Source organism: Herbaspirillum sp. Sphag64 (assembly GCF_014192645.1).
Taxonomy (GTDB): domain Bacteria; phylum Pseudomonadota; class Gammaproteobacteria; order Burkholderiales; family Burkholderiaceae_D; genus Herbaspirillum.
Genome location: NZ_JACHYE010000003.1, coordinates 114277 through 336880 on the forward strand (window position 1 = coordinate 114277; position 222604 = coordinate 336880).

General features: G+C 55.6%; 178 protein-coding genes, 1 pseudogene and 1 riboswitch (1 of these 180 cut by a window edge). Of the genes and pseudogenes, 99 read left to right on the top strand and 80 right to left on the bottom strand.

Annotation, left to right across the window (positions count from 1 at the left end; all coding sequences use genetic code 11):
• Positions 1-1556, top strand: partial view of a 5-methyltetrahydropteroyltriglutamate--homocysteine S-methyltransferase gene (gene metE, locus FHW66_RS07725; RefSeq protein WP_183379195.1) — the 3' portion only. It extends 469 nt beyond the left edge of the window; the window shows 1556 of its 2025 coding nt (coding positions 470-2025); its start codon lies off the left edge, out of view; the stop codon is at positions 1554-1556.
• A gap of 13 nt (positions 1557-1569) precedes the next feature.
• On the opposite strand, the gene FHW66_RS07730 is transcribed toward metE, so the two are convergent.
• Positions 1570-3786 carry an FUSC family membrane protein gene (locus FHW66_RS07730; RefSeq protein WP_183379196.1) on the bottom strand — a complete coding sequence of 739 codons (2217 nt, stop codon included), beginning with the start codon at positions 3784-3786 and terminating at the stop codon, positions 1570-1572.
• A 502-nt stretch (positions 3787-4288) separates the two neighbouring features.
• On the opposite strand from FHW66_RS07730, the gene aceA reads away from it, so the two are divergent.
• Positions 4289-5593, top strand: a complete 1305-nt coding sequence (gene aceA / locus FHW66_RS07735) for an isocitrate lyase (protein ID WP_183379197.1) — start codon at positions 4289-4291, stop codon at positions 5591-5593.
• A 149-nt stretch (positions 5594-5742) separates the two neighbouring features.
• On the opposite strand, the gene FHW66_RS07740 is transcribed toward aceA, so the two are convergent.
• The 3 genes from FHW66_RS07740 to modA are packed head-to-tail and all read right to left on the bottom strand — an operon-like array spanning position 5743 to position 7893.
• A complete protein-coding gene (locus tag FHW66_RS07740; RefSeq protein ID WP_183379198.1) occupies positions 5743-6414 on the bottom strand; it encodes a sulfate/molybdate ABC transporter ATP-binding protein in 672 nt (223 codons plus the stop codon).
• Positions 6411-7088 carry a molybdate ABC transporter permease subunit gene (gene modB / locus FHW66_RS07745; RefSeq protein WP_183379199.1) on the bottom strand — a complete coding sequence of 226 codons (678 nt, stop codon included), beginning with the start codon at positions 7086-7088 and terminating at the stop codon, positions 6411-6413. Before modB ends, FHW66_RS07740 begins: the two co-directional genes overlap by 4 nt.
• A gap of 1 nt (position 7089) precedes the next feature.
• Positions 7090-7893, bottom strand: coding sequence for a molybdate ABC transporter substrate-binding protein (modA, locus tag FHW66_RS07750; protein WP_183379200.1), 804 nt, complete (start codon positions 7891-7893; stop codon positions 7090-7092).
• Between the two features lie 158 nt (positions 7894-8051).
• Here modA and FHW66_RS07755 point away from each other — a divergent pair, with 158 nt between their 5' ends.
• From FHW66_RS07755 to FHW66_RS07770, 4 genes are all read left to right on the top strand, one after another.
• Complete coding sequence (locus FHW66_RS07755) at positions 8052-8405, top strand: winged helix-turn-helix domain-containing protein (RefSeq protein ID WP_183379201.1); 354 nt, start codon at positions 8052-8054, stop codon at positions 8403-8405.
• Positions 8406-8434: 29 nt separating this feature from the next.
• Positions 8435-10174: a ClcB-like voltage-gated chloride channel protein gene (locus FHW66_RS07760; protein ID WP_183379202.1), complete on the top strand. Its 1740-nt coding sequence runs from the start codon at positions 8435-8437 to the stop codon at positions 10172-10174.
• 205 nt (positions 10175-10379) lie between these two features.
• The gene (locus tag FHW66_RS07765; protein ID WP_183379203.1) at positions 10380-11267 is read left to right on the top strand and encodes a 23S rRNA (adenine(2030)-N(6))-methyltransferase RlmJ; all 888 of its coding nucleotides are present in this window, start codon (positions 10380-10382) and stop codon (positions 11265-11267) included.
• A 156-nt stretch (positions 11268-11423) separates the two neighbouring features.
• Positions 11424-12737 carry an EAL and HDOD domain-containing protein gene (locus FHW66_RS07770; RefSeq protein ID WP_183379204.1) on the top strand — a complete coding sequence of 438 codons (1314 nt, stop codon included), beginning with the start codon at positions 11424-11426 and terminating at the stop codon, positions 12735-12737.
• 26 nt (positions 12738-12763) lie between these two features.
• On the opposite strand, the gene FHW66_RS07775 is transcribed toward FHW66_RS07770, so the two are convergent.
• Together FHW66_RS07775 and FHW66_RS07780 are read right to left on the bottom strand one after the other, a co-directional pair.
• Positions 12764-13345, bottom strand: a complete 582-nt coding sequence (locus tag FHW66_RS07775) for a hypothetical protein (protein WP_183379205.1) — start codon at positions 13343-13345, stop codon at positions 12764-12766.
• 114 nt (positions 13346-13459) lie between these two features.
• Positions 13460-14380, bottom strand: coding sequence for a methylglyoxal synthase (locus FHW66_RS07780; protein WP_183379206.1), 921 nt, complete (start codon positions 14378-14380; stop codon positions 13460-13462).
• Positions 14381-14589: 209 nt separating this feature from the next.
• On the opposite strand from FHW66_RS07780, the gene greB reads away from it, so the two are divergent.
• Positions 14590-15147: a transcription elongation factor GreB gene (gene greB, locus FHW66_RS07785; protein ID WP_183379207.1), complete on the top strand. Its 558-nt coding sequence runs from the start codon at positions 14590-14592 to the stop codon at positions 15145-15147.
• Between the two features lie 56 nt (positions 15148-15203).
• Positions 15204-16541, top strand: coding sequence for a DUF3422 family protein (locus tag FHW66_RS07790; RefSeq protein ID WP_183379208.1), 1338 nt, complete (start codon positions 15204-15206; stop codon positions 16539-16541).
• A 45-nt stretch (positions 16542-16586) separates the two neighbouring features.
• On the opposite strand, the gene FHW66_RS07795 is transcribed toward FHW66_RS07790, so the two are convergent.
• Positions 16587-17066 carry a universal stress protein gene (locus FHW66_RS07795; RefSeq protein ID WP_183379209.1) on the bottom strand — a complete coding sequence of 160 codons (480 nt, stop codon included), beginning with the start codon at positions 17064-17066 and terminating at the stop codon, positions 16587-16589.
• Positions 17067-17290: 224 nt separating this feature from the next.
• Between FHW66_RS07795 and FHW66_RS07800 the strand changes: the two genes are divergently transcribed.
• From FHW66_RS07800 to FHW66_RS07820, 5 genes are all read left to right on the top strand, one after another.
• A complete protein-coding gene (locus FHW66_RS07800; protein WP_183379210.1) occupies positions 17291-18469 on the top strand; it encodes a class I SAM-dependent methyltransferase in 1179 nt (392 codons plus the stop codon).
• Between the two features lie 54 nt (positions 18470-18523).
• Positions 18524-19039, top strand: coding sequence for a hypothetical protein (locus tag FHW66_RS20910; protein ID WP_255458865.1), 516 nt, complete (start codon positions 18524-18526; stop codon positions 19037-19039).
• 28 nt (positions 19040-19067) lie between these two features.
• The gene (locus FHW66_RS07810) at positions 19068-19724 is read left to right on the top strand and encodes a LysE family translocator (RefSeq protein ID WP_370543432.1); all 657 of its coding nucleotides are present in this window, start codon (positions 19068-19070) and stop codon (positions 19722-19724) included.
• Positions 19725-19869: 145 nt separating this feature from the next.
• Positions 19870-20862, top strand: a complete 993-nt coding sequence (gene iolG / locus FHW66_RS07815) for an inositol 2-dehydrogenase (protein ID WP_183379211.1) — start codon at positions 19870-19872, stop codon at positions 20860-20862.
• Positions 20859-21896, top strand: coding sequence for a Gfo/Idh/MocA family oxidoreductase (locus FHW66_RS07820; protein WP_183379212.1), 1038 nt, complete (start codon positions 20859-20861; stop codon positions 21894-21896). The genes iolG and FHW66_RS07820 overlap by 4 nt, the downstream gene beginning before the upstream one ends.
• A 58-nt stretch (positions 21897-21954) precedes the next feature.
• Here the strand turns inward: FHW66_RS07820 and FHW66_RS07825 are convergent, their stop codons facing one another.
• Positions 21955-22800, bottom strand: coding sequence for a MurR/RpiR family transcriptional regulator (locus FHW66_RS07825; protein WP_183379366.1), 846 nt, complete (start codon positions 22798-22800; stop codon positions 21955-21957).
• A gap of 317 nt (positions 22801-23117) precedes the next feature.
• Here FHW66_RS07825 and FHW66_RS07830 point away from each other — a divergent pair, with 317 nt between their 5' ends.
• From FHW66_RS07830 to iolB, 7 genes are all read left to right on the top strand, one after another.
• A complete protein-coding gene (locus FHW66_RS07830) occupies positions 23118-24101 on the top strand; it encodes a sugar ABC transporter substrate-binding protein (RefSeq protein ID WP_255458880.1) in 984 nt (327 codons plus the stop codon).
• Positions 24102-24222: 121 nt separating this feature from the next.
• Positions 24223-25365, top strand: a complete 1143-nt coding sequence (locus tag FHW66_RS07835) for an ABC transporter permease (protein WP_255458881.1) — start codon at positions 24223-24225, stop codon at positions 25363-25365.
• Between the two features lie 11 nt (positions 25366-25376).
• Positions 25377-26159 (top strand): ATP-binding cassette domain-containing protein, encoded by a 783-nt coding sequence (locus tag FHW66_RS07840; RefSeq protein ID WP_183379215.1) that lies wholly within the window; start codon positions 25377-25379, stop codon positions 26157-26159.
• A 13-nt stretch (positions 26160-26172) separates the two neighbouring features.
• Positions 26173-28170, top strand: coding sequence for a 5-dehydro-2-deoxygluconokinase (gene iolC, locus FHW66_RS07845; protein ID WP_183379216.1), 1998 nt, complete (start codon positions 26173-26175; stop codon positions 28168-28170).
• The gene (iolD, locus tag FHW66_RS07850) at positions 28167-30050 is read left to right on the top strand and encodes a 3D-(3,5/4)-trihydroxycyclohexane-1,2-dione acylhydrolase (decyclizing) (protein WP_183379217.1); all 1884 of its coding nucleotides are present in this window, start codon (positions 28167-28169) and stop codon (positions 30048-30050) included. Before iolC ends, iolD begins: the two co-directional genes overlap by 4 nt.
• A gap of 12 nt (positions 30051-30062) precedes the next feature.
• On the top strand, positions 30063-31007 hold the full coding sequence (gene iolE, locus FHW66_RS07855) for a myo-inosose-2 dehydratase (protein WP_183379218.1): 945 nt from the start codon (positions 30063-30065) through the stop codon (positions 31005-31007).
• Positions 31004-31798, top strand: a complete 795-nt coding sequence (gene iolB / locus FHW66_RS07860; protein WP_183379219.1) for a 5-deoxy-glucuronate isomerase — start codon at positions 31004-31006, stop codon at positions 31796-31798. The genes iolE and iolB overlap by 4 nt, the downstream gene beginning before the upstream one ends.
• A gap of 10 nt (positions 31799-31808) precedes the next feature.
• Here the strand turns inward: iolB and FHW66_RS07865 are convergent, their stop codons facing one another.
• From FHW66_RS07865 to FHW66_RS07885, 5 genes are all read right to left on the bottom strand, one after another.
• Positions 31809-32558 carry a carbohydrate ABC transporter permease gene (locus tag FHW66_RS07865; RefSeq protein ID WP_221196957.1) on the bottom strand — a complete coding sequence of 250 codons (750 nt, stop codon included), beginning with the start codon at positions 32556-32558 and terminating at the stop codon, positions 31809-31811.
• A 132-nt stretch (positions 32559-32690) separates the two neighbouring features.
• Positions 32691-33596, bottom strand: a complete 906-nt coding sequence (locus FHW66_RS07870) for a carbohydrate ABC transporter permease (protein WP_183379221.1) — start codon at positions 33594-33596, stop codon at positions 32691-32693.
• A gap of 28 nt (positions 33597-33624) precedes the next feature.
• Positions 33625-34896 (bottom strand): ABC transporter substrate-binding protein, encoded by a 1272-nt coding sequence (locus FHW66_RS07875; protein ID WP_183379222.1) that lies wholly within the window; start codon positions 34894-34896, stop codon positions 33625-33627.
• Between the two features lie 69 nt (positions 34897-34965).
• Positions 34966-36075: an ABC transporter ATP-binding protein gene (locus tag FHW66_RS07880; RefSeq protein WP_183379223.1), complete on the bottom strand. Its 1110-nt coding sequence runs from the start codon at positions 36073-36075 to the stop codon at positions 34966-34968.
• A complete protein-coding gene (locus tag FHW66_RS07885; protein WP_370543431.1) occupies positions 36072-36920 on the bottom strand; it encodes a DeoR/GlpR family DNA-binding transcription regulator in 849 nt (282 codons plus the stop codon). The genes FHW66_RS07880 and FHW66_RS07885 overlap by 4 nt, the downstream gene beginning before the upstream one ends.
• Positions 36921-37300: 380 nt before the next feature.
• On the opposite strand from FHW66_RS07885, the gene FHW66_RS07890 reads away from it, so the two are divergent.
• Positions 37301-37966 (top strand): hypothetical protein, encoded by a 666-nt coding sequence (locus tag FHW66_RS07890; protein WP_183379224.1) that lies wholly within the window; start codon positions 37301-37303, stop codon positions 37964-37966.
• A gap of 276 nt (positions 37967-38242) precedes the next feature.
• Here FHW66_RS07890 and FHW66_RS07895 read toward each other — a convergent pair whose 3' ends face one another.
• The 4 genes from FHW66_RS07895 to FHW66_RS07910 all read right to left on the bottom strand — a co-directional run bounded on the left by FHW66_RS07895 (position 38243) and on the right by FHW66_RS07910 (position 43272).
• The gene (locus FHW66_RS07895; protein ID WP_183379225.1) at positions 38243-39160 is read right to left on the bottom strand and encodes a LysR family transcriptional regulator; all 918 of its coding nucleotides are present in this window, start codon (positions 39158-39160) and stop codon (positions 38243-38245) included.
• 111 nt (positions 39161-39271) lie between these two features.
• Positions 39272-40627: an MFS transporter gene (locus FHW66_RS07900; protein ID WP_221196948.1), complete on the bottom strand. Its 1356-nt coding sequence runs from the start codon at positions 40625-40627 to the stop codon at positions 39272-39274.
• A gap of 155 nt (positions 40628-40782) precedes the next feature.
• Positions 40783-41982, bottom strand: a complete 1200-nt coding sequence (locus tag FHW66_RS07905; protein ID WP_255458866.1) for a porin — start codon at positions 41980-41982, stop codon at positions 40783-40785.
• Between the two features lie 108 nt (positions 41983-42090).
• The gene (locus tag FHW66_RS07910; RefSeq protein ID WP_183379226.1) at positions 42091-43272 is read right to left on the bottom strand and encodes a M20 aminoacylase family protein; all 1182 of its coding nucleotides are present in this window, start codon (positions 43270-43272) and stop codon (positions 42091-42093) included.
• A gap of 651 nt (positions 43273-43923) precedes the next feature.
• Here FHW66_RS07910 and FHW66_RS07915 point away from each other — a divergent pair.
• The 3 genes from FHW66_RS07915 (at position 43924) to FHW66_RS07925 (ending at position 54408) form a co-directional block, all read left to right on the top strand.
• Positions 43924-45606, top strand: a complete 1683-nt coding sequence (locus FHW66_RS07915) for a ShlB/FhaC/HecB family hemolysin secretion/activation protein (RefSeq protein ID WP_255458867.1) — start codon at positions 43924-43926, stop codon at positions 45604-45606.
• A 61-nt stretch (positions 45607-45667) separates the two neighbouring features.
• A complete protein-coding gene (locus FHW66_RS07920; RefSeq protein WP_183379227.1) occupies positions 45668-53953 on the top strand; it encodes a hemagglutinin repeat-containing protein in 8286 nt (2761 codons plus the stop codon).
• A complete protein-coding gene (locus FHW66_RS07925) occupies positions 53950-54408 on the top strand; it encodes a hypothetical protein (RefSeq protein ID WP_183379228.1) in 459 nt (152 codons plus the stop codon). Before FHW66_RS07920 ends, FHW66_RS07925 begins: the two co-directional genes overlap by 4 nt.
• Before the next feature lie 120 nt (positions 54409-54528).
• Here FHW66_RS07925 and FHW66_RS07930 read toward each other — a convergent pair whose 3' ends face one another.
• Positions 54529-54870, bottom strand: a complete 342-nt coding sequence (locus FHW66_RS07930; protein ID WP_183379229.1) for a hypothetical protein — start codon at positions 54868-54870, stop codon at positions 54529-54531.
• 278 nt (positions 54871-55148) lie between these two features.
• Here FHW66_RS07930 and FHW66_RS07935 point away from each other — a divergent pair, with 278 nt between their 5' ends.
• Both FHW66_RS07935 and FHW66_RS07940 read left to right on the top strand, forming a co-directional pair.
• Positions 55149-56891 (top strand): hypothetical protein, encoded by a 1743-nt coding sequence (locus FHW66_RS07935; RefSeq protein WP_183379230.1) that lies wholly within the window; start codon positions 55149-55151, stop codon positions 56889-56891.
• Positions 56891-57406: a hypothetical protein gene (locus tag FHW66_RS07940; RefSeq protein WP_183379231.1), complete on the top strand. Its 516-nt coding sequence runs from the start codon at positions 56891-56893 to the stop codon at positions 57404-57406. The genes FHW66_RS07935 and FHW66_RS07940 overlap by 1 nt, the downstream gene beginning before the upstream one ends.
• A gap of 99 nt (positions 57407-57505) precedes the next feature.
• On the opposite strand, the gene FHW66_RS07945 is transcribed toward FHW66_RS07940, so the two are convergent.
• Positions 57506-57847 carry a hypothetical protein gene (locus FHW66_RS07945; protein ID WP_183379232.1) on the bottom strand — a complete coding sequence of 114 codons (342 nt, stop codon included), beginning with the start codon at positions 57845-57847 and terminating at the stop codon, positions 57506-57508.
• A 17-nt stretch (positions 57848-57864) separates the two neighbouring features.
• On the opposite strand from FHW66_RS07945, the gene FHW66_RS07950 reads away from it, so the two are divergent.
• Both FHW66_RS07950 and FHW66_RS07955 read left to right on the top strand, forming a co-directional pair.
• On the top strand, positions 57865-58407 hold the full coding sequence (locus tag FHW66_RS07950) for a hypothetical protein (RefSeq protein WP_183379233.1): 543 nt from the start codon (positions 57865-57867) through the stop codon (positions 58405-58407).
• Positions 58408-58922: 515 nt separating this feature from the next.
• The gene (locus tag FHW66_RS07955) at positions 58923-59435 is read left to right on the top strand and encodes a hypothetical protein (protein WP_183379234.1); all 513 of its coding nucleotides are present in this window, start codon (positions 58923-58925) and stop codon (positions 59433-59435) included.
• Positions 59436-59655: 220 nt separating this feature from the next.
• Here the strand turns inward: FHW66_RS07955 and FHW66_RS07960 are convergent, their stop codons facing one another.
• The gene (locus tag FHW66_RS07960; protein WP_183379235.1) at positions 59656-60411 is read right to left on the bottom strand and encodes an alpha/beta fold hydrolase; all 756 of its coding nucleotides are present in this window, start codon (positions 60409-60411) and stop codon (positions 59656-59658) included.
• 176 nt (positions 60412-60587) lie between these two features.
• On the opposite strand from FHW66_RS07960, the gene FHW66_RS07965 reads away from it, so the two are divergent.
• A complete protein-coding gene (locus FHW66_RS07965) occupies positions 60588-61568 on the top strand; it encodes a GlxA family transcriptional regulator (RefSeq protein WP_183379236.1) in 981 nt (326 codons plus the stop codon).
• Between the two features lie 13 nt (positions 61569-61581).
• On the opposite strand, the gene FHW66_RS07970 is transcribed toward FHW66_RS07965, so the two are convergent.
• The 5 genes from FHW66_RS07970 to FHW66_RS07985 form a co-directional block, all read right to left on the bottom strand.
• On the bottom strand, positions 61582-62052 hold the full coding sequence (locus FHW66_RS07970; protein WP_183379237.1) for a nuclear transport factor 2 family protein: 471 nt from the start codon (positions 62050-62052) through the stop codon (positions 61582-61584).
• Between the two features lie 417 nt (positions 62053-62469).
• The gene (locus tag FHW66_RS21120; RefSeq protein ID WP_221196947.1) at positions 62470-63783 is read right to left on the bottom strand and encodes a methyl-accepting chemotaxis protein; all 1314 of its coding nucleotides are present in this window, start codon (positions 63781-63783) and stop codon (positions 62470-62472) included.
• Between the two features lie 6 nt (positions 63784-63789).
• Positions 63790-64005 carry a hypothetical protein gene (locus FHW66_RS21210; RefSeq protein ID WP_221196946.1) on the bottom strand — a complete coding sequence of 72 codons (216 nt, stop codon included), beginning with the start codon at positions 64003-64005 and terminating at the stop codon, positions 63790-63792.
• A 114-nt stretch (positions 64006-64119) separates the two neighbouring features.
• Positions 64120-64704, bottom strand: a complete 585-nt coding sequence (locus FHW66_RS07980) for a flavin reductase family protein (RefSeq protein ID WP_183379238.1) — start codon at positions 64702-64704, stop codon at positions 64120-64122.
• 200 nt (positions 64705-64904) lie between these two features.
• A complete protein-coding gene (locus tag FHW66_RS07985) occupies positions 64905-66194 on the bottom strand; it encodes an MFS transporter (protein ID WP_183379239.1) in 1290 nt (429 codons plus the stop codon).
• 364 nt (positions 66195-66558) lie between these two features.
• On the opposite strand from FHW66_RS07985, the gene FHW66_RS07990 reads away from it, so the two are divergent.
• A complete protein-coding gene (locus FHW66_RS07990; protein WP_183379240.1) occupies positions 66559-70038 on the top strand; it encodes a hypothetical protein in 3480 nt (1159 codons plus the stop codon).
• Here FHW66_RS07990 and FHW66_RS07995 read toward each other — a convergent pair.
• The 10 genes from FHW66_RS07995 to FHW66_RS08040 form a co-directional block, all read right to left on the bottom strand.
• Positions 70032-72641 carry an EAL domain-containing protein gene (locus tag FHW66_RS07995; RefSeq protein WP_183379241.1) on the bottom strand — a complete coding sequence of 870 codons (2610 nt, stop codon included), beginning with the start codon at positions 72639-72641 and terminating at the stop codon, positions 70032-70034. The genes FHW66_RS07990 and FHW66_RS07995 overlap by 7 nt on opposite strands.
• Positions 72638-73585 (bottom strand): PhnD/SsuA/transferrin family substrate-binding protein, encoded by a 948-nt coding sequence (locus FHW66_RS08000; protein ID WP_183379242.1) that lies wholly within the window; start codon positions 73583-73585, stop codon positions 72638-72640. Before FHW66_RS08000 ends, FHW66_RS07995 begins: the two co-directional genes overlap by 4 nt.
• Positions 73586-74014: 429 nt before the next feature.
• Positions 74015-75025, bottom strand: coding sequence for an SIS domain-containing protein (locus FHW66_RS08005; protein ID WP_183379370.1), 1011 nt, complete (start codon positions 75023-75025; stop codon positions 74015-74017).
• On the bottom strand, positions 75018-76148 hold the full coding sequence (gene nagA, locus FHW66_RS08010) for an N-acetylglucosamine-6-phosphate deacetylase (protein ID WP_183379243.1): 1131 nt from the start codon (positions 76146-76148) through the stop codon (positions 75018-75020). Before nagA ends, FHW66_RS08005 begins: the two co-directional genes overlap by 8 nt.
• Before the next feature lie 5 nt (positions 76149-76153).
• Complete coding sequence (locus tag FHW66_RS08015) at positions 76154-77080, bottom strand: BadF/BadG/BcrA/BcrD ATPase family protein (protein WP_183379244.1); 927 nt, start codon at positions 77078-77080, stop codon at positions 76154-76156.
• Between the two features lie 23 nt (positions 77081-77103).
• Positions 77104-78228: an ABC transporter ATP-binding protein gene (locus FHW66_RS08020; RefSeq protein WP_183379245.1), complete on the bottom strand. Its 1125-nt coding sequence runs from the start codon at positions 78226-78228 to the stop codon at positions 77104-77106.
• Between the two features lie 62 nt (positions 78229-78290).
• Complete coding sequence (locus tag FHW66_RS08025) at positions 78291-79172, bottom strand: carbohydrate ABC transporter permease (protein WP_183379246.1); 882 nt, start codon at positions 79170-79172, stop codon at positions 78291-78293.
• A 10-nt stretch (positions 79173-79182) separates the two neighbouring features.
• A complete protein-coding gene (locus FHW66_RS08030) occupies positions 79183-80097 on the bottom strand; it encodes a carbohydrate ABC transporter permease (RefSeq protein WP_183379247.1) in 915 nt (304 codons plus the stop codon).
• 112 nt (positions 80098-80209) lie between these two features.
• The gene (locus tag FHW66_RS08035; RefSeq protein ID WP_183379248.1) at positions 80210-81502 is read right to left on the bottom strand and encodes an ABC transporter substrate-binding protein; all 1293 of its coding nucleotides are present in this window, start codon (positions 81500-81502) and stop codon (positions 80210-80212) included.
• 337 nt (positions 81503-81839) lie between these two features.
• Positions 81840-82526 carry a hypothetical protein gene (locus FHW66_RS08040; protein ID WP_183379249.1) on the bottom strand — a complete coding sequence of 229 codons (687 nt, stop codon included), beginning with the start codon at positions 82524-82526 and terminating at the stop codon, positions 81840-81842.
• A 152-nt stretch (positions 82527-82678) separates the two neighbouring features.
• Between FHW66_RS08040 and FHW66_RS08045 the strand changes: the two genes are divergently transcribed.
• The 4 genes from FHW66_RS08045 (at position 82679) to FHW66_RS08060 (ending at position 87529) form a co-directional block, all read left to right on the top strand.
• Complete coding sequence (locus FHW66_RS08045) at positions 82679-84079, top strand: ABC transporter substrate-binding protein (protein ID WP_255458869.1); 1401 nt, start codon at positions 82679-82681, stop codon at positions 84077-84079.
• A 37-nt stretch (positions 84080-84116) separates the two neighbouring features.
• Positions 84117-84830, top strand: a complete 714-nt coding sequence (locus FHW66_RS08050; RefSeq protein ID WP_183379250.1) for a response regulator — start codon at positions 84117-84119, stop codon at positions 84828-84830.
• 6 nt (positions 84831-84836) lie between these two features.
• Positions 84837-86378, top strand: coding sequence for an ATP-binding protein (locus FHW66_RS08055; protein ID WP_183379251.1), 1542 nt, complete (start codon positions 84837-84839; stop codon positions 86376-86378).
• A gap of 266 nt (positions 86379-86644) precedes the next feature.
• Positions 86645-87529 carry a neuromedin U gene (locus FHW66_RS08060; protein ID WP_183379252.1) on the top strand — a complete coding sequence of 295 codons (885 nt, stop codon included), beginning with the start codon at positions 86645-86647 and terminating at the stop codon, positions 87527-87529.
• Between the two features lie 2 nt (positions 87530-87531).
• On the opposite strand, the gene FHW66_RS08065 is transcribed toward FHW66_RS08060, so the two are convergent.
• A complete protein-coding gene (locus tag FHW66_RS08065; RefSeq protein ID WP_221196943.1) occupies positions 87532-88740 on the bottom strand; it encodes an IscS subfamily cysteine desulfurase in 1209 nt (402 codons plus the stop codon).
• Between the two features lie 239 nt (positions 88741-88979).
• On the opposite strand from FHW66_RS08065, the gene FHW66_RS08070 reads away from it, so the two are divergent.
• From FHW66_RS08070 to FHW66_RS08135, 14 genes are all read left to right on the top strand, one after another.
• On the top strand, positions 88980-89906 hold the full coding sequence (locus FHW66_RS08070; protein ID WP_183379253.1) for a LysR substrate-binding domain-containing protein: 927 nt from the start codon (positions 88980-88982) through the stop codon (positions 89904-89906).
• 30 nt (positions 89907-89936) lie between these two features.
• On the top strand, positions 89937-91442 hold the full coding sequence (locus FHW66_RS08075; RefSeq protein ID WP_183379254.1) for an NAD(P)-binding domain-containing protein: 1506 nt from the start codon (positions 89937-89939) through the stop codon (positions 91440-91442).
• A complete protein-coding gene (locus tag FHW66_RS08080; protein WP_183379255.1) occupies positions 91439-92413 on the top strand; it encodes an ABC transporter permease in 975 nt (324 codons plus the stop codon). The genes FHW66_RS08075 and FHW66_RS08080 overlap by 4 nt, the downstream gene beginning before the upstream one ends.
• 38 nt (positions 92414-92451) lie before the next feature.
• Entirely contained in the window at positions 92452-93387 is a 936-nt protein-coding gene (locus tag FHW66_RS08085) for an ABC transporter permease (RefSeq protein ID WP_183379373.1), read from the top strand.
• Positions 93384-94397, top strand: coding sequence for an ABC transporter ATP-binding protein (locus tag FHW66_RS08090; RefSeq protein ID WP_370543430.1), 1014 nt, complete (start codon positions 93384-93386; stop codon positions 94395-94397). Before FHW66_RS08085 ends, FHW66_RS08090 begins: the two co-directional genes overlap by 4 nt.
• Positions 94394-95413 carry an ABC transporter ATP-binding protein gene (locus FHW66_RS08095; RefSeq protein ID WP_183379257.1) on the top strand — a complete coding sequence of 340 codons (1020 nt, stop codon included), beginning with the start codon at positions 94394-94396 and terminating at the stop codon, positions 95411-95413. The genes FHW66_RS08090 and FHW66_RS08095 overlap by 4 nt, the downstream gene beginning before the upstream one ends.
• Before the next feature lie 59 nt (positions 95414-95472).
• The gene (locus FHW66_RS08100; protein WP_183379258.1) at positions 95473-97050 is read left to right on the top strand and encodes an ABC transporter substrate-binding protein; all 1578 of its coding nucleotides are present in this window, start codon (positions 95473-95475) and stop codon (positions 97048-97050) included.
• 18 nt (positions 97051-97068) lie between these two features.
• Entirely contained in the window at positions 97069-98409 is a 1341-nt protein-coding gene (locus FHW66_RS08105; RefSeq protein ID WP_183379259.1) for an acyl-CoA thioesterase/bile acid-CoA:amino acid N-acyltransferase family protein, read from the top strand.
• The gene (locus FHW66_RS08110) at positions 98406-98948 is read left to right on the top strand and encodes a CMD domain protein (RefSeq protein WP_183379260.1); all 543 of its coding nucleotides are present in this window, start codon (positions 98406-98408) and stop codon (positions 98946-98948) included. The genes FHW66_RS08105 and FHW66_RS08110 overlap by 4 nt, the downstream gene beginning before the upstream one ends.
• 15 nt (positions 98949-98963) lie before the next feature.
• Entirely contained in the window at positions 98964-99551 is a 588-nt protein-coding gene (locus FHW66_RS08115; RefSeq protein ID WP_183379261.1) for a peroxidase-related enzyme, read from the top strand.
• 39 nt (positions 99552-99590) lie between these two features.
• Positions 99591-99968, top strand: a complete 378-nt coding sequence (gene gcvH, locus FHW66_RS08120; protein WP_183379262.1) for a glycine cleavage system protein GcvH — start codon at positions 99591-99593, stop codon at positions 99966-99968.
• Between the two features lie 231 nt (positions 99969-100199).
• The gene (locus tag FHW66_RS08125; RefSeq protein WP_183379263.1) at positions 100200-100538 is read left to right on the top strand and encodes a hypothetical protein; all 339 of its coding nucleotides are present in this window, start codon (positions 100200-100202) and stop codon (positions 100536-100538) included.
• Positions 100539-100745: 207 nt separating this feature from the next.
• Entirely contained in the window at positions 100746-101291 is a 546-nt protein-coding gene (locus FHW66_RS08130; RefSeq protein ID WP_183379264.1) for a hypothetical protein, read from the top strand.
• A gap of 186 nt (positions 101292-101477) precedes the next feature.
• Positions 101478-101759 (top strand): hypothetical protein, encoded by a 282-nt coding sequence (locus tag FHW66_RS08135; protein ID WP_183379265.1) that lies wholly within the window; start codon positions 101478-101480, stop codon positions 101757-101759.
• Between the two features lie 121 nt (positions 101760-101880).
• Here FHW66_RS08135 and FHW66_RS08140 read toward each other — a convergent pair whose 3' ends face one another.
• Complete coding sequence (locus tag FHW66_RS08140) at positions 101881-102759, bottom strand: LysR family transcriptional regulator (protein ID WP_183379266.1); 879 nt, start codon at positions 102757-102759, stop codon at positions 101881-101883.
• A 139-nt stretch (positions 102760-102898) separates the two neighbouring features.
• Here FHW66_RS08140 and FHW66_RS08145 point away from each other — a divergent pair, with 139 nt between their 5' ends.
• Together FHW66_RS08145 and FHW66_RS08150 are read left to right on the top strand one after the other, a co-directional pair.
• Positions 102899-104443: an MFS transporter gene (locus FHW66_RS08145; protein WP_183379267.1), complete on the top strand. Its 1545-nt coding sequence runs from the start codon at positions 102899-102901 to the stop codon at positions 104441-104443.
• 177 nt (positions 104444-104620) lie between these two features.
• Positions 104621-106072 (top strand): hypothetical protein, encoded by a 1452-nt coding sequence (locus FHW66_RS08150; RefSeq protein WP_183379268.1) that lies wholly within the window; start codon positions 104621-104623, stop codon positions 106070-106072.
• 79 nt (positions 106073-106151) lie between these two features.
• On the opposite strand, the pseudogene FHW66_RS08155 reads toward FHW66_RS08150, so the two are convergent.
• Positions 106152-106292 (bottom strand): annotated as a pseudogene (locus FHW66_RS08155) (MFS transporter); the annotation flags it as partial.
• Positions 106293-106450: 158 nt separating this feature from the next.
• On the opposite strand from FHW66_RS08155, the gene FHW66_RS08160 reads away from it, so the two are divergent.
• The 7 genes from FHW66_RS08160 (at position 106451) to FHW66_RS08190 (ending at position 112883) form a co-directional block, all read left to right on the top strand.
• Positions 106451-106804, top strand: a complete 354-nt coding sequence (locus FHW66_RS08160; RefSeq protein WP_183379269.1) for a hypothetical protein — start codon at positions 106451-106453, stop codon at positions 106802-106804.
• Between the two features lie 109 nt (positions 106805-106913).
• Positions 106914-108014 (top strand): ABC transporter substrate-binding protein, encoded by a 1101-nt coding sequence (locus FHW66_RS08165; protein WP_183379270.1) that lies wholly within the window; start codon positions 106914-106916, stop codon positions 108012-108014.
• Between the two features lie 3 nt (positions 108015-108017).
• Positions 108018-108863, top strand: coding sequence for an ABC transporter permease (locus FHW66_RS08170; protein ID WP_183379271.1), 846 nt, complete (start codon positions 108018-108020; stop codon positions 108861-108863).
• A 10-nt stretch (positions 108864-108873) separates the two neighbouring features.
• The gene (locus tag FHW66_RS08175; protein ID WP_183379272.1) at positions 108874-109674 is read left to right on the top strand and encodes an ABC transporter permease; all 801 of its coding nucleotides are present in this window, start codon (positions 108874-108876) and stop codon (positions 109672-109674) included.
• Between the two features lie 9 nt (positions 109675-109683).
• Positions 109684-110517, top strand: coding sequence for an ABC transporter ATP-binding protein (locus tag FHW66_RS08180; RefSeq protein WP_183379273.1), 834 nt, complete (start codon positions 109684-109686; stop codon positions 110515-110517).
• An 81-nt stretch (positions 110518-110598) separates the two neighbouring features.
• Complete coding sequence (locus tag FHW66_RS08185) at positions 110599-111516, top strand: TauD/TfdA family dioxygenase (RefSeq protein WP_183379274.1); 918 nt, start codon at positions 110599-110601, stop codon at positions 111514-111516.
• Positions 111513-112883, top strand: a complete 1371-nt coding sequence (locus FHW66_RS08190) for an LLM class flavin-dependent oxidoreductase (protein WP_183379275.1) — start codon at positions 111513-111515, stop codon at positions 112881-112883. Before FHW66_RS08185 ends, FHW66_RS08190 begins: the two co-directional genes overlap by 4 nt.
• Before the next feature lie 72 nt (positions 112884-112955).
• Here FHW66_RS08190 and FHW66_RS08195 read toward each other — a convergent pair whose 3' ends face one another.
• The gene (locus FHW66_RS08195) at positions 112956-114314 is read right to left on the bottom strand and encodes an MFS transporter (protein WP_183379276.1); all 1359 of its coding nucleotides are present in this window, start codon (positions 114312-114314) and stop codon (positions 112956-112958) included.
• Positions 114315-114508: 194 nt separating this feature from the next.
• Here FHW66_RS08195 and cyoA point away from each other — a divergent pair, with 194 nt between their 5' ends.
• From cyoA to FHW66_RS08255, 12 genes are all read left to right on the top strand, one after another.
• Positions 114509-115510 carry a ubiquinol oxidase subunit II gene (gene cyoA, locus FHW66_RS08200; protein WP_183379277.1) on the top strand — a complete coding sequence of 334 codons (1002 nt, stop codon included), beginning with the start codon at positions 114509-114511 and terminating at the stop codon, positions 115508-115510.
• 117 nt (positions 115511-115627) lie between these two features.
• Complete coding sequence (cyoB, locus tag FHW66_RS08205) at positions 115628-117631, top strand: cytochrome o ubiquinol oxidase subunit I (RefSeq protein ID WP_183379278.1); 2004 nt, start codon at positions 115628-115630, stop codon at positions 117629-117631.
• Entirely contained in the window at positions 117624-118256 is a 633-nt protein-coding gene (gene cyoC, locus FHW66_RS08210; protein WP_183379279.1) for a cytochrome o ubiquinol oxidase subunit III, read from the top strand. Before cyoB ends, cyoC begins: the two co-directional genes overlap by 8 nt.
• Positions 118253-118705 (top strand): cytochrome o ubiquinol oxidase subunit IV, encoded by a 453-nt coding sequence (gene cyoD / locus FHW66_RS08215; protein ID WP_183379280.1) that lies wholly within the window; start codon positions 118253-118255, stop codon positions 118703-118705. The genes cyoC and cyoD overlap by 4 nt, the downstream gene beginning before the upstream one ends.
• 128 nt (positions 118706-118833) lie before the next feature.
• Positions 118834-119586: an SURF1 family protein gene (locus FHW66_RS08220; protein ID WP_255458870.1), complete on the top strand. Its 753-nt coding sequence runs from the start codon at positions 118834-118836 to the stop codon at positions 119584-119586.
• On the top strand, positions 119570-121060 hold the full coding sequence (locus tag FHW66_RS08225) for an ATP-binding protein (protein WP_183379281.1): 1491 nt from the start codon (positions 119570-119572) through the stop codon (positions 121058-121060). The genes FHW66_RS08220 and FHW66_RS08225 overlap by 17 nt, the downstream gene beginning before the upstream one ends.
• The gene (locus tag FHW66_RS08230) at positions 121050-121586 is read left to right on the top strand and encodes a response regulator transcription factor (protein WP_183379282.1); all 537 of its coding nucleotides are present in this window, start codon (positions 121050-121052) and stop codon (positions 121584-121586) included. Before FHW66_RS08225 ends, FHW66_RS08230 begins: the two co-directional genes overlap by 11 nt.
• A 527-nt stretch (positions 121587-122113) precedes the next feature.
• On the top strand, positions 122114-122977 hold the full coding sequence (locus tag FHW66_RS08235; protein ID WP_183379283.1) for a hypothetical protein: 864 nt from the start codon (positions 122114-122116) through the stop codon (positions 122975-122977).
• Between the two features lie 142 nt (positions 122978-123119).
• On the top strand, positions 123120-125552 hold the full coding sequence (locus FHW66_RS08240) for a HAMP domain-containing protein (protein WP_183379284.1): 2433 nt from the start codon (positions 123120-123122) through the stop codon (positions 125550-125552).
• Between the two features lie 48 nt (positions 125553-125600).
• Positions 125601-126335 carry a methyl-accepting chemotaxis protein gene (locus FHW66_RS21125; RefSeq protein ID WP_183379375.1) on the top strand — a complete coding sequence of 245 codons (735 nt, stop codon included), beginning with the start codon at positions 125601-125603 and terminating at the stop codon, positions 126333-126335.
• 16 nt (positions 126336-126351) lie between these two features.
• A complete protein-coding gene (locus FHW66_RS08250; RefSeq protein ID WP_183379285.1) occupies positions 126352-126909 on the top strand; it encodes a hypothetical protein in 558 nt (185 codons plus the stop codon).
• A 46-nt stretch (positions 126910-126955) separates the two neighbouring features.
• Complete coding sequence (locus tag FHW66_RS08255; RefSeq protein WP_183379286.1) at positions 126956-127324, top strand: response regulator; 369 nt, start codon at positions 126956-126958, stop codon at positions 127322-127324.
• A gap of 405 nt (positions 127325-127729) precedes the next feature.
• On the opposite strand, the gene FHW66_RS08260 is transcribed toward FHW66_RS08255, so the two are convergent.
• Positions 127730-128071, bottom strand: coding sequence for an antibiotic biosynthesis monooxygenase (locus FHW66_RS08260; protein WP_183379287.1), 342 nt, complete (start codon positions 128069-128071; stop codon positions 127730-127732).
• 213 nt (positions 128072-128284) lie between these two features.
• On the opposite strand from FHW66_RS08260, the gene FHW66_RS08265 reads away from it, so the two are divergent.
• Positions 128285-128962 (top strand): type 1 glutamine amidotransferase domain-containing protein, encoded by a 678-nt coding sequence (locus tag FHW66_RS08265; RefSeq protein WP_183379288.1) that lies wholly within the window; start codon positions 128285-128287, stop codon positions 128960-128962.
• 90 nt (positions 128963-129052) lie between these two features.
• On the opposite strand, the gene FHW66_RS08270 is transcribed toward FHW66_RS08265, so the two are convergent.
• The 7 genes from FHW66_RS08270 to bioB form a co-directional block, all read right to left on the bottom strand.
• The gene (locus tag FHW66_RS08270) at positions 129053-130114 is read right to left on the bottom strand and encodes a HoxN/HupN/NixA family nickel/cobalt transporter (protein ID WP_183379289.1); all 1062 of its coding nucleotides are present in this window, start codon (positions 130112-130114) and stop codon (positions 129053-129055) included.
• Between the two features lie 168 nt (positions 130115-130282).
• Positions 130283-130744 (bottom strand): nickel-responsive transcriptional regulator NikR, encoded by a 462-nt coding sequence (nikR, locus tag FHW66_RS08275; protein WP_183379290.1) that lies wholly within the window; start codon positions 130742-130744, stop codon positions 130283-130285.
• Positions 130745-130791: 47 nt separating this feature from the next.
• Positions 130792-131490, bottom strand: coding sequence for a dethiobiotin synthase (bioD, locus tag FHW66_RS08280; protein WP_183379291.1), 699 nt, complete (start codon positions 131488-131490; stop codon positions 130792-130794).
• A 2-nt stretch (positions 131491-131492) separates the two neighbouring features.
• The gene (gene bioA / locus FHW66_RS08285; protein WP_183379292.1) at positions 131493-132830 is read right to left on the bottom strand and encodes an adenosylmethionine--8-amino-7-oxononanoate transaminase; all 1338 of its coding nucleotides are present in this window, start codon (positions 132828-132830) and stop codon (positions 131493-131495) included.
• Complete coding sequence (bioF, locus tag FHW66_RS08290; protein WP_183379293.1) at positions 132827-133993, bottom strand: 8-amino-7-oxononanoate synthase; 1167 nt, start codon at positions 133991-133993, stop codon at positions 132827-132829. The genes bioA and bioF overlap by 4 nt, the downstream gene beginning before the upstream one ends.
• 1 nt (position 133994) lies before the next feature.
• On the bottom strand, positions 133995-135257 hold the full coding sequence (locus FHW66_RS08295) for a cytochrome P450 (RefSeq protein ID WP_183379294.1): 1263 nt from the start codon (positions 135255-135257) through the stop codon (positions 133995-133997).
• Positions 135247-136359 (bottom strand): biotin synthase BioB, encoded by a 1113-nt coding sequence (gene bioB, locus FHW66_RS08300; RefSeq protein ID WP_183379295.1) that lies wholly within the window; start codon positions 136357-136359, stop codon positions 135247-135249. The genes FHW66_RS08295 and bioB overlap by 11 nt, the downstream gene beginning before the upstream one ends.
• Positions 136360-136525: 166 nt before the next feature.
• On the opposite strand from bioB, the gene FHW66_RS08305 reads away from it, so the two are divergent.
• Complete coding sequence (locus FHW66_RS08305; protein ID WP_183379296.1) at positions 136526-137173, top strand: GntR family transcriptional regulator; 648 nt, start codon at positions 136526-136528, stop codon at positions 137171-137173.
• Between the two features lie 93 nt (positions 137174-137266).
• Here the strand turns inward: FHW66_RS08305 and FHW66_RS08310 are convergent, their stop codons facing one another.
• Both FHW66_RS08310 and dctA read right to left on the bottom strand, forming a co-directional pair.
• On the bottom strand, positions 137267-137956 hold the full coding sequence (locus FHW66_RS08310; RefSeq protein ID WP_183379297.1) for a GntR family transcriptional regulator: 690 nt from the start codon (positions 137954-137956) through the stop codon (positions 137267-137269).
• A 146-nt stretch (positions 137957-138102) separates the two neighbouring features.
• Complete coding sequence (dctA, locus tag FHW66_RS08315; protein ID WP_183379298.1) at positions 138103-139383, bottom strand: C4-dicarboxylate transporter DctA; 1281 nt, start codon at positions 139381-139383, stop codon at positions 138103-138105.
• A gap of 252 nt (positions 139384-139635) precedes the next feature.
• Here dctA and FHW66_RS08320 point away from each other — a divergent pair, with 252 nt between their 5' ends.
• From FHW66_RS08320 to FHW66_RS08330, 3 genes are all read left to right on the top strand, one after another.
• A complete protein-coding gene (locus tag FHW66_RS08320) occupies positions 139636-140937 on the top strand; it encodes an allantoate amidohydrolase (RefSeq protein WP_370543429.1) in 1302 nt (433 codons plus the stop codon).
• Between the two features lie 145 nt (positions 140938-141082).
• Positions 141083-142717: a histidine ammonia-lyase gene (gene hutH / locus FHW66_RS08325; RefSeq protein WP_183379300.1), complete on the top strand. Its 1635-nt coding sequence runs from the start codon at positions 141083-141085 to the stop codon at positions 142715-142717.
• Positions 142718-142787: 70 nt separating this feature from the next.
• Complete coding sequence (locus tag FHW66_RS08330) at positions 142788-144590, top strand: methyl-accepting chemotaxis protein (protein ID WP_183379301.1); 1803 nt, start codon at positions 142788-142790, stop codon at positions 144588-144590.
• A 41-nt stretch (positions 144591-144631) separates the two neighbouring features.
• On the opposite strand, the gene FHW66_RS08335 is transcribed toward FHW66_RS08330, so the two are convergent.
• On the bottom strand, positions 144632-145912 hold the full coding sequence (locus tag FHW66_RS08335) for a cytochrome c peroxidase (protein WP_183379302.1): 1281 nt from the start codon (positions 145910-145912) through the stop codon (positions 144632-144634).
• A gap of 133 nt (positions 145913-146045) precedes the next feature.
• Here FHW66_RS08335 and acpA point away from each other — a divergent pair, with 133 nt between their 5' ends.
• The 7 genes from acpA to FHW66_RS08370 all read left to right on the top strand — a co-directional run bounded on the left by acpA (position 146046) and on the right by FHW66_RS08370 (position 155207).
• The gene (gene acpA / locus FHW66_RS08340) at positions 146046-147662 is read left to right on the top strand and encodes an acid phosphatase (protein ID WP_183379303.1); all 1617 of its coding nucleotides are present in this window, start codon (positions 146046-146048) and stop codon (positions 147660-147662) included.
• A gap of 375 nt (positions 147663-148037) precedes the next feature.
• On the top strand, positions 148038-149522 hold the full coding sequence (locus FHW66_RS08345) for a carbohydrate porin (RefSeq protein ID WP_183379304.1): 1485 nt from the start codon (positions 148038-148040) through the stop codon (positions 149520-149522).
• A gap of 18 nt (positions 149523-149540) precedes the next feature.
• Complete coding sequence (locus FHW66_RS08350) at positions 149541-150692, top strand: hypothetical protein (protein WP_183379305.1); 1152 nt, start codon at positions 149541-149543, stop codon at positions 150690-150692.
• Positions 150692-151969 carry an iron uptake transporter deferrochelatase/peroxidase subunit gene (gene efeB / locus FHW66_RS08355; protein WP_183379306.1) on the top strand — a complete coding sequence of 426 codons (1278 nt, stop codon included), beginning with the start codon at positions 150692-150694 and terminating at the stop codon, positions 151967-151969. The genes FHW66_RS08350 and efeB overlap by 1 nt, the downstream gene beginning before the upstream one ends.
• Before the next feature lie 46 nt (positions 151970-152015).
• Positions 152016-152089, top strand: a riboswitch (Fluoride riboswitch).
• 101 nt (positions 152090-152190) lie between these two features.
• The gene (locus tag FHW66_RS08360; RefSeq protein ID WP_183379307.1) at positions 152191-153462 is read left to right on the top strand and encodes a voltage-gated chloride channel family protein; all 1272 of its coding nucleotides are present in this window, start codon (positions 152191-152193) and stop codon (positions 153460-153462) included.
• A gap of 254 nt (positions 153463-153716) precedes the next feature.
• Positions 153717-153959: an acyl carrier protein gene (locus FHW66_RS08365; protein ID WP_183379308.1), complete on the top strand. Its 243-nt coding sequence runs from the start codon at positions 153717-153719 to the stop codon at positions 153957-153959.
• 6 nt (positions 153960-153965) lie between these two features.
• Positions 153966-155207: a beta-ketoacyl synthase gene (locus tag FHW66_RS08370; RefSeq protein ID WP_183379309.1), complete on the top strand. Its 1242-nt coding sequence runs from the start codon at positions 153966-153968 to the stop codon at positions 155205-155207.
• Positions 155208-155281: 74 nt separating this feature from the next.
• Here the strand turns inward: FHW66_RS08370 and FHW66_RS08375 are convergent, their stop codons facing one another.
• From FHW66_RS08375 to macA, 3 genes are read right to left on the bottom strand one after another with little or no spacing between them, the layout of a single operon-like run.
• Entirely contained in the window at positions 155282-156721 is a 1440-nt protein-coding gene (locus FHW66_RS08375; RefSeq protein ID WP_183379310.1) for an efflux transporter outer membrane subunit, read from the bottom strand.
• Positions 156718-158661, bottom strand: coding sequence for a MacB family efflux pump subunit (locus FHW66_RS08380; RefSeq protein ID WP_183379311.1), 1944 nt, complete (start codon positions 158659-158661; stop codon positions 156718-156720). The genes FHW66_RS08375 and FHW66_RS08380 overlap by 4 nt, the downstream gene beginning before the upstream one ends.
• Positions 158658-159803 carry a macrolide transporter subunit MacA gene (gene macA, locus FHW66_RS08385; protein WP_183379312.1) on the bottom strand — a complete coding sequence of 382 codons (1146 nt, stop codon included), beginning with the start codon at positions 159801-159803 and terminating at the stop codon, positions 158658-158660. Before macA ends, FHW66_RS08380 begins: the two co-directional genes overlap by 4 nt.
• A gap of 416 nt (positions 159804-160219) precedes the next feature.
• Between macA and FHW66_RS08390 the strand changes: the two genes are divergently transcribed.
• Positions 160220-160516: a hypothetical protein gene (locus FHW66_RS08390; protein ID WP_183379313.1), complete on the top strand. Its 297-nt coding sequence runs from the start codon at positions 160220-160222 to the stop codon at positions 160514-160516.
• A 400-nt stretch (positions 160517-160916) separates the two neighbouring features.
• Positions 160917-165152, top strand: coding sequence for a TcdA/TcdB catalytic glycosyltransferase domain-containing protein (locus tag FHW66_RS08395; protein ID WP_183379314.1), 4236 nt, complete (start codon positions 160917-160919; stop codon positions 165150-165152).
• A 558-nt stretch (positions 165153-165710) separates the two neighbouring features.
• Here FHW66_RS08395 and FHW66_RS08400 read toward each other — a convergent pair.
• From FHW66_RS08400 to FHW66_RS08415, 4 genes are all read right to left on the bottom strand, one after another.
• Positions 165711-167237, bottom strand: a complete 1527-nt coding sequence (locus FHW66_RS08400; protein WP_183379315.1) for a PepSY domain-containing protein — start codon at positions 167235-167237, stop codon at positions 165711-165713.
• Positions 167238-167239: 2 nt separating this feature from the next.
• A complete protein-coding gene (locus tag FHW66_RS08405; RefSeq protein ID WP_183379376.1) occupies positions 167240-169396 on the bottom strand; it encodes a TonB-dependent receptor in 2157 nt (718 codons plus the stop codon).
• Between the two features lie 156 nt (positions 169397-169552).
• Complete coding sequence (locus tag FHW66_RS08410; protein WP_183379316.1) at positions 169553-169933, bottom strand: DUF2946 family protein; 381 nt, start codon at positions 169931-169933, stop codon at positions 169553-169555.
• 718 nt (positions 169934-170651) lie between these two features.
• Positions 170652-171407 carry a DeoR/GlpR family DNA-binding transcription regulator gene (locus tag FHW66_RS08415; protein WP_183379317.1) on the bottom strand — a complete coding sequence of 252 codons (756 nt, stop codon included), beginning with the start codon at positions 171405-171407 and terminating at the stop codon, positions 170652-170654.
• 190 nt (positions 171408-171597) lie between these two features.
• Here FHW66_RS08415 and FHW66_RS08420 point away from each other — a divergent pair, with 190 nt between their 5' ends.
• The 5 genes from FHW66_RS08420 (at position 171598) to FHW66_RS08440 (ending at position 179176) form a co-directional block, all read left to right on the top strand.
• Positions 171598-172194: an NUDIX domain-containing protein gene (locus FHW66_RS08420; RefSeq protein ID WP_183379318.1), complete on the top strand. Its 597-nt coding sequence runs from the start codon at positions 171598-171600 to the stop codon at positions 172192-172194.
• 161 nt (positions 172195-172355) lie between these two features.
• Positions 172356-173276, top strand: a complete 921-nt coding sequence (locus tag FHW66_RS08425) for a LysR substrate-binding domain-containing protein (protein WP_183379319.1) — start codon at positions 172356-172358, stop codon at positions 173274-173276.
• A 92-nt stretch (positions 173277-173368) separates the two neighbouring features.
• Complete coding sequence (locus tag FHW66_RS08430; RefSeq protein ID WP_183379320.1) at positions 173369-174880, top strand: efflux transporter outer membrane subunit; 1512 nt, start codon at positions 173369-173371, stop codon at positions 174878-174880.
• A gap of 85 nt (positions 174881-174965) precedes the next feature.
• Entirely contained in the window at positions 174966-176084 is a 1119-nt protein-coding gene (locus FHW66_RS08435; protein ID WP_183379321.1) for an efflux RND transporter periplasmic adaptor subunit, read from the top strand.
• Positions 176081-179176: an efflux RND transporter permease subunit gene (locus FHW66_RS08440; protein ID WP_183379322.1), complete on the top strand. Its 3096-nt coding sequence runs from the start codon at positions 176081-176083 to the stop codon at positions 179174-179176. The genes FHW66_RS08435 and FHW66_RS08440 overlap by 4 nt, the downstream gene beginning before the upstream one ends.
• 32 nt (positions 179177-179208) lie before the next feature.
• Here FHW66_RS08440 and FHW66_RS08445 read toward each other — a convergent pair whose 3' ends face one another.
• From FHW66_RS08445 to FHW66_RS08490, 10 genes are all read right to left on the bottom strand, one after another.
• The gene (locus FHW66_RS08445; RefSeq protein WP_183379323.1) at positions 179209-179643 is read right to left on the bottom strand and encodes an EamA family transporter; all 435 of its coding nucleotides are present in this window, start codon (positions 179641-179643) and stop codon (positions 179209-179211) included.
• A gap of 36 nt (positions 179644-179679) precedes the next feature.
• On the bottom strand, positions 179680-180111 hold the full coding sequence (gene arsC, locus FHW66_RS08450) for an arsenate reductase (glutaredoxin) (protein WP_183379324.1): 432 nt from the start codon (positions 180109-180111) through the stop codon (positions 179680-179682).
• Positions 180112-180162: 51 nt separating this feature from the next.
• Complete coding sequence (locus FHW66_RS08455; protein ID WP_183379325.1) at positions 180163-181446, bottom strand: arsenic transporter; 1284 nt, start codon at positions 181444-181446, stop codon at positions 180163-180165.
• 30 nt (positions 181447-181476) lie between these two features.
• On the bottom strand, positions 181477-181788 hold the full coding sequence (locus tag FHW66_RS08460) for a helix-turn-helix transcriptional regulator (RefSeq protein ID WP_183379326.1): 312 nt from the start codon (positions 181786-181788) through the stop codon (positions 181477-181479).
• Positions 181789-181847: 59 nt separating this feature from the next.
• A complete protein-coding gene (locus FHW66_RS08465) occupies positions 181848-182465 on the bottom strand; it encodes a HutD family protein (protein WP_183379327.1) in 618 nt (205 codons plus the stop codon).
• A 4-nt stretch (positions 182466-182469) separates the two neighbouring features.
• Positions 182470-183402, bottom strand: a complete 933-nt coding sequence (hutG, locus tag FHW66_RS08470) for a formimidoylglutamase (RefSeq protein WP_183379328.1) — start codon at positions 183400-183402, stop codon at positions 182470-182472.
• Between the two features lie 62 nt (positions 183403-183464).
• Positions 183465-184247 (bottom strand): amino acid ABC transporter ATP-binding protein, encoded by a 783-nt coding sequence (locus FHW66_RS08475; protein WP_304607807.1) that lies wholly within the window; start codon positions 184245-184247, stop codon positions 183465-183467.
• Positions 184247-184912, bottom strand: coding sequence for an amino acid ABC transporter permease (locus FHW66_RS08480; protein ID WP_183379329.1), 666 nt, complete (start codon positions 184910-184912; stop codon positions 184247-184249). The genes FHW66_RS08475 and FHW66_RS08480 overlap by 1 nt, the downstream gene beginning before the upstream one ends.
• A gap of 127 nt (positions 184913-185039) precedes the next feature.
• Complete coding sequence (locus FHW66_RS08485) at positions 185040-185801, bottom strand: transporter substrate-binding domain-containing protein (protein ID WP_183379330.1); 762 nt, start codon at positions 185799-185801, stop codon at positions 185040-185042.
• Between the two features lie 38 nt (positions 185802-185839).
• Entirely contained in the window at positions 185840-186598 is a 759-nt protein-coding gene (locus FHW66_RS08490) for an IclR family transcriptional regulator (RefSeq protein ID WP_183379331.1), read from the bottom strand.
• A 419-nt stretch (positions 186599-187017) separates the two neighbouring features.
• Here FHW66_RS08490 and FHW66_RS08495 point away from each other — a divergent pair, with 419 nt between their 5' ends.
• Genes FHW66_RS08495 through FHW66_RS08505 form a run of 3 tightly spaced genes read left to right on the top strand, consistent with a single transcriptional unit; the run spans position 187018 to position 190341 of the window.
• A complete protein-coding gene (locus tag FHW66_RS08495; RefSeq protein ID WP_183379332.1) occupies positions 187018-188112 on the top strand; it encodes an ATP-binding protein in 1095 nt (364 codons plus the stop codon).
• Between the two features lie 2 nt (positions 188113-188114).
• The gene (locus tag FHW66_RS08500) at positions 188115-188561 is read left to right on the top strand and encodes a response regulator (protein WP_183379333.1); all 447 of its coding nucleotides are present in this window, start codon (positions 188115-188117) and stop codon (positions 188559-188561) included.
• Position 188562: 1 nt separating this feature from the next.
• Positions 188563-190341, top strand: a complete 1779-nt coding sequence (locus tag FHW66_RS08505) for a bifunctional diguanylate cyclase/phosphodiesterase (RefSeq protein WP_183379334.1) — start codon at positions 188563-188565, stop codon at positions 190339-190341.
• On the opposite strand, the gene FHW66_RS08510 is transcribed toward FHW66_RS08505, so the two are convergent.
• From FHW66_RS08510 to FHW66_RS08520, 3 genes are all read right to left on the bottom strand, one after another.
• Entirely contained in the window at positions 190325-191737 is a 1413-nt protein-coding gene (locus FHW66_RS08510; RefSeq protein WP_183379335.1) for a methyl-accepting chemotaxis protein, read from the bottom strand. The two genes, FHW66_RS08505 and FHW66_RS08510, sit on opposite strands and share 17 nt — an antisense overlap.
• A 131-nt stretch (positions 191738-191868) precedes the next feature.
• A complete protein-coding gene (locus FHW66_RS08515; RefSeq protein WP_183379336.1) occupies positions 191869-192312 on the bottom strand; it encodes a DUF3429 domain-containing protein in 444 nt (147 codons plus the stop codon).
• On the bottom strand, positions 192312-193337 hold the full coding sequence (locus FHW66_RS08520; RefSeq protein ID WP_183379337.1) for a MerR family transcriptional regulator: 1026 nt from the start codon (positions 193335-193337) through the stop codon (positions 192312-192314). The genes FHW66_RS08515 and FHW66_RS08520 overlap by 1 nt, the downstream gene beginning before the upstream one ends.
• A gap of 328 nt (positions 193338-193665) precedes the next feature.
• On the opposite strand from FHW66_RS08520, the gene FHW66_RS08525 reads away from it, so the two are divergent.
• Positions 193666-194370, top strand: a complete 705-nt coding sequence (locus FHW66_RS08525) for an alpha/beta hydrolase (protein ID WP_183379338.1) — start codon at positions 193666-193668, stop codon at positions 194368-194370.
• Positions 194371-194399: 29 nt separating this feature from the next.
• On the opposite strand, the gene FHW66_RS08530 is transcribed toward FHW66_RS08525, so the two are convergent.
• Positions 194400-195170 carry a helix-turn-helix domain-containing protein gene (locus FHW66_RS08530; protein ID WP_255458873.1) on the bottom strand — a complete coding sequence of 257 codons (771 nt, stop codon included), beginning with the start codon at positions 195168-195170 and terminating at the stop codon, positions 194400-194402.
• Between the two features lie 132 nt (positions 195171-195302).
• Between FHW66_RS08530 and FHW66_RS08535 the strand changes: the two genes are divergently transcribed.
• Positions 195303-196520, top strand: coding sequence for an MFS transporter (locus tag FHW66_RS08535; RefSeq protein WP_183379340.1), 1218 nt, complete (start codon positions 195303-195305; stop codon positions 196518-196520).
• Between the two features lie 215 nt (positions 196521-196735).
• Here the strand turns inward: FHW66_RS08535 and FHW66_RS08540 are convergent, their stop codons facing one another.
• Positions 196736-198193 (bottom strand): FAD/NAD(P)-binding protein, encoded by a 1458-nt coding sequence (locus FHW66_RS08540; protein ID WP_183379341.1) that lies wholly within the window; start codon positions 198191-198193, stop codon positions 196736-196738.
• 132 nt (positions 198194-198325) lie between these two features.
• The gene (gene hmpA, locus FHW66_RS08545) at positions 198326-199492 is read right to left on the bottom strand and encodes an NO-inducible flavohemoprotein (RefSeq protein WP_183379342.1); all 1167 of its coding nucleotides are present in this window, start codon (positions 199490-199492) and stop codon (positions 198326-198328) included.
• Positions 199493-199638: 146 nt separating this feature from the next.
• Here hmpA and FHW66_RS08550 point away from each other — a divergent pair, with 146 nt between their 5' ends.
• A complete protein-coding gene (locus FHW66_RS08550) occupies positions 199639-200112 on the top strand; it encodes an Rrf2 family transcriptional regulator (RefSeq protein ID WP_370543428.1) in 474 nt (157 codons plus the stop codon).
• Between the two features lie 144 nt (positions 200113-200256).
• Here the strand turns inward: FHW66_RS08550 and FHW66_RS08555 are convergent, their stop codons facing one another.
• Positions 200257-201528: a nitrate regulatory protein gene (locus tag FHW66_RS08555; RefSeq protein WP_183379344.1), complete on the bottom strand. Its 1272-nt coding sequence runs from the start codon at positions 201526-201528 to the stop codon at positions 200257-200259.
• Between the two features lie 200 nt (positions 201529-201728).
• Here FHW66_RS08555 and FHW66_RS08560 point away from each other — a divergent pair, with 200 nt between their 5' ends.
• A complete protein-coding gene (locus tag FHW66_RS08560) occupies positions 201729-202634 on the top strand; it encodes a LysR family transcriptional regulator (protein WP_183379345.1) in 906 nt (301 codons plus the stop codon).
• A 237-nt stretch (positions 202635-202871) separates the two neighbouring features.
• Here FHW66_RS08560 and argC read toward each other — a convergent pair whose 3' ends face one another.
• Entirely contained in the window at positions 202872-203801 is a 930-nt protein-coding gene (argC, locus tag FHW66_RS08565) for an N-acetyl-gamma-glutamyl-phosphate reductase (protein WP_183379346.1), read from the bottom strand.
• A 121-nt stretch (positions 203802-203922) separates the two neighbouring features.
• Between argC and FHW66_RS08570 the strand changes: the two genes are divergently transcribed.
• The 4 genes from FHW66_RS08570 to FHW66_RS08585 all read left to right on the top strand — a co-directional run bounded on the left by FHW66_RS08570 (position 203923) and on the right by FHW66_RS08585 (position 215247).
• Complete coding sequence (locus FHW66_RS08570) at positions 203923-204807, top strand: LysR family transcriptional regulator (protein WP_183379347.1); 885 nt, start codon at positions 203923-203925, stop codon at positions 204805-204807.
• A 333-nt stretch (positions 204808-205140) separates the two neighbouring features.
• Positions 205141-206061: a diguanylate cyclase gene (locus tag FHW66_RS08575; protein ID WP_183379348.1), complete on the top strand. Its 921-nt coding sequence runs from the start codon at positions 205141-205143 to the stop codon at positions 206059-206061.
• A 214-nt stretch (positions 206062-206275) separates the two neighbouring features.
• Complete coding sequence (locus FHW66_RS08580) at positions 206276-211540, top strand: PAS domain S-box protein (protein WP_183379349.1); 5265 nt, start codon at positions 206276-206278, stop codon at positions 211538-211540.
• Positions 211541-211590: 50 nt separating this feature from the next.
• Positions 211591-215247: a response regulator gene (locus FHW66_RS08585; RefSeq protein WP_183379350.1), complete on the top strand. Its 3657-nt coding sequence runs from the start codon at positions 211591-211593 to the stop codon at positions 215245-215247.
• Positions 215248-215308: 61 nt separating this feature from the next.
• Here the strand turns inward: FHW66_RS08585 and tssE are convergent, their stop codons facing one another.
• From tssE to FHW66_RS08610, 5 genes are all read right to left on the bottom strand, one after another.
• Positions 215309-215743, bottom strand: a complete 435-nt coding sequence (gene tssE / locus FHW66_RS08590; protein ID WP_183379351.1) for a type VI secretion system baseplate subunit TssE — start codon at positions 215741-215743, stop codon at positions 215309-215311.
• Positions 215740-218487, bottom strand: coding sequence for a type VI secretion system ATPase TssH (gene tssH / locus FHW66_RS08595; RefSeq protein ID WP_183379352.1), 2748 nt, complete (start codon positions 218485-218487; stop codon positions 215740-215742). Before tssH ends, tssE begins: the two co-directional genes overlap by 4 nt.
• Positions 218488-218565: 78 nt before the next feature.
• Entirely contained in the window at positions 218566-219960 is a 1395-nt protein-coding gene (locus FHW66_RS08600) for a T6SS immunity protein Tli4 family protein (RefSeq protein ID WP_183379353.1), read from the bottom strand.
• A complete protein-coding gene (locus tag FHW66_RS08605; RefSeq protein WP_183379354.1) occupies positions 219957-221609 on the bottom strand; it encodes a hypothetical protein in 1653 nt (550 codons plus the stop codon). The genes FHW66_RS08600 and FHW66_RS08605 overlap by 4 nt, the downstream gene beginning before the upstream one ends.
• A gap of 41 nt (positions 221610-221650) precedes the next feature.
• Positions 221651-222604 (bottom strand): type VI secretion system Vgr family protein (locus FHW66_RS08610; RefSeq protein WP_183379355.1); only part of this gene is annotated, 954 nt, incomplete at its 5' end.

A 222604-nucleotide genomic window follows, 5' to 3' on the forward strand; every position in this document is an offset into this window, starting at 1 on the left:
GACCCAAGGTCGTCCTCATCGGCCCATTGACTCTGTTGTGGCTCGGTAAAACCTGTGGCGATCTGGACAATGCACTGGACTTGCTGCCGCAGGCCATTGCGGGCTATGTCAGCGTGCTTGGGCGGTTGCGGACACAGGGCGTAGAGTTGGTGCAGCTTGATGAGCCTGTGCTGGCAGCGGGTCTGCCGTCGTCATGGCGGGATGCCTTGACGACCGCTTATGCGACACTGGCCGCCGTCGCACCCGAACTATTGCTGACAACCTACTTCGGCGCCGTTGATACGGAGATGTCGCTCTTGGCTAGCCTGCCAGTTGCGGGCATCCACATCGATGGCGTGACTGAGGCGAAGCAACTTGCGGCCTTTGCCGCAGTATGGCCGCAGGACAAGGTGCTGTCGGTTGGCATGATTGACGGCCGCAATATCTGGCGCTGCGATCTGGATGCCGCATTGACGGCACTCCAGCCACTATCGATGCGTCTTGGACAGCGGCTCTGGCTGGCATCAAGTTGCTCGCTGCTGCACGTGCCAGTGGATGTGACGACTGAGGGCAAGCTCGACGCCGAGCTCAGGAGCTGGCTGGCCTTTGCCCGTCAGAAGCTCGATGAAGTTCACTGTCTCAGGCAACTTCTTCAGTTTGGCGCCGCCGCTGAGACCGCAACAACAACCCTGATGGCGAGCCGCGCGGCGCTGGTTGCGCGCAAGAAATCTCCCCGCATACGCAATGCGCTGGTACAACGCCGTCTAGCGCAGCTCGGCACAGACGACACGCGACGCACAGCCAGTTCTGCTACCCGCAGTGCGCTACAACAGGCACGCTGGACGTCGGCGATTTCAAATGACATAGAGGTCGCGCCACAGCATCGGGCAGCCATACAAGCATTGCGGGCAGCACATCTGGCTAGCGAAATCGGTTTTGTAGAGTATTTGGAACGGCTACGAGAAGCGATCACCGAGGAGATGGGCAGGCAAGAGGCTGCGGGTCAGGACTATCTGGTCCAGAGTGCGACGCTGGGCCAGGACGGTGTCTCTTACTTTGCCCAGCAGCTCTGGGGCTTTGCCATCACCAGTAATGGCTGGGTGCAGCAACATGGCAGTAACTGCCTTAAGCCACCTTTGGTCTACGGCGATGTTTACCGCCCCGAAGCGATTTGCGTTCCCTCCATGCAATTTGCTCAGAGCCTGACGCATAAACCGGTCAAAGTCGTCCTGTGTGGGCCTCTGCAGCTATTACAGGGCGCTTTTGTTCGCGATGATTTGCCGCGTGCAACGATCGCTTTGCAGATTGCACTGGCGCTACGCGACGAGCTTGCAGACCTGGAGCGCGCCGGGATTGGCATGATTTGCGTCGCTGAGCCCCAGCTTGTGCAGGGGATACCCTCTGCGCCGACACCGCGTGAAGACTACTTAATGTGGGCACAACAGGCCCTTAATCTCTGTATAGCCGGGGTCCGGGACATGACCCAGATGCATTTACATCTGGGTATGGCTGAAGATCAGACGATCAATGCGTCGCTGGCCGCGCTTGAAGTCGATCTACTGACGTTGGGTGGCTGAGCTTATGGACGAGCTAATTCCCTGCAGACTGCCGTAGAACCATATCGATTGCGGTCGTTTGCGTCACAATCTGTTGTAGATCGGCATCGAGCAGCAGCGTTCGGCGCTGAAAGGTATGCCAACCCGACCAGTTCCGCACTTCCTCAGATGGCGGCTCAATGTCGGTAGCAGCGGTGCCGCTGCCTGCAGGCTTTGCTGCCGCAGCTTCCAGCGACGTTTTGCCTGACGGCGCTAAAATTTGTTGCGCCATCTGCAGGTAATGAGTCGCATCCTGGTAATTTTTTTCAATCAACTGATTGACTGCTACTCGGGGCAGCCCTTCGGCATGGCGGCGCAGCAGGATGCGCAGCGCCGCAACGTGGGCTGCTACCAGATAGTTCTGGATTACAAAGCGGTTGATTTCCTGTACCGCATATTGCTTGCTGATCGGCTCATCCATCATCCGTACCTGCGCCGAGATCAAGGCTGCCAGACTATCCATGAAGCCCTTGCGGCAGACCCGGTAAAAGAAGTCATCTCCAACCCGGCCCTCAAGCATGTCCCGGCTAGCCTGAATATATCGATGGCTGGCACTGAGCACATTCCTGATCAGGCGCGGCAGATCGCGATATTCCCAGCTGGGCAGCACAAAACTGAACACAATCGCGATCAACACGCCGATGGTCGTATCAATCAGACGTTCACCGACCACGCCGTGGTGACCTGCTGGCACCAGCATATTAAGCAGCATCAGGATCTGTACGGTGGCGGCGATGGCGGTATAGCGATACTTGATGTAATTGAACGCAGGAGAGGCCACACTGGCGACAAACAGCGCTGCCAGCAAACCCATTGTGTCATGCACGAAATGCAGGATCAGCGCGGTGAGTACACAGCCGATGATGGTACCGATCAGACGGTCCTGCAGGCGTTGTTTGGTGGTACTGAAATTGGGTTTGAGAATGATTACAATAGTCAGCACAATCCAGTAGCCATGCGACATATAGGGCAGACAAGAGGCAATCCAGAGTCCCGTTGAGACTGCCAGCGCAACCCGGATCGAGAAGCGGAAGATCGGCGACTGCCAACGCAGGTTTGCCAGCAGCAAGCCAGCCTTGTATTTTTGCTGCGTGAGGAACGGGGTCATATCCGCACCCGGCAGGATCGGCAATGGATCGACCGGGCGCTGGGTCGCCAGATGGAGCTGCGTGATCCGTTCGATGATGTCCTGAATCTTGTTAGAGGTCACGCTCAGCAGGGTGAGGGCGTCGGTCGGAATGGAAGGGCTCGTACCGTCTTGCTGGCTTTGCTGCAACAGCTGCAGCTCATACTGGATTGCCCGCAGCTCCGCCTTGTAGTTGACGGTCGGCATCGAGGCACGCTTGCGTGTCACCGCATAGGCGATGGATTCGATGTCTTCAGCAGTCTTATTGGCCAGGTCACGCAGGAAGGTCATGACATCACAGTCACCAAAATGACTACGCAGCAGGGCGTAGTCAGCGTGGGTCGATAACACTTGCTCGTAAACCTCAAGCATACTCAGATGCACATTGACCAGCAGTCCATCCTGTTTGGTGTGCAGATCTCGCAATACCATGTCACGCGAAGCCTGCAGCTTGTCGGCAAGGACAATCTGCTGCCTTACCAGCAGATTGAACTGGGTATTAAGCTCACTATGCACATTGTAGAAATCAGCCTTGATACGCAGATAACGCGCCAGTTCGAACAAGGCTTCCGCCAGCACCTGCTGCTTGACGCGTCGACGCAGAAACCACGACACCACCATCGCGTAGGTAAGATAGCCCAGACCACCCGCAAGGAAAAAACCGGCATGCAGGAACGCTTCCTCGACCTTGAACTGGTTTTCCATCGACAGTGTCATGACCATCAGCGCGGCGAACTGGAGCGGCAGGCTCTTCTTGCCGTAGACCACGATCATGCTGGCCAGGAAGCTGACCAGTACCATCATCACGCTGACCAGCCAGCCAATCGGTGCGCACAGGCTGATGAGCAGCATCACCAGCGTGCACAGCAGGACCCCGGCCAGCATTTCATTGAATTTGTGACGCAGCGGGCTGGGCAAGTCCATCAGGCTGGTACACAGCGCACCAAGAAACACCGTCATGGTGGTTTGCATGTCCGCCAGATTGAATACCAGCATGGTCAGGCCGACCACACCGGTGGCAATGCGCAGGCCCGAATAAAAATAGTGACTGAAGAGGAAAGTACGAATATCCAGAGCGTAATGCATGGGGTCAGTCGGCGCAGGCGCCCTTAAATTTCTCGTTCGTCATTCTGACCTCTCTTGCTATTTTGTTCAACTCGTCTGCTTGTACCCAGGCGACCCGGTATGACGTAAAAATGGCGCAAAAATGACCTCATAAACCTGGCTTGTTCGGGGAACCCTGCAGAAGTAGGGGCATCAGAATTGTCTTAGTTGTGTCTGTAAAGTTGGTTTTTCATGATGCAAAATCCGCGTTTCATAATGTGGGATTGGCTGGGTGCGCAGCATCATGACTTCGTTTCATTTTCAGAAATTGCGTTTCGTATCGCGATATTTACTGTTTAAGTATTTGAAAAATAAGAATAAAAAATAATTACTATGTCTTATATAAGACCTTGTTGCTCTGCACACTGAGGTCTACTATGAAGTCATGCAGTTCAGAGTTTGATCCAGATTTTGAGGGCTACTTTGACTTCGTTTCGACCTCGATTTTGACTTCGTTTATTACCAACTCTCAAGGAGATTGACCATGACTACACGTGAACAACAGATTCAGGAACTGGCTAAGGATTGGGCAGAGAATACACGCTGGAAAGGCATCAAGCGCAACTACAGCGCCGATGACGTCGTCCGTCTGCGTGGATCGCTGCAAGTCGAGCACACGCTGGCCAAGCGCGGTGCCGACAAGCTGTGGAATCTGCTGCACACGGAGCCGTTCGTCAATGCACTTGGTGCGCTGACTGGTAATCAGGCGATGCAACAGGTCAAGGCTGGCTTGAAGGCGATCTATCTGTCGGGCTGGCAAGTTGCCGGTGACGCCAACCTGGCCGGCGAAATGTATCCTGACCAATCCCTGTATCCAGCTAACTCGGTTCCGATGGTGGTGCAACGTATCAACAACACCTTCCAGCGCGCCGATCAGATTCAATGGTCCGAAGGTAAAAACGACATCGATTTCTTCGCACCGATCGTGGCCGATGCCGAAGCTGGCTTTGGTGGCGTCCTGAACGCCTACGAACTGATGAAGTCGATGATCGCCGCCGGTGCCTCCGGTGTGCACTTTGAAGACCAGCTGGCCTCCGTCAAGAAGTGTGGTCACATGGGTGGCAAGGTATTGGTGCCAACCCGTGAAGCAGTGGAAAAGCTCAATGCAGCACGTCTGGCAGCCGACGTTTCCGGTACCCGTACGCTGGTGATCGCCCGCACTGACGCTGAAGCGGCTGACTTGCTGACTTCCGATGTGGATGACAACGACAAGCCATTCCTCACTGGCGAGCGCACCGTAGAGGGCTTCTTCAAGACCCGTCCAGGGATCGATCAGGCGATTTCGCGCGGTCTGGCTTATGCTGAATATGCTGACTTGGTTTGGTGCGAAACTGGCAAGCCGGACCTGGCCTTTGCCAAGAAGTTTGCCGAAGCCATCCATGCCAAGTTCCCAGGCAAGATGCTGTCCTACAACTGCTCGCCATCGTTCAACTGGAAGAAGAACCTGGACGATGCCACCATCGCCAAGTTCCAGCGCGAGCTGGGCGCAATGGGTTACAAGTTCCAGTTCATCACACTGGCAGGTTTCCATGCACTGAACTACTCGATGTTCAATCTGGCTCACGGTTATGCACGCAACAACATGTCAGCCTTCGTCGAGCTGCAAGAAGCTGAATTCGCTGCCGCTGAAAAGGGCTTCACCGCCGTCAAGCATCAACGTGAAGTCGGTACCGGTTATTTCGATGCCGTGACCCAGGCGATTCAGCAAGGTCAGTCGTCGACGACTGCTTTGCATGGTTCAACCGAAGATGAACAGTTCTTCGACGGTGCACAACAAAAAGTAGCCTGATCAGCGCCATAGCGTTGACAGCGAGACGGAGTCTATAACGAGGAGACTAGCAAGCAACCTGGTTGCTTGCGCTTTCACTGAGCTTGACCGCATGCCGCAAGGTGTGCGGTCTTTTTTTGCGTTTGTCTGGCGTATTGCTGCAATCCCCGCTATAGCTGCTGCCTGATGGTGCCGTCGCGGACTTCATAGACGGCTTCGCCAAAGGCTTCCACATCGGCCGGATCATGGGTGATAATCAGCATGGGGACGCCGGTTTGCTGCTGCAGATCGTCCAGTTCGCGCCGCATGTGGGTGCGCAGTGATGGGTCCAGCGCGGCAAACGGTTCGTCGAGTAACAGGATGTCAGGTTGTGACACCAATGCCCGCGCCAGCGCCACACGTTGCCGCTGACCTCCTGAAATCTGCGCCGGATAACTGTGCGCAGTCGCCTCCAGTTCAAATGCCTGCAGCCAGCGCTGGACCGCAGGATGACTGGCCGGGCGGCGCAGGTTGAAGCAGCCTCGGCGTAGTCCGAAGGCGATGTTCTGGGCCACGTTCAGGTGCGGGAAGAGCGCGTAATCCTGAAACAGATAGGCCACATTGCGCTCTTGTGGGCGCAGGTTGGTGTGACTCTCCTGATCGAACAAGGTACGTTCATTGAGCACAACCTTGCCGCTATCGGGCGTCATCAGACCGGCGATGGCCTTCATGGTCAGACTCTTGCCCGAGCCAGAAGGGCCATGCAGCACGATGCGGTTACTGGCGGAAGAAAAACTGATATCCAGTCGAAAGGTCCGTTCGGCTGCACGTAATTGCTTGTGAATCTGTACGCTGATACTCATGACAGGTCACTCCTGCGCAATTGACCCGGCATCAGTCTGCCGGCAATCAGCAACACGGCCACACAAGTCGCTGATGTGATCAGCACCAATGCGGTTGCCGTGTTGTCGTCACCAGCCTGTACCGCTTCATAAATGGCGACCGATAGGGTTTGTGTTCGTCCCGGCAGATTACCGGCGATCATCAGGGTTGCGCCAAATTCACCCAATGCGCGCGCAAAGGCTAGTAATACGCCCGCGGTGATGCCGCGTGCAGCCAATGGCAAACTTACCCGGAAAAACACGCCAGCTTCCGACACGCCCAGCACGCGGGCAGCATTTTCGAGCTGATGATCGACTTGCTCAAACGCACTGCGCGCTGATTTCAATACCAGCGGAAAAGCCACCACGGTAGAGGCAATCACCGCACCTTGCCAGGTGAACACCAGTTCAATGCCATATTGCGCCAGCCAGGCACCCAGCGGCCCACGTTTGCCAAACAGCACCAGCAGGTAATAACCCAGCACGGTCGGTGGCAACACCAATGGCAACGTCAGAATGGAGTCAATCAGGTCGCGCCAGGAGGAGCGCCAGCGCGACAACCCAAAGGCAGCTGCCACGCCCAGAAACAAATTGATGACCGTAGCCCAGCCCGCGACCTTCAGCGAGAGCAGTAAAGGAGTCCAGAACGCAGGCATGTCAGGGTTTCAGAAAACCGTAGCGTGCCAACGTCGCCTGACCTTCAGGCGACTGCACATAGGCAATGTATTTTTTGGCCAGTTCGGTCTGCGTTGTAGTGGCGGTCACGGCAATCGGGTAGGTGGCAGGCTGGTCGGAGGGGATGCGGATCGCAACCTTGACCTTGTCAGGCATCACGGCGGCATCGGTCGCGAAGACGAAACCAGCCTCCACCTCACCACGCGCCACATAGTCCAGACTTTGACGCACATTTTGCGCCAGCACGCCCTTGGCCAGGACTGCCTGCCACAGACCGGCCTGTTCCAGCGCCGTCTGGGTATAACGGCCAAAGGGCACGGAACTCGGGTTGCCCAGCGCGACACGTTTCACATTGCTTTGTGTCAGATCCTTGAGCGCGGTCAGGGCCAGGGTGCTGTCATGGGGCACGATCAGAACGATCTGGTTGGCGGCGAAGTTCTGGCGGGTTGCTGTTTGCACGGCCTTTGCGGCGACCGCCTTGTCCATCGCGGTTTGATCGGCCGAAGCAAAGACATCGGCTGGCGCGCCCCTGACGATTTGTTGCATCAGGATATCGGAGGCGCCGAAGTTGTTGATCACCTTGACACCGGGGTTACGTTGTTCAAATGCCGAGCCCAGATCCTTGAAGGCATTGGTCAGGCTGGCGGCGGCCGACACCACCAGATCGGCAGCCTGGGCCGGGACGGTGGCCAGTGTCATTGCCGACAGTACTGCGCCATAGGCGACAGTCAGGTAAAAACGACGTAACGACCGAGTTGCAGAACGAGAAGTAAATTGAGCAGGCATGAGATTTCCGGTGGATGAGGGCGTTGGCAGTCGATGTTTATCACCGTGTGCAAGGATAACTGAAAATGCAAAAAAGCATCTTTCCGAAATATACGTAGGGATATAGCGATCGTCAAATTGCCGCGATTGAATTGCCGGGCCTTGCTACAATCGCGGCCATGACTCATTCCAAATCTGTCCGATTACGCGTGATGCAAGGTGACACGATTGCCTTCGGCCCCGGCAAGGCATCCCTATTGCAGGCCATTGACCGCACCGGGTCAATCTCGGCAGCGGCGCGCGAGATGCAGATGTCGTATCGGCGCGCCTGGTTGCTGGTCGAGGAAATGAATCGCTGTTTCAATCAGCCTCTGGTGGCGACCGCGACAGGTGGTGCCAAAGGGGGCGGTGCGAGTATCACGCCGATGGCAAGGGAAGTGCTGTCGTGCTACCAGCATATGCAAAAAAAAGCCGATAGTGCGATCCAGAAAGATATGCAGCACCTGTTGTCACTGATCGTCGAAAAAAACTGAGCTGCTACCGCCACTTTTCCAGCCTTCTTATGCGCGCCACCTTACTTAATCTCCGCTTTCGCCTGCAAACGCTGATGCACATGTCGGAGAACCACGCCATGTTGCTTTGGGGCGCGGTAGTGGGATTTGTCGGAGCGCTCGCGACAATCGCTTTTAGAGAGTGCATTGCTGGGCTGCAATTTTTATTGACCGGACGCAGCGGTAGTCTGGTTGATATCGCCGAGAGCCTGCCATGGACTATGCGTGTACTGGTTCCGACCGTGGGCGGTCTGATCGCAGGGCTGCTTTTGCTGTGGGCGCGCCGCATGCCTGCCGGTGGTGCACCTGACTATATGGAGGCGGTGGCCATTGGTGATGGGCAGATACCGGTCAGGCATTCGGTATTGCGTAGTCTTTCTTCCTTGTTTTCGGTCGCATCAGGTGGGTCGATCGGGCGCGAAGGACCGATGGTGCAAATGGCGGCGCTATGCGCCTCGCTGGTCGGCCGTCTGATTCATTTCCCGGCGTCTCGTCTGCGGCTCCTGGTCGCTTGTGGTGCCGCGGCTGGTATTACCTCGGCCTACAACGCACCGATTGCAGGCGCGTTCTTCATCACCGAGATTGTGCTGGGAGCGCTGGTGATGGAGAGTTTTGGCCCCATCGTGGTGGCATCCGTGGTCGCCAATATCACCATGCGCGAACTGCCCGGCTACAAACCGGCCTACGAGATGCCGTTCTTTCCGCAGGTTGGTGGATTCGAGATTCTCTTGTTTGTCCTGCTCGGCATACTGGCGGGTCTGCTGGCGCCACAGTTTTTACGTCTGCTCAATGTTAGCAAGACGCTCTGGCAAAAAATCAGCCTGCCGTTGCCATTCAGGCTGGCGCTGGGCGGATTGCTGGTCGGTGCCATGTCCATCCAGGTGCCGCAGGTATGGGGCAATGGTTACAGTGTGGTCAACTCACTGTTGCACACTGACTGGTTGTGGACCACGGTATTGCTGGTGCTGATTTTCAAGGTGGTCGCTACCGCGCTGACGGTCGGCTCTGGTGCCGTTGGCGGCATTTTCACACCAACCTTATTTGTCGGCGCGGCAATCGGTTATCTGTTCGGCGATCTGGGCCATGCGCTGTGGCCACACGCAATATCGCTGCCTTTCGCTTATGCAATGGTGGGAATGGGCGCGTTTTTGGCAGCGGCGACCAATGCGCCCTTGATGGCCGTGCTGATGATCTTCGAGATGACGCTCAGCTATCAGGTGGTGCTGCCGCTGATGCTGTCCTGTGTGGTTGCCTACGTCGTGGCGCGCAGTCTGGATGGCGCATCCATGTACGAGATTACCCTTAAGCGCCATCGCGACGCGGCTGAGCGCATACGGCTGCGCGGTACTCAGATGCAGGCGCTGATCAAACCGGCGGAAACCGTCTTGACGATGGACGCACCGATGTCGGATGTGGCCCGGATCTTCATGCAATATCCGGTCAAGTACATCTATATCACTGACCAGGACAATCGCTACCTTGGTGTGGTGGCATTGCAGGATGTGACTTCGCTGTTGCTGAGCAAAAAGGATCTGGAGTCGCGCCGGGCGGGCGACTTCCTGCGTGCCCATTTTCTGCATGAAGTCACGCCGGACATGTCGCTCGGTGAAGCTTTGCAGCTGTTCCTCGATCATCAGGGGGAACGCTTGCCCGTCATTGCCAGTACCGAAGATCCGCGGCTGCTGGGGGTGGTCTTCAAAAGCTCCCTGCTGGATGCCTATTTCCGCCTGGACCGTGCGGTGCAGTCCTGACAAGCATATTGCCTGATTCTTAATAATAGAACGCGCTTGCCCTATTGGCAGGGCAAGCTTGTTAAAATGCGTACTCGTTTGTGACGCTGGTCAATCTGCACCATCGCATTCAACTGGTTTCAGCAATTTCAATTGTTTTTACTGTTGGCCGGTTAGCTGGCACGACAATCCATCTTATTTTCACCAGTTTAGGGCCACAGAGTTTATGTTCAGTTACCGCCATGCCTTCCATGCGGGCAATCATGCCGATGTGCTTAAGCACATGGTGACCATTCAGTTGCTGCGTTACATGGGGCAAAAAGAGACGCCTTACATGGTTATCGACACGCATGCCGGCGGCGGCGTCTACGCGCTCGATAGCAACTTTGCCAGCAAGAATGCCGAATACGACACCGGTATCGGCCCCCTCTGGGAGCGCACCGATTTACCGCCGGCCGTGGCTGACTATGTGCAAGTGGTCAAGGATCTCAACCCCAGCGGCAAGATGCGTTATTACCCTGGCTCTCCCTACTGTGCCAATGCCGTGATGCGCGAGCAGGACCGGTTGCGCCTATTTGAGCTGCACCCGAGCGAGAGCAAGATACTAGCTGACAATTTTCGCAAGCTTGACGCCCATGCTGCCGAACAGGGACAACATCCATCGGGACGTGGCAAGCGCGTCATGATCGGGCGCAGCGATGGTTTTCTCGCGCTCAAGGCATTGTTGCCGCCACCATCGCGGCGCGCGCTGGTGTTGATCGATCCGCCCTATGAAGACAAGCGCGACTACCAGCGTGTCAAGGAAACCCTACAGGATGCATTGGTGCGTTTCCCGACGGGAACTTATGCAGTCTGGTATCCAATCTTGCAACGCATTGAGTCGAAGCAGTTTGCCGACCGCCTCAAACGCCTCGGTGCCAAGAGCTGGTTAAACGTGACGTTATCGATCAGTTCGCCCTCGCCAGACGGGTTCGGGCTGCACAGCAGTGGCATGTTTGTGCTCAATCCCTCGTGGACCATGGAAGCGACGCTCAAGGAAGTCATGCCCTATCTCGTCAAGGTGCTCGGACGTGACAGCGGTGCCGGGTTTGTACTGGAAGCAGGCGAGGGCTGATCTGCGCCTGTAATTTCACAATAGCAACTAGTTGAAATCGGGCGCTTAGTTTCGTATACGCAATAATTCTAGTATTAAAACTACATCACGTCATACAATAGTCAGCTATTTGATTGCTATTTGTCAGCTGTACGAGTTGGGGTAAATTACATCATCATGTCTGAACCAAGTCTTGAACACATTTCCCCGACGCCTGCGCATGCCCATGATTTCTTCCTGGCACGGCAACCGATCCTGAATCGTGATCAGGAGCTGATGGGCTACGAACTACTGTTTCGTACTGCAGCGTCCGGTCCCGCCAATGTGAGTGATGACGTTGCGGCGACGGCATCGGTGATTGCCCACGCTTCCGAGCTGGGCCTCAATAACGTGATCGGCAGCTTGCACGGCTTTATCAACGTCGATGCGACCGTATTGATGAGCGACTTCATCAATTTTCTGCCGGCCGATAAGGTCGTGCTGGAAATCCTCGAAACGGTCAAGGTCAGCCCTGAGCTGATCAAGCGTATCAGCGAGCTCGCGCGTGCCGGATATGTATTCGCACTCGATGACGTGGTGGCAGAATCGGAAGATATTGCCCAATTGCTCCCCTTGGTGAAGATCATCAAGATCGACGTCATGGATCTGGAGCCCAGCAAACTTCTGAAACTCAGCGTCAATTTCAAGCGCGCACAGAAGATATTGCTGGCCGAGAAGGTTGAAACGGTCGAGCAGTTCAAGGAATGTCTGACATTTGGCTTTGATTATTTTCAGGGCTATTATTTTGCCAAGCCGGTGGTGTTAAAGGGTAAAAAGCTCGAAGCCTCCAAGCTGATCATCATGCATCTGCTAACGCTGCTGGTGCGCAATGTCGACAATGGTGAAATCGTTCGCTATGTCAAACGCGATGTCGCACTGAGCCTGACGTTGCTGCGCCTGGTCAATACCCCTGTTTATGGTTTTTTGAAGCAGATTGATTCGCTTGGTCAGGCGCTGATCGTGCTGGGGCGCCGGCAACTCAAGCGCTGGCTGCAGATCCTGCTGTTTGCCAATAACGAAAAAGGTCGTGCGCATGCGGTCTCGCCGTTGCTGATCATGGCAGCAACACGCGGCAAGATGCTGGAGCTGATCGCTGAAAAAATTCGGCCAGGGCGCCGCAAAGTCTCTGAAATTGCCTTCACGGTTGGGATCATGTCTCTCATTGATGCCTTGTTTGGCATGGAGATGGAAACCATTCTTGGTCAGATTTCAGTCAGTGAAGAGATTCGTGAAGCCTTGCTGACCCGCTCCGGATTCTTTGGTGACATCCTGCAACTGGGGGAAAGCATCGAGCGTGGCGACAAGAGTAGCGCCGAAGTCACTGAATTACTGCGCACCTTCGAATTGACCGTGGATGAGTTTTACGAACTCGAAAAGCAGGCTTTTGAATGGGGTAACAGTATTTCCGCCAACATGGGCGCGCCGCCGAGCGGAAAGGAATCAGCTGCCTGAGCGGCTGTTTCTGCATTTCCCTGAGCCTATTCCCGGTCGCGCCTGCGCATCCACTTGCGTACCACTTTGCGCCAGCGCGCAAGCCGTCCCGACTTACCCCAATACTGACCAAGCCGCGCGATAAAACGACGGGTGGTGGCGTGCAAGGCTGCCATGCCCGCCGCAACCCTTTGCCACGCGGCGGTCGCATGTAACTGGGCGATCATCCGGTCTTTGAAGCGCAGCAAGGCATCGCGCCAGCGCACAAACCACGGCAAAGACGACAAGGACTGTTCCGTCAAGCCATACAGGCGAGCCACTAGCGCCGTACCCAGCACCTTGGCTACGAGCACGATCAATACGCCGGTGGTCGGATGTCCATGCGTCATGGACAGCAAGGCCAGCACCTTGACCGGGATCAGCAGCAGGCTAGGGGCAACAAAAATGGCCAGCGCGGCATACGGCGAGAGCGAAGAAATCCATGCCTCCAGACGCGCAATAATGGCAAATAGCGGAAATCTCGCCAATACACGGCGACTGGTACGCCACAGCCATTGTTCAAACAGCAGCAGAATAGCCACGCCGTAAATGAGCGGGGTAATGAGAAGTTTTTTGAATTTGCGCAGCAAGGAAAACCCTTAGAGAAGCCTCAAATACTCACATGGAACGAGGCTTCGCTCTATATGCCGGACGATTGGGCAAAATACAAGATGCAGAGGCAGCGCGCGTGTAATGTCTTGCGCTCAGCGTACCTGACGTTGCCCGATCAGGCGCAACCAGCGGTCACCCCATTTTTCGTCACTCATGCATGAAGCGTAATCTGTGACGGTTCTCGCGGCACGTTCCAGGAGCTGGATATCGGCCTCATGCTGACGTGCCACGTGCGGATCTTCGAGGAACAAGACACGTCGGCAATCATGTTCCAGAATCAGTTCGGCAATTTGCGCATCGCCGCCAAGCGGGCCGCTCAGGAAAGGCTTGACCCAGTTGCGGCCAGCATCACGTCCCTTGATCTTTTGCGCCAGTTCGTTGAGCAAGCCACCGGTGGTCCCGGTGGCGCAACGGAAGGCAAAGCTGTCTAGCACCTCAAAATGCTTTTCAGCCAGGGCCAGCATTCTTTGTTTCATCGAATCATGGGCGATCAGTGCAATTCCTTCATTGGCCAGATTGAAGCTGCCATCGAGCGCGGGATCAGGTGCAGCGCCACCGGCAATCGCCTCCAGCTCAAACCACTCGCGGGCACCGGCCAGTGTCGACAGGAAGGGTTTGCCGTGGATCACGCATTGCCGCTTGAGCGCCACCGCTTCCGGAAAGGTCGACGACGGATCGACCGGATCAATCAGGTAAATGATCGCATCGAGCTTGCGCGCAGGATCGGCATCGACTACCCGCGACACCAGTTTCATCAGGCCACCCTGACGACCATAAGGGAAGCGTTCCAGATAAGGATAATCCGGCAATAAGCCCAACTGACCAATTGCATCCAGCGTACGTCCAACTACCACCAGCTCTGGCTGCAGGGCTTCGATACGTGCACGTGAACCCTTGAGCAGCTGTACCAGCGCCGAGTTGGGCGCATCCTGATGGGCGCGGTTTGCAGCCAGACCAATACGGTAGCGGGTAGTAGAAGAAGACGATGAGGAGAACGATGCAATGTCGGACATGTCGGGCCTGAGGCAAGCAATGTTGAGGAAGGATCCTGAGACTTCAGCGAGTAAATGCAATGATGCAACGATGCAAAGTCATTTTCGCGGACTTTAACATACCGCTACAATGATGCACAGACTCAAGCGGTACGGTCAGCAACATAGTCACCAACGTGGTCGACAGCATAGCCACCGCAGGCAATCTCATTCGAACAGGTAACAGCACCATGAACAAAGCATTTGTCAAAGAATCCGACGGTGACGATGACGACGCGTTATCGGTACCGGCGATACCCGCAGGCTCCAAAAATTATATGACGCCGCAGGGGCATCAGCGCATCAAGGATGAGCTGCTGCAATTGATCGATGTTGCACGTCCGGAAGTGGTGAAAATCGTTTCCTGGGCAGCTTCCAATGGTGACCGTTCTGAAAACGGCGACTACATCTACGGCAAGCGCCGTCTGCGCGAGATTGATCGACGTATCCGTTTTCTCACCAAGCGTCTCGATCTTGCCGAGGTGGTTGATCCCACCGTCCACCATGGCAATGACCAGATCTTCTTCGGTGCCACCGTCACGTATGAGAATCAGCACGGTGTAGAGCACACCGTCACCATTGTCGGTATTGATGAGCTCGACCCGCTCAACGGCAAGATCAGCTGGATCTCGCCGGTAGCGCGTACCTTGACCAAAGCCCGGGAAGGAGACGAAGTCTTGTTGCAAACACCGTCTGGTGTTGAACAACTGACCATCCTCGCCGTCAGCTATCCGGCGCCCGCAGCTTGAATGCGCGGCTGCGCGGTAGCAACAACCAGAATTTTGATTTTCCACAAGGATTTTCCATGTCGCTTGTCTACGCTAGTCTGAATCATCCGCAACGTGTGCCTTTGGCCGCCGAAGCCCATTCACGACCATTTCTGCAATTGAGTGCGCCTGAGAGCCTGAGCCATCTGGCCGTGTATCTGCGCGATCAGGTCGAGGCCAATCAGCACGGGATCGTGCAACATGGTCTCTTGCGTGAGCTGTGCAAGCATTTCGGGGTGAGTGCGCCGGGCATCGAAGCCAAGCATTTCTTTCATGACTTCGGCGGCTTTCGCCTGAAGTGGGAGTGCCATACCGAATTCGCCACCTATACTTTTTCCCAGCGCCATGAGCGCACCCTCAGTATCGAGCAGGCGTTTGCCGAGGTGCCGTTGCATCAGGTACCGCAGCAATGGCTGCTGGCCTTGCAAGGGCAGGTGATGGTGGCTGCCCATGTGGTGCTGGAGAAAGCTGCTGCGGACACACCGCCAGTGTTTTCAGAGTATTTCGAAGGCAAATTGCTGACCTCCAGCAAGGTCTTGCAAGGTGGTGAAATCTGGACCGATTTTTTGATTCAGGCCGATGGCTTCAGCCGCTTTCTGGTCCGCGATATTGATTTGCGCGACATGCAGGGCGGCCGCCTGGTACAACGGATTCTGGAGATTGAAACCTACCGCATGATGGCCTTGCTGGGCTTGCCACAGGCACAGCAGGCAGTGCCAGCACTGAACGCCATTGAAAGCGATCTGGCAACACTGACCGCCGCCATGGTAGAGGTGGATGATGGCGGGCATTCGGTGCACCCGACACCGGCCGACGACGAGCAGATCCTGCAACGCATCACCGGTCTGGCTGCACGTATTGAAAAAATTTCACTGCAGAACAGTTATCGTTTTTCAGCCTCACAAGCCTACTTCCGGCTGGTCAAGGCGCGTATCGAAGAGTTGCGCGAAACACGGGTAGAAGGGGTTCCCACCATCGGCGAATTCATGGAGCGTCGGCTCGCACCAGCCATGGATACCTGCACCTCGGTGGCGCGTCGTCAGGAAGCGCTGGCCGAGCGCATTGCGCACACCAACGATTTGCTGCGCACCCGGATCGGGATCGTGCAGGAGCAACAGAACCGGCAGATTCTGGAATCCATGAATGCCCGTGCGGCGCAACAGTTTCGGCTGCAACAGGCAGTGGAAGGCCTCTCGGTGGCCGCGATTTCTTATTACACGGTGGGTTTGCTGGGCCATGTCGGCAGCGCCCTCAAAGAGCTTGGCCTGCCCATCAATCCAGAGCTCGCCACCGGCATTCTGGTGCCGGTGTGTGCGGGATTGGTCTGGTTGAGCTTACGGCAGCTGCATAAACGTGTGCACAGCAGCGCTCACTGACATACGGACAGCAGCAGGGATCACATTGCACGGATGAAATGGCAGTTACGCTGACTTGGCGACTTGTTCGTCGTTAGCGTTACTGCCACGGATAATCCAGACCGGAACAGTGCACTGGTGCATGACCTTTTCGGCCACGCTGCCCAGCATCATTTCGCGATAGCCCTTTTGCCCATGTGAACCAATGGCGACCATTTCTGCCTTGCAGTCAATCGCATCTTTGACAATGGTGGCTGGAATGTCCCCCGGCGTGATTGGGTTTTCGATGATGCGCACCTGCCCCTCCAGGCCAGCTGCGACGATACGTTTCTTGGCCTCGAGCAGAATGTGCATCCCGGCTTTCACGAAAGCTTCGTGCAAACCTGGAGGCGCTGCAGTGCCAGAGTCGTAGAGCAGATAGCTGTTATCGACCACGTGAATCACTTCAACCCGACTTCCTAGCGTTTTTGCCAGACAGATTGCCTCATCTAAGGCTTGAGTAGAAGTCCTGCTGCCATCTACCGGGACGAGAATTTTTGCATACATGTGCCACTCCTGAAAATATTGCTCCCTGCGGTTATCGATGAAGTAATTTTTTGTAGTGCGGCGTGAAATGATTCTAACAAAGAAATCAGACTCTTGACGCGTCCTATGGAACAAGTAGGCCGTCTTGTTGTCGGTTTGTCCGTTTGCATGGCGTCAACTGTTACACTGCGGCACAGGAAGTCTCTGTTTCGATTTAAATAAGAATGATTCAAGAAAGTTGCACCATGAGTGAACACCCGACCATCAGCTGGAACGAAGCAGGCGAGCAGCGTTCCGCGCGATGGCGCTCGGAAGTGGGCAATCCAGCACCTAAACGGGTTGTTATCGCCGACGATACGCTTGCCGCCGATGCTGCCTACAAATTGGCATGCGAAGGCACCGCCTTGCTCTGGCGCGGGGATTACCAGAATGCGCGGCAGCTGTTGCAGGCGCTGGCACGTCGCATTGATCGCAAAACAACCCGTAGTAGTGTCAAGAAGACTGCTGCCAAGCCAGCCAGCAATTCCAGCGTCGCTGCGCCGGACATGACCCAGAGTTTTCATTTGCATCGTCAGGCACAGGCCCAGCGTGCGCGGATTCTGGGCATGCTACTGTTGCCGCTGGCGCCAGACTATCGCCTCAATCTGCGCCGCGCGCCCGATATCAGTCAAGCCTGTACGGAGGCTTACGGACCAACCGATGCGATTGACAGCGTGGTGTCGCTACGCGAAGTGCTTGGCTTGATCGGCGCGCACGAATGGCGCAAGAAGGGCGTGCCAGTGGCAGCACTTGGCGCCACTATTCATCCTTATTACGGTGTCTTTTCGCCCGTGCGTGGTGAATATCTTGATCTGGTAGCACAAGCACCGCTGCCGCCGAAGGCCACAGAACTTGCCTTTGATATCGGCACCGGCACCGGTGTGCTGGCAGCGCTGCTGGTCCAGCGCGGTGTGCGTAAGGTCATTGCTACTGATCTGAATCCCCGCGCGCTCGAGTGCGCCGCTGACAATCTGCAACGGCTAGGAGTTGCAGATCGGGTTGAATTGACGCAAAGCGATCTGTTCCCACCCGACAAAGCATCATTGATCATCTGCAATCCACCGTGGGTACCTGCCAAACCAGGGTCTGCCATTGAGGCTGCGGTCTATGATCCCGACAGTCGGATGCTCAAGGGTTTTCTGGCTGGTTTGCCGGACCATTTGAGCGAGCAGGGCGAAGGTTGGCTGATTCTCTCCGACTTCGCCGAGCACCTTGGTCTGCGCTCGCGAGCAGTATTGCTGGACCTGTTCGAACAGGCTGGTCTGCGCGTCATTGAGCGACATGATATCAAGCCCCGTCATCCTCGCGCCAGTGATGCAGAAGATCCACTGTATACAGCCCGCAGCAAGGAAGTGACTTCCCTGTGGCGGCTGGCGTTAAAGTAAACTACACCGATCGAACTGCACCAACTGCACACCATCAACCAAGCGAGGAATGCCATGAAAAAAACATCCCCATCGACCTTGTTGACTACCGTATTGCTGTGCTTGCTCACGCCGCTGGTAATGGCAGCCACCGTTGGCACCAATAGTGGCACCGGCAGCACCAGCTCCGCTGCTGCCAAGGCGGCGGCCGCTAGCGCAACCTCTGCTGCTGCCACCAGCGCAGCGACCGGTACCAGCAGTTCCACCACCACGCCGACCATTGCGCCTGTGTTGCCGTTTCCGACCAATCAGCCGGATGCTGATAAACCCCTCATCAACACGACTGGTAACTCTTGCCGTTGCCAGGTCAATGAAACCAGCGGCAATGCCTGCATGATCTTCATGCGCACCAACGCTGCCGACTGGATCATGAAGAACGCGCCACAGACCCGCATGCGCTCCTCCAACGACGGTCGTTTCTACGATACGCCATTCGATCTGGCGGCCAGCGCCTGCGCCGGTCGCAAGGTCAATCCCGGTTCCGTGAAGGTGCATTGGCTCGACCGCAGGAGTGCCATTCTTGAGTGGTAAGGACGGCTAACAGGTGGAGATGGCACCCATGAGCATGGACTTGCTCAAGGTCTTGCTTGCGGCCTTAGTGATCGGGTTATCGATTGCTGCGCCGGTCGGGCCGATTGGCATGCTCACTATACAGCGCAGTCTTGATCATGGTCGGCGCGCAGGGCTGGTGACCGGTCTGGGTGCGGCCTGTGCAGACGCTGTGTACGCCGCGCTGGGTGCGTTTGGCGTGAGCTGGCTGGTGCAGGCACTGGTTGCCGTGCGCCTGCCACTGGTCTTGCTGGGATCATCGTTTTTATTGTGGATGGCGTGGGGTGTGCTGCGTACGCCACTGGCCAATGCTGACCAGCACAGTCAGGATGCCACTGTACCGACACGTAATCACTGGCAAGACTTTGCTAGTACCTTTTTACTCACCTTGTCCAACCCCAGTACCATCTTTTCTTTCATTGCCCTGTTTGGCGCCATGGCAAGTCACACCGTCAATCGTTCCTTCGCCGCGCCGCTGGTGATGGTCCTTGGTGTCTGGCTTGGTTCGGCGCTGTGGTGGCTCTTTCTCAGTAGCGCGGTGGGTATGCTCAGGGAGCGCTTTACCGCAGGCTGGCGTCGTGCCATCAACTGGCTCAGTGCGACGGTGCTGATCTGCTTCTCGCTGCTGCAACTATCGCAATTCCTGCTCGGCACCCCTACCGCATAAATCGAAATAAATATTCCAATTTAAAATAAAAAGGAATATAGTTTCTATGTGCGTCCTATGTACTTTCTGTGCATTTTCCATCGTCAGCCGTGCAGCGACATGGCAGTAACGCCACAACTACAATCAATTTATTACGGAGACAACGATGATCGAGGTAGCAGTTTTTGGTGCCGGTCGTATCGGCAAGATTCATGCTGGCAACGTCGCAGCCCAGGCAGGTGTGCGCCTGAAATCCATCAGTGACGTCAATCATCAGGCCGCCGTAGAGCTGGCGGCACAGCATGGTGCGCAAGTCGTGGATGTCGAGCAGGCGCTGCGCGACCCGGCCATTGGTGCCGTGGTGATTGCCTCGAGTACCGACACCCATGCCGATCTGATCCAGCGTGCCGCGGCAGCAGGCAAGGCCATCTTTTGTGAAAAGCCGGTCGATCTGACGCTGGAGCGTGCACAAGCCTGCGCCAAGGCTGTCGCCGCCGCAGGTGTGACTTGCATGATTGGCTTTCAGCGTCGTTTCGACCCAACCTTTGAGGCGCTCAGCCAACGTTTGCGTGCCGGTGAAATTGGTGATCCGGAAATGCTCATTGTCACCAGCCGCGACCCCGGTGCGCCACCGGTGTCTTACATCAAGAGCTCAGGCGGTATTTTCAAAGACATGCTGATTCACGACTTCGACATCTTCCGCTGGATTCTTGATGATGACGCCGTGAGCATTGCCGCCACCGGTAGCTGTTTGACCGATCCCGCCATCGCCGAGGCTGGTGATATTGACTGCACCGCCGTGACCATCACCACCCGGCGCGGTCGTTTGTGTCAGATCAACACCAGCCGTCGTGCCGCCTATGGCTACGATCAGCGCTTTGAAGTGCTGGGCAGCAAAGGCATGCTCCAGGCGGGAAATCACAAGCCGACCGAAGTGATCGCCGCCACTGCCACCAACGTGACCAGCGATTTGCCGGAGCATTTTTTCCTGGAACGTTACCGCGCTGCCTATGCGCGTGAAATCGCGCACTTCTTCGCTGCCGTCAGCAATCGTACCCCGGTGCGCACCACCATCGAAGATGGTGTCAAAGCCCTGCAACTGGCAGAAGCCGCCGCCACTTCCTGGCGTGAAAAACGTATTGTCGAGTTGTCCGTATGAGTCCGGCCGCCGTCTCCAACAAGCCATTGCAGGTTGCCGTGGTCGGCCTCGGCCGGCTCGGCCGCCGGCACGCCGAAAACCTCGCCACCAGCGTGCCCGGTGCCAACCTGTGTGCAGTGTGCAGCCCAGTGAATACCGAGCTGGAATGGGCACGTGATCAACTGCGCGTGCCCCATCTTTATCATGAATATGCCGCCTTGCTCGCGCACCCGGGGCTGGATGCTGTGTTTCTGGTCACGCCGACCTCGCTGCACGCTGACCAGATCATTGCTGCGCTCAAAGCGGGCAAACATGTGTTCTGTGAAAAGCCGCTATCGCTGGAGTTGGCAGATTGCCAGCGGGTGACAGAAGAAGCGGCTCGTCATCCCGAACTCAAGGTAATGATTGGCTTCGTCCGACGCTTTGATGCCAGCTATCAGGATGCTTATCAGAAGATTCAGGAAGGAATGATCGGTACGCCCTTCATGGTGTACTCGCAAACCTGCGACGAGAACGACCCCGATGGTTTCTTCGTCAAGTTTTCGCCAACCAGTGGTGGTATCTTCCTCGACTGTTCGGTGCACGATATTGATCTGGCACGCTGGCTACTGGGCAAGGCGCAGCCGGTACGGGTATTTTCCAGCGGTCTCACCGCGATTCACCACGACCTGCAACAGTTCAAGGATGTCGACAACGGTGTGGCTATCTGCGAATTTGACAATGGCCGGCTCGCGACTTTCTACGCCTCACGCACCATGGCACACGGACATGACACCATGACCGAAATTACCGGGACGGCAGGGCGTTTGACCGTGGGTGGCAATCCCCGCAAAAACCGGGTCATGATTGCCGATGCGCAGGGGATTCGCAACGAATGCACCTTGAGCTTCTTTGATCGCTTCGAGGACGCTTTTCTGGCCGAGGTACGGCACTTTGTTGATGCGGTACGTCATCGCAAGCCATTGGCGCTGGATCTGGACGATTCGACCCAGGCCACGCGCATCGGTATTGCCTTGCGCGAGTCACTGTTGACTAAACAGCCCGTTTTGTTCTGAGCTGTTCTGATTGCGCAATTAACATCAAAGCGGGCAGATTCTGGTGCCCGCCCTGTTGTTAATCTGCGCCGTCGTCGTAGCCGTCGATGGGCTCAGTTTCCGTCACATCCAGCTCCATCCGATACGCCAGCGCAATGAACAGCGCTTGACACAGACACATCGCATTGGTCAGTGAACGGAATGCAAAGGCGCTACTTTCCTTGACCGTCAGCAAAACCGAGGCATGACGTGCCAATGGGCTTAACTGGCTATCGGTAATGATCAAGGTTCGCGCCTGACGATGATGCGCCAGCCGTACGCATGCCTGGGTTTCCTTGCCATAGGGCGTGAAACTGATGGCGATCAGGACGTCATTTTTGTCGATACTGCGCACTTCCTCGCGAAACATCCCACCCGCGCCGGTCAAGAGATGCACGCGTTTGTTGGTATGTTGCAGTGCATAAGCAATATGGTTGGCAATCGGGAATGAACGCCGCACGCCGATGACATAAATGTTTTCTGCTTTTAGCAGCAATTTTACGGCAGCCTCAAATTGCGCGTCGTCGAGACCGCCCAGCAACTCATCGAGCCCGGCCCGGCTCACCTGGATGAATTCCCGTGCCAGCGCGCCACTGGTGACTGGCGTCGGCTTGCTCTCGATCAGGCTGCGAATACGCTGCTGATAATTGCGCGAGGGTGTGGTCTGTGCCGTAAAGGCATCACGAAACACCGCCTGCATCTCACTAAAACCGGAAAAGCCAAAATGCTTGGCAAAGCGCACAATCGCTGACGGCTGGACCTCACATTGCTCGGCGATATCGCTGATGCGCTCCACCATCAGGCTGGTCTTGTGCTGTTCAACATAGGTGGCAATGATCTTGAGCTGGCGCGACAGTGATCCATATTGCGCTGCAATCTGCAGCATCAGTTCATCGACGGTTGGTGTGTTCACCGGGTGTCTCTCTATTCATGGTTAGCGTCATGGACTTATGGCCCCCCTGGAGTCATGACTGTTCATGCTGCGATTATAAAAGCATCTTATTGAAATAAAAATTCTAATTTAAAAAAAATTGAAAAAAAATGATTGCACATTGACTTTGCTTGTTTTATTGTTAGCTACCGCTTGGCTACAGAGCTGAAGTAATCAACTTCACGGCCCACGGCAAAACAATAATGGAGACAATCATGCAACGATTCAGATGCAAAGGGCTCTTTGCGGCCCTCACCGCAGCCGCCCTTGTAATGACAGTGACCACGCCCAGCAGCTTTGCGGCGAACGAAAAATTCGTCCTCATCAGCCACGCACCCGACTCCGATTCCTGGTGGAACACCATCAAGAATGCCATCAAGCAGGCGGGTGAAGACTTCAACGTCAGCGTTGACTATCGCAACCCGCCCAATGGCGACCTGGCTGACATGTCACGCCTGATCGAGCAAGCTGCTGCCCGTAACTATGACGGCGTGATCGTCAGCATTGCCGACTTCAGCGTCCTCAAGAAGTCGGTTGAAGCGGTGGTCGCCAAGAAGATTCCTGTCATCACCATCAATTCCGGTACCCAGCAACAAAGCGAACAGCTCGGCGCGGTCATGCACGTTGGCCAGCCAGAATATGACGCCGGTTACGGCGCTGGCGAAAAGGCCAAGGCCGCTGGTATCAAGTCCTTCCTGTGCGTCAATCATTACGCCACCAATCCCTCCTCATTTGAGCGCTGCCGCGGCTTTGCCGAAGCGATTGGCGCCGACTACAAGAAATCCACACTCGATACCGGCATTGATCCGACTGCTGTAGAAAGCAAGGTCAGCGCCTATCTGCGTAACAATCCCGGTACCCAGGCTGTGCTGGCACTGGGCCCTGACTCCGCAGTACCAAGTCTGCGCGCCCTGCAAAAAATGGGGCTCAAGTCCAAGGTCTGGTTTGCCACCTTCGATCTGTCTGAAGACATCGTCAAAGGCATCAAGGATGGCTCGGTCCAGTTTGCCATTGACCAGCAGCCCTACCTGCAAGGCTATATCCCGGTGGCTGCACTGGCCATCATGAAGCAATACAAGACCAACGATCTGGCCGTGGTGCAAGAGAAGCTCAAAGCCAATCCCAAGTTCCAGGCGCGTCTGGCTGAATATGGACTGGCACCGATCTATGGCCCGCGTCACATCAGCTCAGGCCCAGGCTACATCACCAAGGACAATCTGGAGAAAGTCCTTAAATACGCTGGCCAATATCGTTGAGCCAATGATTGCTCCAAAGCGTTCAGCAACCAGCAATCAGACATAAGCATGACCGCCCGCACCAGGAGTGTGGGCGGCAGTGACAAAACATCACAGGAGTGCAGCAATGAGTACAACAGGCATGGTCGTCGACAAGACGAGCGCCGATGGGCGTGCGCCTGCAGCGCAGGCCAGCAGCAGTGACGAGCGGGTGCGCAGAGAAAGTGTCATCAAACGGTTTCTGGGACGTCCCGAGTTCGCCTCACTGGCCGGTGCGATTCTGGTATTTATCGTCTTCGGCATCGCCGCCGGGGACTCCGGCATGTTCAATCTCGACGGCATCATCAACTGGATGCAGGTCGCCGCCTATCTGGGCATCATTGCCGTCGGCGCCTGCATGCTCATGATTGGTGGTGAATTCGATCTTTCCATCGGCTCCATGATCGGCTTTGCCGGCATGATGGTGGCGATTCCCACGGTCTATTTCGGCTGGCCATTCTGGCTCTCCGTACTCTTTGCGTTTGCCGGTTCGATGGCGCTTGGCTGGCTTAATGGCTATCTGGTCATCAAGACCCGTCTGCCATCGTTCATCGTGACGCTGGCCTTCATGTTCATCCTGCGTGGCTTGACGCTGGCGCTCTCCATCCTGTTTGCCAACCGCACCATCGTCAGCGGTGTCGGCGAACGTGCCAGCGAAGACTGGCTTGGCAATCTGCTCTTTACCGGCAATGTCGGCACCGGTCTGTTCCAGTGGCTGGCACAGCATCACTGGATTGCGGTGGCAGAAAACGGCAATGCGCTGGTGGCCGGCATACCCAAGGTCATCGTCTGGTGGGCCGTGGTGGCTTTGGTTGCAGGCTTTGTGTTGTCGCGCACCCGCTTCGGTAACTGGATTTTTGCCGTCGGCGGTGATGCCGTCGCCGCCAAGAACGTTGGTGTACCGGTACGTCGCGTCAAGATCGCACTGTTTGTTTTCACTGCCTTCTGTGCCTGTCTGTTTGCTGTCCTGCAGGTTGCTGATTTTGGTTCGGCCGCTGCTGACCGTGGTTTGCAAAAGGAGTTTGAAGCCATCATCGCCGCCGTCATCGGTGGTGCCTTGCTTACCGGTGGTTACGGCTCAGTAATTGGTGCCTGCTTCGGTGCGTTGATCTTTGGCGTGGTGCAGATCGGCATTACTTATACCAATCTCAACTCCGACTGGTTCCGTGTGTTCCTGGGCGTCATGTTGCTGGTGGCGGTGCTGTTCAATAACTATGTTCGCCGTCGTGTGACGGAGGCCAAATAATGGGAGCCGTCATGAACGATACCATCCTCGCACTGGAGAATGTCAGCAAGTATTTCGGTCCCGTCATTGCCCTCAAAGACGTCAGTCTGCGACTGCGCAAGGGCGAGGTACATTGCTTGCTGGGCGACAACGGTGCCGGTAAATCGACCCTCATCAAACTGCTGGCCGGTGTGCATCAACCCTCATCGGGCCAGTATCTGGTTGATGGCAAACCGGTCAATTTCCAGTCGCCCAAAGAAGCACTGGATGTTGGCGTTGCCACCGTCTATCAAGATTTGGCCTTGGTACCGCTGCTGTCGGTGGCACGGAATTTTTTCATGGGCCGTGAGCCCACCAGAAAAATCTTTGGCATCAACGTGATGGATATGGAGTATGCCGCGCGCACGGCCAAAGAGAAGCTGGCTGAAATGGGCATCATGGTGCGCGATCCGCATCACGCCATTGGCACCATGTCCGGCGGCGAAAAGCAATGCCTCGCCATCGCCCGGGCCATCCACTTCGGCGCACGCGTGCTGATTCTCGATGAACCAACCGCCGCATTGGGTGTGAAGCAATCCTTCAATGTGCTCAAGCTGATTCACAAAGCACGCGAACGGGGGATTTCCGTCATTTTCATTACCCACAACGTCCATCACGCCTATCCGATCGGCGACTCCTTCACCTTGCTCAATCGCGGCAAGTCCATGGGGACCTTCACCAAGGACAGGATCTCCAAGGAAGAAGTGCTGGACATGATGGCCGGTGGCGCAGAAATGCAAACTCTCATGAGCCAGCTGGAAGGCGTACAAGTTTAAAAAGGATGCAGGCATGTCACTCGCTCACACAACACCCCATACTTCCACAAGTTTATCCAGTCGATTTGTGCCCGACCGTCCGCTCGACATCATCTGCATCGGCCGACTCGCGGTTGATCTCTATGCCCAGCAGGTCGGCGCACCGCTGGCTGATGTCACCAGTTTTGCCAAATATCTTGGCGGCTCTTCTGCCAACATCGCCTTTGGCTGCGCCCGACTGGGCCTTAAATCAGCCATGCTGGCACGCGTTGGCGACGAACAGAATGGTCAGTTTCTCAAGGCTGCACTGGCCGCTGAAGGCTGCGACGTCAGCCACGTCACCGTCGACCCGGAACGCCTGACCGCGCTCGTGATGCTCGGTCTGAAAGACAAGGAAACCTTTCCTCTGATCTTCTACCGCGACAATTGTGCTGATATGGCACTGGCCCCCGAGGACATCGACGAAACGTTCATCGCCAGCAGCAAGGCATTGCTCATTACCGGTACCCATTTCTCGACGCCGCAGGTGCATCGCAGCAGCAGTCTGGCACTTGCGTATGCCCGTCGGCATCAAGTACGCACGGTGCTGGATATCGACTACCGCCCGGTGCTGTGGGGGCTGACCGGCAAGGGCGATGGCGAAACCCGCTTCATCGCCAATGGTGATGTGAGCCAGCATCTGCAAGGCATTTTGGGCCACTTTGATCTGGTGGTCGGTACCGAGGAAGAGTTCATGATCGCCGGTGGCAGCGAAGATATCATCGCCGCACTCCGCACGGTGAGGGGGCTTACCAACGCCACACTGGTGGTCAAACGTGGTCCGCTGGGCTGCACCGTGCTGCATGATGTGATTCCCGAGACGCTGGAGCAGGGCTTCCACTATCAGGGCGTGCAGGTTGAAGTGCTTAATGTGCTGGGGGCGGGCGATGCCTTTATCTCGGGCTTCCTCAAAGGCTGGCTCAACAACGAGGATGACGAAAGCTGCTGCCGTTACGCCAATGCCTGCGGTGCGCTGGTAGTATCGCGCCATGCCTGCGCACCTGCCATGCCGGGACCCATGGAACTCGACTACTTCCTGCAACATGCCGCCAGCCTGCAACGTCCCGACCGCGATGCCCATCTGCAGCGTTTGCACCGTGTTACTGTGCGCCGCCAGCAATGGGACGAGGTCAACGTCTTCGCCTTCGATCATCGCAACCAGTTCTTCGAGCTGGCGCTGGAAGCGGGTGTCAGTCAGGAGCGCCTGCCACAACTCAAACGCCTGCTGGTGCAGGCCGTCGCCGAGACTGAACAGGCTGCCGGAGTGCAGGGCAAGATCGGTGTGCTGATCGACGACCGTTACGGTCAGGATGCCCTCAATGCGGCAACAGGCCGTGGCTGGTGGGTAGGCAGGGCAGTCGAGCTGCCGTTGTCGAACCCGCTGGAATTCGACTTCGGTCGCTCCATCGGCACCCATCTGCAGACCTGGCCACAAGAGCAGGTGGTCAAATGTCTGGTGCAGTTTCACCCCGACGATACGGTCGACAAACGACTCGAACAGGAAGCCCAGATTCGTGCGCTCTATGATGCCGTGCAGCGCAGCGGTCATGACCTGCTGCTGGAGATCATTCCACCCAAGTCGCTGCCGCAGGAAGAAAACACGGTATTGCGCGCACTCAAGCGGCTCTACAACCTCGGTATTTATCCCGAATGGTGGAAACTGGAGTCGATGTCGGCACGGCAATGGGATGCCATCGACCGCCTCATCGCCGAGCGCGATCCGTATTGCCGTGGCGTGGTTCTGCTCGGACTGGCCGCACCGGTGGAAGAACTGGCCGCTGGCTTCGCCGCTTCGCGTCATAGCAAGACCTGCCGTGGCTTCATGGTCGGCCGTACCATTTTTCACGAGCCCAGCAAGCGCTGGCTGCAAGGACAGATCGATGATGCGACACTGATCCGCGAAGTACGCCAGACCTTTGAACAGCTGATCGGCATCTGGCGCCAGAGCCGTGATGGTCAAGTCAGCCAAGCCAAGAAGAAGGAGGCCGCATGAGTCAACTCAAGTCATCCGCGCCAGCAGCGACCATCCGCCTGACCATGGCACAGGCGCTGGTGCGTTATCTGGATGCCTTGCGCATACAGACACCAGAGGGCGTGGTGCCGCTGTTTGGTGGCGTGTTTTCCATCTTCGGTCACGGCAACGTTGCCGGTATTGGCGAGGCGCTGTATCAGGTCCGCGAGACACTGCCGACCTATCGTGCCCATAACGAACAAGCCATGGCGCATACCGCCATTGCCTACGCCAAGGCGCACATGCGGCACCGCATGATGGCCGTCACCAGTTCCATCGGCCCCGGTGCCACCAATCTGCTGACTGCTGCTGCGCTGGCCCATGTCAACCGTCTGCCGGTGCTGCTGTTGCCGGGTGACGTGTTTGTCTCACGGCGTCCTGATCCGGTGCTCCAGCAGCTGGAGAATTTTCAGGATGCCGGCATCTCCGCCAACGATGCGTTCAAACCGCTGTCCCGGTTTTTTGACCGCATCTGCTATCCCGAGCAATTGCTGAGCGCCTTGCCAAGGGCAATTCAGGTGCTGACCGATCCGGCGCAATGTGGCCCGGTGACGCTGGCCTTGCCGCAGGATGTGCAAACCATGGCGTTTGACTATCCGCTGGCTTTCTTTTCACCCAAGACGATCGTCCTGCGCGCGCAGGCCCCCGCACAGGAAGAGTTGCAGGATGCACTGGCACTCCTGCGCGACGCCCGCCAGCCGCTGATCGTCGCCGGTGGTGGTGCCTTGTATGGCGACGCCACGGAGGCGCTACGGCGCTTTGCCGAGTTACACGGTATTCCGGTGGCCGAGACGCAAGCCGGCAAGGGGGCCTTGCCATGGTCCCATCCGCTGCAACTCGGGGCCATCGGTGTGACCGGCTCTCCCGCAGCCAATGCCATGGCGGCCCAGGCTGATGTCGTGATTGCCGTCGGCAGTCGTCTGCAGGACTTCACGACGGGCTCACATACGCTGTTCAGTCAGGCTCGCCTGCTCAGTATCAACGTCAATCCGGTCGATGCCATGAAGTGGCACGCCACGACCCTGTTATCCGACGCCAGACTCGGGCTCAATACGCTGTCACAGGCGCTGGGCGACTGGCGCAGCGACAATGGCTGGCAAGCCCGCGCCCATGACCTGGCCGATGGCTGGCGCGCTCGCGTCGCGCAGATTACTGGTTGCACCGATATCGGTGCCAGCCTGCCGTATGACGGTGAAGTCATCGGTGCGGTGCAACGCTCCAGTGTCGACTCTGCCGTCAACGATATTGTGGTCTGCGCCGCCGGTACGCTACCCGCCGAGCTGCACAAGCTTTGGCGGGCAGGGCGTCCGGGGGCCTATCACGTCGAATACGGCTACTCCTGCATGGGCTATGAAATTGCCGGCGGTCTCGGCGCCAAGATGGCCCATCCAGAGCGTGATGTCATCGTCATGGTCGGTGACGGCAGTTACCTGATGATGAATTCTGAAATTGCCACCTCCGTCATGCTGGACCAGAAGCTCATCATCATCGTCCTCGACAATCGTGGCTATGGCTGTATCAACCGCCTGCAACAAGCCTGTGGTGGCGCGCCCTTCAACAACATGCTGGAAGACTGCCTGCAAGGGCCGCTAGGCGCACCGCAGATCGACTTTGCGGCACACGCCCGTGCGCTTGGTGCACTGGCCGAGAACGTCAAGACCATCGCCGGGCTGGAAGCTGCATTGCAAAAGGCCCGTGCCGCGGACCGCACCTATCTGATCTGTATCGATACCGATGCCACCCGCACCACCGCCGATGGTGGCTGCTGGTGGGAGGTCGCCGTGCCAGAAGTGTCGACAAGACCGCAGGTACAACAGGCCCGTGCCGACTACGAGCAGCAGCGTCAATCTCAATCTGTCTGAACCAACAATTGCATGAACAAGCGAAAAGAGGAAATCGTGGGTACACCGTTTAACGTCAAGATCGGCATCAATCCTATTTCGTGGATGAACGACGACCTGCCCTCATTGGGCGGCGAAACCCCGCTCGAAGTGGCCTTGTCCGAAGGCGCACAGATCGGCTATCGCGGCTTTGAGCTGGGCAACAAATTCCCCAAAGAACCCGAAGCCCTGCGCGCCGTGCTCGGTAAATATCAGCTTGAATGCGTCTCCGGCTGGTATTCCGGCCGTCTGGCAAGCCGCTCCGCCGAAGAAGAAATTGACGCCGTCGGCCCGCATCTACGCCTGCTCGCCGCAAATGGTTCCAAAGTCATGGTCTATGGTGAAGTCGCCGATGCAATTCAGGGCGCGCCTGTGCCGCTGTATCAGCGTCCACGTTTTACCAGCGAAGCCGCCTGGCAAGCCTATGCCGACAAGCTCACTACTTTTGCCCGCTACACGCTGTCGCACGGCGTCAGATTGTCCTATCACCATCACATGGGTGCCTATGTGGAAACCCCGGCCGATGTCGACAAGTTGATGGCACTGACTGGTCCTGAAGTCGGTTTGTTGTTCGATAGCGGCCACATTACTTTCGCCGGTGGCGATCCGCTGGCCGTATTGCAAAAGCACATTGCCCGTATTTCCCATGTACATTGCAAGGATGTCCGGCCGTCGGTGGTGAAGCTGGCACGCAACCGTGACTGGAGTTTTCTGCAAGCCGTCATCAATGGTGCCTTCACCGTTCCCGGCGATGGCGCGATCAACTTCGGTGCCTTGTTGCAGGTGCTGTACCACCACGGTTATGCAGGCTGGTTGGTGGTCGAAGCCGAACAAGACCCTGCCGTCGCACCCAGCTACCGCTATGCCGATATGGGCTACCGTCATCTTGCTGCTTTGGTCAGCGCGATTGAAAACGGCACCCTGCAGGAGGCCGCATGAGCTTACTCGTCAAAGCCCGGCCCACCGGGCGCGATATTGTGCAGGTCACGCCGCACTCGGCCGGCTGGAAGTATGTCGGCTTCAGTGCGCATCGACTGGGGCGCGGCGAGAGCATCGCGCTCAATACCGAAGGGCGTGAATATTGTCTCGTTGTGCTCAGTGGTACCGTCAGTGTTCAAGCGGGAGACCAGCGCTGGCGCGAGATCGGCGAACGCAGCAGCGTCTTCGATACCAGGGCCGCTTATTCCGTCTACGTACCGCATCATCAGGCGCTCAGCATCACCGCCGACACTGATGCCGAAGTCGCACTCTGCAGCGCCACCGGGCATGGCAGCTTGCCAGCACGCTTGATCGAACCAGCCAATGTCACGCAATCAGTGCGCGGGCAGGGTAGCAACACCCGGTACGTCAGCGATATCCTGCCGCAAAGTGCCCCGGCTGATCATCTGCTGGTGGTCGAGGTCAAAACCCCGGGCGGGCATTCTTCCAGCTATCCACCGCACAAGCACGATACCGACAATCTGCCGCAGGAAAGCTTTCTCGAAGAAACCTACTATCACCGTCTCAACCCGGCGCAAGGCTTTGCGTTTCAACGGGTGTATGTGGATGACCGCTCACTGGACCAATCGATGGCGGTTGAAAACCATGACGTGGTCATGGTGCCACGCGGTTATCACCCGGTGGTGGTGCCGCATGGCTATGAAAGTTACTACCTCAACGTGATGGCTGGGCCGAAGCGTGAATGGCATTTCAAGAATGATCCGGCGCACGAATGGATGTTGCAGCGTTAGAAGGAGGGGATCAACGAATCCCCGCCCGTAAAAACGCCTGAATGAATTGCCGCTGAAACACCAGAAAGCCCACCAGCAGCGGCGCAATCGCCATCAGTGTCGCCGCACTGATAAGGGAGATATTGACGCCGCTTTCGGGTGCGCCAAATAGGGATAAGCCCACCGTCAACGGCCTTGTGGCGCTGGAATTGGTCACGATCAGTGGCCAGAGAAAGTTGTTCCAGTGGGTTGCCACCGAGACCAGCGCATAGGCCAGATACACCGGTCTGGCCGCTGGCACATACACCCGCCAGAGCACGCCGAACCAGCTACAGCCCTCGATCCGGGCAGCCTCTTCCAGCTCACGCGGAATTTGCATAAACGCCTGTCGCAGCAAAAAAATGCCAAACGCGCTCGCCATATACGGCGCTGCCATCCCCAGCGGCGTATCAAACAGGCCGAGTCGGGTCACCATGGCGTAATTCTCGACAATCAGAATTTCTGGCAGTACAAATAATTGCAGCAACACCAGCACGAACAACAGGTTCTTGCCTGCGAACTGAAACCGCGCAAACGCAAAACCTGCCAGCGTACAGAGCGTCAATTGTCCAGCCAGAATCAGCGTCACCAGCAAAAAGGTATTACAGAAATATCGCAACCAGGGCGCAGACTGCCACGCCAGCCTGAAGTTATCCAGCAACAGTGGCGCATGCAGGTCAAAGCGCAGTGCGGCATCGGACTGATGCAAAGCCGCCCACACCGCAAACAGCAACGGTGCCATCCAGCACAAAGCCAGCAGCCAGGCACCACCGGTATCGACGACGCGCCAGAAGCGCTCGTTGGTCGCCGGGGCAGTGGGAATAGGATTGCGCGGGGAAGATTCTATGAGCGTCGTCATGACAGGTCTCTGCGATCAGCGGTAATGGATGCGACGTTCAAACACCAGGAACTGCAATGCGGCAATCAACGCCAGCACGGCGATGACCAGCACCGTCATCACGGCCGCACTGGACGGATCCAGATAGGCAAAGGCGGTCTCCCAGATCCAGTACAGCATCAGCTTGGAGGCATTGTCCGGCCCACCGCGGGTCAGGATGAACAAATGGTCAATCAGGCGCACCGCATTGATCAGCGCATTGACCAGCACAAACAAGGTCGTCGGCATCAGCAGCGGTAACACCAGCCGACGGGTGGTTGCCCAGCGCCCGGCACCTTCGAGACGTGCCGCTTCGCGCAGCTCCGGGGGAATCGCCTGCAACGCCGCCAGGTAGAACAACATGAAAAATCCCGACTCCTTCCACACCGTCACCGCCATCACCGACCACAGCGCCGTCCCCGGTTGGCCCAGCCAGTTCGTTGGACCAAGGCCAAACAGTGCCGTAATGTGATCCAGCAAGCCCAACCCCGGCGTGTAAAAGAACAGCCACAGATTGGCTGCCGCAATCATCGGCAGCATGGTCGGGGTAAAAAAGGCCGTGCGCACCAGACCGCGCCCGCCGATCTTGGCGTTGGCCCACAAGGCCATGCCCAGCGCCAGTGCCATCGATACCGGCACCGTCACCGCCGCATACCAGAGATTGTTGCCCGCGATTTGCCAGAAGTGCGGATCAGCCAGCACCTCACGGTAATTATCCAGACCCGTGAAGTGGCTGGGATGACGCACCGTTCCCCGCGTAAAAAAGCTATCCCACAAGGTGGCCAGCAATGGAAAAAACGCAAACAGTGACAGCAGCACCAGTGCTGGGCTGAGCAAGCCCCAGCCCAGCAGGTTGTGTTGGCGTCGCTCTGCCTGCGTACGCGGAGAAGTGAGAGAGGTCATCGGCAATCCGGGCAACAGAGCAGCAGGCTTAGCGATACGGCTTGAGCAAGCGCTCGGCCGTCGCCTGCGCTTCATCAAGTGCCTGTTTTGGTGTCTTGCTGCCGGTCAGCGCAGCCTGCACCGCATTCGACAAGGCCTCACGCACCCGCGCACCTTGCTCTGTCGATAGTTCAGGCACTGCCACCGCCAGCTGATCGCGAGCCACCAGCGCCTGCGGGAAGGATTTGCTGTAATCACGCAAAGCAGGCGTGTTGTAAGCCGCGCCACTGGTGCCGACGTAACCGGTCGCAATCGACCATTGCGCAGCACGCTCCGGCGCCGTCATCCAGCGTACAAAGGTGACTGAGGCAGCCTGTTGTGCCGGGGTTGAACCCTTGAACAGATAGAAGTTGCCACCACCCACCGGCGAGCCGGGCTGCTTGTTGGCCGGCAGCATGGCGACCCCAAAATCAAACTTGGCCTCCTTCTTGACCGCGCTCAGGTTGCCGGTGGTATGCCACATCATCGCGGTCTGACCTTGCAGGAATGCTTGCCGCAAAGTTCCCCATTCGACCGCGCCAGCTGGACTCACATGATGGGTCACCGACAGTGCGCGCCAGAACTCCAGCGCTTCGATCGCCGCTGGGCTGTTGAAATAGACCTGCGTACCATCCTTGCTCATCAACTGCACACCGTTCTGGATCGCTAACGCCTGAAACAGCCAGTAAGCGTAACCGGTAGAAGGAATCATCACGCCATAGCGATCCTTGGTGGTCAGCTTGCTGGCAGTGGTGACCAGCTCCTTCCAGGTTTTAGGCGGTGCGTCCGGGTTCAGTCCTGCCGCACGGAACATGTCCTTGTTGTAGAACATCACGATGGTTGAGCGCTGGAACGGAATGCCCCAGACATGGCCATCGATATTGCCATTGGCCATCAGCGCCGGATAAAAACTTTGCAGCCACGCACGGTCTTCGGTGCTGGTGGCGACTTTGTCAAACGGCTCGATCAGGTTCTGATCAATCAGGTCATAGGTATCCATCGCACCCAGCACCGAAATCTGCGGCGGCTGACCACCCTTGATAGCCGACACGGCGCGCACCCGGGTCTCATCATAGTTACCCGAATAAACCGCCTTGACCTTGATGTCCGGATTGGCCTTCTGGAAGTCGTTGATCATGCCGTCAATCACTTCGGTCAGCGGGCCGCCAACGGCAATCGGGTAATACATCGTCAGATCGGTCGCCGCCGCACTGCCAGCAGCAGTCAATGTCGTCGCCAGCAAGGCCGCTAACGTGGTTTTCTTGATCAGTTGTCGCAACATGAGATGTCCTTGGTTAAAGGGAGGTTGATAGAGCAAAGAAGAGAACGAGGCCAAACAACTCAGCAGTCGCTACACAGCAGCAACGGCATCGGCATCGGCGTCACTCGTCAGCCGGCGACCATCACTGGCGGCAAACAGATGCGCATGCTCTGGGTTCCAGCCCAGCCCGACGCGCGCACCCCGCTGCAGCTGCGTTTTCTCGGGCGAGCGCACAATCACGTTGTCGCCGCCCGGTAAGGCCAGATAGATATACGATTCAGCACCCTGAAACTCGACCCCGGTTACCATCCCGAACAGATCGGTCGAAGAGGGCGGTACCAGCCTGAAGTGTTCCGGCCGTACGCCCACCAGATGCCCGGTGCCATGCTCGGCGATACCTGACTGCAAGGTCTCTGGCAACTTCGCTACCTGCATCAGCATCATCGGTGGGCTGCCAATGAACGCTGCCGCAAAGGCGCTATTGGGCGTCTCATATAACTGCGCTGGCGAGCCGCTTTGCACAATGCGTCCGCCGTTCATCAACACGATCTTGTCGGCCATCCCCATGGCCTCGGTCTGGTCGTGGGTCACATACACCACCGTCATGCCCAACCGCTGCTGGAGTGCGCGGATTTCATGGCGTACGGTATGGCGCAGCTTGGCATCCAGATTCGACAAAGGTTCATCCATCAGACAGATGCCATGACCTGCCACCACTGCGCGCGCCAGTGCCACCCGTTGCCGTTGCCCGCCAGAGAGCTGCCCTGGCTTGCGCTGCTCCAGCCCCTGCAGATTGGTCAGCGCCAGGGCATCCTGCAAACGTTCACGCCGCTCCGCCGCCGACACACCACGCACCTGCATGCCAAAGCAGATGTTGTCCGCCACATTCAGATGCGGGAACAGCGCATACGACTGAAATACCATCGACAAACCGCGCGCCGATGGCGCTGCCGTTGTCACATCCTGTCCATTGATTTCTACCTGACCGCTGTCCGGCGTTTCCAGTCCGGCCAGCAAGCGCAGCAAGGTTGACTTGCCGCACCCGGACGGGCCCAGTAATGCCACTAATTGTCCGCGTTCTACGTTCAGGTCCAGTGCATCAATGACCTGATGCTGGCCCCACGATTTGCTGATGCCACGCAAGCGGATCGCGATATCGCTCTCTTGATCGCTGACGGTATGGCGCACTGTGTGATTCATGATTTTCCTGCTGTATTCAGAAGTGCTACTGCATCTTTTGCAGCGCGTGCCGATGCCACGACCAGGTGCGGCTGGCCGTTTAGCAACGGCATCATGTCAGCAGGTACCGCCTGATCAGTGACAAAAATGTCAGGGTCCGACAAATGGCCGCCGCGAACGGGTGCCTGCCGACCAAACTTCGAATGATCGGCCACCAGAATCCGGGTACGGCAACTCTCGCGCAGTGCCTGACGTGAGCTTGCTTCCATCCGGTCAAAGTCGAGCAGGGTGCCATCGCTGTCAATGCCGCCAACGCCATAAATACCAAAGTCAGCACGGAAGCTACGGAAGGTTTTATCGGCCTCGCTACCGAGAATCTCCGGATTGGGAAAGCGCAAGGTGCCACCGGGCACAATCACCTCATTGGTTTGTCGGGTTGACAGCGCCAGCGCTGCTCGCAAGTTATTGGTAATGACCGTTAAATGTTCATGTTCCGCCAAGGCCAGCGCCACCTGTTCAGGCGTGGTGCCAATCCCGATCAGCACACTGCAGCCATTGGGAATGAGCTTGGCTACGGCCGCACCAATGCTGGCCTTTTGTTCCAGATTACTGATGCGGCGCTGATCATAGGAGGGATTGCGCAAGGTCTGAATCAACTCCGCGCCACCATGCCGACGCCGCAAGATATCGGCATCACACAAGGCATTGATATCGCGCCGGATGGTCTGGGTTGTCACCGCAAAATGCTCCGCTAGCGCTTCCATGGTCAGAAAGCTATGTTGCCGGAACAGCGCAATGATCTCGTTGTGCCGGGGCGAAACCAGCTTGGATGGGTTGGGGAGAAGCGCGGTGCTAGGAGTGTTCACTTGGTCATCGCCTGTTTCAATTGAAAACGCGATGAAGATTAGCGGCGCTTTGTTACGGCCTTATGACGTTGCTGTGTGTTCAAGTGAATTCGTTGTGCTTGCTCAATTTTTTGTCTGCACTAGTGAGCTTATTACCCCAAGAGAAACGGAACCTGCCGCTTCAATCTGATAAGGAGTTTGCACGTTACGATGACCGCGCCATCAGCACCGTCACCTGGAAAAGTCAATACAACCTACTAAGGCGTATTACGAAAACCGGCCAACACGCTGTATTTGCCGACCAGAATGTTCATCTCTGTAAATTTAACCCGGCGACATAGTGAGAAGTGATTTGCTGGTGTTAGAATTTTCCAAACGAATACAGAAAGGTCGGTCAAATAATGAAGCGTGTCATTTTGTCTGTTATTGCAGCAAGCTCGATTCAAATCGCCCACGCACAATCGGTACAGGCACCGGTACCAGTCCAGAATGAGAAGTGGTCGTACCAGACGACCGACCAATGGACCTCCAAAGTCACCCAGACAATCAACGTTACCGTCGTCGGTGTTTTGGGTAACTATATCCGCCAGCAGAATGAAGTACATAACGTGACGTCAAGCGGTCAGCAGGCACCGACCCAGACGCTACTGGTAACCTTGCCTTCGGACCTCAATGTCGTCTCGACCATCAATGGCGAACGCATCGTCAATCGTATCTACGACTGGCCATTAACGAGTGGCAAAAAGTGGCATAAGCAAAGTAAGGTTGCTTCAACCATGACCTTGCCAACTGGTTTGACGCCAGCGGTATTTACTTCTGACACTGACGCCGAAGTCGCTGGCTGGGAAGATGTTCAAACCCCTGCGGGTAATTTCAAGGCCTTGAAGATCGTCTATAAATCCAAAACCACTGTCGATATCATGCCGACGTTTTCATCGACATCGACTGAGACTTCCTGGTACAGCCCGGATGTGCATCGTAATGTGAAATACACGTCCGAGGCTTTCGGTGCCAGCGGTGAGCCATTGACAAGCACCGTGCAACTGTTGGTGGCACATAGCCAGTAATTACCTCTGCTCCATGTGAGCGCCTACAGCTTCAATAACGCCTGCGCCAACCTCAATTGAAGTGTTGGCGTGGGCGTGTTAACTTTTAGTCATTCATCCCAAAACTTGTTCAGGCGCGCAATGTGTTCCGCAGAGACGTCGCGCAGCAAGGTCGCTGCCGCCAGCGAAAGACGGTACAGATTGGCGCTATCGGATGGCTAGGTAGCGCGGGTGGGAATGGCAGAAAATAGTCTGTTTTTTCTCAAAAGGCCGGATTGCGTTGCGTGAGCGTCTGGCTTAAGTGCGGATGGATGATTGCTGCGTATGCTGCGCTGCCACCTGCTGCACACACTGGATAAAATACTCCGCCGCCCGGGTCAGCAGGCCGTCTTCACGGATCATCAGATTAAGCTTCAGATCAGGCAGTTTGGCGTTGATGTGAATGGTCTCGAACTGGGCTTGCAAAATTGGTGCCGATAGCGCCAGTTGTGACCAATAAATCACCACATCGTTTTGCATCGCCAACTGATAGAACAGCGATTGTGACGAACAGCGTGTGATGCGCCGTGGCGGGCGCAGGCCATGACTGGCGAACAATTCACCCAGAAACAGGTTGTGGCGGCCAGTCAGGTCCGTGTGCAACCATTCCAGATCCTGTAGCTCGGCCAGTGAACGGCTGCTGGCATAGCGGCTGCCCTTGCGGATGGCAAGCGAAGTCGGCAGCGAGAGGAGTTCGGTACTGCCTGTGGGCAGACTGATGCGCTCTTCGGCTAGCGCGCCGACGGCAAAGTCGAGGCTGCCGTTCTTGAGGTTGTCGTAGATCTGGTCGGAGCTGTATTCAAAGAAGCTCAGTTCGATCTCGGGTGAGCTGGCGCGGAATTTGGCAAAAGCCTGCGGCAGGATGGTCAGCCCGGCCAGTGGCGTTACACCAATGGCAAGGCGTCCACCGATGTTGCCTTTGAGGTTGGCGAGGTCTTCTTCGGCACGTTCCAGTTCGCGCACGATCATGCGGGCGCGTGTCAGCAAGGTTTGTCCAGCCGGGGTCAGCGTCACCCCGCGTGATTTACGGAGCAGGAGCGGCAAGCCGACTTCCTGCTCCAGCTCGCGCATGGCTTTGGTGATCGCCGGCTGACTGAGAAACAGCGCGCGCGCTGCGGCATGGATACCGCCGTGATCGGCAATGGCGACCAGCGCCCGAAGTTGGTAATGCTTCATGGTTTGGCATGTTCTGCGGTGACAGGACGGGCCATACCGCAAGGGCCCGGGTTCGTCGCTGCATTCTCCAGCACTTTGCCTATCAAGGCAATCGGCCGTGCCAGACGTGGATCAGCGTTGGCGCGGCTTGCGGGTTGCAAGCATCAGTACCAGCGCTGCGCCAGCGAACAACACAATGGCCACACCCAGTACGCTGTTGACCGAGCCAAGCTTGTTACTGAGCACGCCAATGGCTGCCGAGCTGACTGCGCCGCCCAGAATACCCAGACTGGTGATGCCGCCAATGCTGCCAGCGGCAGCGCTGCTGGAGAAGTGTTCTGAAATCAGTGTCATGAACAGGGGCGTGGTTGAGGCAACACCTACCAGTGCTACCGACAGACCCAGCAAGGACAACAGCAGCGCACCGTGAGCGGCGACGGTGATGGCCAGACCAAGTATGGCAATACCTAGTACGCTCAGGAAATGCCAGCGCCGTTCGCGGCGACGATCCGAGCGACGGCTGATGAGCAGCATGCCGATAATCCCGGCCAGATTGGGAATCGCGGTAATCAGGCCCACCACAGCCAAATTATTGATGCCCCAGCCGCGTACCAGCGATGGTAGCCAGAACACCAGCGCATAGGTTGCGCCGACCATCAGGAAATTGGTCAGGCCAAACGCGTAGACCATTGGATCACGTAACAGCGACCGCAGCTTCTGTAGCGGGGAGGCTGCGTGGTGGCTCGTACCGGCGGTATCGACGATTTCTGCTGCCAGATCTTGACTGATCTGGGCCTTTTGCTCGCTGGTCAGCCAGTTGGCTTGTGCAGGAGTGTCGTCCAGACGCACATACACCACCAGACCAAGCACCACGGCCGGCAAGCCTTGCAGCAAGAACAGCCATTGCCAGCCGGCCAGACCACCGACTGATTGCAGATATTGGAGGATGGCACCGCACAAGGGGCCTGCCACCAGGCTGGCTGCAATGGCCGCACTCATGAAGATCGCCATCACCTGCGCCCGTTGTCGCGCCGGAAACCAGTAAGTGAAATACAGGATAACGCCGGGGAAGAAGCCCGCCTCAAACATGCCCAGCACAAAGCGCATGAGGTAGAACTGCAGCGGGGTCGAAATGAACATCATCAAGGAAGCCACCGTACCCCAGCACAACATGATGCGCAGCAAGGTTTTACGGGCTCCGATCCGTTCCAGCAGAAGGTTGCTGGGGACTTCGCACAGGAAATAACCAACAAAGAAAATCCCGGCACCAAGACCATAAACAGCATCGCTGAAATGCAGCAACTGTTTCATCTGTAACTGGGCATAGCCGATATTGACCCGGTCCAGATAGGCCACCATGTAGCACAGCATCAGGAGTGGCAATAAACGCCAGGCGATCTGACGATAGAGCGCAGCGCCAGAGATGGCAGAGGACGTCGCGTCAGCGGGGCTGGGTTGCGAAGTGGAGAGGGCGGTGCTGTTATTCACTGGATATCCGTTCGTGCATGCATTGAATCCGCTGCCAGCGCAACTGCCTGAAACAAAAAAGGATGCAAGATGCGTCCAAAGAAGCATCTTGCATCAAACGCGCAGAGCAAGGAGATCAAAAATTGTTATTGCAATAAAAATTCTAAAAAATCAGATCAGAAATGGTGATACATGCCAATCGAGATAGTGCTGCTGGTGGCACCCGCCTCCGGCGTGCCGGTACTGCTGGTCGGTAACGACTGGCTGTTGAGAATGATGGTCGAGGCGCCATAATTCTTGATCAGGCCAGCGCGGGTGTAGATGCCAGTGCGCTTGGAGAGCTGATAGTCGTAGCCCAGCATGATCCCCACAGCCGAGTCGCTGACAGTCGCGCCGCTGCTATTGTGCACGCCCGAGGTGTCACGGAACACCAACGAGGCACGATAGATATTGCGGTCGCGCGGCAGGATGGTGCCAAAGGTATAGACCCGGGCAATACCGTCACCGGCTTCACGCGGAATGTATTGGTTATAGGCCGTCGACAACACCAGCGAGCCAACATCATAGACACCACCGACGCCGATCAAGTCGTTACGGATACCGGTTGTGGAGTCCCAGAACTGGTTATAGCTGCTGGCCAGGAACCAAGGGCCCTTGGCATAGGTAAGGACGCCACCTTGTTCGGAGGTGTTGTGCAGTGCAGTGGAGCTGTTATTGGCAGCCACCATCAGATCAACATTGATGCCGTTAATACGCGGTGAGCTATAGAAGATCGAGTCGGTTACGCGCGTCTGCAGGGTCGTCGCACCCTTACCCAGATCGGTGTTGTAGCCTGCGCCAGTCTTGGTCTGCACCACCGCTGCGCCAGCCCAGGTAAAGGCCGAGTTGGTGCTGACCACACCAAAGACGTCAATGAACAATGGCAGTGAAGGCGCAATCTGGTTACCGATACGGATACTGCCCCAATCGTTCGACTTCAGGCCCACCCAGGATTCGCGGTTGAATAGCTGAGTGGTCGTTTGCAGAGCACCAGTATCCGCCTGGAAGCCGCTTTCCACGTTGAATTCTGCACGCAGACCGCCACCCAGATCTTCGCGGCCATAGACGCCGATCTGCGAAGTGTATTCGCCACCGCTTTGTACCTGCACCTTGCCAGCGCCACTACCGCCTTTGATGTAGTTGATGCCATTGTCGACGGTACCGTAGATGGTGACGGAGTTCGCCGCCGTACTCGGACTATAGGCCGGTATATTGGCCAGTTCCTGCATCAGAAACGAATCTGCATGTGCTTCTTGTACAGACAGACCCAACAGACCGGAAAACAGCATGCTCACAGACATCGCTTTGACCAGCTTGGTGCTTTGGTACTTTTGCATTGTTACATCCCTCTTTAGTTGATAAGCCTCTTGAAAAACTTCGGTCAGAGCGCGTACAAAAGTCGCAGCCTTGAATGGCTGCTGTTGTTATAAAAATGCTTCAGGAGATCAGGCCGTCAGGAAGGCTTGTGCCAGATGGCCCCAATAACTGGCGCCGTAGACCAGCGCCTCATCATTGAAGTCGTAACCCGGGTTGTGGATCATGCAACCGCCATGCTTGCCGACACCGTTACCGATCAGCACATAGCAGCCAGGAACCTGTTCCAGCATCCACGAGAAATCTTCGCTGCCGAGCAAGCCGGTTGGCATCGGGATGACGTGATTGACACCGACCATCTCGGTGAGCACCTTGCGGGCAAACGCGGTCTCGTCGGGCGTATTCACCACGACGCGCGAGATGTGCTTGTACTCAATTTCGGCGCTGACATTGAAGCTTTCAGCCTGATGTTTGACCAGCTTGCGCAGACGCTCCTCGATCAGGGTCTGCACCGGCACCGCCAGGGCACGGATGGTCAAGAGTAATTTGGCGCTGTCAGGGATCACATTGGGTGCGGTACCGGCCTGCAATGCACCGACGGTCACCACGGCGGTTTCTGCCGCATCGATATTGCGCGAGACGATGGTTTGCAGACCCATTACGATGCTGGCTGCTGCCACAATCGGGTCCTGCGTGAAATGCGGCATCGCACCGTGGCCACCTTTGCCCTGCAGCGTAATGGTCACCGAATCTGAGGATGCTGCCATTGCACCGGCACGCAAGGCAAATTGACCAATCGGCAGACTCGGCGCGTTATGCAGCGAGAACACCGCATCGCAGGGAAAGAGTTCAAACAGACCTTCCTTGATCATGCGTGCAGCACCGCCCAGACCTTCTTCGGCCGGCTGAAATATCAGGTTCAAAGTGCCATCGAACTTGCGCGTCTGCGCCAGATACTTGGCCGCCGCCAGCAAGGTAGCGGTATGGCCGTCATGGCCGCAGGCGTGCATCTTGCCGTCGATTTCGCTGGCATAAGGCAAGCCAGTGTTTTCCTTGATGGGCAGGGCGTCCATGTCGGCACGAATGCCCAGGCGCTTGTTGCTGTTGCCAAGCTTTAATTGCCCGACAACGCCGGTACCACCGATACCGGTCGTGACTTCATAACCCCAGCTGCGCAGTGAGTCTGCGACCAGCTTGCTGGTGGCGACTTCTTCGAAGCCGATTTCAGGATGGCGGTGAATACGGTGACGCAGGGCGATGAACTCTTCGGCCGAGGCGACGATTTCAGGAATCAGGGATGGGCTGTGCGACAAGATAGGGCTCCAGAAAAATGATCATTCACGGACAAGGCCACAACACAGGTCTGTAGGTGGCTGCCTTTGAAAACGTCATCATTCTGAAATAATTGCTGCAAAACGAATACGCAAAGATTTTTATCTATATAACTAATGGTTATCTATTTTGCTGTCAATTTGACCTGAATTTGGATTTTTTGCGCAAATCTGCACCAATTTGGTGGGCAGGGCATGTCGACGAGCAAGTATGGCTTCTACGCAACATTCTGTTAAAGAAATAATGTTCTGGATTGTCCATCGGCAAGATTTTCTGTATAACGTCAGCTCGCTGTAAGCTTAAGTTACAAATCGCACATTCCAACAACATTAAAAATAGAATCAGTCGCAGAAGCCGGTCACCCGCCAGCGGCAGCATCAAGCTGCTCAAGCTCAAATAGCTTCGCCCAGCCAGCGTGACCAAGGCTCGCACTGATGCCAGATAGAAATGATCCAGCACGCATGGCGTGGCGGGAGGTCCGCGTGAGAGCACGACCTCCTTCGATGTGGCATTCATCACAATGTTTGCAAGCATCCAGCAAGCCCCGCAAAACCCCTCCGTTGTTCCGCTCTCCGCGCGTTAAATTCCCGCCTCAGCTTTCTTGCAATCCCATTGCATACTTCCCGGTAGCTTTGTTTCTACTCTTCACGTCACTGCCTGTCGCGGCGCAAATCGCCACCGCCGATCAGGAATTACAACGTCAGCAAGAGCGTGAGCGCGTGTTGCGTCGCCAGCAGGAGCAGCAGGCCGATGTCCGCCTGGCACGCCCGGACGACAAGACCAGTGAGGAGATTCCCGAGCAGGAGACGCCATGCTTTGTGATCAGCCACATCACGCTGGTTGGCAACGAGGTCGAACGTTTTGACGGTGCACTCAAGATCGTCACCAGTGGTAACAACAGCGTGCTCGGCCGCTGCCTCGGTGTGGGCGGTATCAATGCCGTCATGAGTCGGGTACAGAACCTGCTGGTTGCACAAGGCTATGTCACCACCCGCATCCTGGCTCAACCGCAGGACTTGCGCAGCGGTACATTGACGCTGACGGTGGTGCCCGGTCATGTCCGTGCGATCCGCTTTGCTGACGATGCCAGCCTGCGCGGTAGCAAATGGAATGCGGTGCCGATTGCCAGCGGCGACATCCTCAACCTGCGCGATATCGAGCAAGCGCTGGAAAACTTCAAGCGCGTACCCACCGCCGACGCGGATATCAACATCACCCCCAGCACGGGTGATGATGTCCAACCCGGCGACAGCGATCTGGTGATCCAGTACCAGCAGGCGTTCCCGTTCCGGCTCACGCAGTCGTTCGACAACAGCGGCAGCAAAGCCACCGGTAAATATATGAGCACCACCACCGTCTCCTACGACAACTGGTGGACCCTGAACGACCTGTTCTATTTCAGCTACAACCACGATCTGGGTGGCGGCCAGCCCGGCATACGCGGCAGTAATAGCTACACGGTCAGCTACTCGATCCCGTTCGGCTACTGGGCCTTGTCGGCCACCAGCAGCAGCAGCGCCTATCACCAGACCGTTGCCGGCATCAACCAGAGCTATCTCTACAGCGGCAAGAGCGACAGCAGCGATATCACGCTATCGCGCCTGATCTATCGCGATGCCGTGCGTAAAAGCACGCTCTCGTTGAAGACCTTCCTGCGCCGTTCCAGCAACTTCGTAGACGACACCGAAGTAGAGCCCCAACAGCGCCGTACCGCTGGCTGGGAGCTTGGTGTCGCCCATCGCGAGTTCATCGGTAGCAACACCTTGGAGGTGAGCGTGGCCTATCGTCGCGGTACCGGTGCCTTCAACGCCTTGCCTGCACCCGAGCAGGCATTTGGCGAAGGGACTTCGCGCTTCACCCTGGCCACCACCGATCTCAGTCTGACGGTGCCTTTCAAGCTCAGCTTGCCCTGGGGCGAACAAAATCTGCGCTACAACCTGAGCGGCCGCGCCCAATGGAACGGCACACCGCTGACCCCGCAAGACCGCCTCTCCATCGGTGGCCGCTACACCGTGCGCGGCTTTGATGGCGAGCAGACGCTGTTAGCCGATCACGGCTGGTATGTCCGCAACGACCTCGCTGCGGCACTTGGAGGCAGTGGTCAGGAAGTCTATGTCGGTCTCGATGCCGGTGCCGTGGGCGGCCCCGCTGCCGATCAGCTGGTCGGTACCTACCTTGCTGGAGCCGTCATTGGCCTGCGTGGCGCGGTGGCGGGTGCCAATGTTGACGTCTTTGTCGGCACCCCGATCTCCAGACCGAACAACTTTGTGACCTCGCGCTTTACTGCCGGCTTCAGCGTCAGCAAGACTTTTTAGACCATGCGCGATCTTGTTACCACCGTCTCCCTGTGCCAGCTTTGCAAGTATTGAATTGACCATGAACACATTTCTGTCTCGTCTTGCCTTCTATTGTTCCCGTGCCGTGCTGTTGCTCGCTGCCGGGTTATCGACCATGCCGCCCGCACTGGGCCAGATCGTGGCCGACCCCAGCGCACCCAAGAACCAGCAGCCGGTGATTGTGCCGACCGCCAACGGGCTGCCGCAGGTCAATATCCAGACCCCCAGCGCCGCCGGGGTATCGCGCAACAATTACACGCAATTCGACGTGCAGCAGCAGGGGGCGATTCTCAATAACGCGCGCAGTAACGTGCAGACCCAGCTTGGGGGCTGGGTGCAGGCCAACCCCAATCTGAGCAACGGCACTGCACGTGTCATTCTCAATCAGGTCAACTCCAGCAACCCCAGTTTGCTCGGCGGTACGGTCGAAGTCGCTGGCGACCGCGCACAGGTCATCATCGCCAATCCCTCCGGCATTACCTGCGACGGCTGTGGCTTCATCAACGCCAACCGCGCCACGCTGACCACCGGCACACCCATCCTCAACGGCGGCAACCTCACCGGGTATCAGGTCAACGGCGGCAATGTCATCGTCCAAGGCGCAGGGCTCAATGCCAGTCAGGCCGACTACACCGACATCATCGCCCGCGCCGTACAGATCAATGCCGGTATCTGGAGCAAGGAGCTACGCGTCACCACCGGCATCAATCAGGTCAATGCTGACAACACCCAGGCCACCGCCAGCAGTCCGGCGGGGCAGAATCCTGCTCCATCGTTTGCGGTCGATGTGGCCCAGCTTGGCGGCATGTATGCCAATAAAATTGTGCTGGTCGGCACCGAGGCCGGTGTTGGCATGCGCAATGCCGGGACCCTTGGCGCCAGTGGCGGAGACCTGATCCTGCAAAGTAATGGCCTGCTGACCAACAGCGGCAACCTGCAAGCCAGTGCCAATGTCCAGATCAGCACCCAAGGCGACTTCAGCAACAGCAGTAGCGCCAAGGTCTATGCGGGGGGTAACCAGAGCATCAATGTCAGTGGTCAACTGAGCAACAGCGGCAGCCTGATCGCCCAAGGCAACAACACCATCAGCGCCGCCAGCCTCAACAGCAGCGCCGGCAGCACACTCGCGGCAGGGCTGCAAGCCGATGGCACCGCGGTCGCCAGCAATCTCGGCAGTACCGACCTCAGCATCACCACCAGCGGCAGCCTGATCGCCAATGGCAGCAACCTCGCCGCTGGCAACCTCAGCCTCAGCGGCACCAGCACCGATATCAGCAACAGCCAGACCAGCGCCGCCAACATCACCCTCGTTGGCTCCAGCGGCGACGTCAGCACCGCCGGTGCAACGGTCACCAGCAGCGGCAACCTCAACGTCACGGCCAACAGCAGCAGCACGCAAACGCTCAACAATAATCAGGGTCAGTTGAGCGCTGCTCAGCTCAACCTCAATGTCGCCAATCTCAATAATCAATCTGGCACGTTGCAGCAAAGTGGCAGTGGCGATACCACGCTCGCCGTGCAGAGCGAAGACAATCTCAGCAGCGTCAAGGGCAGTATCAACAACAATAACGGCACCATTGCCACCAACGGCAACAAGCTCAGTATCAGCGCCAACAGTCTGAACAACAACGGCGGCAAGATCGCTCACTCCGGTACCAGTTCTGCAACCGGTACCGCCAGCATCACGGTCGCACAAGGGATCGACAACACCAGTGGCAACATCACCAGTAACGCTGCCAGCACCACGCTTAACGCCCAATCGTTGACCAACACGGCAGGCAGCATCAACGTCACAGGTAGCCTCGGCGTCACGCTCGATAACAGCAGCGGTGCACTCAGCAACCAGCGCGGCAGCGTCGTCGCCAATAACGACCTCAGCATCACCGCTGCCAGTGTCGACAATACCCAAGGCAAGATCGCCACGGCTCAAGGCAATCTCACCATCACCAGCAGTGGCCGCACCACCAACGACAGCGGCACACTGCAGTCAGCCCTGGACATGACGCTGACCAACACCGGTCTAAGCAATACCACCGCCGCACAAGCCAGCCAGGTAGCAGGCAGCATCAGCGCCCGCAATCTCAGCATCAATACCGGCAACCAGCAACTCAACAACGCTGGCGGCACGGTCCTCGCCAGCCAGACTCTGAACCTGCAAACTGGTGCCCTCAACAACACCGGTGGCCTGCTGCAAAGTGGCAGCAACCTCACCCTCAACACCCACGGTGCAGCACTCACCAACAGCAACGCCGCCGCCTACGTCAGTAGCAATGCCCGCAATGCCAGTCTGAACGGGCAGGGCGGTATCGTGTCGCAAGGGCAAGCCTTGTTGAGCACCGGTAACTGGTTCAATAACAGCGGTTACGTCGGCAGCAAAGGCAAGCTCAACGCCGTTGTCGCCGCACTCAACAACAGCAACGGCCAGGTACAGGTCAACGATCAGATCAATCTGACCATCGGCAGCGGCATCTTTGAAAACGCTGGTGTCCTGCAAGCCGCCACCAGCCTCACGGTGACCGCACCCAACATCAGTAATACCGCCGGCGGCCAGCTCTCGGCAGCACAGACCGAGCTCAACGCCAGCGGTACGCTGACCAACCGCGGCCTGATCGATGGCAGCACCACCCGCATCAATGCCGGTAACGTCACCAACATCGGTAGTGGCCGGATCTACGGCGACACCCTCAGCATCGCCGCGACTAATCTCACCAATGACACCGAAACCGTCAACGGCAGCACGCAGGCCGGTGTCATCGCTGGGCGTAACCGGCTTGATATTGGTGTCACCAACCTCACCAACCGCGAGCACGCAGTGCTCTACAGTGCCGGTGACATGGCTATCGGCGGCAGCCTCGACAGCAACCGCCAAGCCACCGGTGCCGCCACCACTGTCAACAACAACAGCGCCACTATTGAAGCTGCTGGCGCACTCAATATTGCCAGTGCCACCATCAACAACACCAATGAGCATCTGAGTTATCAGGTGGTGGTGGACAAGAGTTACGCCGTCAACGACTTCGTGCAAGGAGACGGCACCGTCATTCCCGGCAACACCGTCGCCTTTGTTCTCAACTACCCCAGCCCCGGTTACAGCATGGGAACTGGTCGGCTGATTCTGGCTAGCTCCGGCATCACTGCTGGTCAGGTGAAGTACTACAACACCCCTGATGCAATCTCACCGGGTTACTGCCCGGGTGGCGACCGTGATTGCGATCCCCCAAGCGTCTACTACCGGTCTAGCGATCCAATCTGGTCATTTTTCAATGTCGCCCCAGGTGGGCTGGATGCCGCAGCAGCGCTGCAAGACCAGATCAACGCCCTGCAAGCCAAGTTGCAGGCAGCGATCGTGCCGTTCTACGTCTGGCGCGACTACACCGAAACCACGCACAAGGCACAAGTCACCAGCACGGACCCCGGCCGCATCGCCAGTGGCGGTGCCATGACGCTCAACGCCAGCACGCAGCTGCTCAACGACAACAGCAACATCCTCGCAGGAGGTGCCCTCAACGTCACCGGCACCGCCGTCAACAATCAGGCGCTGCAAGTCAGTGTCGACACCACCCGCAGCGGTACCAGCAAGGACTACGCCATCGTCGGCAAGGACTGCGGAGGGTTCTTCTCCGGTTGTAGTGACGTCTGGCAGACCCGCACCATGGGCTACAGCGCGGCCATTCCCGCCACCACCACCCTGAGCGTGGCGCAAAGCGCCGGTAACACCGCCTTCGTCGGCAGTAGCAGTGGTGCCGCTACCCGCAGCACCAGCAACAGCACCCGCAACGGCGCCATTCTGGAATACCCGGCCATCGCCAACGCCGACGGCAGCACCGCCATCGTGCGCACCAGCAACCAGCCGATCCAGCTGCCCAACGCCAGCCTGTACCAGCTCAACCCATCTGCCACGGCCAACTACCTGATCACCACCGATCCGCGCTTCACCAACCAGAAGCAATGGCTCAGCAGCAGCTACATGACGCAACAGCTCAACGTTGACCCGAGTCTGACGCAAAAGCGTTTAGGCGACGGCTTCTACGAGCAGCAACTGGTGAGCCAGCAAGTGGCGCAACTGACCGGCCGCCGCTTCCTCGACAATTACACCAGTGACGAAGCGCAATACCAGGCGCTGATGGACAACGGCATCACCTTCGCCAAGCAAGCCAACCTGCAACCCGGGATTGCCCTGACGGCGCAGCAAGTCGCGCAACTGACCAGCGACATCGTCTGGCTAGTCCAGCAAACCGTGACCCTGGCCGATGGCAGCACCCAGACCGTCCTGGTACCGCAAGTCTACGTGCGCGCCAAAGCCGGCGACCTCGACGGCAGTGGCAGCCTGCTCACTGGTGATAGCGTCAACCTGCAACTCACGGGTGACCTCAGCAACAGCGGCCAGATCGCCGGTCGGCAGGTGGTGCAGTTAAACGCCGACAACGTCAGTAACCTGGGCAACATCACTGGCGACAGCGTTGCAGTGACCGCCCAGCAAGACCTCACCAACCAAGGCGGCAGCATCACTGCCACCAGCAGCCTCACTGCATCGGCTGGGCGTGACCTCACGGTTGCCAGCACGGTGCAAAGCGGCACGAGCAGTTCTGCCCAGCTGCAAGCGGTAGACCGGGTTGCTGGTTTATATGTGACCGGCAGCACAGGTAGCTTACAAGCCAGCGCCGGGCGCGACCTCACGCTCACTGCTGCCAACGTCAGCAACGCCGGGTCCGGCACCACCGCGCTCAGTGCTGGGCGTGATCTCAACCTCGCCAGTGTGCAAACGATAGACAAGGTTGACGGCACCCGCGATGCCCAGAACTATCTCCGCTACGGCACCCAAAGCGAAAGCGGCAGCCAGATCAGCGGCGGCGGTGATGTTGAACTGAGCGCCAGCCACGACCTCAATGCCCGTGCCGCCACGGTACAAGCTACCGGTGCCTTGAGCGCCAGTGCCGGCAATGACCTCAATATCACTGCCGGTCAAAGCAGCCAGTCGATTGCGCAGGGCTACCACGCCGAAGGCCATGGCTTGCTGCAATCGGCCAGCGTCACCTCGCGCACCAGCCAGAGCAGTACGCAAGCCATTGCGTCCAGCTTTGGTGGCAGCACCGTCAAGCTGCAAGCCGGGCAAGACGTCAATGTGGTGGGCAGCAATGTGGTCGGCGACAACGACACCAGCATCACGGCCCAGCGCAACCTCAACATCGTAGCCGCGACAGAAACTGCCAGCCAGAGCAGCTTCCGCGAAGACAAAAAGTCCGGCCTCTTCACCTCAGGCGGCATTGGCATCACCATTGGCAGTCAACAGCAAAGCCAGGATCAGCAAACCACCAGCACCAGCGTTGCTGCCTCCACCGTTGGCAGCACGGCAGGCAATATCAACCTGAAGGCCGGGCAGATTTACCAGCAAACCGGCAGTGATGTGGTGGCCCCGGGAGGAGATATCAATATTGCTGCGAAGACGGTCAATATCAGTGCGGCCACCGAGTCTCAGCATAGCGAACAAGAGGTCAAGTTCCAGCAAAGTGGGTTGACGCTTGCTATTAGCAGCCCCGTCATCAGCGCCATCCAGACAGTGCAGCAAATGAGTCAGGCGGCTAGCAAGACCAGCGACAACCGCATGAAAGGATTGGCCGCAGCGGCCGCCGCGTTGGCTGTCAGTAATACGTACGACACGGTTCAAGCTGGACAGGGCAGCACCATCAATGGTGTTGATAACCAGATTGCCACTGGTGGCGTTAACGCCGATGGCACAGCGGCGACCCGTGACGCCACAGCGGCCGACAAGGTAGGTGGTATCAATGTCTCTGCCAGCATCGGCACTAGCAAGAGTGAGAGCCACAGCGTACAGGACAGCACGACTGCACGCGGCTCAACCGTGTCGGCGGGTGGCAACCTCAATATTTCTGCCACCGGTGGAGGAAATGCCAGCGACCTGACCATACAGGGCAGCAGCATTACTGCCGGTCTCAACGCGCAGTTACAGGCGGACCACGACATTAACTTACTGGCAGCACAAAACACCAGTTCACAACACAGCGACAACAAGAGTATCAGCGGTTCGATTGGTATCTCTTACGGAACCGACGGCTTGCTCCTCAACCTCAGTGCATCGGGTAGTAAAGGCCGCGGTGACGGTAGCGACCTGAGTAACGTGAATACCACGGTAAATGCCGGTAACCAGCTTACGCTGCGCTCAGGTAGCGACACCACCCTGAAGGGTGCGGTAGCCAGTGGGCAGCAGGTCGTCGTGGATGTTGGCACCAGCGGTGCTGGCAATTTGAATATTATCAGTCTGCAAGACACCAATACCTACAACAGTAAACAGCAGAGTCTAGGCGGTAGTGTGTCTGTCGGCGTTGGTAAAGCCAGTGGCAGCATCAATTACAGCCAGTCAACAATGAACAGTGACTATGCCAGCGTCATGGCACAGTCAGGTATCAAGGCTGGTGACGGCGGGTTCCAGGTCAACGTAGCAGGCAATACTGATCTCATAGGCGGTGTGATCGCCAGCAGCGATCAGGCCGTAGTAAATAATAAGAATAGTTTGACCACTGCGACGCTGACACAAAGCGATATTCAAAACAGTGCCCACTACGATGCACAAAGCGTTGGTGTAGGCTTTGGTTATAGCGGCAAAGGCAATGCAGTCGGACAAAATCAGCAGGGCCAGACGGAAGCGAGTGGAACGCAAGTGCCCGGTAGTAGTTTGCCTACAGCGGGTGGCGCTGGTGGACTGACAGCAGGAATCCCGATGGTTGCTTCGGCCAGTGGCTCGTCGTCGAGCAGCACCCGCAGTGGCATCAGCGGCGGCGCCATCACGATTACCAATGCCCAGCAACAAGCACAGCTGACTGGTCAGACCGTTGAGCAGACAGTAGCTGGTATTAATCGGGATGTCAGCAGCACCAAAGATGGCAGCAATGCCCTCAAGCCCATCTTCAATCAACAGGAGATCGAGGCCGACTTTGCGATTGTAAATGCGGTCTCCAGAGAAGCTGGCAACTTCTTGATGAACCGAGCCAAAGAAGCCGATGCAGCTAAAGCAGCGGCACAGCAGGCGCTCATTGAAGAGAATGCGAAGCCGGAGGGACAGCAAGACCCTGAACGCATCCGCAGTTTGCTGGATCAATATGTGAGCGCCAATGAATGGTCTACCGGAGGCGACTATCGTAAATATGCTACTGCCGTGATCGGTGCCATTACCGGTAACGTAAGCGCCACCACAGTGGAGTTTGCGCAGTCTGCTGCGGTGAACTATCTGCAGGCACTCGGTGCCGAGCAGGTCAAATCGATTGCCGACAATCTAGGGAGTGAATCGGCGCGAACGGCATTGCAAGGGATCGTCGGTTGCGCGGGATCAGCAGGGCGTGGCACCAATTGCGCAGCCGGAGCACTGGGAGCGTCTGCGGGTACGATCATTAATAACCTGTTAGGCGCAGCAGATGGCCTGACGAATGAAGAAAAGGAAGCCAGAAAGAATCTGGTCACCAACATTGTTGCCGGTATTGCGACGGCAGCAGGCTCAGGCAGTGTTAGCACAGCGACCACAAGTGCGCAGCTGGAAACGGAGAATAATGCGCTAGGTACCAATGGCGGCAAGCAACTCATGCAAGGGATGCGGGCCTGCTCTGCCAGCAGCGATCCAAGTTGTTTCGCGACCGTGAAAGCCAGTGCAGAAAAGGCGACGGCTAATTTCAACAGCAAGCTTAAAGCAGCGTGTGAAGGGGCAAGCGCAAGTTACAGCAATTGCCTGCAAATGATGGCGGCTGCGCAGAGTGCAGCGATGGATGTTGGTTGGGCGACCGTTTATGCGAAGACGGATGAACAGAAAGCCTATCTCCAGCAAAAAGCCATTCAACAAGTGACAGATGTTGATGCACAGCTAGATAACTTCCAGAAGCTGGGGGCGAGTTCCTCCATGTTGGAACAGTTCACCGCGCAGCTATCGTTGGTACTTGATCCTCAGACCTTGGTGGCAATGGCTGGGTCCTTGAAGAGTGGTGCGCTTAAAAATGCTGCGAATATAATTAAGGGGAGGAGTGGGGGCGACCCAGATGGTCAAATTTCTAATTCTGAAATGCTTGGGGCAAATGGCCCCAAGGTGGCAAGTAAGACAATTTGGAAAGGGGATGGGAAGGAACGTATCGATGTTGAGAATCCAAATCCAGGGCAGCGTCCGGGGCAGATTCATTATCAGGATAATGATGGTAATAAATATCTATATGATCCAAATACAAATTCATTTCCTGATGCGCCAAAATATGTTAATAATCTTTTGGATAATTCAAGCTTTAAGTCGGCAATTCAAAAAGGACTTAATAAATATTTGGGGGGTGAATGATGAAAATTAATTATTTGATGAGGGAAATTCTTGTAAATGTTGATTTTTCTGTTGAAATTGATAATGAATTAAATGCGATGGCTAGGCAGGGATTTGTTATTAAAAATAATTGCTATTTTATTTGCTCTCTTTTGCCTCGTAATACAAATGCTGTTATCAATAATTTTCCTGATAAAACTGGATGCGAATGTTTTTTTAATTCTATCCATATAGAAGATTATAGTAATGAAAATACTTTGGTTCAGGCAATTAAATTTATAAATGAAATTTTTGTTGAATGGAGGAGGAAATTTAAAAATATTTCTCTGGTCGGAATTTTGTCTGTTGATGATTTTAGTGTGGTTGTCAAATTTCACGTGCGTAGAGATCATGAAGAATGGTTATCTGATGACTTTGACACATACGAAACTGCGATCATGCAGTTGGAGACAACTGATGTTTTTCCATTTTTTTGACTAATCGTCATTGACACTAGTGGAAATTGTAAGGAGTTATGTTCAATATTTCGTGTTTCACGTCTCTATAACCTGCACGGCACCAAACCAGCACCGTGCAAGCCCCTCCCTGACTTTCAATTATTCATCCCAAAACTTGTTCAACCGCGCGATGTGTTCTTCCGACACATCACGCAATAACGTTGCTGCTGCCAGCGACAGCCGATACAAGTTAGCGCTATCCGATTTCCCAATCGATGGCGCGGCCTCAGTGTCTGAATCGATATCCGAATCCTGATTCATTTCATTGACTAAATCACGCGCATAAATAATTTGCATGCAGGAGGTAATACCTGCACTGATGTCGCGGGTGAGTTCAATGAAATCAGCGAATTTCTCCTCGCGGCCGGGGCCGTGAATCCAGCGGAAATCTTCGTGGTGAGGGGGGATAGTTTTTTGGTCAGACGTGGTGGTACAAGGCATATAAGCCTCCTTCTTTGGGTTAGTACTGCCCACCCGCTTCCAAACGGGTGGGCAGCAAATGGCAAGGTTGGAAGACCGAAAAGAAGAAAACGGCAGGCCGAAGCCTCCTCACCACTGCTGCCCAGAGACGTGCAACGTGGTGCGGACAAAAAAATACCGCCGATGGCGGTTGTCCGCCTTCTTTCTCGAGCTTCCAAACTCGGTCTCTTCTTTTTCAGAGACGGGTGAAGTATGAGGCGGATGATCCAACTGCGTCAAGTACGACAGCAGGAATCCCGATGGTTGCTTCGGCCAGTGGCTCGTCGTCGAGCAGCACCCGCAGTGGCATCAGCGGCGGCGCCATCACGATTACCAATGCCCAGCAACAAGCACAGCTGACTGGTCAGACCGTTGAGCAGACAGTAGCTGGTATTAATCGGGATGTCAGCAGCACCAAAGATGGCAGCAATGCCCTCAAGCCCATCTTCAATCAACAGGAGATCGAGGCCGACTTTGCGATTGTAAATGCGGTCTCCAGAGAAGCTGGCAACTTCTTGATGAACCGAGCCAAAGAAGCCGATGCAGCTAAAGCAGCGGCACAGCAGGCGCTCATTGAAGAGAATGCGAAGCCGGAGGGACAGCAAGACCCTGAACGCATCCGCAGTTTGCTGGATCAATATGTGAGCGCCAATGAATGGTCTACCGGAGGCGACTATCGTAAATATGCTACTGCCGTGATCGGTGCCATTACCGGTAACGTAAGCGCCACCACAGTGGAGTTTGCGCAGTCTGCTGCGGTGAACTATCTGCAGGCACTCGGTGCCGAGCAGGTCAAATCGATTGCCGACAATCTAGGGAGTGAATCGGCGCGAACGGCATTGCAAGGGATCGTCGGTTGCGCGGGATCAGCAGGGCGTGGCACCAATTGCGCAGCCGGAGCACTGGGAGCGTCTGCGGGTACGATCATTAATAACCTGTTAGGCGCAGCAGATGGCCTGACGAATGAAGAAAAGGAAGCCAGAAAGAATCTGGTCACCAACATTGTTGCCGGTATTGCGACGGCAGCAGGCTCAGGCAGTGTTAGCACAGCGACCACAAGTGCGCAGCTGGAAACGGAGAATAATGCGCTAGGTACCAATGGCGGCAAGCAACTCATGCAAGGGATGCGGGCCTGCTCTGCCAGCAGCGATCCAAGTTGTTTCGCGACCGTGAAAGCCAGTGCAGAAAAGGCGACGGCTAATTTCAACAGCAAGCTTAAAGCAGCGTGTGAAGGGGCAAGCGCAAGTTACAGCAATTGCCTGCAAATGATGGCGGCTGCGCAGAGTGCAGCGATGGATGTTGGTTGGGCGACCGTTTATGCGAAGACGGATGAACAGAAAGCCTATCTCCAGCAAAAAGCCATTCAACAAGTGACAGATGTTGATGCACAGCTAGATAACTTCCAGAAGCTGGGGGCGAGTTCCTCCATGTTGGAACAGTTCACCGCGCAGCTATCGTTGGTACTTGATCCTCAGACCTTGGTGGCAATGGCTGGGTCCTTGAAGAGTGGTGCGCTTAAAAATGCTGCGAATATAATTAAGGGGAGGGGGGCAGGTAGTGAAGCCCCAAATGCGAGTAGGGTTGTTGAGACCAATGCCGCTGATGTTGCTGCGACTAGCCGTCCCACTCCGAGACAGTCCGAGATTGACGTTGGAGCAGATTTACCACCGGGTGCACGTCCACAGGTCAGTTTCAAAAATGGTCAAGAAGTACCTTACGGCACCTCAGGAAGCGTTCGACCGGACTATTGTCTAGGCAATGTGTGCAGTGTTGAGGTGAAAAATTACAACATTGCTACCAACTCGAACGGCTTGGTTAACAACGTTTCACAACAAGCGATAGACCGTGCAGCGAACTTGCCGGCTGGAATGACGCAGACGGTTGTTATTGATATTCGGGGACAGACTGTTGCGACGCAGCAATTGGACGCAATTCGGTTGCAGATCGTTCAGCGATCAAATGGCGCAGTCAGTCCGAACAACATTCGATTTAAGGATAAGTGATGGGGACTATTGGTCTTGCAGGCGGAAGTTTGTTAAGCGAACTGGGTTCAAAAACAGATATTCACTTGTTCTTTGACTGTCTAAATACTTTCGTTGTGGCGAAGCATTCGGAGCAGGACTGGAGCCTGCTATCTGATCGACTGTACAAGCGCTATCTCCGATTGAACGAGTTGGACGCTGCATTGGTCTTGATGGAGCAAGTTAGGAATAAATTTGCTGCTTTGCCCAGCAATGCAATTGATTGGCAAGATTACGAAGAGACGAAGGCCGCGACGAATAACCGACTCGACACATCCAAAGGGACACTGGCAGATGTTTTTGAGAGGTTTTTTGAAAATTTCGTTCGTTGCTGCGAGTCTGCTAAAAATAGCTATGAAATGTTCAAGTCATATGCGGGCTACAAGTATGAGCCTGTTCGTTTCATTGTTACAGACATTCCTTGGTTCACTGCTGAAAACATGCGCCCACTTGAAGAATACGATGCGCTTGAAGGCGAGCCTTTTTGGGCGCGTTAATACTACACCCCCAGGTGATCTGTCCGAAATTTCGTGTTTCACTTCTATAACCTGCACGGCACCAAACCAGCACCGTGCAAGCCCCTCCCTGAAATTCAATTATTCATCCCAAAACTTGTTCAACCGCGCGATGTGTTCCTCCGACACATCGCGCAATAACGTTGCTGCTGCCAGCGACAGGCGATACAAGTTAGCGCTATCCGATTTCCCAATCGATGGCGCGGCCTCAGGTTCAGAATCAGTATCAGTATCCTGATTCATCTCATTGACTAAATCACGCGCATAAATAATTTGCATGCAGGAGGTAATACCTGCACTGATGTCGCGGGTGAGTTCAATGAAGTCAGCGAATTTTTCCTCGCGGCCGGGGCCGTGAATCCAGCGGAAGTCTTCGTGGTGAGGGGGGATGGTTTTTTTGTCAGACGTGGTGGTACAAGGCATATAAGCCTCCGGGGTAGTTGAAGAAATTACCCGCCGCTTATCGCCAAATAAGGGAGGCGGGCACAAGACAGGGTTGGCGAACCGGCTCCCACGGCAACCGGCATACCCGAAGGTCAATACTTTCTTTCTACGCTGGGATTGTTTGCTGGAACAAGCTTGGTCCTCTGAAAATGCGCATTACAGGTCGAAACAGGGATATTGATGAACAATGCTCCAAAATTTCGATGATGGAAAGCGCGCTTTCATCAATTCAACGCATTCGTAAGGAAAGAGAGACCAAGCTCATTGATATGATCGATGCTTACGAACGTGCGTTGTCGACGTCGACGGTATCGATGCCATTTCCCGGACTTCGTGCGGCTAAAACCGGTGATTGGGTCGTTGTGGAGAAAGGCAGCTTGGCTCGTTACGCCGAGCGCATCGGGTTCACTGTGCTGTTCGAAGATGGCACAAATTTCGAGGAGCTGCCAGCAGTCGCTTTATTCCGAGTAACCGCTTTAGACAATAAAAAGATACTCTTGAGCAGAGTGGCAGCGTACTTGCCGGTCCAAGCGTATTAGAAGGCTCGCTGCTAAACCCGATCTCCTTTTTGTCAGGGGCTGCCGACTACTCTTTTTTTTGCTGGGTGAGCGTCAAGCGAATTATGCGGAGGTACTGAGACGTCGGCAGCGTTATTAGCGTGATCGTCGCAGTTGTTTTTTACGCATAGTCTGTGGGAGGTGCTTCAAACCATTCCTGGGTCGCGCAAGTGGGCTGAGTAAGGGGAGTTTTAGTCGGCTAGATTCTGTTGATGCTGCATCTGATTTTGTTGCATGCTGTTGGTTTAACCATTGGGAGCATTGCATCGAGTTTATGTGAATAACTACGAATAAATTGATTTTTTAATAATTTATTGCGTTCTTTTGTTCGATAAATAAATGATATTGACGAGTTGCTTGGCTATAATCCGCAACGAATTTTACGCGTGCTATGTCTTGAAATATAAAAGGTATCAGTAAAGCGATATTTTTTATGATTTCATGGCTTACTCGTCATGTGCAACTGAAAATTACAAAAAAAACTACAGAAAATAAATATGAAGAAGTTATTAATAGCTGGTTTGGTGCCGGTGTTGCTCTCTGCCTGTATTACACCGTATAAAGATCCTCGGTCTCAGGAAAAGATGCGGCAAGATTTGACCACTGCGGTTGATGCTCTGGCTGGTACCTACGAGGTGGTGGATTCAAGGTTAGATCACGATAAGGTGGACCGGATTGTGGTCGACAGATTGGGAAATCTCCCCATCCTGATGTTTTACAAAAATGGTGGTAAAGATCTTGTGTTGAATACGGGAACGGCAATGTGCACTGGATATGTTGTTGGTGAGGAGCCTGCTATCCGTAAATCTGTCTATTGCACATATGCCCATCCAACCTACAAGGATGTGTATTTTCGTTTATATAATGTCACCAATCCGGAAACAATAAAATATCAAGGTCTGCTTGGAATGATGACAGATACGATGGTTGTTACGGAGGGGGTTCTTTTGAAATTTCGAGGTTCTTCTAGAAATGAACTTACTTTCGCTTTACGGCGTGTCGCTGACTGAAAGCCCGATAAGTAGATTGCGAGTTATTTTGGCATTGTTCGGACAGTAGGGAATTTCAAATCACTTAGGCCGCACTTGCCGGCCATCTCTTTCTCACTTCTCGTTGACATGGCGCTGCTGCAAAAGACGATGCTGAGAAAGCGCGTGTCAGCCTTTGTAGACACTATTCTGCTTATTGATGTCTGGATAAGCAGAATAGTGCTATTGCCCTACATCCTGTTTATTTTGCAGAAGTTGCTGCCTGTTCGATGACTGCGGCGACTTCTTTTGGTCGTGAGATATAAACAGCGTGGCTTGCCTTGATTTCGCTTACGTGTGATCCGGCGCGCTTGTACATAAAGTGCTCAAGCTCTGGGTTGATGGCGCGATCTTCGGTGGCGACAATGCCCCAGCTCGGTTTGCTCTTCCACGCTGGGTTGACGATCTTTTGACCAAACGCGGCGCCATTTGTCAGCACCTGGGAGCGCGCCATGAAACGGGTATCCGCCTCAGGCAAGTCTGCGGCGAAGTCAGCGTGGAACTTCGCCGGATTGAGGTACAGATAGCCATCTGCGGTTGGGGTGACCGCTTGCGATGCAGCGGGAATCTTCTGCAGTAATTGGCCTGCGGCTTCACCGTCGTCTGGCGCCAGTGCTGCAACATAGACCAGCCCTGCAACTTTTTGGTCCGTGCCGGCTTGGGTAATGACGACACCGCCATAGCTGTGGCCAACCAGAATGGCGGGGCCATCTTGCAGCGCCAGGACACGTTTGACGGCGACGACGTCGTCATCAAGGGAGGTCTCTGGATGTTGGACAACGCAGACGTGATAGCCGTCTTTTTCCAGGATGTCTGCTACACCACGCCAGCCTGAGCCATCGGCGAAGGAGCCGTGTACCAGGACAATATTCTTTACCGCGCTTGGTGGGGCAGCGTTGGCAAAGTTGGCGCTTGCGAAAATACTTGTTGCGATCAGCATTGCGAGATAGCGGTTCATACATTTCCTTGTCGTTTGTATTGATAGAATGAGTTGAAGTCCAGGTAGCTCGGCGTTCGAACGTATTTTGTTCAACTCTTGGTGAGAGATTCGGTTTCAATCCCATGGCTTCAGAATACTTGTTTTTCATCGCCTGGCTCTGGTCAATAATGACTAATTTAAGGTCTAAACCGTCAATGCAAACTTATCGCATCGCTATTCTGGCCTATAACGGCTGTATTCCGACGGAGTTGTTTGCCATGCGCGATACATTGGGTATTGCTTGCGATATTGCGCGTGATGTGGCGATTGAACTTGAGGTGTGCATCGTTGCCGTGGAGGGGCGGGAAGTCGCGGTATCGGGTGGTACAAGGATGAGATTCAGTCGGCCGCGCGGGAAATTCGACTTTTTAATTGTGCCCGGTATGGAGACCCGACGTGATGCGGATTGGCCCGATAAGCTGGCCAGACTTGCGCCCGAGGCGGCGTATATCAAAAAAACCTATGAGGGTGGGACGCACATTGCCTCGGTGTGCATCGGTGCCTTTTTGATTGGCGCGGCAGGCTTGCTTGACGATCGCAAGGTGACGACTTCGTGGCTGTTTGCGCACGATTTGGCTACATGCTTCCCGGGCACGACAGTGGATGCGGGCGAGATTCTGCTGGAAGACAATAACGTGACGACCACGGCTGCGGTTAGCTCTGTGTTTGACCTGGCGCTGCACATGGTCAAGCAGCTGTATGGTATTGCGGTGGCAGAGGCGACCGCGCGCATTGCCTTATTGAACTTTACGCGGACCAGCCAGACGCCATACGTGGATAGCCGTTTGCTGGCCGATAGTGCACCCTCATTCTCAAGCGTGTTAAGTGACTGGTTTGCGCAGCGGCTGGCGGTTCCTTACGATGTTACGCTGGTTGCCGAGGCTTTTCATATTAGTCCACGAACGTTGATGCGGCGTGTAAAAAAGGAGACGGGATTGTCTCCGTTGACACTGCTGCAGCAAGCGCGTGTGGAGCATGCCAAGCGCCTGCTTTTGCAAACAAGCTGGAGCGTTGATCGGATCACTGAATCGGTCGGTTATCAGGACAAGGTCAGCTTCGGTCGTCTGTTCCAGCGGCTGGTGGGCGTGTCGCTGGCGAACTATCGGCGCACGTTCAAGTTGTTGAAGCAGGGATAGGTTAGGGTGAGCACTATTGCCGTTTGGCGCGGAAAGCCTTAAGCCCTTTGGCAGCCTGGGCTTGTACTGCATTGCGCAATGGCTTGCTCCAGCCCAGTAGCGCGCCTTTCAGGCCGAGCGCCTGACGCGCCCATGTCCAGAAATCAAAGGTGTCGGTATGGCCAATGATTTTGCCATCCTTGAATACAAACCGGGCCTGGATATCGTTGACCACCCGATTACCGCTTTGCGAGAACGTATAGGTGGCAACCCAATGGGCCTTTCCTTGTAGGTCGTCTGCTTCGATGCCGTCAAAGGTTAATGAAAAATCTTGTGCCTTGCTGGTCAGCATGCGCCACATATCGCCAGCTTCCTGCGCATGTAATTTCGGAAATACAGGATCGCTGAACACAATATCGGTCGCGTAACAGTGCGCCATGGTTTCTGCGTCCAGCTTCTGGAAGGCCTGATAGAAGGTTGTGATCAATTCGGCGTTAGGGTGCATGAGATATCGGCGGCATTGTTGAAATTGGGCATGGCATCAAGCAGATTGCAGATGCCAGTGTCGATGAATTATCCACTTTATGCAATGACAGTTGTGTGGTGCTTTTTCTCTGTTGTTGAGACGCTGAATACGAAAGTACCGTTCAAAAATTGAAGGATTTTGATTTATTAGCATGAACCACCCGATTTCCGGTTTCCAAAAATGTATAGCTAGCACTCCAATGCACCGATTCTCTCCTCGCGGATAAGGGCATGGGAATCGTGATTTTCAAACGATTAGGCACGCACAGCGAGCTATTGGGCTCAATAGCATTTTTTGTCGGTGCGGGTGGAATCCCAGGTTCTTGCTAGCCTGAACCCAACGCACGGCCTGTAACGGCCGTGCTTGTAGCGCTTCCTGTCTGACGGTGACTGACAATTAATGACTGCGGTTACCTTCCAGCACAAACACACTCACCAGTTGTGCCAGTTGTGCGGCCTGCTCTTGCATGGAGGCTGCTGCTGCGGCGGCTTGCTCGACCAGCGCGGCATTTTGCTGGGTAACTTGATCCATCTGGTTGATGGCGCGATTGACTTCTTCAATGCCGGTGCTTTGCTCTTGGGTGGCGGCGCTGATTTCGGCGACGACGTCGGCAACGTGCTTCACGCTGGAGACAATCTGTTGCATGGTGCCTCCGGCACGTTCAACCAGTTCGGTGCCGACGTTGACGCGGCTTACCGAGTCTTCAATCAGTTCCTTGATTTCCTTGGCGGCGTTGGCACTGCGCTGGGCCAGGGTACGCACTTCGGAGGCAACTACGGCAAAACCGCGTCCTTGCTCGCCCGCGCGGGCAGCTTCTACTGCGGCGTTGAGGGCGAGGATGTTGGTCTGGAAGGCAATGCTGTCAATGACGGAAATGATGTCGACGATCTTGCTCGATGAGCTGTTGATCTCGCTCATGGTGAGGACCACCTTGTCGATCACGGCTCCGCCGTCGACGGCGACTTCGGAGGCGGAGACGGCGAGCTGGTTGGCTTGACGAGCATTGTCGGCATTCTGGCGTACGTTGGCGGTCAGTTCTTCCATGGCGGAAGCAGTTTCTTCAAGGGCACCAGCTTGTTGCTCGGTGCGTGCCGAGAGGTCGAGGTTGCCGGAGGCGATTTCACTGGAGGCGGTGGAAATGGTGTCGGTCCCGGAGCGCACGCCGCTGACGATGGAGGAGAGGCTGTCGCGCATGGTTTTGATGGAGCGTAGCAGGCTGTGGCGGTCTTTGCCTTGCAGGCTGATGTCGACGGCGAGGTTGCCTTGCGAAATCCGCTCGACGATCTCCATGGCGTCGCTAGGCTCGCCACCCAACTGGCCGATCACTTTACGTAGCGTGTGCACGGCAACGGCGGCGATGACGGCTAGCAGAATGCCACCAATGATCAGCAGCACCAGTGCGCTGCGCATGAACTCTTGATTGATGTCGTCGATGTAGGCACCAAAGCCGATGATCCAGTCCCAGGGGGCGAACTTGACGACGGCGTAGAGCTTCTGGACTTTTTCAGTGGTGTTGGGGCGGGTGCCTTCGGCCTGGACGAAGCCGACTTCATTGCCTTCCATGGCTGTGCGGTAGCGAGCGCCATCTTCGCGACCGGTCTTGTCCATGATGCCAACGCGCTTGGGGTTGGGGTGGACATAGTTGATGTCGTCGGTGAAGCCGCGCACGAAGTAGTAGTTCTGATCCTTGACGAAGCTGCCGATGATCATCTTGCCCTAGGCCAGTGCCTGCTCATGGGTGAGCTGTCCGGATTGCTCTAGTGCGTAGGTCTTTTCCATGGCGGCTTTGGCCAGTGTCACCAGTACTGTCAACTCGGCCTTGCGCTGTTCCAGTAGAGTGTTTCTGAGGGAGTTGAGCGAGACCAGCGAGAGGATGATGATGCCCAACAAGGTGGGGATGCAGAGCAGGATGATTCGGTTACGCAGCTTCATGGTGGTCCCTTGTTTAAATTATTGTAAAGAACACTGACTTGCTGCCGCTATCTCATGACGGCAATCAGTGTTCCCGGAACCTGGCGACCTCTTGGCGGGCGTGGTGGTTTGCCCTCACTCAGGCTGACGCGCCCGGATGATGGCCCCGGCGCGTACAAAATTACCTCGACCGAGATGGTGAATGGTGTGGAGATCCTCATTCTCCGGGCCAAACATCCATTTGCCCTGCGCAAAGACCCGACTGTCGGCAGCTGCTGCGACGACTTCGCCGAAGCAGGTGTCATAGGCATCCTGGGTATGCGGCTCAGGAATCAGGCGGCACTCCAGCCATGCGACGCAGCCTTGTTCCAGCAAAGGAACGCCAAGCTCCTTGCCGGGTAACGACACAATTCCATATTTCTTGAACTTGTCGGTGTCACGCCCGCTGCTGCTACCAACGGCATAGGTGAAGTCGGTGCTGACGACGCCCGGGATACAGATACCAAAGCTGCCGCTGGCGTGGATCAGCTCGCGGGTGTAGGTGTGCTTGTCGATGACGACAGCAATCCTTGGTGGCGAGATTTCGACTGGCATCGACCAGGCGGCGGCCATGATGTTGCGCTGGCTGCCGTCGGCGCTGCAGCTGGTGACGAGGACGGTCGGGCCGTGATTGATCAGGCGGCTGGCATGGGCAAGGTCAACTGGCAGGAACGAGGACATGGGTTACCCCTTTCTTGGCAAAGTGGCTGGACGGCCCTGATGATGCCAGAAATGGCGATGCCATGTGGAGACGTAAAAAAAGGAAGCGGCTACTGCTGCGCTTCCCTTTTGCTTGGTGCTGTATTGCAGCTTCATTACTGCCATATTGATGCGGGTTACTGTTGCAGCCGGTGTTTCAGCAGACTGCTTTGTAATCCGCCTCAGGCAGCTTGCGCCACTGGTTCGACCCGGTTGCGGTACAGGATCAGTGTGGCGATCAGGCCGCAGATGGCGGCAAAGCTCATCCACAGGCCAGGTGCGGCTTTGTCGCCGGTCATTTCGATCAGTCCGGTTGCAATCGCTGGTGTAAAGCCGCCGAAAATTGCTGTCGCCAGGCTGTAAGCCAGCGAGAAACCTGCAGTACGCACATCGACAGGCATGACTTCGGTCAGCGCTACCACCATCGCGCCGTTGTAGCTGGCGTAGAGGAAGGAGAGCCACAGTTCAACGACCAGCATCTTGGCGAAGGTAGCATCATTGACCAACCAGGTCAGTGCCGGGTAGGAAGTGAGAATGGTCAGTACGGTAAAGACCAGCAGCAGCGGACGGCGACCGATACGGTCCGACAGCGTACCCATGATCGGCAGCCAGATGAAGTTGGAGAGACCGACGCAGAAAGTGACGATGAGAGCGCTTTCGGTGCTCAGTTTGAGCACGTTCTTGCCGAAGGTCGGGGTGTAGACGGTGATCAGGTAGAAGGACACTGTCGTCATGGAGACTAGCATCATGCCGGCGACGACCAGTTTCCAGTTTTCGATCATGGAACGGAAGATTTCACCCAGGCTAGGCTTGCGCTTGCGGGCCTTGAATTCTTCAGTCTCTTGCAGGGAGCGACGAATCACGAACAAAACCGGCACGATCATGCAGCCCACGAAGAACGGTACGCGCCAGCCCCAGTCGGCAACCTGCTCTGCTGTCAGCATGAGTTTGATGCCGTAGCCCAGTGCAGCGGCGACGATGATGGCGACTTGCTGACTGGCGGACTGCCAGCTCACGTAAAAGCCTTTACGACCTGGGGTAGCCATTTCGGACAGATAAACCGAGACGCCGCCCAGTTCAACACCTGCCGAAAAGCCTTGCAGCAGGCGGCCGATCAGCACCAGTGCTGGCGCCAGTAAGCCAATCGTGGCGTAACCGGGGACGAAAGCAATCAACATGGTGCCCAGCGCCATCAAGGCGAGGGTAACGATCAGACCTTTGCGGCGGCCAACGCGGTCAATGTAGGCACCGAGGAAAATGGCACCTAGTGGACGCATCAGGAAGCCGGCACCAAAGGTCATGAAGGTCAGCATCAGGGACGCAAATTCGTTTTCTGCGGGGAAAAACGCCTTGGAAATATAGCTGGCGTAGAAGCCAAACAGGAAAAAGTCGAACATTTCAATGAAGTTGCCACTGGTAACACGCAAGACGGTGGCGAACTTCGAAGGAGAAGCGGTAGCAGGAGATGTCATGGTTTGTCTCAGTTATGCCTGATGTTCAGCCTTGGAATCGATGAATTTCAGGACTTGTGTTTTCACTAATACTGCTGGCATTGATATTGTTATTGGCTGCCGTGGCCGCGAGTCTATCCCAATCATGATCGGCGAAGCTTTCTAACAGCTTTCATGAAGGCTTTATTTTTCGGCATCGCCATTTCTCACTGGAAATAAAAAACATCGTCGATCTGCGTTGCTGACACCTTTATGATCGAGCTTTGATCGCTTTTTGATATCTATTTGTCAATAAAGAGAATCTTATGTTGGACATTATCGTTTTTTTTCTATGTAAATGTCGAAATGTTGATATTCGGTTTTCAAAAAATTACTTGGGGTAGGCATGCCCCCACTTGACTCTGCCTCTATGCGCGCCACTGCAGGGCAGTATGCTGCAAGTCGGTCTGATGGCCGCTATGTTGCATCCCGTCGACGTTTGTTAAGGCGTCTGGCCAGGGAGTCGGCCAACAGGCCGGAGCCCGGTTCGCGGGTACTGGCGATGGTGTATGTGGCGGCATTGTTGTCGCAGCAGGTTGCACTGGTAAGCAACAGTCCGAGACGACCACCCGAGGGAAAGCGCAGTGGCATGCAAGATACTGAGTTGCCGTCGCCGCTTGGTTGGGTTGTTGCCGTGTCTTCTGAAGTAGCGTCCACGGCATCGACGTTACCATCCGCACCCGTTCAGCGGCGCTGGTGGCCAGGCGTGATGATGGCGACTGCTACTGAGGTGGTGACCGCACAGCATTCTCTTTCTCCACATCGCTTGTTTATCGTCAAGGATGACGCGCGCAAGAGTCAGGTTTTTGCAGCGATGGCACAAGTGCTGCTGCAGGGCGGGCAGATTGAGCAGGCATTGGCAGACCACCTGATGCTCGCCTGGCGCTGGGAGGATATGGGTATGCCTGTCTGTGTTGCACCAGTCTCCAGCCAATTGCTGCCCGGACGTGACAAGCGGATTTCAATGGCAAACCGTGAGCAGCAGGTCATCGCGCACATTGAGGAGAACTGCGCGGTAGAGACCGAGATCATGGACTCGGAAGGATTGAAAGAAGGCAAGTTGTTGCTGTTCAAGGCACAGCGCGCTGAGAATCCATTTCGCATGCTTTATGACAATCAGCCCGCAGTGGAGGTTTCGCAGACAGTGCGTCGCATTGCAGACGGGCTAAATTTTTTTGTGGATGTGATCACGCTGGGTATCAAGCCGGCTATTGGTGGTTTGATAGCCGCCTATTACCGCAAGCTCTATTACGATGGCATTCACGATGACATCTGTTCTGCACGTCAGCGGCATCTGGCTTTTGCCTTGCTGACGACCAGCCTCGATGTACGTGGTGTGACGCTGGGGGGGCTCAAGCGCCGGGCGATGACCCAGCCGCTGGAGTTGACGGGGCAGGTGCCGTTTTCCAGCAAGGCGGCCTATTTCTTTCACAACAAGGAGACTGGCATACATCGTGAAATGTTGCTGACAGCGACCCATCCTGCTCAGGAGGGGGGAAGACCGTTGAAAATGATGGTCAACACCAATGTCGATTCTGAGTTGGTAGTGCATCAGACTGTGGTGTCGAGCGCAGCCAAAGTGGAGCGTCGGATTATCTACGATGAACAACGCAGTGTCTGGCGCTATGCGCAAGGGGCTGATCTGTCGTCGTTGCAAATGGATATTGCGGAGGGAGAGGCGTGCATCATGTTGGCGGGCAATCGTTATCCGATAAGACAGCGCCCGGACGGACAGTTCGACATTGTCGTGAGCCGGACGGATGGGAAGAAGGACCTCATGCCGGTCTATCGTGATCCGTTTTCAAAGACGTGGCACTTGCGCATAGAAAATCATCATCGGCTTTTCACCAAAGGACAACGGAGGTTGATCGAACGACTACAAATTACACCGAATCAGAAAAGCCTGTATAGCTTGGTGGCCAAGCGCTATGCACGCGGTGACAGCCAGCCTAGGATATTCGAGGTCAGGAACCGGCACGATGACGTCTTCAATACGGCACCGTTGTATCAGTTGATCGAGCTGGATGGCAGGCTGGTACCAGTGAGGATGGCACTAAGCGAGAAGCTGGGTATGCAATATCAGATTTACAACATTAAGCATCCGATGCGTCCCAGTTATACGGTGGAATGGAATGGCATGCGCTGGCGATTTGAACGCTGGACCTCGCCGCATGTATCGCTTGGCTTGTTCGAGCAGGTCAAGGACACAATGTTTGCTTATATTGCAGAAAGTAGTTTGTCGACGCCGGATCAGCAGGGAATTAAATGGACCGATGATCAGCGTGGCTTCCTGAAGATAAGGCGACGTTACGTAGAACTGCACAAAGGATCGAAGACCTATCTGGTGGGGAAGGACGGTAGCAAGATCGAAGTGCGTTATAGCAATGGCCAGTTTCACCCGTTGCCATCGGTGACGGTTGCAGGGGCGATACTAAGCCAAGTAGGTGATCAGCGGGTGGCAGATTTTCTCGACATGCTCAAGGGGCAGTCGAAGGATCGTATTCAGGATGGTTTTGATTTCATTAATCTCGAGCAGGTGGCGAAGACGATCTTTTTTCCAGAACAGCCGCAGCTGGAACAGGTACCATCCAATGACGTGGGTGTCAGGCGGTATAGCCTGCTCACTGGTGGCAAGCGCTACTTTATAGAAACCAACGTCAATGGTCGGGATCTGCACATTTTGTTGGACCCCGAAGCTGCGCTGGCTGAGAAAAAACTTAATCTGCGTATGGATGGTGGAGCAATCGAGCAGATTGTCGTACTGCGCCGTCCTCCTCAGGACCAGCCACAACGCAGCGTGACTCGCGCGCAGATCAAGCAAGATACGATCCAGCGGATTGCGCAGGGTGCCAAGTCGATTGCAGAAGCACTCGATAAAGTCGGACCGGTCGCTGCTGGACGTCTGTTGCTTGTGATGGGGCATGCGGATTTCTTGCAGACATCCGCGGTGGAGAATAATGTTTTTGCTACACCGCAAACCGTTTTTCAGACGTTGTTTGATTATTTCCTGGTGCTCAGTGAAGCGCATCCGGGGGTCATTATCATCCCGGGGTCGATTTACGTTTCTGAGGATGTTCCTGTGGGCTTGCAGGGCAGGAACATTATGTTTGCCCATCAGGGTCGTACCCGTGGCGTCGAAAATCTGATCAATTTTTTTGCGGTACTGGTGCCCGTGTTCTACAACGGCAAACTCGTCACCATCGGTAGAAAGGGTGATTATCTCTGTCATGAGGCGGTGGGCCGTAGCCCGAAATCAGGAACGATGCGGGTAACTGATTTGCAGGAGCCATTGCCGTCTGGAGTGACCTTGCATCTGAGCAGCGAGCTGTTGACCGAGGATGCTGCGGCGCGCGCAAGCAGTGAAACCAGCAATGACGATGACATGGCGCATACAGGAACAGTTTTTGCGGGGAGAACCTTGTTGCCGACGGAGGGGGCGCTGGCAAGTTGGTACTTTCAGCGCGAAAATTCACCTCACTTGGGCCCTGAAAGTTCGTTGTTCCAGAATGTCTTTACCATTGAAGGAGAAAAATTCCTAATCGTCATCGAAGATGAGTTGGCTCAGGAGGGGACGGCCGTACGTGCGGTAGCGCGACTCGTGCAATCTACAGGTGGTTCATCGGGAGACGGCACCCGCTTCGATTGGATTGTCCACTCTAGCGCCGGGCAGCAGATTGCGCCAGAGGTGCGTAATCTGGCCGATAACTACTTGCAGGCCGATCTGCGGGACAACAATGTTCTGGAGGGGCGGCATGCACAGTGGCTGCAACAGCGCTTCTATAATCCTCAACGCGATCTGATTATCTATGACTACACCCTCTATTGAGATGTTGTGACGTTGAGCAACGATGCCGGTGCGACGATGTCGTGGGTATGGCTGGCGCGGAAGTAACTGTTGGCCCACCCTATGCATTGAAGCGCTGGCATCGGACGAGCGATTCCGTAGCCTTGTATGACCTCGCATCCCATATTTTGCAGCACGATGGCTTCGCGCTCGGTCTCGACGCCCTCAGCGACGATATCGAGTTTGAATACCTTGGCAATATGGATGATGGATTCGACCAGGGCCAGATTGTCAGGGTCGTTGACCATGCTGCGCACGAAGCTCTGGTCGATCTTGATTGTCTGCACTGCCAGCCGTTGCAGGTAACTTAAAGAGGAATAACCGGTGCCGAAATCGTCGAGTGAGAAGCGGATGCCGAGTTTGCTGCATTCGGCAATCACGTGATTCATCGAACCGAGGTCGGTCAGGGCGGTGGATTCCAGAATCTCAAACTCAAGCATAGTGGGCGAGACCGTAGGATGACGCGCCAGAATACGCAGCAGGCGCACCAGAAAATCGGCGTGCTGGAAATGACGTGGCGAGATATTGACGCTGACCGGCCACGACAGACCTTGTGCCTGCCACAGTGCAATTTGCAGGAGTGCCTGATGGATGACCCATTCGCCGAGTTCGATGACGAGGTCGGAGTTTTCTATTTTGGGAAGAAACTGCAGCGGCGGGATCAGACCTCGCTCGGGGTCTTGCCAGCGTAGCAAGGCTTCGAAACCGGAAACTTCATGCGTCACCATGTTGACCTTGGGCTGGTAATACAGCACCAGTTCGCCACGGTTGAGTGCTTCTCGAAAGCGCGCCAGGATCTGGCGTGTCGACTTGCGCTCCTGAGCCTGTCCGATATCAAACAGATGGCTACGATTGCGACCTTCCTGCTTGGCCAGATACATCGCCTGATCTGCATTACGCAGCAGCGTATCTGCATCGGAGGGATCATCCGGGAAGATCGATAGGCCGATACTGGCGGTGACGCTGATGGCAATGCCGTCGACCTCAAATGGTCGGGCCAGATGGTCGAGGATTTTATTGACCACACCAGTGATGGCGTCGATGTCATCGAGATCTTCCAGCAGCAGGACGAACTCATCGCCACCAAGGCGCGCCACAATGTCGCATTCACGCAGCAGTTTTCGCAGACGGGCGACGATATCGATGAGCAGTTTGTCACCGACGGCGTGACCAAAGGCGTCGTTGACTGTCTTGAAGTTGTCGATATCGATCAGACAGACGACCAGTTTCTTTTGTGCCTCACGGCTGTGCCATAAGGCGGCATCAAACAGTCGCTCCAGTAGCGAGCGATTGGGCAGGCCGGTCAGGACATCGTGTTCTGCCTGCCATTGGAGACGTTCCTGGATGCGCTGGTTTTCTGAGATGTCGCGCGCCACCATGACGCTGCCTAGCAGCTCGCCGTTGTGGGCGCGGATCGGCGAGCTGATACTCTCAACCGGGATTATCTCGCCCTGGCGCGTGAGCAGTTTTCCTTGTTGTGCCAAGAAAGCCTGTTCGCCAAAGACGTCCAGTGGCAGTGAGGCTTGCGGTAATTGTCGTGAGTGTGAAGTCGGCTGTGTAGTTGCCTGTAAAGCTTCCTCGTGCGGCTGCTGCGCACTGCGCATACTGAACACGGCAGCCACCGGCTGACCGAGTGCCTGGATCCGGCTCAGTCCGGTCAGGCGCGACGCGGCCGCATTCAGGTAGGTGACCAGACCCCATTTGTCGCTGGTGATGACAGCGTCACCGATGGACGCCAGCGTTACCTCAGCCAGATCTTTTTCTGCCTGCAGCTCTGCTTTGAGCTGGGCTTCCCGGCGTGCCCGCATCTCAAGCGTGAGTAGCATGTAATTGAAGGCGTGACCGAGACGGCTGAGTTCGTCATGACCGGTGACGGTGGCGCGTCGTTCCAGATCGCCAGCGGTCACGGCATCGGCTACCCGGGCAAATTCCTGGAGCCGTCGCGTGAGGCGATTGGCCAGCAGCCAGGCCAGCAGTATGCCGATAGAGATGGCGGCAGTGGTGTAGAGCAAACCGGTCTCTACAATCAAGGCCAGCCGCGAGGCAGTATCGCTGCGGGAGACTAACAAGCGGACCCAGCCAAGCCGTTTCTCATTGAGCATCACCGTGGCTACGACATCGGCTTCGGCGGCGTCATTGGCGAGAATGTGCAGATGCCCATGGGCGCTGGCGAAACGATCAAAGTCGCTAATGTATTTGCCTCGTAACTCCGGCCTGCCGTGCGCCAGAATCTTGCCGTCAGTACCAATGACCATGACTTGCGTGACACCGGGGTAGCCGCCAATGGCCTGTGTCAGTTCCTGTAAGCTGCCCAGATCTGAGGAAAGTAAAGGGGTCACTGCAATGAGACCGAGATTGTTGGCCAGGCTGGTGGCTTGGGTGAGTTGGCTTTCGATCAGAAAATTCTCTTGCCGCACCGAGAGGTCGTAGACGAACAGCGTCATCATGATGGCATGCACCACTGCCACACTCCAGATCAATTGGCCTCTGACACTACCACTGAAAAGTTCGCGCCATAGCCTGGCTGGCAACTGATTGCCCGGGCCTCTGAACAGACGCAGTGGTATGCGGTAGAGGCGTCTCATCGTGATTTTTTGACCTGCGTGTTGTAGTCCTGCAGGAAGCGACGCACCACATCGAAATCCTTGTCCTGTGAACGGATGAAGGCGCGCGTATTGATGTCGTGCAGGATTTGCCTGCCTGGGTCAGAGTCCTGCAAACTGGTCAACAGTTGTGCCACGCGCTCACCGACTGCTTGTGGGATGTCATTGCGCACAATAATGGGATTCTGTATCAGACTGTTGGTTTTCCACAGTACTTGCATCTGAGCAGCCTCCTTAGGATTGGATTGCTCAAAAGCTTCCCACGCCGCTGGCCAGGTGGCGCTGATGCTGCTCTGGGAAAGGTAGGTGTTCATGATGGAGGAGTTGTGGGTACCGACGTAGAGGTTGGTGATGTCGGTCTGGACATTGATACCGTGCTGCTGCAGATAGAGCTGTGTCAGCATGGTCGCGGCCAGTGCGGTCGGGGCGGGATAGGCGACGACCTTGCCTTTGAGATCAGCGGGGAGGCGAATCGGGCTGTCCTTGCGGACGATGAAAATACCGCGAAATACATCGTCGTCAGCCATCCGGGCGATGACGTGGTAATGCCAATCGCGCGCCAGCAGGGCATGGTAAGGATTGGGCAGGGCAAAATCGGCTGCACCGGCGATGAGCTTGTTTTCGAAGTCATCGTAATCGTTGGCGGTTTGCAGATCAAAGATGACTCCAGGCAAGTGGGCATCGAGGTAAAGCAGGAGTGGCTCGAATTTTTGCGCCAGCAGCTGGGGGTTGTACAAAGGGTGGATAAGGAAGATGTAGTGCTTGCCGTCAGCAACGGCCACCGGCGTATCCGCATAGCTCACCCTTGGCGCAGCGGGCGCCTTGTGGCAGCTTGCCAGCAGAATCGAGCCAGTAAGGATCAGTGTCCAGTGCAGCAAGCGCCATGCACGGTGCACACTGAGCCTTGATAGGTAGGCGGGACGCATCTTTATCTCCTGAAATCCAGTCATCCGGTAATGCGAATCTGATCAGCGAGGGTAGTTTGCGGGTGAGCACGAGTAAGAATTGCCTGATGCATCTATCAATTGCGCGGCATCTTTTCTGGTGCAGTTTGCGGCGCGTCATCATGACGGGTTCTGTTGCCTAGTGTTCCTCAGAACGTAGGCAAGTACAAGACAAGATACTGTTTTTTTAATATAAGAAGGTCAAAGTGTCGGCCTGTTGCACACTACATCAGTACGTTGTTGCTCGCCACATACTATTTGGTATGTTTTGGTTGTCAGATCGGTAAGTATAGCTAGAGAAGGTCATTGCGCCCAAAAATTACGCCGCCAGTGCCTGACGGCAGAAGGCGGCGAAATTCTACAGGGGAAGTCTTTGGCATATTGCGGTGTGCAATACACTGGCGGAAGGCATCAGCTGGTTTTGGTGACCTTGCTCAGATGACGTGGTTGATCGGGGTTGAGTCCACGGGCTGCCGACAATTGTGCGGCCATCACATAGAAAGCCTGAATCGCCACAATCGGATCGAGGTCGGGTGTGACGGCGACCGGCAGCGTCAGATCACGCTCAGCCACATCGTCGGGTGCTGCCAGCAAGACCTTGGCACCGCGTCCGCGCATTTCCGCTGCCAGTTGCAGCATGCCGACCTGGGCCGGGCCACGGGTGGCGAACATGAGCAATGGATAGCCTTCGTTGATGAGTGCCATTGGACCGTGCTTGATTTCGGCGCCGCTGAAGGCTTCGGCCTGCAAGGCGGAAGTCTCCTTGAATTTGAGCGCGGATTCGAGCGCCAGCGGGAAGCCAATACCACGGCCGACCACCATGATGTTGCTGGCCGGTGCCAGGATATCGATGGCTTTCGACCAGTCGCTCTGGGCAGCGTTGTAGAGCGAGTCGGGCAAGCTCTCTAGAGCGTGCAGAAACTGCTTGTCGTCTTGCCAGTAACCGGCGAACAACGCCCCGGCGACCAGACTGGCGATAAAGCTCTTGGTAGCGGCGACACTGGTTTCAGCACCAGCGTGCAGGCCAAGGCTCCATTCGGCGGCGTTGGCCAGCGGCGAGCTGGTGTCGTTGACCAGTGCGACGGTGGTGGCACCGCCTTCGCGGAAGTAGCGGATCGGTTCGACCACATCGGGACTTTGACCGGACTGCGAGATCGCAATGGCCAGGGCATCACGGGCAATCAGTGGTGCCTTGTTGAGTGTGACCAGCGACATCGGCAGCGAGGCGACGATGTGGCCCAGTCGTGCCATGGTGAGGTAGGCGCAGTAATTGGCGGCATGGTCGGAACTGCCACGTGCCACGGTAACGATGCGCGCCGGTGGCGCACTGCGCAACCAGCGTCCCAGTTCGCTGTAGCGGGCCTGGTCGCGGGTGAGCTGGTCAGCCACGTGGACGGCGGCTGAGCGCGCTTCCTTAAGCATCTGTGAGGTCAATCTTTTCTCCTTCTACATAAACTTCTTTGAGGGTGAACTGGCGGTCAAACACCAGAATGTCGGCGAAGCAGCCAGCCTTGAGGCGGCCACGTTCGGGGATGCCAAGGTAATCGGCCGGATAGGTGGAGGTGCGCAACGAGGCTTCGCTGACGTCGAGCCCCATCGTGATCAGATTACGCAGCGCCTGATCCATGGTCAGTGTGCTGCCAGCGAGTGTGCCATCGGCCAGACGCACGCCACCGGCGCACTTATGTACGACTTGGCGGCCGAGGGTGTAATCGCCATCGGGCATGCCGGCTGCAGCCGTGGAGTCGGTCACGCAGTAAAGCCTTGGAATGGCCCGCAGCGCGGCGCGGATCGCACCCGGATGAACGTGCAGCATATCGGGAATCAACTCGGCATATTCAGCATGCGCCAATGCCGCACCGGCCATGCCGGGTTCACGATGATGGAAGCTGCTCATGGCATTGAACAGGTGGGTAAAGCCAGCAGCACCGTTCTTGAGGGCCGCGACACCATCTTCATAGGTGCCGAGAGTATGACCAATCTGTACCAGCAGGCCGCCGGTGGTGAGTGCGCGTACCAGCTCCAGATGATGGTCAACTTCGGGTGCAATGGTGATCAGCTTGAGTGGTGCAAAGCTGGCCAGCCAGTCCACCTGTTCCAGTGTGGCTTCGATGGCAAAGTCAGGTTGTGCACCCAGTTTGCCGGGGTTGATGTACGGACCTTCGAGGTGGGTGCCGAGGATGCGGGCGGTGCCGGGCTGACGCGCACGGCAGGCGCTGCCGATGGCCTTGAGCGCGGTTTCCAGTTCGTCGAGCGGGGCGGTCATGGTGGTTGCCAGCAGACTGGTGGTGCCGTGACGGGCATGCAGGCGGGCGATCGTATGAACCGCATCGCCGGCTTCCATGATGTCGCGACCACCGCCGCCGTGAACGTGCAGGTCAATAAAGCCAGGCAGGATGTAGTCGCCTTCACCGCTGGCGGAAGAAGGTTCCTGCTCCAGCAGATGGCCTTCGATATCGCTGATCAGGTCGCCGAAGTGAATCGCACCCTTGACCCATCCGAGCGGCGTGAGCACGTTGCCGCGAACTTGCTTGAGAGATGACATGATACTTACTCCGATGAGAACGCCGGTGTCTGCACCGACAGCAGTTGCAGCGCGCCGTGGGCCGAATCAGCCTGTGCCGGTACGATGCGCTGCTGCAGGGCAGGCGGGAAATAATCCTTCAGTGTAGCGCCGAGACCGCCACACAGGGCCAGTGGTAATTGCTGTTGCGGATCGAGTGCGCTGATATGCAATGCCACGGCAGCGGCGGCATCTCGCAGAATTCGCTGTGCCGCTGTGTCGTGATGAGCCTCGTTGACGACGATGCGCGCCAGTCTGGCGTAGGCAGCCTGATCTGCTTGCGATAGCCAGTCGAGTACCTGCGCGCCGTCACTGAAGTTAGTGTCTCTATTGGCTACATCGCGGCAGAATCGGATGATGGCGGCACTCATGGGGCCGCCATCGGCACGACCATCAAGACTGTGCTGAACATGATTGATGGCTTGCAGGCCGATCCAGGCACCGCTGCCTTCGTCGCCTGAGGGAAACCCCCAGCCACCAACGATACGTTGCTGACCATCAGCAGACAGTGCGACACCGATGGTGCCAGTGCCGACAGCCACAATCGCACCGGATTGACCCTGATGGGCACCGAGCAGAGTGGTGATGGCATCGTTGGCTAGTCGCAGGGTATGAAAGGCGGGCGCCAGGGTGCGAAAGTCGGCGGCCCATTGCGTGACGTTAAAGCCTGCCACACCCATGCCAACCGCTAGCTGGGACAGCGGCGGTACCGCCATGTCGATACTGGTAAAGGCTTGTTCAATACCCTGCATGACAGCGGCCCAGGCCTGCACAGCACCATTTCTGAGTGCGGAGCCCGGTCCGGTGGCGTGGGCCAGTTCACGGTTTTCGGCATCGAAGACGCGTACCAGCGTCTTGGTGCCGCCACCATCGATACCGATGCGGTACAGGGTTGTGTCTGAGGAAGTGTGCATGATGGTTGGCTACTTCCTGGCGCTTAATGATGACGCGACGAGACCACGTTACCTGGCTTGAGGCGGCGCAGCGCACGGCCATCGGCATCAAACACGTGGAACGCATGGCTGTCCGCCGACAAGGCCAGGTGCTCGCCGATGGCGATGGTGCGGTTGCCGTCGCCACGTACAACGACATCTTGTCCACCGGTGAGGCTGAGGTAGATGAAGTTGGCTTCGCCCAGATGCTCGACCAGATTGACCCGCCCGGTCAGTTGCTCGGAGCCGCTAGTGTTTTCGTGGATGTGCTCGGCACGCAGACCAAGGGTGACGCGCTCACCGACACGCACGGCACCGGGAGCAACATCAACCCGCAGCGACTGGCCGCCACCGATGGTCACTTGCAGGCCGTCGTCCAGCACCTCGGTGACGGTAGCGGGCAGCAGGTTCATCTTGGGTGATCCGATAAATCCGGCTACGAACAGGTTCTGCGGATGCTGATACAGCTCCAGTGGTGTACCGGCCTGCTGGATCTGACCATCATGCATGACCACGATCTTGTCGCCCAAAGTCATTGCTTCGACCTGATCGTGGGTCACGTAGACGATGGTGGCGGCCAGTTGCTTGTGCAGCTTGGCAATTTCCAGACGCGTTTGCACCCGCAAGGCGGCATCCAGATTCGACAGTGGTTCGTCAAACAGGAACAGGCGTGGTTTGCGCACGATGGCGCGGCCAATTGCGACCCGCTGGCGCTGACCGCCGGAGAGTTCGCGCGGCAGACGGTTGAGCAAGTGGTCGATCTTGAGGATGCCAGCGGCGTGGCGGATGCGCTCATCGATGTCGTGCTTGTTACTACCGGCGATCTTGAGACCGAAGGCCATGTTCTTGTAGACGTTCATGTGCGGATACAGCGCATAGCTCTGGAACACCATGGCGATGCCGCGTTTGGCCGGCGGCAGGTGATGGACCACCTCACCACCGATGGCCAGTTGCCCGCCGCTGATCTCTTCGAGCCCGCAGAGCATGCGCAGCAGGGTCGATTTGCCGCAGCCGGAAGGGCCGACCAGTACGCAGAATTCGCCGTCGCGGATGTCCAGATTGAGGCCGCTGAGGATGTCCTGCTTGCCGTCGTAGGTTTTTTTCAGGTCTTGAATACTGACGTTTGCCATGATGTGTCTCTTCGTCTTGTCGTATGTTGGGTTGGGTGCGATCTCAGGGTCTTACTTGACCGCTACTTGACGGCACCAGCAGTGAGGCCGCGAATGAGCTGGCGGGAGAACAGCGTATACAGGATCAGGATCGGAATCACTGCCAGCGACAGCGCTGCCAGTACCGAATTCCAGTCGGTCGCGTATTGCCCGATGAATTGCTGTACGCCGAGCGTCACGGTGCGAGTCTGCTCGCCGGGTGCCAGAATTAATGGGAACCACAGGTCATTCCAGGCCGGGATCATGGTGAATACCGCAACTGTAGCAATCGCTGGGCGGATCAGCGGCAGGATGATCTGGAAAAAAATCTTGAATTCACCGACGCCATCACAGCGCGCCGCATCCTTGAGCTCGGCCGGGATCTGGCGAATGAACTCGGACAGGATCATTACCGCCAGTGGCAGACCCTGAGCGGTATAGACCAGAATCAGCGCAGTGCGGGTGTTAATCAGATCCAGTGCAACCACCAGTTGCAGGATGGAGACGGTACCCAGACGGATCGGGATCATGATGCCGATGGCCATGAACAGCGTCATCAGGCGGTTGCCCCGGAACTTGTACTCCGACAATGCCCAGCCAGCCATCGCACCAAACAGTACGATCAGCACCAGCGAACCCAGTGTGACGATCAGGCTATTGCCGAAATAGAGCAGGAAGTGGGTGTTCGAGACCACCTTGTGAAAGCCGATGAGCGAAAAGCTGTCCGGCGTCGGCAAGGCCATCGGATTGTCGAAGATAGCCTGACGCGATTTGACTGAGTTGATCAGGATCAGGGCAATCGGGAACAGCGCAATGACGGCATATAGACATAGCACCAGATGGACCCAGATGTGACCGGCCGGGCCGAAGCTGCGTTGTACCAGGGTCGGGCGCAACGGCACCGACGTGAGGGTAGAAGATGACATGGAGGGCTCCTTACAGCGCATAGCGTGTCAGCTTGCGCTGCACCAGGTAAAAATAGCTACCGACACCCGCCAGAATCACCAGGAACATCAGGGTGGCGACAGCCGCACCCATGGTCGGGCTGCCAATCTGGGCCTGATAGCCGAAGAAAGTGCGGTAGAAGAAGGTACCCAGCAAATCGCTGGAATAGTTAGGACCGGCTAACGCGCCCTTGACTGAATAGATCAGATCAAAGGCATTGAAGTTGGCCACGAAGGTCAGAATGGTGACCAGTCCGAGGGTCGGCCAGATCAGTGGCAGCTTGATCTGCCAGAAGATGCGCCAGGCACTGGCACCTTCGGCATGGGCGGCTTCCAGGACTTCTTCAGGCACTGCCAGCAAGGCGGCGTAGATCAGCATCATCGGGATGCCGACGTATTGCCAGACCGAGATCAGTGACAGCGTCAGCAGCGCGGTCGACTCCTGACCGAGCCAGGGACCGAAATAATCGGCCAGTCCAACCAGACCCATGAGTTTCTCGCCGACACCCCACAGCGGCGAAATAATCAATTGCCAGATAAAGCCGATGATCACCACCGATAACAGGGTCGGCAAGAAAATCAGGGTGCGGTAGGTGCGGGCACCACGCAAGCCTTTAAGGCTGAACAGGGTCGCCAGCATCAGGCCGATCGGGTTCTGCAGCGCCATGTGGATACAGAAGAACTTCAGATTGTTCCACATCGCATTCCAGAATGCCTGCGACCAGTCAGAGTCGAACAGGATGGTGCGATAGTTGTCGAGGCCGACAAAGCTGGTCACGCCAGCGTCGTTGCTGGTGTAAAAGCCCTGGCGCAAGGTGTCCAGCAAGGGCAACGCGCTGAACAGGGAATAGATGAGCACGGCAGGCGCGAGGAAGAGCGCTATCTGCCAGTAACGAGCTGTTTTCACTGCAACTCCTAATACGAGACTTGCCAAAGCCGGACGGCGCAGCGCATGGCTGTCCGTCCGGGAAATTGAGCGGCACCGGAGTCGCCGCCCAAGTTGTTGCTATGCGCTTGGCTTATTGTTGTTGTGGCTTGTACCACTTGGCGAAGCCGGTCTGAATCTTGTTGGCAGCTTCTTGTGGTGTCATCTTGCCGTTGAGCACCTGGACGTTGACGTTCCACATTTCGTTTTCCATGCTTGGCGTGCCACGGTTCAGGATCTGCGCATTGACACGGATGGTCGATGAGCACGATTTACGCCAGTCGATCATTTGCTTGGCAATCGGGTCCTTGACCGAGATCAGGTGGTTCGACAACGAGAAGAAGCCGGTGACCTTGTTGGTGTAGATATCGGCAAACTCCTGTGAACCCAGCCATGCCAGGAACTTGTAGGCATCTTCCTTGTTCTTGGATTTCTTGTTGACGCCCATGCCGATGTCATTGTGGTCAGAGATATAGCAGGCGTCGCCAGCCTTTGGTACTGGCGGTGCGAATACGCCCATTTCCAGCTTGTTGGTGCCATTGGCGTTGAAGTAGGCGATATCCCACGAACCTGCTGCATAGACTGCGCCTTGGCCCAATGCAAACATGTTTTGACTGTCGCCATAGGTTTGCGCGGAGGCACCCTTGGACAGGTATTTGCCCAGCTTGGCTTCGTATTCCCAGGCATTCACGAATTGTGGATCGGTGAACTTGGCCTTGCCGGCAATGAGTGCCTTGCGGCCGGTTTCACCCTTCCAGTAGTTGGGGCCGACACCGGTAAAGAGCACTTGATGGGCTTCCCACTGATCGGCAGTACCCAGCACCAGCGGGGTGTACTTGCCATTGGCCTTGACCGTTTCCAGCAGCTTCAGGAATTCGGCTTCGGTCTTCGGCGGTTGCAGGTTCAGTTCCTTGAAGATCTTCTGGTTGTACAGGAAACCGTGGATCACAGAAGCCATCGGCATGCAGAAGGTGTCCTTGCCATCGTCAGTCTGCCAAGCCACCTTGGCCGAGGCCGGGAAGGATTCCATGCCAGGCTTGCCATCGAGTTTTTCCAGATGGCCCTTGTTGTAGAGTGACAGCGAGACGTCGAACGGACGGCAGGCGACCAGATCACCGGCAGTACCGCCGGCCAGACGGGCGGTCAGGCTGGAGTCATATTCGGTCGGTGCGGTGGGGGTGAACTTGACGGTAATGCCTGGATTTTTCTTTTCAAAAGCCGGGATCAGCACGTTTTCCCACAGTGCCAGATCGTCCACACGCCAGCTTTCGATGGTCAGTGTGCCAGCCTGAGCGACGCTGCTGCCGCCCAGCGCCATGGCCATGGTGCAGAACAGGGAACTGAGGACGAGGGCGTGCTTGCTGCGACTTTTCTTCACGGTTTGCATCAAAGGTCTCCTAGCTGTTTATCGTTGTTGAGAGCCGCTCTGAGCTTGCGAAACGTCCGTCAATACAGAGGCAGCGGCGCCACAGTAGCACCGCAGAAAATGTGATGCGAGGATCGCCATGTTGTCAGTTTGGTATTTTCCAAGTTATTGATTTTTAATGAAAATATTTATTTTTTGCTGCGATGGCGATTACAAAACATTACACAGCGGATGGGCTGTTCTGGCTGATGGCACAGTGGTAAAGGCTATGCGGGGAGACTGGCTGTATGTAAAGCGAGGAGAGATTGTTTAGACAAGGAAAGAAAACATCACACTTCTTTACAAAACATGAGCTCTGTTAATTGTCGCGGTTCGATACTGCTGTCGGTATGAATCCGGGATTGAGCAGTACCCGCAACATTTCATGGCGTACTACGTTTCTGACGGCAGGGACTGTCAGCTCCAGCTCGCGCAGCTGGAGATACTGACGGGCACTGCTTCGTGCCAGCAGGGGCCGTGCCTCTCTTAGTGCGGTCAGCAGCTCGAACGTGCGCTGCCTGAATGTCTGCGAGAGGACGTCGAAGTCGGGAGGATCGTTGAAATGACTGGGAATGCGCTTCCAGTCTTTCTCCAGGGTTAGCTGGAGCATACTGCCGGCGTGGAACTGGCTCTGGAAAAAGCGCCGCACGAATTGTCGCTCCGCCGGATCTGCCGCTGACATGGCCTGCTCAATTTCTGCCAACTTCTGCTCTTTCTGTTCGCGTGTCTCTCCCGATATCTTGTTATTCCATCTGGCCTTTGCCATTCGGGGCGCTAGTTCTAAAAGACGGTTGATTCGCTTCAGGAGCACATCCAGTAATTTACACTCGCTCAACGTGATGTCTGTTGGCTCGGATCCCTTGGCGATTGCACCAGGCAGGCCGGAGCTGCTGCTGACGCAAAGCAGCTTGCGGGCCAAGATGCGCCTGGATAAATCTACTCTCAGCGTAACGGATGGATCTGGCTGGGGTTCGGAGGCGATCGCGCCACGATTGCTGATGAGCATGACAACTCCAGTAAGGAAGGTAGGGGATAGATGTTCTCGTATTTAACCGATATTTTCGCAACTAAATTTCGATCCGTGCTTGGTAAATTGCTTAAACCAGCGGCCTCAGCTATAGTCTCCTGCGCTTTTCGATGCGCACCATAATGATAAAAATGAGACCAGAGGTCATGGGAGATATGCGGCACCGTCTGCTACGCGTGGTGACTACCTTGCTGCTACCGACATCGTTTGTGATGGCGGCGGGCGGGCACGAGTGTTGCCTTGCGGCGGCGCTAAACCCGCCTGCTGCAAGCACCATCATAGGCACGATTCCCTCACCTGTAGTAACAACACCGACAACTCAGAATTTCCCGGCACCATCTTCCTTACAGGTGGTGCACTGGTGGACTTCGGACGGTGAGCGCCGGGCTGTCTCGGTACTGATCAATAAGCTCGCCGAGCAGAATATTCAATGGCGCGACGCAGCCATTCCTGGCGGCGCCGGGATCGGTGCCGGCAAGGTACTCAAAAGCATGGTCCTGGCGGGTAATGCACCTGAGGTCACGCAGTTGAACGGTGTGATCTTTGGCGAATGGTCTGACCTTGGTCTGCTGCTGGAGCTGGATCGGGTAGCGACACAGGGCAGCTGGCAAAAGCTGCTGTTCCCGACGGTCTGGTCGCTGGTCAATAATCACGGCCATGTCGTCGCCGCGCCGTTAGGGATTCACCGCATTAATAATCTGTATTACAACACGGCCATTTTCAAACGCCTGGGAATGACGCCGCCGACCAGTTGGGACGAGTTTGATCAGGTCGCAACGCGTCTGCAGCAGGCTGGTATCACGCCGCTGGCGCAGAGCAGTGAAACGTGGCAGGTAGCCACTCTGTTTGAGACGCTGGCCCTGTCCGAGAGTGGTCCAGCCTATTACCGGCAGCTGTTTGTGGACGTCAGTCCCAAAGCCTTCGCCGACCCGCGCCTGCTGCATATCCTCAAGCGTTTGCGCAAGTTGCGCCAGTTCATGCCGCAGCCGGTTACGGAGCGGCCATGGACCGAGGTGGCCCATAGCCTGGCTGATGGCCGTGCAGCGATGTTCATCATGGGTGACTGGGTCAAGGGCGAATTCAATGCATGGGGCCTGAACGTGGATCAACAGTTTGGTTGCGCCGCCGTACCCGGGACCGCTGATTATCATTTGTACAGTATCGATACGCTGGCCATGTTTGCTGGCGACTATTCGCACCAGCCAGCGCAGGAAGTGCTGGCGCAGCTGATGATGTCGCCAGCTGTACAGGCCGATTACAACCGCTTCAAAGGCACCATTTCGGTCTGGCGCACGCCGGACCTGAACCGTATGGATCGTTGTTCTACCAATAGCTGGCGCACCTTCAGCAAGGGCGCGGCGTCACAGGCGCCGAGTCTGGTGCACCGGATGGCGACCGATGAGACCACCAAGGATGCCATCAGCGCCGAGGTGCGCCGCTTTTTCACGGATGAACGCGTCAGCGAACTGGAAGCACAGCAACGCCTGATATCGATTGCACGCGCCTTGCCGCATACGGCCAGGGGTGATTGAATATCCATTGAGCACCAACTGAGAACGAAAGCCTGTCATGACCCGCAAGATCCTGATCGTTGATGATGACCAGAAGACCCGTACGCTACTCAAGGCGTATCTGGAGAAAAACCAGTACGAGGTGCGTCTGGCACACAACGGTGAAACATTTCTGGCCGAGTTTCAGCGCTATGCCGATGAACTGTCCCTGGTGATTCTGGACGTGATGTTGCCTGACACCGATGGCTTTGCTTTGTGCAAAACGGTGCGTCACAAATCGAATGTACCGATCATCATGCTGACCGCCAGTTCGGATGAGACTGATCGGGTGGTCGGGCTGGAACTGGGTGCCGATGATTACATTGCCAAGCCTTATAGCCCGCGTGAGTTGCTGGCGCGAATCAAGGCAATTCATCGCCGCATGGGCGTGGAGACGAACAGTTTGCCGCGCTTTTATCGCTTTGTCGGCTTCACGCTCGATACCGTCGAGCGTACCTTGCTCGATAGTGCTGGGCAGTTGGTGCCGCTGACGGGCATGGATTATCAATTGCTCAAGTATTTTGTCGAACATCCCGGCGATGTGCTGGACCGCAATGTGCTCTCGGAAGAAACCCGCGGCCGCGATGCTGGTCCGCTGGACCGCTCGCTGGACGTGCAGATCAGCAAGTTGCGGCTACGCTTGAACGACGATGGCAAGCAGCCGCACCTGATCAAGACGGTGCGTGGCGCAGGCTATGTGTTTTCGGCTGATGTGACGGTGGCGGCAGCGTGAGGCGCTATGCCAGTCGATGATTTCGTGGTCAAGCCAGAGCTTGCTCCCAAGGCACCGCTAAGTACTGGCGCACGGCTCAAGGTGAAGCTGGTAGCGCTACTCAACGCGGTACTACCGAATTCCTTGCTGGGGCGCTTGTCGGTAGTGATGATTCTGGGGGTGCTGGTGACGCAACTGGCGGGTGGGCTGATCTGGGCTGCCCAGCTACGCTCCAAGTCTGAGAGTGAAACCCGGATTGCTGCCCGTCATCTGGCCCATAGCGCGGCCGCTGCGATCCGTTATTTCATGAGCTTGCCTGCCAATTATCGGCCCATCATGATCCAGCAACTGCGGGAAATGGGCGGCACCCGGTTTTTTATCGCGTCCAATGATGATCTGGTGCCCATCACCGCCATCGGCGGCAATCATCTGGCCGATCTGGCCGTCAACGAAGCCAGTGACACCCTCAAGGAAGATTTGCCGTTTCTACCCGACTTTCGTCTGGACTTTGCCTGGCCCGACAAGTTACAGGTTGCCAGCGATGGCCTGAAAATTGGTGACCTGCCAGAGAGCTGGGTACAGCACATTTTACTGGTCAAGCCGAATCCGGCGCCGGTGCTGGTGATTCAAACCCGCTTGGAGACTGGCAAGTGGCTGTATCTGGCAGCGTTGATGCCGAACCCGTATTTTCTGGATAGTGGCAATCCGCTCTGGCTGGACCGCGCTGTGCTGCAGGGCTTGTCACTGGCAGCGATTCTGTTGCTGACGATTTTGGTGGTGCGCTGGACGACGCGCCCGCTGGAAGCCTTGTCGGATGCTGCTGAAGCATTTGGCAAGGGCGAAACCGTTCCCGAGTTGCCGGAAACCGGCAGCCGCGAGTTCGTCAAGACGGCGCGCGCCTTCTCCGGTATGCGCGAACGTATCAAGCGCTATCTGGAAGACCGCGAGCGTTTGTTTGTCTCGATCTCGCATGACTTGCGTACGCCAATCACGCGGCTCAAGCTGCGTACCGAGTTGCTTGATGATGATCACATGCGCACGGAGTTCCATGATGATCTGGATGAGCTGGACATGATGGTCAAGGGGGCGCTGCAGTCGGTCAAGGATAGCGACATCCACGAAAACCGAACCGAGGTGAGGCTCGATGCGTTGATTGGCCGCATGATTCGTGATGCTGCCATGGCGGGCCATGAAATTGCCTTCACGCCGTCCGGCATCAATGTGATGGCGAAACCACTGGCACTTAAACGGGCCTTGGGCAATCTGTTCGACAATGCGCTGTTTTACGGCAAGAAGGTGGAGATTACGATTCGCCAGCAACCGTCAGCGGGCAGCGATCTGGTTGAAATCGAACTCCGCGATCATGGTCCCGGCGTCCCTGAAGAAGCGCTCAGCAGTTTGTTCCAGCCCTATGTACGGCTCGAACATGGACGTAGTAGTAATAGCACCGGGATGGGCCTGGGACTGGGTATTTCCCGCAATATCGTACAGGCTCACGGCGGTGAGCTGCTGTTGCGCAATCACCCCGAGGGGGGATTGATTGCGACTGTCATTCTTCCTGCGCGCTGAATTGCGCTATCGCTATCGCGCGAGGTCTTAAATCCTACTATCCAATATGGCCGGATGCCAGCGCCACCTGTCAGACTCGGGAGCTGACGGTCTTTCCGGCCCTGAGCGAATGCGCATTTGCGTCTCTGTTTGTCACGGATTGAGATTTTTGCAACAGTCGGGAATCGTAGTGGTGTCATCTCGATACTTGGTAATACGATGCCCCTGAATCCAGACGTCGCTGTGACGGCGGCAATCTGGTCCACTGCCGACAAAAGGGGAATGCCATGAACAAGCGTATCCGCATAGGAGGGGAGCTAGCACGTGCCGTGTTGATAGGCTTAGCCAGCGCGAGTCGGGAAGTGCTGATGTTACTCATACTGACACTGGCATTGCTAATGTTTGGTGCCGCACAGGCTGATGCGCTGCATCCACATGAAGATGACTCCGTTGATGATCTGGTGCGTGCTGCGCAAAACCCCGTCTCGACGATGATCAGCCTGCCGTTCCAGAATAATATGCAGCGGCTTGAGAATGGGGCGACGCTGAACTCACTGCTGATTCAACCTGTGATTCCCTTTCGGATCAACGAAGACTGGAATCTGATCACGCGCACCATCTTGCCGGTTGTCGCACTCTCGGCCCCACCAAATGGTGTGCAGCGCTGGGCATTAGGGGATATCCAGCAATCGTATTTCTTTTCCCCCAATGAGTTCTCCAATGCCGGGCAGGTCTGGGGTGCCGGGCCGATCGTATCGTATCCAACCGCGTCCAGCAAAGCTTATGGCTCTGGGAAATTAGGGCTGGGGCCCTCGTTTGTTGGGGTGCAGTTTAGTGGCCCCTGGGTGTTTGGCGGCTTGCTCAACAATATCTGGTCGGTAGCGGGAGACAGTGATCGCAACACGGTCAGCCAGATGTCTTTTCAGCCATTCATCAACTATAACTACAGTGACGGCTGGTTCGTGCAGAGCGCGCCGTTGATCACGGCCGACTGGAAGGCTACCGGTGGCAACAAATGGACAGTTCCGGTGGGCGGTGGCGGAGGCCGGACATTCAGGCTCGGCAATCAGCCGGTGACGAGTATCCTGACCGCCTTTTATAACGTGGAGCGGCCAGACGGCGGCCCGAAGTGGAACGTTCGCTTCCAGATGACCTTCATGTTCCCGCGTTGATCTCAGCCAGTCGGCTGCAACAGCTTGCGTAAAGTCGCAATGGTGTAGTCGACTTCAGCCGCTGTCGTATAACGGCCGAGGGAGATCCGGATGGCGCTGCGTGCCAACGCCTCGGAACGACCTAAGGCAGCCAGAACATAGGATGGTGCCGCATTGGCTGAGTTACAGGCCGAGCCGGCCGAGACCGCAATGTCGAGCAACTGGTTGGCAACCGTCATGCCAGGCCCCAGATCGATATCGAAGCTCACATTCAGGTTATGCGCAATACGTTGCTCAGCGTGGCCATTCAAGATCACGCCGGGCAGATCGCGCAAGCCATCCCACAAGCGTGTGCGCAGCGCGGTAATGCGTACCGTTTCTTCTTCCATCAGGCTCGATGCCAGCGCAAAGGCTTCGCCCATGCCAACAATCTGATGCGTAGCCAGCGTACCGGAACGCATCCCGTTTTCGTGACCACCACCATCAATCTGGGCTTCCAGTGCGAGTGCCGGATTGTGGCGTACAAACAGCGCTCCGATGCCCTTAGGACCATAGATCTTGTGGGCGCTGAAGGACATCAGGTCGACCTTGAGTGAACGCAGGTCAATCGGCAGCTTGCCAGCCGCCTGTACCGCATCGACATGGAACACGATGCCGCGGGCGGCGCAGAGTTCGCCGAGTTCGGCAATCGGTTGAATCACGCCAATTTCATTGTTGACCATCATGACCGACGCCAGGATGGTGTCCTCGCGCAGTGCAGCTTCGAATTGCGCGGTGCTGATCAGGCCATCCGCTTGCGGTTGCAGTACGGTCACGTCAAAGCCGCTACGTGCCAGCGTTTGCATGGTATCGAGTACTGCCTTGTGTTCGGTAGCGACGGTGATCAGATGCTTGCCACGTCCCTGTGCGCGCAGTGCTGTCGCGGCGCCCTTGAGCGCCAGATTATTGGACTCGGTGGCCCCTGAGGTCCAGACAATTTCACTGGTCTGCGCACCAATCAGCTTGGCGACCTGTTTGCGTGCCTTTTCAACCGCGGCCTTGGCTTCCCAGCCGAAGGTATGGGAGCTGCTGGCCGGATTGCCAAACTTTTCCGTCAGAAAGATGCACATTTTGGTGGCGACAATCGGGTCTACCGGTGTAGTGGCCGAGTAATCCAGATAGATAGGCAATTGCACGTCAGTGGCTGGCGCGACGGAGTCAGTGAGGGAGCTGGTACAGGCAGGGGCGTTCATGGCGGCGGCATTCAAAAGAGGGCTAACGACAGCGAAACTATAAGCATAGTCCAAAACGGTTAGTTGAAAAACGAATATAAAGTCATTTCAATGCATGATTTTCCAACTTTTGGACATGCAGAGTCGCGATAGTTCGACAATTCAATCGCTATTTTTTCGCATTAACTTATGCGAAATGATTATACTAAATTCGAATATAGATCGACCTATAATTCGAAAATCGTATAAAACAGTGTCGCATGGATATCAATCAACTCGAAGCCTTCTCGGCCGTCATGACCATTGGCAGCGTTACCGGAGCCGGGCGCAGCCTTGGCCGTTCGCAACCGGCCGTCAGCAAGGCGATTCAGGAGCTCGAGAGTGAGCTGGGTTATCCGCTGTTTGACCGCAACGGCCCACGAGTGACGCCGACTGACAAGGCCTTTCTGCTGTATGAAGAGGTGGAGCGCTCGCTGGTGGGCTTGCGCACCATTCGCAGCCGGGCTGAAGAGATCGGACGTGGTGAGCCGCAACCTTTGCATCTGGTGGCGACCCCGGCGCTGGCCTCAACCATAGCGCCAGCAGCCTTGCGGCTGGTACAGGACCAGTTGCCGGCACATGTTCAACTTCGCAGCGCCTCGGCCGAGCAGGTGGTGTATGCCGTATTGCACCGTACGGTGAATCTGGGGCTGACCAGCTTGCCGGTCGCGCATCGCGGCCTGGAGCTGCACTGGGTCGGGCAGGCCCCTTGCGTGGCGGTACTGCGCGCCGATCACCCACTGGCGGCATTGGCGACGCTCTCGCTTGAGGATTTACGCAGCCAGCCGCTGATTACCATGTCCAATCGTTATCGGCTGCGGCAACGGATCGATATGGCGCTGGCGCAAGACAAGCCACTGGCTGTGTCGATTGAAACCAACACCTCACTGAACGCCATGATGGCCGCGCACGCGGGTTTAGGCATCGCGCTGGTAGAGCCTATGACGGCGCTGGGTATGCCAATCGAAGGCGTTGCAATCCGCGCGCTGGCGGTCAATATTCCCTTTTATTTTGGCGTTGTGACGCCTTTTGGCAAGCCGGTCGATCATCTGACCGCCGCCTTGATTGACGCCGTGGAAGCGGCGTCAAAGACGATTTTGCCGGGCTTCGTCAAGCGTGCTGCCGGCGCGCATGACGAGTTGCTGTAACGATCAAATCAGTAAGACAAGAGGCCGATCATGGTGAACCAGACAGACAAGCAGGATCAGACTAACGCGCCAATCGGATTGGCAGCTCTGGAGGCAAGGCTGCAGCAGGAGCTTGATTGGCTGGAGCTACCGGCCAAGGCATGGATGCCAAGCCTGACCCGTGACGCCCAGCCGTTGCTGGAGGTGGCTATTATTGGCGGCGGTCAGGCCGGGATGGCAGCGGCTGCCTCCTTGCTGCATCTGGGAATCCCTGCTGTGATTTTCGATCAGTCGCCCGCTGGCTTTGAAGGACCGTGGGCGACTACGGCGCGCATGGAAACGCTGCGCTCTCCCAAGAAGCTGACCGGCCCGGCCTTGGGCTTTGGTGCCTTGACCTTTCGCGCCTGGTTCGAGGCGCAGTTTGGTCTGGAGGCGTGGGAGGCGCTGGACAAGATTCCGCGTTTGCAATGGATGGATTATTTGCGTTGGTATCGGCAGGTATTGAAGCTGGATATCCGCAACGAACACCGGGTCAAGGGCATCCTGCCGCAGCCCGATGGTGTGGTGCAGCTGCAGTTACAGACACCTGCCGGTGAGCAGGTCGTGCTGGCACGCCGGGTAGTGTTGGCGACCGGCCGTGATGGCCTCGGTGGTGCGCAATTGCCGGAGATCGCCAAAGAGGTGCCGCGCACACTGTGGGCACACTCGTCGGATGCAATGGATTACCAGCAACTGGCTGGCAAACGGATTGGCGTGATCGGTGCCGGTTCGTCGTCGATGGATAGCGCGGCGACGGCGCTTGAGTGTGGCGCTGCCAGCGTCGACCTGCTGATCCGGCGCACTGAGCTGCCGCGCATCAACAAGGGTAAGGGCGCCGGCAACCCCGGCCTGACGCATGGACATCTGCAGTTGCCGGATGCCTGGAAATGGCGCATCCGTCATTACGTCAACATTCAGCAGACGCCGCCTCCGACGGCCAGTGTGAGCCGGGTGTCGCGCTTTGCCAATACCCGTTTTATTTTTGGCGCGCCGATTGAGCGCATCGTCAGCACGGGTGACGGGGTGCAGGTACACACCCCTCGCGGCGTATTTGCCTATGATTTTCTGATTTTCTCCACCGGCTTTCGGGTGGACTGGAGCCAGCGTCCTGAATTTGACGCCATTGCGCCGCATATCCGACCCTGGGCAGCACGCTACACGCCACAGGCCGGTGAGGAAGATGCTGAGCTCTCCGCCTTGCCGGATCTCGGGCCGGTATTTGAGTTTCAGCAAGCGCAGCCGGGCGCTTTGCCGGGGCTGGAACGGGTTCATTGTTTCTGTTACCCGGCGGTACTCAGTCATGGCACGCTGTCGGGCGACATCCCCGCCATCAGCGATGGTGCACAGCGTCTGGCGCAAGGGATTGCCGCCTTGTTCTACCAGGAAGATATTGAATTCCACTACCGCAATATCGAGGCCTATGCTGAGCCGGAACTACGCGGTGATGAGTGGCAAGCCTGGAAGCCGGGGCAGGAAGACGTCCGCCCTGCACCCATCCTGCAGGAAGCAACACCGTGATCGGGCCATTGGTACGCAGCCTGTTGCAGGCGCTGGCGGTGTTGTTGCTGATGACGGTGATCGTGTTCTTTGGCTTGCACATGATCGGCAATCCGGTCGATACCCTGATCGGGCAGGATGTAGATCAGGTGGATCGGGTGCGCATTATCCATCAGCTGGGGCTGGATCAAACTATCGGACGTCAGTATCTGGCCTTCCTCAATGGCGCTCTGCACGGCAATCTGGGGAACAGCTTTGTGTATAACGAACCGGCGATCGGTCTCATGCTGCAACGCTTGCCTGCTACGCTGGAGCTGGCCGTGCTGGCCTTGCTATTGGCATTGTTATGCGGGATTCCTTTGGGCTTGCTGGCCGGGCTCTATCCGCAGCATCCATTGTCTCGACTGGTCATGACGGGCAGCATTCTGGGCTTTTCATTACCGACCTTCTGGATTGGCCTGATGCTGATCATGGCCTTCAGCGTCACGCTGGGCTGGTTGCCGTCGGGGGGGCGTGGTGCCACCGCCAGCTGGCTGGGCGTGCAATGGTCGTGGCTCACGATCGACGGCTGGCGGCATCTGATTTTGCCTGCGCTGAATTTATCGTTGTTCAAGATTTCACTGGTGATCCGACTGACCCGCGCCAACGTGCGTGAGGTGATGCCGATGGATTACGTGCGCTTTGCGCGGGCCAAGGGCCTGGCACCGCTGCGGGTGATTCTGATGTATGTGTTGCGCAATACCTTGATTCCACTGGTGACGGTGCTCGGCATGGAGTTTGGCTCGACTATTGCTTTCGCGGTGGTGACCGAAAGTATCTTTGCCTGGCCCGGCGCTGGCAAGCTGATTCTGGATAGCATCAATGCACTCGACCGGCCGGTAATTGTGGCTTACATGATGGTGATCGTATGTCTGTTCGTGAGCATCAACCTGATCGTTGATCTGCTCTACAAGCTGATGGATCCACGCGTACGGCAGGAGCTCAAGGCATGAGCGCTCAGGATAAACACCTGCGGGACGTTGCAGGCACAATGACGCAGGACGAGGTACGGGCGCGTGTGGCCGCCTTGTCGGCCTTTGCCGCGCCACGTCGGGAGTCGCCGTGGCGACGCGTCTTGCGTAGCTTTGTCGCTTCGCGTGCGGCGATGTTCGGTTTGCTGGTGGCGACCTTACTGATGCTGGCGGCGCTAGCGGCGCCCTGGATAACGCCACAAAATCCCTATGACCTGATGCAGCTCGATGTGCTCGATGCGCGCTTGTCGCCCGGTAGTCTGAACGGACTGGGCACTTTCCATTACTGGTTAGGGACCGATGGTCAGGGGCGCGATCTGGTCTCCGGCATTCTGTATGGCTTGCGCATCAGTATTGGTATTGGCGTCGGTTCGGCGGTGCTGGCCGGCGTGATCGGAACACTCATTGGCTTGTTGGCAGCGTATGCCGGTGGCAAGGTCGATACGCTCTTGATGCGTCTGGCTGATCTGGTGCTGTCGTTCCCCTCGATTCTGGTGTCGATGCTGATTCTGGCCTATCTGGGCAAGGGTATTGGTAACGTGATGCTGACGCTGGTGGTACTGGAATGGGCCTACTACGCTCGCACCGCGCGTGCGCAGGCGCTGGTGGAACGGCAAAAGGAATACGTCGAGGCAGCGCGCGGGCTGGGCGTATCGGGTTGGCACATCATGGTGCGCCATATCTTGCCGAATTGCCTGCCGCCGTTGCTGGTAATCGGTACCTTGCAGATCGCCCGTGCGGTGACGCTGGAGGCGACGCTGAGCTTTCTGGGTCTGGGTGTGCCGATTACCGAGCCATCGCTGGGACTGTTGATTGCCAATGGTTACCAGACCATGTTGTCCGGCGAATACTGGATCAGCTTTTATCCCGGTATGGCGCTGCTGGTCGTGATTGTGGCGATCAACCTGGTGGGCGACCGTTTGCGTGATGTGATGAATCCCCGATGGCAGAAATGAGACTCCCTGTGACAGCACCAACGCTGGAAGTGCGCCATTTGCGTACCCAATTTTTTACGCCGGACGGTATCTTGCCAGCGGTCGACGATGTGTCGCTGCGTCTGGAACGCGGGCAGATTCTGGGCCTGGTTGGCGAATCTGGCTCGGGCAAGAGTGTGACCGGATTTTCGATTCTTGGATTGCTCGATGCGCCGGGGCGGGTGGTCGGCGGTGAAGTGCTGTTTCAGGGCCGCAATCTGTTGACACTGCGCAAACGCGATTTGCGTCAATTGCAGGGCAACCGGATTGCGATGATTTTTCAGGATCCGATGATGACCTTGAACCCGGTGTTGCGGGTCGAGGCGCAGATGGTCGATGCTGTGCTGGCGCATCGCCAGTGCAGCCGTGAGGAAGCCAGAACGCTGGCGCGTGATACCTTGGGCATGATGGGTATCGCCAGCCCGGAGCAACGCCTGCAAGCGTACCCGCATCAGTTGTCGGGCGGCATGCGTCAGCGCGTGGCAATCGCTATTGCGATGCTGCATAAGCCTGATCTGATTATTGCTGATGAACCGACGACGGCACTCGATGTAACGATACAGGCGCAGATTCTGGCGCAGGTACAAACGCTGGCGCGTCAGCATGGAACGGCGCTGATCTGGATCAGCCATGATCTGTCCGTCGTGGCCGGGCTGGCGGACCAGATTGCGGTGATGTATTGCGGACGCATCGTCGAGCAGGGCAGTGTGGATGCGGTGCTGGATCGCCCCTTGCATCCTTACACGCGGGGCTTGATTGGTAGTTTGCCGAGTAACAATGTGCGCGGCCAGCGGCTGCGCCAGATCCGCGGCTTGACGCCGAATCTGTTGCACTTGCCGCCGACTTGCGCATTTGCTGCCCGCTGCGAGCGGGTCGGTGAAGCGTGCCTGCAACAGCCGGGCATCAGCGAGCCAGAGCCGGGGCATTTGCTACGTTGTTTTTATCCCGCAGTTGCAGGTCTGGCAGGTGTAGCAGAAGGAGCGAAGGCATGACCGCTGAGCAGCGCAAAAACGTCTTACCATTGGTGGAAGCTTGTTCGGTCAATAAACGCTTTGGTGAGCGCCAATCCGGCTGGCTCGCACGGCAACTGCAGGCGCGTGGCTGGCTCCAGCCCGGCGCCGTCACGCAGGCGCTGGAAGCGGTTGATCTGCGGGTGATGCCGGGTGAGGTGGTCGGGTTGGTGGGCGAATCCGGTTGCGGCAAGTCCACGCTGGGCCGGATCGTAACCGGCCTGTTGTCGCCATCGGCTGGGGAGGTGCTGGTCAACGGCATCGATCGCACGGCGCTCAATGCCGCCCAACAGCACGCGGCGCGGCGGCAGATCCAGATGATTTTCCAGAATCCGTATGCCAGCTTGAATCCGCGTTTGCGCGTTGATCAGATCGTCGGCGAGGCGGCGCTGATTCATGGGATGACCGATCGCGCCGGACTTGATGATTACGTCTGCGTGCAATTGCAGCGCTCTGGCCTTGATCCGGCCTTGCGCGACCGCTATCCCCATCAATTCAGTGGCGGCCAGCGTCAACGTATCGGGATTGCCCGGGCACTGGCGGTGCAACCACAGATGCTGGTCTGTGACGAGGCAGTGGCAGCACTGGATGTGTCGATTCAGGCGCAGATCCTGAACCTGTTTGCTGATCTGCGGGAGGAACTGGGATTGACTTACCTGTTCATCAGCCATGACCTTGGCGTCGTCGAGCATGTGTCAGATCGGGTTGTCATCATGTATCTGGGTCGGATTGTGGAGAGCGCGCCAGTGCAGCAGTTGTTTTCTCAGCCCAGCCATCCTTATACCCAGGCGCTATTGGCCGAGGTGCCACGGATGCAGGCGCGTAACAAGCAGTTTGCAGCGATTGAAGGGGAAATGCCGAGTCCGCTCAATCCGCCGTCTGGGTGCCATTTTCATCCGCGCTGTCCACACGCAATGGCGCGCTGCCGCAGCGAGGTACCGGCGCTGCGCGAAATCGCACCGGGGCAGCTCAGCGCCTGTCATTTGCACAATCACTGAATCACTGAATCAACCTTATTTCACGCTATTTAAACCTATCGGGAACCAGAAAGAGAACCATGCACAAAACCCTGCTCTCCAGTCTGCTCGCCATCGCCTTGATCGGCAGCGTCCAAGCCACCAGCGCGCAAGGTCAATCGCTCAATATCGCTTTTGCCGACCCGCTGTCGTCGCTCGACCCGCATCTCAACAACTACGCTGGCGACCGCTCGGTAGATCTGCATTTCTGGGACTTGCTGGTTGAGAATAACTACAACAAGCTGCAACCCGGTCTGGCGCTGAGCTGGAAAAATCTCGACAGCAAGACCTGGGAATTCAAGTTGCGGCCGAACGTCAAATGGCACGACGGCACACCGTTTACCGCCGAAGACGTGATCTTCTCGTACCAGCGTGCACGTAATGTGCCGGGCAGTCTGGCGACTTTTGCGGGTTATCTGCGCACCGTGGAGTCGGTCACCGCCAAGGATCCTTTGACGTTGGTCATCAAGACCACTATCCCGAATCCCGATCTGCCACTGAACCTGGCCTCGGTGCATATCGTCAGCAAGCATGTCGGCGAGAAGGCCAGCACCGATAACTACAACAGTGGTGCAGCGGTGGTCGGCACCGGTCCTTACAAGTGGGTCTCTTACACGCCGGGCGAGCGGGTCGTCATGCAACGTAACGATGCTTACTGGGGCACCAAGCCCCTGTGGGACAAGATCAATTACCGTTACATCAGCAATGCACCCGCACGTACTGCCGCCTTGCTGTCGGGCGATGTGGATGTGATCGACAAGGTCTCCGTTTCCGATCTGGCGCGCCTCAAACAGTCTGCTAACGTCAAGGTGTTTGCTTACAACGGCTTGCGTGTGCTGTTACTGCAACCGAGTTTCCGCGAGGGGCCGACGCCTTACATCACCGACAACAACGGCAAGCCGCTGGAAAAGAACCCCCTGCTTGATGGTCGTGTGCGTCGCGCCTTGTCGCTGGCAATCAACCGCAAGGCCTTGATCGACCGTATCCTGCAGGGGGCGGCCACCGAGGCAAATCAGTGGATGCCGAGCGGTACCTTTGGTTATAACCCGGAGCTCAAGGATATCCCCAATGATGTCAATCAGGCCAAGCAGCTGCTGGCGCAGGCCGGCTTCCCGCAGGGTTTCAAGCTGACCATTGATGTGCCCAATGACCGTTATCCGCAAGCACCGGAAACCATGCAGGCGGTCGCCCAGTTCTGGACCCGTATTGGCGTCAAGACGCAGGTCGAGGTGTTGCCATGGGCTAGCTACTCGGCGCGCGCCAACAAGAATGAATTTGCCATGAGTGTGATTGCCTGGGGCAATGGCACCGGCGAGGCCAGCTATGCGATGGTCAATGTATTGGCAACCGTCGATACCAAGAAGGGGCTGGGCGCATCAAACTGGAATCACTACAGCAATCCGGCAATTGACAAGGCGCTGACCGACTCGACCGAGGAATTCGATCCAGCCAAGCGTGAGGCAATTTTGCGCGGTGCCGCTAAAGTGGTTGCGGACGATGTTGGCGTGATTCCGCTGTTCCACTATCAAAACATCTGGGCCGCCCGTAAGGGGCTGAAGGTGACGCCAGCCAGCAGCGATCGCACTACCGCGATGATGGTCACGCCGGACCAGAAATAAACCAGACTTAGCCGCGCAATGAGCAAACTCACTCTCTCTGTCAGTCCGGCCAATGATCTGGTAGATGTGCCTCGGCGCATCCTCGTCAGCGGTGCAGCAGCTGGAGAACTGGTGCTGGTCACCAGCCAGACCATGCGCGCTGACGTCGTCTGGCGCAGCCATGCCTATTTCATCGCCGATGTGACCGGTCATATTGATCTGAGCCGGGTACCACCGGTGTCCGGAGACTATAGCGGCGTGGCACCAATGGGCCTGTTGTGGTCGCAACGTCCAGTGTTGCCAGCGGATGTGCCCCAACGCGGCCAGCAGCCGGTGTTCCATGCCACGCCTGAGCAGCCGCTGATGACGACCTTGCAGGCGCAGGCGCTGGCAGATGACGAGGCGGGCAGGGTCAGTGCCACGCTGGTGCAGCGCTTGACGAATCCCGATGTTACGCGTCATGAGGTGCGCGAAGACGGTTTGGTAGGGACCTTGTTCCTGCCACCGGGTCCGGGCCCGCATCCGGCAGTAATGGTGCTCAACGGCTCCGGCGGTGGTATCAACGCGCCACGTGCCGCCTTGCTGGCGGCCCGTGGTTATGCGGCGTTTGCGCTCGGATATTTCAAGGTGCCGGGCTTGCCGGATTACATCTCCAATACGCCGTTGGAACTGTTCGCCCGTGGCATCGACTGGTTACGCCGCACCGTCCGGCCATTGGGTGATTTTGTGGCGTTGAGCGGGCAATCGCGCGGCGGCGAACTGGTGCTGCTACTGGCGGCAACGTATCCTGAAAAAGTCTCTGCCGTGCTGGCCTATGTGCCCAGCGCACTGGTGCATAGTGGGCAGAGCGCGTCTGATCCGGCAGTCGGCAGAGACGGTCCTGCCTGGCTACTCAACGGTCAGCCGATACGTCATCAATGGCAGGACAATCGCTATGCCAGCTGGCAGCCGTATGACGAAGGTTTGCCGCCACAACGACATGCACTGGCGATGCTGACGGCCTTACGTGATATGGACGCGGTGGCACGGGCGCGGATTCCGGTGGAGCGCATCCAGGCCCCGGTGCTGCTGTTATCGGCCGGTGACGACGGCGCTTGGCCGTCCAGTATCTATTGCCGCATGATCAGTGACGCGCTGCGCAGGGCCAATCATCCCTATCCGGTGCAATGGCACGACTATCAGCATGCAGGCCATAGTGTGCTGTTCCCTTGTGTACCAACTACCCAGAGCACCTATGTGCATCCGGTGTCAGGGCGCTTGAGCACACTTGGCGGTGAGCCTCACGCCAATTCCGATGCCAATCGTCACTCCTGGCAACAGGCCCAGGAATTTTTACGCGAGGCCGTTAAGGCCCATCTGTCCAGAAAGGAAGCACCATGAACGGAGCGCAATCCGCGCCACAAGCACCCACCCAGCCGACACCAGCCGTTGATCTGGTTGATCAGCTGTCTGGCTTGGCTGGCGGCAACAGCCTGCACCAGTTACGTCACCTGCGCGAGAAGGTCGCCGTGGCAACACAGGGTAGCTATGACAGCCTGTTTGACCCGGCACTGCCTGATATCGGACTCGATGAGCGCCTGCTGGTAGCACTCTATGCCTGTCGTCTGGCCGGTGCGCACAGCGTGGCCGCGCACTATCGTCAGCGCTTGCAGGCACTGGCGGTGGAGGCGTCACAACTGAGCGTGGTAGAGCATGGCACACCGGAGCAATTGCCTGCCGGACGTCTGCGCGCCATGCTGCTGTTTACCCGTGCGCTCACCGAGCGTCCGGTGGAGGGTGACAAGGCTGCCTTGCACAGCCTGCCAGCGGCGGGAATCAGCACGCCAGCGGTGGTGGCGTTGTCGCAATTGATTGCGTTTATTTCGTACCAGATTCGTGTGGTTGCCGGTCTGCGGGCAATGCAACTGGCCGGTCACTGAAAGCGAGTCCACATCATGAGCGAAATTCTCACTGCAAACGGTTTTACCAATGCCACGCTGGAATGGGATGCGTGGCTCGATACGATCAATCTGGAACAGGCCAGTGCCGACCAGATCAAGGTACTCGAAGAGAGTCATCCCAAGGCAAAAACCTCTGACTACTATCTGTTTCTGGCGCATCAGCCAGAAATTCTGCGTCAGCGTTCGGCGGCCTTCAATGCCATCATGTATGCGCCGGGTGGCATGAGCCGTGCGGAGCGGGAGCTAGGTTCGCTGGTGGTATCGCGGATCAATGGCTGCGTGTACTGCGCGTCTGTGCATGCGCAGCGCTTCGAGCAACTGGCGAAACGCAACGATGTGGTACAGCAAGTTTTCGATGAGCCGCACGGCGCTGGTACCGATGCGCGCGAACAGGCGATTGTGCAGTTTTCCATTGCGTTGACTGAATCGCCAGAATCAGTCGATGCCGCCAGTATTGAGGCACTGAAGGCGGTCGGTCTGTCGGGGCAGGAAATCCTGGATTTGATCCATTCAGTGGCCATCTTTGCCTGGGCTAACCGGCTGATGCTCAACCTCGGCGAGCCTGTGTTCCCTGCAGCGTAAACCCGGACAAGCTCAGAAAACTTCAATCAGGAGACCGATATGCATTTTCCCGCGCACTTGCGCTATACCACCACACATGAGTGGATTCGGCAGGAAGACGATGGCACGCTTACCGTCGGCATTACGGACTTCGGGCAGGATCAGCTCGGGCCGTTGGTGTACGTACAGCTACCGACACTGGGCAGTGTGCTCAAGAGCGGCGCTGAGGCTGGTGTGGTTGAATCCAACAAAACTGCTGCTGACGTTCATGCGCCGGTGGCAGGTACCGTTATTGCGATCAATGAGGTACTAGGAGAGGCGCCGGAAGCAGTCAATGAGAATGCTTACGAACAATGGATATTCAGACTGCGGCCAACGGATGATTTTGATCCCAAGCAATTGCTAGACGCAAAAGGATACGCTGCTTTGATTGGTTGAGCTAGGTGTCATTGTTAAATAGTGAGAAAGACGCACCTAAATATAGAAATTATTCTAATTACATCTACCATTTTTCCGAAAGTTAAACTTGGCGTCTGTACAATCGCAGCGTGATGCTATTAATCTGTGCGCGTTCCTGGGACACAGGGACGCGGTTCTGCGGAACCGCTAGTGTATTTGTGTAAAAGCCGCTTCCGGGCGGCTTTTTTTTCGTTCCCTAGAGAGGTTTCCATGACTATTTCCACTTTCCCTGAACGTCGCGTTTTGCCTGAAGCTGTGCATCAGGATTTTCGTTGGATCGAAGGTGACGCCCAAGCTGCAGCGCATGCTCAGTTGCTAGAGCGTACGCTGGATATTTCGGCCGGTATCAATACCTGTCTTGAACTGGTCTATTCGAGCAACATGGAGCGCCTCGGTAACCACGATGTGACACCTGCCGAGCGGATCTTGCCGGTGCTTGGTGTCGGCGATACTGACCGCCTGATGCGCCTGAGTATTGCGGCCTCGGCACTGTTGCGAGAAGAGGTCAGGCGTGCAGTTGAATGCCTCAATGATACGGATCTGGAGTAGGGCGTAACTCCCAGGCCATTACCTGGCCAGTTGCCGCTGATGATGACTGGAGTCAATAGCGTTGACTAAGTCGCTGTTGATCCGAAGTCATCGGCGGTGGTCTTGAATAAGTTCGGGCAGGTATGTCTATGCAATGTACGTTTTATGAAAGTTGGGGGGTGGTATTTCGAATAATTATTGATTTTTAATCGTCATTACTCAATACCTATGCAGACTTCCTTTGGTCCACCACCCCCCTATCTGATGCACACTTCTTTTGATCCTCCTCCACCTTATTCTGCATCGTGTCGCATTGATTCCCGTCAGTCTCCCGAGGCGGTAGAGAATTTTTTTGCCCCCCGGGGACCATTGGAGGCGATGTTCGTTGAGAATGTCGTTACGGTAATTTCTACAGCCCAGAAATTGCAACCTCTGAAGCGTGCGCGCGCAGCACGACCATCAGAGGATAAAGCGTTGCAGGCGCAGTCCTTAAAAATGGCGCTTGATCGACAATTCGTGAACCTGTTTGGCGCATCGCTGAGAGAGGCCGCCCGCAATTCAGAGTCGTTCCGAGATTCACTGAACAGAGATGAAATGAAGGTTCCTAGCGCGCCAATGAAAGAATACCTAGTGTACAAGGATCTACTGGGGGATTTGATTGAGCCAGGTACTTGCAAGTTGTCGATAGTGAAATTTCAAAAATGGCGCAATCCCGATAAAACGGAGCAAGCGCAGTTTTCAATGCCTGTCAGCCACCAGGAGACGGAGCTTTGAGCAAGAGAGGTGATTAATACATACGATCAAGAATGAATCGTAAAAATTGAAAGACAGACAATGGCTTTTCTGGATTGTCTGTCTATACTGGCCTGATCCGCTGAATCAGCCTATGTCTGTATTTCGTGGTGCGATGCACAAAGTACCGGTGATATTCTTGTTAGCAAACCTTGACTGGAGGTGATGATGAACAGAACACTTGCGCTACTGGATTGCCTGGCCCAACTCAAGGAGGCCCAGAGTTGTGCTGATGCCTTGCTGTCAGACATTGTTGCCGGTGCCGTGCGCGCCAATAAAGGTCGCGGTGCCGCCTTTGATCGTGCTACCTTGCGCGCTTTTCGTAACGCTTTGCAAACTGCCAGTACCCACTCCGATGAGGTGGAGTCGATTCTGGCGGAGTTTGAAAGCCTGCAGACTGTCATGCCGCTGGGGCAACGACAATTGCCACAAATTACTGGCCACCTGTAAAGATCTTTGCACCATCTGAGCTATTTGACCTGACTAACTTCTGTGAACGTTCAGCCTGTATCAAGATGCAAGGGCATGAACATATTCCTGCAACGGGGCGATCAATTGATCGCCCCGTTTGCTATCGTCCCCGGAGCTGCACCAGCAGCGCTTTGACCGCAGGTGACTTTTCGTGTCGGCGCGAGACCAGTGCAATCGTGCTTGGTAGTGGCTTCCCGGCAAGACGGCGGTATTGCACACCGGGCATATCAATTCGTTCCATCACCGATGCAGGCACCACCGCCACACCATGCCCCAGCGAGACTAGCGTGATGACTGCAACCAGCCCGCCCGGGCTAGCATGCACACGGGGTACAAAGCGACCGCGACGACCGACTTCCATGGTTCCTGCAGCCTGTTCCGGCAGGATGAAGTTGCATGCAGCCAATGCTGCTGCCGGTACGCCGTCGCCTTCCTCATGATCATTGCACAATGGTGAATCGGCAGGCAGCGCGAGGATGAATTCGTCGTTGAGCATGGTGTGCAGAACAACATCTTCTGGCGTGATAACCGGAGCACGTACAAACGCCAGATCCAGCACACCGTTGCTGACCTGCAGCGGTAATTGGTCCATCACACCCTCGGTTAGCGCGAGTGCTACGTACGGGTGACTTTGCCGGAAGCGGGCAACTTCGGTCTGCAACAAACCGGTGTAGGCGGCTGAGGCCACATAACCAATCGCAATGCGGCCGATTTCACCGCGTCCGGCGCGGCGTGCGATTTCCTCGGCGCGTGCTGCCTGCAGCAAGGTCTGGCGTGCCTCTTCCAGGAACACTTCGCCGATGGTCGACAGGCTGACCGAACGTTTGGTTCGGATAAACAAACGCACTCCTAATGTGCGCTCCAGTTCCTGGATCTGCTTGGTCAACGCTGGTGGAGAAATCTCCAGTTCGGCGGCGGCGCGGGCGAAGTGAAGGGTCTCGGCAAGCTCCACAAAATAGCGTAGATGACGTAGTTCCATTATTAACTCTAAGGAAATTAAATTGAATATTGACGATAACAGGAATAATACTGCGTCACTTTACAATCGGCGCATCTTGATTTTGTGTGGTTTGCCATGTCTGCCAAATACCTGTTGTTGTCGCTAACCGGGAGCTGCCATGCAGGTCGCTGAGCGTCGACTTTTACTGATCTGTTCGGGGGTGTGCGCCCTGATCGTTCTCGATACCAATATTGTTGCGGTGTCCTTGCCGGCGGTCGCGCGTGCCTTGCATGCCGACTTTGCCGATCTGGAGTGGATTGTCAGCGCCTATATGCTGGCTTTTGCCTCTTTGCTGTTGCCAGCTGGCAGTCTGGCTGACCGTTTTGGTCGGCGCCGGATGATGTTGGTCGGTCTTGGCTTGTTCAGTCTGGCGTCGCTGGCCTGTGGATTGTCAGTGTCGATTCTGATGCTGCAACTGGCGCGTGCGGTCAAAGGGGTTGGCGCGGCGATGTTGCTGACCTCAGCGCTGGCAGTGATTGGTCATGTGTTTCATACCGAAGCGGCACGTACCAAAGCCTGGGCGGTATGGGGGGCTTGCATGGGCGTGTCAATGACAGTGGCACCGCTACTAGGGGGATTGATTACCCAGTGGCTGGGCTGGCGATGGATTTTTTTGCTCAATCTGCCAGTCTGTCTGAGCTTGGCCTTGCTGGCGCTGCGCCATGTTGGCGAATCCGCTGATACTGATGCAGATGCTGCACGACTGGATCCGCTGGGCGCTATCCTGTTCAGCGGCGGGCTGGGTTGCCTGATCTGGGCCTTGATTCATGCCAGCGCCGACGGCTGGCAGGATACGGCGACTGTGTGGCGACTGGTCACCGGCGTGCTCATGCTGCTGCTGTTTGTGCCGGTGGAGCTGCGCCAGCAGCGGCCCATGATTGACTTGCGGCTGTTTCTTCAGGCGTCATTTACCGGTGCGGTGTTGGCGATGTTTGGCTATGCTGCGGCGGCGCAAGTCATGATGACCTTTTTGCCCCTGTACCTGCAGAATGCATTTGCCAGTTCGGCCGTGGGGGCCGGGCTGGCGATGTTGCCGTTTGCGCTCATGATGATGCTCTTCCCCAGGGTGGCGGCATTACTGTCACAACGCTGGCCTCTACATGTGGTGATGGCGATCGGCATGGCGCTGGTGGCGATGGGTAATCTGGTGGTAGCGCTGGCGGCAAACCTCAGCCTTTACTGGCTGGTCTTGGGCGGCATGATGATCACCGGTAGTGGTGCCGGTATGCTCAACGGGAATACCCAGAAAGCGATCATGCTCTGCGTACCGCGTGCGCGCACTGGCATGGCTTCCGGCATTAGTACCACGACGCGCTTTACTGCCATTGTGCTGGCAGTGGCCTGTCTGGGTTGCATTCTGAGTATGCGCACCAGTAGCTATATGCAGCAGGGATTCGCGGCGGCACAGTTGCCACTGCCTGCGGATGCCGGCAATGTGGTCAGTCGCGTGGTGGCTGGCGACAGCGCGGCGGCGTTGATGGCATTGGGTAATCATTTGCCGGCACTGCAGATCGTCCAGACTGGTTTTACTCATGCCTTCAGTGTGCTGATGTTGGTGGCAGCCGGACTGGCGGCTAGTTGTGGTGTGTTGTTGTTCTGGCTGATGGGGTGCATCCGAAGGCAATCTCAGTCGGTACGTGAGGTTACTGCGGAACGCATTTAACCGATTTTTGAAAAAAACGATCATGTCTTGGAAAAATAAAATCGTATCTCGAACTATTGGAATGTTGTGAAACCGAAGAAAGCGGCTCTTTGGAGGTCAGTCATTCGCACCAGCAACCCGGTGGCAGGCAAGCAAATTGGTGTGCAATTTTTCTCGAAACTTTTTTAAGCTCATCCGATGACGATAAATACAGTCAGTACCCGTTCTTATACTTTTCCCACTCAATTGCAGGCTATTGCACATTCACAGAACACGTCATCCTCATCATCCTCGACCATCCAGATAACATCAGTACATTCATGTGCCGCGGTACCGCATAAATCTCTGGAGGCAGAAGATGCAAATACGATCACCGTTAACCCACACAATTTTAATAATGTGTCGAAAGGTGAATTCAAAGATGGGTCGGAAGAATTGCTGTCCAAAAGACGAGTGCTCTTTGATTCCAACTTAAGCGCGCAGAGAAATTGCGTGAAGGAAAGGTATGTCGCAAAACTGATCGCTGACTGGCAATTGGCTAAAATATATCTCCTCACGCTTGGCACCGGTATTGCAAAAGTCCTTCAACTATCTTGCAGCCAGGATGAGTTGAAACAAAAGCAGGAGGAGATGTTCAAATTCTATTCCAAGCGGTCTGCCGGTGCGGTCAAAGTGACAGACAATCTGTTCTTGAAAGAAACTGGTTTGCTGAGGTCCGTTCCTGCTGACGTCACGCTGAGAGAGTTGGGAGCTTCGCTGGTACAAGCCGTGGCCATAGGCGATAACAAGCAGTTTCGGATGATGCTTGAGAGGATCGAGAATAACCCGGAGCTAGTGGATGCGGTAAGAGGCTATGTCGATATTGACTTCTATCGGTTACTCCGCACAGAATGCGGGCTCGATGACGAAAAACTGGTGAAGACAGAGGTCTACCGCAACGACCTGCTCGAGAAGCAAGGATACAATGTCAAGAAGCAAAAAGGCGATGTCGTGGAGTGGATCTCGACCGTCAGAGAAAAGCCAGAGGAACAATATCAGTCAAAAACCTACCGGACTGATACCCTTTCTATGAGTCCGCGCGAGCTTCGATACTACGACCCACAACCGCAGACCATCGAAATTGCCAATGGACATTCGATATTCCGCATAAAGCAAGGCACGTCATTTGCAAAGTCGGTACAAGAGGCATCAGAACCGACGTGTGCAGCCCACTCCGGAAGCATGTTTCACATTACTCTGGCGGCAAAGCTGATGGCGCCGTATTTGCGATCCCAACTGGGCTGGGACGATCGCAAGCCAATAGGTGGGGGAGGTTGGAAAAACGAAGCGAGCAGACTGCTGATGCTTACCATGATGGGCTATATCCACGGTGTGAACGACGCAGATCACCATCACTCCATGAAGGAAGTGATCCTGGGGGCACAGGAGGCAGAGAAGTTGATTGAGGCGTGCTACATAACATCAAAAGACAAGGACGCGGTACAGAAGGCCTTATTTGGCTACAAAGACTGCAACCTTGACGAGTTGATCAAAGAAGTGATTCAGGAAGCTGAGTACAGAGCAGACTTAACTTATTCGCCAGCAGTGGTAGCTCCTCGGGGCGCGACGCGACTAGGAGCCGATACTCCCGGCGGGACGCCATCATCGTAGCTGCTACCAGCGTAAAAACGGCCTGCTTGCAAATGCAATACAGGCCGTCTTTGTTGTTTGAAGCGATAGGCGGGTCAGGTCATCGGTTGTCCAATGCCCGGTTGACACTCAGGGCCGCCAGTGAAGATACGGTGCCCGATAACAGGTAGATGCTCACGTAGGCTAGATCAAAGTGCGCCGATAATCCCAGTGCAACCAGTGGCGCAAATCCCGCACCGACCCCAGTCGAGGAATTCAGCATTGCTCAGATTAGCAATCAGGTAGGCAAACAGCAGACCCGCAATGGCAAAGCCGACAGGTGCACCTAACTGACCAAGCATGGCGTACCAGCCACGCTTTTCATGTTAGCGCCGACGGCTGGCAGGATACGGCAACCGTGTGGCGACTCGCCGCCGGCTTGCTCATGCTGCTGTTATTTGGGCCGGTGGAGCTGCGCCAGCAACGGCCCATGATCGATTTGAGGCTGTTTCGACAGGCACCATTTACCGGAGCGGTGCCGGCAACGAGGTCAGTCGCGTGGTGGCTGGCGACAGCGCGGCGGCGTTGGTGGCGCTGGGTAATCATTTACTGGCACTGCAGATCGTCCAGACTGGTTTTGCCCAGGCTTTCAGTTTGCTGATGTTGGTAGCAGCCGGGCTGGCGGCCAGTTGTGGTGTGTTGTTGTTCTGGCTGATGGGGCGTGCCGGAAAGCAATCTCCAATGTCAATTGACGCTGCGGTGGAACACGCCTGAAAGATCTGGCCGGTGGGCGATCTTTATCATAAGGACATACGAATTCCTTCGTTTGTCGCTGTTTTTTCCTTGCCTATACTTTGTCCACATTTGGCAAGAAAGGAACAGCATGACCGTGGATCGCAGAACCATACTCAAGCAGTTGGCAGCAGCAGGTGTCGGGGTTGGTGTTGACATGCTTGGCAGGTCAGCGCTGGCAGCGACGCCGTCTGGCAACCAGCCTGGTGTGATCCGCATCGGCGTGGCGCAACCCGGGATCGGTAATCCACCGGTATTTTCCGGCAGCTCGGCTGCGGTGGCCAATGCCCGAGGCTGGGTCGAGGATGAGTTCCGGCCCGATGGCATCAAGATCGAATGGGTCTTTTTCAAGGGCGCAGGGCCTGCGGTCAATGAGGCGCTGACCAACAAGCAGCTCGATTTTGCCTTTCAGGGTGACTTGCCTGCAATCGTGGCCAAGGCGGCGGGGCTCAAAACCAAGCTGGTTCTGGCAACCGGTGTGCGCTCCAATATCTATCTGGCGGTACCACCTGATTCACCGATACAGTCAGTCAAGGATTTGCGTGGCAAGCGTGTCGCCATTTTCAAGGGTACCAATGCGCAGTTGCCGATCAATCGCGTGCTCGAGGCCAATGGTCTGCAAGAGCGTGATTTACGCTCGATCAATCTGGATCAGGCCACCACGCTGGCAGCACTGAGCACCAAGGATATCGACGCTGCCTTTGGCAATATCAATCTACTGCGTCTGCGCGACAAGAACGCCGCGCGGATCGTCTACAGCAGCAAGGGCGGTTCACCGATTTTTACCACCCAGTCGCATGTGCTGGTGACGGAAGAATTCGCCCAGCAATATCCTGAAATCACTGGACGGGTCGTGAAGACCTTCGTCAAGACCGCGAAGTGGGCTTCGGATGAAGTCAACCGCGATGAGGTGCTGCATCTCTGGGCCAAGGCCGGCACTCCTTATGAGCACTGGAAAGAAGATTATGCCGGTGAACCGTTGCGGGTGCGTATCAATCCCAATTTTGACCCTTTCCTCGTGGCACGTTACAAGGATTCTGTCGAGCAGGCTTATCGCCTCAAGCTCAGTCGCGGTAAGGTCGATGTCGATCAATGGATCGATCAGCGTTATCTGAAGGCGGCGCTCAAGGCGCTCAAGCTGGAGACTTACTGGCCGGTGTATCAAGCCAACGGCAATATTCTGGGGGCCTGATTCATGGCTGTTCAGCAGGCCGTCGTGGCATTGTCATCGGCACCCATTGTGAAGTCAAAGGACGCTCCGCGCCACTGGCTCAGACAGGCCGTGCAGCGCCGCGCGCGCTGGCTGGCGTTGCCATTTCCCTTGTTGCTGCTGCTGTTGTGGACATTGTCGGCACGCTTCGAATGGGTCGCGCCGCAAGTGTTGCCCTCGCCAGAATCGGTTTTTCTGACTTTTACCGATCTGGTTGCCTCTGGTGACATGTTCGATAACCTCAGGATCAGTCTGCTGCGGGTGCTGCTAGGCTTCGGCGTTGGCCTGGGCGGTGGTTTACTACTCGGTGTGGCGATGGGCTTGTCGCCGGTGTTCAAGGATTATGTCTATCCGCTGTTCAAGGCTTTCAGCCAGGTCCCGGTGTTGGGCTGGTTGCCGTTGCTGATGCTGCTGGTGGGTATTGACGAAGCACTCAAGATCATCCTGATCGCCAAGGCGGCAATGGTACCGATTGCACTCAATACCTACAAAGGCATCGAGAACGTGCCAGCACGCTACGTGGAGGTGGCACGTGTACTGAAATTTACACGCTGGCAGTTGCTGTGGCGGGTGATCTTTCCAGCCGCATTACCACCGATCTGGAATGGCGTGCGTTATGGCTTTACCCATGCATGGCTAGCGCTAGTGGTGGTCGAGTTGCTAGCGTCTTCGGAAGGGCTGGGTTACATGATCGTCTATGGTCGTCAGCTGTTCCAGCTCGATGTGGTGATGGCAGCCGTGGTGGTGGTTGGTGCGGTGGGTTATGCACTGGACCGCGTGCTGGCCTGGATTGAAGTGGTCCTGCTGGGCTGGCGCCGCAGCGGTTTTTGAGGAGCGGTGCATGTCTACCCGAGATTTTCAACCGGACCGCCATCCTGTGCCACACTGGCTGCGCGGCTGGATCTTGCCAGCCTTGCTGGTGCTGCTGTGGTGGCTGGCGGTGACGTTCCAGTGGTCGACCTCGCCCTTGCTGGTGCCGGTCGGCAAGGTCTGGCAAACCGCGACCGAGCAGGTCCGCAGCGGTGAATTGTGGATTGCGCTGCAAGCCAGTTTGCAACGGGACCTGATTGGCCTTGTCATCGGTGTGGTTGCGGGGCTGGCGTTCGGTCTGGCAATGGGCTTGTCACGCTTGTTTGAGCTGACGATCGGCCCGACCTTTCATACGCTCAAACAGATATCGCTATTTGCCTGGATTCCCTTGTTGTCGGTCTGGTTTGGACTCGGTGATTCAGCCAAGGTGGCGTTTTTATCGCTCGCGGCTTTCTTTCCGATGGTGCTCAATACCTTCGAGGGAATTCGCAGTGTACCACCGGACCTGATCGAGGCGGCTCAGGTGTTCAAGTTCAATCGTCGTCAATGGCTGTTCAAGCTGGTGTTGCCAGCGGCATCACCGTCGATTCTGGCGGGAATTCATCTGGCGCTGATCTATGCTTGGCTGGCGACACTGGGCGCGGAGTATTTGCTGGTCTCGGGTAAGGGAATCGGCAACACGATGATTGATGGTCGCGAGCTGTTTCTGATGGATCTGGTGATCTTTGGCGTGATTGTGGTGGGTCTGGTCGGCTTTTCGCTGAACTGGTTGGCGGCGCGCGTGGAGCGCAGGTTATTGGCGTGGCGCGGACGTTCCGTGGCGCAATTCTGAGGAGAGCACATGGCGCAGGCCGGCACGCTGGAACTCCAGCATCTGAGTAAATCGTACGCCGTCAAGGATGGTGATCTGGCGGTATTGCAGGATGTGACCCTGACCATCACGCCGGGTGAATTCGTGAGTATTGTCGGCGCCAGCGGCTGCGGCAAGTCGACCTTGCTGCGCCTCATCGTGGGCCTGGAGGAAGACTATCAGGGGCAGGTGTTGCTCGACGGTGAGCGCATTGTTGGCACCAGCCTGCAACGCGGTATCGTATTCCAGGAGCACCGTCTGTTTCCGTGGTTGACGGTGGCGGGCAATATCGCGCTGGGCTTGCTCAATGCCGATCTGACACCAGGCCAGAAACGGCAAGCCGTGCGTGAGCACATTGCGCTGGTAGGACTGGAGGGATTTGAGAAGTCGTATCCACATCAACTCTCGGGCGGGATGGCACAGCGCGTGGCAATTGCCCGGGCGTTGGTGAGCAAGCCCGAAATCCTGCTGCTCGATGAACCGTTTGGTGCGCTCGATGCCTTGACCCGCGCCTACCTGCAACAAGAGCTGCATCGTATCTGGCAGGCCGAGGGGATCACCATGATCCTGGTCACGCATGATGTGGAAGAAGCAATTTATCTAGGTGACAAAGTGGTCGTGATGGAACCGCGTCCGGGGCGTATTCGCCGTATTGTCCCGGTCGACCTGAGCCATCCGCGTGAACGTACTGCTGGCAATTTCACCGATATCAAACAGCAGGTATTGCAGGAGTTTTCGGCGGACAGCGCCAGTCTGGCGGAGCCACCATTACGTCCGGAAGTGATGCAGGCAAGGCCTGTTCAGCAGTGGCAGTTTGCTATTTAGATAGTTGAAACATCATGATCTTACCGCGGTGCAGGTTGTCATTGCACTCTTACGTTGAACCCTTTACATAGGAAATTCACCATGTCAGAAGCCGTGCTTGATTTGCATCCTGTTGCCGGTCGTATCGGCGCCGAAGTTCGCAATGTGCGCCTGTCAGGCTCATTGGCGCAGACCAGTATCGACGCTATCCGAGCGGCCCTGTTGCAATACAAGGTGCTATTTTTCCGTGGTCAGCAGCATCTCGATGATGCCGATCAGGAAGCCTTTGCCCGGCGTTGGGGCACGTTGGTTGCCCATCCCACTGTGCCAGTGCGGAACGGTACCAGTGCATTACTTGAGCTGGACTCGGAGACAGGAGGTCGGGCCAATTCCTGGCACACCGATGTGACTTTCGATCTGGCCTATCCGCAGGTGTCGATCCTGCGCGGCGTCGTTATTCCGGCCGCTGGTGGTGACACCGTCTGGGCCAACACGGCGCAGGCGTATCTGGATCTGCCACCGGCCTTGCGTCAGCTGGCCGATAATCTCTGGGCGTTGCATACCAATGCCTACGACTATGCCTCGCGTTTTCAAGTGAATGCGGCTGGCTTGAAGCGTTACGAAGAGGTTTTTACCTCGACCATCTACGAAACCGAGCATCCGGTCGTGCGGGTTCATCCTGAGACGGGCGAGCGGACTCTGGTGCTGGGGCATTTCGTGAAAAAATTGCTTGGTTATCCGACCACGGACTCGGAGCAGTTGCTCAAGATCTTTGACAGTTACATCACGCGTCTGGAAAACACCGTGCGTTGGCGCTGGAGTGTCGGTGATGTAGCCATCTGGGATAACCGTGCGACACAACATTACGCCATCAATGATTATGGCGATCAGCACCGTGTTGTGCGCCGGGCGACGATTGCGGGAGATGTGCCGGTCAGTATTGATGGTCGACGCAGCGTGGCGCGTAGCGTCGGCGAGGCAGCTACGGCAAAGGCGGTGGACAAGGCGGTGTCAGTATGAGTGCGCCACGCAGGCAGATCAATCTGGGGGCGTTCATTCAGGCCACCGGCCATCACGTAGCAGGCTGGCGTCATCGGGGCGCGCAGCCAGATGCCGGCCAGAACATTGCACACTACCGTCAGATCGCCCAGACTGCCGAACGCGGTAAATTTGATGCATTGTTTCTGGCCGATGGGGTGGCTATTCGCTCGCATGATGCGGCGACCTTGCCACTGACTGCACGGGCAGCGACCTTTGAGCCGCTTACGCTGTTATCGGCCTTGTCGCAGGTGACGGAGCATATTGGCCTGGTGGCAACGGCGTCGACCACGTATAACGAGCCCTATCATGTGGCGCGCAAGTTCGCGTCGCTGGATCATCTCAGCAATGGCCGTGCGGGCTGGAATGTGGTGACATCGTGGTCAGAGTCGGAGGCGCACAATTTCAACCTCGATAAGCATCCCGAGCATGCGGCGCGCTATGAGCGGGCAGAGGAGTTCGTGGATGTGGTGCGTGGCCTGTGGGATAGCTGGGAAGATGATGCCTTCCTGTACGATCAGGCCGAAGGGGTGCATTTCGATTACAACAAGCTGCATGCGCTGCAGCACAAGGGGAAGCATTTCGCGGTGCGTGGGCCATTGAATGTCGCGCGCCCGGTGCAAGGGCATCCTGTGATTGTGCAGGCGGGTTCGTCGGTTCCCGGGCAAGAGCTGGCGGCACGCACGGCAGAAGTGATATTTACGGCGCAGCAGTCGCTGGCCGATGCGCAGCAGTTTTACGGTGGATTGAAAGCGCGGCTGGAGCAGTATGGCCGTGACCCTGATTCACTCAAGATCATGCCGGGCGTGTTTGCGGTGATCGGGCGAAGCGAAGCCGAGGCACAGGACAAGTTTGAGGAGCTACAGTCGCTGATTCATCCCAAGGTGGGTTTATCGTTGTTGCAGCAACATCTGGGCGGGATTGACCTGTCCGGCTATCCGCTTGATGGGCCATTGCCTGACAATCTGCAGGAGCCCAATGGGACCAAGAGTCGCTTCCAATTGGTCACGGCGCTGGCATGGCGCGAGCAGTTGAGCATTCGGCAGCTTTATCTACGCGTGGCGACAGCGCGTGGTCACTGGTCGATTCACGGTACGCCAGAGAGCATTGTGGATCGGCTCGAAGAGTGGTTCCTCAAGGGCGGCGCAGATGGTTTCAATATCATGCCCCCGACTTTGCCCGGTGGTCTCGATGATTTTGTTGCGCTGGTGTTGCCGGAATTGCGTCGCCGCGGCCTGTTCCGCACAGAATATACCGGCAAGACCTTGCGCGATCATCTTGGGTTGGCGCGTCCAGCCCATCGGAAATATGTGCAGGCGCAGAGCAGGGCAGTGGAGTGGGTAGCTTGAATGTTGTTGTAGCACAATAAGAAAGGCCTGACGGCGTGTTGCCAGTCAGGCCTTTTGTTATGGCGATGCTATTTAGCGATTATCCAATGCCCGGTTCACGCTCAGCGCCGCCAGTGATGACACTGCACCCGAGAGCAGGTAAATACTGACGTAGGCCAGACCAAAGTGTGCTGACAAGCCAAGCGCCACCAGCGGAGCAAACCCGGCACCGACCAGCCATGCCAGATCCGAAGTCAACGCCGCACCAGTATAGCGATACTTGGTCGGGAAGTTGGCGGTCACGGCACCTGCAGCTTGGCCGTAGGAGAGGCCCAGCAGGGCAAAACCGACCAGAATGAACACATCTTCGCCAGTGTTGCCACTACTCATCAGGGTGGGAACGAAACCGCTGAAGACCGCAATCAATACCGCCAGCGCACCCAGCGTGGTGCGGCGACCAAAGCGGTCAGCGATTGGTCCGGAGAGGACGATGCCAATCATCATCAGCGCTGCTCCAAACACCTGCACCATCAGGAAGTCGCTGATGGAGCGCGGCGAGTACAGTGAGATCCATGACAGCGGGAATACCGACACCAGGTGGAACAGGGCGTAACTGGCCAGTGCTGCAAGTGCACCAATGATCAGATTACGACTTTGGGTGCTGGTGATTTCGACCACGCTGGTTGGTTCCAACTCACGTTCAGCCAGTAGGGCAGCGTATTCCTCAGAAGCGACCAGACGCAGGCGGGCAAACAGTGCCACTACGTTGATGGCGAAGGCTACGTAGAACGGATAGCGCCAGCCCCAGTCAAGGAATTCGGTACTGCTCAGATTGGCGATCAGGTAGGCAAACAGCAGACCCGCAATGGCAAAGCCAACTGGCGCACCTAACTGGCCGAGCATGGCGTACCAGCCACGCTTGTTCTTGGGCACATTCATCGCCAGCAGTGACGGCAGGCCATCCCAGGATCCGCCGAGTGCCAACCCCTGACCGATACGTAACAGGCTCAGCAGCAAGATTGCGGTGAACCCAAGATGGTCATAAGTCGGCAGGAACGCGATGCCCGCCGTGCAGAATCCGAGCAGGAATAGCGCCAGTGTGAGTTTGACCTCACGCCCGAGCTTTCTCTGGATCGTCATGAAGAGCACGGTACCGAACGGCCGCGCGACAAAAGCAAACGCAAAAATAACAAACGCATAGAGGGTTCCTTCCAGATGTTGCTTGAAAGGAAAGAAAACTGTCGGAAAAACCAACACTGATGCTATGGCGTAGACAAAGAAATCAAAGTATTCTGAAGCACGCCCGATAATCACACCAATCGCAATGTCCCCTGGTGCGATCGCCGGGTGGTTTGATGTGGCGTTTTGATTGGCATGATGAGAACCACCTGATTGGGTATCTGACGGGAAGTTGCCGGGAAGGTCAGGATGATGAATATGAGTGCTAGCCATGATCATTGTCTCTCTTTCTTGGTTCGGTCTACGATGCCGCTTAAGTTCCGACTAGGCCCTGCAGGCTAAGCGATTCGACGTTCCAACGACTTTTTTGACCTGCTCCTCCGGGGTAGGACAAATTGTCCAATCGCCACCGCCTGCCGGTGAATGTACATTATCACGATTCGATAGCTCCGACTGGACTTTTCCTGATGTTTTCACACCTTCTTCGCCGCGGCCTCATCTTCCTGCCGGTCATTCTGCTGGCAGGCTGTAATATGGTGGTCATGAATCCTTCTGGTGACGTTGCTCACCAAGAAGCTCGTTTAGTTGTTATTTCGACATTGTTGATGCTGTTGATCATCGTGCCGGTGATTGCGCTGGTGGTGCTGTTTGCCTGGCGCTATCGCAAGAGTAATACCGCTGCTCGCTACGAGCCTGACTGGGATCACTCGACCCAGCTGGAACTGGTCATCTGGGGCGCGCCTCTGCTGATCATTATCGCACTCGGTCTGCTGACCTGGATCAGTACCCACACTCTGGATCCATACCGTCCGTTAGCGCGTATCGATGCGCAGAATCCGCTGCCAGAAAACCACAAGCCGCTTGAAGTACAAGTGGTTGCGCTGGACTGGAAGTGGCTCTTCATTTACCCGGAACAAGGTATTGCTACGGTCAATGAGCTGGCCGCACCGGTCAATGTACCGATCCGTTTTAAGATCACTGCTTCTTCGGTCATGAATGCGTTCTACATCCCGGCACTAGCTGGTCAGATCTACGCCATGCCTAGCATGCAGACACAACTCAATGCGGTGATCAACAAGCCGGGCGAGTTTGAAGGCTTCTCGTCGAACTACAGCGGTGCCGGTTTCTCCGATATGCGCTTCAAGTTCCATGCCCTCAGCAACGACGACTTTGATGCCTGGGTCAAGAAGGTCAAGGCCGGTAGCGATGTGCTCAAGCGTCCTGACTACCTGGCGCTGGAAAAGCCAAGCATCAAGGATCCGGTACGTTATTTCGGCACTGTTGATGGCACCCTGTACCACGCGATCCTGAATCGCTGCGTCGAAGAGGGTAAGGTCTGTGTTGATGCACAGATGGCAACCGACAAGAACGTCAAGGAAGGTGCTGCCAAGAAAGAAGCGGCTGTGCCGGCCGCAACAGCGTCAACCGTAGCCGCTGCAGCACCTGCTTCGGCAGTGACCCAGCAGTAACATGAATCATCAATCGAAAGAACAATTTGTCTTGCCAGTACACTGTACTGGTGGGGCGGTTGCAGGCGCAACCGGGCTATCAGGCCCGGCGGCCTTCTTTTTTAGCGGAAAGTAACGATGCTAGACCATATTGACCTGACCAGGCTGATCTTCGGCCGGCTTAGCTGGGATGCGATTCCCTTCCATGAACCCATTTTGCTGGCGACGTTTGTCGGCGTGGCCTTTGGCGCGATCGTCGTGCTCAGCGCATTGACGTATTTCCGTCTGTGGGGTCCGCTGTGGCGTAACTGGTTTACCAGTATCGATCACAAGAAAATCGGCATCATGTACATCGTGCTCGGCATTGTGATGCTGCTGCGCGGTTTCGCTGACGCGCTGATGATGCGTGCCCAGCAGGCGCTGTCCTTCGGCGATAACATGGGTTTCCTGCCACCACATCACTACGATCAGGTGTTCACCGCCCACGGCGTGATCATGATCTTCTTCGTGGCAATGCCGTTGGTGACGGGCCTGATGAACTTCGTGGTGCCACTGCAGATCGGTGCACGCGACGTGGCGTTCCCGTTTCTGAATAATTTTAGCTTCTGGATGACCACTTTCGGTGCGGGTCTGGTGATGGCGTCGTTGTTCGTCGGTGAGTTTGCACGTACCGGCTGGCTGGCTTACCCACCACTGTCGGGTATTCTCGGTAGTCCGGATGTCGGGGTGGATTATTACATCTGGGGGCTACAGGTGGCCGGGGTCGGGACCTTGCTGTCCGGGGTCAACCTGATCGTCACCATCATCAAGATGCGTGCGCCAGGCATGAACATGATGAAGATGCCAGTCTTTACCTGGACTGCACTGTGCACCAACGTGCTGATCGTGGCTGCATTCCCGATCCTGACCGCTGTGTTGGCCATGTTGTCGATGGACCGTCTGGTCGGTACCAATTTCTTCACCAATGATCTCGGTGGCAATCCGATGATGTACGTGAACCTGATCTGGATCTGGGGTCACCCGGAGGTGTACATCCTGATTCTGCCAGCGTTCGGTATCTACTCCGAAATCGTGTCGACCTTCTGTGGCAAGCGTCTGTTTGGCTACACCTCGATGGTGTATGCAACCGTCGTGATCACGATCCTGTCGTACCTGGTCTGGCTGCATCACTTCTTCACCATGGGCTCAGGAGCGAGTGTGAATTCGTTCTTCGGTATCACCACGATGATCATTTCAATCCCGACCGGTGCCAAGATCTTCAACTGGCTGTTCACCATGTACCGTGGCCGCATCCGCTTCGAAGTGCCAATGTTGTGGACCATCGGCTTCATGATCACCTTCGTCATCGGTGGCATGACTGGCGTGCTGCTGGCAGTTCCGCCTGCTGACTTCGTGTTGCACAACAGTCTGTTCCTGATCGCTCACTTCCATAACGTGATTATCGGTGGTGTGGTATTCGGTATGTTTGCCGGTATTAACTTCTGGTTCCCGAAGGCCTTCGGTTACAAGCTCGATGCATTCTGGGGTCGTTGCTCTTTCTGGTTCTGGACGATTGGTTTCTACTTCGCCTTCATGCCGCTGTACGTCTTGGGCCTGATGGGTGTGACCCGTCGCCTGAGCCACTTTGAAGATCCATCACTGCGTATCTGGTTCATCATCGCGGCGTTTGGCGCGGCGCTGATTGCACTGGGCATTGGTTCCTTCATCATTCAGCTGGTCGTGAGCTACCTGCGTCGTGAAGAGCTGCGTGATGTTACTGGTGACCCATGGGGTGGTCGTACACTGGAATGGTCGACATCGTCGCCACCACCAGACTACAACTTCGCCTTCACGCCACGCGTGCATGACAACGACGCCTGGGCTGACATGAAAGCCAACGCCTATGAGCGTCCAAAGGATGGTTTCCTGTCGATCCATATGCCAAAGAACACGGCAGCTGGTTTCATCATCGCCGCCTTGAGCGCTGCCATCGGTTTTGGTGTGATCTGGCACATGTGGCTGCTGGTTGGTGCTGCGTTTGTTGCACTGATCGCTGCGATCATCACCCATACCTTCAATTACAACCGTGATTACTACATTCCGGCCGACGAAGTTGTCCGGGTTGAAGCCAATCGCACTCGCTTGCTGGATAGCCATGTCTGAGATTACAACTTCCTCCGCCGCTCTGGGCGCAGCGCCTAGCTCGCGTTACTACGTCAAGGAACATCATCCTGAAAACGGCACCTTGCTGGGTTTCTGGATGTACCTGATGAGTGACTGTCTGATCTTCGCCTGTCTGTTCGCTGCTTACGCAGTTTTGGGCCGAAATTATGCGGGCGGTCCAACTGGTGCCGAGCTGTTTGATCTGCCACTGGTGGCGATCAATACCTCGCTGCTGCTATTTTCTTCGATCACCTATGGCTTTGCCATGTTGCAGATGCAGAAGAAGCAGGTCACCAATGTGCTCATCTGGCTGGCTATCACTGGCCTGTTTGGTGCGGGCTTCATCTACCTGGAACTGTATGAGTTTATCCATCTGATCCATGAAGGTGCCGGTCCGCAACGTAGTGGTTTCCTGACTGCATTCTTCTCCCTGGTGGCGACCCACGGTCTGCACGTGACCTTCGGTATCGTCTGGCTGGTGACACTGATGTTCCAGGTCAAGAAGCATGGCCTGACACATGAGAACAATCGCCGCCTGATGTGCCTGTCGATGTTCTGGCACTTCCTGGACGTGATCTGGATCGGTGTGTTCACCTTTGTTTATCTGATGGGAGTCTTGCCATGAGCGCGCACCAAGAACATCCGTCGCACGCGGAGAAATACGGCCATCAGGACGGTTTCGATGTGCACCATGATGACCATACGGCTGATCATGGCAGTTTCAAGAGCTACATGACCGGATTTGTGCTGGCAGTGATTTTGACGGCCATTCCATTCTGGCTGGTCATGAACAATGTGATCGAAAAATCCAGTGCCGCAGGTATTGTTCTGCTGGGAATCGCTGCGATTCAAGTGATCGTGCACATGGTCTATTTCCTGCACATGAACGGCAAGTCAGAAGGCGGTTGGACCCTGCTGGCAATGTTGTTCACCATTATGGTCGTGGTGATCATGCTGGCGGGCTCCTTGTGGGTCATGTATCACATGAATCACAACATGATGCCTGGCATGAGTCAGGATCTGATGCAAGAAGCGGTGCCTGGCATGCAAGGCTCGATGCCAGGCATGAAGTGATGCTTGTATCACTTTGATGGTGTTACGGACGCTTTGTGAACGCTAGTTCCTCTCCAGGGCGGGATGCTGTTGAAATGACGGTATCTCGTCCTCGGTCTTCTCATGCCCGCCGTGGTTTTATGGTGTGCATGATCGTGTTATCCATTGTCTTCATCGCCCTCGGTACCTGGCAGGTCAAGCGCCTGTTCTGGAAGCTCGACCTGATTGCCCGTGTCGATCAGCGTGTGCATGCTGCGCCGCAGATTGCGCCCGGTCCGGCCGAATGGTCGGCCATCAGCGCCGCCAGTCATGAATATCTGCATGTTGCGGTAACTGGCGTCTACCAGCCGGACAAAACCGTGCAGGTGCAGGCTGCGACCGAACTTGGGGCTGGCTTCTGGCTGCTGACACCATTGCAGGCACCTGATGGCGCCGTCTATCTGATTAACCGTGGTTTTGTCACTGCCGAAGGTGCCAAGCTGGCGTCAACTGCCAAGCTGCCAACAACGCCAGTGCAGGTGGTTGGCCTGCTGCGCATGAGCGAGCCGGGTGGTGGTTTCCTGCGGCACAATGATCCGGCGGCAGACCGCTGGTTCTCGCGGGATGTACAGGCGATTTCCACGCGACACGCTCTTGACAGGGTTGCACCGTATTTCATTGATGCCGAACTGCTGCCGGGCGATGCCGCCCGTGAGTCAGTTATGCTATCCTCCGGCCAGCCGGTCGCAGGACTGACGGTGATTGCCTTTCATAACAGCCATTTGGTTTATGCTTTTACCTGGTACGCACTGGCCCTGATGTCGGCCGGCGCCTGCTTCTGGGTCGTTCGTGACGAGCGGCGTCAGCATCGGCAGCAAGCGTTCTTAACAGACCAGGAAACTCACCATGGCAAGCAAGGTTGATCACAGCGACTCATCACCTTATTCTTCCTCCTTTTCTTCTTCATTGCCGTTACCTCTGCCGCTGAGCGCAGGTAGCACCGAAGGCCAGACTGGCCACAAGAACATGCTGCAGCTGATCCGGCTGCGCTGGTTCGCGGTATTCGGCCAGATCATAACCATGCTGGTGGTAGTGCTTGGTTTCGGAATTACACTGCCAATTCCGAATATGCTCGAAGTGCTGGCATGTTTGATGGCGTTCAATATTGCCAGCCATCTGCGTTGGCATGAGCGCTCTTCGGTAAGCAACCGAGAGCTATTCATGGCCCTGCTGGTTGATGTGGCATCGCTGACGGCCTTGCTCTATCTGACCGGCGGTGCCAGCAACCCGTTTGCATTCCTGTATCTGCTGCAAGTGATGATCAGCGCCGTGTTACTCGAAGCCTGGTCGACCTGGACCATCGTGGGTATCACCAGCGTCGCGATTGCCTGCCTGTCACAGTTCAATATGCCGCTGTTGTTGCCGCAAGACCGGCAGTACGGGGTTTTCAGTCTCTACATTGAAGGCATGCTGATCTGCTTTCTGCTGATCGCGGCATTGTTGGCGATCTTTATCACCCGTATCGGCAGCAATCGCCGTGCGGGTGAGGCCCAGCTAGCAGCGCTGCGCCAGCGCGCTGCGGAGGAAGATCACATTGTCCGTATGGGATTACTGGCCTCAGGTGCTGCCCACGAACTGGGTACGCCGCTGGCGACGCTGGCGGTAATTTTGGGTGATTGGCGGCGCATGCCCGAGTTCAGCAACAACCCGGTATTACTGGAAGAGCTCAGTGAAATGCAAGTGCAACTGCAACGCTGCAAAACGATTGTCAGTGGCGTATTGCTATCAGCTGGGGAGGCAAGGGGAGAGTCGTCGGTCAAAACCACCCTGAACACCTTTCTGGGCGATATTGCCGAGGAGTTTCGCTGTACTCGCCCGGTCATCAGCTTCATCTACGAGAATCATATCCAGGAAGATGTGACGGTTGCCTTCGACTCGGCCCTCAAGCAAATGATCTGCAATGTATTAGACAATGCGCTGGAAGCGTCGCCGCGCTGGCTCAGTATGGTGGCATCGCGCGCGGAAGGTGCACTGGTGCTGGAGATCAGCGATCATGGATCGGGTTTCCCGCCGGCTATGCTGGATAATCTGGGGCGGCCCTATCAATCCAGCAAAGGCAAGACCGGTGGTGGGTTAGGGTTGTTCTTTGTGGTCAATGTCGCGCGCAAGCTGGGCGGCACGGTGACTGCTACCAATCGCAATCAGACTGATGCCGGTAGCCAGGCGGTTGGGGCGCTGGTGCGTCTGAGTTTGCCGTTATCAGCAATCAGTCTGGAAGGTGCTGATAATGTATCCGGTTCTTTATCTACAGCTACAGCTTCAATTGAGTCAGCGGAATTGAATGACGTTTCCAAATCAAATGACGTATCCCGAGAGGACCAGCCCCATGCCCACTGATCGTCTGTTGCTGATCATCGAAGACGATGCCGCCTTTGCGCGAACCCTCGGTCGGTCGTTTGAGCGGCGTGGCTATGCCGTCTTACTGGCCTCGAGTCAGGACGAGGCGGCAGCGTTACTCAAGGACCATCGTCCCGGTTATGCGGTCGTCGATCTCAAGCTCAATGGCAATTCCTCTGGTCTGGCCTGCGTACAGATGCTGCATCAGCACGATGCCAGTATGTTGATTGTTGTGCTCACTGGTTTTGCCAGTATCGGTACCGCCGTAGAAGCGATCAAACTCGGTGCTTGTCAGTATCTCGCCAAGCCTTCCAATACCGACGATATCGAAGCTGCCTTCGCACACGTCGCCGGAACCAACGAGCTTGAGCTGGCAGGGCGCGCGACTTCAATCAAGACGCTCGAATGGGAGCGTATCCATGAAGTCCTGGTTGAAACCGACTTCAATATCTCCGAGACCGCCCGTCGGCTCGGGATGCATCGTCGAACGCTGGCGCGTAAACTGGAGAAGCAGCGAGTGCGGTAGGTGGCACCGTCTCGTTGCGAAGGACCTCGCAGTTTCAGATCGGGGAGATGGCCGGATCGATAATCGTGAACCTATACTGAACCAGTCTGATCTCAGCAATATGCTCTGCGCCCCTGCAATTAAAGGATACCGAGTCGATTGCAGGGATTTGCCCTGATGTCTTCAGTGATCGGTCCACTATGCAAAATGTACCTGCAACATCGTCACCTCATCATTCCCAATCAACGTCCTCCCTTCACGCGCGTGTTAGCGTAGGACCCGGTACCAGTAGGCATAGTGCTCTGGCAACAGCAACTGTAGCCGTCTCCAGTACGCCTACTGATTTTGGACAGTCTCAAGAACAGCCGTTTACTCCGGATCTAAAGACGGTACGTACTCTTCAATGTGCTTGGCGCGCTTGGAAATTGACACAGCGGACAATAGTGCGGACACAATCAGGTAAGGCATTCATCAAAACCATCTACCCGCCCCGGCAGGAAGAGTTGATTTCGCCCAATTCGAAGAATAAAAAAAGTCAGAGTTTGGGCATGATCAATTACACCCCTGTTGACGGTCGCGCACCGACATTGAGCCATTACCTTCTCGACGGGCGTGTCCTCGGCGAAGGGGCCTACGCGACTGTTCATGAGGGACCACGTGGCTACGTCTTGCGCATCCTGATCGAGGGGGGCGATAGCAACACCGCTAAGATTGACTGCGCCTCCTATAAGGATCTTTCATCCTTTATTGCATTAACCTGGATTTCGGAAAAGCAACAAATTTGTCGCAATGCCGGAACTGATTTGTATCAGTATTTCACCAACGAACACGGTAGTCTTTCGCTCAGTGATTTTGAGGCGGCCTCAGTCGATTTAATGCGATTGCATCAACGCAATCTCTACCATATGGACATCAAGCCGGAGAACATGGCATGCAAGTTTGTCAATGGCAAGCCGCGGCTATCGTTTATCGATTGCGACTCAATTGCCAACGCCGCAGGTGTTGCCGATGCCGCGATCACTTATCCTCGTGAAAATCTAAAGCCGCGCAACGTGGAAAGGATTTGCCCGAGCGGCAAGGCTGACGACGAATATGCTTTTCTCCTGTTGTTGATGATGGTCACAGCTGGATCTTTCTGTCCGGTCTATTCACGGCTGGCTAAGCCACAAGCGGAAAAGGAAGAAGAACAAAACAAGATACGTATGATGGTATTGGACCGCAGTACGAAATTCGCTCATCAATTCGTCAAACCTGAACATCGCGATGCGCTCATCAAATTTATCAATACTCCCACCGACGCAAATGCATTGAAACTACCGTTGCACGAAACAATTGACTGGCGTCTTGGACTGGAGGATCGTATCCATCGTCAGCTGTTTAGCAGCAAGCTAAAACGGAGAAACTCTGTCTAGAGTTTGCCCGACGAAAACATTGTCATGGAGCAGTAACACTGCGGTGCAAAAATGCGGCTTCGCTCATTAGAACAGTGCGGCTCCTACCCATCGAAGAAGCTCAGGCAGGGAACCGTCAGTCGTCACCTACCAGAGAATAATCATGACTATTCGTCAGCGTATTACCCTGCTCGTCATACTCACGTTTATCGCCATCAGTGCCATCGGTGGCTATGCCGTTTTGCAGTCGCGTAGCAGTGCGGGTGAGGTTCGCTCAGTAACGGAAGGGGTCGTACCGACCGTCTTGGCTTCATCCGATCTGGTTGCCCAGCTCAAAGATGTCCATCTGGCCGCCATGGTAATGGTGACCGAGACGGACAACCAGATGGTCGCTCAGGAAAACGAAAAGCTCGATGCCAAAAAGGCGGACCTGGAAAAGGCCTTGCTGTTTCAGTCCACACAGGCGGTCAGTCAAGCCCAGAAAGGCTTGATCGAACAGGCCCGTGAGAGTCTGGATAACTATTTTGGTGCGATCGACAACACAGCCAAGTTCAAGCTTGCCGGCAAGGATGCACTGGCGCAGGCATCCTTCTTTGGCAACGCAGTCCAGTATCAGGTGGAACTGGAGGGGGTAGTCAATACCTTGCGTATCGAAAAAAACCGGACCAAGGACGATGCCATTGCCGCTCTCAACAAGACGCTGGCTGATACCAGCACGACAATTACGCTGGTCACCGTCGTAGCGGTTCTGGCTCTGACCCTGATCGGCTATCTGTTATATCGCCAGATCACCGGTCCGATCAGTCGCATGCAAACCATGATGACGGAGATCGCTGTCAGCCAGGATTTCACACGCCGTCTGCCAGTGGACCGGCTCGACGAAGTCGGTCATTCGATCGTTGCCTTCAATGGCATGGTCGAAAAAATTCAGGAAGCCTCAGCACAGGTCAAGCAGAAGACTGCCGATATGCAGGCCATGCTGCAAAATATCCCGCAAGGTATTCTGACCATTGTGGATGGCAATACGGTGCACCCGGAATATTCGGCCTTCCTTGAAAGCGTGTTTGAAACCACCGATATTGCCGGTCGTTCCATCATGGATCTGGTCTTCACCGATACCAATCTGGGCGCCGATACCTTGTCCCAGATCGAAGCCTTGGGCGGTGCCTGCATCGGCGAGGATGTGATGAACTTCACCTTCAATGAACATCTGATGGTGGGCGAAGTTGAAAAGACCATGGCCGATGGCCGGGTCAAGATTCTGGATCTAAGCTGGTCGCCGATTGTTGATGACAATGATCTGGTAATACGTCTGATGCTGTGCGTACGCGACGTTACCGAACTGCGCCAGCTGGCAGCCGAAGCCAACGAGCAAAAACATGAGCTGGAAATGATCGGCGAGATATTGGCCGTGAATCCCGCCAAGTTTCAGGAGTTCATCAGCACCTCGCGTCGATTCCTCGACGATAACGAACAGATCGTCCAGCACAACCCCGAAGCGACGGCCTTTGCGATTGCCAAGCTGTTCCGCAATATGCACACCATCAAAGGCAATGCCCGTACCTATGGATTGCTCCATTTGAGCAATGTGGTACATGACGTCGAGCAGTTCTACGACGACCTGCGGCATCCCGATAGCGGTGCGATCTGGGACCAGACTGTGTTGATGCAGGATCTGATTCGGGTACGCGTAGCCATTGACCGCTATGCCCGCATCAACGAAGTGACTTTGGGTCGTGCGTCAGCAGCCACATTGGACAATGCCGTCGACCGCCATGTCTTGACGATTGATCGCAAACATATTCAGGATAGTCTGCACCGGCTGGAAACAGTCAACACTGCCAATTTGCACGAACTGATTGCGGTACGTGATGCGGTACGCCGTACCTTGCGCCTGCTCGGTACCGAACCAGTCGCCGACATGCTGGCTGGCGTGATTGATTCGCTACCGGCGCTGGCCATCGATCTCGGTAAGGCTGCCCCGGTCGTGGTGGTGGAAGATAACGGCTATGTCCTCCATAGCCATGCTGCGGGGCTGGTCAACAATGTCTTCATGCATCTGATGCGCAATGCCGTCGATCATGGCCTGGAAAGCCCAGAGGAGCGCGTTGCCCATGGCAAGCCGGAGGCGGGTACGATTCGTCTGCAACTGGGTGTGATGAACAACATGCTACACATGGCACTGTCGGACGATGGTCGTGGACTGGCACTGGAACGTATACGCCAGACTGCCATCAGCAAACAACTGATTGCATCCGACCAATTGCTCAGCGATGCCGAATTGGCCCGCGTGGTGTTGCAACCCGGATTCTCTACCCGTACCGAAGTCACTGGCGTTTCTGGTCGTGGTGTCGGCATGGATGCGGTGCTGGATTTTGTTACCCGCGAACATGGTGAGATCGAATTTGTCTTCCTGGATCAGGCTGAAGGTGCCGAATTCCGCGCCTTCCAGATCAATGTGATGTTGCCGGAGCATTTTTCGGTTGAAGTTGATGGTATCAACGTTGACTACCCGATACCCACTGCGGAACAACGCCCGGTTACGTCAGGTATGCCTTTGGCTGGTGCGCACGATGATGATGCACAGGTCGCCTGAGCATACTGAGTGTCCTGAATCTACCAAGGTAATGAGAACGAAATGAGCATGATCGTCAATCAGATGTTGCTGCTGGTCTTTGGCATGTTGTTGAGCGGTGTGCCGCTCGGGTGGCTATGGCGTCGCGAACGTGTGCGAGCACGCCTTGCTGGCAACGCGGAGCAAATCCGACTACGCGAACTGCAACAACAGGTAGAGCAGACGCTGGCACAGCAGCAGTTGTTGTTTGATCAGCAGCAGCAAGAGCTGGACGAGCTGCGGCATGCACACGAACAGATGTTGCTGAGTACGCAAGACCAGAATGCCAGCGTGCTTGCACAAATAAATACGCACAAAGCAGAGCATCTGGCGCGGGTATTGGAAAACTGTGATGCTTCCCAGGAGACCATCGGCAATTTGTTAGGGCTGATGCGCACCTTTGAACGCTGGCACGATGACATGAACGTCCTGATTCAGCACAACCGTGAAATGCATCGCAAGAATGACGAATTTGCGCTGATCGTCAATCAGGTCATCATCGTGGCACTCAATGCCTCCATCGAAGCTGCGCGCGCCGGTGCGCATGGCCGTGGTTTTGCCGTGGTGGCATCCGAGGTACGTGATCTGGCACAACGCGCCGAGAAGCTGTCCAAAAGCTATCGTAGCAATCTGTACCAGAACGACCTGATTACCACCACCACCTTTCAGGACCTGCAGGCTGGCGGCAAAATGATCATCGGCGCCATTACCGGGCTTGATCAGATCAACCGCAAGACCAGGGAAACCCTGGTGCTAGCTGCCTGAAACCGGAGTAACGACGATGTTGAGTCCTTCCGCCCAAGACGGCTTTGATCTGTTACTTATGCAGGCACTCAAAGGGAGTTTGATTTCCTCTGATGAGCAGGCTGAGGTCAGCATCGCCACTGCCGATGAATTCACCGGCATGCGTGACTGCCAGATGGTGGTACTGACCATTTCTTCTTATCTGTTTCGGGCGATGGTGATGTTTCACTTTGTATCGGATAAGCCGACCCGCGAGCATTTTGCGCGGCTCAGCCGACTGCCCGAACCGGAAATGAGCGAGCAGGCATTCATGGATGCGATTGCCGAGAGTGGCAATCTGTGCTGCGGCATTCTTAATCGCGAGTTGGGTAATTTCTTTGCCCACATCGGCATGTCGACTCCGAACGTGATTGATCAGCAATGCGCTGCCTATCTTTCCACGCTCAAGCATCAGCATGTGCAGCATTTCGCGGTGGAACTTGCGCAGTCTCAACGGCTCTACGTCACCCTCTGCGTGAGCGCTTATGACGAGATTGACTTTCAGGTTGATCCTGCGGCTACTGCGGCGGAGACTGGTGAGCTGGAACTGTTCTGAATTTTCCCATCATCCTTTTTTACACTGACAACTACTACTTACTCCCATGGCACAAATTCTCGTCGTTGATGATTCCAGCACTGTTCGCGCTGAAGTCGGTGATTTCCTCAAAAAGAACGGCCTCGATGTCACCCTTGCGGTCGACGGACGGGATGGCCTGGACAAGCTCAAGGGTGATCCGGCAATCAAGCTGGTGGTCTCGGACGTCAATATGCCCAATATGGATGGCCTGACCATGGCCGAGAAGATTCGCAGTGATCTCGGCAATGCTGCGGTGAACATCATCATGCTCACTACCGAAAATTCGCCCATCATGAAAGAGCGGGGCAAAGCGGCTGGCATCAAGGGCTGGATCGTCAAACCCTTCAAGGGCGATGCCGTGCTGGCGACATTCAAGAAGCTGGTGGGCGTGTAAGCAGGAGCGGCGGTAAGCGCACTGATCGCGACTCTCGCGGTATAGTTAGGTCTTTCTTATAAGATCGTGCGACAAGGAACATGGCAAATATTGCGCCAGTCAGTTTTACCGCTTTGCACCATTGCCTGACAGAAGACTTTGGACTGTTACCTGAGCCACCTCATGGTGGAAGCTGGAGAACGTATTTTTCAGGTGCCATAATTTGGCACCCGGCGTCGTCAACGAGACTGCTGAAGGTAATTCTCGGGGCTGATAGCGTACCTCTGAGGATACTTCTGTGTGTATCCTCAGATAACAACAACAGCGTTTTCCTGTCGGTGCCGTTCCTGTTCGCTGAGTTGCAGACTGCCATTGCCAACGAGCAGCAAAAATTGGCACAGCGTGCTGCAATTCAGCGCTGATGCGTCAATCGTTTACATCAAACGAATACGCCCGCTCCACGCGAGCGATACGCACTTCATACTGTGCATACCATTGTTGCCTGCCAGTCTCTTGCGCAATTTGATGATCAGCGTGCGCCTTCCACGCAGCAATCGCTGCCAGACTCTCCCAATAAGAGACGGTGATGCCGAAGCCGTCACCGCCGCGCACACTTTCTGCGCCTAGAAAACCTGGCTGCGCAGAAGCAAGCTCAACCATCCGGTCTGACATCTGGTCGTAACCCTGATCACCCTCAGTACGCTGGGAAGGAAAGATCACGGAGTAATAGGGTGGGGCGGGCAGTTTCGCAAAGGGGCTCTGGCTCATGTTGTATCCTGTGAAAAGGGGAGAGAAGTCACGCGCTGTGGCATGCTGCATATTGTTTCATGAAGGTAGTTGACTGCCTCGAACTTTTTTGTAGGATGCTTATAAGTGGCGCGTTGATCGAACTTTTTCCTATTAGACGACCGGTCTAATATGTGACATAATGACTTCACTTTGATGCGTTGCGAGACGTAAAACTTCACTCTGGAGAATTTGATGAAAGTATTGTTTGTCCTGACTTCCCATGACCAACTGGGCAACACTGGCGAAAAGACCGGCTTCTGGCTGGAAGAGTTTGCCGCGCCGTATTACGCCTTCAAGGATGCTGGCGTTGAGATCACACTTGCCTCGCCAGCAGGTGGGCAGCCGCCACTGGACCCAAAGAGCGATATGCCTGACTTCCAGACCGATACCACTCGGCGCTTTGCACAAGATCCAGCGGCGCAGGCTGAGCTGGCCAAAACAACGCCATTGTCACAAATCAAGGGTGAAGAATTTGATTTGCTGTTCTATCCCGGCGGTCATGGCCCACTGTGGGATCTGGCCGAAGATGCGGTGTCGATTGCGCTGATCGAGCAGTTCGACCGCGCAGGCAAGCCATTTGGACTTGTCTGTCACGCACCAGGTGCCTTGCGCCACGTGCGTGCCGCCAATGGTGACCCGATCGTCAAGGGACGTCGGGTCACCGGCTTTAGCAACGCGGAAGAAGCTGCAGTTGGCCTGACTGAGGTGGTTCCATTCCTGATTGAAGATGAGTTTCAACGTCAGGGCGGTTTGTATGAAAAGGGACCGGACTGGCGTTCCTACGTCGTGGTCGATGGCCGTCTGGTTACAGGTCAAAACCCGGCCAGCTCGGATGCCGTTGCCCATGCATTACTGAAGCTGGCTAGCTGATCGTCTGATCTTTGGGTGGCTTCGCCACAGCGCCATGTAAAAGGGCCGACACAATGTCGGCCCTTTTTACGATTTCACTTGCAACGGATTTCAGGACTTGCGGATCACTTCCACCTCGTCCAGTCGTTGCCAGCGATAGTAGCCAAGTGACAGCAGCCAGCTCAGAATGAATACGCCAATAATGAGGTAGCCAATGCTGCCAAAATGCGCATTGATTGCTGCAACGGCGGACCAGACCGGACCGCTAGGGTTGTAATGCTCGGCCAGCAATCCGAGTACCTCCAGGCCGCCAACCGCGACGGCGACAATCACCGAGACGAAGGTAATCGTCATGTTGTAGTAGAGCTTGCGGATCGGCTTGACGAATGCCCAGCCATAGGCTCCGAGCATCAAAATGCTGTCAGTGGTATCGATCAGCGACATACCGGCTGTGAATAGTAGCGGGAAGATCAGGATGGTCCAGATCGACAAACCATCCGAGGCTTGTGCAGCAGACATCCCCAACAAGCTGATCTCGGTAGCTGTATCAAAACCCAGACCAAACAGAAAACCTAGTGGATACATGTGCCAGCTGCGGGTGATCAGCCGGAACATGGGCTTGAAAATACGCGCCAGAAAGCCGCGATTGGCCAGCAGCAGGTCCATATCCTCTTCCACGTAAGGCTCACCCCGGCGCACCTTGCGGAAGGTTTTGTAGACTGCATGCAGGACTACAAAATTGATTGCCGCAATAATGAACAGGAAGAACGCAGAGACCAGCGTGCCGATCAAGCCGCCGATTTCCTTGAAGTCACTCATTTGCTGTTGCAGCGCCGCCGCACTGACAGCAATCACGACGCTGGCCAGGATCACCACCGTCGAGTGACCGAGCGAAAACATGAAGCCGACGGCAACCGGACGCTTGCCTTCTTGTATCAACTTGCGGGTGACATTGTCGATGGCGGCAATATGATCGGCATCGACTGCATGGCGCAGCCCAAAGCTGTATGCCAGAAAGGCTGTGCCCAGCAACAATGGATGCTCGCGGAGCGCAATGATGGCCCATGTCCAAGCACCGAGATTGAAGGCAATCAGCAATAGATACATGCCGATGACCTTGCCTTTGACATCGGACGAGGCATCACTGAACAGCGCTTTCATGACCCGGCTCATCGGCATGTTCCTGTAGCTGGGCAAACCAGAGAGGGTATGCGACAAAACAACATGAGGATTCCTTGGTTGATTTTCTGTGTGAAGAATTATGCAATATTCATACCAAAAAGGAAAAGTAAAACCTGCATTGCAAATGCAGATTATCTATTTTGCGGACCGATCAAATGATCAGCGATGGGGGTGGGTGTGACTATGACGATGGCCGACGCGCACGTAGGCCTCGGTCTTGATCTCAACCGGGACCAGATGCACATTGCCATGGCGTACACCAGTCTGGGAAATAATGGCATTGGCGCAGGCTTGGACCTCCTCAATTTTGCCTTTGAGGATGACGGTTTCCAGACAATTGTCATGATCCAGATGGACGTGCTGGGAAGCGACTGCCACATCGTGATGGTCGTGCTGCAGCTGGGTCAGCCGGTTCGAGAGCATGCGCTCGTGATGATCGTAGACATAACTGACAGTAGCGACGCACCATTTCGCCTTGCCGGCGACGATTTCTGCTTCACCCAGCTCCTTGCGGACCAGATCGCGAAATGCCTCGGAGCGGTTCAGGTAACCCTTGCGCTCGACCAGCTGGTCAAACGCTTCGGCCAGGCTGTCATCAACTGAAATGGTTAAACGTCGCATCGCGCACTCCGTACTATTGAATAGTGCGAGATCATACCAGTGAGCGCTCAGTTTGCCAGCAACGTCAAATCGAGATGTCCGGCAGCTAGTTGCGCACTGGCCTGCGCTGAAAGAAACGGGATGCAACCTAGAAGCGGTGCGGTGATGCGTGCTCGCAGGCTGTTGATATTGTGGCCCAGATTCAGTATGTCAGGGTCGATGATGTTGGCGACCCACCCGGCTACTGACAATCCCCGTGCCTTGATTGCTTCCAGTGTGAGCAAAGCGTGGTTGATACAGCCAAGCCGGATGCCAACCACCAGAATGACCGGTAGAGCTAACAAGCTGGCTAGATCACCGGTATCGGCGTCTGTATTGAGCGGCACCAGAAACCCTCCTACGCCTTCGACAATCACGCACTCAGCCTGCGTACTGACGTTCTGGAACGCATCAACAATCGTCTCTAAACTGATCGACTGGCCTTCCTTGATCGCCGCGATATGCGGTGCGGTCGGCTCCTGAAACAGATAAGGATTGATGCTGTGTGCTGGCAGCGCGACATTGTTGACCGCCAGCAGCGCATCGACATCCTCGTTATGCCAGTCGCCGTCAGCATTGCCTTGCCACTGCGCGCCGGACGCTACCGGCTTCATGCCGACCACGCGCAGTCCCTCTGCCGCCAGTCCATGCACTAGCGCGGCGCTGACCAGGGTTTTGCCGACGCCGGTATCGGTACCTGCAACAAAATAGGCTTTCGCTGTTCGCATGATTACTTACCTTGCATGACTTCATTGAACACGGTCAACGTGCGCGAGGCCAGCAAATCGACGTCTTCCTCGTTCAGGATATATGGTGGCATCAGATAAATCGTATTGCCAATCGGGCGCAGCAGCAGTTCGTGGCGACAGGCAGCGGCAAAGAAGCGGCGTGAGAAGCTGCGGGTGTCGTCATCGTTATCGATGACGGCATCACAGGCCCAAATCATGCCGGTCTGGCGGAAGTGGCGAATTCGCGTATCTTCTGCCAATGACTGCAGTGCTGTGGTGATACGGCTGGCTAATGTTTGATTCTGTTGCAGGACCTGATCTTCCTTGAAGATCTGCAGCGTTGCCAGGGCCGCCCGGCAGGCCAGCGGGTTGCCGGTGTAGGAGTGGGAATGCAGAAAACCACGTCGCACATCGGCATCATAAAAAGCTTCGTAAATGGCGGCGCGGGTCATGACCAGTGATAACGGCAGATAGCCACCGCTGATACCTTTGGACAAACACAGGAAGTCTGGCCAGATGGCAGCCTGTTCGCAGGCAAAGAAGCTGCCGGTGCGGCCGCAACCGACGGCGATCTCATCAGCAATCAGATGCACCTGAAACTGGTCACACAGACGACGCAAGCCGATCAGATAATCAGGGTCATACATGCCCATGCCATTGGCACACTGCACCAGCGGCTCGACGATGATCGCAGCGATCTGCGCTGCACGTTCCTCCAGCAATTGCTCCAGCTCTTGTAGCGAGCGTCGGATAACATCGGCCGCTGTCTCTCCCGGCATGGCATTGCGTGCATCGGGTGAGGCAATCACGTGTGCCGGCCGCAGCAGTGCGCCATAGGCTTCGCGAAACAGCGGTGTGTCTGTCACGCTCAAGGCACCCAGCGTTTCGCCGTGATAGCCGCCTTGCAGGCAAACGAATTCCTGCTTGGCGCCACGGCCTGCATTGCGCCAGGCATGCACGCTCATTTTTAGTGCAATTTCCACTGCCGATGCGCCATCCGAGGCATAAAAGCAATGCCCCAGCACGTGGCCAGTCAACGCCGATAACTGCTCCGACAAAGCCACCACCGGCTCATGGGTGAAGCCGGCCAGCATCGCATGTTCAAGCTGGTCCAGTTGATCCTTGAGCGCGGCGTTGATGCGCGGATTGGCGTGTCCAAACAGATTGACCCACCATGAACTGATGGCATCCAGATAGCGATGTCCATCGGCGTCAATCAGCCAGGCACCCTGACCACGTACCACCGGTATCAAGGGCGTTGATTCATGATGCTGCATCTGGGTGCAGGGATGCCAGACGCTGCGCAGGCTGCGTTGCATCAGGCTGTGAGCAGTGCTCATGCTGGCTCCTTGAGATTGACGGCACAGCGGGTCAGTGCGTGTGCCAGTTGCTCAATTTGCGCCACGGTATGCAGTGACGATAGCGAGATGCGTAGTCGCGCAGTACCGGCCGGCACCGTCGGTGGACAGATTGCCGGGACCCAGATCCCTTGCTCGCGCAATTGAGCGGCAAGTGCCCGTGCTGCCTGGTTGTCGCCGATCATCAAGGGATGAATTGCCGTCTCTGAAGGCAGTAATTGCCAGGGCAATGCGGATAGCGCCTCTCGTAAATTGTGCCCCAGCAGTTGCAACTGCTGACGGCGCCAGTCGTCACCGGCAATCAGGCGCAGGCTGGCCGCGAGCGCTGTGGCTAGTAGTGCCGGGTTCGCGGTGGTAAACATGTAGGTGCGCGCCCGTTGCAGTAGCCATTCGATCAGGTTCGCATGACCAGCCACGAAGGCACCAGCAGCTCCGGCGGCCTTGCCCAGCGTACCGACGTAGATCAGGCGAGGTGACTGCAAGGAAAAATGCTGCAGGCTGCCTCGTCCTTGCGGGCCCAGCACGCCAAAGCCGTGGGCATCATCGACCAGCAGCCAGGCATCATATTGCTCACACAACGCAAGCAATTGGGGCAAGGGGGCGATATCGCCGTCCATACTGAACACGGCATCAGTGACGACCAGCTTGCGCGCGCTGGTGGATTTGACCAGCAAGCGTTCCAGGCTCGTCAGATCAGCGTGTGGATAGACCTTGAGGTCAGCCCGCGACAGGCGAGCGCCATCAATCAGGGACGCATGATTGAGACGATCTGAGAACAGGCTGTCGCCGACGCCGACCAGGGCGCTGATGGCACCCATATTGGCCATGTAGCCATTGGAGAAATACAAGGCACGGTCCATGCCGACGAATGCTGCCAGCGCCTGTTCCAAGGCTTCGTGCGCAGTGCTATGGCCGCTGATTAGCGCCGAAGCGGCTGCACCGACGCCGTAGCGCGCCAGTCCTTCCTGGGCCGCAGCAATCAGGGCAGGGTGATTGGCCAGGCCGAGATAATCGTTGTTGCAGAAAGACAGATAGCATTTGCCATCGACTTCCATGATCGGCCCTTGCGGGCCATCTACCAGTCGTCGCTGGCGTCGCAGACATTGGGTGTCCAGCGCCGCCAGTGCTACTTCAAATTGATCCATATCAGGTCTTCATCAAATTGATTGCTTCAGGAGAAAGGCTGGCTTGCAGCGGTAATTTCTGCAGGCCACGGTAGGCCGCATGGTCTTGCCATTCGGGCGGCTGCGCCGGCGTTGCGAGTTTGACATCTGGCATCATCCGCATCACCGCACGCAATGTCAGTTCGGCTTCCAGAGCTGTCAATGCGGCGCCGATGCAGACATGCGGACCACTACCAAAGGCGAGATGGGGGCCTTCGTGTCGATGGATATCGAGTTGATCGGGCGCGCTGAAACGCTGCGGATCCCGGTTTGCCGCACCCAGATGGAGGATCACTAGATCGCCGCGCTGTAATGACTGGCCATGCAGGATCAGATCCTCGGTCAGTCGCCGACCGGTATATTGCACCGGGCTATCGTAGCGCAGCAGTTCACGCAAGGCGCTCGGCAGCTGTTCTGGCTCGGTACATAAAGCCTGCCATTGAGCGGGATGCTGTAGCAGTGCCAGCAAACCATTGCCCAGCAGATGGCGGGTGGTTTCATAACCGGCGAAGAGCAGGGTGCAGCATTGGGCGACCAGTTCGAGCGAGGACAGGTGCCCCTGCTGCGCCGCTACCATCAGGTGGCCGATCAGGTCAGTTGGTGTTAGTGATGGATGATGCTGACGGTCGGCGATCACTTGTTCTAGATACGACGCCATTTCCAGCAATGCTTCCTGCGCGGCCTCGGCTTGGTCCAGTGTCGGCGTAGGGCTGCCAATGAAGGCGGCAATTGCTGCAGCGGCGTCGATGAAGTGGTGGTCGTCTTGCTCTGCGCTGACGTCGATTCCCAGTAAATCAGCGATCACCAGTGCAGGCAGCGGACGTGCCACTTCGGCGATGAAATCGAACTCGATTTGAGTCTCGCTATCCGTTATTTGTTGTCCGTAGCGTTGCACAAGGCCTTGTAGCAACTGCGCAATGATGGCGGCAATCCGGGGACGTTGCTGTTGCAGTGCTCCGGCATGGAAGCCCGCCTGCATCGCGCGTCGCAGGCGCTGATGTGCGCGACCATCGAGGAACAACAGCGAGCGCGATAATAGCCGCTTGAACGGTTGCAACTGCTGCCTTTGCTCATTGCTTTGCGCAGACAAGCCTGCACTACTATTGATCCAGCGCGTTGCTCGGCGCACCGAGAAGCGCGGATCGCGCAATGCGGTGGCGACACTGTCATAGTCGCGCAGAATCCAGGCCCCGCCACAAAAATCCTTGCTCCAGTACAGATCGCCTGGCGAACCGTCAGCCCGCATGTGCAGAAACTGTGTCGACTGATTCCGTAGATGCCGCGTCACTTGGCATGGCGCTTATCCCGAGTCGTGCGAACAGATCGTGATCATGATCAACGGCTGCATTGGCTGCGGTCAGCAGCTTGGCGCCGAGGAAGATCGAGTTGGCACCGGCGGCGAAGCACAAGGTCTGCAAAGCATCATCCATCTGTTCGCGTCCGGCAGACAGGCGCACCATGGTGCGCGGCATAGTGATCCGGGCGACGGCAATGGTGCGCACGAATTCCAGCGGGTCCAATGGCGGTGTGTGCTCCAGTGGTGTGCCCTTGATCGGTACCAGATGATTGATTGGGACCGACTCCGGATAGGGCGTCAGGTTGGCTAACTGGGCAATCAGTCCAGCCCGTTGGCTGCGGCTTTCACCCATCCCGATAATTCCGCCACAGCAGACATTGATACCGGCATCGCGCACTTTTTGCAGGGTGTCGAGGCGATCATCGTAGGTGCGGGTAGAAATCACGTTGCTGTAGAAATCAGGCGAGGTGTCCAGATTGTGGTTGTAGTAGTCCAATCCGGCCTGTTTAAAGGAAATCGCTTGCGTCGCACTCAGCATGCCGGCGGTCATGCAGGTTTCCAGACCGAGGGCGCGTACCTTGCTGATCATCTCGGTCAGTGCTGGCATATCGCGCTCTTTTGGATTACGCCATGCAGCGCCCATGCAAAAACGGGTGGCTCCCTGATCTTTCGCGGCCTGAGCCGCTGTGAGGACTTCTTCAGATGCCATCAGTTTGGTAGCGGTCAAGCCGCTGTCCTGATGTTTGGCAGACTGCGAACAATAGCCGCAATCTTCAGCGCAGCCACCTGTCTTGATCGAAAGCAGGCTCGCCAGCTGCACCTGATTGGCGGGAAAGTGCTCACGGTGCACCCCTTGCGCCTGGTATAGCAAGTCCAGAAATGGCAGTTCAAACAGCGCTTCTATTGCAGTAACGGTCCAGCTTCCAGAAGTCGATTGTGTTCTGTTCGTTAGTCCGCGTGATGTGACATGAATCACATGTGTCGTTGCCGGCGTTGCGTCGCGCGGAGCAGAAATCTGCACGGAGCAAGAGGGGGAGTTTGCTTGGGACATGGTTTCCTTGTGGATGGCTGAAGAAACATTGCTGCATCTTCAACATGCACGTTAAAATTATAGATAATTTGACGGAGAAAATAGATTGATCGCCTTAAACATCGTTTTTTATTGTATTTTGATTTATTTTTATTTAACAAACGATATTTTTATAGATAATCTCTAAATGACAGCGGATATTCCAGAAAGCAGCACCCAACCGACTTCGGCCGAGCGAATCGCCGCGCAGCTGCGTGCGCTGATTGTGCGCGGGGAAATTGCTGGTGGTGCTGCCTTACGTCAGGATCACATTGCCGAGCGCTTTGCCTCCAGCCATGTACCGGTGCGCGAAGCGTTTCAGCGGCTGGAAGCCCAAGGATTGGTGGTTACGCTGCCGCGACGGGGAGTCCGCGTGACCATACTCAGTCCCGCTGCAATCAAGGAAGCGATGGAGATGCGGGCGGTCTTGGAGGTGCTGGCACTGCGCCATAGTGCGCCCAACCTGACGACGGCAGATATTGATCGGCTTGAGCAGACGCAGGCCCAATGTGCGGCTGCGACTTCGCTGGCTGACTGGGATACTGCCAATTGTGCGTTTCATGAAGCGATGGTGAGTGCCTGCGGCATGCCGCGCCTGCTTGATGTGCTGCAGCAGCTGCAGCTGACCAATTCCCGCTATCTGTTTGCGGCAGGCTTGGTGCGCGGCTGGCAGCCGCGCTCAGATCAGGATCATCGCCTCATCATTGAGGCGCTCAAGGAAAAGAATGTGGAGCGTGCAGTGCAATTGCTCGGACGCCACATTGGCACGATGGAGCGTGTGGGATTTGCGCAGTGAGGGATTTGGCGAGGATTGGAAGATTTTATTGGCATTTAAATGGTGGTTGATTGTTTTTGCAGCATCTCCGCCGATTTTCTTCTTCAGTTTACGTTAGAGCAGCAATTCCTTGGCCAAATCCTTTTTGGGATCAGCTTGCGGCTCAAATTTCAAAGCCTGTTCGACGTGCAGCAGGTGATGTGTCATCAGTGCTACCGCTTCTTCCACTTTGCCAGCCTTGGCAACTGCGATGAACTCTTCATGTTCCTGACTGGAGCAGATGGCGTCGCGCGTGGATTGATACAGCATGGTAATGAGCGAACTGCGGCCAGCGAGTTTGATCAGAATATCGGTCAGCACAGTATTGCCGACGATATTGGCTAGTAGGATATGGAAGTCGGACAGTAGCGTGGAGCGCACCTGTGAATCGTGTTCTTCAATGGCCCGTCGCTCTGCTGCCAGATGCTCTTCCAGCCGGGCATAGTCCTCGGGTGTGGCGCGCGCCACAAATTCGCGAACCAGTGCGGCCTCCAGAGTACGACGCACGAAGAAGATATCGCGCGTTTCTTCTATCGTAGGTTTGCCGACAAAGGCGCCTTTATCGGGGATCAAGTCAATCAGCTTGTCCTTGGCCAGCATCACCAGTGCAGCGCGAATTTTTGTGCGGCTCACTTTGTAGACCCGTGCTAGCGCTTCCTCTCGCAGCTTGGCGCCGGGTGGCAGGCGCTGTTGTGCAATTGCCTTGGCGATATCGGTGGCAATGGCTTCGGAGCTGTCAGGTTCTGGTGTGGCTACTTCTGTCATAGGATGATGGTCTGGTTTGAGTTTCCCTGATCTTGGGAGGTTCGGGAAATGGGGCGAATTCGGTCGCTGTCTTGCTGTACAGACAATGTCAGCCAATTGTACCCTCAGACGCGCCGCGCTCGCCATGTTCAAACCAGACCCAGGTATCAGTTCAGTGCAGCATCGCTGACTTCGCCATTGAGCACGGCGCGGGCGCGTTGTTTGTCGATATCCTTTTCCCAGGAGGCAACCACTACGGTGGCTACACAATTGCCCAGCAGGTTGCCTACGGCGCGCGCAATGCCGATGAACCAGTCAATCGACAACACCAGCACGAGGCCAACCACCGGAATGGCAGGGATCGTCGTCAGGGTGGCCGCCAGGATGACGATGGCTGAGCCAGGTACCCCGTGTGCGCCCTTGGACGTAATCAAGGCAATGATAAGAATTGCCAGCAGATCACCCATAGCCAGATGGGTATTGGTGGCCTGCGCGATAAACACTGCCGCCATCGTCAGATAAATGGAGAAGGCATCCAGATTGAAGGAGTAGCCGGTTGGAATGACGAGACCAACGGTGGACTTTTTGATCCCCATGTGTTCCAGTTTTTGCATGATTTGCGGCAGTACGCTGTCTGAGGAAGTGGTCGCCAGTACCACGATCAACTCTTCGCGCAAATAGCCGATCAACTTGAAGATACTGAACCCTGTAGTGCGCAGGATACCGCCCAGAATGACCAGCACGAATATCGCTACCGTGGCGTAGAACAGCAGGACCAGGATCGCCAGTTGTTGCAGCGAGCCAATTCCGTAGCGCCCCACGGTAAAGGCAATCGCACCAAATACGCCAAGTGGTGCCAGACGGATGATGAAGGACATGCATTTGAAAAATGCGTCCGACAGCGAGCCAATCAATTGTGCTGCAGGACGACCTTTTTCACCGATCAGTAACAAGGCGCTGCCGAAAATGATCGAGATCAACAGCACCTGCAGCACATCTCCCGAGGTGAAGGCGCTGACGATGGTCGAAGGAATCATCTTCATGATGAAGTCCGAAAATCCGGCGCTCTTGACCTTGCTGGCAGTCGCCACATAATTGCTCAGGGCAGTCGGGTCAAGTGAGGTCGGATCGATGTTCATGCCAACCCCGGGCTTGAAGACAAACGCCATCAACAAGCCCAGCAGGAGGGCGATACTGGTCACTACTTCGAAGTAAATAATGGCTTTGACACCGACACTGCCAACCTTCTTGAGGTCGCTGGCACCACAGATGCCCTGCACCACCACACAAAATACGATTACCGGCACGATCATCGTGACCATTTTGATAAAGCCATCTCCTAGCGGTTTCAGGCCTTGCGCAAAGTCTGGGTAAAACCAACCAACGGCAACACCGGCAATCAAGGCAATGACTACCTGGCCGAACAACGATTTTATAAATCTCAACATTCTGGTCTCCTGAGTGTTTTTATGAGCAATGCGGCCTTTGGTCAACAAATCTCAGTACTGACCCAAGGGGCGTCGCCTTGGTAGCGGCTGCATGACTGCTGCGTCTTGTCAGTGCCACGTCCGGTATTGCCTTGCAGGCAACTCGTTAATTTTCTTTTGACGCCGACGACGAAGCAAACTATATTGCATACAATCTGTGAATACAATAAAAAAGTACAATCTTAACAATCCGTAGGGATGGAAGGGGACGTTGTGCAGAATGTTTCAGGGGAAGGGCCGCTGCAGGATGCTTTTCAGCAGCTGGGAATAGAAATCATGCAGCGCGCCGATGCGCTGGCGGTGCACTCGGAAGCGCCGGGGATGCTGACACGTACCTATCTGAGCGACGCCCATCACGGTGCAGCCGAGCAGTTGGCAGGCTGGATGCGTGAGGCCGGTATGACAGTGCGCCGCGACGCTGCAGGTAACGTGATTGGTCGCTACGCAGCGGCGGGAGAGCGTGAAGATGGGATTGGCGGTACATCAGCCACTGCTGCTGTGCCAGCATTGGTCACCGGATCGCATTTTGACACTGTGCGCAATGGCGGCAAATTTGATGGCAATCTGGGCATTCTGTTGCCGATATCCTGCATCGCAGCCTGGAATCGGTCCGGCACGCGCTTTGCGTTCCCGATTGAGGTGATTGGTTTTGCGGAAGAAGAGGGTGTGCGTTTCAAGGCGACCTTGCTCGGGAGCCGCGCAGTGGCAGGTACCTTCGACACCGGGGTGCTGGACAATCTCGACGAGCAGGGCCAGAGCATGCGCGAGGTGATGCTGGCGGCCGGCTACGATCCATCTCACTTGCCTGACGCCGCCTACCGCGCTGAGCAGGTGGCGGCATTTGTTGAGGTGCATATCGAGCAGGGCCCTTTGCTGCTCAACGAGTCCTTGCCCGTTGGCGTGGTGACAGCGATCTCTGGCGCGACCCGGTTCATGGCGCAGTTGCAGGGACTGGCCGGGCATGCAGGGACAGTCCCCATGCATATGCGGCGTGATGCCGCAATGGCGGCAGCCGAGATTGGTCTTTACATTGAGCAGCGGTGTAGCGGCCAGGCCGGACTGGTAGGCACCATGGGAATCCTTGAAGTACCACAGGGCGCCGCAAACGTGGTGCCAGGTGCTGCACGCTTTTCGATGGATATCCGTGCCGAGCGCGATGACGTCAGGCATGCTGCGGTGACCGACATTTGCGATGCAATCGAGCGGATCTGTTCTGCACGACGGATAGAGGTCAATCTCACCAGGACGCATGAGGCAGCCAGCGTCCCCTGTGCGCCGCACTTGCAGGCCCAACTGGCACAGGCGATTGAGGCTTGTGGTTGGCCGTTGCGTCATCTGCCCTCAGGGGCTGGGCACGATGCGATGGCACTGGCCGCTGTGGCGCCGGTGGCGATGTTGTTTGTGCGCTGTGGGAATGGCGGTATCAGCCATCACCCGGATGAAATCATGATCGAAGAGGATGCGGCCATTGCAGCGCAGGTGTTCAGCCGTTTTGTCGAGAATTTTGTGCCCTGAACCTTTGTTCAGGTGCGGTGCCGGATTGCAGTAGCAGTCTTTATTGTTTGTGTTTTTTGTTTTAGTTCATGTCTTGGTAACAAAGCAGATTCATCATTTCAATCAAATACAATTAAATTTAATTATTTAGCGAAGAGGAAGTTTCATGACTACCATCACTATCGACGGTTTTAATCTGGATGCACAGGCTGTGGTCAATGTGGCGCGTGCCCGTAACGGCAGCTACGCCAAGGTCGCACTGGCTGATTCATCGCGCGCTGCGCTCAAGGAAAGCCGCGACTATATCGAGTCCACCTGGATGCACGATGAAGCCCCGATGATGTACAGCTTCAATACCGGTGTTGGCCTGCTCAAGGATACCCGCATCAAGGTTGAGCATATTGAACTGTTCCAGACCCAGCTGATCAAGGCGCATAGCGCTGGTATCGGTGAGCCGTTCTCGGAAGAAGTCAGCCGTGCCACCATGCTGCTACGCGCCAATGCCTTCGCCTCCAACTATTCGGCACCACGGGTAGAAGTTGTTGACCGTCTGCTCGATTTCATCAATGCCGGGATTCACCCGATCATGCCGCAGAAGGGGTCGGTCGGCGCTTCCGGCGATCTGGCGCCACTGTCTTATCTGGCCGCTGCCATCGCAGGCTTTGATGAGGCAGAAGTGATGTATCAAGGGCAGCGCATGTCGGCACCAGAAGCCATCACCAAAGCGGATATCGGTCCGGTCTTGTTTGATCTCAAAGCCAAGGATGCTTCGGCGCTGATCAACGGTTGCACCGTTTCACTGGCAGTGGCTGTGCTGGCCGCCCGTGACGCCCGTGACCTGCTGACCGATGCCTGCCTGTCGCTGGGACTGACACTGGAAGCCATGCGCGCCGAGATGTCGGCATTTGATCCACGCATTCAGCAAGCCCGTCCACACGCTGGCCAGATCAAGACCGCAGAAGTGATCCGCACGCTGCTCAAGGGTTCCACACGTACCACCCACGAGGCCCGCGCCGTGCAACTGCCTGAAGAACTGCGTCGCACTGATATTCCTTACACCGCGCGGATTCAGGATGTGTATTCCCTGCGTTGTGCACCCCAGGTCTATGGCCCGGTGTTTGATGCACTCGACTATATTGATACGATTGTCCTCAAGGAAATCAATTCGGCAACCGATAACCCTCTCATCTTTGATAAAGAAGGTGGTGGCTTTGAAATCATTTCGGGTGGTAACTTCCACGGCCAGTACCTGGCGCAGGCGATGGACTTGCTGGCAATGACCATTACTGATCTGGGCAGCATCAGTGAGCGTCGCATCGCGCGCCTGATCGATCCGACATTGTCGTGGGGCCTGCCACGCAATCTGATGAGCGGTGTGCGTGGTGTCAATACTGGCTATCCCGTGGTGCAATGCTCGATGAGCTCGCTGGTCATGGAAAACCGTACCCTGAGCATGCCAGGCAGCGTCGACAGCATTCCTGCCAAGGGCAACAGCGAAGACCATGTCTCCAACTCGACCTGGTGCGCCCGCAAGGCAGCGACGGTGGTCGCTAACACCCAATATATTGTCGGCGTAGAAATGTTGCTGGCGGCACAAGGCCTGACGATGACCGAAGACCTGTTGCCGGGATTTGTGCTTGGCCAGGGTACCCAGGCCGCGTATGAAGAAATCCGACGCCAGATCCCTGCCTGCCTGGATGGTGATCGCTGGTTCCATAACGATATCGCGATAGCGCATTCGTTCATCATCAGTGGCTCGGTGCGCGAGGCAGTCGTTGCACGTATCGGGAATTTTGTCTGATCTTGTTTGATGTCACTGCCCCGTAAAGGGGCAGTTTTTTTAATGGCGTTACCCTTGGAGACAGTCCGGCATGTTTAGCTCAATCAGAACGCGCATTCTCTTTTTTACTATTGCCTTACTGATTGTCAGTCTGGGCCTCGTCGGGGGACTCTCCTATGTGATTGTCAAAAGCAACAATGACAGCACCGTCGATGCGAATACGCGCTCGATTGCCGACGGCTACGCGGCTGCCATCAATCAATGGGTCGCCTCTAAGGCAAGCATGACAGCGGCCGCCGCCGATGGTATTTCGCAGGCAGATCCTTTGTTTGTGCTCAAGCAGTTGCAAAAAAGTGGTGGGTTCTATGTCACCACGCTTGGTAAACAGGATAAAACGGCATTCACTTCCAGTCCGGATGGATTGCCAGCTGGCTACGATCCAACCGGTCGCGCCTGGTATTTACAGTCAGTCAAGGCCGGTAAGGCCGTTGTGACTAAACCTTACACCGATGTCGTAACCAAGAAGCCGATGGTGTCCTTTACCGCGCAGGTCAAGCAGGATGGCCAATTGCAAGGTGTGGTGGCAGCAGCAGTATTTCTGGATGGTGTGAGCGATGTAGTCAAAGCGGTACATCCGACGCCGGCCAGTTTTGCCTTTCTGGTGGATCATGATGGCATGATGCTGGCGCATCCTGATGCGCAATGGATCAACAAGCCGGCCAAAGAATGGAACGCGGAGCTTACCGCAGACCGTCTCAACAGTCTCACTGGCGATCAGTCAAAGACACAGTTGTCGCTCGATGGGGCTGACAAGCTGGTGCTTGCCACGCCGATTCAGGGTACAGAGTGGACCTTGTTGGTGGCGATGGACAAGGCGGATGTGAATGCCGGTATGCGTCGCGCCACAACCACCTCTCTGATTGCGATCGTATTGGTGGCGATTCTGGCTGCCGTCATGATGGGGATGATCACGGCGGCAGTATTCAAACGCTTGTCCCAGGTACGCAATGCGATGGATAACGTCGCCTCCGGCAATGGTGATCTGACCATGCGCTTGCCACAGGAAGGCACCGATGAAGTCAGTCAGATTGCACGTTCGTTCAATCTGTTTGTCCAGAAAATCACGTTGATCCTGCAGGAAATCCGGCATACCAGTGATGCGGTTAAAGTCTCTTCTTCTGAAATCGCCAATGGCAACCTAGATCTGTCCGGGCGCACTGAACAGCAGGCGGGGGCGTTGGAGCAAACTGCTTCGGCTATGGAGCAGCTCACTTCCACCGTCAAACAAAACTCTGACAATGCGCGCCAGGCAAATCAGCTGGCCGTGGCCGCATCGAATATCGCGGCCGAAGGCGGTGCTGTCGTTGGCAACGTGGTTGCAACGATGGCTGCAATTAATCAGTCTTCGCGACAAATTGTGGACATTATCGCGGTCATTGACGGGATTGCTTTTCAGACCAATATTTTGGCCCTCAACGCCGCCGTTGAAGCCGCGCGTGCGGGCGAGCAAGGGCGCGGTTTCGCGGTGGTGGCCAGTGAAGTACGTAGTCTGGCGCAACGCAGTGCGCAGGCAGCCAAGGAAATCAAGGAATTGATCGACTCGTCGGTCGCCAAGGTCGAAGATGGTGGTGCGCTGGTGGAAAAGGCCGGTCAGACCATGGTCGAGATTGTCAGCAGCGTCAATAGTGTGAGCTCCATTGTCAACGAGATTGCCACCGCCAGTACTGAACAAACCAGCGGGATCGAGGAAATCGGGCGTGCCATCACCCATATGGATGGAACAACCCAGCAAAATGCCGCGTTGGTCGAGCAAGCCGCCGCCGCTGCACAGTCTTTGCAGGATCAGGCAAACCGACTGGCCGCCATTGTCGGTGGTTTCAAGCTGCAGGGCTGAATTGCGTAGATCTACATGGTGTTTGTGATTGTAGCTTGACGTCAATGCCCGGGCTGGTCAGGCTGGTATCCATCGGTAAGGGTCTTGAGAAAAGCAATCACATCCTCGATTTCGGCATCATTCAGGGCGGTTTTATCGCCCGGATGACCGCCGAAAGGTGGATCCATGTTCACATTCACAGTGTATTGCGGTAGCAGGTCATCGAACTTGCGAATGCTGCCGTTGCGGTTGTGCGGATACCATTTGTGAGGCGCGCTATCGCGTTCTACATAAAAATGCAGCACGTCCTTCAGGTTGTGCATGACTCCGTTATGGAAGAAGCTCTGACGTAGCGCAACGTTGCGCAGAGTAGGGGTCTTGAACAGGCCGCAATACTCGGGACGATCAATGAAATCATGGCGATCCGGTCCGCATAAACCAAAGTCGTGGTAGAGCGGATTGGCATTGGCGACGATATCCTTGTTGCGTGGTACACCCAGCGCGATCAGGCCGTAATCGGTAAATTGCGGGAACGCGCCGTTGGGCGCGATCTCGCTGATGTGGCAAGACGCGCAATTTCCCTTGTCTGGTGCGTTGAATAACATCAGACCCCGTTTTTCCTGTGGAGAGAGTGCCACCTGTTTGCGCAAGTAGGCATCGTATTTGCTGCTGTAGGGATAAAAGTCGGCCGGGCTTTCCTGAAATACTTCCAACGCCATTAATGCCGCCTTGAATGCACTCGCATCATGATCCAGCACTGTCGCGCCAAAGACCGCGCGCAATTGGTTTGCATACGGTGCTCGGCGCAGTTTGGCAGCCACCGAGGCTTCGTCCGGATTACCCATTTCATGCGCCGATAGCAGCGGAATACGTGCCTGATCGTGGGTCGAATCGGCCCGGCCATCCCAGGTCAGGCCGCCGGTCGGGCCGGCATCGATACTGTCGTCATTGTCATCGTCATGAAAATGTTCGCTAAATGGTGGCACCGTCTGCAGGTAGCGCAGCGAGGGTGCGGCGCGGGTACCGGGGCGTTTCAGGTCGGCGCCGCCAAACTGGGTGGCAAGGCGATTGGGCGGGCCGTAGGCAAATTCAGGGCTATGGCAGCTGGCGCAGGATTGCTTGCCAGAGGCCGACAAGGCCGGATCGAAAAACAGGTTGCGTCCCAGCGCAGTCATTTCCTGAACCTTGCCGCGCTCGATATTGGCTGGCGCATAGGTAGCATGTGCATAGGCTGGGCTTGTGGGCGCTGGTGCCGGATCTCCACCCTGCAAGGCATAGGCAGAAAAGGCGGCAATCATGCCCAGTACAATGAAGGGAAATAGGGCTGCAGGCGAAATTCTCATTGGCACAGCATAGCAAACGCGAATGACAAGATTGTGAAGAACATTGAACTCATTGGCGGGCTGGCGCGGTTTGTCATTGCTCCGTTATATTTGCACATTAGGATCATGAGCTTTACAAACCAGAGGCGATGCTATGTCCAATCAGCTTTTTTCAGTGTGGCGTCCTGCGGTCTCAGTCGCCGCTGTCGTAGTCGGTCTGAGCGCCTGCGGCGGTAACCCGGCTGTAGCACACGATGACAGCGCACTGCGCAATATCAATACACTGGTCGTGATCTACGCCGAAAATCGTGGCTTTGATAACTTGTATGGCTTGTTTCCAGGTGCCAATGGTATTCCAGGTGTTAACTCTTCGGCACGTGGAAATGTCAATCCACAGGTGGATGTCGATGGTGCTGTATTGCCGGTCTTACCGCCGACCTGGGGTGGCGCGACTGTGCCGGGGCAGAGCAAGGTGGTAACCCAGGCACAATCGGCTGGATTGCCTAATAAGCCGTTCCGGATTGAATCAACAGAGGGATTAGGACTCGATAGCAGCATCATTACCCGTGATCTGGTGCATCGCTTCTACAACAATCAGATGCAGATCCATGGCGGCAAAAATGATCAATTTGCCACCTATTCGGATGCCGGTGGCCTGTCGCTGGGCTATTACGATGGCAGTAACATGGCGATGTGGAAACTGGCCCAGCAATACACGCTGGCGGATAACTTTTTCATGGGCGCGTTTGGCGGCTCCTTTCTCAACCATCAATACCTGATTTGCGCCTGCGCACCGCAATATCCCCATGCGGATCAGTCGCCTGCCAAGGGGGGGATTTCGCGTATTGATGTGGATGCTAACGGTCAGTTCGTGCGTCTGACACCAGCAGTCGGATCGCCCAAGTCAACCCTGGACGGACCGCAAAAATATATCAATGACGGCACCTTGACTCCAGCCGATGCCAAGGGCATGTTCTACGCCGTCAATACCATGCAGCCAGCGTATCAGCCAAGCAATGTTGCTCCGGCCGTAACGGACGGCAGTCACCTGTTTGCCGATGCTAACAATGCCTCGACCTTGCCGCCACTGACGCAGACCAATATCGGTGATTTACTGACGGCTAAGGGCGTGAGCTGGGCTTGGTATGCTGGCGCCTGGAACGAGACCTCGGCTACCGCTAGCGGCAGCCGTAAATTCGGTGTGCCGATGCCTAATTTTCAGTTTCATCATCAGCCGTTCAATTATTACGCGAATATGGATCCGGTTACCCATGCTGCTTACCGTGCTGAGCATCTCAAGGACTTTGATAGCAGCTTCCTGCAGGATGCTGCAGCTGGAAAGCTGCCTGCAGTATCGTTCTACAAGCCGCAGGGCAATCTGAACCAGCATTCCGGTTACGCGGATGTGGCGTCGGGTGATGCGCATATTGCGGATGTCATCAACAAGCTGCGCCAGAGTCCGCAGTGGTCGCATATGTTAATCGTAGTAACGTATGACGAAAATGGCGGCTTCTGGGATCATGCCGCGCCGCCGAAGATGGATCAATGGGGGCCGGGTACACGGATCCCGGCGATTATCATCTCGCCCTATGCCAAGAAGGGCTATGTTGATTCAAGCTTGTATGACACCAGCTCTATCCTGCGATTCATTACGCGTCGCTGGTCGTTGCCGACGCTGGATGGGATCGCGCTGCGCGACAAGGCTATTGCAGCCCAGGGTGGTCAACCGCTCGGAGATTTGAGTAATGCGTTGGTAGCGCAGCCACAATAAGCTGAAATACTGATTAACTGACAGCAGACGCACGGTCACTATTCGGTGGCCGTGCTTTTTTATGGCCGCAGCGTAAGAACAAAGTGGTGCAGGGGTGGGTTTCGGTGTGCCGAATTGCTTTAAATTTGTCTTTGACAACTTCATGAAGCACCTTATTTTGTCATGAAGCGGCTCTCAAAAGATGACAAAATCCTGACAATCCATAAAAGTTTCTAATTGTTACAATCTGTTACTTATTTGCTTTGCACAAACTTATGAATGGGAAGTATTCTTATTTGCATTCGTAATCTTTATCGCGTTATCAATAAAGAGAGCGACGTCAAACTGGCATCAAGCAAACATCAAGCAAACAAGAGACCGGCACCTTCCTTCATCATGAATAAGCAAATTCGTCGTCATGTGCTCCCCGCCATGATGCGCAAGACCTGTTTTGCACTGGCAGCACTGACCCTAATGCATCTGTCCGCGTACGCAGCGCCACCACCAATGTCGACTCCGGCTAGCACAGACGATACCTACGACAGTGGTTCCAGCACCAGCTTCTTGGATGGACTTAATCGAAGTAATACATTGCTGGGTGACATGGGAGGGCTGCGCTCGTCGCTGGCCAGCCGTGGCATTACGCTGGGCATCCAGGAAACCAGCGAGTTTTTGGGTAACACCAGTGGCGGCAAACGTACCGGCTTTGACTACGATGGTTTGACCACGGTCACCATGCAGCTCAATACCCAGCGCGCGTTTGGCTTGTATGGTGGCTTGTTCAATGTCAGCGCCTTGAGCGTGCACGGCACCAATCTGAGTTCGCGCAACCTCGGTAGCTTACAGACCGCCAGCGGGATTGAGGCCGATACCGGCACTCGCCTGTGGGAACTCTGGTACGACCAGAAGCTGCTGGAAGAAGATCGCCTCGACGTCAAGTTCGGTCAGCAGAGTCTGGATCAGGAATTCATGGTCAGCACCAATGCCCTGTATTTCGTCAACACCATGTTCGGCTGGCCGATGCTGCCATCGGCCGACCTGCCTGGTGGCGGTCCGGCATATCCGCTGTCGGCACTGGGTGCCCGGGTTGCCGTGCGGCCGGTGAATGGCGTTCAGATTCTGGCCGGCGTCTTTAGTGCCTCACCGGTCACCAATGCCGATCCATCGCTGGACTCGCAGAGCACTAATCACAACGGGCTGAGTTTCCCGGTTGGCCATGGCACCATGGAAATTATCGAAGCGCAGTTCTCCTATCCCTCGCTGGGAGCGATGGTTGAGCCGGGTGAAGCAGCGCCGCTGGGCTGGACCTACCGTATCGGCGCCTGGTACAGCGGTTACTCTGGATTCCAGGATCAGCGCTATGACACCAACGGTGTTTCACTGGCAGATCCGAATAGTAATGGCGTGGCCCAGAGCCATCGTGGCAACTACGCGTTTTACGCCGTCGCCGACCAGCTGATCTGGCGCGACAATACCGATCCAAATCGCACCATCGGCGTGTTTGGGCGCGTCATGTGGACGCCACTGAAAGATCGCAACGTGATTGACGCCAGCCTCAACGCCGGGGTCGTGTTCCATAGCCCGTTCCGCTACCGTACCGATGACACCTTTGGGGTTGGCGTTGGTTATGCCCATGTCAGCAGCCGTGCTTCTCAATATGATACGGATACCAATACCTATAACGACACGACATCGCCGGTACGCAGCAGCGAGAAATTTGTCGAGCTGACCTATCAGTACCAGCTCAAGCCATGGATGCAGATTCAACCGGACCTGCAATACGTGTTCAATCCTGGTGCAGGCGTGCCGATTACCAGCGGTTCTTCCCAACGGATCAAGAATGAGCTGGTCCTGGGTGTACGAACCAATATCTCTTTCTGACCTTCGCTTCACGACACCATGAAAACAGTCTCCCTGCACCATCTGATTGGCCTGACACTGGCAGCAGCCTTCGGTCTGGCAGCTCTCAACAGCAGCGCCGCCGAACCACGCGGCATGCTGGAAACCATCAAGCATCACAAGACCCTGGCGTCCACCATTCCTGATAATGGGGACGTCAATCCTTACGCAATCGTCGTGGCACCGGTATCGGCTGGCGCGATTGAAAAGGATGATGTACTGATCGATAACTTCAACAACATCTCGAATCTGCAGGGCACCGGCACGACGATCGTACGCTATCGTCCCTCGACCAAGGAAACCAAGCTGTTCGCACAGGTGCCGCAAACGCTCAAGGAATGTCCGGGAGGCGTTGGCCTGACAACCGCGATGAGCATGCTCAAAAGTGGCTGGGTCATTGTTGGTAGCACGCCTAGCAAGGACGGCACCACCGCCACCAAGGGTGACGGCTGTATGCTGGTATTCGATGCCAATGGTCACCACGTTGCGACGTGGGCAGGCCCGACCATCAATGGTCCGTGGGGCAATATGGTGACCATCGATCATGGTGACAAGGCAACTTTGTTCATCAGCATGGCAGGCTTCGGCGTGCAAGGCCCCAAGGTGCTTGATGCGGATGGTCAATATCCCGTTACCGTGCGCAATGCCACGGTCCTGCGTCTGGAAGTCAGCATTTCCGAAGGAAAACAGCCGGTACTGGAAAGTCAGACCGTCATCGGTGATGGCTTTGCCCAGCGTGCCGATATGGATAATTTCCTGTTTGGGCCGACTGGTCTGGCGCTGGGATCGGATGACACGCTCTATGTGACCGATGGCCTAGACAATGAAATCACCGCCATCGCCAACGCTAGCACCCGTACCGACAGCGCTGGCAAAGGCCGCGTGGTAACCAAGGATGGTTTGCTGGGCTGGCCACTGGCGATGGTCATGACACCTGCTGGCCACCTGATCGTGGCCAACGGCAAGAATGGTCAGGCCGTCGAAATCGATCCGGCCAGTGGCAAGCAGATCTACGGGCACTGGCTCGATTCGAATCAGGCACAATCGCCACCGGGCAATGGTGACCTGTTCGGTATCGCCCTGACACCAGACGGCAAGGGCCTCTACTACGTCGAAGATGACGTCAACGCTCTAGTCGTAGGAACACCGTAATGGATAATGATCAACACAGCCCGAAGCGCCGCCGCTTTCTGAGTGGTGCCGCACTGGCAGCGGCGGCCTTGCCGGTCTCTGCTGCTGCAACTGCAGCGACCGCAGCATCAGGTAGTGCAGGTCATGCCAGCCATGGTCACACCGAACCGTTTTTCGGTACCTATCAAGGCGGTATTACCACCCAGATGCAGCGGCAGAGCTACTTCATGGCCTTCGACCTGACCACCAGCAAGCGCGAGGACGTCATCGCATTGCTCAAGGCCTGGACCGAGGCTGCCGCCGAGATGACCCGCGGTGCCGAACTGGCGCCTCGTCATCCCGACCCGGATCAGCCACCCGAGAGTGGCGGAGATATCATCGGCTTGCCCGCATCACGGCTGACGATTACCTTCGGCTTTGGCCCCGGCCTGTTCGAAAAAGAGGGTATTGACCGCTATGGACTGGCCAGCCAGCGTCCGGCGGCACTAGCCGACTTGCCCAAGTTCACCGGTGATCAACTGGTCCCTGAGCGCAGTGGCGGTGATCTGTCGATTCAAGCCTGTGCTGATGATGCTCAGGTGGTTGAACACGCGGTGCGTCGACTGGTTGCACTGGCCTATAACGTTGCTGTGATCCGTTGGGCGCAGACTGGCTATCAGGCGGGCTACAAACCAAGCGAGACACCGCGCAACCAGATGGGCTTCAAGGATGGCACCATGAATGTTGCCACCAAAGATCCGGCTGCCATGAAGCAGTTTGTCTGGGTCGGCGAAGAAGGGCCGGAGTGGATGCGCAACGGCAGTTATATGGTGATTCGTCCGATCCGTATCGCACTGGAGCACTGGGATCGCATGAAGTTGGGCTTCCAGGAGCAGACTGTGGGCCGTCATAAGTACTCCGGTGCACCATTGGGCAAAAAGCATGAATTTGAACCGCTTGACCTCAAGGCGACCGATGCCGATGGCAATCTGGTACTGCACGAGCACGCCCATGCCCGTATGGCTGCGCCCGAAGAAAACGACGGTGCCCAGATCCTGCGCCGTGCCTATGCCTATGACAACGGTGTGACCAGGATCGCTGAGCGCTGGCCGCCATGGCGTCAAGCGATGACGTTTGACGCTGGTTTGCTGTTCCAGTGTTACCAACGCGATCCGCGTACCGGCTTTACCAAGATCTTCGAGAACATGGCCAAGTTCGACATGCTCAACCAGTTCACCACCCATGTCGGCAGCGCACTGTTTGCCTGCCCACCGGGCGTGCAACCTGGTGAATACATCGGCCAGAAGTTGTTTGCCTGAAAGAATGCGCTAGCCAATTGTCGGCTAGCGCAAAAATTGCTACCATCTCGCCCAAGGAGATGGCATGCCTCCTTCAACCGCGACCGGCATCATACCGGCGCTGATGATGCCTACAGAAACCTGCGCAGCTGGTCCTGTAGGTCATCGCCTGCAGTAACCGGTTGCGCAAACCGATAGACAATAAAAAACTGGAATCTTCTAGCGCACCAAGCACCGGTACCATGAAAACTGACTCCTTCCTGCAGCAACTCAATCTGTTGCGCCACATCGCCAAATGGAGCTTGTTGAGCTTGCTGGTCGCGGCGCTGGCAGGCAGTGCCTCGGCATTTTTCCTGTTTTCACTGGAATTCGCCACGAATTGGCGCGAAAACCATGCCTGGATCATCTGGCTGCTGCCGCTGGCCGGTTTCGGGGTAGGTTTGCTGTATCAGCATCTGGGCAAGTCGGTCGAAGCAGGTAACAACCTGCTGATTGACGAAATCCACGATCCCCGCAAAGTCATCCCCTTGCGCATGGCGCCACTGGTGCTGTTTGGCACCGTGGTATCTCACCTGTTTGGTGCCTCGGTCGGGCGTGAAGGCACAGCGCTACAAATGGGGGGTGCGCTGGCCGATCAGTTGACCCATCTGTTCCGGCTTGATCGCGAGGATCGCCGCATTTTGCTCATGGCCGGTATCAGCGCCGGTTTTGCCTCGGTATTCGGCACGCCGCTGGCAGGTGCCATCTTTGCGCTGGAAGTGCTGGCCGTTGGCCGTATGCGCTACGACGCCATTTTTCCGTGCTTTTTGGCCGCCATCATCGCCGATCAGGTGGGGCTGGCCTGGGGAGTACATCACACCCATTATGTGGTCAGCGCTATGGCACCGCTGACAAGCTGGAGTGTGCTCGCCGTAATCGCTGCCGGGATCCTCTTCGGACTCACCGGCAGGCTGTTCGCCACCAGCACCCACGCGCTCTCCGCACTGGTCAAGCGACATATTTCCTATGCACCGTTGCGGCCTCTGCTGGGCGGCGTGATCGTTGCGGTGGCAATCTGGGTGCTCGGCACGCATCGGTACATTGGGCTGGGGATCCCTGTGATTGTCGAGTCCTTCCAGCAGGCGGTTTCCCCTTGGGATTTTGTGGGCAAGATGATTTTTACCATCACCTCGCTGGGGACTGGTTTCAAGGGGGGGGAGGTCACGCCATTGTTTTATATCGGCGCGACCCTCGGCAACGTGCTGGCACCGCTGCTGCATATACCGATGCCGATGCTCACCGGGATCGGCTTTGTGGCGGTTTTCGCCGGTGCCGCGAATACGCCGATTGCCTCCACCATGATGGCGATCGAGTTATTTGGCCCCGAGATCGGCCCACTGGCCGCACTGGCCTGCATTGCCAGCTATTTATTTTCCGGGCATGTCAGCATTTACAAGGCCCAGCGTATTGGACGCGGCAAGCATGCGACAGTCGTGAGTGGTGATGCTTCGAGCAGCCAAGCCAAGGACTGCTGAAAACCTGATGTTGATCAAATCGCCACAGGAATAGACAGAGTAATCTGGCAACAACTATATAATTTGCGAGTAAAATCTAACTTGTTTTCTAGTAGCAATACGATAATGTAAATCTTTAATATGTAATTCGACTACAGACGTATGGCTTCACTGTAATAAAAACAATATTCTGAAATAACGTGCAATTTGTCTGATGACACCGCAGACAGTCCATCGAGTAACGCCGTGGCTGCCCGCTTAACAGTAGAGTGAACATGAAGTCCTTTCCTACCGTCGCAAAATTACTGGCTGAACGTCTTGAAATCGACGTCGATACTATTCAACCCGACACCAAGCTGGAGACACTAGGTGCTGACTCTCTGGCTGTGATCGAACTGATTTTCGATCTGGAAGACGAGTTCGGTATCAAGCTCGGCGACGAACGTCCGACGCTGGTGGTGGTGCAAGACATTGCCGACATCGTGGATGGCCTGCTTGCCAACAAGCCGCAGAGCTGAGTGACTATGGAGCGCGTCGTCATCACAGGGCTGGGTGCAATTTCAGCATTGGGCCAGGGTGCAGAGCACACGTTTCATCAGGCACTGAATGCCCAGTCGGGAATTGCACCATTGCAACACGAGCACGCCGAGAGCCTCAATGTCGGCGTAGCAGGGCAGGTCAAAGAGCCGTTGACTGACCTGATCCCCAAAGCAGAAGCGTCCTTTTTCGATCGCTTTGCCTTATTCGCCTGGGCCGCTGCCAGTGAAGCACTGGAGCAGGCTGGCATCAACCGCGACACTTTTACCGCAGAAGAACTGACGCGCAGCGGCGTGTTCTGGGGCACTGGTATGGGCGGTGCCGGTGCGGTGGAGGCGACGTATGTTGATCTCTATGTCAAGCACAAGACACGTGTGCGTCCGATGACGGTAGTGGCCGGCATGAATAATGCTGCTGCTGCGCAGGTTGGCCTCAAGGCCGGTTTTGGCGGTACCGTAAACACGTATAGCAGTGCTTGTGTCTCGTCTGCACAAGCCATTGGCGAAGCTTATCGCCATATTCGTCATGGCTACGGTGATCGAGTGATCGCCGGTGGATCCGAAGCCTTGCTGACCCATGGCGTGTTGAGCGCATGGGATGCGATGCGGGTGTTAGCGAACAAGGATGCGGAGCATCCTGAGCGTTCCTGCAAACCGTTTTCGAAAAACCGTAGTGGTCTGGTCATGGCTGAGGGTGGTGCAGCAGTGATGCTGGAGTCACTCTCGTCTGCGCAAGCCCGTGGTGCGAAGATTCTGGCAGAGCTGGTCGGTTACGGTACCAGCAATGACTGTACCCACATTACCAAACCGGACTCGGGTGGTCAGTCGCGTGCGATGCGGATGGCCTTGAGTGATGCCGGGCTGACGGCTGCCGATGTCGACTATATCAACGCGCATGGTGCCGGCACACAGGCTGGCGATGCGGCGGAGACAGAGTCGATCAAGATTGTCTTTGGCGACCATGCCAAGTCACTGATGGTCAGCTCGACCAAATCGGTGCACGGTCATGCGCTCGGTGCTGGTGGTGCGCTGGAGTTCATCATCGCGGTACTGGCACTGCGTCATCAGGCGGTACCACCAACAGCGTTCCTTGATCAGCCTGATCCAGAATGCGATCTGGATTATGTGCCGTTGCAGGCACGCCGTGGGCGGCTGTTGCGAGCAGCCATGTCGAACTCATTTGCGTTTGGTGGCTGTAATGTTGCGCTGATTGCGAAGCCGTTTGTGTAAGTTTAAGTTATTGCGTTGTCGCACGTGCTAGTCAATTTAGCCCTGTCAATTAGCGTTGGCAGGGCTTTTGGTTTTTATGCCGGACTTTCCAATGGCGAGTCAGCTTGCGGTTTGTCAGCCTGAGGTGGGCCACCCAGCGCCTTGTAAAGATCAGCCAGGTTGTGCAGTTGTGCCAATCGTAAGTGCAGTAACGTCTCCTCCGCTTGGTTTGCCGTCTCTATACTATTGAGCCAGGTTTGCATCGCTACTTCGCCGGCGAGATAACGACGTTGGCTCAACGCGCCATCTTGTTGGCTCAGTTCGAGGATGCTTAGTTGCTGTTCGATGTTTTCCAATAATCGGGCACGTGTGCCGAGGGCGTTGTCGACTTCCTGATAGGCGGTAAAGAGAGATTTTCGGAAACGTGCGACAGCAAGTTCGTAATCGGTTTCACGCGATTGGCGTTCCACACGGTGCTGCTGCCAATTCAAAAATGGCATGCTGACCGCCCCGCCAAGCGCTAATACCGGGTTTTGCAATAGATTGCCCAGACTCATACTGCTGGTGCCCATAGTGCCGGTCAGACTAAATGTTGGGAAAAAGGCCGCCTTGCTTTGATCCACCTGTACCAGCGTTGCTCGCAACAGTGCCTCAGCGGCCATCAGATCCGGACGCCGTTCCAGCAAGCTGCTGGGTAACCCTGCTGCGATCTGCTGCATGAATGGGGTGCTTGATAGTGCCGGGATATCAGGTAAAGAGTCTGCCAGTGGCTGGTTCAGCAATAAAGCAAGCGCATTGCGCTTTTGCTGCAAGTCTCCCAACAGATCTCGCCGGGAATTTTCCTGCGAGAGCAACGCACGTTGCGACTGCAATACCTCCAATTTAGCAATGGCACCAGCCTGGTATCGTGATTTGCTCAGTGCAACTGTCTGCTGCGCTTGAGCCAGTCGCCGATCCGACAAGGCAAGCCGAGCTGTCAGCGCAGCAATGTCCCAGTAAACGCTGGCAGTGGTGCTATCCGATAGCAGCCGTGCGGCCTGTTGATCATAGCGGCTGGCAATGAAGCGCTCGCCAGCCTCGCGCTGGTGAGCTGCGATGCGCCCCCACAAGTCAAACTCATAATTGATGCTCAGGCTGGTGCTAGAACTTTTCTGCCATTGTGTTGCGCTATCGACGGTGCGGCTACCATTCATGCCGACTGTTCCAGTCAGAGAGGGACGTGCATCGCTCTCGCTTAATCGAACCGACAGCTGTGCCTTACGGACATTGAGCAACGCCGTTTCCAAATCCGGGTTACGTAACCGCACTTGCTTCAGTAAATCTAATAGCACCGGGTCAGCAAAACCGTGCCACCAATCCTCTGGTGCGGCACCACCTGCAGGTTCAATTGTCCTGGCATGTTGCCATTCTGCGGGAATGCTGAGGCTCGGGCGTTGATAGTCAGTAGCCTGACAGCCAATCAGGCAGAAGGCCAGCATACCTGCTGGCATGCGCCAGATGTGGGCAAGCCGCCTCAATGTATTTGTATTCATCATTCTCTTGCCAAGGCATCGATGGGTTTCAGGCGTGCAGCATTACGTGCGGGTAGGTAGCCAAACACCACGCCAATCAGGGATGAGCACAGGAAAGCTAGTCCAATACCGGTGGGAGACAACGCCATTTGCCATTCCTGCACCACAAGCGAAAACAGGGCGCTCGTAAGATAAGACAGCAGCACGCCGATCAGACCGCCTACTAGACAGACCAGCACAGCCTCAGTCAGAAATTGCTGTAACACATCGCTCTGGCGCGCACCTACCGCCATACGGATGCCGATTTCACGCGTGCGCTCGGTTACCGAAACCAACATGATATTCATCACGCCGATACCGCCAACCACTAGTGAGATTACGGCAACCAGCGTCAGCAGCAATGCCAGAGTGCGACTGGTGTTTTCCACCGTTTTCAGGATTTCATCAATATTATGGGTAAAGAAATCCTGTTTGCCATGGCGCTGCAGTAGAAATTGCGTGAGTGCCTGCTCAGCCAGAGCGCTGGAATGCCCTTCACGTATCCGCACGACCAGGCTATCAAAATAGGAGTGCCCCAGAACCCGACTGGCCACCGTGGTGTAGGGTAGCCACATAGTCAATGTACCGCTGTTGGTAAAACTACCTTGTTTAACCTCGACCACGCCGATCACCATGGCAGGCACGATTCCAATCAAGATAATCTGACCAATCGCCGCATCATTACCAAATAATTTGCGTCGCAAGTTCTCGTCAATCACGGCAACCTGGTCCTGATGGCGGAGATTGGCGGTCGTAAAACCGGTCCCTTCGATCAGTTTTTTGCCTCGGACTGCAAGAAAGTCTTCTCCCACACCGCTGACCGTGGCACTCGTATCAGTATGCCGATAGCGAATACGCAGCGGGACGCTGCTCTCTGGGGTGATGGCCGCCACATAGGGTTCTCCAGCAAGTGCTGTCAGATCGTCTACTATTAATGTACGAATACTACTCGCCTTGTCATCGCTCCAGCTTTTACCGCGCAGTATTGTGATGGTGTTGGTCCCAATCGAGCGAATATCATTGAGCACATAATTTCGCGCACCGTCACTGATGGCGATAATGGAGACCACCGATGTAATCCCAATAATAATGCCTAGCATTGTGAGCAGGGTACGCAAGCGATGCGACAGCATCGCGAGCAAGGCCATGTGGAAGGCCTCCATCAATCTGGTCCAAATGGACATGCCGGCGCGCATGCTGGACGAAGGCTGCGGATCGATAGCAGGTGCGATCCGTGCCACAGTCGGCTGATCACCCACAATTTCGCCATCCCGGAGTTCGATGATCCGTTCGGTCTGCGCAGCGATTGCCGGATCATGTGTGACAATGATGATGGTGTGACCGGCGCCATGCAGCTCTTTGAGAATATGCATGACCTCGCTACCGCTATGACTATCGAGTGCGCCGGTAGGCTCATCGGCGAGAATGATGGCGGCGCCATTCATGAGCGCACGGGCGATTGATACCCGTTGTTGCTGTCCACCCGATAACTGACCTGGCCGGAACGATTCCTTGCCAGCCAGTCCCAGCCGTACCAATAATTTACGCGCGCGTTCGCGCCTATCCTTTTGTGCCATACCGGCGTACACCGCAGGCATGGCAACATTATCGACCGCACTCAGATGCGGCAATAAATGGTAACGCTGAAAGATGAACCCAAAGTGTTCGCGCCGCAGATGTGCAAGTTCGTCCGACGTCAGATCGCTGACACGACGGCCAGCGATACGATAATCGCCGGTCGATACCTGATCCAGTCCTCCCAGGATGTTCATCAGAGTCGACTTGCCGGAGCCAGAGGCTCCCATGATGGCCAGCATTTCTCCCGCACGTATCTGCACAGAGACATCCTTCAGGACCACCGTTTCCTCTGCACCGGATGAAAATCGCCGCCAGACTTGGCTGAGTTCGAGCAAAACCTCGCTCACAATACCACCACCGTCTCTGGGGACGTCGTCTGATTCGTGAGGGGATTGCTGATGACTACCAGTTCGCCGGAGACCAGTCCTTCCAGCACCTGGATGCGCGTGCTAGTCTTCAAGCCGGTGCGTATAACACGCGGGTTCAGCTTGCCGTCGGCAGTCTGCACCTGCACCGTATAGCGGTCATCTTGCTCTGGCGTCCCCAATGCTGCCAGCGGAATACTCAGTGCCTTCTCAACCTGCGCCAATACGATAGCAACTTCGGCCGTCATCTCAACCCGGAATAAGCCCTCGGGATTGGGGACATCAAACAAGGCTTTATAAAAGATGGCACCATTGATTTTTTCAGGCGTCGGCAGAATCGTGCGCAAAGTGCTATTAAAGCGCTTATCGTGTGCACCCAGGACAGTGAAATAAACCGGCAGGCCGGCCCGGATATGAATGATATCGGCCTCTGAGACAAATGCTTTGATTGTCACTTGCGACAAATCGGCCAATTTGAGTATGACCGGGGCCTGCTGCGTAGCGATGACGGTTTGTCCTTGCTGCGTGACGAGTTCCAGGACTTCACCGTCCATCGGCGCCAGAATGCGGGTATAGCCGAGTGTCGTACGGTTTTTGTCCACCTGAAACTCGCTCTGGCGGATCTTCGCACCCACTGTATCCAATTCTGCCTGCAAGGTGTGATACTGCGTTTGTGCTGCCAGCATTTCTTTTTCAGAGGTCGATTGTTCAAGCCACATCGTAGCTTGCCGCTGCCACTCCAGCTCAGCCTGTTTGAGCTGCACTGTTTTTGCTTTTTGCTGCGCAAGGTCTCCATCCAGTGAAGCTTGCGATACTTTTAATTCGTTCTGGATCAGTTCAGGATCAATTTCTGCCAGAAGTTGTCCCTTTTTTACCTTGTCACCAGCTTCGACGGAGAGGTGCTTTAGCTGCCCCGATGCCTGCGCGCCAATGTCGACTTGACGTAGTGCCTGAATCACTCCGCTGGCCAGGACGACACGCTTGAGTTCTCCTTGCGTAACCGGCGCGGTGAGGACGTAAGGAGCTGGAGGTTCGCTCAACCAGGCTTTGCCGAGGCCGACAAACACCGTGAGCAAAATGAGTAATAGAACACTGTAACGCACTGGGTGCTTTTTGATATTCATCGTGTGTAGCTTTTTCGCATGTCGATTTACAGCCCCAGGGACTTGTGTGATTGCGCATCGTTGTTACATCGAAGGGGCGAGAAACCTTTGCTGAAGATCTCGCGCCAAGAGAGGCGATGTGACCTGCGAGCTCCGTACAAGTTTCAAAAAAGATGCCGGGTATCACAAATCGAACATGGAACGAAGTGAGTGTTGCTTTATGAAATTAACAGGTGTTAAGGTTTTGTTCGCCTGCTTAAAATTGCCGACGATAGAAATATTTGGTGTAAGTTATCGACAGATGAGAGCATTTTGCCATTATCACTCACGATGTTGTAGACCTGTTCTCCAACAAGCTGGCCGGGTAATGCCAAGCAGGTTCGCGCTATCCATGTCGCGGTAGCGTATCTTTTAACTAAAGAACGAAGGATGAAATAATGATCAAAAAACTTTTTGCTGCGACTCTTTTTGCAGCGGCATTAGCACCTGTTGCGGCGCACGCCGCGATTTCCGGCCTGAACCATGTACCGGACGTCGATCGCTCACAAGTGACCATCCACAGTTGGACGATGACTGGCTTTAAGTTCGTCGGTGGTATCGATCCCCTTGCCATTAACTGCACTTGGGACTTGGTTGCGGTTGACAATAAAACCCGTCGTTTTATCACTATTGCCAGTGAGGTCAACACTGGTTCACTGCTAACAGGACTGTGTCAAAAGCCGCAGTCGCTGTAATGACGCAAGTCGATCCGCAACAAGACGGCGTTGACAAATATGGCCAAGAGGCCGGCGCCACAATGTGGTGCACGACGAGCAAGGCGGATCGATATTATTAAAAATGCCCTGCAAAGTCATTCTCAGCAGGGCTAAGTCAAATTCCCTTCCTATCGTCCATCTGTCGCTGTGACGCTCTCGCATTTGGCGCGACGATGACGCTCTTACTTTTCCATCACAAAATTGATTAAGGCATTCGTTACGTTTGCCCGCGGCTTGGCGCATTCGATCAGCGCAAATGGTTGTTTTATGCATTCGCTAAAAAATATATAAAAGATAATGCGAATGGGTATTTTTTAACCCTGGGTCCAGGTTCAGCACGAACCAGGTTAGGGGAGTACAACCATTTTCAACTCATCACATGGCGTCAGATAAATCTGTAATTGGTCAATCAAGGGCCGCTATGGGCGCTCAGGAAGCTTGGAAAGGAAAGCAATTTCTCAGCGAGGAGCATAACAGTGAACTACTCAAGAGACTCGCACGCGTGCCGGGAAGAAACGCGAACACTCTCACGGCGCAACAAATTGCTGGGAGCACGATAGGCCTGCTGGCTTTGGTTACCAATATTAGAACGACACCAGCGATTTTGACGCAAGGCAGCAGCAAACCCAATCAGTCACAAGAAATAGGACGATTTTCTGGGCCGCAGTATCACAATTTATCGAATTCGAGCAATCCCGCTGGAGTAGAGTCTATGCCTATGCTGGCGGGTGCAATACGTTCGGCGCACAATGATCTTGCAACACAAGCCGATGCAGATAACTTAAGCCGGCCCAGAAGGCATGTTATCGGATCCGTTGAGGTAGAAAAGCTTGTCATTCCTGAAGCGACAATACACCGGAAAAACTATCCTTACGATGTCGCTAAAAATAGCAAAGGCATGTTGGTCAGAGAGTTCGAGGAAAATCTCTACGTTGCGGCACCTGTGAAAGACAGACTGTCCATTTATTTGCATGGGCTCAAACCTGCGAGCGACTTTAATATTGTGCAAAACATGCTTGACGTGCCAGCTCTGATTGCATCTCAATCCAGGGCAGGAGCAATCGCAATGGCCAGGCAGAAATATGGTGAAGATTCCTTTGATATTTACGAATTACATTCAAATGGGTTTACTGGCGCGTCGCTGGAAAGTAACTATGTGGATGGACGGTTAAGCCCTGATCAGTTGCTGAAAATAAATAAGAATCACAATCGCATGTTGGTGCAATCGGAAATACATATCGATGCAGAGGCTGGACGTCCAGAGTTGATTGCAATGGTTAAAGCGGGGGGCGCGCAATCAAAGCATGTCGTACCGGGTAGCATCCTTGCTATGGACGGTATGTTGCAAACATCATTTAGTGGATATTTATACATACCTGTCTCAGCCATGCACTCCTATCGCGTGGGTTCGGATTACCTTGCAGAAAGCACAGTCAATTTCTTGCGCTGTTCGGAGACAGAAGAGGGTGGAATGGCATATGGAAAGGAAAATTTTGGCAAAAACAACTTTATGCTCTACAAAATTAAGGCCAATTCAAACCTTGGAATTTTTTGGTATCAAAATTATCTGTTCAATCAAAAAAATACAGCTGAAAAACTAGGAATTAATCCTGAAAATTTATTTGATACTTCAACGCTTTCCAAGCGAGACAGGCATTTTTTTGAATACCGTATGGTAGATCTTCGCGCCAAAATAGATAAAAAGGATTGGGAGAAGATTTTTGATCCGGGGCAGAAATTGGCTGAAATCGATACATCAATATCAAAAAGGTTGGCGGCTGCTCAAAAGGAAATTGAGGATATCGCGGCGCTATATGATCCTATTCTTAATCCACTATATTTCATAGAAAATTATATAAAAAGTGAAATTTTAGAATATGAAAAGATAACCGGAAAAAATACCGAATTGTTGCCTGAAAGTAAAATAAAAATTTCCTATTGCCGATCAGATGCCATTGTAATCGACCAGAGTGGACCGAGTCGTATTCCACACCCGAAGCCTGTTCCCGAAATTAGTTACTCTATGATAGATATTATTACCGGGCAGTATCTACGTGATCTAAACAGTCTGCACGGACCTGCAGGGTATCTGATTTTGGGATTTGAGCATGAAAAACTGATTAAAAAATTAACAGAAATTGATCTTCAGAACACAATGCTTGATCAGCTTTCAAATTATTTCTCAATCTCTAAAAATGTAGAGGGCATTAAAAAATATCATGTCGATATGATACGTCTGCGTTGCCTTCAATATCTGGATAATAAAAATATAAGTGGAAGTGGTAAACGGGCCGTTGAGGAATTTTTAGCAGGAAAAATTCATGCAAAGGAAGTGTTTTTTCACGAAATTAAATTGAATGGTGTATTTTTAGTTCCGGTTAAAAATGGAGGTATTTTATTTAGTGTAAATGATAAAAAATATTTTGAGGCGCTAGAAAAAAATATAAATGTATATATATCTGGAAATTTTGTCGAAATATCGATTCCAGGATTCCCGGAGTCAGATGAATTTAGAAGCTGGATATTGAATAAAATACCTTATTATTATCAGGATAAATACAGAAACAATCCATCATTATTTTCTGCGAAAGTAGTTAATGTGGAAATTCACAATGACGGTCCATTCTGGGGAAGTAACTTCCCGATCAGGCAAGACACTCAGCTACCTTTTACTCTGAGTAAACCTCAAGAACTGGGAAAATTGATCGATGGTATCGTGTTCAGTGAAAAAGATCGGCTGTCAAAAGATATCGACTACCTAATCCGCACACCTAAAGAACAGCTCATACACGTGTTCTCGGACATTACTCGTGATGTACTCGGATTTGCCGCCTTGGTGGCAGGGTTCGCTATCACGGGAGGTTCAACCAGTGCTGCGTGGTCTCGTATTATGATCCCCTTGGCCATTGACGCTGCTTCGGTAGTTAACAGCTTGCTGCAAGCGGCATCGGCTGATCGTATAAGTCGTGTTGAAGAGTGCCAAGCCGAAGCCTTGATGGCTGGTGCACTCGGGATCATGGGTTTGGGTATCGGCGTCAAACTAGATGCGAAACTTCTTAAACAAGGTGTCAGTGTAAGTAAAGCCCTCAAGCTATTCCGTCAACAAAAAAGTGGTTTTAACAATCGACAGAAATGGTTTATGTCACCAACACGACTCGACGATGGGCGCATTGGTTATCCATTGAGTCCCCAGCGGCCACCAGCGCTTGGCGTTGAGCCAGATAGTGCCAAAGCTGTTCTTCCCGTCGGAGGGGCGGATGATGCTGCCAATATTCCCTGGGGGCAAGGGAAACTCGTCGACGAGATAAAAACGGGAAAGATTGCAGAAAACGGGAGGATGCAGATTGATCACGACGCGAAGCAGGGAGCGCCGCATCTTGCTCCTCTCAACGGTGCAGTGACGGCAGTGGATGTCTTCAAGCCCCGCCCAGCCGGCATCATTCAAGGGGTGGAGGTGATTATTCCGATGGATGGCGTGGAAATGTTTGTCGAGAGAAACATTATCAAATACAGGGTAAAAAATGTAGATGGAGATGTAATTATTGTTAAATATGATTCAGATAAAGGAGGTTGGCATCGTGTTTTCATCGATAGATCTGTCTCAACCGATTTTATATTGATAAAAAAAACAGATAATTCTTATCAATGTAAAATTGTTTCAGAGAAAGAATTCTCAAGTGCGAAAAAAAATGGATTTGCAGAGCCAGTTAAATTCAGGAAAGTAAATTTTGGACGCATTCCTAAAGTTCCTGTGAATCCACGGTCAATTCCGAAGAAAATTCATTCGGTGTGGATCGGCGACGATATTAGTCTAGAATTATCTGAAAATATTATCAATAATGCAAAAAATAGTGGTGGTTACGAATATACTTTGTTCGTTGATGCAAATGAGGGAAAATTAAAAAATATTGAAAAAATGATAAACAATAAAGTTTCGAATCTGAAGGTCGTCGATCTGAATAAAGAGGATTTTTTTAAAAAATTTAAAGGTGATGATACGTACAGAATGTATGAGTTTTTTCGTTCGGGAAGGACGCAGAACCTAGCAGCATGCTCTGATGTATTAAGATACAAGGTACTGAATGAATTTGGCGGAACCTACCTTGATGCTGATGATTCTATCGTTAAATTTGTTGGAAACGTTGACCTGAAGGCAAAGAAAAATGACATTTTGCTAAATAGGTCTATTGGGCATCAAGGTACTAATTTTTTTGGATTTGGAAATAGCAATATCGCATGCCATCCGGACAATAAGATGTTGGATGAAATAATTGGTGAAATGATTGTTAGATTCGATGAAAATAGAAATTGGTTATTTAAAAATAGGCCTCGGGTTAATTTTTTTTCTAAAAAAGAAGATGTTATAAAATTTCATGAGTATCAGAAAAAAATATTTCATATAACAGGCCCTGATTTGCTAACTGATGTAATCAAAAAGAAAAATACAGGTTCTGGATATATGGCTAATCTGGAGATGGAGGTAGAAATTAACAATATAATTTTACCTAAAGAATTTGAGGCGGCGAAAATAAATGCTGAAAATTATTACTTTCCTTTCCATAAACGTTTTCCGATAAAAATCGGTAGTCAGAACTCCATGAGGCAAGTCCGTTAGAACCTTGGTCATCCTGACAGTAGTTCGCCCGCACAAAATTGAAATTACCGAGACATATTTTTGCGTACTGGTTGTGAAGCCGTTTGTCTAATTAGCTCATTATCTGATCGGCGCTTGGGTCACGGTTGCATAAAAAGCCTTGCCAATGCCGTTGGTGGTTTTTTTCGTTGTTGCGCTTACTAGCTTATGCCTCATCCCAGAATGTGTTGAGACCTTCGATCCGTTCGTCCGAGGCGTGGCGCGCAGGGCGGCGGCTTCGGGACGGCTGATCGCTGGTGCGGTTTGGTCGTCGGCATCGGCATCCTGATTGACTTCACGCACGAGAGCGCTAGCGAAAATGATTCGCATTGGCGAGTGGATGCCTGCACTGATATCGCGGCCGAGTTTAATGAAGTCGGCGAAATTTTCTTTGGGGTCGGGACCGTGAGTCCATTGAAAGTCTTGGTAGGCGGGGTTGGTATTGTGCTGTGGTCAGACGTGTTGAAGCTAGGCACAAACTTCGGTACGCGGAAATTTGAGGCATAGCGTGACTCCTTAGGCAGCTGGTTTACTCTTGATTCAGGGCGAACGAGGTTTGCTATCACTGCCTCCCAACTTCCGGCGTAATCGTCGCCAGCCGATCACCACGGCACTGACCGACAGCGCCAGACCACCGAGACTGAGCAATAGCAAAACCGTTGTGCGCCAGCCTGGATGGCGCAGCATCGGCGCCAGATCCCAACTGTGCAGCAGGCTGAACAGCCAGCGTCCGGTACGCTCAGTACGATCCAGACTTAATACCGGTTCACCGGTACTGACATCGATGTAGACCGTGCTTGTGCCGGGATCGGCAAAGGTCAGCCTGAGCACAGGCAAGTGGCGGCTGGCGTCTCCCATCATGGCTTGTGGGTCGCGTCGGTAATAGTAGTTGTCATAGTCGTTAAGCGACATGCTGCTCGTGATCGGATAAGGGAACAATCGTTGCGCCGCCTTCTGTAATCGTGCCAGCGGCCACTGCGGCAGGATAGTCAGCGTTTTCTTGTCCTGCAGGAGCAGGCGTGTGCGATCAGCCTGATCCCGCGCCAGCACAAACGGCTGACCATCCAGCACCTTCCATTCGAGCATGACGGCCTCAAAACCATGGAGATGCAATTGCCGTAGTAAAGCATCCGGAGGGATGTTGAGGTGCATCTGGTCAGACACCTCACCGGTATAGGCAGCCAGATTCGGGGACATGTTTGCCGAGAATACGCTCAAGGGATTCATCGACATCAGTCCGCTGAAAATCCAGCTCAGCGTGATCGCAGCAAAGCCTAGCCCAAGCAGGTGATGCCAGCGCATCCAGCCACTGGCATACGGCGAGCGCGAGCCCGACTTGTAGCGACCATTGAAGCGCCAACGCCAGATGCCAACCAGAATGCCACTGCACGCCAGTAGTACGCAGACGAACGACAGTGCGATTACAGTCCAGCTCCAAACGTTGTCTACCGGCTGATTCTTGAGTGGATACAGCCAGTGCAGCCATGCGCCGACAAGGTTCCAGCGACGTTGTGCCAATGGTGCCTGCAGGATGATCTCGCCGGTCTGTGATGAGATATACAGCAGGCTGGCATCGGCATCGTCCATTTGCACCATGTGCAGTGGACGATGCTGGTTAAAGCCTCGCGAGTGTGTCCAGCGGTCTTCATTGATTGACCCCAGATAGCGCGCCGGGACGCCGGGCAGGAATACCTGCGCCGCACGCAGCGCTGCATCAGTGCTAAAGCTGCCTGCCACCTTGCCGGTAAGGGCATCAACGACTGCGCGCTTGCCATCCGCGCCTTGCAGCACATAGCGCGGACGACCATCGGTGGCCTGCAACACAAGCCGTTGTACGCTACCGATGTCAAGCGCAGTGAGTTGCCCGGGGGACAGATAGGGCAATTGCTGTTCCAGTGTCGGCAGATGCTGCAGGCGATCCCAGGGCGTGAGCTTGGGATAGCCGACATACAACATCACCATGCCACTGACAAACCAAAGCGTCATCAGCAGGCAGCCGAAGATACCTGCCCAGCGATGCAGCAGATAGATCCAGCGCCGTGGACGCGTCCATGTTTGACTGAACATGCTTAGAACCGGTGATTGACACTCAGCATGACTTCGCGACCGGGGCCGTACAACCATTGGGTATCGTTGTAATAAGCAGTCGTGAAGTAATGCTTGTCGAATACATTGTTGGCGCGCAAGGTGACCGTGGTGTCAGGTCGGGCCTGCCATTTGAGCGCCAGATCGATGGTGGTGTAGGCCGGTAACATGAGCGTGTTGGCATTGTCGGCAAAGCGTCGGCCGACGTATTGCAAGCCACTGCTGGCAGTCCAGGTGGGCATGAAGTCCCAGCTCAACCAGGCATTGGCAAGTCGTTCCGGGACGTTGGTAGGCACATTGCCGTCACGCGAGACGGCCACGCCGTTGACCGATTCCGAGAAGTTGTCGTAACGGGCACGCAGCAGAGCCGCATTCAGGTCGAGCTTCCATGTTTCAGCAAAGGCCAGCGACAGGGTTGCCTCGATACCGTGTGACGACTGCTCACCGATCTGGATGTTTTGTGTCGGATTGCTGGCGTCACGCGTGAGCAGATTGTTCTTGCGAATCTGATAGGCGGCCAGTGTCCATTCACCACGCTTGGCCCAGAAGCTTTGCTTGATACCGACTTCCAGCTGACGCCCGATCGAGAGGTCGAATTTGCTGTTGGACTGGGTCAAAAACAACATGCTGCTCACAGGTGCAGCAGCCTTGGCATATTGGCCGTAGACGCTCAGTTCCGGCGTGACCGCAAATACTGTGCCCAAGCGCCAACCCACGCTAGCGAACTGCTGCTCGAAATTGTTGGTTGGTGTGATCAGGTCGCTACGGGAGACATCGGAATGGTCAAAGCGCAGTCCGGCCATCACCGAGAGCTGGTCTGTCAGGTCGAGTTTGTCTTCCGAGAACAGCGCATATTGGGTCGCCGTGTTGCGAAAGCGCGGCAGGAACGCAACTGCGCTGCTGTAGGTGCCGGGATCGAAGTTGGTTGGATCAACCGAAGTGAAGGAGCCTGTATAGGTGTTGTTGGTGTGCAAAAAGGTCGTGCGATTGACGTCAAAGCCGAGCGAAACCTGATTTTTCAGACCCAGCAGGTGGCCATCAAAAGTGACGTTGGTGGTATTGCCGGTCTGTGACTGATCATGCCGAATCTCGGTTGCGCCAGAGCGGTCGATCAAGCCAGTACTGGCGTTGTAGGTGTAATCCTCCGCATTGCGCCAGTAGCGAATACTGTTGATCTGGTACAACTGCGTATGGACCTTGGTCTCAGCGTTGGGAGTCCACTGGGCTTCGAGTTGGGTCCAGCGATCGCGGAAGTCGATGTCGCTGTTATTGACATCGTAATTTTCGTTACGCAGGGATGACAGTTGCTGTCCGTTGACCAGCGGCGTACCAAAATAATGCATTGGCCGCTGATGTCCCTGTGCATAGCTCAATTGCAGAAACAATTCAGGCGAGACATCAAGGCGCAAGGCAGCTGATACCGAAAGATTATTTGAATAGCCGCGATCAACCCAGCCATCGGAGCGATCGCCACTGATGTCGACGCGGTAGGACCACTTGTCGTCAATCGCACCGCCGCTACCAAAGTTCATCTTTTGCGTATTGTTGGTACCGACCGTGAAGCCGACCTCGCTCTCAATCGGTCCCCGGCTTGGTTTTTTGGGGACCACGTTGACCACCCCACCGATAGCACCGTCACCATAAATCACGGATGCCGGGCCACGCAGCACATCGATGTGATCGATGCTAGCGGTATCAAACGGAAAACTGATACCGACGCCGCCATATTGGCGTACGCCGTCATAGAGCCACATGACCGAGGTGGTATCGGTAAAGCCGCGCACCGACAACGAGCTGCCGCTGTTACCGGGATGTCCCATGTTGCTGTAACCGGTCGAGCGCGTAATGGCGTCGACGATCTTGCTGTCGCCATATTCATCGAGCTGTTCGCGGGTGATTACGCTCACGCTGGCAGGCGTTTCCAATGGCGTCAGATCAAGATTGGAGCCGACTGTGACCGGCTTGTCGAGTTGGCCGGCAGTATTTGCCGAGACGGAAATCGCTGGCAAGGCAGCTTCCTGGGAGTCGGCCGCCCAGACTGAGAGCGTTGGCAATAATGCGCATGGTGCGCAGGCCAGCAGACGTAGCCAGTGGTGAGAAAAGGGGGCGTACGGAGAGCGAGTTGATGTTGTTTTTTTCATGGTCATGATGAGTTCGATGCGTTCGATAAGCGCAGCCGAGCGACACTACGCCTGATCGCACGAGTGTGATCGAGACAGGCGCAGGTCGCGCAGATGCCGGCACTAGCCCTGAGAGCTAGTGCCGCAGCAGGGCGGCGGGAGTGTTGATGTAGCGGGTTAAGCTTCGAATGCAGGCGGGCCGCGCGGCCGATTCGTCAACCATGCAGAGCGCAACACAAAACCCTGCGCCTTGGTGACTGGGAGGGAAAAACGGTAGACCAAATGACCAAGAACCAGATCGATACGATCTGGTGAGGAAGTGGCGATGGTGTGCTTGCAGCAGAGGGGGCAGTGCCGATGATGATCCTGATGGTTCTGCTTGCTGGTCGGATCAAGCAGTTGTGCCGTGGTGCCGGTGACGGAGCAGACATCGTCACCGGGTACATCGTGGACGACAGTCGCGCTTTCTGCCTGCATGGGTACAGCCCACAACATCGTCAATAGGGAGACGATGCAGAGCCAGCACAACAGTCGGACCAGGTACGCAGTATTTTTCATCGGCGCCGATTCTACATGGCGGGATGACAATGTGACTGCCAATGAAGGGGGGCTGCGACAATTGGTCGCATGTAGAAGGCGCGTCAGCGCCGGTCAGTAGGCGGTAGCAGCGATAGTTGCAAGCGCCAGGCGCTGGAAAATAAGTGATCTCTCGATGCGATGTCGACAATATTTATCTGCCGCATGCATTTCCGAGTACCTTCATGGTTCATTCAAGTAGCCAAATTTGACGGATCAGCAGGCAATCGCCGCAGCATTACAAGGCGACTTCTCGATGGTATTTTTTACAGTGCATATCCATAAAAAATCGCTTCTCGACACGAAGCGCGTTCCCGGATGGTGAATGGATTCAAACTCAATTTTGATGCCAATTTGGCCCTCCTCTGCAGCGTTTTACAACAAATGGTATTCTCAGCGCCCTGTAAGGGATTCTTAATTGTATGTCCCTTAGGTTTTGCAATTGCTGCTATGACAAGCAGCTCACTGAATAGCATTTGTAGGTATGTATCAGCACAACCCCGACGATCAGTCTTATCACACCAAGGCCGCTTTTGAAAATGGAAGGCTGGTTTGTATCCCTTGCTTGCGCAAGCACAGTCTGCCCCTGACGTTTACTGGCCCGCTACATTACGCAACTTGTACCATGTGCCACACAAAAGGGTCTGTGGCACAACAGCAGCGTAAATGATCGTCATTTGCGCGTGAGCTCTAGTCCCATTCATGCCAGCGTAATGTCGATGCCTTCGCTGGCATAGGGTGCCACCAGTTCCGGCGCGCAGCTGTGGTGCACCACAATCCGGCTGACTTCCCGTAATGGCACGATTTCAAATGGCGAAGTTTTGTCTAGCTTGTCGGGCGAGGCCAGCACCACGGTTTCTGCTGCGGCCCTGCTGAATGCACGTTTAACACCAGCTTCGTCAAAGTCCAGTGCCGTCACGCCAGCGCGGGGATGGAGACTGCACACACCCATGAAATACTGATCCGCGCGAATGCCGGCAATCTGCTCGAGCGTGCTGCTGCCCATGGCGACCACGGAGTGGCGAAACAGCTTGCCGCCAATGATGATGACTTCAATCTGCGGATGTCCGACCAGTTCCACCGCAATCGACGGTGAGTGAGTCACTACCGTTGCCTGCAAGTCGTGCGGCAATTGACGCACCATCTGCAGGCAGGTCGTGCCGCCATCGATACAAACCACCTGACCAGGCTGCACCAGCGCCGCTGCGGCGCGGCCGATTTCTTCCTTGGCACCTGGCTCAATGCCGTGGCGATCAGCAAACATCACCAGTGGTGGCGTCAGCGGCAATGCGCCGCCATGGACGCGCCGTAATAATCCTTCTTTTGCCAGTTCCCGCAAATCGCGCCGGATCGTGTCTTCCGACACGCCCAGACTCTCGCTAATGCTCTTGGCGACGATACGTCCTTCGCGGCTGAGTAGATCGAGTAAGTGTTTCTTGCGTTGACTGGTGAACATGGTACGGCCTGGCTTTCCTGGTTCAGTACGGAGTTACGTGCACGATTTTGCCTGATTATAACAATGTATTTACACGTATTTTCTTGAAATTCGACAAAAAAGCGTGATATTGTTGCTGTGTTTTGCACGAATTTGCCCATATCGGCAATTTGTGTTGGTTAAACGTGCATCATCACACAGGAGTAGGAATATGAACAATGACCGCGTACGCATTCGTCATGTGGAGGTACTGTCGGACGACTGGTATCTGCTGAAAAAAACCACTTTTGATTACCGGCGCGCCGATGGCAGCTGGCAAACCATGAGTCGTGAGACCTATGACCGGGGCAATGGCGCGACGATCCTGCTCTACAACCTGACGCGGCGCAGCGTGATACTGGTGCGTCAGTTCCGTTTTCCAACCTATGGTGAGGAGCATGATGGCTTTCTGGTGGAAACACCGGCCGGTTTACTCGACAACGCCAGTCCGGAGCGACGGATTCGGGCCGAGGTGGAAGAGGAGACTGGTTACCGGGTTGGCGCGGTGCGCAAGGTGTTTGAGGTCTACATGAGTCCTGGTTCAGTGACCGAGAAGCTGCATTTTTTTGTTGGTGAATATCAGGTCGATGAACGCGCCAGCGATGGAGGCGGCAATTGGGAAGAGGGCGAAGACATAGAAGTCATGGAAATACCCATCCAGCAAGCGCTGCTGATGGTGGCGGAAGGAGAGATTGCCGATGGTAAGACCATCATGTTGCTGCAGTATGCGCAGTTGCATCTGTTTGGCAAGGCAGCCGGGAATAATTGACTGTGCTCAGTGATAGAAAATCTAACAAAATACATGGTGCGGAAAAGCTTGATGAAACTTGCTCTTTCCTGCTCTCATAGGAGCTTATACAATCAGCCAGCACCAAGTGTTGGTGATAGCCTCTTACTATTTTGTTAGATTTATTTGGATATATCCTGCGCATGCACCGTCTTCCTCCATTGAACTCCCTGCGCAGCTTCGAGGCTGCGGGACGCCTCAAAAGCCTGACCAAGGCGGCCGATGAACTGTCTGTGACACACAGTGCCGTGGCTCAGCAAATCCATCAGTTGGAGAGTTACCTGGGCCAGAACCTGTTTGACCGTCAGGGGCGGGCATTGGTCCTGACGCCGCGTGCGCGTCACTTCCTGGTCGATGTATCGGGCTGTTTGTCCCGACTGGCAGCAGCGACAGAGCAGATGCGCGCCAATCCGGCACGACGTAAGCTGCGGGTCAGTGCCTCGATCTCGTTTGCGCATGGCTGGCTCTTACCGCAGCTCGCAGCGTTCCATGCACGGCATCCAGACATTGATGTGGAACTGGTCACCTCGCCCGACTTTGCGGTTGATCAGCTCGATGAGACTTGCGATGCGCTGATCCGTCGTCATCAGCCCAATTTGCGCCGCATCGGCTTTGTATCAAAGTTGCTGGTACCGAACCGCGCCATACCAGTCTGCTCTCCCGGCTTTCTTGCCTCGCACGCATTACACCAGCCGGGCGACCTTCGGCCAGCTCGGCTATTACATTTTGCGGGGCTGCCGGAAATGTGGCAATGCTGGTTCCATGCAGCCGGTGTCACCACGAGCGAGACCCTGGCCGGTCCAGTGTATGACCACTTTCTGCTCCTGATGCAGGCCGCCGAGAGTGGCATCGGGATCGGTCTGGCCCCCCAGTTTCTGGTTGCGCAGGCTGTGGCGGAAGGGAAACTGCTACCGTTATTTCCAGAAGTGATGCTGCAGGGACCACCGTTTTACTGCCTGTATCGTGATACGCCAGATGATGCCGATCTGGAGTTGTTCCTGAACTGGCTGCTGGAAGCCGGACAAAGCGCACAAGATATCTGCATGGACCAGACCATGGCTTAGGTCAGAAATGGATAGGAATGGATAGAATGGGCGCTCTGGCAAAAATAATGCCGTCACGGTTGAAACCATTTAACCAGTCAATACGGAATTTCATGACGTTATCGAACCTGTTGCAACGTTCACCTGTTTACCTCAGAACGACTGGTGCTGCGGCGATGCTGCTGGCACTCGGGGCCTGTGCGGTGCAGCCGAGCTATGCGCCACAAGTACTCAAGACACCTGCTGACTGGGACAACCGTCTGCCATCGGCGCAGGCAAGTGTCGATAGCGATGAGCATAGCAATAGCGCGACAACAGATAACGGGCAGTGGTGGATCCGACTGGGCGATCCGGCCATCGTCAGCCTGATCCAGTCAGCCTTTGCTGACAATCCGACGCTGGCACAAGCTGTCGCCCGGATCGATCAGGCCCGTGCGGCGGCCGGGCAGGCCGATGCGCAGCGTCTGCCCAGCGTCACCGGCAGTGCCAGCCTGAGCCGCGCCAAGACCGAGAACACGCTCGGTGTCGGCAGCTCCACGACCTTGCTGGAAACTTCTCGTACCATCGGTTCGAATTTCAGTTGGGAGATTGACCTCTGGGGACGTCTGCACGAGTCTGCCAATGCTGCTCAGCGCCGTCTTGACGCGCGTACTGCAGATGCGCAGGCAGCTCGTCTTTCGCTAGCGGCGCAGGTAGCCAGTACTACGCTGGCATGGCGCGCCTGCGCATTTTCCCTGCAGGTGCGTGATGCCGATATCGCCTCGCGGGAAACCGAACTGGCGCTGACCCGGCAACGTCGCGCCGTGGGTTATATCGCACCATCGGCCGAGTTCAGTGCCCAGGCCAACCTGGCCAATGCCCGTACAGCACGCATCAGCCAGCAGGAGCAATGCACACGGGACGTCGATGCGCTGGTGGCATTGAGCGGGCAGTCTGGCGCGGCGGTCAGGGCCTTGTTGTCGTCTGGTGTTGGTCGTCAACCACAAGCCGACGCAACGACGCTGCTGACCGATGTCAGCCAGATCATGCCGAGCCCGCCTGCCGTGCAGGCTGAGTTGCCAGCCACTGTCTTGCGCGAGCATCCCAGTCTGGTCTCGGCGGAGCGACAGGTTGCTGCTGCCTGGTCTGATATCGCCGTTGCCAAGGCACAGCGTCTGCCCGATGTCAGCCTGAGCGCGGCTCTGTCCGGTCAATGGTTACGGGCGTTTGGGACGAACGTGGCGTTCAATGCCTGGTCGCTGGGACCATCAGTGAGCGTGCCGCTGTTTGACGGCGGCGCCGGTGCCGCCAATGTGGATGCGGCCACCGGTCGTTATCGCGAAGCCCTTGCCACTTTGCAGGCCAATCTGCGCACCGTGGTGCAAAACGTTGAAGATGCTTTGGCCGGGCAGCTTTCTGCTGATCAGCGCGTGATTGCATCGCAGGATGCGGTCGAATCAGCGCAGCGTAGTTACGCAGCTACGTTGGCGCAATGGCACGCCGGGGCCATCAGTATGTTTGAACTGGAAGATGCTCGCCGCGCACGCCAGACCGCCGAAGAAAACTTTATCGCTGCCAAGCGTGATCAGGGGCAAGCCTGGGTCAGTTTGATGCTGGCAACGGGGCAGATCGATCATGTCTATTGATCGCATCGCGAATTCCAGCAAGAGCAATCAAAAGCCAACAAAATCAACAACGCACGCAAAAATTCATCGCCAAGGAAACCGCACAATGAACCTGTCTGAACAAGTGAAGCAGCATGCCAAGGCCAGCGTCCTGATGCTGGTATGTCTGCTTGCAGCCTGCTCCGGCAAGGACCAGAAAGCCGTTACTATTGCCCCGGCACTGACAGTCACCGTGACGCACCCGATACAAGCCAGCTGGACCGAACAGATCAACGCCTCGGGTGCCATTGCGCCCTGGCAGGAAGCTGTGATTGGTAGTCAGATCGGGGGCTATCAGCTCACGCAGGTACGCGTGAATGTGGGTGATCATGTTCACAAGGGGCAGGTGTTGGCACGCATGAACAGCGATCTGCTCAAGGCTGAGGAAGTGCAATTGCACGCCTCCTACGAGCAGGCCCAGGCCAATGCCAAACGGGCGCTGTCGTTGCAAGCCAGCGGTAGCATCAGCGAACAGGATATTCTGCAAGCGACCACGCTGGTCAAGACCGCACGGGGCCAACTGGACTACAAGCAGCTGCAGTTGCGTTATACCGAAGTGATCGCGCCCGATGATGGCATCATCAGTTCACGCACGGCCACAGTTGGTGCAGTGGTCAGCAGTGGTCAGGAATTATTCCGCATGATTCTCAAAGGCCGGTTGGAGTGGCGTGGCGAGCTCACTGCCGAGCAGTTGGTCCAGATTGCGCCACATCAACAGATCAGTCTAGCGCTGCCAGGTGGCGCCAGTGCCACAGCGCAGGTCCGGCAACTGGCACCGACACTGGATAGCAATTCACGACTGGGTACGGTGTATGCCGACATCACCAACGGCGAACAGGCACGTGCCGGCATGTATGCCAATGGCGCGATTATGCTCAAGGCAAGCCCGGCATTGGTGATTCCGGCGCAAAGCATCGTCATTCGTGATGGCCGCTCCTATGTACTGACCTTGCATGAGGACGGCAGCAATAAACTGACGCAGGTCGCGGTAACAACCGGACGGCGGCAGGGTAGTCAGATCGAGATCGTGAAAGGACTCAGCAGCAAGGATCAGGTGGTGGTCAGCGGGGCCGGTTTCCTCAATGATGGCGATGTCGTGCGCGTGGTGACTGAACCTGTTGCGGTACCTGCAGCACCTGTAGTGCCAGTCAAACAGGCGACGCCTTCCTTGCGGGAGCCCGCATGAACTTTGCCACCTGGTCGATCCGTAACCCGATTCCGGCGATTCTGCTGTTTGCCCTCCTGACTGTCGCGGGAGTGATGGGTTTTCACAAGCTGCCGATCCAGAACCTGCCCGATATCGATCTGCCCACCGTCAACGTTACACTGACCCAACCCGGCGCGGCACCGGCCCAGCTGGAGACAGAAGTCGCCCGGCGTGTCGAGAATTCGCTGGCAACCGTTGCCGGTCTCAAGCATCTCTATACCTCCATCACTGATGGACAGGTAGTAATTACGGCCGAATTCGTATTGGAGAAAAACCTCTCCGATGCCCTGATCGATACCAAGAATGCGGTCGATAGTGTGCGCTCGCAGTTACCCGCCGACTTGCAGCAGCCAACCGTTGCTGCAGTCACTGTCGGCGGTGAGCCAGTAGTTGTCTATGCCATCGGTGCCACCAACATGGACGAAGAAGCGCTGTCCTGGTATGTCGACGATAGTGTTGGGAAATATATCCTGGCGGTGCCGGGCGTAGGCCGCCTCGACCGGATTGGCGGGCTGACACGACAGGTCAGGGTTGCAGCTGACCCGGTGGGCATGGCAGCATTGGGCGTGACCGCCGTCGATCTCTCGCAGGCGCTACGCAACATGCAGCAGGAATCATCCGGCGGACGCGGGCAGTTCGGACAGGAGGAGCAATACGCGCGGGTCGTCTCTACCGTACGGCAAGCAAGCGAACTGGCAGCGTTTCCGCTGACGCTGGCCAATGGTCGCAAGATAAGGCTGGATCAGGTCGCGACGATCAGCGACGCCAGTGCCGAGCGCACCCAGATTGCCCTGCTCGATGGCAAGCCAGTCGTCGGTTTCAAGGTGTTTCGCGCCAAAGGCTATGACGAGACCGAGATCGAGAAGCACGTCAGTAGCGCGTTGGCGCATCTGCAGGCCAGCAACCCTGCACTCAGTTTTACCCGTATTTCAGGTTCGGTTGGTTATACCCGCGAGCAGTATCAAGGCTCTCTGGATATGCTCTATGAAGGCTCGATTCTGGCAGTGCTGGTGGTGTGGTGGTTCTTGCGCGACTGGCGCGCGACGGTAGTCGCAGCATCGGCGTTACCGTTGTCGATTCTGCCGGCCTTTGCCGCGATGGCCTGGTTTGGTTTTTCGCTCAATACGCTGACCTTGCTGGCGCTAGCGGTGATCGTCGGGATTCTGGTGGACGATGCGATTGTGGAAATCGAAAACATCGAACGTCATGCCCACATGGGCAAGCCCATCCGCGAGGCTGCCGGCGATGCCGTCACCGAGATTGCACTTGCGGTGATCGCGACCACCATGACACTGGTAGCCGTATTTTTACCGACCGCATTGATGAGCGGCGTCCCCGGCTTGTTCTTCAAGGAGTTCGGATGGACTGCCGTGATCGCCGTATTGGCATCCTTGCTGGTGGCGCGGATTCTGACACCAATGATGGCCGCCTATCTGCTCAAGAGCAAGCCGGCGGCAAGCCACGCGCAGGAAGACGGCAAGCTCATGCGCAACTACCTGCATGCGGTACGCTGGTGCCTGCATCATCGCAAGACCACGATGCTCGCCGCAACACTGTTCTTCATTGGCTCGCTGGCGCTGACGCCATTGATTCCCAGTGGCTTGATTCCGCCGGCTGACCGCGGGTATACCACAGTCAACGTCGAGTTGCCCCCCGGTAGTTCGATCAATGACACACTGCATGTCGCCGAAGCAGCACGTAGCGCATTGGCGAGCGTGAAGGGCATCGACAACGTGTTCACGACAGTTGGTGCGGCACAGGTCGTCGGAGGCGGACAGGTAGCTGCCGGCGAAGTGCGCAATGCCTCGCTCACGCTGTCACTGGTAGACCGCAAGCAGCGACAAATCCAGGGCAAGATCGAAAGCGCAGTGCGGCAGGCGCTACAGCAGGTGCCGGGCGCACGCTTCACGATGGGCGTCGGTGGTCCGGGCGAAAAGATGATGCTGATCCTCTCCAGCGATGATGACAATGCGCTGAAGGTCTCCGCACAGGCACTGGAGCGCCAGTTGCGGGGTGTCGGAAGTCTCTCCAATATTACCTCCAGCGCCAGTCTGGAACGTCCCGAGATCATGGTGCGTCCGGATTTGCAGCGCGCCAGTGAGCTTGGCGTGTCCACTGCCGCGATTGGTCAGGTGGTGCGCATCGCGACCGCCGGTGACTTTACGACCAATCTGGCCAAGCTCAATCTGGACAATCGGCAGGTCGACATCAATGTCAGCATGCCGGATGCCGATCGCCAGAACCTGAGTACCTTCGCCAATTTGCGGGTTCCTGGTCGCAACGGGCTGGTGCCGCTATCGTCGGTGGCGACCTTGTCGGTCGAAAGCGGGCCCTCCAAGATTGGTCGCTATGATCGCCGTCGCTATGTCACCGTCAATGCCGATCTGAACGGTATGCCGCTGGGTGAGGCGCTGGCAGCAGCCCGCACGCTGCCAGCGGTCAAGCAAATGCCGTCCAGCGTCAGACTGATCCAGACGGGTGACGCCGAAATTGCCGCCGAGCTGGGTCAAGGTTTTGCGATGGCGATCGTGATCGGCATCCTGTGTGTGTATTGCGTGCTGGTTTTGCTGTTCCATGACTTCCTGCAGCCCATCACGATTTTGTCAGCGATTCCCTTGTCCTTGGGTGGTGCGTTCGTAGCGCTGTTGATGGCGCGCAGCGAGCTGGATATTCCCTCCATGATCGGGCTGGTCATGCTGATGGGTATCGTGACCAAGAACTCGATCCTGCTGGTGGAATATGCCATTGTGGGCCGCCGAGATCGTGGTCTGTCCGTATTTGATGCCTTGGTTGATGCCTGCCACAAGCGCGCTAGACCGATCGTCATGACCACAGTCGCCATGATTGCTGGTATGGCGCCAATTGCACTTGGATTGGGGGCCGATGCCAGCTTCCGCCAACCAATGGCAGTTGCCGTCATTGGTGGCCTCTTGACCTCAACTGCACTGAGCCTGCTTGTGGTGCCGGTGGTGTACACCTATGTGGACGGCTTTGAAGGTTGGTGCAAGCGTCTGTTTGGCAAAAGGAGTGCCGACGTCAGTAAGCTGCGCGTGCTGAGCCATGACAATTGATGCGCTCAGCGACTTGCTGCGCGTGTCTGGCGCTAACGCTTGAGCGCGAGCAGCAACACACCACCAGCAATCATGGCAATCCCGGACCATTCGCGCAACGATGGTCGTTCGCCTAGGAAAGCCACTGCAAACACGGCGACGAAAACAATGCTCAGCTTGTCGACCGGCGCTACCTTGAAGGCTTCGCCGATCTTCAGTGCACGGAAGTAGCAAACCCAGGAGGCACCCGTCGCAAGGCCTGACAACACCAGGAACAGCCATGTTTTGCCACTCAATGCCAGCGGATTGGTCCATTTGCCAGTGGTAACCACGAACAGCGATAGCACCACAATGATGATGGCGGTGCGGATCAGCGTTGCCAGATCAGAATTGACACCCTGAATCCCGATTTTGGCAAAAATGGCAGTCAGTGCGGCAAAGACAGCGGACAGTAATGCCCAGTAAAACCAGCTATTGGAGCTTGCCATGGTGATCCTCTTGTCGGGTGTTGGTGACAGGTTGACTTATTTGCCTGCAATAACGCGCTGCCCCTGTGCATCGATGACAACTTCGCCATCTTCCTTGGTGAAGGCGCCTTGCTGTGGCGTCGGCAGAATGTCGAGCACAAGCTCGGAAGGACGACAAAGGCGTGTTCCCAGTGGCGTCACGACAAATGGCCTGTTGATCAGTATTGGATGGGCAAGCATTGCATCGAGCAGTGCCTCCTCGCTCAGGGTTGGATTCTCCAGTCCGAGCTCGGCATGCAGCTTTTCCTTGGCACGGATTGCCGCACGGGTAGTGAGCCCGGCGGCTATTATCATTTGCACCAGGTTCTCGCGGGTTGGTGGGTTTTGCAGGTAATCGATGATCACAGGCTCGGTACCACTGTTGCGGATCAATGCGAGGGTGTTGCGGGAGGTACCGCAGCGGGTGTTGTGGTAAATCGTGATGGTCATGCTTGCATCCCTTGTTAATCAAAATTGGTGTGAACTGATGACGACTGACACTCAGCTTCCCAGCCGCAGGGCTAATGCGGCCAGGGTCACCAGCAAGACAGGCAGTGTCAGCAAGGCGCCAACACGGAAATAATAAGCCCAGGAAATACGGATACCTTTTGCTTCCAGCACATGCAGCCAGAGCAAGGTTGCCAGGCTGCCGATCGGCGTAATTTTAGGACCGAGATCGCTGCCAATCACGTTGGCGTAGATCATCGCTTCGCGGGTCAATCCCTGCGCGGTGCTTGCATCGATCGACAAGGCACCGATCAACACCGTTGGCATGTTATTCATGACCGATGACAGAACAGCGGTCAATACCCCGGTACCGAGCGCCGCACTCCAGACGCCATGTTGCGCAAAGCCATTGAGCAGACTGGTCAGATAGGCCGTCAGTCCGGCATTTCTCAAGCCATACACGACCAGATACATACCGAGTGAGAAAAACACGATTTGCCAGGGCGCATGCCGGAGTACTTCTCTGGTTGAAATCTTGTGTCCACGTCCTGCGACGATGAGCAAGATGACGGAGCCTGTCGCTGCCACGGCACTAATCGGAACACCTTTGTCTTCTAGCCAGAAACAGCCGATCAATAACATCGCGAGCACCCACCAGCCAGCAATAAAGGTCGGACGGTCATGAATGGCCTCCGATGGCAGCCTGATTTGCTCCAGCGGGTAAGCGCACGGAATATCCTTCTTGTAATACCAGAGTAGTACGCCCAGTGTAGCAAGGACGGATACCAGATTGACCGGTACCATCACGCTGGCATATCGCGAGAAACTGATCTGAAAATAGTCGGCTGACACAATATTGACCAGATTGGATACCACCAGCGGCAGGCTGGCAGTGTCCGAGATGAAGCCTGCCGCCATCACGAACGCCAGCGTTGCCGCCGGCGAAAAACGTAACGCCAGCAAGATCGCTACCACAATCGGTGTCAGGATCAGCGCCGCACCGTCATTGGCAAACAAACCGGAGACCGCCGCGCCCAGCAATACCAGCAGAACAAACAGAGTGCGTCCACGGCCACCGCCCCAGCGCGCTACATGCAAGGCAGCCCATTCAAAGAAGCCAGCCTTATCCAGTAGCAGGCTATTGATGATGATCGCGATGAAGGTTGCGGTGGCGTTCCAGACAATGTGCCAGACCACTGGAATATCGTTCAGATGAATGACGCCGGTGGCGAGCGCCAGCAGTGCGCCGCCACAGGCACTCCAGCCGATACCAAGACCACGAGGCTGCCAGATGACCAGCACCAGCGTAACAATGAAGAGCAGGAAGGCGAGCAGCACAGCGGTGGATCCTTGGGAGTTGAGTCTGGATTAGCAGGAGGTGTCAGGAACGCAGGACCTGCCGCCACAACAATTGCTGGAGAGGAAGGTAATGACGTCGGTCATGGTACCGAAATTGGCGGAATAGATGACAAAGCGTCCGTCCTGCCGTGATTGGACCAGTCCGGCGTGAAACAGCTCCTTCATATGGAACGAGAGTGCGGAGGGCGTGACGGCAATGCTTTCGGCGATTTTACTGGCGGCCATGCCATCAGGACCGGCTTGCACCAGCAGGCGAAACACCGCAAGTCTTGACTCCTGCGCCAGCGCAGCCAGGGCGGCAATGATGTCTTTGGTTTCCATGATCGATGTGTCAACTATTTAGCTCAATATTTCAATTATTATTGAAATGATGTTTTTTTTCAAGCCAAGGTGGACGAATTCACTGCAAATAACCGGACCACCATCAACTCAGCCGCCACCGCTTCCAGTCGGCAGCCACTATCTTCCTGATCAAACAATATCGCCTCGCCTTGATGGAGTCTTTGCTGCTCCGCCAATATCAGGCAGGAACCGTTGACCACATAGAGCATGATCATGTCGCCGGGGGAAGGCGTAGCAAGGGTAAGGCTGGTTCGTCCGTTCAGGCTGATGCGCTCAAGCGTATGGTCGAAGCGGCTGCGACGGGTCATCACGTTGAAATCGACGATGCCACCATCGATCAGTGTCGACTCGACGTTGATCTCGCCGGGGAAGCGTAATACTGGATCGCGTGGTGTCAACGATTGGGTCCTGCCAGCATCAACGTCGTCGCTTTGCAAACGCAGCCAGAGCCCTTTGCCTTCCAGAATAGCCAGCGACCGGTCCACGCCGGTGAAGGCAGAGAAGCTACCGCCTTGCTGCACCGTCGCCACGCTGACGCGCCAGTCGAATGTTTCCAGTGAACTGTCCTCAGGTACCCGCATGAGTTCGCAGGTCATGCCGCCACCGTTTTTCCAGCGCATCAGACGTTGCCGCGATTGTGGAATCAGCAAGGCCATGGGATCAAACCGGATGCAAAATCTGGTGTGCCAGCCGCGCAGCAACTTTCGCCGTCAGACCATCGCGGTCATGCACCGGGTTGCACTCGGCAATGTCAGCGGCGATCAGTTTGCCGCTGGCCTTGATGGTGGCGACCAGGAATTCGATCTTCTCCAGCGCCATGCCGTGCGCCGCCGGTGCCGAGACACCCGGTGCTTTTTCGCCGGGCAAAACGTCCAGATCGATGGTCAGGTAAATATCATCGACCTGTTCCAGTCGCTGCTTCAAGGCGGTATTGATCTGCTGGATGTCGGTATTTGCCACCTCCGAGTCGCTCATGAAGTTGACGTCCAACTGGCTGGCGCGCTGGAACAGTGCTGGCGTGTTGCCGAGCTGACTGATGCCATAGCACAGGTAGTTGAACTCAACATCGGCCCAGTCGCACCATTGCGCGATCTGCCGGAACGGCGTGCCCGAGGTCGACTCTTCCGCCTCGCGCAGATCAAAGTGGGCATCGAAATTGATGATCAGAATACGACGCTGGGAAATCGCCTTGCCCAGATGACGGGCGATGCCGAGGAAGGTGCCATACGCCACTTCGTGCCCGCCACCCAGCACCAGCGGGAAGATTCCCTGTGCCTTGACATCGGCAATCAGGCTGGCCAATTGTTGCTGCGCCTGTTCCAGATTGCCATCGGTACACGCGATATTGCCGGCGTCGCACAATGCAGTGATGCCATGTGCCGGCAGATTGGCCAGCATGCGACGGATTGCATCCGGGCCTTGTGCCGCACCGATGCGGCCATGATTGCGGCGCACACCTTCATCACAGGCGAAGCCGATCAGCGCACTACCATCGCGGGCCTGCGCAGTGAACGCTTGCACCACCTGATGAAGCCGGCGGGTGTCGCCTGCGCTGTCCTGATCCTGTCGACCGTTCCAGAGAGAATGATTCATGAAAACCCTTGATTACCGTTATTTTTATTGCTGACGCTGATGTTGCCGCTCTTTTGCTACGCTTATGCTGCCTGCTGGGTCGCTGTGCCATTGCGGCTCAAGACCGCTTGCAGAAAGCTGCGGGTCCGTTCCTGTGTGGGATTGACGAAGATCTGATCCGGTTTGCCAGCTTCCACGATGCGTCCCTGATCCATCACCACGACGACATCGGCAACTTCACGCGCAAAGCCCATTTCATGAGTGACGACAATCATGGTCATGCCTTCGGTCGCTAGCGTTTTCATCACCTGCAAGACTTCGCCAACCAGTTCCGGATCCAGCGCCGAGGTGGGTTCGTCAAACAGCATGACCTTGGGCTGCATCGCCAGCGCACGGGCAATCGCTACCCGTTGTTTCTGACCGCCCGATAGCGTGGCGGGCATCGCCTCTGCCTTGGTGGATAGACCGACCTTGGCTAGCAGGCTACGTGCGGTTGTTTCGGCGGCTTCCTTGCTGGTGCCTAGAATTTTGCGAGGACCGACGGTGACGTTATCTAGTACCGATAAATGCGGAAACAGATTGAACGACTGGAACACCATGCCGACCTGTGTGCGTAGATGATTGAGCGCTGCATCAGGAATCATTTTGCCGTCGACCAGCAAGTCCTGATGGCAAATGGCGATGCTGCCTTCTTCCGCGACTTCGAGACCGTTGCAGCAGCGCAGCAGGGTACTTTTACCCGAACCACTGGGACCAATGATGACCACGACCTGTGAAGGCTGGACCTGCAAATCAATGCTATGCAGAATGCGGTGACCGGAGAAGGATTTGCCGAGTCCGGCAATATTAATCATGGGGGTGGACATCAGACAGCTCCTCCGGCGCGCAGGCGCTTTTCAATTTGTTGCAGGGCCATGCTGGTCAGACTGGTCAGCACCAGATAGACCAGCGCCACGGCGATATAGACTTCCAGCGAGCGATACGACACGCTGATGATCTTTTGTCCTTCATGCATCAGATCGGCAATGGTCAGCAGCGAGACCAGCGCCGAGTTTTTGATCAGCGCGATGAATTCATTGCCCAGCGGCGGAATCATCCGCACCACCGCCTGTGGCAGGATGATCGTCAGCATCGCTTTGGATTGCGACATGCCCAGCGAGCGCGCCGCTTCCATCTGCCCTTTGTCTATCGACTGGATCGCACCGCGCACGATCTCAGAGACATACGCACCTGAATAGATACCCAGCCCGAGTACGCCACACAGAAATGCTGGCAGCAGGATGTCAAATTGCGGCAGGCCAAAGAACAACAGGAACAACTGCACCAGCAACGGTGTGCCACGGATGAAAATGACGTAGGTGCTGCAAACGGCATAGCGCACACGCTTGCTGCGGTCCAGTCGGCCAAGGCCAACCAGCAGGCCCAGAATACAGCCCAGTACCAGCGAGGTCGCTGTAATTTCGATGGTGGTAAGGGCACCGTGGAGCAGGTCGTGCCAGCCCTCCAGTACTGGTAAAAAATCCAGATTCACTGCGTTCTCCTTAATGTCGCTGGGCGCACAGGAAGCCACTCCCGACAGCACTGCTGCACTGCCTAGATGCGGGCCTGCCGGTCAAGCCGTTTTTTGTTTTATGGTGTAAATGATGAGACTGGCTGATTTACTTGGCGGGTGCTGCCAGCCATTTCTGGACCAGCTTGTCATAGCTGCCATCGAGCTTGACCTTTTTCAGGGCAGTGTTGATTTGCTCGGTCAACTGCGGTAAATCCTTGCGTACGGCATAGCCATACAGCTCAACGCTGACCTGTTTGTCGAGCACCTTCACACCGGGATGCGTCTTGGCGTATTCGACTGCTGCTGGCTTACCAGTCACGGCTGCATCGGCGCGTCCGATCTCCACCAGATTGAACATTTCCTGATTCTTTTCAACCTCGATGCGTTCTGCATCCGGATAAAACTCTTTCAGATAAGCAGTCGATTTGGTACCAACCTGTACCGAGACCTTCTTGCCGGCCAGATCCGCAGGCGTTTTAATCGTATTGTTGCCGGTCTTGGTCAGAATGACCAGACCACCGGGATAGTAGGGATCTGTAAAGTTGACGACACGACGTCGTTCCTCGGTGATGTAGATCGCCGAGGATGCCACATCGAAACGGCGCGACACCAGACCAGGGATCAAGCCTTTGAAGTCGATGTCCGTCCATTCCACTTTCTTGCCCATGGTCTTGGCCAGCAACTCGATGAGTTCGATGTCAAATCCGGTGCGTTTTCCATCCTTGTAAAACTCGAAGGGGGGGAAGGTTGCATCGGTAGCAACGCGGATGACATCCACGGTTTGAGCCGGTGCCAAGGCCGGCAATCCGGCAAGCAGAGTGAAACCGGCAGCGGCGAACAGGCTGACAAGATGGCGACGATGAATCATGAGTAGCTCCCTCAAGGAAATGACTGGAATGAACAACCTTAAAACAAGACAAGACGCTCGCTGATAATGGCGGCGGCCTCAACCGTGGCAGCAATCAGCGCTGCTTGCCGGTCTTCGACCCGGATTGCTGGCGCCATCAGCGTGATTGCACCGGCGGCTTGTCCCGGCTTGTAAAACACGGGCGCGCTGATTCCCCAGACGCCCCAATCAACTTCACTTTCACTGATTGCATAGCCTTGATGGCGTATCGAATCAAGCTCCTTGTGCAGCCGTGCAATCTCGTCTTTTTGACCATGCAGCTGCCGTTGCATGATGCTATCGGCCATGGCCACCGGCAGATGTGCCAGCACCGCCTTGGCTGACGCACCACGTGTCAGCGGATGGGAGCGCCCTTTGGAGAAGGAGCAGCGCAGGGACTGTTCGCTGTCGACCATGTCCAGGCAAGTCACCTGGTCGTTGATGGCCACCATCAGGCCGACACTCTCTCCGCATTTCTTTGCCAGTCGCGCCATCTCGGGCTGCGCATTGCTGACCAGATAGGACGTGTGGTCAAAGCCCCAGGCCAGTTGAACGCTTAGCGGTCCTGGCGCATAAAAATTGTCTTGCTCCTGTATCAGTCCCCATTTCTTCAATGGCTGTAAATGCCGATACAAGGTACTCAGTGGCAAACCAGTCAAGTCCTTGAGCTGACGCACCGTCATTGGTTTGCCATGCCGGGCAATCATCGACAGCACCATCAGCGAGCGCTCGCTAGTGGCGACAACGGCTTCCGGCGGTAAGGGCTGATGTGGATCCATGGGCAGATGATTCCTCATTTTTCTCACAAAAGAAAATTAAATTCTCACCTTGTGGGAAAGATGTTGCGTCAATGCTGTAAGGCACGTCGCTGTCGGGTGAGAAAGGGTGTCGTTCGATCTGATCCGGGAAAAACTGACGTATCCAGGGCACCAAAACGTCATAGTGGGGGCGTTAAGCTGGTCATCGTCAGCTAATTTTTGATAATGCCTGGTATCTCTATTTTTGGTGATTAAACATATATCGTAAATTGAGGATATGACAATGTGCTGTTTTCTTCTCTTGTGCCGAATGGGCAACAGAATCGCGAAGAGAATGCAGTAATTTTTCCCAATAAAAACTATGCTTCAACAATGGTTTGCAGTGAAACAGAGAACGTCTGATCAACACGGACGTCAGCCCGCACGGGATGAGGGGAAACATGCCAGGAGATCAATTTCGCCAAGTCGTTGACATGGCACCCAATGCGATGATTCTGGCCGGTGAAGATGGCACGATTGAACTCGTCAATCTGCAGGCAGAAAAGATTTTCGGTTATACCCGCGATGAGTTGCTGGGGCATTCGATCGAGATGCTATTGCCGGCACGCTTTCGCGAGATCCATTCGCGCCATCGTGGCGCTTATTTTGGACATCCGATCCCCCGTCCAGTTGGCGTTGGGGTCGATAAGGAGTTTTATGGGTTGCGCAAAGATGGTGTCGAATTTCAGGTAGAAATCGGGATCGCACCGATCACGACATCACATGGCTTGAAAGTGTTGGCGGCAATTGTCGATATTTCGGAGCGCAAAGAATCCGAGTCACGGCAGCAATTACTGATCAATGAGCTGACCCGCATCAATGAAGAACTGAATAATTTTGCCTATGTCTCCTCGCATGATCTGAAGTCGCCTTTACGTGGCATTGATCAGTTGGCGTCCTGGATTGAGGAAGACCTCGGGGGTACCCTTAATGCTCAGACCCAAAATTATCTTCGTTTGATGCGTAGCCGTATCAAACGCATGGAAACCTTGCTGGATGATTTACTGCAATATGCAAAAGTAGGGCGTTCGGATGAAGACATCGTGGTGGTCGATACCAGTGCGCTGGTCAAGGATGTGTTTGATCTGACCGCCGGTAAAAAGCCGATACGGTTACAGCTTGATGCCGGGCTGCCAGTCATCCAGGCCAGGAAAGTGCCGCTGGAACTGGTATTCAGAAACCTGATCGGTAATGCGATCAAGCACCATGATAAAGAACACGGTCATCTCCACGTTAGTGCAAAGGTGAGTGGCGACTGGATCGAATTCTCGGTCGCCGATGATGGGCCGGGTATTCCGGTTGAGCATCAGCAACGGGTATTCGCGATCTTCCAGACACTGAAACCACGCGATGAAGTGGAGGGAAGTGGCATCGGGCTGGCATTGGTGAAGAAGGTAGTAGAGGCGCAAGGGGGGCATATTGCGCTGGAATCAGACGGTCATACAGGAGCCACTTTTCGGTTTTCCTGGCCGTTGCAGGCACAACCAGGGGCATGATCATGTCAGACCAAGCGCACGCGGGAGACGTCACCATCCTGGTTGTCGACGACGATGAGGTTGATGCCATGGGGATTGAGCGGGCATTGAAATTACGTGGTGTCACTGTACCGATCCTGCGCGCCCGGGATGGGGTCGAGGGGCTGGCAGTGCTGCGTGCTCAGGATCTGTTGCGTCATCCTTGCATGATGCTGCTCGACATTAATATGCCGCGCATGAATGGATTTGAAATGCTGGATGTCATGCATCAGGACAGCACGCTTGCCAGTGTTGAGGTGTTCATGTTGTCAACGTCCCGCATTTCCGATGACAGGCGGGCCGCCACAGCGAGAAATGTTGCTGGCTACATCATCAAAAACGATGTTAGTGAAGGGATTGCCCGCGTCATCGAGATGTTGAACCATCCTCGTCGGATAGTCCAAAGCCCATCGAATCCTGAAAGAAACTGACATGATCGCGTCGATGAACCTGTTGCTGATTGATGATGACGAGCTGGATCGACTGTCCGTGATTCGTGCCCTTAAGCAGTCTGACTACGAACTTACCATCAGCCAATGCGCGACCGCGGCGGAAGGATACAAGCTTGTCGCCAATGGACAATTCGATGCAATCCTGCTCGACTATCGGTTGCCGGATCAGGATGGTATTGAAGTGTTGCGTGCACTGCGCGGGGGCACACTGGCCAAAGCGGCGGTCGTCATGCTCAGTCGCCACGAAGATCCTGTGATGGTTGAGAGTTGTCTGGAAGCAGGGGCCCAGGACTTCTTGCTTAAAGATGAAGTGACCGGGCGTCGCTTGACGCGTGCCATCAGCCTGGCGCGTCAACGGTATACGATGGAAGAAGCACTGAAGGTAAGTCATGAGAAATTAAGGGTTCTGTCCGAGCATGATGTCCTCACAGGGCTGATCAACCGGCGCGGATTCGAACTGGCACTCACTAGCTCATTGTCCGTGGCAAAGCGTGATCATCGGGGACTGGCGGTGTTACTGCTGGATCTGGATGACTTTAAAAGCGTCAATGACACGCTGGGGCATGGCGTGGGCGATCAATTGCTCATCGAGATTGCACGACGTATGCGTCCGATTGTCCGTGGCGGCGACGTTCTGTGCCGGCTGGGTGGTGACGAATTCGTGGTCATTGCCAATGGACTGGAGAGCAACGAACAGGCATCGATACTGGCCGACCGCCTGATCCACGTATTGCAGGCACCGATTGTCCTCAACGCCATCGAGCTGATCATCACCGCCAGTGTCGGCATCGCTGTGCTGGATGAGAAAACCGATAATGGTGATGAACTATTGAAACATGCCGATGTGGCGATGTACCGGGCCAAAAAAGATGGCCGTAATCAATACCGGTTCTATTCTGAAACGCTCCATGCCAAGGTGCAATATACAACCAGCCTCAAGCGAGACCTGCACAAGGCCGTGGCAAATCAGGAACTGGTCATGCACTATCAGCCACAGTTCAACGCTGCGGACGAGTCGCTCAGTGGTATGGAGGCTTTGGTTCGCTGGAACCATCCGCGACTCGGCTTGCTTGGTCCGGTTGATTTTATTGGTGTCGCGGAAGAAACCGGCTTGATTATTGACATTGGTAATTGGGTGTTGAACGAGTCTTGCCGACAGTTGAGAGAGTGGATCAGTCGCTTCCCGTTGCAAAGCAAGCAGTTGACGATTGCAGTCAACCTCTCGGCGATTCAATTGGTGCATTACTCATTGGTCGAGGAAATTGAGAGTGCGCTGACAACGCATCAATTGCTGCCACATCGGCTGGAACTGGAAATTACCGAAAACGCGCTGATTGACGATCAGAAAGGTGCAGTCGTGACCCTGACTGAACTGGCAGCCCGTAATATCAACCTGACGCTCGACGATTTTGGTACCGGCTACTCATCGATGCATCACCTGAAACTCTTCCGGATCAATGTATTGAAGATTGACCGCGAATTTGTTTCCGTGATCGGTGAGAGCGAGGAAGCTGATCGCTTGTTGATTGCGATTATCCGATTTGCCCAGGCACTGCATCTGAAAATCGTGGCCGAAGGCGTGGAAACCCCGGAGCAGGCGCGCTTTTGCCGCCAGCACGGTTGCCAGGTATTACAGGGTTACCACTACTCACGGCCGTTGTCGCACGAGGGCTTTGAGCGAACCTTCTTTCACACCGAACTGCCAGCGCCCGCTGCAGGATCTGAGGAAGTTAATCTGAAATCTACACCGACAGTCTGAAGACATGCACCACACTGATCAAGCGCTTTACCTCGTCGCTTAGTGACGCCGAAGTAGCGGCAGCTTCCTCGACCATGATCCGGTTCTGCTGGGTGACGGCTTCCATTTCATGCACAGTCTGGTTGACATGTTCAATCGAGGTACTCTGGTCGCGGGCGTTGTCACGGATTTGTGCCATGGTCTCTGTCACGCGCTGGATGCTGGTGACGACGTCTTCCATGGTTTTACCTGCTTGGTGCACCAGGGCTCCGCCGCTATCGACCTCAGCTACAGAATTATTGATCAATTCTTTGATCTCTTTAGCAGCGACTGCGGAGCGTTGCGCCAGGTTGCGAACTTCACTGGCCACCACAGCAAAGCCGCGTCCCTGTTCTCCGGCCCGGGCTGCTTCGACAGCCGCATTGAGCGCCAGAATATTGGTCTGAAAAGCAATCCCGTCAATCACGGCGATGATATCGACGATCTTTTGTGACGACGCACTGATCGAGGCCATGGTGGACACTACTTTTTCGACTTCGGTGCCGCCGCGACGCGCCACATCAGCGGCTGTCTGCGCCAATTGATCCGCATGATTGACATGGACCGCGCTGTTTTTCACAGCAGCGGTGATGTGCGCCATGATGCTGGTCGTTTCGCTTAATGCTTCCGCTTGATGGTTGGTCCGCTCGGACAAAGCTTCATTGTCACTGGCAATTTTTTCCGCGGCGGTGGCAATGGTGCCGGTGCCGTCGCGCACATCAATGATGGCGTCACGCAAGGCAAGGGACATTTTTTGCAGCGCTTTGCCGGCGCGGCTGGTGGCTGCGTCGCGGTCGTTGTACAAGGCGATGGTGCCGTCGTCAGCATTGGTCATGGCATTCACGCGGGCGCTCAGTTCGCCAGCCTGTATCGCATCACGAAACAGCAGACGCGCCAGATACGCCAGTACTGCAGATTCGATCACCACATACAGCGCATGCAAGACCACCTGCCCGAGACCCGGTTGGGTGAAGCAGATAGCACCATATCCCCATTGCTGAAGATAGCTGAAACTCAGATGGTGTACTGCAATCACCGCAGCAGCGACCAGAATCACTTTCCAGTCGCGGTAACAGAGCAAAAACGCCAACAGTACAAAGATCCCAAAGTGTAACTCGGTCAAGCCCGCAGCCTGATGGATGAACAGCGCCGAAAAGACCATCAGCGCGGCAGCGACAACGGCACGGCTGGCGAAGGAATCCGGCGCTCGCCAGATCAACAGGGATGGGATGGCTGCGGTTGGCAAGCCGATTATGAAGGCCCACAGCAGGGTGTCATGCAGCGTCGAAAGACCGAGGCTGCAGAGAAACAGCAGCCATAGAAGCGGCAGCATCAAGCGGTGCGCTTGCCTGTAGTAATAGAAAAGATGGGATTGCATGGAGGTAAGTTACGACATTTCTCAATAAAAATCAGAAAGACAAAAGCAGCCCCGTACTGTGCTTTATCAGCACAGCCATGGACGGCAACGTGGATATCAGGAGTCTGGGAGGATGATCAGTGTTGTTCCGCTTAGCAAAGTGCACTAGCGACGAGCAGCGCAGCGCTACCAACCGTGGTCAGGAGAGCGCGCAGACGCATGAACCACGAAGGTAACGGCACCCATCTGGCAAAGTAGCGATCCGCCAGAAAACAGGCCACCAGCAAAAGCGCCAGCAGGCGCAGGGCGAACAATGCTGGCAGCAGGGCCGCGAACCAGGCTACCAGTGATGGCAGGACACTCCAGCCAAGCTGTAGCCAAGGTACCTGCACGGGCCCTTGAATCGCATACGCCCATTGCAATGCACCGACAAAAGTACAAATCACTGCGCCATAGAGGACCAGCGCATGTAATAGCAAACCGGAATGTGCAGGCATTGCCCAGACCAGCAAGGGCAAACCAACGAAGGGGATCAGACCACCCAGTCCCAGTACCTGGGCGGGCAATAGGGCGTGCTGTTTTGGTTCATTAGACATTACGTACTGCCCTCAGCGATATCTTTCATTGGCACAGTGATTCCCTCGACCTGCGCCAGTCGTACCAAGGCGGCTTCCAGTGCAGCACGGGCGTGTCCGGTGGTCCATTGCAAATCGCGGTGCAAGGCAACATCCTTGTCATCCCGATTGGCGCAGCTGGCACTGTATTGCTCAAAGCTTTGCAGGCTCTGGATCAGCTCCACCACATGCCGCGCACACTCACAGTAGAGGTCGCTGCTGATCCCGGCCAACCCCACCAGTGCCTTGTCGTCAAAGCGCGGTGGTGGCGGTACGATAGTGGCGGGCATCAACGCGCGTTGGATCTGTGTTTGCTGGGGCGCCTGGATCAAAGCATGACAAAACCACTCCAGCGCAACCGCATCCAGCGGCCTATGGACAACTTCGTGACCAGCCAACCGCAATCGCCGCAACACCGAGCCGGGAGCAAAGCGATAAAACACCAGACAACGGTCAGCCTCGCAGGCATCCTTGATCAGCGCAATCGTCGCCAAGCTAGTGTCGTCAAGTGTCGGCATCTCCAGCACGGCAATATCTGCCTTGATAGGCGCAAGAGTTCGCGCCGCATGATGGAGATCGCCGCATGTCGCCACCACCTCCAGGCTGCTCGACGGCAAAGCCTGACGGATGTCCAGCGAGGCAAGCCAGGGACCAACCAGGACGATGCGCAAGCTTGCTGTCCCTGATTCGGAATGCGCCAGCGCAGGCAGGACCGGCAATAGCGGCAGCTTGTCAACCCGCACCATGTCACGCAGCATGGGCGTCGGCAAGGTGGCGATGCTGCCGATGGCATGGCCGTCGTCAACCAATTGTTTGATAATGCCCAGACGGCGGACTTCCTCTACCGTATAAAGACGCTGGCCGCTATCAGTGACGCGTGGACCAACCACACCGTAGCGACGTTCCCAGACCCGCAAGGTCTCCACCGGAACGCCGGTCAGGCGCGCGGCAGCACCGCTGCGATAACAGGCAGTGTTGGTGTCAGACAGGGAGTGTTGATTGGGCATCGTTACGCTGGCAAGAAAAGATACGTGGCATCATATCCTTGCGTGTCCTCAAATTGAACTGGAAATTTCGTTAAAACGCGTAAATTAGTTTCTATAGCGACAATATCCAGTTCAATTCCATAACAATAATGGCATTATTCATTGTGAAAATAGCAATTTTCTTCACAGAATGCGACGAGATGCTTGTCAACCCACCCCGGGTAGTGAAAAATCAAGACTCATTCATTGCTCGTTTGGCAGCGCTCTCATCATGACGATCCGCTCACTCCGTTGCTTCCTCCTGCTGGCATGTCTATCTGTTGCGAGTGCTGTTTGCTCAGCCGAAACCATGATTCCGATTCCGACCCGGCCTGATATCACGGTCAAGGTGTTGTCAATGCATCATGAAGAGGGGCCGGTAAAAGGCGTGATCATTCTGCTTCCCGGTGGTACAGGCATGAATCTGCTGCCCAACGGGACAACCCGCAGTGGAAATTTCCTGATCCGTACCCGAGAATTGTTTTACAACGCGGGTTTTGATGTGGTGGCAGTGAGTAACGCCTCCGACCAGAAGGTCATGGCACCGTCGTATCGCGCATCGGCGGAGCATGTGGCCGATCTGGAGGCCGTCGTGCGCTACGTCAAGGCGCACAGCGATGCGCCGGTATGGCTGGTTGGTACCAGTCGGGGTACCACGAGCACCGCGGCGGCGGCGGTGGTCTTTGGCAATCAGTTGCTCGCAGGCGTGGTATTGACCAGTAGCGTGACTACCGGGCAGGCTGGAGGCTCGGTGCTGGACCAAAAACTGGATCAGATAAAAATTCCGGTGCTGGTGGTGGCGCACGACAATGACACCTGCAAAGTCACGCCACCCAATGCCGCCAATACCATCCTGCGTAACCTGACCAACGCACCAGTCACGAAACTGATCGTGGAAACCGGCGGTATCTCCTCCGGTGACCCGTGTGAAGCCTTTGCTCATCATGGTTATAACGGCATCGAGGCGCAAACGGTGTCGGATATCACCAACTGGATGGCCGCTCCCAGTCAATAGTACTCACAGCTGATCGTCAATCCGGTTTGTTATTCAAAAAAACCGGTTGGCGTCGTGCCGAACTGGCGCTTGAACATGGTGGCAAATGCGCTGGGGCTGTCATAGCCAAGTTGTAGTGCGACATCAAGCACGCGTTCACCTCCGGCCAGCAACTCCAGTGCCTTCAATAGCCTTGCCTGCTGTCGCCATTGACCAAAGGTCATTCCGGTTTCACGCGCAAACAGACGCTGGATGGTTTTGGTGTCAATCTCCAGTCGTTCACTCCAGTGTTTCAGGGTACTGGCGTCATCTGGCTGATCTGCCAAGGTGTCGCAGATCTCCAGCAGACGTGGATCACTTGGATGTGGCAGATGCAGTGGTAAGGTTGGTAACAACGCCACTTCATCAATGAGTAATTGCATGACTCGGCCGTGGCGCGAGTTGGGCAGGTAATCACCGGGGATATTCATCGCCGCCAGAATCAGTTCACGCAACAACGATGAAATTGATACTGCCTTGCATTCGGTCGGCAAATCCGGTGACGCATCTGGCCAGATGTAGACGGTCCGCATTTTTACCATCCCGATCATGCGTACCTGATGTTCGGTACCAGCCGGCATCCAGATACCGCGTGTGGGCGGCACGATCCAGTGACCGCTACTGCTCGACACGACCATGACGCCGTGTACCGCGTGAATCAACTGGTTGGTTGGATGCTGATGAGCACGTACTATATGCCTCGCCGGATAATCCGTCGACTTGCCTGTGACCGCAGCCGGACGGCGGTCGTGCGATTGCGGTGGCAGAGGTGGTGTTGGCATGATGGAGTTAGCTGGCATGGTAGTGCGTGCTGAAATGTCTTTTTCAAAAAGATTGCTGCCGTAAGCTCGCAAGACAGGCGCAATTCGTCACTCTATACTCGGTCCTGTTTCCAGTCCACCCCCGGAGAAAACATGACCAGCAACGCACAGACCTTGCCTCCAAATCAGGCAAACGTCAAAGCCGAACCGAGTACCGCCTTTGGCGTTCTCAGCGCGATCAGCTTCGCGCACTTGCTCAACGACATGATCCAGTCGCTGATTCTGGCGATTTACCCCATGCTCAAGGGCGAGTTTCATCTCAGTTTTGCTCAGATCGGCCTGATTACGCTGACCTACCAGTTAACCGCTTCACTGCTGCAACCACTGGTGGGCTGGTTCACTGATCGCCGACCACAACCATACTCATTGCCGATTGGCATGACTTTCACGCTCAGTGGTTTGCTGCTGTTGTCGATCGCACCAACCTTTGCGCTGGTGTTGATTGCCGCCGCGCTGGTCGGGACCGGCTCCTCGATCTTTCATCCAGAATCTTCACGCGTAGCGCGCATGGCTTCCGGTGGCCGTCACGGCTTGGCGCAGTCGCTGTTTCAGGTGGGCGGCAACCTCGGCAGCTCGCTCGGGCCCTTGCTGGCAGCGGCGATCATTGTGCCGCATGGTCAGGGCAGCATTGCCTGGATTTCCGCCGCAGCCTTGCTGGCCATCGTCGTGCTGCTGCAGATCAGCACCTGGTATGCCCACCATCGCACCGGTGCGCGTGGTAAAAGCGCACATCGTTCGCAGGGTATGGCGTTGCCGCGCAGCAAAGTAATCGGATCGGTCGCAATCCTGCTGACGTTGATTTTCTCCAAGTACTTTTATATGGCCAGTATCAGCAGCTACCTGACCTTTTACCTGATCAGCCGTTTCCATATTGGCGTGCAGGCCGCGCAGCTGCACCTGTTTGCCTTCCTGTTTGCGGTGGCGGTAGGCACGGTAGTCGGTGGTCCGATTGGTGACCGCTTCGGACGCAAGCACGTGATTTGGGTCTCGATCCTCGGCGTGGCCCCGTTTACGCTGTTGCTGCCCTATGTTGACCTGTTCTGGACTGGCGTACTGACCGTTATTATTGGTCTGATCATCGCCTCGGCTTTCTCGGCAATTCTGGTCTATGCCCAAGAGTTGATTCCCGGCCGGGTTGGCATGGTCTCGGGCCTGTTTTTCGGTTTTGCCTTTGGCATGGGCGGAATCGGTGCTGCGGTCTTGGGCAGTGTGGCCGATAGCCACGGCATCGATTTCGTCTATCACCTGTGTGCCTATCTGCCTCTACTGGGGATTGTCACCGCATTGCTGCCGGACTTGCGGCGACGCTGATATCGCACGATTTGGCTGCGGCAGATCACAATGTGAGCACCAGACAAGGGCAGGCCGGTTGGCGCAAGGACGCGCGACCCCCAAATGGCAAAATTCAATAAAGCCCAAAAACATCAATCACTTAAAAAATAAAGAGTCAAAATAACCCGAGTTATTTTGACTCTTTATTAGTTATTTTGTGAATTGATGTCGCCATTATCTCTGCACAACAAGCCCTAGTCTGTCTCAACGGTTTGCAGCGATGCCACTATGGCCTGCGCCGTATTGACTGCCTCTAGCAGTTGCTCACCAATTGCATTCGATTCCCAAATGACGCCGCGCAAGGGGTGACCGACGGCATACAAATCATCCTGTGCGACTCCCTGCACCGAGAGCACGGCCCCTGTCTGGGGCACAGCGTCAATCCCGAAACCAGTGGCATGCCGTTGAACCAGTTTGCGCTCCTGCAGATGACGTACCAGCGGATCATCGATGCGCGACCAATCAAATTCGTAGCCGAGTGCGTTCGCTACGCGGTCGACCACCAGCGTCTGCGTTTGCTGCTGGCCACGTGTTTGCCACTCCACGGCAATCCGACCATTGCTTGTGGCGCGCAATGAGCGGATGCGTCCGGCATGGTGATCGAAGCGCTTGGCATCAATCAGTTGTGACAGTTTTTTGGCCGATTCCGGACCGGCTCGGTGCAGTGAGATTTCCCAGAAAGGACGCAGGTGACGCAAGAAGCGCTGGCGATCAGAATGGCTGGCATTGGCCCACAGAGCAGGCAGGTGAGGGCGGATCGCTGGTGGCAATTGCTGCCAGTCGGCACCGGCCGCCTTGATCGCGCGACGCGCCCGACCAGTCGCACGTAAAAGATCGCGCAGGGTGGTCGGCAGTTGTGTCGGATCCAGCACGTCTGGCCAGGCGGTGCGTTGACGCCGTGGCTGCACCAGTAATCCGCGCCGCGACAAGGCGTGGAATTTGCCTTTGAAACCAGCCCGCTCTGCGTTCAGCGCAGCATCCAGCGCCGTCAGACTGGTGCCGATGATAAGGATATCCTGATCCTGCCTGGCGGCTTGCCAGGAGGTGGTATCCCAGATATTGTCGATGTAGCGCTCGGGGACCAACGCGTCGCCATTTGCACTGCTCAGCACGGCGTTGCTACGGCCGCGGAACAGGCCTAATGCCAGTACGACGCGGGCAGCCTGAAGCCGTCGGCCATCCTGCAAAATCACCTGATAACCTTGCGCCTGAGGGTTTAAATCGACAGCACGTGCCTTGACCGTTTCCAGGCGAACCCGCGCACCAGCGCGCCGCAATGCGTGACGCAGGGTGTCTTGAATATACGTGCCATAGAGCCAGCGCGGCGCAAACGCATTCTCGAATTCCACGCCTTCCGGCGGCGTCCAGCCATGCTCGGCTGCATGGGCACGCAACCATTCGGTCAGGTGCGCAGGCTGGTCCGGATAAACGCCAAATAACTGCGCCAGACCGTTGACAATATGGTCCGGATTGTCTGTGCTGTAGGCGATACCACGGCCGATATGCTCACTGCTTTCGATGATGCTGATCGAGAGCGCTGGTGTTTCGCTGGATTCGGACTGCTTGCTTGCCGCACGAATCATGTGGATGGCGGTGACGACGCCGGCAAAACCGCCGCCGATGATGGCAATGTCTGTTGCTTTGTCTGACATAAGAATAATCCGGTCAATAGAAAATGAAAGCGGAAAACCTAGCTTGATGTCAGTGATACTAAGACAGCCGGCGGCGGCGCGTTGCGCCCATTTTTTCTGAGCTTATGCAGTTTTTGTCTGCAAGAGAGCTGCTTACAGCGCTTCGGCCGGGCCAAAAAATTCATAACGACGGCGCTCGGCTGGCAGGCCCAGGTCGGCTAGCGTCTGGTTGATAAATCGCATGAAGGGCTTGGGTCCGAGAAAGTAAGCATCGGCGTCGGCAGGAATCCATGCCTTGAGTTGCTCTCGCGTTGGACGACCCGAAACCTGAGCTTCCGTCGCGCCATGCTCATACACGATGTACGCACGCAAGCGCGGATATTGGCGGGTCCATGTTGTGATGGTTTCGCCAAATGCATGGACTTCCGCGTTGCGCGCATAGTGAACAAAGATGACATCGCGCTTGTCATCTGCCAGCGCTGCCTCTGCCATGGCAAGCGTTGGTGTGATACCAACGCCACCACTGATTAAGGCCAAAGGCGCTGTGCCGGGATGGAGCACAAATTCACCGGCGGGCGGGAACACATTGAGAACGTCGCCGACATTGATCTGATCGTGCAGGTAAGTGGAGGCCACACCGCCTTTTTCGCGCTTGACGCTAATGCGCACGCTATGGCCGTCTGCCTGTTGTGACAGTGAGTAATTGCGCCGCACTTCTTGACCGTTGATCTGCAGTTGCAGTCCCAGATATTGGCCCGGTTGGTAGCGTAGTACCGCACCGCCATCAACTGGTTCCAGATAAAACGAGCTGACTTCCGTACTTTCAGGCGCTTTGCGGACCACCTTGAAAGGCCGCGCGCCGCGCCAGCCACCGGGGAGATCTGCGAGTTTTGCATATTCGGCAGTTTCCGCCCCGATCAACAGATTGGCGAGTTGCCAGTAAGCAGCACCCCAAGCTTCGATAACGGCATCAGTCGCGATCTCGGCACCCAGCACTTCGCGGATGGCACGCAGGAGGCAGGTACCAACAATCGGGTAATGTTCTGGCAGGATCTGCAGGGCGACGTGTTTCTGGATAATTTGCGCGGGCAGTGCACCGAGTGCGCCAAGGTTGTCGATATGGCGGGCATATTGCAGGACGGCATTTGCCAAAGCGCGAGGTTGGGTGCCGTGTTGCTGATGTGCCTGGTTGAACAGTGGACGTACTTCGGCGTACTCGGCCAGCATGATCTGGTAAAAATGCGTGGTCAGCGTTTCGCCCCCGGTTTCCAGAAGAGGAACTGTGGCCTTAACGATTGCGGTTTGTTCGGGTGTGAGCATGGCGTTTCTCCTAAGCATGGATGTGGCGTTGTGGTGGCAGGACATGACAATGGCTCTTACCGCTGGAGGTTAAATCATGTATCTTGGATGCCAGTTTAAAATGAATTGAAATAACATGCAAATAAAATGCATCTTTAAAGGAGGCTGTGTTGCGTCTGACCCGATTTTCTGATTATGCGGTTCGTGTGCTGCTTTATCTGGGCGCGCGTACCGAGCGTTTGTGCTCCATTGGCGAGATCGCCAAGGCCTACGACATTTCTGAAAACCATCTGATGAAGGTTGTCAGTAACCTTGCTGCTGACGGCTATGTCGAGTCGGTGCGGGGTCGAAACGGCGGCATCCGGCTTGGGCGACCAGCAACAGAGATCAATATCGGCAAGCTGATTCGCTATACCGAGGGCGAGATTGATCTGGCGGGTTGCTTTGAATGCAAGTTGCGGGGAGTCTGTCGCTTGCCGGGCCCGCTGGATCTGGCGCTGGATGCATTTTTCTTCGTTCTGGAGCGCTATACGCTGGCCGATGTCATCGGCGAGCACGGTGGAGTGCAGATACTGGAGCGCTTATCGTTACCCTCCAGGGTCATCGACAAGATTTCATCTCGCGCACTGACCGAGGATTGACTCAATCTCAGGCACTTTAGTCCGTAATCGCTAGTACGGCGCTGACTTCATCCGACAAATGCTGGTAATGCCGTGAAATGCTCATGTGTTAAGTGTTGAGACGTGGCAAGCGACGAATCTGGCTGAGCAGACCCGTATCGCTACTTATTGAGGGGAGGTATCGGTAGGGAGGATATCTGCCAGCGATAAAACAGCGTGCGCCACATCGGCAATGCGGCGATTCTGGTTCATTGCTTTTTTACGTAGCAGGCGATAAGCACTTTCTTCATCGAGCCCCTGGCGCTGCATCAAGATACCCTTGGCACGCTCAATCAGCTTGCGCTCATCCAGATTCACACGCACCGAGGCTAGCTCTTCGGTCAGTTTCTGCAAACGCTCGGATTGGGAGTTGAGCATCTCTACCACGGTCTGACTCAAGTGGTGACCGACGGCCACGCTATCGGCATCGTCCAGTACCTCCGAAGAGGGTATTTGCGCATGAAAGGCCATCAGTGGCGACAGTGGATCTTGGCTGCGCAAGTGCGCGAAGAGTTGCTCCTGATCACCAAGGGCACGACGTAGTTCAGCGATTTTGTCTCGGCATTGCTGCTGCAGCAGCTCGGCCAGATAAGTTTCGACCCGGTGTAATTCGTCCATACGAGCAGAACAGCACAGGTACCAGGGATCCGCCTGTTCCTGATCAAGCACGCGCTGATGCGCACTGAGCAGCTTGCGCCGCAACCGTTCCAGCTCCGGTAAAGGGAGGCCGGATTGCAAGGCCGCCCATTCGGCGCGCAAATCGCCGGCAAAAGAAGCAAAGCGCGCAAACGCCTGCTCCTGCATGTCAATAAAATACTCAATCGACCGAATTTGCTGCGCAGTCATCCGTCCAGCCGCAAATGACGCGGCACCGAGAGCACGTTCACGACCCGCAAATTCCTTGCCTTGCATCAGATGGAACAAGGCGATCAACAAGCGCGAAATACCTGGTTCTACCGCCACGTCTGCCGCCTCGAATACCAATGCCAGCAGTGCCGATACCGCCTGCTTATAGCACTCGGAACTGTCGACCGGGTTGCAGCTCAAATCAGCGATCCGGTGCCGCATGCCGGCTACCTGATCCAGGGTATGCAGTGCAAACGCAATACGCGTATAGAGCCTTGCACCACCATGAAATTCACTGTCAGATTCGGCAACTGCCAGCCAATCCATCAAAGCACGATAAGTCTGCTCGCTAGCAGCCAGATGCGCTAGTCGCAATTGACCGTCACGTTGCCCGGAAGAAGCCAGAAAGATATTGGTAATACCGCGCTCCTGCTGCAGGCAGTGCACCAGAGCATTGACGACCAATACCAGATCGCAGGTGCGCGACAGGTTTTCCAGCTCGTTGGCTTCACAGCGACGGGCTGCAACCAGATAATTGAGAACATCACTCATAGAGGCACATCGGTAAAGAATCGATTATCCCTTCACGATAGCAAAAAACACGCCAGTGCATAGTCAGCCTCGTCGATTACAGTTCCTGGCAGTTTGGGCGGAACGGGATATCTATCCTGCCAGATGCTAATATCGGCGTGTTTTAATGAATCAATTTCATTAATGAATTTCTCTCTTGTTCCTGGTATGAGGTGGCATGCATGGCGCGCGAAAACTATAACGATCTGTTGGCTTTTCTGGTGGTAGCACGCGAGCGTAGCTTTACCCGGGCGGCGGCACAGTTGGGCGTATCGCAATCGGCACTCAGTCATACCGTGCGCAGTCTGGAAGCGCGGCTTGGTCTGCGACTACTGGCACGCACTACCCGCAGTGTTTCGCCCACCGAAGCGGGAGAACGATTGGTACAGACGCTGGAGCCTCGTCTGCAGGAGATTGATAGCGAACTGGCCGCATTAAGCGCCTTGCGCGATACACCAGCAGGAAACATCCGCATTACCGCCGCCGAACATTCTGCGAGCACCATCTTGTGGCCTCGGCTCAAACATTTGAGCAAGGACTATCCCGATATCAAGATTGAAATCGTGGTCGATTACGCCCTCACGGACATCGTCGAGCAGCGTTTTGATGCGGGTGTGCGTCTCGGTGATCAGGTTGCCCGCGACATGATTGCGGTGCGTATCAGCCCGGATCAGCGCATGGCCGTGGTTGGTTCGCCGAGCTATTTCACCGGACGTTCGAGGCCGCAATCGCCACAGCAACTGGCCGAACATCAATGCATCAATTTGCGGCTTGCCACCCATGGCGGATTGTATGCCTGGGAGTTTGAGCGCGATGGACATAAACTCAATGTACGGGTGGAAGGTCAATGGATCTTCAACAGCAGCGTTCCCATGTTGAGAGCCGCACTGGCCGGAGTCGGACTAGCCTATCTGCCGGAAGATATGGTCGAACCGCATCTCGCGGATGGCAGCCTCAAACAGGTACTCAAGAGCTGGTGTCCAACGTTTCCCGGTTATTACCTGTACTACCCCAGCCGTCGCCAGCCATCGCCGGCCTTTATGCTGGTGCTCGAGGCGTTACGTTATCGAGAACCGGCCGCGTCGTAGGTTGCTGACGGAATTGCCCGCCGTTACTAAAACGGATGCTTGCACCGTTCGCTATATCCCAAAGACATACGTCAAGGACGATCCATCGAAGACATCAGTCGTCTTCGGATGCAGGGCGACACGACATCAAAATAATTCGGCATGATCGAGGATGGCTCAACATCGAGTGAGCTGCTCAGCTCGCGCCGCCACTACCGCTGAAAAAATCATCCGTAGTGGCGTTCAGAACGGATGATGTCACTGGCCTTGTAACATCAACTCAAGATTTTGCACCGCCGCCCCTGCCGCACCTTTGCCAAGATTGTCGAACACCGCTGCCAGTAGGACATGGCCATAGTCAGCATTGGCGAACAGACTCAATTGCATATCGTTCGTGCCATTAAGCTGCTGCGGATCAAGCTCGGTCATTTCTGTTGTCTGTTGCGGCGGCGTTACCTTGACATGGGGTGCGCCTGCATAATGATGCTCCAGTGCCTCCTGTAGTTGCCGGGCATTGACTCCAGGTGCCAGCAGACGCAGTTCCAGCGGAATCGTCAACACGATACCCTGCCGGAAAGCGCCATATGCCGGCACGAACAACGGACGTTGCGCCAAGCCACTGTAGCGTTCGATCTCTGGTGGGTGTTTATGCGCCAACGCCGTGCCATAGAGTAAAAAGCCCGGGGCGTTTTCAGTCGCGCCACCCTCATAGCGCTCTACCGCCGGACGCCCGCCACCCGAGTAACCGGAGACGGCATGAATACTGACCGGGTAGTCGCGTGGCACAAGACCAGCGGCAATCAGCGGATACAGTAGACCGATAGCGCCGGTTGGATAGCAGCCAGGATTAGTCACCCGCTTAGCCTCTGCAATTCGCTTTGGCTGCTCCACCTGCCACTCAGGAAATCCATAAACCCAGCCAGCGCTGGTGCGGTGTGCCGAGCTGGCATCGATGACGCGCACAGCCGGGTTCACGATGGCGGCCACTGCCTCGCGGGCGGCGGCATCGGGTAAACACAGGATGGCGATATTACAGCTGTTGATCGCCTCTGCACGGCGCTGCGCATCTTTGCGCTGCGCAGCCGGGAGCGTCAATAGTTGGAGATCGGTGCGGCCACGCAGGCGTTCGTGTATCTGCAAACCGGTCGTGCCTTGATCACCGTCAATAAAAACAAGGGGAGTCGCCATGATGATTTTCCTTCCTGAATAAGTCGAGCTATCATCGCGCCATTGCCAAAATAGGAAAAGTTGAATTTAATGACGATATTATTCAGTTTTTCTGAATGAATGCCAAAGGGAGAAACAAGGCATGCGTGAAATCAACCTGGATCGCCTGCGCACGCTGGTGACGATTGCCGACCTTGGTTCCTTCGCCGAAGCGGCTCGCCATCTGCATCTGGCACCGCCGACCATTAGCATGCATGTTACCGAGCTGGAAGAACACATCGGTGCGGCGCTGCTATCGCGCCAACGCGGCCAGATCAAGCCAACCGTCATTGGCGAGAGTCTGATTACACGGGCGCGGCGCTTGCTGGCCGATGCCGAACAGGCCTTGCATGAAGTACAGCGGCAGGTCCAGGGGCTGGCTGGTCGGGTGCGGCTGGGCGCATCCACCGGCGCGATTGCCCATCTGTTGCCACAAGCCTTGCAAGTGCTGGGGCAGGATCATCCCGATATTGATGTTCAGGTAGAAGTACTGACTTCGCAGACCAGTTTGCGTCGTCTCAACGAAGGCACTCTTGATGTCGGGCTGGTGGCTTTACCGCAAACGCCAATGGCGCGGCTGAACATCAAACCTTGGCGGCGCGATCCGGTGCGGGCCTTTTTGCCAGGGCATTGGCCTATGCCAGCGCAGGTAACGCCAGTGTGGCTGGCAGCGCAACCATTGATTCTCAATGACAACAGTACCCGACTGTCACAAGTAACCGGTGCCTGGTTTGCCGCTGCCGGTCAACGTCCACTGCCCAGAATCGAACTCAATTACAACGATGCCATAAAAAGTCTGGTCGCAGCAGGCTATGGTGCTACCTTGTTACCGCATGAGAGCGGTGCGCCGCAGGTTGATCCTCGTATCAGGATGTTGCCGTTGGAGCCCGCATTGTGGCGACAATTGGGCATCGCTCACCGCAGCGACAATATCGAACGCGCCACAGCGCATGTGCTTGACGTGTTGTGGCGATTCAGCCTTGACTAGGACGTTTGCGATCGCATTGACGAGCAAGGGGACAGTTGTACAGACGAACAGTCAGCACCGAAAAACTTGTTAATTTAGCAATTTTTGGCGCCGCACATAGTGCATCAGTGCATAGTTTTCTTAAGCTTTTCGTAACAAAACACGTGCCGAAGCAGTTCATTTAGGATAAATCTGGCATAGTATCCAACGAAACAATCAATAGCGATATGTGTTTTCTGCAACTTGGGTGAAGTTGGAAGGACGTATAGCGCAAGGCAAATGGAGGATGGTTTTGGCCCAGGCAGACGGTAAGTTCGTCCTGCTTTTCCTAAAATTTTTTCCGGGTAACGCTACATGAGTGTTGTGCTCGAACAAGAACAAAGCAGGATTCTGATCATTGACGACAACGCTGCATCGATTCGCTTGCTGAGTGGCATGTTGAAAGATGTTGGACGTGTTTTTTTCGCCACCAGTGGGAAAGCAGGTATTGAGATGGCCCGCGAACAGCAGCCGCATCTGATTTTGCTCGATGTGGAGATGCCAGTCCTGAATGGCTATGAAGTATGTCGTTTGCTCAAGGAAGACTCCGAAACGGAACGTGCGTCGATTATTATCGTGACCGCGCATTCCAGCATGGAAAGTGAAATTCAGGCGCTAGAGGCGGGCGCTGTCGATTTTATTACCAAGCCGTTGAGCCATCCAGTCGTTCGTGCACGGGTGCAATCGCAGCTGAAATTACAACATCAAGCGACCGCGCTGCAGCGTCTGGCCAATCGGGATGGTCTGACCGGACTGTTTAACCGGCGCTATTTTGATCAACTGATCGAAACGGAATTCCTGCGTCATCGACGTCAAAACATGTCATTGGGCCTGGCGCTCCTGGATATCGATCATTTCAAGGCATTCAATGATGGCTACGGTCATCTTGAAGGGGATGCCTGTCTGAAAAAAATTACGGAGACCCTTGAGGCAGGTCAGAAACGTCCCGGCGAAGTCGTCGCCCGTTTTGGCGGCGAAGAGTTCGTCGTATTGTTTCCGCACACGACGTTGGACGAAGCCAGTAAATCCGCGGCCTGGTTGTGCCAAGCTATCAGTGATCTGCAATACCCACATCAGTTTGCATCTGGGAGTCATGTGGTCACCATCAGCGTCGGTGTTTCAGCGCTGATTCCCGATGAGGCCAATAGCGTCAGACAACTGATTGAGTGCACAGATAAAGCGCTGTATCAGGCAAAATCAGCAGGACGAAACAGAGTGATACCAATACCAGCGTGAGCCGGTGATCCGTATCTTTCAAGTCTGTTAAGAGCGAACCTGTCGACACTACGGTCGATGAGCAAGTCTGTCAGTGCAAGTTAACACTTGAATGAAGAGGTTTTGCGTGCGTCTTCCTGTTTCCATTCGTCTAGGCATCTCGTATTGGCGTCTCACGCTAGCCTGCGTAAGCGTATTTGCGTTGCTTTCGGTGCTTGTATTGATGGCGGTTGGCATGCACGAGCGCAAGCAGGTGCTGCTGTTGCTCAGTTCGAGACTGGAAGCATCGACGGAATTTCGGGCATCAGGCATCTCAAGAGAGATTGATCAGCTCGCCAAAAGTGCGCTGTTTCTTGCTCAGGTTCCTGAAGTCAGGGACATCGTTGTCAAGCTGAGCAATGCGCCTCCGGATTCTCCTGCGTATGCTACGGACGCAGCATGGCGGCGAGACCTCACGGTCGTGTTCAGCAGTTATCTGAGTACGCATCCTGATCTGACGCATATCCGCTTTATCGGTGTCGCCAATGACGGTCTTGAATTGGTTCGTGTGACGCATGACAAACACGGGATTGTCGTCGCCCGGCCGGAGCAATTGCGGCAAAAGGGCGATCGTGACTATGTTCAGTCACTACTGCAGCAGTCGCATCCACAGGTATTCGTATCTGATATCAGTCGTCACGAGGAAAGTGATGATCCTGAATATCATCTGGTCCAGACAATGCGTGCGGCGGCACCGGTGTATGCCAGCAATGGCCGGCTGTTCGGGATGATTGTCGTCAATTTGGACGTACTGGCATCGTTTTCCGATCTGGTGCGCAATTCGTCAAACGAGATCCGTGTCAGTCTGTCCAACAGCGAGGGGGACTATCTGCTGCCTTCCGATGGCAACGCAGCTGCCGCGACCGACTCACAATCTCCGTTGCGCTGGCAGGATGCATATCGCCTCGTATCCTCGCCGTTAGGAAAAGACGATGGGTTGCAGACTTTTATCGGCCCGCATGGCCTTGTTAATGCGATACAGCGACGTATTCCTCTTGGTGCCACAAACCAGAACCGTTTCCTTACCTTGGTGGTGCAACAGCCGGATGAATTGATTGATCAACAGGTACTTACTGCGCAACGCATTGCTTTATCGATCATTCTGGGCGTGGCGACGCTTGTCATTGGAGCCCTGCTTGTATTTTTAAGACAGAAGCGGAAAGTATTTGAGAAGCAGACCGAGCTGGCGGCCATCGTTGAGAATGCGCATGACGCCATCATCGGCAAAACGCTGGAAGGCCGGGTGACCAGCTGGAACAACGGTGCGCAAGAAATGTTCGGCTATTCTGCCGTAGAGGCAATCGGTAGATTATTGACCGAACTGATCGTACCGTCAGTGCTATTTGAACAGGAACGGAGCATCTTGCAACAGATCAGTCGTGGCGAGCGGGTCGAAAATCTGGTGACCACGCGTCGCCGCAAGGACGGCAGTGAGATCGATGTGTCGATCATGATTTCGCCGATCCGCAATGCCGCCGGGAAAGTGACTGGTGCAGCCGCGACGGCGCGTGACATTACGCGCGAGAAGACGATAGAAAACGAAATTCTGGGCCTCAATGCAACACTGGAGCAACAGGTGATTGCGCGTACTGCCGAGATCCAGAATTATTCCGTATTCCAGCAGGCAATTCTGACCAGTGCCGGACTCTCCATCATTGCTACGGACACCCGTGGTGTCGTGACCTTATTCAATCCGGCAGCAGAGCGGATGCTGGGATATCAGGCCAGTGAAGTAGTCAATCTCCGCAATGCCGGCATATTTCATGATCCGGACGAGGTTGCGGCCCGCGCCGCGCAATGGACAGAGGAGCTGGGCGAACTAGTATTGCCCGGTTTTGAGGTATTTGTCACCAGAAGTCTGCGCGGCTTGTCCAACGAATTTGAATGGACCTACATTCGCAAGGATGGATACCGTGTTCCGGTGCTGCTCAATGTGACGGTAATGCGACTCCCTGATGGCGGTATCTTCGGCTATCTGGGTATCGCCGCCGATCTGACCGAGCGCCAGGCGGCAGCGCAGGCACTGGAAGAAAAGACCCGTTTTCTGGAAACGCTGAGCGCCAATATCCCTGGCCTGGTGGCGTACTGGGATCGCGATCTGCGTTGCCGCTTCGCCAACGACTCCTATTTTGACTGGTTCGGCCAGGACAAAGCATCGATGCAAGGCATGCATCTGCGCCAGCTACTCGGCGAGCGGCTGTTCACCTTGAATTCGCCTTACATTACGGCTGCATTGCAGGGCAAAACGCAGCACTTTGAGCGCTCGCTGACCAAGCCCGACGGCAGTATCGGCCATACCTGGACCCATTACATCCCAGACATTGACGGTACTCAGGTACGGGGATTCATTGTGCTGGTAAGCGATATCACCGAGCTCAAGCAGGCACAACTGGCTCTGGAGGCCTTGAACAGCAAGCTCGAACTACGCAGCAATGACCTTGAACGTAGCGGCCAGCTTGCTGGCGTAGGGGTCTGGTCGGTGAATCTTCAGACAAATGAGATCGTGTGGTCAGATCAGACTTGCCGCATCCACGACATGCCGATTGGTCATCGCCCTACAATGGAAGAAGTCGTTAGTTTCTATGCACCCGAGGCCCGTGCCGAGATTGAGGCCGTCATGGCGCATACCATTGCGCACAAACAGTCCTGGGAGCGCGAGTTTCCATTAATTACTGCCAAGGGCCGGCACATCTGGGCGCGCGGCGTGGGCGAAGTCGAGGTCGATGCGATGGGGCAGCCAACCCGCTTAGTGGGCGCCTTCCAGGATATTACCGAACGTCGACTAGCCTCGACCGCGCTGGCGGCGGCGCGCGATCAGCTGGAAATGGCGTCCAAGGTCGCCAAACTCGGGATCTGGGCTTACGAACTCGCCGACCAGTCGCTACACTGGAATGACTTGATGTATGAGTTATATGACCGGCCCGATTTGCGTAGCGAACCTCAGTTGTTCTACCGGCACTGGCAGGCTAGCGTTCACCCCGACGATGTCGAAGAAACGATGGCACAGTTGCTTGCCGCGGTTGAGGGACGCAAGGCGTTTGACCGGATTTTCCGGATTGTTCGCCGCGATGGCGAGATCCGGCACATACAGGCTGGTGCATTCATCGAGCACGATAGCAACGGTAACGCGTTACGCGTAACCGGTATCAATCTGGATATCACGGAACATGTCGTCCTTGAATCAAGCCTGCGCGCGGCCAAGGAATTGTCCGATGCCGCCAATCGTGCCAAGTCAGATTTCCTGGCCAACATGAGTCACGAAATCCGCACACCAATGAATGCCATTCTTGGCATGCTGCAATTACTCCAGCAGACCATGCTCAACCCGCGCCAGGAAGACTACACCCGTAAAGCGGAAACTGCAGCGCGCACTTTGCTGAGCATTCTTAATGACATCCTCGATTTTTCCAAAGTTGAAGCCGGTAAATTAAGCATTGATCTGCATCCTTTCAGTATCGACCGCATGTTGCGGGATATGTCGGTAATCCTGTCCTCCAATCTGGGAAACAAGGAAGTTGAAATTCTGTTCCGAATTGAGCCGACCATTCCGACCTGGCTCATCGGTGATGATCTGCGCCTGCAGCAGATTCTGATCAATCTGGCCGGCAATGCCATCAAGTTCACCGAACGCGGCGAGGTGGTGCTGTCAGTCAATCGCAGGATGAGCGACACCGACCAGTTGTTGCTCTCATTCGAAGTGCGGGATACCGGTATCGGCATTTCGCCTGAGCAATGTGAACGCATTTTTGATGGTTTTTCACAAGCTGAGGCATCGACTGCGAGACGTTTCGGCGGCTCAGGACTGGGACTGGCGATCAGTCAGCGGCTGGTGCGCCTGATGGGCGGCTCGCTATCGGTACAAAGTACACCGGGAGTAGGAAGCACATTTTATTTCACGATACCGTGCGAAGTGGCACACGCGCCCGAGCCATCCGACAATGTCACCCATACAGTCGATTTATATGATCTCAACTGTCTGGTCATTGATGACCATGCGACAGCAAGAGAGGTGCTCAGCGACATGTTGCGCTCGTTTGGCTGGTCGGTTGATGCCTTCAGTTCTGGACAGGAAGCGACGACAATTCTCGCTGATGACGACAGTGCGCCGCCTTACGATGTGGTCTTTCTGGACTGGAGCAAGCATGGCGTAGATGGTCTGCAGACATGCTCCAGCATCCGGCAGACCAAGCGGCTGCAGGGCAGCGCTATCATTACGATGGTGACCGCATATGGCCGAGAGTCGTTGGCACAGCAACAGGCGCAATATCCAGGACTGTTTAACGGTATGTTGATCAAACCTGTGACCGCATCGATGATGTTTGATGCCGTTGCCGAGCATCGCGCGCTACAGGGCCAGAACGTGCACCGCGAGAACAAGAGCGCAAGGCGAGCGCAACGCCTGCGCGGCATCCATGTTTTGCTGGTGGAAGACAATCTGATCAACCAGCAGGTTGCCCGCGAGCTCCTATCCAACGAGGGCGCAATCGTCAGTATTGCGAACTGTGGGCAGGACGGCATTGACGCAGTGGCGTTGGCCCAGACTCGCGGTGTGCAGCTCGATGTGGTTCTGATGGATATCCAGATGCCGGATATGGACGGCTACGCAGCCACCCGTTTGTTACGTCAGCGCCATGACCGCGATATGTTGCCGATTATCGCGATGACCGCCAATGTGATGCAGGCGGATCGGGAAGCTGCTCTGAACGCAGGCATGAACGATCATGTCGGCAAGCCGATTGATCTGGATCGGCTGGTGGCAGTGATCTTGCAATACGCACGTGGTGGCGACCGCGCAATAACAGCAATCGGCTGCGAACTACTCCCAGCGAATGACGGCGAGGAAGATGACAGTGCGCAATCCGTTGATCTGGATGTCATCGGCGCGCTGCAGCGTCTGGGAGGCAACCTGGTCACCTATCAGCGCGCGCTGAAGAGCTTCATCGGTGAGATCAGCACCTTTGAATCAGCCTGCCGGCAAGCAATCGAGGAGGGGCGTTACGATGACGTACGCCGCCTTTTGCATACAACCAAAGGCCTTGCTGGCAACGTCGGTGCCCAGCGCCTGGCTGAGCTCGCTGCCGAAGGTGAGCGATTGCTGCAGCAACCTGCGGCGCAGCAGGCATGGCCAGCAATGGAAAGCTTGTCTCAAGCTGCCCGCAATGCCGCCGCCGCGGCACGTGATTATCTGGCGCAGTGCGAACCGGCACCGGGCAATGGCAGTGGCCATCACCCGCCGGATATCACTGCATTGCGGACGGGACTGGAGTTTTTGGTGCGCCTGTTGGCGGTCGCAGATCTGCAGGCCGATGAAGTGTTTGAGCAGTTGCACGCCACATATGGCAAGCTGATGCCCGAGGAATTCGAGCAACTGGAGCGTAGCATTACTCAACTCGACTATGTGCGGGCAGGTACGCTCTGCAATGCGTTACTGGAACACATCACCGTCTTCTCTCCCGAGTAGGCAAGCACGCTATGATGTATTGCGGTCTATTGAACTGAAAGTTTCACACCATGCAAGAACCCACAAAGCCGGTGAACGAGATCGAACGACTGCAGGAGTTGCAGGACTTGTGCCTGCTGGAAACTCCTGCAGAGGCACGCTATGACCGTTTGACCGCTCTTGCCAAGGAATTCATGGATGTCGAGATTGCGCTGATCTCACTGATCGATAGCGAGCGCCAATGGTTCAAGTCCAGACAGGGACTAACGGCCAGCGAGACACCGCGTAGTATTTCATTTTGTGGTCATGCGATTCTGGAAGACAAGCCCTTGGTGGTCGCAAATGCCGCCGCCGATCTCCGATTTGCAGACAATCCGCTCGTGACCGGCGCACCCCACATCCGCTTCTATGCGGGCATTCCGCTCCATGGCCCGAATGGATATCGCGTCGGCACACTGTGTGTGATTGATCCTGTGCCACGTATCTGCACTGCCAGAGAACTGTCTATCCTGACCAAAATTGCTGCTCTGGTAGAAAACGAGTTTGCCGCAGCAACACTGGAGCACGTCAAGCAGGAACTGTGGGATACCCAAGTCAGGTCCAATGCTGCACTCGAGCGAAGTCATGCCGAATTGCAGACGATCATTGATCATATGCCGGCAATGGTCGGCTATTGGGATCGGGACATGAAGAACCGGTTTGGCAACAAGGCCTACCTGGAATGGTTTGGCTATCCGACAGAGAGTTTGCGCGGACAACATATGCGAGACATTCTGGGTGCGCAGCGCTTTAACCTGAATCTGCCCCATATTGAGGCAGCCTTGCAGGGAAAACCACAATTGTTCGAACGCGTCATCGTGGATACTCAGGGGCATCGCAGAATCACACTAGCCTCATACGTGCCTGACATGCTGAACGGCAAAGTCCTTGGTTTTTATGCCTTCGTAACGGACATTACCTCATTGCGCACAGCGCAGGAGTCCGAGCGTAACGCACAGGCGCAACTACAGGGGATTATCGACGCGGCTAGTGAATTTTCCATTATTGCAGCCGATCTTGATGGGATCATCCGCGTCTTCAGCGCTGGAGCAGAGCGCATGCTCGGGTACCGTGCAGATGAAGTGGTGGGCAAGCATGCACCAACCCTGTTCCATGCGCAGGAAGAACTGGCGCAACGCTCTGCCGAACTCACGATCATGCGCTGTCGCACGATAGAAGGTTTTTCGGTCTTCTCGGAATTGCCTCTGGAAGGCGGCGCAGAAACGCGAGAGTGGACCTACGTGCGCAAGGATAGCTCACGCTTCCCGGTAGTACTGGTAGTGACAGCAATCCGTGACGCTACGGGCAAGCCAATCGCCATACTGGGAATTGCGCACGATATTTCATCGCAGAAGCAGCTGCAAGCCTCGCTGGTTGCTGCCAAGGAGCAGGCTGAAGGTGCCAGCCAGTCCAAGAGCCATTTTCTTGCCAACATGAGTCACGAGATCCGTACCCCGATGAACGCGGTGCTGGGAATGACGCATCTGTTACAAACTACCGAACTGGCTCCTGAGCAGCGCCAATACGTCGATATGATCAGAACTTCGGGTGAGTCATTGCTGGTCATTCTGAACGATGTTCTGGATTTTTCGAAAATTGAAGCCGGCAAGATGGAGCTGGCTCCCTGCGCGTTTGATCTGGGCGATGTCATCAATGCCGTTGCCACGATCATGAGCGTCAACGCCGGGGAGAAAGATCTGGAACTGGCCATTGGCATCGAGCCCGATGTGCCGCGTGGTCTGTATGGAGATGCCTTGCGGATCCAGCAGATCTTGATCAATCTGGTCGGCAATGCCATCAAATTCACCGAGCAGGGTGAAGTATCGCTGCTCGTTGAACTGGTCGACAAAAAGAATGACAAGTTGACCCTGCGCGCACGTGTGCGCGATACCGGTATTGGTATGAGTGACGAACAGCAAGGGCGCCTGTTTTGCGCATTTTCACAGGCCGATGGTAGTACCACACGCCGCTTTGGCGGGACCGGACTGGGGCTGGCGATCTGCAAAAGCATCATCGATATGATGGGCGGCAATGTTGTCGTGCACAGCAGCGAAGGGAAGGGCAGTGAATTTTGTGTGACCTTGCCATTGCAGTTATCCAGACTGGACGACGATGATCAGCCTCAGCAGAGCCATCAGACCCTGATGCATCTGCTGGTCGTGGACGACAACGCTACTAGTCGCGAATATCTCGCCAAGACTATCCAGGCATGGGGATGGCAAGTCGATACCGCTTTCTCCGGCAATCATGCACTAGAAAAAATGCAATTCCTGCATGCACAGGGCTTACGCTACGATGCGGTCGTCACCGACTGGCAGATGGCCGATATGGATGGAGTTGCGACCATGCAGGCCATCCGCCAGCGGTTCCCCGAACCCAATATCCCAGTGCTCATCATGGCCAGCGTCTTTGGTCGTGGCAAGCTGCTCGAAAGCCAAGCCGTAGATCAGGCTGATGCCCTGCTGATCAAGCCAGTGACTGGCTCCAGCCTCTTCGATGCACTGCACGAGATCTTTCCGCAGCGCTTCGACATACCCTTGTCCAACAAACACGTGCAATCGACGTATCGGCGCATTGATGGTATCCGCCTGTTGCTGGTCGAGGACAACCGACTCAATCAGATTGTGGCCAAGGGCATGCTGGAACAGGCTGGTGCCGAGGTCTTCACCGTAGGCAACGGCCTGTTGGCAGTACAAGCCTTGCGTGAACAGCCAGAGCGCTTTGACATGGTCTTGATGGATGTTCAGATGCCGGTGATGGATGGTTACGTCGCCAGTCGCCAGATCCGTGACGAACTCAAATTAAGTCTCCCCATTGTGGCCATGACTGCAGGTGTGATGCAGTCGGAGCAGATGCAGTGCAGCGATGCCGGGATGGTCGATTTTATTGGCAAGCCGATCAATGCCGAACAGATGCTGGCAACGATATCGCGCCATTGGCAGCCACATTCCGCCCGCCTGAACCGTGAAGTCGTACCAGTTGCCAGTCAGGAACCGTCGATAGTGGCTGAAGCAGCCGCACAAAAACCGACCGGCAAGCCGCCAGTGATACCTGAAGCCTCACCTGAGAGTGCTTTTGATACGCAGCAGATCGATGAACTATGTCTGCTGGATCCCGCCTATGCCGCGACGCTGCGCAAGCTGGTCGAAGGCTTTGTCGAGCGCGGCGCACAGTCGCTATTGAAGGCGAAGCAGTTGTGGGAAGGCGGTGACGGTAAGGAGTCCGCGCGCGTACTGCATGCCATGCGAGGCTCATTTGGCACCTTGGGTGCGCGCAAGCTGGCCGCCAGTGCATTGACACTGGAAAAGAGTATCCATGCACTCGATCATGTTCGGGTGCAGCAATTATTCCCAGGTGTCGAAGATGATATGCGAGAGTCGCTGGCTGCCGCCGCTGACTGGTTACGGCGTCAAACGTTGAACAGGCCCGCTGCCACAGACGTTCCGGCTGAGGGAGTCGAGCGCGCCGCGGTGATCGATCCTAGCGCGCTGGAACACCTCAACAATCTACTTGATGAGCAAGATATCGCCGCCTGTGACGTCTACGCCACACTCGTCGCCGCATTGAGTCATCAGCTATCCCCCGAGCAAATGGCCGCGCTGGATCATGCAATGGAGCACCTGGCTTTTGAAGATGCGCGCGCAATCGTAGGACGACTTGTGCAGTCATTGCCCGCAAAGTCATCCTGAAGCGCCCTTTTACTGGTGAAAATGCATGCCTGATCACGCGTGAAACATATCGACTTCCAGGCTAAGCGCGATCTCGTTCCGCTCTCAATAATTTGATGTAGGTCTGCCCATCAGGCGTGAAGTGTGTGCCAAATCGCACCAGTCCCATTTGATGGAGTTGACAGCTCAAGGTCAGACTCAATAGCATGCCCGGCTCGGTAGCATCAATGGAGAGTTCGATCGATGACAAACGTGGCTCATATTTGAGCAGGGTAGTTTCAATTTCTCGCTTCAGGATATGCGTCGAGGCAGGCAGATGACGATAAATGGTGGACAGATCTGCCAAACCATAATCAGGCAAATGTGCCAAGGTGCCGCGCCGACTGTTCAGGATGCGCTGAACGTTATCACGTACTGATAAAAAGGTCTGTGTCGTGGCATTTACTTCGTCAATCGCCATGCCGTTGGCGAAATAACCGGTAATTGCCTCGAACAAGCCAGGCCCAGCGCGCATCATGGTGCACTCACAATCATCTCTTCGGCAACGCCAGTCGGCGTAAATTCTGCTGAAATACCTTCCGTCTCCGAAAAGGACAGACGAATGGCGGAGGGGCTCGTCTGATGCCCAAGATGCAGCAGCAATTGACGTGAGAGCACTGGCAAAATTTTCTGATCAAGCAAACTGTCGATATCGCGTGCGCCTGAGTCAGGCAATTGGCAGGCGCTCACCAGCGCGGTGATGAGATTGTCGTCGCAGGTCAAAGGTAGCGCGTATTTCTGCGCGATACGATGCGCAACCTTATCCAATTTCATGCGCACGATACTTGCCATCGCCGCTGGCGATAGTGGACGATAGACGATGGTCTGAAATCGTGCCAGCAACGCCGGTTGAAAGTGCTCTGCAAGGTACGGCCGGATCGCCTCTGTCAGAATATCGTCAGAGACACTCTGTGTCGCGTCGGCTTGAGACTGCTGGAAGGCGTCATTGACCGCTATGATCTGATCACTGCCGAGATTAGATGTCATCAAAATCACCGTATTACGAAAATCGATGATGCGACCCTCGCCATCACGCATGAAGCCGCGGTCGAACACCTGATAGAACAGGTTAAGAACGTCGCGATGTGCCTTCTCCACTTCATCCAGCAAAATCACGCTATAGGGACGCTGACGCACGGCCTCGGTCAGCACGCCGCCAAGCCCGTAGCCAACATATCCTGGTGGCGCGCCTTTTAATTGCGATACCGTATGCGCTTCCTGATATTCAGACAGATTGATGGTCGTCAGGGAACGCTCACCACCAAACATCAAATCTGCCAGAGTACGTGCAGTTTCAGTCTTGCCGACACCACTCGGGCCAACCAGCAAAAACACGCCCAGCGGTGCCTGCTCCGAGGTCAGTCCTGCTTTGGCTGCGCGCAGGCGTTGACCCAGTGCGGCCAGCGCGCCATCCTGTCCAATCACCACCCGACCCAGTCGTGTTTCCAGTTCCAGCAGCGCGGCCAATTCATCCGATAGCAGCTCACCGACAGGTACGCCAGTCCAGTCGGCAATGACCCTGGCAATAGCAGACTCATCCACTTCGGCGTGCATCAGTGCGGTGTCATCTGAAGGTAAAGCGCTATGTGCCGTTTTGATCAGTGCCTGCAAATCATCACGTGCGGCAGCATCTTCACAAGTCAGCCATTGCTGGCGTAGCGCCGTCAATTGAATCATGGCCGCTTGCTGTGATACCAGCGCAGTATTCAAAGTACCAAGTCGGCCGGCGAGAAAGTCAAGACGTGCATCAATCTCCGACAGCGATTGGCTGACATCGACCGAGGTGGCACGGTTATCAGCCAGGAGTGCGGCACGTTCCACATTCAGGGCTGCGCATTCTGCACTCAGCGCAGTGATTTCCACCGGTGTGGTTTGACCACTGATGCGAACCCGTGCCGCAGCGGTGTCGAGCAAGTCAATCGCCTTGTCAGGCAACTGACGGCCGGTTATGTAACGGCGTGAGAGTCGTACCGCAGCAGCAACTGCCGCATCGGTAATATGCACCCCGTGGTGGATGGCATAGCGCTCCTTGAGTCCGCGTAACATCATACATGCGGCTACGTCATCAGGCTCCTCGACCTTCACCATCTGAAACCGGCGTTCAAGCGCTGCATCACGTTCGAAGTATTGTTTGTATTCTGACCAGGTCGTAGCAGCAATGGTACGCAGCTCGCCACGCGCCAGCGCTGGCTTCAACAGATTGGCAGCATCTGCACCACCAGCAGCATTCCCTGTGCCGATCAGGGTATGGGCTTCATCGATGAACAACAATACTGGCATCGGCGACTGCTGCACCGCTTCAATCACGGTCTTGAGACGCTGCTCAAATTCCCCTTTGACGCCAGCTCCGGCTTGCAAAAGACCGAGATCGAGCGTGAGTAAACTGACATTGCGAATAAGCTCCGGTACATCACCCTCAGCGATTTTCAGGGCAAGCCCCTCTACCAATGCGGTTTTTCCGACACCTGGCTCTCCGACCAGAATCGGATTGTTCTTACGGCGCCGTGCCAGAATGTCGACCATTTGCCGAATTTCTCCGTCACGACCAAATACCGGATCGATTTTGCCATCGCGGGCCTTTTGTGTGATGTCGATGGTAAAGCGCTGCAGAGCAGAAGTATCGGTCTGTCCCGACAGTACATGCGGATATGAAGCGCTAGCCGCAGCTGACTGCGCTGAAATGGCATCGACCGCGGCGGTCAACGGCATTGATAATGCGCCCTGATTCCCGGTTACCCTTTCTTGGGTTGCTTCTATCGACACCTTATCCAGTTCTGGCAGCAGTCGCTCTATCTGCACGACTGCGACAGAAAGTAATGGCCACGCATCGGGAGCGTGCAACAATTGCGGCTGCTCGATCAGACTTGCCAAGAGGTGGCAAGAGCGAATAGCGCCAGAGGTGTCCTCCAGTGATGCGCGTACCCATGCCGCCTGCAAGACTTCGCCGAGCCGGGGCGACAAACCAGGCTTGCCGCGCAGCGCGTGTGGCAGACGATCAATGGCCGAAAGCAAACCATTCCAGATGACATCCATATCCAACTCGTAGCGGCGAACAATGGTGGTCAGATCACCATCACCGAGTTCCAGTAACTTGATGAGCCAATGCTCAATCGTGATGTCACGATGGGCGCGGGTTTCACACAGGCTGGCAGCGTCAGAGAGCGCTTGCGCACAGTGATGATTCAAACGGCGTAAAAATGGAGAAAAGTCGCGTGGTGTCATGGTAGGGATAAAAATAATGAAAGCATCAATGTCAGATGAAGGAGCATTACGGCGAACAAGCACTGAGAGTGTTATCCACTATTCCAAGAACGTCTGCAGAATCCAGCGCACTTCACGCTCGACCTGTGTCATCGGCAGGCGTTGTCGTTGCGCCAGCCAGGTATTGATGCGCTTAGGTAACCAGCGATAGGGGACTGCTTGCATGACCGCAATGGAGGGCATGAGATTGCCCTTGAAAACCAGCCGGGAATAGGGTTCGCCATCGCACCTGGTAATCCAGTGACCGCTCTCCGGGCAAGGCTCTCCACTGCTGACGATGGGTACCGTGAGTGTCGAACGGGGAAGTACTACCGTCTTGAAGTCCATCGCTTCAGGACGCATACGAATTGAGCGGGAGATGGCATCCCAGACAGCGATTGCTTCGCCTTCAGTCAGTGAGCCATGCTCTGGAACGGTTCCTTGCTCTTTTTCGAATACGCCCGTTTTCATATTGAGAGAGAGCAAAGGCGTTTTAGCGCTGTTGTTGAGCGAGTTAGCTTCCAGCATGAAGAAGTAACCGAGTGCGCCAGCGTGCATCCTGGCAGAAGCCAGCCATTCCTCGGCTGTTGGCAAGTCCTTTGAATCCAGACTTCCCTTGCGTAGCGTCTTGCCATCACGGCTTTTAAGGGCAGCCTTGATCTGGCTGGCGCGCTGTAACAGGGTGTCTTTTTCCGTAAGACTGGTATCTGTTTTGAATTTGAAATAGACATCCTGATGTTGCAGCAAATGGAACCCTATCGAGACTTCCTCCTGGTCAAAAATGCTGGTCTGGATGAAGCCGCCGGTCAGACAGACGCCAGGATCTTTCGGGATTTCGCCTGGTTCCAGTGCGCGGAACCGATATAGCATGCTGAGGACGGCTTGTAGTTTGCTGGGAACATCGTTTTGGCTTTCCTTCGATTTTTTCTTAACCCATGGCTCGTCTTTATGACGCGACATCGCAAAATCTGAACCCTCTATATTTAGCTTGATGCGATAACCACGATCCCATTTATATGCCTCAATAACGCGATTGGCATCACTTGGCTCGCCGTCACTACCAAGCGAAATAAAATGCCAAACGTCTCTGGACCTTAATTGTTTCGTGCTTGATCCGGGGATAGGATATTCTTTGTCGCCGTACAAAAACTGGTAGCCAAGCAAGCTCTTTGTCGCTTTTAACTCGGCTTCCCGTTTTCGCATTCCATGAAGAAATTCCTCTTGTGTCATCGCTTCCACTTTGGCATCAATGCCACGCAATTTAGCGCTGCCATAGGTCTCGATATCGGCAGGCATATCAATCAGATAGCGACCTACGCAATGGATCTTCATGTCGGTAGTGAGTTCGGTCACGGTAGCGTGCTCCTGTGCAGTCAAGGGTGCTGGTTGGCAGGCACTGAGTGAGAGCATCAGGCTCAGTGCAAAGATGGTTTGTAGAAAAGGGCGTAATGTCATGGCGGACAATCTCCGTCGATCTCATAACGCAAGGGGGGCTTGACCTGCTGGGCAATCTTGACGATGGACCACAAGGTGAACAGACGTTGTTTTTCCTCTTTGTAGGCACCTTCGTGTTCGACCCCGGGATAGCCTACGCAGACTCTGACTTTCCCTTGCGGTGCCTTGCCGGAGCGGATTGGTACCGTGCCGTCACCATGTTCATTGGCTTCTGCGAGGGTGAATACGCTTGGCATGGCAGTGTTACCTGTTTTAAGCCAGAGCACTTGCTGGCCTTGTCCAGAGTCGTGTAGCACGCGGCTGCTCTGGATATCCTCACTGGGCTTGACGAAATTCAACTTGCCCGTAGCAAGGGTGGGCTTGCGCTCCCATAGGACATCGCCCCAAGTGCTGTGTGCCTTGTCGTCGCCATAGAAGGCATAGGTGACGGGATGGTAGCGGTGGGCGATGGCGTCGTGAAATTTACGTACAGGGCCATTAATCAGATTTTTAAACCGATTCCAATCCGACTCTACGGTTTTTCTTTCTGGATCCATTGGATTAATCAGCTTGTCATCGATGAGCCCCCACCATTTCCCGCGCACGGTATAGATCTCGCCATAAGGATCATTGTGCAGCGGCAAACTAATGCGCTGATCCCCATTTTTGATCTTGAGCCAGCCGTTGCCATACTCTCTGCTGGGCAGCAGTTGCAATGGACCGGGTGCCTGCGCAAACACGGCGGTGACTTTGGCAGCGTCATCACCGACCACAATGCCGGCAACTCCTTCGACACCGGCTTTTACCCGCTTGTAGGCAGTCGCGGCACCAGTTGCTGGCATCACGCCATGCACGACGCCCAGTACTTTGTCTCGCTGCGCGAGTTCCTCGGTACAAAAGCGTGCCACCAGCCCACCCATCGAGTGGGTCACCAGGATCACGTTTTGACAGACATAGGTCCTGTTGTAATAGGCGATGAATTCATCAATCTTGGCTTCTAGCCGGATCGCTGAATCGCTGTTCGATTGCAGCCAGTTGTAGCCGACCGCATGCACCGGAAACTGATAGCGGTAGGACAGCCCGACTTCATCAAAGGTGAGTGGTTCAATCCCGGGTGCATTGGCGACCAGTTCCTTCATCAATCGTGGACGCAGACCGCTGCTGGCATATTCCATTCCAGACTTGCTGTAGTCGGCGTCGTTGAGACTTTCTTCCAGCCATTTGAGCCAGGGGCCGTAACTCAGGTGAGAAACTTCACCCCAGCCACGCCGCCGTAGCTCCTGATCAATTTCTTCCTGAGTCGGTGCTGGGTGGGTGTGGAACACACCGCGTGGAGCCGCGTCCGCTGGTAAATCGCCAGCACGGTAGAGTTCGGTTTTGGCAGGGTCAAGCAGTTTTTTTCGCGTTTCAGCCCCTTGAAAAGCCCAGCTTAGAGCGACACCGAGGGTGCTGTTGACTACCCATACGGGTTCTGGCTCGTCACCTTTTTTCTCCACGGTGGATTGCAAATTCGATCCCATCACGCCCGGTACAAAAATCACCGGAATAATCCGGTCGGGTACCTTGTGGCACATGGCGATGCTGTCGTCAGGAGGAGAGGTGACAGAGTGGTATTCGACTACACCGCTTTTGAGAATGCGCGGTGGAATAATGCGTTTGATAGTGGCCATGGTCCTCTGTCTAAATGGAGTGTGCGTTGGGCATTCATTGCTTATTTATTGGGCACAATGCGCAAATGCAGAGGATCGGAAGATAGACTCTTCTGTATCGCTGTCTGTCCCTCCGCATTCGTTGCACCGCCAACACCCCCTTGGTTGTTGAGCACCATGCTGATTTTTTGTGCGGGGGAACCCTGGGTGGTAAAACCCCAGCCGACGCCAAACTGTTCATCGTATTTGGCGTGCTTCCAGCTGTTCATTTCCTGAGCGAGTGAGGTTGGTCCCAGCAAGGAGAACTTATCCGCCTTCCAGTGGATGTCGCCAAGCGTACCGCTTTCAATGCCCAAGGGGCCAATGCGCAGATAGGAGCCGCCGCACTTGAGCAAGATGGCTTCTTTGGCGTTGATTTCTACCTTGCCGTTGACGCTGGTGATCATCATGTCTTTGTCGGCGATGACGTGTATCTCGTCGCTATGTGCCTGTATCTCGATCTTCCCTTTGCTGGCGAACAGTTTCATGCCGCATTGTTGGGCAAACATCGACAGCCCTTGCTTTGCCGCGAGCAGGAAGCGTTTTCCCGCGATGATGTGGTGATCGTTGCCGCTGCGTTGCGTGATCGTTTGGCCCGCGGAGAGATTGATGTGACTCGGTGTCGCTAAGGCGATGCCGACAGGTGCGGAGAGGACGAGTGCCGCTTGCTGAAGATCCTTGACGCTGTTGGCCAGCCAGTGGCTTTGCGCTTGTAAATCTGCGATCTCGGCTTTGGCACTTGCTGTCGCTTGCGCTAGTTGCTTTGACTCTGCTTGCAACTGGTCCAGCAAGGAGAGTGCTGCCTGCATATCGAGTTGCTTGCCGCTGGCCTTGTCTTGCCTGTCGGCAGTGATGAAGATACCTTTGCCACCTCGGATTACCGCATGATTGTCTGTTCGGAGTTCAACTCCTTCACCACGTTGCTGTCGTTGACCATCAACCAGATGCCCGAGGTTTAACTGACTCTTGCCGTGTTC

What these genes read in the sequence shown, in the direction of transcription:
- FHW66_RS07730 (WP_183379196.1), bottom strand. Translation starts at nt 3,786, where the DNA reads ATGCATTACGCTCTGGATATTCGTACTTTCCTCTTCAGTCACTATTTT.
- aceA (WP_183379197.1), top strand. Translation starts at nt 4,289, where the DNA reads ATGACTACACGTGAACAACAGATTCAGGAACTGGCTAAGGATTGGGCA.
- FHW66_RS07740 (WP_183379198.1), bottom strand. Translation starts at nt 6,414, where the DNA reads ATGAGTATCAGCGTACAGATTCACAAGCAATTACGTGCAGCCGAACGG.
- modB (WP_183379199.1), bottom strand. Translation starts at nt 7,088, where the DNA reads ATGCCTGCGTTCTGGACTCCTTTACTGCTCTCGCTGAAGGTCGCGGGC.
- modA (WP_183379200.1), bottom strand. Translation starts at nt 7,893, where the DNA reads ATGCCTGCTCAATTTACTTCTCGTTCTGCAACTCGGTCGTTACGTCGT.
- FHW66_RS07755 (WP_183379201.1), top strand. Translation starts at nt 8,052, where the DNA reads ATGACTCATTCCAAATCTGTCCGATTACGCGTGATGCAAGGTGACACG.
- FHW66_RS07760 (WP_183379202.1), top strand. Translation starts at nt 8,435, where the DNA reads ATGCGCGCCACCTTACTTAATCTCCGCTTTCGCCTGCAAACGCTGATG.
- FHW66_RS07765 (WP_183379203.1), top strand. Translation starts at nt 10,380, where the DNA reads ATGTTCAGTTACCGCCATGCCTTCCATGCGGGCAATCATGCCGATGTG.
- FHW66_RS07770 (WP_183379204.1), top strand. Translation starts at nt 11,424, where the DNA reads ATGTCTGAACCAAGTCTTGAACACATTTCCCCGACGCCTGCGCATGCC.
- FHW66_RS07780 (WP_183379206.1), bottom strand. Translation starts at nt 14,380, where the DNA reads ATGTCCGACATTGCATCGTTCTCCTCATCGTCTTCTTCTACTACCCGC.
- greB (WP_183379207.1), top strand. Translation starts at nt 14,590, where the DNA reads ATGAACAAAGCATTTGTCAAAGAATCCGACGGTGACGATGACGACGCG.
- FHW66_RS07790 (WP_183379208.1), top strand. Translation starts at nt 15,204, where the DNA reads ATGTCGCTTGTCTACGCTAGTCTGAATCATCCGCAACGTGTGCCTTTG.
- FHW66_RS07795 (WP_183379209.1), bottom strand. Translation starts at nt 17,066, where the DNA reads ATGTATGCAAAAATTCTCGTCCCGGTAGATGGCAGCAGGACTTCTACT.
- FHW66_RS07800 (WP_183379210.1), top strand. Translation starts at nt 17,291, where the DNA reads ATGAGTGAACACCCGACCATCAGCTGGAACGAAGCAGGCGAGCAGCGT.
- FHW66_RS20910 (WP_255458865.1), top strand. Translation starts at nt 18,524, where the DNA reads ATGAAAAAAACATCCCCATCGACCTTGTTGACTACCGTATTGCTGTGC.
- FHW66_RS07810 (WP_370543432.1), top strand. Translation starts at nt 19,068, where the DNA reads ATGAGCATGGACTTGCTCAAGGTCTTGCTTGCGGCCTTAGTGATCGGG.
- iolG (WP_183379211.1), top strand. Translation starts at nt 19,870, where the DNA reads ATGATCGAGGTAGCAGTTTTTGGTGCCGGTCGTATCGGCAAGATTCAT.
- FHW66_RS07820 (WP_183379212.1), top strand. Translation starts at nt 20,859, where the DNA reads ATGAGTCCGGCCGCCGTCTCCAACAAGCCATTGCAGGTTGCCGTGGTC.
- FHW66_RS07825 (WP_183379366.1), bottom strand. Translation starts at nt 22,800, where the DNA reads ATGCTGCAGATTGCAGCGCAATATGGATCACTGTCGCGCCAGCTCAAG.
- FHW66_RS07830 (WP_255458880.1), top strand. Translation starts at nt 23,118, where the DNA reads ATGACAGTGACCACGCCCAGCAGCTTTGCGGCGAACGAAAAATTCGTC.
- FHW66_RS07835 (WP_255458881.1), top strand. Translation starts at nt 24,223, where the DNA reads ATGGTCGTCGACAAGACGAGCGCCGATGGGCGTGCGCCTGCAGCGCAG.
- FHW66_RS07840 (WP_183379215.1), top strand. Translation starts at nt 25,377, where the DNA reads ATGAACGATACCATCCTCGCACTGGAGAATGTCAGCAAGTATTTCGGT.
- iolC (WP_183379216.1), top strand. Translation starts at nt 26,173, where the DNA reads ATGTCACTCGCTCACACAACACCCCATACTTCCACAAGTTTATCCAGT.
- iolD (WP_183379217.1), top strand. Translation starts at nt 28,167, where the DNA reads ATGAGTCAACTCAAGTCATCCGCGCCAGCAGCGACCATCCGCCTGACC.
- iolE (WP_183379218.1), top strand. Translation starts at nt 30,063, where the DNA reads ATGAACAAGCGAAAAGAGGAAATCGTGGGTACACCGTTTAACGTCAAG.
- iolB (WP_183379219.1), top strand. Translation starts at nt 31,004, where the DNA reads ATGAGCTTACTCGTCAAAGCCCGGCCCACCGGGCGCGATATTGTGCAG.
- FHW66_RS07865 (WP_221196957.1), bottom strand. Translation starts at nt 32,558, where the DNA reads ATGGCACCGTTGCTGTTTGCGGTGTGGGCGGCTTTGCATCAGTCCGAT.
- FHW66_RS07870 (WP_183379221.1), bottom strand. Translation starts at nt 33,596, where the DNA reads ATGACCTCTCTCACTTCTCCGCGTACGCAGGCAGAGCGACGCCAACAC.
- FHW66_RS07875 (WP_183379222.1), bottom strand. Translation starts at nt 34,896, where the DNA reads ATGTTGCGACAACTGATCAAGAAAACCACGTTAGCGGCCTTGCTGGCG.
- FHW66_RS07880 (WP_183379223.1), bottom strand. Translation starts at nt 36,075, where the DNA reads ATGAATCACACAGTGCGCCATACCGTCAGCGATCAAGAGAGCGATATC.
- FHW66_RS07890 (WP_183379224.1), top strand. Translation starts at nt 37,301, where the DNA reads ATGAAGCGTGTCATTTTGTCTGTTATTGCAGCAAGCTCGATTCAAATC.
- FHW66_RS07895 (WP_183379225.1), bottom strand. Translation starts at nt 39,160, where the DNA reads ATGAAGCATTACCAACTTCGGGCGCTGGTCGCCATTGCCGATCACGGC.
- FHW66_RS07905 (WP_255458866.1), bottom strand. Translation starts at nt 41,982, where the DNA reads ATGCAAAAGTACCAAAGCACCAAGCTGGTCAAAGCGATGTCTGTGAGC.
- FHW66_RS07920 (WP_183379227.1), top strand. Translation starts at nt 45,668, where the DNA reads ATGAACACATTTCTGTCTCGTCTTGCCTTCTATTGTTCCCGTGCCGTG.
- FHW66_RS07925 (WP_183379228.1), top strand. Translation starts at nt 53,950, where the DNA reads ATGATGAAAATTAATTATTTGATGAGGGAAATTCTTGTAAATGTTGAT.
- FHW66_RS07930 (WP_183379229.1), bottom strand. Translation starts at nt 54,870, where the DNA reads ATGCCTTGTACCACCACGTCTGACCAAAAAACTATCCCCCCTCACCAC.
- FHW66_RS07935 (WP_183379230.1), top strand. Translation starts at nt 55,149, where the DNA reads ATGGTTGCTTCGGCCAGTGGCTCGTCGTCGAGCAGCACCCGCAGTGGC.
- FHW66_RS07940 (WP_183379231.1), top strand. Translation starts at nt 56,891, where the DNA reads ATGGGGACTATTGGTCTTGCAGGCGGAAGTTTGTTAAGCGAACTGGGT.
- FHW66_RS07945 (WP_183379232.1), bottom strand. Translation starts at nt 57,847, where the DNA reads ATGCCTTGTACCACCACGTCTGACAAAAAAACCATCCCCCCTCACCAC.
- FHW66_RS07955 (WP_183379234.1), top strand. Translation starts at nt 58,923, where the DNA reads ATGAAGAAGTTATTAATAGCTGGTTTGGTGCCGGTGTTGCTCTCTGCC.
- FHW66_RS07960 (WP_183379235.1), bottom strand. Translation starts at nt 60,411, where the DNA reads ATGAACCGCTATCTCGCAATGCTGATCGCAACAAGTATTTTCGCAAGC.
- FHW66_RS07965 (WP_183379236.1), top strand. Translation starts at nt 60,588, where the DNA reads ATGCAAACTTATCGCATCGCTATTCTGGCCTATAACGGCTGTATTCCG.
- FHW66_RS07970 (WP_183379237.1), bottom strand. Translation starts at nt 62,052, where the DNA reads ATGCACCCTAACGCCGAATTGATCACAACCTTCTATCAGGCCTTCCAG.
- FHW66_RS21120 (WP_221196947.1), bottom strand. Translation starts at nt 63,783, where the DNA reads ATGATCATCGGCAGCTTCGTCAAGGATCAGAACTACTACTTCGTGCGC.
- FHW66_RS21210 (WP_221196946.1), bottom strand. Translation starts at nt 64,005, where the DNA reads ATGAAGCTGCGTAACCGAATCATCCTGCTCTGCATCCCCACCTTGTTG.
- FHW66_RS07980 (WP_183379238.1), bottom strand. Translation starts at nt 64,704, where the DNA reads ATGTCCTCGTTCCTGCCAGTTGACCTTGCCCATGCCAGCCGCCTGATC.
- FHW66_RS07985 (WP_183379239.1), bottom strand. Translation starts at nt 66,194, where the DNA reads ATGACATCTCCTGCTACCGCTTCTCCTTCGAAGTTCGCCACCGTCTTG.
- FHW66_RS07990 (WP_183379240.1), top strand. Translation starts at nt 66,559, where the DNA reads ATGCCCCCACTTGACTCTGCCTCTATGCGCGCCACTGCAGGGCAGTAT.
- FHW66_RS07995 (WP_183379241.1), bottom strand. Translation starts at nt 72,641, where the DNA reads ATGAGACGCCTCTACCGCATACCACTGCGTCTGTTCAGAGGCCCGGGC.
- FHW66_RS08000 (WP_183379242.1), bottom strand. Translation starts at nt 73,585, where the DNA reads ATGCGTCCCGCCTACCTATCAAGGCTCAGTGTGCACCGTGCATGGCGC.
- FHW66_RS08005 (WP_183379370.1), bottom strand. Translation starts at nt 75,025, where the DNA reads ATGCTTAAGGAAGCGCGCTCAGCCGCCGTCCACGTGGCTGACCAGCTC.
- nagA (WP_183379243.1), bottom strand. Translation starts at nt 76,148, where the DNA reads ATGTCATCTCTCAAGCAAGTTCGCGGCAACGTGCTCACGCCGCTCGGA.
- FHW66_RS08015 (WP_183379244.1), bottom strand. Translation starts at nt 77,080, where the DNA reads ATGCACACTTCCTCAGACACAACCCTGTACCGCATCGGTATCGATGGT.
- FHW66_RS08020 (WP_183379245.1), bottom strand. Translation starts at nt 78,228, where the DNA reads ATGGCAAACGTCAGTATTCAAGACCTGAAAAAAACCTACGACGGCAAG.
- FHW66_RS08025 (WP_183379246.1), bottom strand. Translation starts at nt 79,172, where the DNA reads ATGTCATCTTCTACCCTCACGTCGGTGCCGTTGCGCCCGACCCTGGTA.
- FHW66_RS08035 (WP_183379248.1), bottom strand. Translation starts at nt 81,502, where the DNA reads ATGCAAACCGTGAAGAAAAGTCGCAGCAAGCACGCCCTCGTCCTCAGT.
- FHW66_RS08040 (WP_183379249.1), bottom strand. Translation starts at nt 82,526, where the DNA reads ATGCTCATCAGCAATCGTGGCGCGATCGCCTCCGAACCCCAGCCAGAT.
- FHW66_RS08045 (WP_255458869.1), top strand. Translation starts at nt 82,679, where the DNA reads ATGAGACCAGAGGTCATGGGAGATATGCGGCACCGTCTGCTACGCGTG.
- FHW66_RS08050 (WP_183379250.1), top strand. Translation starts at nt 84,117, where the DNA reads ATGACCCGCAAGATCCTGATCGTTGATGATGACCAGAAGACCCGTACG.
- FHW66_RS08055 (WP_183379251.1), top strand. Translation starts at nt 84,837, where the DNA reads ATGCCAGTCGATGATTTCGTGGTCAAGCCAGAGCTTGCTCCCAAGGCA.
- FHW66_RS08060 (WP_183379252.1), top strand. Translation starts at nt 86,645, where the DNA reads ATGAACAAGCGTATCCGCATAGGAGGGGAGCTAGCACGTGCCGTGTTG.
- FHW66_RS08065 (WP_221196943.1), bottom strand. Translation starts at nt 88,740, where the DNA reads ATGAACGCCCCTGCCTGTACCAGCTCCCTCACTGACTCCGTCGCGCCA.
- FHW66_RS08070 (WP_183379253.1), top strand. Translation starts at nt 88,980, where the DNA reads ATGGATATCAATCAACTCGAAGCCTTCTCGGCCGTCATGACCATTGGC.
- FHW66_RS08075 (WP_183379254.1), top strand. Translation starts at nt 89,937, where the DNA reads ATGGTGAACCAGACAGACAAGCAGGATCAGACTAACGCGCCAATCGGA.
- FHW66_RS08085 (WP_183379373.1), top strand. Translation starts at nt 92,452, where the DNA reads ATGACGCAGGACGAGGTACGGGCGCGTGTGGCCGCCTTGTCGGCCTTT.
- FHW66_RS08090 (WP_370543430.1), top strand. Translation starts at nt 93,384, where the DNA reads ATGAGACTCCCTGTGACAGCACCAACGCTGGAAGTGCGCCATTTGCGT.
- FHW66_RS08095 (WP_183379257.1), top strand. Translation starts at nt 94,394, where the DNA reads ATGACCGCTGAGCAGCGCAAAAACGTCTTACCATTGGTGGAAGCTTGT.
- FHW66_RS08100 (WP_183379258.1), top strand. Translation starts at nt 95,473, where the DNA reads ATGCACAAAACCCTGCTCTCCAGTCTGCTCGCCATCGCCTTGATCGGC.
- FHW66_RS08105 (WP_183379259.1), top strand. Translation starts at nt 97,069, where the DNA reads ATGAGCAAACTCACTCTCTCTGTCAGTCCGGCCAATGATCTGGTAGAT.
- FHW66_RS08110 (WP_183379260.1), top strand. Translation starts at nt 98,406, where the DNA reads ATGAACGGAGCGCAATCCGCGCCACAAGCACCCACCCAGCCGACACCA.
- FHW66_RS08115 (WP_183379261.1), top strand. Translation starts at nt 98,964, where the DNA reads ATGAGCGAAATTCTCACTGCAAACGGTTTTACCAATGCCACGCTGGAA.
- gcvH (WP_183379262.1), top strand. Translation starts at nt 99,591, where the DNA reads ATGCATTTTCCCGCGCACTTGCGCTATACCACCACACATGAGTGGATT.
- FHW66_RS08125 (WP_183379263.1), top strand. Translation starts at nt 100,200, where the DNA reads ATGACTATTTCCACTTTCCCTGAACGTCGCGTTTTGCCTGAAGCTGTG.
- FHW66_RS08130 (WP_183379264.1), top strand. Translation starts at nt 100,746, where the DNA reads ATGCAGACTTCCTTTGGTCCACCACCCCCCTATCTGATGCACACTTCT.
- FHW66_RS08135 (WP_183379265.1), top strand. Translation starts at nt 101,478, where the DNA reads ATGAACAGAACACTTGCGCTACTGGATTGCCTGGCCCAACTCAAGGAG.
- FHW66_RS08140 (WP_183379266.1), bottom strand. Translation starts at nt 102,759, where the DNA reads ATGGAACTACGTCATCTACGCTATTTTGTGGAGCTTGCCGAGACCCTT.
- FHW66_RS08145 (WP_183379267.1), top strand. Translation starts at nt 102,899, where the DNA reads ATGCAGGTCGCTGAGCGTCGACTTTTACTGATCTGTTCGGGGGTGTGC.
- FHW66_RS08150 (WP_183379268.1), top strand. Translation starts at nt 104,621, where the DNA reads ATGACGATAAATACAGTCAGTACCCGTTCTTATACTTTTCCCACTCAA.
- FHW66_RS08165 (WP_183379270.1), top strand. Translation starts at nt 106,914, where the DNA reads ATGACCGTGGATCGCAGAACCATACTCAAGCAGTTGGCAGCAGCAGGT.
- FHW66_RS08170 (WP_183379271.1), top strand. Translation starts at nt 108,018, where the DNA reads ATGGCTGTTCAGCAGGCCGTCGTGGCATTGTCATCGGCACCCATTGTG.
- FHW66_RS08175 (WP_183379272.1), top strand. Translation starts at nt 108,874, where the DNA reads ATGTCTACCCGAGATTTTCAACCGGACCGCCATCCTGTGCCACACTGG.
- FHW66_RS08180 (WP_183379273.1), top strand. Translation starts at nt 109,684, where the DNA reads ATGGCGCAGGCCGGCACGCTGGAACTCCAGCATCTGAGTAAATCGTAC.
- FHW66_RS08185 (WP_183379274.1), top strand. Translation starts at nt 110,599, where the DNA reads ATGTCAGAAGCCGTGCTTGATTTGCATCCTGTTGCCGGTCGTATCGGC.
- FHW66_RS08190 (WP_183379275.1), top strand. Translation starts at nt 111,513, where the DNA reads ATGAGTGCGCCACGCAGGCAGATCAATCTGGGGGCGTTCATTCAGGCC.
- FHW66_RS08195 (WP_183379276.1), bottom strand. Translation starts at nt 114,314, where the DNA reads ATGGCTAGCACTCATATTCATCATCCTGACCTTCCCGGCAACTTCCCG.
- cyoA (WP_183379277.1), top strand. Translation starts at nt 114,509, where the DNA reads ATGTTTTCACACCTTCTTCGCCGCGGCCTCATCTTCCTGCCGGTCATT.
- cyoB (WP_183379278.1), top strand. Translation starts at nt 115,628, where the DNA reads ATGCTAGACCATATTGACCTGACCAGGCTGATCTTCGGCCGGCTTAGC.
- cyoC (WP_183379279.1), top strand. Translation starts at nt 117,624, where the DNA reads ATGTCTGAGATTACAACTTCCTCCGCCGCTCTGGGCGCAGCGCCTAGC.
- cyoD (WP_183379280.1), top strand. Translation starts at nt 118,253, where the DNA reads ATGAGCGCGCACCAAGAACATCCGTCGCACGCGGAGAAATACGGCCAT.
- FHW66_RS08220 (WP_255458870.1), top strand. Translation starts at nt 118,834, where the DNA reads ATGATCGTGTTATCCATTGTCTTCATCGCCCTCGGTACCTGGCAGGTC.
- FHW66_RS08225 (WP_183379281.1), top strand. Translation starts at nt 119,570, where the DNA reads ATGGCAAGCAAGGTTGATCACAGCGACTCATCACCTTATTCTTCCTCC.
- FHW66_RS08230 (WP_183379282.1), top strand. Translation starts at nt 121,050, where the DNA reads ATGCCCACTGATCGTCTGTTGCTGATCATCGAAGACGATGCCGCCTTT.
- FHW66_RS08235 (WP_183379283.1), top strand. Translation starts at nt 122,114, where the DNA reads ATGATCAATTACACCCCTGTTGACGGTCGCGCACCGACATTGAGCCAT.
- FHW66_RS08240 (WP_183379284.1), top strand. Translation starts at nt 123,120, where the DNA reads ATGACTATTCGTCAGCGTATTACCCTGCTCGTCATACTCACGTTTATC.
- FHW66_RS21125 (WP_183379375.1), top strand. Translation starts at nt 125,601, where the DNA reads ATGATCGTCAATCAGATGTTGCTGCTGGTCTTTGGCATGTTGTTGAGC.
- FHW66_RS08250 (WP_183379285.1), top strand. Translation starts at nt 126,352, where the DNA reads ATGTTGAGTCCTTCCGCCCAAGACGGCTTTGATCTGTTACTTATGCAG.
- FHW66_RS08255 (WP_183379286.1), top strand. Translation starts at nt 126,956, where the DNA reads ATGGCACAAATTCTCGTCGTTGATGATTCCAGCACTGTTCGCGCTGAA.
- FHW66_RS08260 (WP_183379287.1), bottom strand. Translation starts at nt 128,071, where the DNA reads ATGAGCCAGAGCCCCTTTGCGAAACTGCCCGCCCCACCCTATTACTCC.
- FHW66_RS08265 (WP_183379288.1), top strand. Translation starts at nt 128,285, where the DNA reads ATGAAAGTATTGTTTGTCCTGACTTCCCATGACCAACTGGGCAACACT.
- FHW66_RS08270 (WP_183379289.1), bottom strand. Translation starts at nt 130,114, where the DNA reads ATGAGCCGGGTCATGAAAGCGCTGTTCAGTGATGCCTCGTCCGATGTC.
- nikR (WP_183379290.1), bottom strand. Translation starts at nt 130,744, where the DNA reads ATGCGACGTTTAACCATTTCAGTTGATGACAGCCTGGCCGAAGCGTTT.
- bioD (WP_183379291.1), bottom strand. Translation starts at nt 131,490, where the DNA reads ATGCGAACAGCGAAAGCCTATTTTGTTGCAGGTACCGATACCGGCGTC.
- bioA (WP_183379292.1), bottom strand. Translation starts at nt 132,830, where the DNA reads ATGAGCACTGCTCACAGCCTGATGCAACGCAGCCTGCGCAGCGTCTGG.
- bioF (WP_183379293.1), bottom strand. Translation starts at nt 133,993, where the DNA reads ATGGATCAATTTGAAGTAGCACTGGCGGCGCTGGACACCCAATGTCTG.
- FHW66_RS08295 (WP_183379294.1), bottom strand. Translation starts at nt 135,257, where the DNA reads ATGCGGGCTGACGGTTCGCCAGGCGATCTGTACTGGAGCAAGGATTTT.
- bioB (WP_183379295.1), bottom strand. Translation starts at nt 136,359, where the DNA reads ATGTCCCAAGCAAACTCCCCCTCTTGCTCCGTGCAGATTTCTGCTCCG.
- FHW66_RS08305 (WP_183379296.1), top strand. Translation starts at nt 136,526, where the DNA reads ATGACAGCGGATATTCCAGAAAGCAGCACCCAACCGACTTCGGCCGAG.
- FHW66_RS08310 (WP_183379297.1), bottom strand. Translation starts at nt 137,956, where the DNA reads ATGACAGAAGTAGCCACACCAGAACCTGACAGCTCCGAAGCCATTGCC.
- dctA (WP_183379298.1), bottom strand. Translation starts at nt 139,383, where the DNA reads ATGTTGAGATTTATAAAATCGTTGTTCGGCCAGGTAGTCATTGCCTTG.
- hutH (WP_183379300.1), top strand. Translation starts at nt 141,083, where the DNA reads ATGACTACCATCACTATCGACGGTTTTAATCTGGATGCACAGGCTGTG.
- FHW66_RS08330 (WP_183379301.1), top strand. Translation starts at nt 142,788, where the DNA reads ATGTTTAGCTCAATCAGAACGCGCATTCTCTTTTTTACTATTGCCTTA.
- FHW66_RS08335 (WP_183379302.1), bottom strand. Translation starts at nt 145,912, where the DNA reads ATGAGAATTTCGCCTGCAGCCCTATTTCCCTTCATTGTACTGGGCATG.
- acpA (WP_183379303.1), top strand. Translation starts at nt 146,046, where the DNA reads ATGTCCAATCAGCTTTTTTCAGTGTGGCGTCCTGCGGTCTCAGTCGCC.
- FHW66_RS08345 (WP_183379304.1), top strand. Translation starts at nt 148,038, where the DNA reads ATGAATAAGCAAATTCGTCGTCATGTGCTCCCCGCCATGATGCGCAAG.
- FHW66_RS08350 (WP_183379305.1), top strand. Translation starts at nt 149,541, where the DNA reads ATGAAAACAGTCTCCCTGCACCATCTGATTGGCCTGACACTGGCAGCA.
- efeB (WP_183379306.1), top strand. Translation starts at nt 150,692, where the DNA reads ATGGATAATGATCAACACAGCCCGAAGCGCCGCCGCTTTCTGAGTGGT.
- FHW66_RS08360 (WP_183379307.1), top strand. Translation starts at nt 152,191, where the DNA reads ATGAAAACTGACTCCTTCCTGCAGCAACTCAATCTGTTGCGCCACATC.
- FHW66_RS08365 (WP_183379308.1), top strand. Translation starts at nt 153,717, where the DNA reads ATGAAGTCCTTTCCTACCGTCGCAAAATTACTGGCTGAACGTCTTGAA.
- FHW66_RS08370 (WP_183379309.1), top strand. Translation starts at nt 153,966, where the DNA reads ATGGAGCGCGTCGTCATCACAGGGCTGGGTGCAATTTCAGCATTGGGC.
- FHW66_RS08375 (WP_183379310.1), bottom strand. Translation starts at nt 156,721, where the DNA reads ATGATGAATACAAATACATTGAGGCGGCTTGCCCACATCTGGCGCATG.
- macA (WP_183379312.1), bottom strand. Translation starts at nt 159,803, where the DNA reads ATGAATATCAAAAAGCACCCAGTGCGTTACAGTGTTCTATTACTCATT.
- FHW66_RS08390 (WP_183379313.1), top strand. Translation starts at nt 160,220, where the DNA reads ATGATCAAAAAACTTTTTGCTGCGACTCTTTTTGCAGCGGCATTAGCA.
- FHW66_RS08395 (WP_183379314.1), top strand. Translation starts at nt 160,917, where the DNA reads ATGGCGTCAGATAAATCTGTAATTGGTCAATCAAGGGCCGCTATGGGC.
- FHW66_RS08400 (WP_183379315.1), bottom strand. Translation starts at nt 167,237, where the DNA reads ATGTTCAGTCAAACATGGACGCGTCCACGGCGCTGGATCTATCTGCTG.
- FHW66_RS08405 (WP_183379376.1), bottom strand. Translation starts at nt 169,396, where the DNA reads ATGAAAAAAACAACATCAACTCGCTCTCCGTACGCCCCCTTTTCTCAC.
- FHW66_RS08410 (WP_183379316.1), bottom strand. Translation starts at nt 169,933, where the DNA reads ATGAAAAATACTGCGTACCTGGTCCGACTGTTGTGCTGGCTCTGCATC.
- FHW66_RS08415 (WP_183379317.1), bottom strand. Translation starts at nt 171,407, where the DNA reads ATGTTCACCAGTCAACGCAAGAAACACTTACTCGATCTACTCAGCCGC.
- FHW66_RS08420 (WP_183379318.1), top strand. Translation starts at nt 171,598, where the DNA reads ATGAACAATGACCGCGTACGCATTCGTCATGTGGAGGTACTGTCGGAC.
- FHW66_RS08425 (WP_183379319.1), top strand. Translation starts at nt 172,356, where the DNA reads ATGCACCGTCTTCCTCCATTGAACTCCCTGCGCAGCTTCGAGGCTGCG.
- FHW66_RS08430 (WP_183379320.1), top strand. Translation starts at nt 173,369, where the DNA reads ATGACGTTATCGAACCTGTTGCAACGTTCACCTGTTTACCTCAGAACG.
- FHW66_RS08435 (WP_183379321.1), top strand. Translation starts at nt 174,966, where the DNA reads ATGAACCTGTCTGAACAAGTGAAGCAGCATGCCAAGGCCAGCGTCCTG.
- FHW66_RS08440 (WP_183379322.1), top strand. Translation starts at nt 176,081, where the DNA reads ATGAACTTTGCCACCTGGTCGATCCGTAACCCGATTCCGGCGATTCTG.
- FHW66_RS08445 (WP_183379323.1), bottom strand. Translation starts at nt 179,643, where the DNA reads ATGGCAAGCTCCAATAGCTGGTTTTACTGGGCATTACTGTCCGCTGTC.
- arsC (WP_183379324.1), bottom strand. Translation starts at nt 180,111, where the DNA reads ATGACCATCACGATTTACCACAACACCCGCTGCGGTACCTCCCGCAAC.
- FHW66_RS08460 (WP_183379326.1), bottom strand. Translation starts at nt 181,788, where the DNA reads ATGGAAACCAAAGACATCATTGCCGCCCTGGCTGCGCTGGCGCAGGAG.
- FHW66_RS08465 (WP_183379327.1), bottom strand. Translation starts at nt 182,465, where the DNA reads ATGGCCTTGCTGATTCCACAATCGCGGCAACGTCTGATGCGCTGGAAA.
- hutG (WP_183379328.1), bottom strand. Translation starts at nt 183,402, where the DNA reads ATGAATCATTCTCTCTGGAACGGTCGACAGGATCAGGACAGCGCAGGC.
- FHW66_RS08475 (WP_304607807.1), bottom strand. Translation starts at nt 184,247, where the DNA reads ATGTCCACCCCCATGATTAATATTGCCGGACTCGGCAAATCCTTCTCC.
- FHW66_RS08485 (WP_183379330.1), bottom strand. Translation starts at nt 185,801, where the DNA reads ATGATTCATCGTCGCCATCTTGTCAGCCTGTTCGCCGCTGCCGGTTTC.
- FHW66_RS08490 (WP_183379331.1), bottom strand. Translation starts at nt 186,598, where the DNA reads ATGGATCCACATCAGCCCTTACCGCCGGAAGCCGTTGTCGCCACTAGC.
- FHW66_RS08495 (WP_183379332.1), top strand. Translation starts at nt 187,018, where the DNA reads ATGCCAGGAGATCAATTTCGCCAAGTCGTTGACATGGCACCCAATGCG.
- FHW66_RS08500 (WP_183379333.1), top strand. Translation starts at nt 188,115, where the DNA reads ATGTCAGACCAAGCGCACGCGGGAGACGTCACCATCCTGGTTGTCGAC.
- FHW66_RS08505 (WP_183379334.1), top strand. Translation starts at nt 188,563, where the DNA reads ATGATCGCGTCGATGAACCTGTTGCTGATTGATGATGACGAGCTGGAT.
- FHW66_RS08510 (WP_183379335.1), bottom strand. Translation starts at nt 191,737, where the DNA reads ATGCAATCCCATCTTTTCTATTACTACAGGCAAGCGCACCGCTTGATG.
- FHW66_RS08515 (WP_183379336.1), bottom strand. Translation starts at nt 192,312, where the DNA reads ATGTCTAATGAACCAAAACAGCACGCCCTATTGCCCGCCCAGGTACTG.
- FHW66_RS08520 (WP_183379337.1), bottom strand. Translation starts at nt 193,337, where the DNA reads ATGCCCAATCAACACTCCCTGTCTGACACCAACACTGCCTGTTATCGC.
- FHW66_RS08525 (WP_183379338.1), top strand. Translation starts at nt 193,666, where the DNA reads ATGATTCCGATTCCGACCCGGCCTGATATCACGGTCAAGGTGTTGTCA.
- FHW66_RS08530 (WP_255458873.1), bottom strand. Translation starts at nt 195,170, where the DNA reads ATGCCAACACCACCTCTGCCACCGCAATCGCACGACCGCCGTCCGGCT.
- FHW66_RS08535 (WP_183379340.1), top strand. Translation starts at nt 195,303, where the DNA reads ATGACCAGCAACGCACAGACCTTGCCTCCAAATCAGGCAAACGTCAAA.
- FHW66_RS08540 (WP_183379341.1), bottom strand. Translation starts at nt 198,193, where the DNA reads ATGTCAGACAAAGCAACAGACATTGCCATCATCGGCGGCGGTTTTGCC.
- hmpA (WP_183379342.1), bottom strand. Translation starts at nt 199,492, where the DNA reads ATGCTCACACCCGAACAAACCGCAATCGTTAAGGCCACAGTTCCTCTT.
- FHW66_RS08555 (WP_183379344.1), bottom strand. Translation starts at nt 201,528, where the DNA reads ATGAGTGATGTTCTCAATTATCTGGTTGCAGCCCGTCGCTGTGAAGCC.
- FHW66_RS08560 (WP_183379345.1), top strand. Translation starts at nt 201,729, where the DNA reads ATGGCGCGCGAAAACTATAACGATCTGTTGGCTTTTCTGGTGGTAGCA.
- argC (WP_183379346.1), bottom strand. Translation starts at nt 203,801, where the DNA reads ATGGCGACTCCCCTTGTTTTTATTGACGGTGATCAAGGCACGACCGGT.
- FHW66_RS08570 (WP_183379347.1), top strand. Translation starts at nt 203,923, where the DNA reads ATGCGTGAAATCAACCTGGATCGCCTGCGCACGCTGGTGACGATTGCC.
- FHW66_RS08575 (WP_183379348.1), top strand. Translation starts at nt 205,141, where the DNA reads ATGAGTGTTGTGCTCGAACAAGAACAAAGCAGGATTCTGATCATTGAC.
- FHW66_RS08580 (WP_183379349.1), top strand. Translation starts at nt 206,276, where the DNA reads ATGCACGAGCGCAAGCAGGTGCTGCTGTTGCTCAGTTCGAGACTGGAA.
- FHW66_RS08585 (WP_183379350.1), top strand. Translation starts at nt 211,591, where the DNA reads ATGCAAGAACCCACAAAGCCGGTGAACGAGATCGAACGACTGCAGGAG.
- tssE (WP_183379351.1), bottom strand. Translation starts at nt 215,743, where the DNA reads ATGATGCGCGCTGGGCCTGGCTTGTTCGAGGCAATTACCGGTTATTTC.
- tssH (WP_183379352.1), bottom strand. Translation starts at nt 218,487, where the DNA reads ATGACACCACGCGACTTTTCTCCATTTTTACGCCGTTTGAATCATCAC.
- FHW66_RS08600 (WP_183379353.1), bottom strand. Translation starts at nt 219,960, where the DNA reads ATGACATTACGCCCTTTTCTACAAACCATCTTTGCACTGAGCCTGATG.
- FHW66_RS08605 (WP_183379354.1), bottom strand. Translation starts at nt 221,609, where the DNA reads ATGGCCACTATCAAACGCATTATTCCACCGCGCATTCTCAAAAGCGGT.